This is a genomic window from Marinomonas sp. 63XJN7_7_ISO-PGPR-S23-202 (genome assembly GCF_056173505.1).
This window is the reverse complement of the sequence record NZ_CM149677.1, coordinates 1,470,172-1,700,857: the sequence shown is the minus strand read 5'-3', so window position 1 is coordinate 1,700,857 and position 230,686 is coordinate 1,470,172. Positions and strand designations below refer to the sequence as shown.

The following is a 230,686-nucleotide window of genomic DNA, read 5'->3' as shown; positions in this document are numbered from 1 at the left end:
CTATTGACATAGTTGGTCAACCATCTTTTCAAAGTCGGGATATTTAAGTTTAGCTTTTTCTATAATTTTGAGCGGAGTGCTCTCACTAGAAGGTGCGTATTTTTTTGCAAATTTGTAAAACTCTTCGTTTTTGGGCCGTTCCAGACCAGGATAGGCTACCGCTTCATATGGACCTATCCCGTTGGCCAATAACCATACGTATTCTGAAAAGTTTACCGAAACTACACCAACTTCACCTTCGGAGCCAAAAAACACAATAGGCTGCTCTAGAATATCATTTGATTCGTTCACTAACCAAAATGCTGCGTAACCGCCTGTTCCGTCTTGGCCAAATATTAGATACTCGCTTCCATCAAGAGAATCGTTCCCGGTCCATGCTTTAATCCAATCTGAAGTTTCTTCTTGAGAGTAAAAATCAGTGTATGGCTCGAAATCTATTCCTTCGCCGTCGGCGTAATCAATTTCAATATCATGTAATTTTTCTAAAATATCAGGAAATTTTCTTTCCATGTTTATTCTCCGATTTTTGCTACTGATCGCCTAACGCCCCGCTAAACGGCGAGCGTTAGCGAGTCCGGTGGAGGCCACGCTTTTTGTGGCCGGAACGTATTTGAGCGGCTTGTTATGTTGTAGACGCCAAGATCGATTTATAGCGATTAGCATGCAGGTGCCCCATTAAATTTGCCGCCTTTAACAAATGCTCCCAGAATACCCTTCCGGGATTTGGGTTGTCCTCTATAACCCCGTCAAGTTCCTCCATTGCTAGAAGCAACTCGTTTGCCTCGAGGAAAGCGAGAAAATCACTCTTTCGGTATCCGTTGTCGGATTCGACGATGTTCTCGGGAAGCAAACTAAAGGCTGCCCTCAGCTCTATCTCGATCTTTTCCCATTTTTCTACTTGGTTCATAGTTCACGAGGCAACATAACGCCTAGGCTAAGGGGCGGCGCTCTGCGCCGTCCATTACCTTGAGCCTTTTGTTATGCGTCTTTGCCTTGATAATCATATGTTTCTTTTAATCCAAATGCTTTTGCTAAAACAGGCTGAATGTTCTTGAGCCAACTTAATGATTTTTTCGAATATCTAGAAGCTGCTATAACAGCTAGGCATTCACCATTTTCAGATATAATATCAAGCCCAACAAAACCAGTTCCCTTCGCAGGCTCCATCTCATAAAGTTCGACAGCATAAGCTTCAGCAGTACTAGCAACAACACTTCTATTATTTTTAATGCAGCCAATAAACTTCCCATCTTCGCTAGTCCAAGCGATAAATTTGTCCTTGCAAGAATTGGCGTACTTTTCTTTAACACCACTAGGAGCCTGATCCTTTAGAGGAATATCTGCTTCTACATCCACAGGCCTGTCAATTTCGATCCATGTATTCATATATATTACGCATAACATTTTAATAGTGCGCATGCGCGTTTAGACAATTCCAAAAAGTTCTAATGAACGCCGTAAGTAACTGAATCAAAGTTACTTTACGAAATTACTCACAGAAACTGAAAATGGAAAAACGAGCATGCGCGTTTACACATTTATCCACAGCGCGTTATTTCTGATGCGGATATCCTTATTCATTGATACTAAAAGACTTTCAGGCATGCTACCAGTGCAGACACGCAATTTTTTGATTATTTTTCAGACAATCCGTGCCAAAAATTGGCAAGCTGAAAAAATATACTGTGTATTCATACAGATTTAGGTCAATTATCCACAAGGAGTGTGCGATGTCTTCCAGTCCTTTTCTTAACTTTATTCGTAATGAACTCAGGCTGCGCGGCTATAGCTTAAAAACAGAGAAGTCTTACCTGTATTGGATTAAATATTTTATTCGATTCCATAAGCTGCAGCACCCTCAAAATATAGGGGCAGAAGAAGTAAGAGCGTTTTTATCATTTTTGGCAATTGAACAAAATGTTGCAATTAACACACAAAAAGCTGCCCTTAATGCCCTCGCATTTTTATATAACAAATTACTTGATCAACCATTAGGAGACTTAGGATTTCAGCATGCTAAACAAGGTCGGCGCTTACCCATTGTTTTAGCACCTAACGACATTCAGAAAATACTAAGCTGCTTGAATGAACGGGATCACTTAATGTTCTCATTGCTATATGGCTCAGGACTTAGGATCAGTGAGTGCACCTGAAGCAAGCGATACAGTAAAGCAGAAATGTTACGCAGCAAACATGTACGTGTGCCAATTCTCGCACCACTTCGTGAGTTAGCAATTCAAGTCGAAGCCTGCATTGCTCTATACGCTAAGTACGCGAACTTAACCTCTATCGCCGTGTATGGTGGTGTGGATACCAACTTTCAAAAAAAGCACATACCTAATTGAAGGTAGACCTTCTAGTAGTAGCTACTCTGGGCAAACTACTCGATTTAGCTCATCATCATGTGCTGCATTTTGATGGGCTAAAAGTCATGCTCTTGGGCGAAGCTGGCAGAGTGATCCAATAACATCAGTTATAAGCACTTCTTTTCTATAACCTGACAGACATTAATTTACCGCGCTTACTCTAAGTGTCTGGCCTAACCGATATTATTGAAATTTTCGCTTAGAAAGCCGAACAAAGGCAGTTATTATGTTATCTCTCACAATACTATATTTTGATGTTGGCCAATACATAAGACGATGAAAGACAATATTACGATATCCATTTCTTCAATTCATGGAAGCAAGCATTTCAGCTTCGGGAAAAGAAGCCGTCACACCTTCAAGTTCATGAGCTACTTGATTTTTATTGGCATTCTCTTCACGGCTGGCGTCATCTACTATTTAATTAACGATGCAGAATTTTCTAAACTTAAGCTGCGTGAATTAGAGGATAAATCCTCCTATCTCAATAAAGAAGTCACCTCGCTAACAACATTAAAAACAAACTTAGAACAGGAATTATCGGAACGAGAAGAAAAAATGCAGTTGGTTACAGACCGGCTAGATGATCTAGAAAAAACCCTGGGCATGGATAGTGACAGCAAAGCTGGGCTAGAGTCTCGTTTGGATACCGCCGCCATCACCTCATCAATACGGGTGGCAATGCTGACGCAAATACCCAGCGGGCCTCCCGTAAAAAATGCTAGAATTTCTTCAGGCTACGGAAAACGCGTCCATCCGATCACAGGGAAAATAACCTTTCATCGTGGACAAGATTTTGCTGTGAATACAGGCACGCCGATTTATGCCCCTGCGGATGGAACAGTCGAAGTAATACGACCAGGAAATAAAGGGTCTGGTAATTTTCTTCGCTTGCAGCACTCTTACGGTTTTTCAAGCTCTTATTCCCACTTAAGTAAATTCGCGGTGAAAAGAGGGGATTTTGTGAGCAAAGGCGATTTAATTGGTTATTCAGGAAGCAGTGGCCTTTCTTCTGGGCCACACCTTCATTATGAAATACGATTTGTCGGACGATCATTAAACCCCAAACCATTTTTGGCTTGGAACGTCGATAATTTTGATAGCATTTTTAACAGTACAAGAGGTGTGGGATGGGAATCTTTGGTGGGCAAAATAGAGTTAAGAGTCAGTCAGCAGCTACAACTCTCATCGCAGAGGGTTGCACAATCAGCGGTAACATTAAAGTAGCCAACCGACTACAGATTGATGGGCATGTTGAAGGCCAAATAGAGGTCATTAATCAAATTAAAATCAGTGAGTCTGGCAAGGTATCAGGAGAAATCACCACAGAACGACTGATTATCAATGGCCATTTTGAAGGCACTTGCTACGCGAATTACGTGGAAATTTTAAGCAGTGGTCATGTTGAGGGCACAATCTACAGTGACAACTTAAGCATCGAAGCTGGTGGTAAGTTTGTTGGTAACACAAAACCGGCTAAAACAGCGCCCTCAAAACAAGAAATTGAGGGTCTAGATCAAGCAAAGCACCCAAAACAAGAAACTAAGGATATCGATAAAAAGGTTTCCCTAATCAGCAATAGCCCTAGCTCTTAATAGCATTACTCAGGATGAGGCTAGTAATCTAGAAATGATAACACCGCTTGGATTCATGGACGTCAGAATGCATCCAAGAGTTCGGCGTTGGTTGGGTACTTTTCCAATAAGGCCACTAACTTCTGAGCGCCTTCTAATGGCGTAAGATGAGTCAGTGCACGTCGCAAGGTTCGCACCTTTTCAATATCTTTAGCATCAATCAGCAGCTCTTCACGACGGGTACTACTTTTAGCAATATCGATTGCAGGGAAAATCCGTTGATTCGCCACTTCACGGGATAATACGATCTCCATATTCCCCGTACCTTTAAACTCTTCGAAAATCACCTGATCCATGCGGCTTCCCGTTTCCACCAGCACGGTAGCTAAAATGGTCAACGATCCACCATTTTCAATCTTTCTTGCCGCGCCAAACAGTTTACGCGGTATTTCCAACGCTCGACTATCTAGCCCGCCCGACATGGTTCGGCCATTACCTCGCTGCTCTGCGTTGTGTATGCGAGAGAGCCTTGTCAGCGAGTCGATAACTATCATCACATCCTTGCCTTCACCAGCTTGCTTGCGAGCCGTTTCAAGCAGCTTATCCGCCACTCGAACATGCTGGGTGTAGTTTTCGTCCGAAGACGACGCATGCACTTCTGCCGACACACTGCGTTTAAAATCCGTTACTTCTTCAGGACGCTCATCAATCAGCAAGGCATACAGCTTGATCTCAGGGTAAGCTGCTGCCACCGCCTGGCAGATGTGTTTTAACATCGTCGTTTTGCCGGATCCCGGCGGCGCGACAATCAACCCGCGCTGCCCCATACCAATTGGTGTAATCAAATCCATTGCTCGCACAGTGCGCAGCTTAGAACCAGACGCTAAATGAAGACAAGGAGAAGGATGAACAACAACGCCATTTAAAAAACGCTTCTCTGGATCATTAGGAAATTGATCCTCGACCACATCGTCAATCGGACCAGTGTCTGCCTGTCTTTTGCCTTTCAAACTTAATATTTTTCTCGCCATAATATCGATGGATCGCCTTGGGTAATAAAGTGAATGGATCTGTTTATCGTCGTATGACGAGGTGCTTTTGAGATAGAACTTACACTTGAAAGCGAATAAAATGCATCGTCAAATCCACATCGATATCGTCGCAGAGGCTATAGTCACTGCCCACAATACGAGACACTGCGGACTTCCAAAAATGAAGCGCGCCAGTATTTTCTTTTAAAACACGGATTTGCCACTTCCCTGGGTAGGATTTGAGAATCAGTTCAAGAACTTGCTTACCAACGCCCTGCCCTTTAAATTTGCGTAACACAAAGAACTGCTCTATATCGTAGACAGACCTATTAGCAGGATATTTGCGTACCAGGGCAAAACCCGCTAATTCCCCCTCCACATAGATAAAATATGGAAAATGATCTTCTCTTTGCCAGTAAACATCAAACTGAGACAATCGGAATGAAAACTGCCCCTGATCATTTGGCGCCCATCCCATGAATTCAGACATATCATACACATAGTAATGGAATAAGTTCTCCAGTACACGTCGTGATGTCGACTCAATATTGATCAATGAAACCTTTGAAACGCTTTTATCAGTCATGGACATTCATCATTTACCTGCAAACTCTTCTCTACCGTATTTCCTTATCTTAACAAGAGATTAAAAATCTTCTCGGCCTTTCAGCTCAGTAAAATCGCTCATGATCCATTTTTGATAGCCAGGATGCATTTTTAACCTCTCATACCAATGTGCAACATGTTGGGGAAGTGGCACATCTAGCCCTTGGGAAATAAGTCGATAAATAATGGAACCCGCGCAAATGTCACCCAGAGTCATGGTTTCACCAGCAACGAATGTGGAGTGAGCGAGTACGGCATCTAATGTTGCTAGACATGTCAGGCATTTTTGTAGAGCATCATTCACTTCAGGCATGTTTCGTTTACTGGCAGGCATTCGATAATACCCCCAGAACATCGCCATAAAAGCCGGTTGAAAAAGCACATGAGACCAATCCATCCAACGTTCATATAACGAACGCTGATAGGCATCGTCTGAATACCAGTTGTCAGTACCATAAGTTGCCGCAAGGTAACGCAAAACCGTGTGCGACTCCCAAATAACTTTATCACCATCGATTAAGACAGGGACTTTTTTCATCGGATTCAATGAGGCAAACGCGTCAGATTCAAGTCCACCAAAACGTCCACCTAGCTCAATATGCTCATAGGTAACGCCAAGCTCTTCCAAAAACCAAAGGACTTTTTGAACATTAAATGACGTCGTTCTACCATAGATTTTCACGAAAGAATCCTTTTATTTAGCAGGTGGCCAATAGAGGCTCAAATAAAACACCCTAGAATAAACGAAACAAGGTATACCCTACCAGCGTTTATCTAAATCCTTTGCATACAAGATTATGGCTTGTTGATAGGCTTTGATTGACTCATGATTCGTCGTCGATACCAACAACTCAAGCAATAATGCAGTGGCTTCTTTATGACGGCCTAGGTTATACAAACACATAGCATAAAAAGGTTTGGCTTCAATCTCATTGGGATACTCAGCAAGCGTTAACTCAAAGTAGTGAAGAGCTTCTTTATAAAAACCAATGCATCTGTACGTACTCGCTAACCCAAACAGTGCATCGAAACGCTCTTGCTTTGAGAGCAAGCCAGACAATGCCGATTCATAGTGGACAATAGCCTCATGCTCCTTACCTTCATTGTCATAGGACCAAGCAATCTCTAGATGCGCCTTTGCCTTCCAATCTTCATCGTATAACAAGGTATTAAGCCGCTTTCTGGACTCTTCGTGTTGACCAGACTGACGCAGTGCTATCGCTTCTTCTAAAACCGATTCCATCAATTCTTTAACCTCATTCAGCCAAACCTCTTATTCCGTTATTTTATGAAGAGTATCTCGTACGGCATCCACAACCACTTGGACACAATAACCATGTTCTATGCGTTCAATATACCAAAGGTGACGTTAGACACGACTGCTAAAATGAACCGTTGTAGATCAAGAATTCGCGCAGGAGACTAAACAAGATCAGCTTAAGTTTGCCCTATCCGCCGACATTAGGAAAGGTAGGATACTATGTAGCCATTTACCTTGGCTACATAGTACATAGTGGCGACTTATTTACGAGGTGAAGGTTCTCGTGATATCGAGACGACCCTCCACGAGTATGAAACAAAGCAAGGTTATTTTGAGACCTTTGCACGATGTCACGAGCGACGCCAAGACGCGGCAAAAACAGACGAGAAAGCGGAGTTTATCGCTATAAATGAGCATTTTGTGCCTGTTTTTAACAAAGTATTGGCAAGCATAGTAGTCGTGCGAAAGTCTCATTTTAAATCTTTTGCATCATCCGCACTAACCTGCTTCTCGGCTTTTATAGCGGCATTGTTTAGCAAGTTATACCACTTGTCACCGTTTTTCACGTTCTTCTCAAACCAAGCATAAACAGGCTTAGCGGCCTCTTTAAACTGAGCTTTTTCCGCAGGCGTTGGGACATAAACTTCACCACCAGCTTTCTTAAAGTCTTTATAGGCTTGAATGGATTTCCGTTTTGGCGAAGCAAAGGTCGCTTGCTGCAAATTATAAAAACCATCCACCACGACTTTACGCAGGTCTTTTGGCATTTTCTCAAACACATCATTGTTCATAAACCAAAGCGCCGACATATAAGCATGCCCATCAAGCGTTAGGTATTTCAAACCCGCATCGGTAAATTTCATTCCCATTATATCGGTAATGCCATTTTTGGAACCATCCACTACACCGGTTTGCAAAGAAGTAAAGAGATCGCCCCATGGAATCGGTGTTGGGCTTGCTCCCATCGCGCGAACCAGTTGCTGTGGTAGATCGGCAACAATCGTACGTATTTTCATGCCTTTTAAATCGGCAGGTGTTTTCACCGTATGTTTGGTATTCGCAAAATTACGCCAGCCGCCTGTGTTCCCTATTGTCATTAGACGAACCGAATTACCAGAGTCTTTTAAAATTTGCTGACGCAGCGCTCGAGTAAAATCGCCCGTTCTAAAGACGGTTTCAGCCACTCGGTCATTTGGCAAGATATAAGGCAAATCCAACACTTGAATGTATGGGAACATAGATGCCGCGCCACCAGATGTCGAGATATAGATATCGATCGATCCGGACTCTAGCGCTTCAAGGCACTCAACGCCGTTACTACAAAGCTGAGTTCCCATGTAAATATCCACGCCAATTTTCCCATTTGAATGGGACTCCACATAATCCTTAAAGACAATTAAGCCATCGTAATCCTCATCACTTTCATTGGCGTTAGAAACAGCTCGAAGATTAAACTCTGCGGCATACGTTTGTTGAATTCCACCCAGCATGACACACACGCCTATCAGAGCGGAGGCAATCACATGATTTATTTTTATTTTAGGTAACATTGACAAGTCCTCTGTATTGTTTGCTTGATAGCACTATCCAGCGACCAAACCAAGTAGTCTTGGCACGGTCATAGATATGGAAGGGAAAAACGTTATTAAGAATATAATGGCGATTTCAACCGCCAAAAACGGCAAAATTGCCCGTGAAATGGTTTCCACTCGCTCACCTGAGACACTGGAAGCGACAAATAATACCAAGCCCATTGGCGGGGTTGCTAAGCCAACGGTCAAGTTAACGCTCATGATAATGGCAAAATGGATGGGATCGACGCCAAGGTGGATAAAGATCGGAGCGAGAATCGGTCCTAAAATAATAATGGCTGGCCCTGCGTCTAAAAACATGCCGACAATAAACAACAACACGTTGATCAGAAATAACAGAATGAGCGGGTTGCTACTCAAAGACAACACCCAGTTGGCTAAAATTTCCGCACTGTGCGACAAGCTGACCACGGTTTTAAAGGCAATCGCCGCGCCAACCAGTAATAAAACCACCGCCGATGACTGAGCCCCTTTGACAAAAATCGCAGGTAAATCCTTTAGCTTGACCGTTTTCATCACCCAAACACTGATAATCAGTGCATAGGCAGTCGCAATAGCGGACGCTTCCGTCGGGGTAAATAAACCACCAATAATCCCACCTAAAATAATGACCGGTGCCATCAGCGGAAAAATGGCCTTGCGTGTTGCCGTTGCACGCTCAGGCCAACTGGCTTTCGCACCAGCGGCTGGAAAATTATATTTTTTCGCCATTAAGGCCACCATAAGCATCAAAGAAAGGCCGATCAAAATCCCTGGCACAATACCGGCGGCAAATAACGATGCGACAGACACCTGCATGGTATAAGCGTAAATAATCATGATGCCAGAGGGCGGAATAATGGGCCCAATGACGGAGGAAGCCGCTGTGATGGCCGCAGCAAACTTACGAGAATAGCCATTCTTCTGCATGGCGGGGATCATCATGGAACCAATGGCTGACGTATCGGCCACTGCTGAACCGGACAAGCCAGCAAACAACATACTCGACAGAATATTGACATGGGCCAAACCACCACGGACATGCCCAATAAATGATTGAGAAAATTGCACAAGATTATAAGTGATTCCCCCTCGATTCATGATCTCGCCCGCGAGCATAAAAAAGGGAATCGCCATTAAAGGAAAAGAATCAATACCATTATAGATATTACGGAACAGCAGAGAGATATCTCGCTCCATCCCAGTAGAAAACAACATAAAACCGGGTGCTACCAGCATGGCAAAAAAAACAGGCATACCGATTAACAATAGTACTAAAAATAAAGGTAAAAACAGGGCTAGCATACTGACTCTCTCTTTTTTTATTTTTTTGAGACGTTTGCATGACTACTACGCTTGCCAATACTTTGTTAAAAACAGACTCAAAATGCTCATTTATCGCTTTCTCGTCTGTTTTTGCCGCGTCTTGGCGTCGCTCGTGACATCGTGAAAAGGTCTCTTTTTAAGTAACGCTCTGTATTTAAACTATTCTGCACTAACGTTTTCTGAGGATAAAAAATGCAGTTCAAAGTCTTTTTTATAACCCATTAAACATCCAAGTTCCCTTAGACAAAGCTCAATGTTAACGAGCAGCATGGTCGCAAAACAAATCGGCATGGCCAGATAAATCCATGCACGAGCAATAGGCATTGAAGCCGCTCTCACCCTAAAACCCCGCTCAAAAAAATCCACGCCTAAAAAGCTGAGCTTTAACAGCACAATACCGGATACAACAAACAAAAAGAGTTTAAGTAGGCTGGATGCTTTTTCTGGCAAGGCATGCACAAACATATCAATGGCGACAAAGGAACCTCTTCGATAAGCCTCTCCCGCTACCATCGCCATCATCCAGATCATCAAAGAACGGGCCGCTTCTTCAGGCCAAGGCAGAGCGTTATTTAAAACGTAACGACAAAACACCTGGAGCAAGATGATGCAAATCATCGCGCTAACCAAAACCCAAGCGATTTGTCTGCCAATACAGCTGATCCACTCATTGATGCGAGCTAAAACGGTCACCAATATTTTTATCACTATCATCGTGCGCTCCCCTTTTAAGGGCTGTTTTTATTGTGATTAAGGCACTTCCTGACCCGCAGCGGCCGTCCATAACTCAAACCAAGTTTCACGATCTATGTCTATATTTGAGACATGGGATAAGGCTTTGATGCGATCCAAATTGTTCGTGCCGACCACCGGAATAATGCAAGCAGGGTGTGCTAACAACCAAGCGAGCGCGATTTGATCCACTGTGCAATGTTGTATGTCAGCCATGCGTTCAAAAATGGGGGCTAAACGTTGTGTTTCTGGTGACGAATTAAACAGCCCACCACCAGCAAGAGGTGACCAAGCCATCGGTGTCATACCGTCTATTTGCATGGCGGAAAGGTTGCCATTGGTAAACTCATCACGATGCAACAAACTCATTTCCACTTGGTTTGCCACAAGCGAATGCCTCATATTGGCTTGCAATAATCGCCAATCCCAAACGGAAAAATTTGACACTCCAACCGCGCGAACCTTACCGCTATCAACAAGAGCATCAAGAGCATGGCCTGTTTCAGTGGCATTCATGAAAGGATCAGGTCGATGGATTAGTAGGAGATCTAAATAATCGGTATGAAGGTTTTTTAAGCTTTGCTCAACGCTCTTTTCAATATAGAGAGCGCTGGTATCGTAGTATTTGACACGACGATTAGGGAATTTGTCTGACAAAAGCGCAATATCACACTTGGAAATGAGTTCCATTCGGGAACGTAGCGAGGAATCTTTTTCTAATATCTGTCCAAACAGCCGCTCACACTCATAATCGCCATAAATATCAGCATGATCGAACGTTGTTATGCCTTGATCAAGACAAGCATCCACTTTCTCTCGGATATGGGCATGAGATGTATCCGCCGCATCGGCCAAGCGCCATACACCGTATACCAAACGACTAAACTGCAGATCAGACTGACCAATTTGCAACTTTTCCATGAATTGTTACTCCCGACTAACACGCTTAGTAGCCAGATTCGTCCTAAACGACTCTGACTCATTTATTTTTATTATTGCCCTAATCTAGGTCGCCCCCAGCTTCAGAAGACGACAGAATTGGTTGTATATTTACCCTATCAGTGTATGCTCATGATGTAAATCAATAGTGAATGAATTTATTAAAAAAACACTTTACTAGTGATGAGATTAAGGTTCTGTCCGAGGAGTATCGGACATTTCAACTTACACAGAGCATGCTGACTTATAAAATAAATATGTCTATTTTCAGTAAATTAGGTGAGTAAGTGAAAAACAACAACACAGCAAAACAATTACCAATCTACATTCAAATCAGTGAGCTCTTACACCGAGAAATTGCGGCAGGTCATTGGCTTCCAGGTGACAAACTGCCAATTGAAGCGGAGCTTGCCACAAAACTCGGCGTCGCCGTTGGCACCTTGAGAAAGTCTCTAGCAAAATTGGAAGAAGATGGCTTGCTTGAACGTCGTCAAGGGTCAGGAAACTATGTAAAACGCGCCCCCGATGGACAAGCTATTTACCAGTTCTTCCACCTTGAATTACGTGAAGGTGGCGGCATTCCGACGGCAAGTACCCTGAGTGTTTCTGTTGATGACAACGACTACGTGTCCAAGCAACTGGCCCTAAAAGAGGACGAGTCTCATCAACTTTGGTGTATCAAACGTGAGCGCTATTTAAACCGTCAATTGGTCGCCATGGAACAAATTTGGTTCCGTCACGCCCATGCCAAATCCCTACAAGCATCCGATCTACACGAATCCTTATATCTCCATTATCGCGAAAATTTTTCCTTTTGGATTAGTCGAGTAGAAGACGAAATTGATTGTATCTGCCCATCTGAATGGGTAACGCAAGGACTGGGACTCGCCCCAGAGGCTGTGTTACCAAGAGTGCAACGTAGAAGTTGGTCCAACGAAGGCAATATTGAAGAGTTTTCATTCACTTGGTATCACCCTGAAAAAGCCAGATACATAGCACGATGGCACTAGTCATTTCTAACCACCGCTCACAAATAAAAATAAGAGGTTAAACATGAGTAAATCAGTAAGATACGGCATGCTCGGCTGCGGAATGATGGGCCAAGAACATTTACGCAACCTTGCTCTTATTGATGGCGCAGACGTCATCGCCATCACCGAACCGGACCCAGCTATGCAACGTCGTTGTGCTGAGTTAGTGCCGGATGCCCACTACTTCCAAACGCTAGATGATATGCTAAATGCTGATCTGGGGTTAGAAGCCATTGTCATTGCCACACCAAACTACCAGCATGCTAACCAGTTATTGGAATTGTTTAGTAAAACAGCCTTACCCATCTTAGTGGAAAAACCCGTGGTAACAAGCCTGGAACAAGTCGCCAACATCCGTGCCGCTGCCGCCAAACACCCTGCCCCTATTTGGGTTGCCATGGAATATCGCTACATGCCCCCCGTCAGTCTGTTCCGCCAGCAAATACAGAATGGCGATATTGGTGAGATGAAAATGCTCAACATCCGTGAGCATCGATTTCCCTTCCTAGAAAAAGTAAACGATTGGAACCGTTTTAACGAAAAAACGGGAGGCACATTAGTTGAAAAATGCTGCCACTTTTTTGATTTAATGCGCTTGCTGACAGGGTCAGAAGCCAAACGTATCTATGCCTCCACCGGGCAAGATTGCAACCACCTCGACGAGCGCTACGATGGTATGACGCCCGATATTATAGACAACGCCTTTGTTATCGTCGATTTTGCAAGCGGTCAACGAGCTTCTTTAGATCTCAATATGTTTGCTGAAGGCTCTCGCTACCAAGAAGAAATCTGCGCCATTGCTCCAAAAGCCAAATTGGAGTGCTTTGTTCCAGGCCCTGGGCGTTTTTGGCCAAACGAAACACTGGGCCCCGCTCCGGTACCAAAAGTCGTGTTGAGTCCTCGCTCCCCAAAAGGCCCCATTGAAAAAGATATTCCAGTGGATGATAAGTTGCTTGCCGCTGGCGACCATAATGGTTCAACGTTTTATCAGCATCTGGGATTTTTCAAAGCGATTACCGAAGGAGCAGCCGTCGATGTCTCCATTGAAGATGGACTTCGAGCGGTGGTCATCGGTTTAGCCGCCCAGCATTCTGCCCTAACAGGCCAATCAGTTAACCTAACGGATGATGGTTTTCACTTTTCTTAAAAAGCTTTTAAATCAATAGGTAAGCTGAATACACTTGTCGCGATAAGAAAAATTCATTCACTATTGATTTACTTTTTAAAAACAGAAGATTAAAGTGAACAGGCAAATTGATACACTATTGATTCACTATCTATGGTGTATCAGATCCAATAATAATAAAATTTTCGGGAGTAGCTATGAGTGTGGTAATTTCCAAACTGGCAGAACAAAAGCAGGTAAACGGTCTCGACTTTCCATTGCTTGTCACACCGCCTAATTATGATGTCCAAAAGGATGAACCAAGCTTTCTAAACTGGGTATCTGAAAATAAAACGGAACTTCATGATTTACTCATTAAGCACGGCGCTATCCTGTTTAGAGGCTTTCCTGTTGGCTCGTCACAATCTTTTGAAGACATGCTCAACCAGACGGACTATGAAAATATGCCCTATGTGGGTGGCGCTGCTCCACGAGAAAAAGTGACGGCGTCGCGTATTGTCACCGCCAATGAATCACCCGCTTCTGAAACCATTCCTTTTCATCATGAGATGGCACAAGTCCCTACTCCACCAGGTTATATTTTCTTTTATTGTGAAACACCCGCTAACAAAGGTGGGGCGACCTCCCTGCTTCATTCAGGTGAGATCTGTCAGAAATTTTTCGAAATCGATGAAGATTTCGCGCAAAAAATTGCAGAGCAAGGCGTGCGCTATATTCGTGTTATGCCTGAACAAACGGATAACAATTCTGCAATTGGTCGCTCGTGGAAAGAAACCTTCAATGTAGAAACCCGAGAGCAAGCCGAAGAAAAAATGCGTGAAGCTGGCATGAGCTGGGAATGGCTTGAAAACGGTAATTTGAAAACAGAAACAGCGATTTTAAAAGCCATTCGTTTTGATGAAGAAACACAGCAAAAAGTCTTCTTTAACTCCATCGTCGCGGTTTATACCGGTTGGAATGATGCCCGAAACGAAGGTAAAAAGGCGGTGTCTACCGCCAACGGCGATGTCATGGACGATGCTGTTTTGCAACAACTAATGGCCCAAATGGACGAAAGCTGCGTTAACTTTACATGGCAAGCAGGGGATGTGCTCTGGGTGAATAATCATACTGTACTGCATGCTCGTCAACCATTCGAAGGAGAGCGGCGCATTCTCGCCTCTATTGCCTGCAAATAAATACTTTTAGCCATTTCACTTTGATTAACCAGAGACCTTTGCACGATGTCACGAGCGACGCCAAGCAAAGGTCTTTTCTCCCCCCATCGGCAAGAATAACGTTAAATAGCCCCGACATGCCTTAAAGCACGAACGGTCATGGCTTTTCTTAGGCTTAAATGTTTTGCATCCTTAACCGCTAAATTGGTAGCGAAAAACCAAACACCAGAACGGCTCTCAACATAGCCAACATACCAACCAACAGGGTTTTCTACTCGTCGTGCCCAGCCACTTTTAGCGTACATTGAGTAGTTTTCCGTTTTCTCAGCCAGCATAATGTCTTTTAGAACATGGAAGGCGTTATCACTGAAAGGCAGCTCATGATGATATAAGCGCTTTAAAAAATTAACTTGTTCGTACGCCGTCAGCTTTAGCGTACCGTCTAGCCAGAAAGTTTGTACATCAAACTGGTCAGGCAAAGCACCGTAATGCATCGCTTTGATGTAGGCTTTATATTTTTCTGCGCCGACTTTTTTCGCTATGTCTTGATAACACCACACACAGGATACTTGGAAAGCAGAAGCCAGTGTTTGGTTTTGGTTCCATGCCTTAATGTCATGTTCTTTCCCATCCCACTCGAAAATACTGGACTTCCCTGTTACGAGATGTTCGTCTACCCCTATTAGCGTATTGGGAATTTTAAACGTTGAGGCAACAGCAAGCTTGGTATGGGCCCGAGCTTGGTTATAAACATACCTTTTTGAGCCGTCTAGGTTTTCAATAACAACCGTTCCCTCAACTTGAGAATCCGCAAATACTGTTTTAAGGCCTTCGTCTCCCTCTTGGGCAAAAACATTGGTGGCAATAAAAAAGATGAGTAATAGTAATTTATTCATTCCTTGATCCTTACTCGACGTAGCGTGCTGTTGTCAGCAGTTTTCTAGACAATGCTAGGGCTTCTTTAAGCTTAGCCAGCTCTTATAAAGACCAAGCTATCTCTTCTAACAGAATGCTTATTATGTTCGCTCGCTAAATACTAGCTTGAGGGCAAGTGCCGCAAAGCTTGTGGCAAAAATGCGTTGAATCATAACACTGGCCTTCTCAGATTTTATGATATAGGCACTAAACAAACTAGATAAAAAGCCATATATAACAAACACAACAAAGGTCATGAGCATAAACACAGCCCCAAGTAAAAGCATACTGTTCAAAGGGTTTTCTACACTGCTAGGAATAAACTGCGGAAGAAAAGCTAAAAAGAAAATGGACAGTTTAGGGTTTAAGATATTTAACAGGAAACCTTTGATGACAAGGCTCGAATACTGTTTGTTTGACTGTTGCTTAGAGAGGCTTAAAGGAGAAGAAGAACGCCACATTTGCCATGCTAAATAAAGTAGGTAGGCTGCCCCAGCATACTTAACAACTTGAAAAGCAACGACACTCGTGTGAAAAAGAGCCGCAAGTCCGAAACTACTCGCTAACAGAGCCGGAATAATACCTAAAGTACAGCCAAATGCGGCAAAGAAACTCGCACGCTTCCCAGAAAATAAACCTGTAGCAACAGTGTATAAAACGCCTGTTCCAGGGATCAACACGACAACTAGCGAAGTCAGTAAAAAACCAAAAGATATCATCGAATGTTTCCTTCTTGTAAGGTAGCAAGAACACTACCACCAAACCTAGACAGCATCACTATATGCATATCTTTAGCTTAGCGGACATTTAGGTTAAGCAGTAACCCCTGCTCAATGGCATAACGTGTTAACTCCGCTGAGTTGGTTAAACCCAGTTTTTTACGAATATTCGCCCTATGATTATCCACCGTACGCTTACTTAGTTTTAATCGTGAAGCGATGGCTTCACTGCCGTGTCCTTCAGCGACCAAGGTAAGCACTTCGATTTCACGCGTGCTAAGCGGACTTTCATCTAGATTATTTTGACCATCTTGCCAGGCCATTTCTTGAGCAATCGCGGGGCTGACAAAACGCTTTCCGCTCATAGCCCCCATGATGGCCTTTACCAGATCTTCAGAGGCATCCAGCTTAAGCACATAACCGTCAATCTTAGCGATAGACGAGGCACGCTTAAAAATACTCAGCTCAGTATGCATGGTCAGCATAACGATGGCACCTTGATAACCACGGGAACGTAAGCGCTCGGCAAGCTCCAAACCATTCCCCTGTGTTAAGGAAATATCCAACACACAAACATCAGGTTTTTTCCCCATGATGATTCGCTCAGCATCAATGACATTGGTAGCCGTATCGACCACACTAATTTGCTGAGACTCTTCCAACAAGGCTTTAACGCCTTGCTGAAACATCACATGATCATCCACCACAACCGCATTAATCATGAATTGGCACCTCTAACAATATAGTGGTTCCATTGGAACCTTGGCTGTCAACACTTAAACTTGCCCCAAGAATCATACTTCGCTCGTTCATCGAGTTCATACCATAACTGTCTTCCGCTGTCTCCTCTTCCATACCTTTACCATCATCCGCTATCTGCACTCGATAGATATTGCCTGTTACGCGAAACGATAAGGTAATTTCTTGTGCACTACTGTGTTTAATCGCATTATTCAAGGCTTCTTGTCCAATACGATACACCTGATAAGCGCCCTCTTGACTCAAAGTAACTTCATCTTTCGAAAATATTTTGAGAGTTATGCCAGCCAAACTGCAGTTATGCTGTGCCAAACTGATAATAGCTTGCGTCGGTGAGCCTGACATAACCTCTATAGGTTTTAGATTACGAATGACGGATTTCAATGTATTCGAGGTATTGGCGACTTCAGACTTAAGCATCTCCCCCAAATTGGACTCCAACTTAGACGCATTGAGGTTGATTAACAGCTTAAGTGTAGACAGCCCTTGGCCAACCCCATCATGAATGTCCCGTGTTAGCCTTTCGCGCTCAATCTCACGGATCGACACCAAACGGTTAGATAAGGTTAATAAGGAACTCGCCATCGCTCTAAAGCGCTGCGCTACATTAAGTAATAATATAATAGCAGCAATAAATAATGTGATATTCAAAGGCTGAGCTGGACTGTAGTTAAAGGCCCAGAAGAACTGGGCTAGCCACCCTAAAGACGTCAATATCAACAAAAGACGGCCAGAAAACGGGGATTTACTTTCTGTTCGCTTGAGAAAAGCGTGTCTAAATAGTGCATGAAGCAAAATGGCCGCACTTAATACCTGGTTACACACCAGTAATCCTTGATAGAAAATCCCATTGTAGGGTTCTAAAAATAGGCACAATAATACAAATAGATTGATCAAAAACAGCAAGCCGGTTAAACGCGCTACTCGCTGCCTTGGGGATAAGAGAACGACCAAAACAAAAACGGCAAAAGTCGAAAATAGAGCAGGAAACGGCGAATGAGCAGAACCATAGCCCAGTGTGTCTGGCAGCAGCAAAGAGTCACTTAAAATCCCACCAGCAACACACACAACGTAAGCACCAAACAGGGAGTTATCCCGCTCTTTAAACCCCACCGCCCGCATAAAAATCGAGAATAGACAAAAGGAAAGCAACAGAGCAACCATGCTACCTTGGGCTATTTTGATCAAGGTATCCGAGTCTTTGGCTTTTAACGCAAGGGTTTCATAATTGCCTACTTGAACCTGTTTAGGATTAAGTGTTAGGGGCTCTTTATTACCGATAAGATGCACCAAAATTTGGTTCTCTCTGCGAAAATCGAGAAAACTAAACCACAGTTTATGACGTGGCAGAAGATAAATCCGCGTTTGTGAATGTCGATAAAAACGTGCGGCACGGTTTTCCTCTAATTGAGTGAGCTTCACGCCATTCACATACACTTGTGCATCGGCAAACAAAGGACCTAATGACAAGGCTAATTGGGCATTTTTATAATGCCATCCGACTAAGAAAGAGGAGCGAAACCAGCGTTGAGTCAGTAGAGGAAAATGAAAATATGGCGGTTTATACTCCGTGATTTTCTGCCACTGAGATAATGATGTTGGACGGCCATAGCCATCCATAGAGGGTTTTCCCTTACCTTGATAAACCTCCCAAGAAGACATAGAAATAACGGTTGGGTCAAAGATTTTAGGCGCTTCTGCTTTGACACAAGTGGAGAAAAAAGCCGTAAGAGAAAGCAACAAGGCCATAAAATATATCATGACGCTTTAAACAATTCCGATTGCCAAATTTGTAACATTTGGCCAATGTCTGGAGAGGTTCGATTGACTAGACTATTTTTCAACACATACGCCACATCATCAACTTGCAAGCTGGCCCTTTGTTTCGCGGAATACATTTTTTCTACTTCAATATTAGGCGTTAAATTACAGGTAGCCCCTAAATAGGACAGAATATAAGACGCGTGAATTGAGGTTGTGTATTCCACTAACTTCATTGCCAACGCCTCGTTAGGATTCCCTTTCATCGCGGCGGATCCTTCCGTCCAAATAATGCCTTGCTTCAAACCATTGCGGGGCACGGGTAAGACAGTCTTAATTTGACTAAAACCCGCCCGTCTTAGCGCAGAAGTAAGATAGGTACCTGCTCCTATTATCGTTTTTAACGAACCATCCACGATGCCTTTTTGACCGATACTAATATCAGGCACAAAAATAGGTTGATTCTTGAATAAAGCCCGAAATGCTTGCCGCAAAGTCTCTAACGCATACTTATCTAGCGGTTGGTAAGGGTCAATGCCTAAATAAAGCGCTATCGGTAAAATCGGCCAATCCCCCCAGTCCATGACACCAATTTTGCCGCGGTTTTTTCGGGCAAAACAGGGCGCATAGCTCTGGTAGTCTTCCTCTTTAACATAGGCGGTATTAATCGTTGGGCCAATCCAGCCCCAACGAGTGGGTAACCAATTTCTGGGCGGATTTTGTTTTGGCAAAAACTGCTCGCGAAACTGGGGATAGTATTGCTCATAACGTGATTGCCTCAAGGAATCTGAAATTGTAGCCAGAGATCCTTCACGGTCCAATCGTTCTAACCATGGGCTATCAATAGAGGCCACGTCGTAATCTAAATGGCCCTTACCGCTTAATTTTACATAAGCCGCTGGACTGTCATTGATAACCTCACTCAACACATCACATTTATTCAAATGCTCAAACTCATTAAGCAACGCAGGTAAATCATAACCATCCCAGCACAAATAGCGCAAAACAAGGGATTGAGCAAAAGCCTGCCGCGAAAAAGCAGCATTCCCCAGAAAAATAGCACTTAATTGAAGAAAACGACGTCGGTTCATCTAGATGGTCAAAAGTAAAACAGACATCAGTGTCCCTTACCTTTTGACATTGTTCAATAGGTATAAATACCTATCGTGTTTGCACACAAATACCAACCCCATTGCACTTCTCCCTCATTTCTTTCTGTATGAAACTCGCCAAGAATAGAAAAAAGCGTCAACAACTAGGCAAAATAATGATGAAAATAACACTTGCTCAGATTGAAATAGATGACAACGATTTTACAAAAAATGCCGAGAAGATCGTTCATATCATCGAAACCCATACCCACTCAAACATCATCCTCTTTCCTGAATTGGCTGTTACGGGTTTCCCTACAGCAGACAATCTAGAAGATAAATTTACCCAATCCCAAGACGCTTTTGAACGTATTTGCCAAGCAACACTTACCACACAAAGCCACATTCTAATAGGTCAAATAGAGCAAGACGGCACAGCCTTCTACAACAGTGCGTTTTTGATCCACCAAGGGAAACAGCAAGTTTTACATCGCAAAGCGCATCTCTGGCTGGACGATATTGGCTTATTCACACAAGGCAATCGCTCTTCACTGGTACACATTCTAAATGCCAACGTCGGCGCACAAATCTGCTTTGACTTGGAGTTTCCTGAAGGCAGCCGAGCGCTTGCACAACAAGGCGCCGATCTGATCCTAATGCCTAATAGCAATATGCACCCATACGAAAATACCCACTTTATTTTGAGCCAAGCTCGCGCCATCGAAAATCAAGTCTTTGTCGCTACCTGCAACCGTGTAGGTTCTGGTCACGGCGGCCAATTTGCAGGCGAGAGCTTAGTGGTGTCTCCGTTTGGAGAAGTGCTGCTTCAAATGAACGAGGATGAATCGATTCAAACCCTGCAACTGGACATGGAACAAGTCCAGTTATCCCGAAAAGATTATCAATACATAAACCACCAATAGAGTGAAAACATCATGAAAGCGAACACACAACTGAAAAAAACACTTGGGCTCGGCAGCCTAATACTGTTTGGTTTGGCCTATATGGCACCGATGATTGTCTTCGGTACCTATGGCGTTATTTACAAACAATCCGGCGGCCAAGTGGCATCGTCCTATGTAGTTGCCATGATTGCTATGCTGTTTACTGCGATTGGCTACGCGGTGATGGCGAAGAAGATTCCTGAATCCGGTTCATCTTATGGTTATGTAAGCAAAACCTTTGGCGCCAAATTCGGCTTTTTAATTGGCTGGGTGATCTTGCTGGATTACCTTTTCTTGCCTATGGTAATTTGGCTAATCGGCGGTGTATATCTAGAAGCTTACGCGCCCTCCATTCCAGGCTGGTTCTGGTTAGTCGCGTTTATCGTGCTGACGACAGGACTAAACATTGTTGGCTTTGGCGTCGCCAAAAAGGTCAATCTTGTACTGATGATCCTGCAATTGGCCGTCATCATCGCTTTCTGTGCTTTGGCTATGATGATGGTGTCCGACCCAAGCCATGCAGCTGTCGCGACAACGACAACCGCCCCTACTCACCCTCACGTTAGCCTGGTGTTCGTTGGCGCCGCGATTGCCTGTTATTCTTTCTTGGGATTTGATGCGGTTTCAACGATGGCGGAAGAAACAGAAAATCCAGTGAAAAACGTTCCTAAAGCCATCATTTGGGTAACCGTAATTGGCGGTGTCATCTTCGCTGCGGCGTCTTTCATTATGAGTACGGCTTTTCCAGATATTTCTATTTTCAATTCAGACTCTGCTGCTGCGGATATGGCAAAACAAGTGGGCGGTATTGTCTTCTCATCTATCTTTGTGGCCACCTTGGTAATCGCTCAGTTCACATCAGGTCTAAGTGCTCAAGCTGGTACCTCACGCTTAATCTACGCCATGGGTCGTGATGGTGTACTACCAAATAGCTGGTTTGGAGGGTTACACGAGCGCTTTAAAACCCCTTATGTGAGCATTCTTTTAGTGGGTGTAGTGGGTTTCTTGGCATTGAAACTCAGTGTTACCACCTCCACATCCTTTATCAACTTTGGTGCTTTCTTGGCCTTTATGTTTGTCAACCTTTGTGCAGTCGTCTCTTACTTTCGCATGCCACAATCTGAGAAATCAGTAGGCACTTTTCTTACTCATGTGGCAGCACCAGTATTAGGTATTCTTTGTATCCTAAAACTGCTTGTTAGCCTTGATGAAGATGCCATTACCTTAGGCCTATGTTGGTTAACCTTGGGAGTATGCATTATGCTGTTTTTACTAAAACGCGGCACCAAACTCGAATTAGAAATAAAATAACGTTATAAGCGTCATACAAAAAGGCCAAGTGTTTGCTAGTTTTTGGCAACACTTGGCCTTTTTAATAAACGGGATTGACCTTAAAAGCTTTTCTATTTACAGCCAAACAAGTCCGCTATATGGCTTTGTTGTCAGAGCTTCTAACCTGCTTTTCAGTGAGCCTGAGTGTAACTCTAATTTGTGACCATCAGGGTCTAAAATATACAACGACTGCCCTTCACTTTTGTTTTCTTTCCAGACGTCGACACCTTGCGAAACGATACGTTTTGTAAAGGCTTGAAATTCGTTCGGAGCGATATCAAAGGCGATATGGGTGTAATCGTTTTTAGGGCAAGGCTCATCACAAGAAAGACAGAACCAAAGTTCACCTACCGACAAGTACGCCCCATTGTCCCACTTAACGTGAGCAGTGAAGCCTAAAGTATCTCGATAAAACCCTAGAGAACGTTCCAAGTCACTCACTGCGATGGTGATATGATTAAGGCCTAGAATCACGGTTTACTCCAACAACATGCGCATATTAACGTCCGTTGGTTCCTGTGAGCGGAATGATATTGCTCGGAAACGTCATTGACTCAACTTCACCGACAAACTCCTTTGCCACTTTCGAAACGGTTTTGCTCACATAAGCATACTGCTTCGAAAATGGCGGCCAATAATCACCAAGCCCCAGAGCATCGTTAATGACCAAAACTTGTCCATCGGTATCAGGGCCCGCACCGATACCGATGGTAGGAATAGACAATGCCTCGGTGATCTCACCTGCTAGCGCATAAGGGATATGCTCAAGCACTACCATAAACGCCCCGGCATTCTCAATCGCTTGAGCTTCATTGATGATTTTCTTCGCTTCCTCGCTAGACTGGCCAACTTGCTTGAAATTTTTGGCCGTTTGGGGGAGCAACCCAGTATGCCCGACCACCGGAATATTGTGCTTCACTAAGTGCTGGATAACTTGGACATTAGCGCCTTCCAGTTTCACGCTATCTGCCCCCGCCTGGATAAGCCGCTGAGCGTTAGAGAAGGCGGTTTCCGGATCAATATCTGTGCCATAAGGTAGGTCTCCTATTATATGGGTTTGCTTCGCACCGCGACGTACTGCCCCGATGTGATATTCCATATGTTCTATAGTGACCTCACGGGTGCTATCAAAGCCCATTTCAACCATCCCCACGGTGTCACCAACAAGAATCACCGGAATCCCAGCTTCCTCAAGACTTCTGGCAACCGGGCAAGTATAAGCAGTTAGCATGGGGATAGGCTTCGTTCCCTTCATTGCTACAAAATTTTGCGGATTCATTTTCATTGTTTTCTTCTCCTATTTTTGTTGCTAAGAAACTAACACCAAGGTTTGTTAAGCGCGTTTTTCCACTTTCCATGGTGGGTTTAAACGGTTCTCCCCCGCCCAATACAACTTAATTTTATTACCAGACGGATCTTTAATGATCGCCTCTTTCCAAAGGTAAGGTTGTTCTGTTGGTGCTTGTTCAAAGACAATCCTTTTTTGCGCAAGGTCCTCACACAGCTCATCAAGGGCTTCATGCTCAAAATAGATAACCGAATGATTTTCAAATGTATCGCTTTCAAGAGAAAGAGAAAATGTTGAAGTCCCATCTGGGCAAGAAAAACGAGCATATTCAGGGGCATCAACTATTTGCGTAAAGCCCAGTTTTAGATAAAACTGCACGGCGTCTGCCATATTGCTAACCGGTAAAGTGACCTGATTAAGTTCCACTGTTCCTCCACGTACATCGTCGTAGTGACTCTCCACGAGGCTAGCCTCTAATAACACACAGATCAATATAAAAAAGATGACAGTGAGGTGACGGTCAGATCAGCTCTGAGTGAAACGTCATAAGTTAAAACCGTACGACTGCGAACTATCTATTCGGATCCATCGATGGCAGCATAAACGTCAACAAGTAATATGATTTTTATTGCTCTTTATCTTGACTCACTTCACTAAATAACCATTCTCGGAAAGCCAGCATTCTTGGTAACGAAGCACATTCCGAGCGATAAACCACGTAATATGCTAAAGGCGAATGGAATTTAATCTCTGGAAACAAACGAATCAAATGCCCCGATGCTAGGTCATCTCGGACCATAACACTACGAGCAAGGGCTATTCCTCGCCCATCTATGGCCGACTGAAGGACGGCTGCGGAATTATTGATTTGAATATTGTGGGCTGTCGCATGATCTGTCACTCCCGCTTTTTTTAACCACTCCGACCAAGTCGGGAATCCCGTGTGGGCATCCATAGACAAATCATGAATCAAGGTTTCTCGAAGCAGTTCACTGGGATGATGAAAACGACGCTGTTCATGCAATAGTCTAGGAGAGCAAACAGGATACACCTCTTCGTCCATCAGCTTCTCAGCTTTCAATCCCGACCAATTACCCAATCCATAGCGAACACCAATATCGACGCGTTGAACCGCAAAGTCGACAGGCTTTAGGTTGGTATCCAAACGAACATCGGTTTCTGAACATATATCCTGAAACCGATCCAGTCGTGGCAATAACCATTTAGCGGCGAATGCCGGACTCACTGTCACGGTCAGAACACCGCTTACGGAGCTTTCCTGCAAGCGCTCTAGCCCAATGGTTAATTTATCAAACCCCGCTCGAATGTCAGGCAATGCCCGCTCTGCGGTTTCTGTAGGAATCAACCGAATTTTCCCACTGTTCATCCGATGAAAAAGAGGTGCATCAAGCCATTCTTCCAATGAGCGAACGAGTTGTCCCACGGCAGCGGGGGTCACATGCAGCTCTTCTGCTGCCGCTGAGAAACTCTGATGCCGGGCACTGGCTTCGAAAGCCCGGAGCGCATTAAGGTGTATAGGCAGCTTCATATCGATAAACTTTTTCTTTAGCGGTAATACAGATTATCTCGTTTGTGAATGGAAGTAAATCCGTGAAGAATATCCATCAAGCCGATAAATAAATGCTCCTTTACCAGTATCGGTGAGTAAACAGTATTTATCTAAAAGAGTCTCTGAAAAGTTTTTCTTTATGGTAATACATCAGACATAACGGTCAGAAGGCCGAATAAAACGTAAACAGCAAAGAGTGAGGACACGACACAACCGTCCTACTCAATCAATACCAACAAGTCCCGCGTTATGCGGCTAAAGAGAGATTAAGCGATGAACAATCAATTTGCAGGTAAAAAACTACTGGTTATCGGTGGAACAAGCGGAATAGGCTTAGAAACGGCTCGAATGGTCCTTGAACAAGGAGGTCAAGCTGTGATCATAGGTCGCCGCGCAGACAAGGCAGAAACAGCACGTACTGAGCTGTCTTCCCTAGGGGCAGTCGAAACGTTGACCGCCGACCTGACCACAGATGAAGGTACGCAAGCGCTACTAAAAGTCATTGATGACAAACATTCAGACGTTGACTTATTGCTCAACGCAGCCGGTGTGTTCTTCCCTAAACCCTTCTTAGAACATAGCGCATCTGATTACGATCAATACATGCAAATTAACCGTGCATTTTTCTTTATTACACAAAAAGTTGCCGCCAACCTGATCGCAGGAAACCGTCCAGGTGTTATCGTCAATGTAGGCTCTATGTGGGCTAAACAAGCGATTGCCGCGACACCGTCGTCAGCTTATTCCATGGCGAAAGCAGGTCTGCATTCTCTGACTCAACACCTAGCAATGGAACTGGCTGCCAACAATATTCGTGTCAACGCGGTATCACCAGCGGTGGTACAAACACCAATTTATGAAGGTTTTATTCCTAAAGAAGAAGTTCACCAAGCGCTTCAAGGCTTCAATGACTTTCATCCAATTGGCCGTGTGGGAACCCCTCAAGATGTCGCAAATGCCATTACTTTCCTATTCTCTGACAAAGCAGACTGGGTCACTGGCGCAGTTTGGGATGTTGACGGCGGTGTAATGGCTGGTCGTAACAAATGAAGTGTGGAAGACGCCCTCAAAATCTTTGTGTCTAAATGCACGATAGACATCAATATCACAGAAATGAGCGGATGAGAAAAGCGATCAAACAAGTTAAAGGCTTTATTGTACTCTAAATCTGAGACATTTTTACGGCGACTATGGCTAAAAAGGATTTAGTCATGAGACAAGAAGAAAAATAACATGGCGTTTCTTGACTGAAACGCCATGATTCAGGGAAGACAACATAGTGACTCCCACAAGGCTGGCCTTTAATAACACAGATATCGCTCGCTATACCTTTTTACTTATTTGTAGTAAGCAATAAAGCAAGCTCTCTTTTTAACTCGCTTAGTGGCATTTCATGCCCACCATTAAATTCAATTAGTTTTGATTTTGCGCCAACGGATTGAAGATATCGGTGAAAATTTAGCATGTAAGAATAATGCCAACGATCATTTTTTCCTATGATGGAAATTACACAACCGCAATTTGATAAATCTTTTTCTGAGTCCCCCCAAGCACCAGCACTTCCAATAGATACCACCCAAAAATCATCAGGAAGCAAGCAATTTTGAATAAGCTTACTGGTAAAAAAGCCACCATTAGAAAAGCCAATTATCCCCTCAAGCTTATCCCCACTTTCAAAGTTGGCACTACTTGTTATCGTCGAAAGCGTCCTTTCCAACTCATCTACATTATCCTGTGGCCAGCAAAGCTGATTATCATTTTGATGACATTTAGTAACCGATCGAGGTAAATAGAATTTGATAGACAAGACATGGCCAATTTCATCTAGCTTTTGACGATTAGCCAGCTCTTGCTCTGACACATTAGGTAGATCCATCCCATGTAGATAGATAACAACCGAATGACTATCTCTATCTCCGAGGAACTTAGCATTACGCAACCGCTGAGAATCAATTGCATCACAATAGAAATATGTGGCAACGCCCCCAATCAAAATACAGATAGCAAGTATTATTCCTTTAATATGGCCCTCCAGAGTTCATGCCTGACTCTTCGGTTATACGTTATCGCTTTTGGTACTAAATAATGAAAAAACCGACTTCTATAACCTCTTTGCCAACTTTTTAACATGGTAGCTTGTTAAAAACGCTCCTAGGACTTTTATACTAGTCAATTCATATTTTTGCTAGCATTAGCCTCTTACCTAAACCAAGCATACCGAGACTTACGAATCAACCGTACACATAATGCACCAGTTCAGACACTCACATAGAGCACCTTCTTAGGTAAACAGTCCATGTAATGAGAATCGCATGTCACTCACTAGCTTGCCTTATGTCGTATAAATGAACGCATTGTCAGACCTGGAACCGTCTTAAACTCACTGGGCCATGGCTGCCCTTCATCAGCTGCGACAAATACGAAGTGATCGCCCTCAATAGCGTATATGGCAGGCAGTCGTTTTCCCGCATCAGGTCCTATGGAATCGATCCATGTAATACGCTTCGGATGTGCTGAAGGGTCGATGTCGAAGTCCCCTTCAATCAAAACCGTTCCGTCGGGCGTACGGACAGAGAACTGCGTCCCGAAAAAATAGCAAAGCGCTCCAGGAACCGAGTGCTCATCTGGAGGGTTGACTTCGCCATCCGCTTCCAAAGCAATCTGTTGCCACGCGCCTTGGAGTATTTCTATTTCATTTGCAATTAAATGCTCTTCTTTGTTCATAGCCGATGTTATGCCCATACGATGAATACCTCACTTTTGACAGTCATTGTCTCATTATCAGGATAGCCAAAAGTGTGGTTCAAGACCCTGTTAGATCAGCAAGTGCACTTACTTGGAAAGAACATGACTTGTCGTCACATCAGCAATCAATTTGTCGCCAGCACCTGTGACCGTTGTGCGCACGACACTTACCGTTTTGCCACGTTTAACAAACTCCGATTTTGCCACAAATTCGCCGCTTGTTTGGTTTGAAACGAGGTTGGCATTCAAATTAATCGCCAAAGGAAAGCCCTGCATGCCTTCTTTAGCTTCAATACCCCCCATAACCAACACGGTAGCAGTAACATCAGCAAACCAAAGTATCGCCCCAGCGTGCGCTGTACCGAATGGATTTTTGATACCTGCGGACACAGGCATCTCTGAGATCACAATACTTTCTGAGTGCTCTTTGATGGTAAACTCAATGTTTCCTTTGACTTTCATACATCATCCCCCTTTCCCATTCAGAAGAGACCTCCACGAGTATAGGCTGAAAACCCCATGCCTAAACGAGGTCTTTGCCAACTCTATCACGCTCCCTAAACGCATAAAACTATAATTTATATGACTTTTTTAGTTTTATAATACTGAGACTATCGATAGTTGGCCGCCTCTCGTTATAAAATACGGCCAACTTAAATCAATCAAGAGAGTAATTTAATGCGGGTGTTAATTGTCGGGGCCGGAGTGGCAGGCTGTGCATTATATCGACGTTTGAAGCCATTAGGTTTCACAATAGATATCATTGAAAAGTCAGCAACACTTAGTAGTGAAGGAGCAGCAATATGTTTACCCGCTAATGCCATGTTGGCACTGGATAAACTAGGCCTGAGTAAACCTGTTCTCAATCTTGCCTATCAAGTTGATCAAATTGAATATGCCTTATCATCAGGCAAAACCTTGGCGCGCGCTTCTTTGCATACCGCCCCATTAAATAAAGCCCCTTTTGTTGCGTTGAAACGCGATGACCTTATGTCTGTGTTGAGAAAGGACATAGCAGAAGATGTACAACTAAACACATGGCTTGAAGACATTAAACAAGATAACAACGAAGTACTTGTGACTTTCCAATCTGGTGAGACAAAAACCTATGATTTGGTGGTCGCAGCGGATGGCATTAACTCTTCCGTTAGACAGATGGTGCAACCCAGTTCTGCTCCCCTAACTCATAAAGTCACTAACTGGAGATTCACGACTAAAAAGCCTGTGGTAGGTATTCAGCCAACTTACTATGTTGGTAATGAATCAGCCTTTATGATTTACCCCATCAGTGAAGATGAAGTCTATTGTTACGGCCAAATTATGGATGAAGACGGCAAATTTGCCTCGTTAGCAAGCAATAAAGCCATTCAAGAGGTTTTTTCTGACTATGCATCACCCGTTACTGAATGCGTTAATAGCCTGAATGAGGATCAACACATAGTGCTTGGTCAGTTAAAGACCGTGCAACACACAGAACCGCTTTTTAATCGGGTGGTGTTAGTCGGTGATGCCTTACATGGTTGTCCGCCAAGTTTGCAACAAGGGGCTGGCATGTCTTTAGAAGATATCAACTGTTTAGCGGACTTTTTAGAGCAACATGAACTGCATGATGCTTTAAAACAATATCAGCAGAAAAGAGCCGACAGAGTCACTTGGACCGTTAAAGAGTCGAATAAAATTATTAAGTTAGCAGGTCTAGGCCGCTCGCCTATCGGGCGATTTATTCGCAATACCATAATTCGTCTAAAAGGCCCTGCCAATGTTGTAGGATGGCGAAAATTGCTAACGGAGATGGATTAAAAAACACGGCATTAACTTAGCCTAATCTGTTTTCGGCCACAAGTTGTGAAGGAGCATAGCAAACCTGCTGCTATGCTCCTTACTGAACCAGAGAATTTGCTAAAGCCAACTGCAGCCCAAACAACGATTGTCACTTGCTAAGCCCCCAATAGTGGTAAATGCTTAACTTTGTATAGGTAAGCGATAGCTTGATATAATGTTTTAACTCTTTTTGATAGAAATCGTCTTTTACATTAAAGATAATTACCCGGTTCCCCCCATTCTCCTTGAGCCTTAGGCATGGTAACTCCCCATATAAGCTAACCTCCAGCTCCATAAGTTAGTGTAAAACCAATGCCATTCAATTTTCGTCACTTTTATTGCTTTGATGATCATTCCACAGTTGCTTATAGAGTGATTTATCTTTCGCCAACAAAACTTCATGTGTTCCGGCTTCCACCACGACCCCGTCGCCAATACTGACGATCTTGTTCACCCAAGTTATCGAAGTTAGACGGTGAGCAATCATTATTATTGTTTTCCCAGAAAATTCGTTTCTAATTGAAGATATTATTTCCTTATCCGTAATGGCATCTAGTGCTGACGTTGCCTCATCAAAAATAACGATATCCGGCCGAGTTAAGAATACTCTCGCAAGGGATATTCGCTGTCTTTGTCCGCCAGATAACTGCATCCCTCTCTCACCCACCATGGTATCTAATCCGGTTCGCCCTTCGGCATCAATTGCATCGCTAATAAATTCCCAGGCAGATGCTCGTTCGCATGCCTGTCTAATTTCTTCGTCACTTAATTTGTCGTTCGCCACAGCCAGGTTGTCTCTTATTGATCGATGGAGGAGAGACACATCCTGAGACACATACCCGATTCGGCTTCGCAATTCGGGAAGAGACAGAGCTCGGACATCAATGCCTCCCACGCGGACAACGCCCCTATCCGCATCGTAAAGACGCAAAATCAACTTTATAATCGTCGACTTACCTGAGCCTGAAGCGCCAACAATGGCAACCTTCTCACCTGGGGCTATATTTAAATTGATATTTGATAACGTGACTTTATCGTGATTATAAGAAAAGGATACGCCTTCCAATTCAACCCCTAAAGGCCCTGCTCCCATTGGAGTTGGATGGTCTGAAGAGGTCAGGTCAATTTTTTGTCTAGCGGCATCAATAGAGGCCTGAAACATTCCATAGTATTGAAACAAGGTGGTGATTTGGTTCATAAATGAAGAAAAAAACGAATCCAATTTCAGTGCAAACGTCAGGGCAGCAGCACCTTCGCCTATGCTAATCTGAGCATTACCCCAAAGGTATATAGTAAGCCCAAACATACTACCTAGCGCGATAGAGTTTAATGTCGTCAGTGAAGTCTGACCAATCGTATCCAAGCGCAGAAACGACTGAGCAGCATGTAAAAATAATGACACCTTATTTTTTACGTAGTCGTATCTATGAGCGGATGCATCATAGTTTATTAAGGTTTGAATATTGGAGAATTCATCCACTAATGCCCCGTTTAATAAGTTCGACTGTTCCACGGAGTTTCTTGATCGTTTTTTTGTTAAAGGTACAAAAATTACTGCAAGTAAAATAAAGGCCAAAGTCCATATAAAAACCAACGTGATAAACCATGTGCTAAGCGTTGCCAGATACACTATAGCTAATATGGAAAATGCTATGTTGACCCACAAAACACCAAATACCTGAATGCTGATTTCCGTTACGGCATTGCCAAGCTGCCATGCCTTGGTTGCCAAAACACCAGACTGTTCCTTAAGGAAAAATGAGTAACTCTGTTGCGATATCCTCCGGTATACCTGCCAGCGAACAAGAGCTGATAATTTACCCCGTACTCCTTGTGAAGTGATTAATATCAGTGCGAATGAAACCAATGGCCTACATGCAATCAGCGCAAACGTTATTAAGGAATAAAATAAGATAGATTGAGAGAAAGACGAATAATTCTTAGTGGCAACGTCTATTAGAATACCAAACCAATATATGATAGCGACATCAACTAAAGACTTCACCATGCCCGTGGTTGCATATATAAGAAATATGCCCTTTAGCATTGATACGAACTGAATAAGTATCCCTATGCTATTTTTGTTTTCAAAATCAACGGCTTTCGTTGTAAAGGGATCAACCCAGTTTTCTACAAGTTTAAACAAACTCTTCATGTTACCAATACCATTTGTTGTTTTTTATCATCCAGCTAATAGAGTCCTGTATACCACGATTAAAGCAAAATATTCAGTCCCATTCTTCCAATCAAGAAAGTAAGCAGAATTAAAAAGCCAATGCGGATAAAGCGACTTCCATACCTAATTGCCAGAAATACACCAACAAGAGCCCCAAGAATATTGCAACCAGCGACGAAGAGGCCCACATCCCATAGGACATTGCCTGACGGGATAAAGAACAAAAGGGCTGCTGTGAACGTTCCCATATTAATTAATTTTGCCGATGCCGAGGCATTTAAGAAATCGAATCCAAACCCTCGAACAAATAGGAAAATGAGAAAGCTACCGCTACCTGGTCCGAATAACCCATCGTAAAAGCCAATCAAACTGCCAAAGATTATTCCCTTGGCGATCTCTTTGCTACTGACTTTTACGTGCTGATGCTCCCTTCCTAGATCCTTTTTTATGAAGGTATATATGGCCATTGTGACAAGAAGAATAAACACCACGACCTGCATCGTTTCTTTGGGAATCAAAGAAACAGACATGGCGCCTAAGTAAGAAAAAAAGAAAGCAGACAAAGCAGTCGGAATCATGATTTTCCATACGATCTTGACACCTTTTGCATACCGAAATATAGAAGAGAGCGTTCCAGCCCATACGGCAAATTTGTTTGTGCCAAATACCGTCGTTAACCCGTAATCTGGTAACGCATGAAGCAAGGCAGGCATCAAAACTAATCCGCCACCACCGACAGCGGCATCAATTAGCCCACCACAAAAAGAAAAGAACCCTAATGTATAAAGATCCATTACCATATTTTTCTTACCCTAGAGCGCCCTGACAAAACGGTGACAAGGGGTATATTGAAGGGAGGCGTTATTTCGTTAATGGCCGTTTTGCAAGAAAAGTCTGCTCAAATTCCAGCATTCCATAAGAGGTCGTTTGTTCAGAAAGTAAACAATCTGCTGATCTCTCTAGCGTCGTTTTATTCATGTCAGTCCCTTTCGTCGGTCTCAATTCGCATGATTTGCCGCGCCTTTATATGACGCCTTGATACATACCCAAATTAATCGGCTAGAAAGATAAATAAAAGTGACTTATATTGATTGGTAAATTCATTTTAAGTGATCGGTCATGGAATTATCTCAACTGCGCATGTTCAAGAAAATTACAGATAATGGCAGCATTGCAAGAGCGGCTGAGCAGCTTCACTGTGTCCCTTCGAACATAACCACTAGAATTAAGAATTTAGAGGAAGAGTTAGGAAAGCCACTGTTTATTAGAAAAGGACGTGGCCTGGTTCTTAGCCCTTCTGGTGAAGTTTTCTTAGCGTATACAAATAAAATCCTCTCACTTTGTGAAGAGGCCAAAAGGTCCATTGGCGCTGGATCCTCTCCTATAGGGACACTTAGTATTGGTGCAATAGAGTCCTCAGCAACGAGCAGACTACCGAAGTTATTGTCGTCTTATCATCTATCGTATCCATCGGTGAATATCGAATTTTCTACCGACACATGGAAAAATTTGGAGAACAAGGTCGTAAAGCATGAACTGGACGGTGCCATTATTGCGGTCAAGACAGCTCACCCATCGCTGCATTGTGAAGCCATTTATTGGGAGGATCTGGTTGTGATTGCTTCTTCCGCATTTAACAATATTGAATCTCCTGAAAGCCTCATTGGTAAAAACATCTATATGTGGCCTGAAGGTTGTCCCTATCGAAAAGCCTTGGAGAATTGGTTATCAGAAAGTGGTATTTCAGTGCCCATAACAAGCATCGCAAGCTATGGCACCATTCTTGGCTGCGTGAGCTCCGGTGCAGGCGTCTCCTTAGTTCCCAAGGGAGTATTTGAACAGTTCAAGCTTATTGGCGGGATAAAAGGGTATTCTTTTGCGGCATTGAAACCCATCCATAATTATTTTATATGGAACAAGGAAACCGGTCATCATCCCGCCAAAGAGGCTTTTTTAACGCTTATAAAATCTGAAATGTAGATTTGAGTAGCTGATCCATAGGTTTTATTGCTCAGGCATAATAACTTCCCACGAGGCTAGCTTCCTATTCCATGGGGTAGCCATAATTAAATCCTACCAAATTTTTTATTCGCTCGTAGGGCATTTTGAGGCTAATATTTTGTTATACAAAACCTCTCTACGCGACCCTACATAAGTAAGAATGTTTGGTTAATTACTTATTTTGATGCTTGGCGTCTAATCCACTCTTGTGCAGCGTCAGCCATAGTCAAGCCAGTTGCATTCTTCATCCAATCCATAAAAGTACGATCAAATTTAAACGATTCACCAAATTTCGATTTGAAATATCTACGGACATTCTGGGTTGTTTTATAGCTATCCGTGATTATTGTATAATCATCTATTGGATTTTTATGCCAATCAAACTTTTCCATGGTTTTGAAATCTCCTTTTTGTATAACGCCCACACAAACAAGGCGACGGAACGGATATCGCACATGGGGAAACGGTTATATATTGCTTGGCTTTGCGATGAATGCCTGTTTTTCACGACCATTAAATCCCACCCTTTCATAGAATTCCAATACACTTTCCTCGCTACGACCTGTCATTAACATCGCTTTATAACATCCCTGTGACCAGGCATGGTCCAAAACTGAGGTTAAAAGTGTTTTACCATATCCTCTATTTCTGTACTCTGGGTGCGTCACCACATTCTCTATCAAACAATACGGTCTACCACCCCGAGTCAGATTTGGCACTTGAACTAGCTGACAGGAACTCACAAGCGTACTTTTTAGAAAAAGGCCCCAGTAGGAAATAGCGTCGTTTTTCGCTGACTGTGCCCATATTTCTGAAGCCTTTTCAAATTCGAGGTGTTCGTCATCAAGATGAAGGTGCCTGTAAAGTCGTAACAACCCTTCTAGATCGGCTTTTTGAAGCTTTTTAATTTCCATGTTACCTATTCCTTCACATACCGACTTGTTAAGTAGCAGATAACACAATACAAAGGCTTGTGCATTGTGCCGTAAACACTAAAACTGACTCAGACTGACCATGTCAAGCGTTAAAAATCCCTCTTAATGATTGTTATGTGATAATTTTACGGCCACGTTCTAGCACCCAACAACGCTCATTTTTGGTGTAACCAAGTGGCCCGTAATAGTCATTGGCTGCCGGGGCAGCGATGAGAAACAGTTTACAAGTCGGCTCTATGTGACCTTGTGTTTGAACCTGTAGCTGCTTACCTATACCCAACCTTTGATATCCTTCATCAACCGCTAGATCTGACAGATAGCAGCAATAATGGAAATCTGTAACAGAGCGAGCAACACCAACAAGCTTGCTGCCGTCCCACGCTGTGATAATAAGATTGCTGTTTTCCAGCATACCATTGATACATTTGATGTTTTCAATTGGTCTGCGCTCCCCCAATGTTGAGCGCTTAAGTAAGTCTATAAATTCCTCGGCCGAAACTTGCTTATTCACTTTGTATTCGATATTCAATGTAATCTCCAATCACATAATGCTGAATGAAGCTGCGCATTTTAGCGTCAGCTTGCTTAATTTGTCCGGCCTCCTTCTAAACGCTTTCAGTCCCGCATCAATCTCTCAAAAGTGTGATCTGCCATACCTGACGACAGTCCGCCATCGACGTTGATTGATTGACCCGTCAAGTAACTACAGTCAGGCGCAGCAAGAAAATGACATAGTGCCGCCACTTCCTCAGGTTGACCAACCCTACTCATGGGGCTTGTTCGCTCGGTCATTACCACTTCAGGATGGCCAGGATACAGCATCTCGGTCCATATGGAGGCTGGGCAGATCGCATTCACTCGAATCTTTCGCGGAACCAATTCCATAGCAGCCACTCGCGTTAAACTACAAACTGCTGACTTGGTTGCTGAGTATTGACCGTAACCGGGATAACCAACTTTTGATACATCTGACGACGTATTGATAATCGACCCACCGTCATTCATGTGTAGCGGCGCAAAGCGCAAGCCGTTGTAGACCGCTTTTACATTGATCTCCAAGATACGCTGAAACTCATCGGCACTTTGCTCGGCAATGGTCGGCCCAGAATTTTCAATTCCGGCATTGTTCATGACAATGTCGAGCTTGCCCATGCGTGCCTGCGCTTCCTCGAAACATGCGCGCAACTGATCCTCATCGGTCACGTCTGCTTGCAGGAATATTCCGTTTATTTCATCGGCGAGATGTGTTCCATCACGGCGACCAACGACCGCCACCTTGGCGCCTGCAGCGGCAAAGCGTCTTGCGCTCGCCAATCCGATACCTGAAGTACCACCTGTAATAAGGGCATTTAATCCTTTAAGAGAAAACATTTATACCTCTAAAACTGTATCGGCGATAGTGCTACTGCCGATGATACTATATAGCGTTTTCCTAACGCCCTATTTTGATACGGCATCAAAGGGCATCAGGCGTTCAGAAAAACCCCTCTAACGGATCGCCTCCCTCATAGTGTTCAAACTGCATCAAAGCACCTATAAACAGGTTATGCAGATCAAGCTGAGAACCGATATCAAGTTTTTTGTAGCTATTACGCAAGTGAACCCGTACGGTTCCCGGAGAGATAAATAGCTTGTCGGCAATGGCTGCTGGAGAATACCCCTGTAATACCATGCGGATAACAGCGCACTCCCGTTCTGTCAGTTTTGAGGAGCCAAAATTAGCTAATGCCTGATCTAACTGACGGTTAAGAGGTTTCGACAGTTGTTCCCCCCAATGCTGCTGACACAACATATCAATGAGAGGCGTCAGAGTGTTGAGCAGTTGCTGTTCTGGTAGAGTTAAGCGTGACGAACTCCCTCTACCATGGCCAATACTCAGATGCAGAAACTGCCCACCGGGGAAGATAATCAGATAGCCACACTCATCTTCAAGTCCAATCTTAACCAAATACTGCTTGTAGAACTCACTCTGACGAAACCCATCGGGGACGAGTTCGTCGTAAGTGAAAAATTGGCTTTGCGTCAACTCGACACTCGCACGGTAAAATGGGTCCAGTAAGTAGGCCCCCGCAAGATACATATCAATTGACTGATTACCTATCTGCTCGGTTTTCTCCGACACCAAAACTTCAGGCTTATCCTCAAATAAAATCAGTGTTATCTCATCCGCAGGAACAAATAGCTTGACCACCTCAACCAGTAAGTGAGGAAAATCCTCACTACCGATCTGTGGAACGAGCTGGATCAAGCCTTCGGACAAACGGGCAATCATCGCTATGGCTGTTGGGTGTATTGTTCTGCTCATCAGTACCTCATTTGCATGTGCCTGCTACAATCCGTTGCAGGACATACAAATTCCCCCAGCAACGAATAGCCCATTATAACTGCATGATCACCGTTTTTACTTGTAGGAAGTGTTCTAATTGCTCCGGCCCCAAGTCACGGCCGATACCCGACTGCTTGTAACCACCAAACGGCAACGAGGAATCCATCGCATCATGGGTGTTCACAAAGACGGTACCAGCTTCCATTTTCTTCAATAATCGATGTGCTCGACTGACATCTTGAGTAAATACAGAGGCAGTAAGACCATAATCCGAATCATTCGCTAGGCGCACCGCCTCTTCTTCTGTATCAAACGGAATAACGGCCAGGACGGGGCCAAAGATCTCTTCGCGTACGATTTTCATTGAGTTATTACAATCGGCAAATACCGTAGCCTGCATGTAATAGCCTGGGCGATCCACTTGCTCACCACCGCACACCAGCCGAGCACCTTCGGCTTTACCCGATTCAATATAGTTAAGTATCTTATCCAGTTGACGACGACTAATCTGTGGCCCTTGCGTGATGTTCGTATCAAGCGGATCGCCAACTACCATCTCATTGGCCGCTTTTGCAACGGCGTCAACGGCTTGATCATACAAGCCCCGTTGAACATATAGACGCGAACCAGCAGAACAGGTCTGACCAGAATTAAAGAAAACAGATTGCAATGTTCCTGTGACGATATCCTCTAGATTGGCATCATCAAAAGCAACCATGGCGGACTTGCCACCTAGCTCTAACGTGGCAGGATTCATGTTTTCCAAAGCGGCTTTCCCCACCAGCTTACCCACGGGTGTTGAGCCAGTGAAGGACACTTTGTTGATTCCTGGATGGCCGGCCAGAGGGCTACCAATCTCAGTCCCCGTGCCAATGACAATATTCACCACACCATCCGGTAATCCAGCTTCCTGCCAAATTCTCATTAAATAGATCATACTCATCGGCGTGATCTCTGCAGGTTTCAGCACAATCGTACAACCCACCACCAGCGGTGCGCACATTTTCCACATCGCCATGTTCAGCGGCCAGTTCCATGGCACAATCGCACCAACGACACCAATCGGTTCTTTCAAGGTAAAACCAAACGCTTCCCCTGGACAGGAGACGTTACGGGTGCTGCCTTCAATCTTCGTCGTCCATCCGGCCATATAACGCAAAAAGTCGATCGACCCAGCAATATCCACTTCATGACAACCACTGATCGCCTTACCCGCATCAATGGCTTCCAGTTCAGCCAAAGTCTGAGCGTGAGCTTCCATCACATCGGCCATGCGGAATAATAGTGCTTGACGTTCATTTGGCTTCATCTCTGCCCATGGGCCCGTTCTGAATGCGCGGTTAGCGGCGGCAACGGCCCGGTCCAAATCGGCTACAGTCGCTTTAGGTACTGTCAACAAATGCGCACCATTGGACGGGTCTTCAATATTGAGCGTTGCCCCATCCTCGCTATCGACAAATTGACCGTCAATAAACATCTTCTGGTGACCGGCTTCAATAAAAGCGCGGGTCTCTGGTGTGACATTGTATTTTTCCAGCATTGCTTTAATCGTCTCATTCATAGCGGTTTTCATCCTGTTTTTGTGGAAATCAAACAAAGGGGGTCAGTTGAATTAGCGTCAAGGCTTCCGCTCACCGCTCAACACAACCTCCACTACTCTGAATCCCTCCAAGCCAAAGCGGTATACCCTTTGCAGGGTATTTTTCCACCTCTGATCTCTATCAACTACGCCATAGGGGTTATTTTCTTCTTTTCGACCTCACCTCAGAATAAGCTCAATGGTCTGCGATGACCCCACGCAGACAGCGTCTACTTATTCTGAAAGGACAACACTATGACGAATCACTTATCTCTAGCGAAGCGAAATCCACCTCAGTTTGAACTGTCTCAGATTAAATCTCTGGTCAGAGAACTGTATGGTCTAGAAGGGAGCTTTAGCGCACTGAATAGCGAACGGGATCTCGCTTGGCTGGTTCGTAATGAAGAGGGTCCTCAAGGGGTGATCAAAATTTCCAATGCGCAAGAACCCGAGGGGATTGTTGACCTTCAAATAAAGGCGGTCGAACATATCCTTGAGCAAGACCCTACCTTGGTCGTACCTCCTGTCATACCAACCCGTCAGCATAACGCCTACGAGTGGATTACGTCCGAGCTAAGTGGTGAGCGCCATATGATCCGCCTGATTGCCTTTATGGATGGTCGTGTTGTGGAAAATACCCCAGAAGCCTATTGCGATGAGTATTACTTTAATATCGGTGCCACCATGGGACGGATGAACGCTGCGCTACAAAGTTTTTATCATCCCTATGCAGGCAGTAACCAGCACCTTTGGGATCTAGGACATTGTCTGCAATTACGCGATATGCTCCCCGGCCTACCAGAAGGGGAACTGCGCGACCTGCTCACTTCTACCTTCGATAAAGCAGAACATCACACCCTGCCAGCCCTGAAGAAAACACGCTGCCAACTGGTTCATCAGGACGCTAATGACGCCAATGTGATGGTAAGTCATGACGATCCGACTGAAATAGCCGCGATTCTGGACTTCGGAGATGTGTCATTTAACAGCATTTTGGCAGAAATTGTCACCATCTCCGAGACCTACGCCGAAGATGAGGAAGACCCCATCCGCCCCTTATTGCATGTTGCCCAAGGGTACGACAGCGCCTATCCCCTCACAGGACAAGAAGTCGATTTACTGTTTGATGTGATGCACCTGCGACTGGCGATAGCCTCTCTTATCATCAACTACCGCAAACTCAACGACCCTGAGGCAGGAACCCATCTGGAAGATCGCTTCTTTACCAAGATGCTATTCAAGCTGAATGAAATGGGCCAAGAAACTGTTACGCGCCGGTTGCGTGACGCCTTACGCTTCCCTGTCTACAGCCCAATTGACAACAAGGGGCCTCAATTTTCAGATCATCAAGAGGACTTAGTCCAACACAGAGAGCAACATTTGGGTAAAATTTGGCACTTTTATGATCAGCCATTGCACATCACACGTGCTCAAGGCGGCTGGATGTATAGTGCAGATGGAACAGCCTATCTTGATGCTTACAATAACGTTCCCCAAATGGGCCATTGCCACCCGCATATTGTCAAAGCAATCGCGCGTCAGGCCGAGGCACTGAACACCAATACACGCTATATGTGTGACATCGTCGCGGACTACGCCGCAAGACTGACCAAAGACCTTCCCGACCATCTGGACACTTGCATTTTTGTCAATTCTGGTAGTGAAGCCAACGACCTAGCGATACAAATAGCCCAGTCTCTAAGTGGTCATCAGGGTGGCTTAGTCCTTAATAACGCCTATCATGGTTGCACTGAACTGACGACAAAATATTCTCCAGAGTCATGGCTGCATCTGCCAGAAGCACAATACCCAACACAGATCGAGTGTCTAATCGAGCCGGATATGTACAACGGCCCTTACGCGGACCATCCCGATGCGGCAGCCCTTTACGCAGCGGATGCGGACCGTGCCATACAGGCTCTAAATCAGCGTGGCTTTCAGCCAGCCGCCCTTATCGTCGATACGGCCATGTGCGCCCACGGCGTCATCACTCCACCCGACAGCTACTTTGACCGAATTGCCGATAAAGCCCACGCGGCGGGCGGTTATGTCATCGCCGATGAAGTGCAAGCAGGCCTCGGACGAATGGGAACTTTTTGGGGCTTTATGGGAGCGGGATTGAACCTAGAAAAAGTCGATTTTATTACCATGGGGAAGCCTGTCGCTAACGGTCATCCACTGGGTGTGGTGATTCTTTCTAGCCAGATGATGAAACAGTTCATCGGTGGCACCCACCCTCTTCTGTTCAGTACATTTGGCGGAAATACTGTTGCCTGTGCGGCAGGAATGGCCGTGCTTGATGTCATCGAACGTGAAAAACTGGTACAGAAATCCAATGACATTGGCGACCAGCTACGTGCAAGACTCCGCCAGTTGGCTGAGAAATACTCCCTTATCGGTGATGTCCGCGGACGCGGGATGTTAGTAGGTTTGGAGCTAGTGACAAGCAGGGAGAACCGCACTCCAGCGGCAGAAGAAACGGAGCAGTTAATTAATGAGATGATCCAACGCCAAGTCATGATCGGAAAATCCCTTCCGGGCACCCTAAAAATTCGACCATCACTGACCTGGGGGGAAGAGGAAGTGGATTTCTTTATCAACGCAATGGACGAAAGCCTGAAGGCACTTGGCTAAATTAGCGACTCCGCACTTTTAAGGAAGCAAGAAGACACTCTGTCACTAAATAGCCTGGCCGAATCGGCCAGGCTATTATAAACAACAAGACTATTTAAAATGTGTTAGGGTTAAACTTGTCTTTTTCGGTGGCATTTCCAGTTCCCTCCCCTTATTTAATGGAAGGGAACGACACTTTCTTCATCAAAAAGAAGACAGCTCAATCATTTTTCAACTTTTTTGCTTTTTGTTAGGTGAATGCGATGCAGCTCTCTCCTCTAGAAGCATAAACGAGAGCCTGACACGCTAAGGTTTTCTGCGACGAAGGGCACACTTAGCCACCCAATTGCCCTAAAAATTAAATGCGAAAGAATTAAGGTTCGTGTTTATCACACAGGTCTAAAAGATTAGGTGAAAGCAAGCAAAAGGAGGCATATCATGCAAATGAGGTCGTCTAAGTAAAAAAGTACTGTTACACTTTTTTCTTTCATCGAACTGCACTATAAGTAGAGGTGTTTTTAAATATATCTGCCGAATAGAAACCTTTGTACGAAATCGCAAGCGAAGCCAATGGGAGGCTCTTTTTAACCACAAGGCGGCAAACGCAGCAATCGTGCAATGATCTCTAAAACCAAAGGGGAACAAGATGAACAATAGTTTCGATACCCAACAACAGATCACTGTTAACGGCGAGCAATTTCATATCCATTCCTTAAAAGGGCTTGGCGATAAAGCCAAACGACTGCCATTTTCTTTGAAAATATTGCTCGAAAACCTTCTTCGCAACGAAGATGGCGTTAATATCAAAGAACACGATATCCAGGCTTTACTAGACTGGGACCCTCAAGCCAAACCGACTTCCGAAGTTGCTTTTACCCCCGCCCGAGTTGTCATGCAAGATTTTACGGGTGTCCCAGCCATTGTGGATCTGGCGGCTATGCGTGACGCCATGGAAAAGTTAGGCGGTGATCCCGCTAAAATAAACCCGTTATCGCCTGCGGAGCTGGTGATTGACCACTCAGTGCAAGTCGATGGTTACGGTAATTCTCGTGCATTTGATTTAAACACCAAGCTGGAATATGAAAGAAATAAAGAGCGCTACGAGTTCTTACGCTGGGGTCAAACTGCCTTTAATAACCTTAAAGTCGTGCCACCTGCTACCGGCATTGTTCACCAGGTCAATTTAGAATATCTGGCCCGTGTGGTATTTAACGAAGATCGGGACGGCCAAAAATTTGCTTATCCAGATACCTTAGTAGGCACCGACTCTCATACCACCATGATAAACGGCTTAGGCATTCTAGGTTGGGGAGTTGGCGGCATTGAAGCCGAAGCAGCCATGCTTGGCCAACCCATTAGTTTACTGATTCCTCAGGTTGTTGGCGTTAAATTAAGTGGCCGCCTACCAGAAGGCACCACCGCCACTGACCTCGTTCTAACCATCACTGAAATGCTACGGAAACATGGCGTAGTCGGTAAATTTGTCGAATTTTATGGTGACGGTCTCGCTGATTTACCCCTTGCCGATAGAGCAACCATTGCCAATATGGCACCAGAATATGGTGCAACCTGTGGTATTTTCCCGATTGATGACGAAACGATTAATTATCTTCGTTTAACCAACCGTGATGAAACGCAACTTAGCCTAATTGAAGACTACGCAAAACACCAAGGACTATGGCGTAATGATGGTGATGAAGCCAATTATACCGATGCCCTTGAACTGAACCTTGCTAGTGTTGTGCCAAGCCTTGCTGGCCCTAAACGCCCACAGGATAGAATTGCTCTTGATAAAGCGGGTGACGCGATTCGCCAACATTTAAAAGGCTTTCAAGACGAACGTCTGGCTCGTGAAGAAAAGAGCAGTGAAGACCACATTCGTATAGAAGGCGAAGGCCCTGTCACCCATCCTGATGAATCCGTTGATGAAGCCCCCATAAAAGGCGCTGCCATCGTACATTATAACGGCCAAGAATTTGAATTGAGTGATGGCGCTTGTGTTATCGCCGCCATTACTAGCTGTACCAATACTTCCAATCCAAGCGTTATTTTAGCGGCCGGTTTAGTGGCTAAAAAAGCAAAAGAATTGGGTATTAATGTTAAACCTTGGGTTAAAACATCACTGGCACCTGGTTCTAAAGTAGTCACCGACTACTTAGAAAAAGCAGGGTTAATGGATGACCTAGAATATCTTGGCTTTAACCTTGTCGGCTATGGCTGCACCACTTGTATCGGTAACTCAGGTCCATTAGCCAGTGAAATATCCGATGCTATTCAAAACAATCAACTGATTGTTAGTTCTATTTTATCGGGGAACCGAAATTTTGAAGGGCGAATTCACCAAGATGTGAAAATGAATTTCCTTGCCTCACCACCGCTGGTTGTCGCTTATGCCCTCGCTGGTCGTACCGATATTGATGTTTATAAGGAACCACTAGCACAGGACGAAAACGGCAAAGAAATTTACCTAAAAGACATTTGGCCAAGTGTTAAAGAAGTCAGTGATCTTGTCAAAGAGATCGTGACCAAAGAAATGTTCGCCAAAAGCTACGCTAACGTATACGAAGGCGATAAACACTGGCAACAAATTAAAATCCCCGATGGCAAACTTTACGACTGGAACGACAAATCAACCTACATTAAAAAAGTCACCTTCTTTGATGGTATGAGTATTGATCCTCCAGGTGTTCCAACCATTGAAGGGGCACGCTGCTTAGCCAAACTTGGAGATTCAGTCACTACCGACCATATTTCTCCAGCAGGTTCAATCAAAGCGGACTCACCAGCAGGTTTGTATCTGCAAGAAAATGGTGTCGAAAAAGCGCAGTTTAATTCATACGGCTCGCGCCGAGGCAACCACGAAGTCATGGTACGAGGCACATTCGCCAACGTAAGGCTGAAAAATCTGCTTGCCCCTGGCACGGAAGGCGGTATTACGCGTACTCAGCCTGACAATAACTTGGCCAGCATTTATGATGCCTCGGTAACCTACCAAGAAGAAAATACCCCGCTTATTATTTTAGCGGGCAAAGAGTACGGTACAGGTTCGTCACGGGATTGGGCGGCTAAAGGCTCATTGCTACTGGGTGTTAAAGCCGTCATTGCAGAAAGTTATGAACGAATTCATCGCTCTAATTTAATAGGCATGGGCGTCTTACCGCTTCAATTCAAAGACGGTGAAAGTTACGAATCGCTTGGTCTAACAGGGCAAGAACAATTTGACATTACAGGCTTGCTCGACAAAGCCGATGACGTCACCGTTGTGGCGACCAATAGCGAGGGTAGCAAAATCACCTTCAGTGCCGACATACGCATTGATACGCCAAAAGAATGGGATTACTACAAGCATGGCGGGATTTTACAATACGTATTGCGAGATATGCTCGACTAATCCCTCACCCGTTCCATAACAAAACACTCAGTCTAGCTCACTGTTGAGCTAGACTGAGTGTTTTTTATTGCACTCTTTTCTCTCTATAAATCAAACGTCAGTCTGGTTAATTTTCTTCACCATGTTAATGCTCACCGCGTCATAACCCATTTCGTTATAAAGCTTTTGTGCCGCAGCATTGTTAGAAAAGACATGCAAGCCAATATTGACAATATTATGTGTCGCCGCGAAGTCTTCAATTTCCCGCAAAGCAAGCTTGGCATAACCTTTTCGACGATGCTCTGCCTTGACTTCTAAATCGTAAATAAACACCGTGCTTGTCGTTGTACTATTCTCCAGCGACAACCAGACCATGCCCACCGTCTCATTCACTTCAGGCTCTTTCATTTCAAAAAAATGATGGTTTTCTGTGTCTAATCCGCATGGTAACAATCGCTCAATATCACGCCTAGCTCGAGATAATGATCCAGACTTTTGCCACCGACCAGCCTCTACATTCTCCTTTGCGTATTGCACTATCAACTCTTCAATATAAGGTGCAAAAAAGGGTTTTGACATGGGTACCAAGAAAGACATACTGACTCCAATTCATACGTGGCAGAACAATTCCTGCTCTCATACCTAAGTATGCCGTAACACTTCATGGCAAAACAATAGAAAGCAGACAATGTATTCGTCACTTATGCCCTGCTAAATCACGCAGATAAAAGGCCAAAATGCCGCAACGCTTTGATGGCATTGTCTACGCCATTTTCGGTTTGTTGTATCGTTGCCACAGTGCGGGCCCTTGCTCGCATTTCCGTACTGGATGCAAGGGTAATGGCCTTTGTTAAGTCTGCTGAGGTCAAGGTTTCACGCGGCAAAGCTCTAGGTGCCACACCAAGTCTTTCCAGACGCTGTGCCCAAAATGGCTGATCACCAAAAACAGGCACAACAACCGACGGAATGCCAGCGCGGAGCACAGCATGAGTCGTGCCTGCACCGCCGTGATGGACGGCCAATGCGATACGGGGGAAAAGCCAATCATGAGGAATATGGCCAACACTTAACATCTTGTCACGACTGGCCTCAGACATATTTTTTACATGCAAACCGCCCCACCCCGTCGCGATAATAACCCTTTGTCCGGTTTCTTCAATAGAGGCCTGAATCATATCCGTAAAAGCTTGGGCATCATGATGGAACATGCTGCCAAAACCGATGTAAATGGGCTTTGGCCCCGCCTGCAGAAAGTCAAGCAACTCTGAAGGTGGTTCCCAAGCGGCACCCGTTTCAAGCATCCATGGTCCGGTTGTCTGAATTCTTGATGGCCAGCTTTTGCGCGGTTCAATAAGGCAGGGACTGTAAGCAAACATCTTTGGACGCTGAAATTTCTTCTGATGGTATGGGCCAAAACGTGGATAAGCAGCTAACCCCAGCCGAGGCCGAACCACTTTGTTATAAACTGGTTGATAGACATGCCACACAATTTGGCGAGTAAGGTGACCAAGGCCCACATTTATCGCTGGTGGCAAGCTCTTCATCCAGCCAGGCAAAGGCATGATAGGAGCATGATGTGATGGCATGGTTGGCACTAACTGGGTTTCAACGACAGGAATCTCGAACACTTCACCAAGCGATTGCGCCAGAAAATACACCATGCCATTGCCAATCAACAGGTCTGCACCTTGTGCCGCTTGCCGTCCCTGTTCAGGCCAGTCTTGGCTCATTTCCAAAAGCTGGGCTTGAAACGCCTTCGCCATAGCCAATGTTGATAAGCCACGTTTTTGCAGGTCTTTGTCGCGTCGCATCCAATCCATGAAATCGCCAGTTAAGGGCGAAAATTCAAGTCCGTGATCCACAACCAGACTTTGACAACTCATATCCGTGGCAATTCTGACCTGGTGACCGAGTTTTTTAAGAGCAACAGCAAGTGCAACAAGCGGACGTACATCCCCTTCTGTACCGATCGTTAGAATCACAATCTGCATAAACGAGCCTTTTACAATATCATCCAATAATAAAAATCAAACCATCCATTGAGAAGAAATCATAGTTCATACAATAGAGTTTGCCAGTGAGAAGCCGAATTAGACGCAAAGAAAATGACTTGTTTTAGCCTGTGGTGCATTAGGAGGGTTTTAGTAATGAAGGATTGGTAAATGAAGAGAGGTTAGAGCACGCTAGGCGCAAAGCTTCATATTGTTTGTTCTAGGACTGATAGGATGTTTGCGTCCCCAGTTACCCAAGTACAGCTACAAAGTCTTATTAGGCTTGCTGACGCGAGCAACTCACTCAATAGCCTTCTTGCGTTCACTTGTATATGACCACCAAGGCTGGGCATCCTCGCCTTCCATAAAGCGAATGATTGATATAAAAACATCTATAACACACGGGTCATGTCGTTGCCCAGTTTTGAGACATAGCTCTTCATACATTTCATAAGGATTACGACCAATAAGCTCTTTGGGGGTTGTGATTCCAAGTCGCTGCAAGTCTGAAGCACCAGCCTTGCCAATATTGGGCAAGTCAGTCAATTTATAGGTTCTGTTACGATTAACTTTCAATGGATTCATAGCACACAACAACCTCTCAAACACACTGGCGGTGAGAAACAACGTCCACTTAGTTTGACGAGTTAGCAAGCCCGCTTTTTCTACCTAGAAAAGCACATCTATCATCTAGATGTGCTCTCCAAGTGATGGTTTAGCCCTAAGCAAGTGCTTGTCTAAAATCATCGATCAGGTCATTCGTATTTTCCAGCCCAAGGGACAGTCGAATTAGATTGTCATCTATGCCCATACTGGCACGGCGCTCTGCCCCCATTTCCCAGAAGATGGTTTTAGCCACTGGAATCGCTAGGGTGCGGGTATCTGATAGATGACTAGATAAAATCACCATTTGTAGACGATCTAAGAACGCCAAACAGTCAATAGTGTCGTCTAGTTCAAAGCTTAATAAACCGCCATATAAACCACTAAATACCTCTGCTGCTCGTTCATGTTGTGCATGACTAGCAAGGCCAGGATAATAGACTCGTTTGATTTGTGGCTGTTGTTCTAACCATGTCGCCAGCGCTAATGCGTTATCACAGGTCGCTTTGATTCGTAGTGACAAGGTTTCAAGGCCAGTGGCAATACGATGAGCATCTTCTGCCCTTAAAGTCGCCCCCATATCGCGTAAACCTTTTTTACGAATCTGGGTGATGCCCCATTTAGTTGGGTCACCTTTTTGGTACGCGGGGTAGATATTAGGGTATGTGCTCCAGTCAAATAACCCAGTATCTGAAATAGAGCCACCCAGGGCATTGCCGTGGCCCCCTATACCCTTGCTTAGAGAGTGTATGACTAGGCTTGCACCAATGTTTTTAGACTGCAGCAAAACTGGCGTCGTCATGGTGCTGTCCACCACATAAAGGATAGCGTGTTGTGCACACAGCTGGCCGATCTCGGCTAAAGCCGCGACTTGCGTGGCTGGGTTAGCAATCGTTTCGACAAAGACCATACGCGTATCAGAGCGAATGGCCGATGCAACCTGTTGTGGGTCTGTGGCGTCAACGAAACTTACTTCAATCCCCAATTGAGAGAGGGTTCCCATAAAGCTATTTGTGTTTCCAAACAGGAATTGACTACAAATAATATGATCGCCATGGCGTAGTAAGGCGATCATCATACCTGAAATTGCAGCCATACCTGTGGTGAAGCAGCAGGTACTGTGGCTGTCTTCTAGCATATTAATTTGAGCTTCTAGAGCAGCGCCTGTTGGGTTTCCTTGACGCGAGTAAACATAACCGGATTGCTTGCCTTGGAAAGTATCGACTAATGCTTGAGCACTTGGGTACGCGTAAGTAGCGGAAACATGTAACGGTTTGCGTACCGCACCGTGCTCGGTGTTGGAACGGCGGTCGGCATGTAATAACTTAGATTCTGAGAAAGGTTTTGCTGTTGATTTACTCACTTGATTTGCCTTCATTTTGATAAGGTGTAGCGGTGTTGATAAACCATATCATGCTCTTCTATTGGTCCACTAGAGGAGTTTTGCTTTGCATCATCAGCTTAGACAAAAGTTGCACGTATTGACAGCCATGTTAGACGGTTTGTTTACGACAAATTGTTCAGTAGAAACCCTTCAGAGCCAGCAGCAAAAAGGAGGGAACAGCGCCCTCCCAAAAGATCCCTTTTTAAATACTTGGTATGCTTATTTTGCTAAATCTATCCACTGACCTTGCGTAAGCTCACCTAGATACTGTGGATTGAGTTTAAACACAGAATTCGGTGTACCCGCAGCCGCCCAAATTTCTGTATATTGGTGTAGGTCTTTATCTAAGAGAGTTTGAACCTTCTCATTATGCGCCACGGGAGGAACCCCACCTATAGCGTAGCCAACTTTCTCTCGTACAAAGGATGCATCTGCTTTTTCCAATGTAATCCCTGTTGCTTCTTTAACTTTGTCGGTGCAAACCATGTTAGAACCGGATGCGACAACCAAGACAGGTTCCCCTGTTTCACCATCTTTAAAAATTAACGATTTAGCAATTTGGGAAACCGTACAGCCAACAGCCTCAGCGGCGTCTTTCGCTGTTCGAGTTGAACTAGGCATTTGCTGAACAACAAAGTCCTGTCCATGCTGAGACAAAAAAGCTTGTACTTTCAATGATGAAGCCTTCAGTTCTGTTGACATAATTCCTCCATATTCTAAGTAAATCAACGATAAACATAACGCCGCAGTCGCATACTTTTGCCGCGCATTGCTTTGTTAGCCAACGCCACATGAATGTCCGGCAGATTATCAGCCACCTCAAAATATAAAGCGTTCAGACCATGGAGACAAAAATGTGGTTCATCACCATCGCCCTTTAAGCGGCATATCTAGGTATTTGGTCTAAGTTTGGTTCGATAAAGGTTGATCGAGCTTGCTCTGAAAACAGCACATCGTCTGAATAATGAGTGAGCATAATATTTGAGTCCAGTAGCATAGTGTTATTTTCGATAAATCCCTTTGACGAGCTTGAACCATCTGAGCAATTCATAAAATGGTGTACTGCCAACACCCAAGCTTCGGTCAATGTCTGATGGTATTTTTGAGAGGGATCAATGCCGACATGCCTTAATAGCCCTATTAGTGTTGTGCGCATAAGTTGAACGGATACGCTGACACTATTCTCAGTGAGATAAATGTATGCTAAGCGCAAATGGGCTCTATGATTGAATTCTGCTATTGGAAACTGAAGCCTTTCGACTTGCTTTTTAAATTCTAGATCTTCATTTGACACCAAATGCTTCATGAACTTCGTTCCTTTTTCTGTTTGTCTAACGTTGATCTAACCTACAAGCTATTAGGTGAGAAGCGCTGACATAGCGAGTCAGGTTGAGCGACTGTTTAAGTCATTTTGGCCATTATCGTTGAAGTATAGGGCTTATAAGCTAGCTTCTATTCCGTAGGGCAAGAAAAAACTCTTATATGTTTACCTATCTACCAATGAATCATTAATGGCAAAACTGGGCGCAAGTCTTTGGATAATCCCTTACGCCCATTATCCAGAGTAAGTACTGCCATGTGCTCACTACCAAGCTCAATGCCAAGCCTATCCGCCGATTGCAATGTAAGAAGCGTATCAGACATTTTCTCTAGTGGGACCGATAGTTGCACCTTGCTAATAGACTTAAAGGTTCCTATTTCTTCAATTCTGCTAACTGGACCGATAAATGGCACGTAAATACATAAAGGCTCTTCTAATATCTCAGAATTCTCTCCCACATGGAATGCATTGGGTGGCTCAAAATAGTCTGGTTGATATTTCCACCCGCTAAACGGCATACCTAATTTGGAGTCATTAGTTCGCGTTAGAACGATTCCAAACGGAGATGCGTTTTCTGTTTGTATCCGTTCAGGGAATCTCAGTTTTTTTGCTGGACCATTATTCGACTCTTCGCTATCACGTACGTATAGTATTTCGAGCATTCCATTAGAAAACGCAAACCGACGATTTGAGGTACCCTGCCCCTTATGATCCCGACTAAAGCTTTCATTAAGCCCCATAGAAACTAAAAGATCACCCGCTTCTTTTGGTTTATCAGTCAGTATAAAAACGTGATCTAACTCTAAATCCACCACTCAACTCCTTTGAAAATATGACGTCTCAACCTCACGCTTGTTGTGTACATCGCTTTATGAGCCAACGCCAAGACGCGGCAAAAACAGACGAGAAAGCGGAGTTTATCGCTATAAATGAGCATTTTGAGTCTGTTTTTAACACAGTATTGGCAAGCTGCAAAAGTCTCACATTGATCCTAAAAGACTTTTTGAGCCACTACTAGTACAAACATACAAACTTTTGATTGTTTTTCAGACTATTCGTAGCCAATAGTCCACTTGATCCACTACTATAAAAAAACCACTTCTCCATCCCTAGAAAAGTGGTTTTCGCTTATCTCTGCATTGACTGGCTTACTATTTTATCCAGCAATTTTAATAGGATATTTAGGACCGACGATTAGAATCAGTGGACTCTGAACTGATGGTAAATTTCTCCACGATGCCTTTAAGTCCAGACGACATTTCTGTTAATTTCTGAGAAGTACCAGCCCCCTCTTTGGCTTCTGATGTTGTTTCAACATTTTTAGCCGCTATACGATTTAAATTGTTACTCGTATCATCAATGGTTCTAGACTGCTCATCGGAAGCAATAGCAATATTCCCCATCAAATTACAGACTACTTCAATAGAATCCACTATTTCTTTAAGGCTCTCAGACGAGTTTGCAGAAATCTCTGCACCTACTTGCGTCTTTTCAACCACTATTTCAATTAACTTAGCCGTTTCATTTGCCGCTTTTGTACTTTGTGCGGCCAAAGCACGAACTTCATCGGCAACCACAGCAAAACCTCTGCCTGATTCACCCGCTCTGGCGGCCTCTATCGCCGCATTTAAGGCTAACAGGTTCGTTTGATTTGCAATGTCTTCGATCGCAGAAAGAATAGAAGAAATATTACTGCTAGCCTCTCTGATATCATCCATAGCAGACACGGTTTTGCTAACAAGATCACTCCCAATCGTAGCCGACTGCTGTGCTTTTTGACCCAGTTCATCAGCCTCCTTAGCCGTATTAGCCGTAATCTTGACTTGCTCGTTTACCTCAACGATCGCCGCTGAAATCGACTGTATTGATTGCTCAGAACTTGCCGTATTAGACAGTATTGTTTCGCTGGAAAGCATGACCTTATTGCTTTGCTCAACGATGCTATTGGTATAACCTGAAATATCAGTAACGATGCTTTTCAGATCAGCATTTGTTTTAATCAGTGCATTAGTGATGACATCTTGTTGGCCTTTAGACGTTAAATTACTTGTCAAATCACCTTCTGATATTTTTTCTAAACTACCAACAAAAACCGTTTCCAGCTCATCAGCAAAGTTATCTAATGACGATGCCATATCGCCAAGTTCATCTGAGCGTTTTATGCTTGTCCTCTTACGAACATTGCCACTTGCCAATTGATTAACAATATCGGTCATGTTAAGAATAGGGTTGGTAATAGAGCGACTCAATACAATACCTATTACAATAATGACAACGACGGTAATCAATATTGAAAATATGATTACCCACTTTATTTCATTCACCGATCCGAAAGCTTCCCCACGTGACTTTTCTGCGACAATCGCCCACGTCGTCCCCTCAAATTTTAGTGGTGCATAGGCAGACAACACTTCCTGTCCTAAATAACTTTCGATCAATTTTGAACCTGTTTCACCCGACAGTGCATCTTTAATTGCTACACTGTTTGCTTTGTTGCTTTCTGGCTTGGAAAATGTATTAGCAACAGAGTAATGCCCGCTATCCAAATAAGAGTCGGAACGCATTAAGCCGTCTTTACCAATGAGATAGGTTTCACCTGTTTTTCCAAGTCCTGAACGCTGAGACATAATGTTATTAATTACCTCCCCGGACAATTCTAAAATGATAACGGCGACGATATCACCACGTAAATTAAACACAGGTGCACCAATAAAGAATCTCGGACTATTCTCTCGATAGCGATAGGGTGTAAAATCTTGAAACGCCACGCCTTTTTTTTCTAAAACCTTTTTCCATAACACTGAGACTGGATTTTTTTCATCAAAGTCCTTTTTAATATTTGAACCAAGCTCCTTACCTTTTTTCACACTATAAATAATATGTCCCTTATCAGCAGACACTAATAAAAGATCAAGGTAACCCAGAACATCGACATATTTTAATAGATTATCGCTTCTTTCTTTCCAAATGGCTTTATAGTCTATATTGTCTACACCAAACTTATCTTTTTCAGAAACAACTTCTTCTAAATCTTGATATACTTGCAGAGCGCGGAACAGCTCATGTACATCTCTACTATTTGATAAAATCGAAACATTCTTTTTAGCGCTATTAAGGTAACTTTTTATTTGATTTGCTTTAATATCCCGTGTACTGACCAGTTGCTCCAATGCGTCATTTTCCAATGCGGCACTCGATTTCATTAATGAAATGGCAGCAACAATAGCAACTGGTAATATCCCTATTAAAGAAAAAGCAAGTAACAATTTACTTCTAAGTTTTAATTTTATTTTCATATTACCATCCCGATAAAAAGGAATTTTTTAAAATATTTGAGCAAGTGGCTACGTGTATCTTTGCTATTGTCTTAACGACCAGTGATCATCACTTACCTCAATATCCCATAATGGAAGAGAAGCCATTGGTAATGGGGTGTAAGAAACCTTCTTATTAACTGCAACGACCTTGTTAGGAGCTGGTACAACAAGCATATAAGCATTCTTGTAGACATGATTAATTATTTTTGCTACAGCCTCATTGAATTGTGGCGTGTTTTCGGCTTCTTTAAACATTTCATCAATATACTCACCCATCAGAGGGTCTGCTGGCATCGTACTCCAAACACTATTTGGTTGATAAACAAAGATTGCCGCCCATGGATGATTGAAGTACCAATCATCATCCCCCCACACAATCAAATCCCACGACTTTGTATTCTTACCCGCATTGGTAGACAAAATTTGTCCAAAAATAGTCGTTTCATCAACAATCTCAAAATTAAGTTTTACACCAACCTTACGTAAATCTCGATCTAATGAGCGCCAAAGAAACATAAACTTCTGCTGTGTTAGCACTTTAAGCTCTAGCCCACCTAAAATGCTCTTTAGTTCCTGTCGTATTTCTTTTGGTGACTCAACTTCAGAATAAGCCTTCAGATTCTTTACCGCTTCTTTAACACCAGGAAAATTAGGTGAAGACAGTGTAGGCTTTATTTCACCATAACCGGAAAATGAATAATTTAATAACTGTTGCTGATCTATCGCTCTATTTAGAGCAAGACGAACATTTTTATCTTTTAGTTTTTCGTTACCATTAACCATATTAATATGGATGGCTATATTATCTGTTGATGGCCCAGTAACTAATTTAGCATAAGGAGAAGAAGTGACCAACTGAACGTCAGAAAATGCGATGGGCATAATATCAAGATAACCTTCAGACTCAATAACATCAGATAATGCTATCTTGGGGTCTAAATTTGTGTAAATAGTGAATTTTTCTACTTTTACTGAATCTTTATCATAGTAATAAGGGTTAGCAATTAATACCGCTTTATCTGTTTTTCTATCACCTTCTATATAACCTTCACTAAGAATATAAGGACCTAATCCATAAGGGCCCGCTTCAGCAAGGTTTGGACAGGTCGCTTTACCATTCCAACCAAATTTTTCAAGATATTTTGTTGTATAAAATTGAATCCAAATCACATCATTCAAGAATGTTCCATACTTTTCTTTTAAATAGAACCTTACTGTATAATCGTCAACTTTTTCTGTATGGTCATATACAGTATTAATTTTGCTAAACAAAAAGGGTTTCTTTTTAAAGTACTCCATATTTTCAATGACGGCATCGGCATTAAATGGTGTTCCATCTTGAAACTGAACCCCTTGACGTAACTTAAATTCATAGACGGTATCGCTAATTTGCGAATGAGATGTGGCCATATAGTATTCCCAACCACGTTCATTATTAGCGGGTCTTAAAAGTGAACCATTGACGGCATGGGATGTGTAAAGATAGGGAAGGCTTGAGACATATATTTTAACATGGGAACCTTTCACTGGTGTTGCATCAGCCATCGGTAAAAAAGATAACATTAAAAAAACAAAAAAAAATGAACGTGTGTTTCTTAGAAATGAACTACACATATATTTCTCCAAAATTCAGCAACATAAAGTGAATAATTAGTTTCCTCATTCACCTAGTATCATTAATAAAGACGGCATCAGACTGAAAAGCCCGAATTATTAATCTATTATGATGCTTAGAAAAATGTGTAGTCCTGTTCACTATCTAGCATCATTATATTTTTTCTAAGGTCGTCACTGACTTGACGTACCTGTACGGAGATAACTAGGATCAATACCTCAGGCATATCACGCTTTTTATCTATTTTTATCCGCATCAAAAAAAGCATAGCAGTTGTTTTTGGGAGTGCAAAAATAATACGTTGATTTTAATCAAAAATTACATATTATTACTCTCCGAAATGTTTTTTTGTTGGCGGCCTGGCGCTGTATAGCGGCTTTGTCTTCTAGCACCAATCAATGCTCTAAATCATTCGAGTTCACTCATCACATTTTTTAATGTATGTTCATGACGAAACGCTTAAATAGAGCCTATGCTCTAGTGCATCTCCCATGACTATTCTGGTTTTTTCTTCGTTAAACTCCGTGGCAAGAATGTCGCGCTGACGGCTCTTAATACGCCAGTTCTGATGCCTGTAATGATGCAAAGACTTATGATTAAGAGAGAACGAACGCTGTAGTACGACCGATCTATAATGGTTTTACCATTGTTTTTTTTGAACCACTCTACCGCCATAACACTGCCTATCGTCGGCCGCTTTTTGGGGAATTTGGGGGGATAATGTTGCTGTTAGAGGACCTTGCTTTTCACTGGTCTAGCTCATCAGAGCATCAAGCAAGTTTTCCGGAATCAGAGCTTAAGAATACGAACAATTGTGTGACCTCTTGGAATACCGTTTTTAAACTCTCTATATTGTTTTAGCCATTCTGATTTGTCTTGATCATAGGTTTCGATGCCCGGTCAACTTTCAGTACCCGCCATAATGGCATTAATGATAGGAAGCATGACATCAATAAGGTCACGTTTTGAGTTGATGTTGTAGCAAGTTTTCTTTGATGACAGATAGATGTTTGATGAAAAATAGGGAGGACAGATTTTAATAGGACATGCATGTTAAGAATCGAGACTGTAACTAATTTTGTGTAACTGCCTACCACAACATATTCTATTAAGAATTAAGGATAGGTAGATGCAAATGAACAAAAAAGAACTTGAAGCGTTCGCAAAAGAAGCCGCCAAGGGAATTAAAACGCCTGAGGATCTCAACGAATTTAGCCAAATGCTGAAGAAGATTACCGTTGAAGCGGCATTGAATGCAGAAATGGATGACCATCTGGGTTACGAGAGACATCAAAAGTCCACCTCAACCAATAGTCGTAATGGCAAGAATAGCAAGCGTATTAAGACGGAAGATGGTGAGTTTGAACTGGATACGCCTCGTGACCGAGAAGGCTCTTTTGAACCCAAGCTGGTCAAAAAACACCAATCCCGATTCACTTCTATGGACGATAAAATCCTGTGGCTCTATGCGCAAGGCATGAGTACCCGAGACATCGTCAATGCCTTCGATGAATGGTATGGTGCCGAGATATCTCCAACACTGGTATCACGCGTTACCAATGCGGTCATTGAGCAAGTGACTGAATGGCAAGCACGCCCTTTGGATGCCATCTACCCCATTGTGTATCTTGATTGTATTGTGTTGAAAATCCGCCAAGATAAACGCGTCATCAATAAATCGATCTTCTTGGCACTCGGTATCAACACTGAAGGTCATAAAGAACTCATGGGCATGTGGATTGCGGAGAACGAAGGTGCGAAGTTCTGGCTCAACGTCCTCACTGAGCTTCAGCAGCGCGGCGTAGAAGATATTCTCATCGCTTGTGTTGATGGTCTAAAAGGCTTCCCAGAAGCCATCAATGCTGTTTTCCCACAAACTAACATCCAACTGTGCATCGTACACATGGTACGCAACTCATTGAAATATGTATCATGGAAAGACTATAAAGCAGTGACGGCGGATTTAAAGCAAGTTTACCGCTCCGCAACGGAAGAAGAAGCCTTGCTAGAGTTAGATCGTTTCGGCGACATCTGGGACGATCAATACCCGCAAATTACCAAATCATGGCGCAATCACTGGCATCACCTCAATACGTTGTTTAATTACCCTGACGATATCCGAAAAGCGATCTACACAACGAATGCGATTGAGTCCCTGAACAGTGTTATCCGTAGAGCCATTAAAAAACGTAAAGTCTTCCCAAGCGATGATTCTGCGAGGAAAATGGTATACCTTGCCATTAAAGAAGCCAGTAAGAAATGGACGATGCCAATTCAGAACTGGCGCCAAGCAATGAGTCGATTTATTATTGAGTTCGAGGAGCGTCTCGAAAAGCACCTTAACTAAATGGCAGTTACACAGAATCTGTTACAGGGTCTAAGAATCTTGAAAACACTGACTCCTTAAAATACTTGTCCTATTAATGCCCTATTCAACCTCAAAATACCGAGCGTCTTAAACACCTTGTAATGAGTATGATTCAATTAGAGTGAGGTCTATACCTTCAATACCACAAACCGCTTTGATAGTTGGGTTTGAACAAAGACGTTTGTGGTAAGCAGCTAGAAGCTCAAAAGTAAGTGGTGACTTTTCTATTAGCAACGACCATTCCTCCAGTCTAAACACAGAAAGCTCGTATCAGAAACTGCTAGCTTATTGATTTTAGTCGATCTGTGATGGGGGTTAACAATCTGCTTTTTACTTTCTACCCGTCAGTAAAAACACAGGAAAATCACCATATGGTTTGCTGATGACGCTGGCATTCTCCACTTTCACATCCTTAAAACCCGCTTTTATTGCTGACGCTGCAATCCCATCACGCTCGAAACCAAAGTGGAAAACACCAGTATCTTCACCATGGAAGCTACCATCTTCTTTATCCAAGTCGGAAACGCCAATCACTCCGCCTTCATTCAGCATGGAATAGAACTTTTCGAACATAGCATCGATATGTTGTACATGGTGCATGGTCATCGAAGAGATAATGCCATCGAATGTCTGATCAATGGACGAAGACTCTAAATTCACTTCAAGAATGGCTAAATCACAGTGTAGACCATCACGTTTCTGCTCAAGCTGTTCAATCATGGCTTTGGAAATATCTACCGCAGTGATTTTTTCAACATACGGTGCAACGCGCTCCAATAACAGCCCTGTACCCGCACCAAAGTCCAATAAGTGCATGCCCTTTTCTAGATCCAATCTGTCCGCAATCAAGTTGACGATATTGTCTACGTTTGAGACCCTTCTGCTCTCCTTTTCATAAGAAGCCGCTTTGTTTTTAAAATAATCTTTTGTCATACCACCTACTACCTATAGGAACATTCACATCCGAGCCTCAACTCAAGCATAGAACTTTCTCTTGATTGGTTTTACTCGATTAATTTGCTTTTAAACAGAAAAAGCCACTTTTTTTGGTTAAAGGACTATTCATTCTAGTCTTATAGAATATCTTGCTAAGCGAAAATTTATGGTTGGTTATAACCTCGAAACGATGACCAACTATAATTTTCCGTTTAAGCAAGCAATTATACGCTTCCTTCTGATTCTACAACTAATACCCTTGCCTCACCACGAGGATGTGCAACATGCTCAGTACCAATAGATGCATAAAATATATCACCCATCTCTAAAACCGCTGATTTCTCAATTCCATTTTCTTTAAATAGCATTTCAACAACACCATCTAAAACAACAAACACCTCTTCACCATCGTTTATATGCCACTTATAAGGCTGATCAGTCCAATGTAAGCGCGTCGTAATGCCACTCATATTAGCGATATCTTTTGCCCCCCAAGCACGTTCAGGTTTAAACCCTTTACTTCTGATTATTTTCATAGCATCTCCAAATGATCAAAAAGCGTACAACACCGTGTAAAGTGGTGAAAAACGAGGCGACCAATCCATTATATCCTATAAAGCTAAACTGATTTGAAAAAAATCACCAAGCGTTAAGCATTGTGAACCGGCCTTAAAGGCTGTTTTATAAGGCATTTTCCACTGAAACTAACGATTTGAAATACTAACACTGCCAACACGCCCCCATCATGTACTTAGGCCTTACGATAAGTTCACTTTAATAGATTCAAAAACCTTTATATACATGGACTTGTTTTCGTTATAGTCCTTGCGATTAGTAATCACTGCTATACCAACAAAGGCACTTTTCACCTGAACGGCAGCAGTGACATAATAGGTTTTCTCCGACTCACTCGGGTATGCAGTTTCATACTCGCGCAAAACACCGTATTTAATTGGATAGACTTCACTTTGAGGGGTGTATAAACCTTGTAATGACCAGAAGCGATACTCGGCAAACTCTTCCAAATCTCCATCGTTTTTAGTGAACGCATTGGCAGTAATAGAAACGCTCCCATCTGGGCTAGAGATCGAAAGGAAGTCAGAGTCCGTTTTTTGCTGCCAGCCGACAGGCGCCATCAACCCAAATGCACCATTTGGCGACGGATAATACTGCACATCCACCCCAGTACTTGCCATTGACGACCTGCCAATTAGCCCCAAAATCATGGCTTTTATTTTATCCATTCTGATTGACCCATAAGATCTATTGAAATTCCATTTTTTGCAATAATAACTGGAAAGCAACGGAGTGTTGGAAGTCCCCCTTTATAGCTTTGTTAGGCTATTTTTTGCGCCACTATGTAGGTGTGTAACTCTGGGTACTGGTCAAACTCTAAGTGCTTGATGGTACAACCATTATCGAGGAAAACCTTTATAAAGCCATTTGTTCCTAAAGATGAGTAATACATCATTGGCCCCATCGTATCGTCAGTGTGATTTCCTGGCTCATTAACTCCACCAAATGAAAATATCATGATGCCGTTGGGATTTAACGCACTTGCCAATTTTGATATCACACTAACTTGCTCATCCAATGGGATATGCCAAATACTATCCCAAGCGGTTATGAAGTCATATTTTTCTGATAATGGATAGGAACAGATATCTTCTTGGTAGAAATTCCATTCTGGATTACGACTCCGAGCTAGTGCGATCATTTTTTCTGAGATATCTAAGCCTTCTGGCTTAAAGCCTTCTTTGGCTAGCAAATCCATTATTCTCCCAGTTCTTCCGCAACCAACATCAAGAGCCTTACCTCTCGACTTTACAAAGTTTATGGCTCTTCTGTGTTGATCGATTCCGTTTTTCATATTGAATCGGTCATCAGACCAAAGATCCGTAATTGTATCGTAGTTTTTACCTGTTTCTACAGGATTCATAATGTATTGCCTAATCCCTATTTAAGCCGAAATAAACTGCAGTAAAATTTAATATTATAATGTCGCATAGCGAAAAGGTAACATTAAGTTAAATCGTAGGTTTATAGTTGCTCTCAATGTTTTGTGACACTTCCATAAGATTGCTAGTGAATATCTATTTTCAGATAATACTTTTTGCAAACTCTAGCAAACTGCTATACATACCTTCTAGATTATTATTGGATAGTCTTCGATTTAACCATATGGAATTCCAATTTAATTGTTTTGATGCAAGATAGTCATTTTCGTAATCATCGCCAACATACCAACATTCATCAGCTGAAACACCGGCTAATTTATTAGCATATTCAAATATTTTTGGACTTGGCTTTGCCTCACCAACATCTGCGGGCGTAACAACGAAAGAAAAATAATGATCTATACGTAATTTTTTTAATTTCGACTTTTGTTGATTGAGATCCCCATTTGTAATAATACCCAACTTTTTAGAACGAAGGATATCTAAGGCCTCAATGCAATCAGGAAACAACTGCCATGAGTTTTGATAAAAAGAATAATATTCACTAAATAATAGATCCGCTTCTTTATCACTCTTGACGCCATGAATTACTGCCTTTATTCTTTCGCGCCGCTGTTCTTGAAAAGTTAATTCGCCTAACAAATATCTTTTCATGTACTCATGAGCTACAGTATCCCAAACTTTGACGAAATCAGACTTCTCTGGAATCAATCGATCAGAGAACATATCACAAAATTTACTGGCTGCTATATCCTGTGACGTTTTATAGTCAAACAACGTATCATCAATATCAAAAAAGATCATAAGAAATATTCCAGAAGTATCACTCCGCCAACTCGCGCATCCTTAAAATGAAGGCAAAGCCGCAATGTAGTAGCCACCGACGTGATTGGTATGCCTATGTGGAAACCTTAAATTCGGTATAAACGTCCTTAGCTACTGCAATGACTCTACACCACCTTGGGTCCTTTAAAAGGTCGATTACTGCAATTGCATAACGCTTGCCAAGCAACGAAGAGCTCGCGCTGCTGCGACTATAATCCACAGTTGAACAGCGGCGTTTTATATAAGGAATGTGTTTTTTCATGGTGCGACCTCCCTGTTATATTCTGTCGCTGAAAACCAAGCTTAATCAGAGCCTCTTTTGCCAGATAACCTAAGTTCGCCACTATTTTGATCCTAACTTCTTATTTTTTAGCGCGATTCAACTCTTAAGGCAAGACTATTCCCTCAGAACACGAACCTTAGCGTGATGTGTTGGCGCTATCCAGCGACGACCATGCAGACGATCAGAAAAGCTAGGTTTCCAAAAGTGAGGTTGACATATATATTGGAAGCCATATAATGGTTTAAAACTTAAATCACAACATCATCAAAGAGAGGCTTGATATGAGCACACTTTACTCAACAACTGTAAACGCTGTCGGCGGACGTTCTGGCACAGTCAAAAGTGACGATGGATTGTTAGAACTGCCACTTGCCCTACCCCAGACACTTGGCGGCAAAGGCGATGCCACCAATCCAGAGCAGTTATTTGCTGCGGGGTACGCCGCCTGCTTCGGTAACGCCGTGATTCACGTCACGCGAAACAAGGATCAGAAGGTTAAAGATGACGACATCACCGTGGTCGCTACTGTCGGTATGTCACCGAACGATGCAGGTGGCTTTGGTCTGACGGTTGCACTTGACGTCACCATCGTTGGAGTCAGTCAGGCCGTGGCAGAAGACGCGGTTGCTGAAGCACATCTGGCTTGTCCGTATTCCAATGCGGTCAAAGGCAATATTGATGTCAAAATCACCGTCAAAGCGCAGCCGTAACTGCTATGTCCGAGTCAAAAGAAAATTATCTTCTGCTGGAGAATCAGGTCTGCTTTCCGCTATATGCGGCAACAAACCTTTTGCAGCGTCTGTACCGTCCCTTGCTTGCACCACTTGGACTCACTTACTCCAAGTATCTGGTGATGCTGCTGTTGTGGGAACACGAAAGACTGACAGTCGGTGAGATCGGTGCTTGCCTTCATCTAGACAACGGGACACTAACGCCGCTACTGAAACGCATGGAGCGGGACGACTTCATCACCCGTCGACGCGATCCACAGGACGAAAGACGGGTTTTGATTGAGCTGACTGTTCACGGCGGGGAATTAAGAGCGCAAGCGCTGGCCGTCCCTGAAAGGCTTGCTCAGGAAATTTCACTTCCGCCCGAAGACCTCGAATCACTACGTCGGTCAGCCGTAACTTTGGTAAATCTTCTGGCTAAAGTGGACTGACTCCAGAGGAACATCGATGGTCCAAGAATCACGCAAATCTGTAGCGGCAGTGACCTAGCAGACCTCTAAAAACCCAAAGGAAGTGAGGGTTAAAGGCCGTCTTGGACCTCCTAGGATCGGGCTGTTTAGTCAGCCCGCAGCGGAGACACGCGGCTGTGGGATCGTAATAACCTTGGTAACAAATCTTTTCGGTCACCTACTAGGAAATTCATCGTGGGCACGCCTCGAAAACAGACTCTAACGAGGATGTCCCGATAGTTTCCTTATTTTGCTAATTCGGGTGATCGGCAAGTCGAGGGCGTAGCGCCGCAGTGACAGTGAATATACCAGTGTGCAGAACGTGCACACATATTTTCGCCCCAACCTCAGCGGTGCACAAAGCGTTCATCAGAGACAGAGTTTTTGTCACACAAAAACGCCCTACGGACACCCATATTGACTTATACACCGTAAGCAGGAAAGATAATGTCAATGCTGAAGAGACAAGAGAAGATGTGCCGGATAAGGTGATGAAGAGCCTTTGAGTTCTGTTTCAAGCCAGTTAGGCTGACTCACCATTAAATAACAATAAATGAACATTTTATCCTGTCATTTACCCTCCAATACACTTTTCATGCATTAAAGCGTCAGGAGCCCAAAACAAACAGAAAAGCGCTTGCCGGCGGTGTTACGTATTTAATCCTAACCCGCTTCTGTTTCAGAAGCCTTCGTCTGACGGCGACATATAGCCTTCGCCAGACTTACTTACATCTTTTTGAGGAACCACTATGGCAAAAACAATTGCAGAGTTTCTGGTTGATAGCCTAGCCGATGCTGGCATCACGCGCATCTGGGGTGTTACCGGGGATTCCCTTAATGGCATTAGCGACGCACTGGAAAAGCACGAAAGCGTACAATGGATTGGTACTCGTCATGAAGAAGTCGCTGCTTTTGCAGCAGGTGCTGAAGGGCAAATAACCGGTAAACTGTCTGTCTGTGCCGGATCCTGTGGGCCGGGCAATATGCATCTGATAAACGGTGTCTATGACTGTCATCGCAGCCATGTGCCTACTCTCGTCATCGCGAGCCATATACCTTCTAATCAGATTGGCTCAGGCTATTTTCAGGAAACCAACCCTAAAATGTTGTTCTCAGAATGCAGCGCATACTGTGAAATGGTTACCTCACCACAGCAATTACCCTATGTCCTCGACGTCGCCATGCGAACCGCAATCCTAGAGAAGGATGTCGCCGTTATCGTGCTGCCCGGAGACGTTACACTGCTTGAAGCCCCTGCAATAAAAATGAACTGGCAAACGCCTGAGCGTCCTTCTGTGACACCTTCTGAACAGAGTATCGACGAGATGGCGCGGTTACTGAATAAAGCGCAAAAAATTACGGTTCTTGCTGGTGCCGGTTGCCAAGGCGCTCACGAGGAACTGCTGGGACTGGCAGAGATCCTAAAGTCACCAGTGGTGCACGCCATGCGGGGTAAAGAACATGTTGAATTCGATAACCCCTACGATGTAGGGATGACCGGCTTGATAGGTTTTTCTTCTGGTTACCATGCGATGGAAAATGCTGATACGCTGATCGTCTTAGGCAGTGCATTTCCTTATCGCGAGTTTTATCCTCAAGAGGCAACCATCATTCAGGTAGACAAATCTCCCCTTGCACTGGGTGCGCATGCCAATATCGATCTTGCTTTACAGGGTAATGTGAAAGAGACCCTTCACGCATTAATGCCAAAGCTGAAACGTCATGATGACACGCGTTTTCTGGAAGCCGCCCGTAAGCATTACCATTCAGCCAGGCAGGCCCTTGATAAGCTGGCATCACCGTCTGATAACCAACACCTTATCCATCCTCAATATCTGACCAAACTGATCAACGAGCACGCCGACGACGACACCATCTTCACTTGTGACGTCGGAACCCCTACCGTCTGGGCAGCCCGCTATCTGACAATGAATGGCAAGCGTCGACTACTGGGATCGTTTAATCATGGTTCTATGGCGAATGCATTAGCTCAGGGCATCGGCGCTCAGAGTATCGATCGCCAGCGTCAGGTGGTTGCGTTGTGTGGAGATGGCGGTTTTTCAATGCTAATGGGGGATTTGCTGAGCCTTAAGCAACATAAACTGCCACTTAAAGTCGTCGTGCTTGATAATCGTTCGTTGGGGTTCGTCGCCATGGAGATGAAATCGGCGGGATTCTATTCTCATGACACGGATTTGGATAACCCTGACTTTGCAGCCATTGCCCAAGGAGCAGGTATTGATTCTGCGTACGTGGAGAATGGCAGTGAACTGGAAGCAGCAGTCAAAACCATGTTAGCCAGTGAAGGACCTTATCTGCTGTCAGTGAAAATAGCCAAACAGGAACTGGCAATGCCACCGAAAGTAAAGATGCAACATGCCAAAGGCTTCAGCCTCTATATGCTCAAAGCCATTCTGAATGGCGATGGAGATGCGCTTGTTGAATTGGGCAAAACCAATCTACTTCGTTAATTAACTGGACTCACAAGATGTTTACCCGCTTTACATCGGCTTTGCCGCCGATACAGCTGCAAGGCGGGTAAACATTTCTCATCAATGTTACGACTTGGAAAGGAAGTATTTACACCAAACGGCACTGTGGAGACATAGATCACCTCAGTGAGACAATCATAACACTAGGTTAGAGCAGGACTAAAAGAGCGATAAAACCTATCCCGTTAGGAGCATAACGTGGGCTCAAAGGTTAAAACACGTATTCGACATTATTCATGTGTGAAGCTTGTAAGCAGAGCAATGTAAAGGTAATTGCTTGTATAGCTGAGCTTGGCATTGTCCATAAAATATTGGCTCATCAAGATAAACAAGACTCACCTATCATCGGCAAATCGAGTCTGAGCAAATGACATTTATTGACGACTACACCATTCAAAGAAACTTTGAATTTGCTAGGCCAGTCAATTGTGTATAAAAAAACAGGACGTATGTAGGAATATGGAAAAGAGGAGACATTTTTCATAGGCTGTACCTCACCCCAACGCCAAGGATAGTCAATAATATTAATTTAACTTATACTGGGTTACCAAAAATAAGTACCTTTGTAAAGAAGGAAATAAAAATGACTACACCAAACAAACAAACGCCTCAACCAGGCGACGCCACAAACTTCCGCTGGATCATTGTGGCAATGCTCGCCGCAATCATTCTCATCAACTACATTGATCGTTCAGCAATCTCTTATGCAATTGGACCCATGTCGAAGGAATTGAGCCTCAGTGATGCGCAGCAGGGGATGATCCTTGGTGCCTTCGGCATCGGCTACGCCGTGACGACGCTTTTGGGAGGCATTCTAGTCGACCGATTTGGCGCAAGGATCGTGCTGTCGGTGTCAGTTGTCGCCTGGGCTTTGGCCACCGCCTTTATCGGCGTCGCCAGCAGTTTTATTCTGATCCTAGTCGCACGTGCGGCACTCGGTCTTGCCGAAGGGCCAATGTTCCCAGGCCAGACAGGGGCCATTGCAAACTGGCTATCGGGACGGGAGCGCGGAAGAGCGCTGGGCTATTCGCTGGTGGCCGTGCCAATCTCGCTGGCCATCGGTGCGCCGATAGTCTCCTATATCACCGCACTCACTGGCTGGCGCGAGATGTTTCTCATACTGGGTGTTGTCAGCCTCCTATGGATGCCACTGTGGTGGGTGCTGTTTCGTAATCACCCCAAAGACAGCAACAAAGTGAATAAAGCCGAGATGGCAATCATCGCTGATAAGGAAACGCACGATCGCGACCCCGACGCCCCCGTCGTGGAGCATAAGCCCACAAGCTGGGCAAAACTATTGACGAACGGCACGCTTCTGGCAAACTACTGGGCGTTCTTCGTTTTCGGCTACTTCCTGTTCTTTTTCATGTCATGGCTGCCGGGTTATCTTGAAAAGACCTTTAAACTGTCTATCACCAGCGTCGGATGGTTCTCAGCCGCGCCCTGGGTTGCCGCTGCCGTCGCGCTGCTTCTACTCAGCAACCTATCGGATAAGCTTTTGCGGCTTACCGGCAAACTGCGCATTGCCCGTAGCTATTTGATTGCGGCTACGCAAGCGCTGGCGGCGCTGGTGATACTACCCGTTGCCTTCACCGACAACCTGACACTGGCCCTGATCCTTATCACCATTGCCGTCGCCTCGTCCATGAGCGCGAATTCCGCCTTCTACGCCATCAACATTGACGTCGCCCGCGACCGTTCCGCCACTGCACTCGGTATCATGGACTTCGGCTTCGCGATCTCCGGCTTTCTGGCACCGGCGTTGACTGGCTGGATCATTGGCAAAAGCGGAAGCTTCGCCGATGCGTTCATGCTGATGTCAGCACTCGCGGCATCTTCCGTGGTCGTAACCCTACTCTTCCACCGCCCCGATAAAGCATAGAAGAGCCGATCACATACCCCGTGCCCAGTTTCATTGGGCACGGGACAGAATTTAGTGAGTGAGAAGTGAGATGAGACGCCGAACTATCGCTACGGTTGGCTAACATGAACAGCTTTGGTTTATTATACAGATAGTGTTTTTTTCAGCTAAATATTGGGACAATCGAAGCAAATACCCGCTTGGATCCTGTACCAAGAACATTAACATAAAATTCGTATGATCTTTTGAAATCAAGAACTGTGAGTTCAGATACTAATCACTGGTACCACAAAAGTTACACACAACTTGATTCAATTCTTTTAAATCATCAATTATTTTAATTGGGTTGAATCCATTAAGGTTCTCGCGTGGCGTCATTCCCGTTAGTACAGCTACATAGCCAACACCAGCAGCCCTCGCAGCTAGGCCATCAGACTTTGAATCACCCACATAGAGAGTTTCTTGCTTATCTATTTTTGAAGCCCTAATAGCCATATTCAAGCCTTCAGGAGATGGCTTGGGATCCTTTACTTTATCACCGCCAATTACTTCGTCAATCAAATCAATTAGCCCATCTCTTTCCAAGGCTGCCATAATTCGTTTTGTGTACTTAGTTGAAACGATCGAAATGTAATGCCCATTCTCTTTTAACTCGACAAGCGATTCTTTAGTACTTTCATAAAACTTAATGCAATCAACCATTACTTCATCTGCCTTTCTCAGGAATAGGCTTGAGAACGTAGTTAGATCGCCATCACTATAATCACTGACAAGCTGCTTATATGTTTCATCCAAGCTTAAACCAATAGTCTTCTTTATTTCGACATCTGAGCATTCAGGCTTGCCCATCGATCGAAGTGCATATCTAGCACATATAGCAGCTCCTTCTGAGGAGTCAGCTAATGTATAGTCAAAATCAAACGATATATGCATTAGTCACCTTTCCTTCCTACTAGTTCAAACCCTTGAGATTCTAGATATGACTTTGCCCGCTTGAAACGATTTGGCGAAAAAGCCGTTGCGGGTGATGATGGTGAGAAAAAGCCAATTTTATCAACCACTTTTAAAGCTTTAGAGAATATCACTTACCTTTAACCTTCATAATTCAAAAAACAAAACATTATAATAAGGCTAACGATTGTCGGTTGCGGAGAAGTCATGAATCCGCAACCCGTATTTGTTAGGCGGTTGCACGCATTTCATATGTTGTCAGTGTATCCATGTACGGCTTAAAACCAAGCTTCTGATAAAGTTCCTTTGCTGGATTTGAGCGGAATACGCTTAATTTTACAGAAGCTCCTTTAGAAAAAGCCCTTTCTAGAATGTCAGTGATAACTCTTTTTCCAATACCTTGACCACGTAAACAAGCATCTATCTGAATTTGAATTAATTCCCAATCATTACCTTCTTCAACAACCTTTATTAATCCACCGATTGCTCCATCAACCAGTATTATCTTTGCGCAGTCGAAACGATATTCGATTCTTCTAACGTGATCGGCATCATCTAGCAACACCCCTTCAGCTTCCAGATGGGGAGTCATCGACTCTTTTCTCAAAGAAAATAGGTAAGCAAAATCTTCTTTCAAAGCCTGTCTATATGTTATTTTCAACTTTACGCTAACCCCTTTGTACACAAGCGAAAAACGAACGCCAGTGAATTGTGAGTCCAAAGCCCGGTAAGGGCTGTGTGCTACAACTTGTTAAATTTTTTCCATGAATTCAAGTCTATTACCAAATGGATCTCGAATATCAAAGCGTTTATAACCTTTGATTTGAGTGTTTTCCATAACTTCAACATTATTGCATTGAAGCAATTCACGCATGCTTTGTTCGTCTTCAATTTCAAAAGCCACATGTGCTTTTGACTTATGTCGATTTTCTAAGTCTTCTATGCCTAAATGAAGCTGAGTTGCACCAACTTTTAACCAAAGGCCACCATTGCGCTTTAGCACTTCCGGCTTTTCCAATTCAGTTAGTCCTAGTAATTCACAATAAAAGAGGCGTGCTTGCTCTTCTGCCCCCTTTGGAATACTGATCTGTACGTGGTTTATTCCGAAGATCATTTTACGACTCCCCTAGATTTAACACCTGAATTAAGGCGCGCCGCAGAGCGGCGTTGGCTTGAATGAATAGTTAGGACACATTAATGGGAAGCGCTGCATATGGATGGACTGGAATGCGCATGGGCGGCTCGGCCAAAAGATTGATGATCTCGTCGCGGAGTTCGTCAGCAAGCGGGCTATTCTCATAGTTGGCTTTAGCTTCTTCGGATTTAAAGACCTCAACGTTCCAAAGGATGTCTGGATCTCCGTCCTCACGAGCAATGATGAATCGATCGGAAGCCCCAGATTTCGTCATTCCAGCGCTAGCCAATTCGAAAAGCTTGTCGCCTAGGCCCGGTTTTGCTCGCATTTTGATAATGTAAGCGGGTTGATCTTGAAGTGCCATAAAGTCTCCTATAAATCCTAGACATAATGACTCCCCACGAGGCTAGCCTCCAATTCCGTGGGTTAGTGTAAAACCAGAGCCATAATGAATGTGTCAACAACTAAATAATGGAGGCTAGCATGATTGAACATAGCATAGTTTTTATTGGGTTGGACACTCATAAAGAGTTTATTGAAATTGCCTATATCGAGGATCAGCGCGGAGCGACACCTACTCATTTCGGACGTATATCAAGCTCTAAGGTGGCTAACGTCTTTGTCAGTTATTTTGTCAATTGAAGCGATTTTTTCTACTGCCATTTCTGGCACTAATTCTTAATTATCTATTCGCCTCAAGTACCATTCTTGTTTCTCGGTAAAGCTTACCTTTGTGCTCGTACTCAAAGTTATCCTGTCGTTTAAAACCGAATGATTCATACAAGTGAATAGCAACTTTGTTCCCTAATTCTGCACTTGTATACAGTGTCACATTGCCGAATTTTGCATTAAAAAACATCAAGAAGACTTTAAGTGACTCTTTTCCGTACCCCTTTCCTTGGTATTCACTACCAATCATAAATCGACTCATTGACCACCCATTAATTTTTTTATCGAAATCAAAAAGAATAAAGCCAATAAATTTCTCTTCATCATAGATACCTAAGGGATACAAATCTGGTTCATACGCCGCTTCAACTAAAGAAACAATGTTAGGTGCTACGTAATCCTGTTGATCTGAACCAACTTTCAAATCAATACATTCTTGATAATTTGTTCGGTCTATTTCTTTTAATTGAATATTCATTCTCTACTTCCATTTGAATGATTTTTTGGTGATGATTAATTCAAAGCTGTAGAACGCCTAAAGCATGAGCGCGGGAGCTTTTTCGCGTCCCATGCCTTTGATTGTTAGGTCGAGGCTGCCGCTTCTACCTGGTAACGTTCCAATTTACTACTGACCAATTTTGATAAGTTCAAATACCGGTCAACTCCGTTTTTTGGCAGTTTATCCGGTCTTACAAACGAAGAAGGTTCTCTTAACTCTTCACTTTCCCAGAACTGATCGCCAGTTGAATCAAACGGAGTACCATCAGGTAACTCGTTTGAATAATGAAAGCCAACTTGCTCTTCACCTACAAATACCTTCCATAAAACTAACTTTCCACCAAAATAGTCGTTAACTATTAACGCGGAAATTCCACACTGCCCACGGCTTGGATTGGAGGGCGTCCAATTTTCCGGCTCCTCAGTGCTTTCCAAAGACCAGCTTTCTTGAAGTGCTTTTACTACATCATCTAAACTTGGGGTCATATTTACTACCTGCAATTTATTGGCCACTTAACTCCGCGTTAAGTGGTGAACACACCTGCGACCAAACCTAGACATTGCACCTTAAATACTAGATTTTGCGAGACACCCATATTAAATATCTTAAACGCTTTGTTATAACCGTTTTTCCATGTGCAGAAGACCCCACTCTTCACCTTCAAATGACCTAGTACCTACTTCATGCGAGGCGACAGAAAACCCCAATGACTCATAGCAGTTCCTAGCCACAGTATTTTGCTCAAATACTCCAAGTGACAAGACACTAGTTGCGTACTTTTCTTTTGCTAACTCAATTAATTGCCCTAGCATTTGCTTAGAAATCCCCTGACCACGAAAGCCATTTGATACGAATACTCGACAGATTCGGAAATGGGACTCGTCTACTTTGAAGAGTTCGACATAGCCTGCGCTTTCCCCTGAAACGACAAAGATAAAAGGAAACACTTCAGGCTGAGAACAATGTTGGCTAATTTGTTCGGAACTCAAGGGAAACTCGAACTTTGGACTACCCCATAGGTAGTTCAATTTCTCCGAGTCAATCCAGCTAATAAGTAACTCGTAGTCTTCCTTTTCAAATGCTCTAAGTTTCATTTCTTCCTCGAAGGTCATAACGCCATTTTATGGGGCCGTAACGAAGCACAGTGGAAATCCCAGCCGCGACAAAGGCGAACAGTTATGCTTCACCTATATGACCTTCCGATAGCTGTCTCTATCCATATCTACAACTTCAACCGTCATTGAAACATCATTGTAGGCTAAGGATAACAACTCCTCGATGACAGAATTTGAAAGACTTAATTTCTGCTCGGATGTCCGACCGGATAGTATTTTTAAAGCTACATGAATGAAGTCTGATTTTTTCGGCCCTGTCATATAGCTGCTGTATCCCAGCGCTCTAACTTTTATATCACTCCCATCAGGCTCGAAAAGCCCAGTATTTAACGCACCTTGAAAAACCTTTTGTACCAGTAGGTCGCTATCAAAGCTTTTTGAATGTTCTACTATACAGTGTGGCATTTAATCTCCTTTTCAGCCTAGAAATAGTGACTCCTCACGAGGCTAGCCTCCAATTCCGTGGGTTAGTGTAAAACCAGAGCCATAATGAATGTGTCAACAACTAAATAATGGAGGCTAGCATGATTGAACATAGCATAGTTTTTATTGGGTTGGACACTCACAAAGAGTTTATTGAGATCGCCTATATCGAAGATCAGCGCAGAGCGACACCTACTCATTTCGGACGTATATCAAGCTCTAAGGTGGCTAACTTTGTCAGTTGCAAAGTAGCTGACACCATATTTTGCGAAGCGAAATTCGTGACAGTTATTTTGTCAATTGAAGCGATTTTTTCTACTGCCATTTCTGGCACTAATTCTTAATTATCTATTCGCCTCAAGTACCATTCTTGTTTCTCGGTAAAGCTTACCTTTGTGCTCGTACTCAAAGTTATCCTGTCGTTTAAAACCGAATGATTCATACAAGTGAATAGCAACTTTGTTCCCTAATTCTGCACTTGTATACAGTGTAACATTGCCGAATTTTGCATTAAAAAACATCAAGAAGACTTTAAGTGACTCTTTTCCGTACCCCTTTCCTTGGTATTCACTACCAATCATAAATCGACTCATTGACCACCCATTAATTTTTTTATCGAAGTCAAAAAGAATAAAGCCAATAAATCTCTCTTCATCATAGATACCTAAGGGATACAAATCTGGTTCATACGCCGCTTCAACTAAAGAAACAATGTTAGGTGCTACGTAATCCTGTTGATCTGAACCAACTTTCAAATCAATACATTCTTGATAATTTGTTCGGTCTATTTCTTTTAATTGAATATTCATTCTCTACTTCCATTTGAATGATTTTTTGGTGATGATTAATTCAAAGCTGTAGAACGCCCTGTTAAGGTGTGAGCAACGCAATACCGATGCTTCCGCATACCACCTTAACCACTAAAACAAACGCATAGTAAAAATGCCACGCGTTGTGAATCACTCTTAAACAGTTTGTTATAAATCAGTACCATACATCCTGTAGTACGTAATGAAACTTAAATACATTACTTCCTGAAATATCAATTTTATAAGAAGTGTTTCTATTAATAACCGTCGGTAAAAATCTTTTTGTGGAACCTAATTCAATCTTAAGATAGTTGTCCACATCAACGTATTTGATAGCTTTACCTTCTTCTGCCTCAGTTGTTAACCAAGCTTCTAAGAGTGCTATTTTGTCGTTTTCATCGTAGTTATCGTGGTCATTTGCAGGAATCTTTTGCGAAGAGCCGCTCTCCTGCTGCTTAAACAAGCCTTGTAACTTCATTGCTTGACGAATTTCATGGCATGCAGGGCCTAAAGAAGCAGCAATTTCTGATTTATCTCGGGCTCCCGAATATTTAGCAGGTGTTACACCAACTAAATCTGTAGGTATATGAAGATCTACATTGTCTGGCATTACGATAAAGCAACGTCTCTTCCCGAGCTTTCCTATGAACAAACCCAATTCAAAGAGTACGTTATCCCTTACGGTGTCATTAACTGTACCGCGCATCTTTGTTTCATCATCAGGACTAAACACAAAGATGCCAAAATCTGAAGCATTCAAAGCTTCAGTTATAGAATCTAAAGGTGTTACAGAAAGAGAGAATACCCCCTGACTCCAAACCGTGATATCTGCATCATGCTGTAAATTCACTTGCATCGGGTAAGCAACATCTAAACCTTCAACAGAAGATGCAACAAATACTTTAGGTTTCAAATTACTACCTCATATAGATATGATTTATAACTACTAAGCGGTTATACAGTGGCGAAGCCATGGCTATAATCGTCTGTTGAACGACCGCGTTATCTATAGGGGATTTGCTTTTTCAGAATTGGCGACGTCCCTGTTAATATCGCAGTGCTTTTTCTCCCTTACTAAGGGAGATTCCCAAAATTTAGGCGGGATTTACGTTTATTTTTTATCACAGTATGACTCTTTTTACTCGAATCCTAAGTATTAGGCAATACTGAATCCTCAGGCTCCATGACCTGATACGCTTTCAAGGCAATGTATTTATGCCTGAGTCTGTTAACGACTATCCAAGCCCAACTGAGGGTAATATTTTATCTCCCCAAGATAAACTACATTAGATTCACCACACACGAAGCAGAGACACCTCATTTTTCGTTGTCTCTGCACTTACCGTCTTGCTATTCCAATGACGCCAAATACGCTCCCCAGCCTTTAAAGCCGGTGATGTCTTGTGCGTCTTCTATGCCGTAAGGTTCACGAAGTTACGATGGGTGTCCCATTAAGTTTCTCCAAGATAAAGCACAGTATGCTGCCCACAAACAGGGCATAAACAGTTTGACAGCGTTACCACCTTTGATCCTTGCCATCCTCTTTGCTGACCCTTCTATTTTGAGGGAATAGGTATATGTTTGAGCGACAACGCATAGTAAAAATGCCACGCGTTGCGAATCACTCTTAAACAGTTTGTTATGTACCGGCTCAAAACAAGGCACTTTCAATTTGGAACCATTGCTCCATAAAAGGGATAAAGTCCCTTTGAGGTATAAACTTCTGTGCTGCGGTATTGTTTTTTAAAAATACTTCTTCCAAAGCCCACACATGGTGGTCAGCATAAACAGCCCACGCCTGTGCTCCATCGTTAAGCTCTAATCGGGATAGAGGCTTGACGGACAGATAGCCTTTTAACAAAGCTAATGACCTATTAAACTCCAAGTCGAACATGTACATACAGGATCTCGCCAACTCGTAACTAGGAGGCATGTTTTGCACTAGATCCCAGTCGATCACATCGCTTACTGCGCAATTAGAATCAAAAAAGACGTTAAAATGATGAAAATCGCCGTGAATTAATTGCCTGCTTGTTAACGGTGTATATGAGTGAGTAGCTTTTGAGCTAGCTAGATAATCACGCTGTTGCTTCACTCTTCGTAGCACCGAGCCATTCGTATCAAATTCACTATTGGCTTCAATAGTGGCAACTATTTTTTGTAGTCTATCGACCCAAGCACTTTTATCCCAAGAAAGCTCAATTGTTGGAAAATTGTTTCCAACCACAGAAGCAAGTTGAACATGCAGGTCAGCAAGGGCTTTTCCCAGCTGAAAAGCATGAGACTCAGACAACTCACTTTTTTCGATTAATGCTCCTTTTGCTTCAGGAAATAGAGCATAAAACTCATCACCTATTTTACAAAAGGAGTGGTGATCGTGCGTCAAAAGTGGGGCAATTATAGTATTCAAATTTTGCGATAGCTTTCTCAGAAGCCCATGCTCTAGTTTGATCTTAACAACATTGCGAACGTTATATTTTCTAAGGTAAAAAGTCTCTGAGGATTGGATGCAAAAAACATGATTCGTCGCACCAGCTGATTGCCGCTTTATACTAGCGTCAACACCAATCTGACTCCAGTGCTCACCAACCTCACGAACAAAATCACTCATAATTCCAGTTACCTCGTAGGTACATAACGCCCGCAACAGCGAAATATTTGTAGTGGATTGTTTTACGGTAGCGTAGCGTTTAACGTCAAAACGAAGAACAGAAAATATTTCCGGCTGCTTGCGATTGTTATGTGTTTACTCATATTTTCGCCAAACCGCCTTCACTTCTTGAAATTTACGATGGGTGTCGCATTAATCGTTCCCGTTTGCTGTCCCTCTTGAAGCGTTTGTTAGGTGCGATCTTTTTGTTCCTGTGCCAAAGCTATTTTCTGTCGTCCTTTTATGCTTGCCCAAGACTCACCCGTTTCAATGCCAGACACCCTTTCTTCATACTTTTTGATAGCACGAGTTAAGACTGCTTTGGGGCATATACCTTGCTCTTTTTGTATGGCAGTGAGTACATTCAGGTAGTCCCATAGCACATCACCTAATTCTTCTTCGAGATAACACTGACGATTTTTTGGAATTTCTTCTGATACTTCGTCAATTTCTTTTTTCATTTCCGCTAGGTAAGTTTCAGAGCCACTAGACCAAGAGTTGCTTTGATCAAACTCAGACTTACGCTCTGCGATCCTCAACAGTTCAGTAAATTCTTTCATATTTCCTCTTAGCACCTAACGCCTGAGTTCAGGTGCATTTGAGGCGACGCCGTTTTTGCGTTTAGCAAAAATCGGTGACGGGTCAAATGTCACCTGCAACGACTTGTTGGGCGTCTACTGCACCAAGCCTATAAATATTTGTAATGACTGCAACAGCCACTCACATGAATTTTGGTTCACACCTATGAAACCACATTTATTTCATTTTGAATCAACTGCTCAAGAGTCTGCCGACGTCGGACTACTTGAACAGAACCATCCTGTCGGATCATAAGCTCCGCCGACTCGGGGAATGAGTTGTAATTCTTTGCCGCCATTGAAGCGCAATAGGCTCCAGTTCCAGCAATGACGACAAGATCACCGATCTTCATCTCAGGTAGCTCGATTGGCTTCAACCCATCAGGGTCGTTGGGCATCGGCGTTAAGATATCGCTCGATTCGCAGCAATGCCCCACCACCAGATAGTTACGTTTTTCGTTTTTATGCTCCGATGATGAAAGCGTGCTAATTTCGTGAATGCCCCCATACATCCCTGGCCGAATAAAATCGTTCATCCCGGTATCAAGCTTAATAAACTCGAATCCGTCATTGCCGGTATTCACGACATCTGTAACGGCAGAAATAATACCCCCTGCATTTCCCACCAAAAAGGCTCCAGGTTCGATCTCCTGTACTAATTTTCTTCCGGTGGCGTGATAAAAATCCTCAAATGCTGACTTCACGGGAAAACCGATTGCCTGTAGATCAGCGCCTTCTTCGGAACGATTTCTTGCAATCTTGAAGCCACCACCAAGACTCAATATTGAAACATCCGGCAGTGTTCGACACATCTCCAGAGACATCAACGCCACTTTCTTCCAGACGTTCGGATCTGCCCCGGATCCGATATGGGTATGGGCTCTAGTGACGGTAAGCGAATATTTTTTACAAATTTCAAGTGCGCGATCTAAGTGCTCGTGCCAGATACCAAATGACGAGCTAATACCGCCTACATTCGTGCGGTTGGTATGGCCTGAACCAAGCCCAGGATTGATACGGAGCGAAACCTCTCCGCCCTGACTTGCTGCACCAAACTTTTCTAATTGCATCAAAGAGCAAGCGTTCACCAATACACCAGCCCGATGCAGATCACCGATGTTGTTTGGCAGTTCCTGTGCCGTAATCTGTATGTCCGATGGAGCAACACCCGCAAGCAACGCGCGTTCGACTTCGTATCCGCTACTAGCGTCAATACAAACTCCAGCCTTGTACAAAGTACGCACGACGGAAATATTGGAGTTTGCTTTCATCGCGTATCTAACTTTTAGTCCAAACGCATTCGGCATAGCCTGCGCGAGCTGAGCTTGTCGCAACAACATGTCTTCGGAATAGATATAGACCGGCGTGCCATAATCCTTAGCAACCTTTTGCGCGAGATCATCCACCAGCAATTGGTTAAGTAGCTCGTTGTTCATAATGTTCATAACTCGTAGTCAATTGAGGTTACGGCACAACCGCGTCTGAGCTGACGTCCGACGCCCGCAGCACCGGGCAAATTTGAAGCGCAGCGGAAAATTTGTCCGAGTGCCTGCGCTTGTTAGAGGTTTATTACCCAAAAAACTCATGCTCTATTAAGAGTTTATCGTCTTCTAGTTTAAGCAAAAATGCTTTATTTGTTAAAAGACCATTATCTGGATCTTTTGATTTTGCCTTGAAAATATACAAATTATTTTCATCGTCTCCGTTTTGGAAAACCTCAATATCACTAAGACATCCCCAAATATGCTCTGGGCTGCTGCTAGATGAACAAGGCTGATAAAATTTTGCAGAGTTAGACCAATACTTATTATGTATTTCGGATTTTTTATTTAAGTAAGGTGTTAACTCAGAGCTGTCATAGTTTTCTTTGCCCATAATCACAGCTTCTTGCTCCTCAACCTCAAGAAGCTCTTGAAAGTAGCTATGAACAACAGAACAGACTGCTTTTTCAATTTCATCGTAAATTTGAGGTAAATTTCCAATTCTATTAATTAAATTAAACGCATCTTCTAAATCCATATGTACCTCTAACGCCGTTATAACCCGCCGTAACGGAGTTGATTTGTTTGCGTTAGCGTAGCGATTAAACGCAAACGAAGCAACGCAGTGAAGGTCGGGTTGATAACCTTGTTAACCCTTGCCCTCAATATAATTAAAAAATATTTCTGGTAATGATTTAAATGGAAGCAACCCTTCATCTTCTGGATTTTCAGGCAACAACTGATGACCTATGTATCGAATCCCAGCGGCGACGTAATACTCACCTATTGCCATATCCAATAGAATGTATGCTGCTTCTACAAATGTATTTCGTTGTGCCTCATCATAATTTGGAAAGTATACGATGAGGTCAAAATTACCTTCATCTTCTCTCCAGTAAATCCATAGGTCTTTCGGATCAAGCTCTAAACCTGAATAATTGACTGAGTATTCAAGTGGCATCCTGGGTCGAAATGGGATTATCTCCCAACCATCCAATGCTGGTCTCGATTCGTATAAGTCGATCACTGATTGGAATTCATCAATGACTCCTTCCGCGCTGATAATAAATTCACGAACTCCATCTTGATTCGGCTGTGATATTTCAAATGCCAAATTTGGATTATAAGCATTTAAATTTTCACTTACGGAATCAAGAACAGCATCCATCCCTGGCTCAAAGCTATTCAGCACTTCGAGATTTTTCTTGAACCAATTCCAAAATCTATCTGGCAACTCGAGATCTCCTTTAGAGGGTTAGACATAATGACTCCCCACGAGGCTAGCCTCCAATTCCGTGGGTTAGTGTAAAACCAGAGCCATAATTAGTGTGTCAACAACTAAATCATGGAGGCTAGCATGATTGAACATAGCATAGTTTTTATTGGGTTGGACACTCATAAAGAGTTTATTGAAATTGCCTATATCGAGGATCAGCGCGGAGCGACACCTATTCATTTCGGGCGTATATCAAGCTCTAAGGTGGCTATCAAAAAGTTTGCCCGCCAATTTCAAGCTAAGTATCCCTCTGCCACACTCCATTTTGTTTATGAAGCGGGGCCATGTGGATACTGGATCTATCGACTGCTGACCAGCTTAGGACACTGCTGTTACGTCGTGGCCCCTTCTCTTATCCCTAAAAAGCCCGGTGAAAAGATAAAAACGGATAAGCGTGATGCGATCAAGTTAGCAAAGTTGCTCAAATCAGAAGACCTAACACCTATCTACGTTCCCGAACCTGAAGACGAAGCGGTTCGAGATCTCTCTCGTGCACGGGAAACTTCTATGAAAGATTTAAAAGATGCAAAGTATCAACTCAAAGCCTTACTCCTGCGCAACAATATTCATTATGAAGGGACAGCAAACTGGTCTTTGAAACACTTAAGATGGTTAACAGAACTGGTATTACCTCACCCCGCCCAGCAAATCGTTTTACAAGAAGCCATACAAACCATCACTGAACGTATGTCAAGGTTGGAGCGATTAGATAATGAGCTATCTCATCAAGTAAAAACATGGCGGTATTATCCTGTTGTTAAAGCGATACAAGCTCTTCGTGGTGTGAGAATGCTCGTTGCAACAGGCGTGATTTCTGAGCTAGGCGACTTGAACCGTTTTGATCATCCGAGAAAACTTATGGCCTCTCTGGGACTAGTTCCTTCTGAACATGCCAGCGGTGGTAAACGCCATATTGGAGCCATTACAAAATGTGGAAATGGACGAGCAAGGCGCCTTCTCGTCGAAGGGGCACACTCTTATCGCTACCCAGCAAATATCTCTACGGATTTACAAATACGGCAAGAAGGGCTTCCAAAAGAAGTTGTTGATATCGCTTGGCAAGCACAGTTAAGGCTATGTAAACGCTATCAACGACTCATTAAAAAAGGCAAACATTACAATCTAGTGGTAACCACAATAGCGCGGGAGATGATTGCTTATATCTGGGCCATATCGAAAGAAGTGGTGCTGCCCAGAGTCGATCCTAAATTACGTTTAGCGAGAGTGCCTGCATGATTTATCAATTTGAGTGGATGCGTCGGAACAAGCAACGGGAGTGGCATAACCTCCGACGGCGTTAGGATGGCAATCAGATCGCTATCTGATTGAACCACGAGCATAGACTGAAGAAACGGTGCCACGACGTATCAAGTAAGGTCAGCTCTGATAGGGAAAAGCCCTATTAATCTACGGATACCAGCATGATAACCGACGAATTTACTGGCTTCTTCCAATGTGTTCACTCATCTCTTTTGAGCAGTGCAAAAGGTCTATTCATTTAGAAGGAATCGCTGTGTGCTACTTGACGTGGGGAGTCATACCAACGCCTTGTTAAGGGGTGAAGCACGCAGCACCGATGCTTCCGCATACCACCTTAATCACTTAAACCAACGCATAGTAAAAATGCCACGCGTGCTGAATCCCTCTTGAACAATTTGTTATACGCGCCCTATCGGTTGTACTTAACCTTATTCAGAACTTCTTTTAGTTCATGCGTTTTCTCAAGGTTTACATCGTGAATATTGGCTAAAGCACAAACATAGTACAAGACGTCATATAACTCTTCTGCGATTGAACCTTTGAGTTCATCTAGCGTTGGTTGCCCACGTTTACCTTTGCGAATTGATTCCGATAATTCGCCAACTTCTTCGATTAGTTTTAAAAAATAGTGTTCAGATTGCTCTGGCGCATAATCGAATTCTTTTATATGACTTTGTAACTCAGATAACTTCATAACATCCTTTTTGTATCATTTTCCATTAAGCGTATAACGCCTCAAACACCGACTTGGTGAAGTTGGCGGCTTTTTTGGAACAAAAAAGGTGACAGCTTTACCAGTCCGCGTGCTTTGACTTGTTAACCGTTGCTTGGCACCAAACCATTTAATAACCACTCTTCCAGTGAGGGCGCCAATTGATAAACTTCACTATCGGCTTCCCACTCTACAATTATTTTGCCATCAGGATCTATTGCGATCGGACTACCCGAACCGTCCCAGCCGATGATAAAATAACTACCAATAGTCCAACCATTTTCAATGGCACATTCTTCATCAAACTTAGTGTGAGTTGAATGTAATTCATCGACGGAATCAACCCACTCAGATCCTATGACACCTCCTCCGCAGTTTAAGAGAAACCATTTATAGTCTTCTGGTATCGCCCGACACACTTCCTCAAAATCTTCGATCTGTTTTCTACTCGCTGGCGGATAAGAAATACCAGACTCTCTAGCTTTCCAGATTTCGAGGATTCTTTTCTTAGATTCTTCGCTGATCATATTTTTATGGTTAACGTTTGTGGCACGGGCGAGGAACGAGTCCTGTGCCCACATTTGTTCTATTTAGTTCGTAGATGAAAGTAATTTCAACCCCAAACCACCATAAACAACTGAAAAAATCTTTAATATTTTGCTTCTCGATTTTCGATAAAACCTTACAAATGATCTACTTGAAAATATTGACGCATACGCCACGTGAATAATTACTGAAAGAGTGAAAGTGCCAACGATTGCAGCAATTGAAACCCAAGCTGGAGCGTTGTTAAATGTAGATAATGATACTATTGCAACCCAAGCTAGTGCAGCTTTAGGGTTCGTCATCATCAGTGCGTAACCTCCGGTAAAATACTGTTTGGGTATTAACCCATGAGTCTTAGAGGACCTATCTGGGGCTTCAGTCTTAGCTGACTTATAGGCTTTGATGGCGAGATAAATTAAGTAGCACCCTCCAAACACCTTTATCAAAAATAGTAGTTCAGCGTATTTAGCAATAATCTGAGTCAGGCCTAAAACACTTAGAGTCGCCCACGTCAAAGAGCCGAATGCGATACCAAGACCAAACAATAAACCCGCAGCTTTACCTTTTTCTAGCGAGATATTAAGAACACCAAAAACATTAGGGCCTGGTGAAAGTACTGCAAAAATAAACGCAGTATATGTTAGTAACAACGCATTTATGTACTCAACCATTTCCAATTCCCTTTAAATAGAACGTAAAGCTCAATGGAGCACCCACTGAACTTTCAACAAATTCATCACCTTATACCAAAAACTGCGGACCGTAATGCTTCCATTGCAGCGCCTTGTTAAACAGTAATTAAACTCGAATGGGCAGCTATTACTTCCCAGTGATTACCTTCTGTATTTTGCCAAACTCGGGTGAACCTAAATGTTCCATTCGCTGGATTACCATCATAGTTACCATTGATTGTTACCTCGGCAAATACAACCGCTGTATCCTGTTGCAATTTTATCTGCTGGTCTTCGACTGAAATATTAGATATATGCAACAAACCTGATTTATGTGCTTCTAAATCATCTTTTTTGCCAAGGATTTGACCCAAGTGATTCGTAAAAATTAGATTGGAAGACAATAGCTTGTCTAAGCTAACGGTGTCAGACTCAAGCATTGCTTTACACAATAATTCTTCAGCTTCCAGAATTTGAACTTCTCTATTATTTTCCACCGTAGCTCCTTTTTACTGTTTAACGCCAAGGTAACGGGCCGCTTTGGAGCAGAGCCAAAGGCGGCGCGGAAAAGCGGTCCCGTTGACCGCATGGTTATGCGGGACTACTCAATAACTCGAAGCTTGATTTGCGCTCCGTCAGGCAGTTCCTGAATTTGTTGGCCAACATCGCCCGAAAATAATATTTGCTCAACTTGTGAGACTGTGCGGATGTTTGAAATACCGTACTCGCCCCCTAAAACACCGGGAATAGCAAAATGGAATTTCCTGCCCACGGGCAAGGAGCCGAATTTCTCTTTGGCTTGCGACACTAAAGGTTCCATATACCAGTCGGCCAGAAATTCTTGATTCCGCGATAGCTCATCAAGCTCGTTTCGAGTATTGGCAACAACTTTACAATAAACATCCTCAGGGCAAACGCGCCAATATCTGCCCGCAAGATCCCGCACCATGAGGTTGCCAAAATCGTTTTCGCCCACAACCTCTTGCGGCTCTATTCCCGTCCAGCCCCAGGCTTGCTTGATTGCTTCAATGATGCTCATGGTCTTCTTCTACGCATAACGTGGAGCTTTGAGGCAATTTTGTAGCCGTGCAGCGGCGGAGAAATTGTCCGGCAACAGCGACTTGTTGAACGACAGCTCACCGGACATGCACGAATTTATACCTGTTTTCTGAAGTACACACGGTTAAAACCCGCTTCGCGTCGACGTTCGACTTCGACGTACCCCATCTTTGGGTACATGGATAGGTTTTCCGTCATTGCTTCATTCGTATATAGCACCACTGCTTCGTGCCCCGCGTCTTTAGCGATGCGTTCAACGTGCTCGATTAAGCACCTGCCAAAGCCGCGGCCATTGCACTCAGGTAAAACCGCAATGTTCTCGAGGCTAAAATGACTGCGTTCCGGATAGAAAACCACATACCCAACCAGGAGCGAGTCGCAGATGGCTACATCTATGAAGCCTCTGGCAATCAGGCTTTCGAAATCCGCATGCATCGGCGCAGGCTCTCTATCCATGCGCGGAACATATTTTTCATAGGCCTGCCGCGCGCAAGACTGAATATCAGTAAGGTCGGTTTCGCAGGCTGGACGGATTTCGATGGTTGGCATTCTTCCGTGATCTCCTTTGCCGTTTAACATTTTAATAGTGCGCATGCGCTTTTAGACAATTCCAAAAAGTTCTAATGAACGCCGTAAGTAACTGAATCAAAGTTACTTTACGAAATTACTCACAGAAACTGAAACTGGAAAAACGAGCATGCGTGTTTACACATTTATCCACAGCACGTTATTTCTGATGCGTATATTCTTATTCATTGATACTAAAAGACTTTAAGGCATGCTGCCAGTGCAGACACGCAATTTTTTGATTATTTTTCAGACAATCCGTGCCAAAAATTGGCAAGCTGAAAAAATATACTGTGTATTCATACAGATTTAGGTCAATTATCCACAAGGAGTGTGTGATGTCTTCCAGTCCTTTTCTTAACTTTATTCGTAATGAACTCAGGCTGCGCGGCTATAGCTTAAAAACAGAGAAGTCTTACCTGTATTGGATTAAATATTTTATTCGATTCCATAAGCTGCAGCACCCTCAAAATATGGGGGCAGAAGAAGTAAGAGCGTTTTTATCATTTTTGGCAATTGAACAAAATGTTGCCATTAACACACAAAAATCTGCCCTTAATGCCCTCGCATTTTTATATAACAAGCTACTTGATCAACCATTAGGAGACTTAGGATTTCAGCATGCTAAACAAGGTCGGCGCTTACCCATTGTTTTAGCACCTAACGACATTCAGAAAATACTAAGCTGCTTAAATGAACGGGATCACTTAATGTTCTCATTGCTATATGGCTCAGGACTTAGGATCAGTGAGTGCTTACGTATTCGCATTCAAGATATTAATTTGGATCAAGGTAGCTTGGTGGTACGATGCAGCAAAGGCAATAAAGATAGAACCACGATTCTTAGCCGTAAATTAGCTGAATCTTTAAACAAACAAAAATCCTATGCTCAAAAAATCCAACAAGACGACAATACAAAGGGATACGGCCCTTCTTTGCCCTTCGCACTGTCTAGAAAGTATCCGAACGCATTTCGTCAATTAAGTTGGATGTTTTTATTTCCCTCTACATCAATCAGCCCGCACCCTTTGACTGGCGAATTATGCCGGCATCATTTACATGATTCAGTGCCCCGTAAAGCATTAAAAACAGCAGTCCATGAAGCAGGAATTAATGAAACAAGAGTAAATTGTCACACCTTCCGCCATTCTTTTGCGACTCACTTATTGATGGCCGGACGAGATATAAGAACTGTTCAAGAGTTGTTAGGCCATAACGATGTGTCAACCACACAAATTTATACGCATGTAATAGGTCAACATTTTGCTGGAACCAATAGTCCACTAGACCAACTGCTATAAATAACATTTCCATAAAACCACTTCTCTATCGCTAGAAAAGTGGTTTTCGTTGTCTCTGCGCTTACCGTCTTGCTATTTCAATGACTCTAAATACGCTCGCCAGCCTTTAAAATGGGTGATGTCTTGCGCGTTTTCGATGCCGTAAGGTTCACAGATAAACCCTGCCACTTGGCTGCCGTTGGCGAGTGTTATTTTGCCGATGCCGAGGGGCGCGGGGATGCCTGCGACAAAGCTGCCAAAGTGTTGTGTTGGCACAGACCAAACTTCCACTTCGATGGTATCACCATTGTCTTTATCGAGTATCAACCCAGGGCGAAGCGGAGGCCCGCCTGCCAGTGCGTACATGCGATACATGGTGGCGGTGGTGGTTTTGGCTTTTAGGGTGGCGCCGCGTTCCGTTAGTTGCCAGTTGAGTGGCTGGCCTGCTAAATGCGCGCCGCAGACCATGACGTCGATGGTTTTCGGGTTGCTCACAGGGGTTGTGTTGTTTGGCGTTGCCACGACTTCTAAAGCCCCTTTGTTTAGGGGAAGCGCTTGCTGAATGCGGTTGGCAATGGACATTAACATACGGTCGCTAAAAGTCGGCCCCACAAGCGTGATACCAAATGGCATGTCGTTGTCTGTCATCACGGTGGGGACGGCAATGGAAGCCAAATCAATCAGATTCATAAAGTTGGTGTAATAGCCCAACTCGCTATTGTGCTTAATCGGCTCAGCGAGCATTTCTGCTATGGTGAAGTGGCGCCCTGCTGTAGGCGTCAGCAAACAATCCACCTTTGCCATTTGAGCCAAACAAATTTGCTTCAAATCGTTAATGCGATACTGGGCTTTAAACAAGGCCGTTGCCGGCGGTTTGCCACCCGGCGCGATGATTTCCCGCACGACAGGGAAAATCGCCTCTGGATTCTCGTCGATCAGAGGTTGTGTGGCAATGTAGCGCTCGGACACCCAAGGGCCTTCGTATAAAAGTTGGGCGATTTCATCAAAGGGGGCGTAGTCGATTTCTTGGAAGGCAAAGCCCTGCTCTTTAAGCAATGCTAACGTCTCGAAATAGGCTTTTTCATAGCTTTCGTCACCAAAGAATTTCAATTGATGAGCAGGAATCACACCGACGGTTAACGGCCCCGTACGTAAACCATAATGGCGAGCTTGATTATCAAAGGGGTTCTGGCGGCTGTAGCCATCTTGTACATCAAAGCCTTCTGCGGCCGCGAGCGCGGTATTGGCATCGTCGGTGTTGTAAGCAAAAATGGTCATGCAATCCAAGCTACGACAAGCAGGCACTAAACCCGTTGCCGATAACAAGCCTATGCTCGGTTTCACACCAACTAAGTTATTAAAGCAAGCCGGAACACGGCCCGAGCCAGCGGTGTCAGTGCCTAAGCTGAAACTGGCTAAACCAAGGGCCACAGCAACCGCCGAACCTGAGCTGGAACCACCACTGATGTAATCGTAATTAAACGAATTATGACAAGCACCGTAAGGCGAGCGGGTACCGTTCAAGCCTGTGGCAAATTGGTCTAAATTGGTTTTGCCAACGGGAATCGCCCCCGCATCGATCAGCTGTTGAACCACTTGAGCCGAGGCGCTCGGTGTGTAAGCAAAGGCATCACAACCTGCCGTGGTCGGAATGCCCGCCAAATCGATGTTGTCTTTAATGGCAAACGGAATTCCCCATAGGGGGTGCGTGTCCATGTCTTTGCTTTTTAGGCCTTCCAGCCAAACCGCTTGTTCCGTTTCAGTTAACAGGTGAATCCAAATGTTGTGATCTTTGTAATCGGCTGCGCGCTCTCGGATATCCGCCATTACGCTTTCAGGGCTGGTTGTACCCGCTTGATAAGCGCTGCGCAGGGCAGAAAATCCTATGTCCAATCCACTTTGTGTTTCTAATTGCATGCCCATAGTTTGCTCCTCAATCTTCTACTTTATTCTTCAAGAACGACAATCGCTTGCCCTGCATTAACGCGGCTACCGTCTTTTAATAACAAATTCGATACCACACCTGCGCTAGGGGCATAGATGGGAATTTCCATTTTCATGGATTCTAAAATCACTAGCAGTTGCCCTGCTTGCACCTGATCCCCTTCTGCCACCTGGGTTTGCCAGACGCTACCAGAGACGGGGCTATCAACGACGGTCGCGTCTTCGCTCCAGGTGATGTTGGTGGAAACGGCTTCGGCTTCGTCTGTATCAAAGTGGAATTGACCATTGGCATGCCAGCGCGCTAATTCGTCTTCAAAGGCTTTATTACGACCTTGTTTGAAGCTCTCAATGCTGTCTTGGTTGTCATCGATAAAGCTTTGATAGTCAGACAAAGAGAAGGTGCTCTCTTCGATGCGTATTGGGCTCTTATTTCCAGGGAAAGTGTCATGGGGGAAGTCTTTACGGATCTGCTCCAGTTCTTCGTGGCTCACTTCGTAAAAACGAATTTGGTCAAAGAAGCGCAATAACCAAGGTTTACTGAACGCGCTGGTCTGACGATAGCGGTTCCACATTTGTAATGTTCGGCCAACAAATTGATAGCCGCCAGGGCCTTCCATGCCATATACACACAAGTATGATCCACCGATGCCCACCGAGTTTTCCGCTGTCCAGGTACGTGCTGGGTTGTATTTGGTGGTCACTAGACGATGACGCGGATCCACTGGCGTGGCCACGGGGGCACCAAGGTACACATCCCCCAAGCCCATCACCAAATAGCTCGCACTGAATAGGATGTCTTTCACCTCGTTAATGCTGTCTAGACCATTGATACGACGGATAAACTCTAGATTACTTGGGCACCAAGGGGCATTAGAGCGTACGGATTGGGCGTATTTGTCGATGGCTTCTTGGCAGGCTCTGTCATCCCACGACAAAGGCAAGTAGACAATTCTTGATGGCACGGTGAGTTCATCAAGCTGTGTGCTTAAAGCTTGCTCCGCCGCTTCTAGATGGCTTAATAAAGCCGTGTAGCTCAGTTGTTGACTGTCGTAGTGAATCTGCAAGGAGCGAATCCCCGGTGTCAGTTCGCGCATTCCGGCTAATGGGTTTTGCTCTAGCCATTGCATCAAGGCGTGAGCACGAAAGCGCAAACGAATGTCCAGTATTTGCTCGCCATATTCCACCAGCATGAAGTGATCTCCCGCCGCACGATAGACGATTTCGTCACCAAAACGATCCGCCGATAGCGTTTTCAGAATCGGTGTCTGCTCTTCACAAGGGGGAATGTCGCGTTCAAACGCGGTGAGGTTTGCCAAGCCGTTATTTTGGGCGGCTTCTAAGGCCACGGCGTCTTCCAAGGTCACAGGAATAAAACGAATTTTATCCCCTGCGCGAAGTTGACCCAGCTTCCATAAATCCGCCGTAATCACCGTAGCGGGGCAAACAAAGCCACCAAGGGATGGGCCGTCTGGCCCTAAAATCACCGGCATGTCGCCGGTAAAATCCACACTACCAAAAGCGTAAGCGTTGTCATGAATATTGGACGGATGAAGCCCTGCTTCGCCACCGTCGTTACGTGCCCATTTCGGTTTTGGGCCGATTAAACGCACCCCGGTACGGCTGGAGTTATAATGGATTTCCCAGTCTGTGCCGAAGAACATCTCGATGTCTTCTGGGGTAAAGAAATCTGGCGAGCCATGTGGGCCGTAGATCACACGCAATTCATGGTGATTGCCCAGCTGGGGCACCAATTCGCTTGGGGCATGTGTGGGCAAATTGTCTAAAGACGCAGGTAACGTGTGCAAGACATCGCCTGTTTGAATGGCTCGGCCATTGTGACCACCAAAGTGTCCCAGTGTGAAAGTGGATTTCGACCCCAAATAATCGGGACAATCAAAACCACCCGCTACGGCTAAATAGGCCCGTGCGCCCTGCTCTTTGATGCGCCCCAAAGCTAGCGTCTCGCCCGCTTTGATGGTCACTACTTGGTTTTGCTCAATGGCTTGACCATCAATTGTTGCATCAATCATCGCCCCACAAACGACCAGACATGTTTCAAAGCTGAATTTCAAACTTGGCCCTTGCAGGGTAATTTCCATGGCGGCGGCAGAGTCTGGGTTATTCAGCAAGCGGTTGGCGAGACGGAAATGGTAATTATCAAAAGGGCCAGACGGAGGCACGCCCACATTCCAATGATGTTGGCGACCAGGAAAGTCTTGCAAGGTGGTTTGTGTACCGCCACTGAGCACATCGATACGCTCTGGCTGGTAGACATACTGGTTGAGATAACGTGTACTCACTTCACCGCGCAGTAAAACAGGGTCGATAACCAAGTTTTTCAGGTAGTCTAAGTTGGTTTCTGTGCCATATAGCACACAGTCGTCGAGGGTAGCTTTTAACTGGGCAAAGGCGTTCTCGCGATTCGCCTGATGCATAATCACTTTCGCCAGCATAGGATCAAAATACGGCGACACTTCGATACCAGTTTCGATCCAAGTATCAATGCGAACACCCGAATCAGCAGCAACCTTAGTATTAGCCAAAGGCCACTGAACCTGACTCAACAAACCGGCACAAGGCTGAAAGTCTTTATACGGGTCTTCCGCGTAAAGGCGCACTTGTACCGCATGACCCTTCGGTTGTAACGCTTCACGCTTAGCGTCTAGGGCAAGGTCTTCGCCAGCGGCAAGACGTATCATCCATTCTACCAAGTCCACACCGTAGACCATTTCGGTGACGCCATGTTCCACCTGCAAACGCGTATTCACTTCCAAAAAGTAAAACTCGTCCGTGTCCATATCGTAGATAAATTCTACCGTACCAGCATTGCGGTACTGAACAGACGACAATAATAGCTCAGCGGTTTTATGAAGCTGTTTGCGCACCTCATCGGTAAGGTTTGGCGCGGGGCATTCTTCGACGACTTTTTGGTTACGACGTTGGCTAGAGCAATCGCGCTCCCCCAGTGCTAATGCACTCCCTTTGCCATCGGCAAAGATCTGCACTTCAATATGACGAGCGCGAGCAATGAACTTCTCTAAAAAAACGCCGTCGTCCGCAAAGTTATTGGCACCTAAACGACGCACGGAATCAAAGCTGTCTCGTAAGCCTTTCTCATCGTGGCATAGATGCATACCAATGCCACCGCCACCCGCCGTGCTTTTTAGCATCACAGGGTAGCCAATGGCGCTTGCGGTTTGGCAAGCGCTGTCTAAATCGGTGAGCAATTCGGAGCCTGGCGACAGTGGAACATTGGCTTTTTCTGCCAATTCCCGTGCTCTGTGCTTCAGGCCAAACTCAATCATTTGTTCGGCGGTGGGGCCAATAAAGGCAATACCTTCTTCTTCACAGCGACGCACAAAGGCCGCGTTTTCACTCAAAAAACCGTAGCCGGGATGGATCGCCTGGGCACCCGATTGTTTGGCTATATTGAGTATTTTATCCATATCCAAATAGGTGTCGCTGGCACTGCCTTCGCCTAAGGAATAGGCTTCATCCGCGCGTTTAACGTGTAAACTTTTGGCATCGGATTCGGCGTACACAGCCACGGAGCCAATCTGCATGGTGTTAAGCGTGCGAATAATACGAGTGGCGATGGCGCCTCGATTGGCTATTAAAACCTTATTAAACATGGTTCAACCTTGTCCGGGCCGTCCCGGAGTGAGATAAACCTCAGTGGCCGTCCACTGGGCTAACTAAAACGATCGGCTCTATCGGTCGTGACAGAGTACTTCATGAACAAAGCCTGTATTAAACAAGCCAGAATGTCTGAGTAAAAACAGGTACAGAAAACGCTCAGTCGAAATACAGTCCCTGCATTTAACGACCTGCCGCCCCCATCCATGGGGCTGCTTATTTCGTAAGCTGTTTTCTCTATCAAGCATCTCAGACTACCAATTTAGCGTTTGTCCCAGACCAACATATCCACTGGCGTTGGGTTATAACCGTTACAAGGGTTATTTAATTGTGGGCAATTGGAAATCAGCACGATAATGTCCATTTTAGCTACCATTTCCACGTATTTGCCGGGGGCTGAAATCCCATCTTCAAAGGTCAAACCACCCGCTTGCGTCACAGGCACATTCATAAAAAAGTTGATGTTGTGGCTAATATCACGCTTCGATAAGCCAAACTCTGGGTTTTCAGTAATCGCTAACATCCAGCTATCACGACAAGCGTGCATACAACGTTTTTCTAGGTCATAACGCACGGTATTACTTTCTGTTGCGCAGGCTCCACCTAGCGTGTCGTGGCGACCACAGGTATCTGCGACGATCTCCAACATAACGTTGTTTTGATTGGAGCGAATTTCTGAGCCAGCGGTTAAATACACGTTGCCTTGCTCGCGAATGGTGTCCGTGGCGCTGTAGCGCTCGGCAGGATCATTGGCGTTGTAAAACAAAGTATCCGCCGCTTGGTTACCTTCTAAATCGACGAGACGAAACGTACTGCCCGCTTTTACAACGCCAATAAAATAATCCCCCGCATCAATATGGTAAGTGGTATTAGCATGCTCTGGGTTTAATAGGCTTTCTTTGATCATGATTAGGCCTCCGCGCCAGTGTCTGTGCTCATATCAGCACCAAGGTAATAAAGTTCGTTATTCGCAAAGCCACGTTGGTTTTCAGGGCGAGACATTTTGCAAAAGTCGTCTTCCGCCACAGGGGCGGCTTTTTCTAACAGGATGGCAATCGGCTTTTTCGGGTAGCTGGCCGCGTTGCTCAATGGATGAGGGCAGGTATGCAGCATCACCAAAGTGTCCATTTCAAAACGCAAGGTGACACTTGAGCCGGCAGGACTGTTGCCTTCCACTAACGACATATTGCCGTCAGCATCGGTACCCACTCGACTAAATAAGTTCAAATTTGCGGCGATGTCGGCTTTGGTCAGGCCATATTTGGCCATTTCCACCAGCATGGCATCGTGACCATTTTGCATCCAATCATTACGATCGTTTTGGTAGTCGCGCTTGCCCCATTTGGCGGCAATGTGAGAGGCGTGACTGTTACCGCTGACGGTTTCATGCCAGCCCACGGAGTCTTCGATAATGGAAGCAAAGATTCGCCCCATGTCAGAATACAAGCAATGACCTTTGGTAAGTTTGAAAGTATGCTGCCCTTTTAAGGTGTCTGGCGCGTTGTAACGTTCCAATAAGTTTTCTGGGTTGTAAAACACCATGCCCACATTGGCATCGCCTTCGATGTCTGTGAGGGTCATTTGCATACCACGGCGCACACGCAGTGACCAATGGCTGGCAGCCGGAATAATGGTTTCGTACTTTTTCATAATAAATTTTCCTCTGCGTTCTATTCCATACTCGAAATGGACTGTTCCATTTTAGTAAGTGGTCGAAGCTGTTGATCGATTTCGTCATAAAGCGGCTCAGGCATATGACCTACCGGTAGGTCATAGGTGATTGAAGCGCCATAGGCATTGGGGGAATGGGGGTCATGACGCAGTTTGTCGAATACCCATAAGCGTGTGCCGAGGTAGAAGCCTTCTTTTAGATCATGGGTGACCATAAAAATGGTCAGTTTATGTTTGTGCCAAAGGTCCAATACCAAGGCATGCATATCCGCCCGAATGCCTGGGTCTAATGCACCAAAAGGCTCATCCAGCAGTAAAATGCGTGGTTTACAGATCACCGCTTGGGCAATGGCAAGCCGCTGCTTCATACCGCCAGATAACTCGTGGGGATAACGATTCAAGGCATGACCCAACCCTACTTGTGCCAGCATCTCAGCGGCTTCCTGCTTGGCGACTTTTTTCTCTTTGCCAAATAAATAGCCAGTGATAGAGGATTTTTGAAAGCCCTTAGCCGCGATTACATTCTCCAACACGGTCATATGGGGAAACACTGAATATTGCTGAAACACAATGCCGCGATCGGAACCAGGTTCGTTGGGAATCGGTTTACCATCCAACAGCAATTCCCCTTCGGTGGCCGTTTCAATCCCTAAAATCATTTTCAAAAAGGTACTTTTGCCACAACCAGAAGCCCCTACTAAGGTAATAAACTCCCCTTCTTGCACCGAGACATTGACCCGTTCGAGAATAATGTCTTGCCCGTAGGATTTGCCTATGTTGGTACCTTGAATAATGGGTGTCACAGCGGCCTTCTTCACGTTGGATACGGCAGTCTTTGTCTGAATAGATTGACTCATGCGCCCCCCTCCAGACTCCAAGGAAAGAGTCGTCGATTCAATCGAGCCAATAAGAAGTCAATCAAGAATGCCAGTAGAGTAATCCACGCCACATAAGGCAAAATGATGTCCATGGCAAGATAGCGACGTACTAAGAAAATGCGATAGCCCAGGCCATCAGTGGAAGAGATGGCTTCTGCGGCGATTAAAAACAGCCAGCCCGAGCCCAATGACAAGCGTATCGCATCAATCAGTTTGGGCATGATTTGCGGTAACAACACGCGAATTAAAATTTGGCTGCTGCTTGCTCCAAGTGTTTGTGCTTTCACCAGCTGTTCTGTCGGAATTTCCTGCGTTCGCCGCTGAATATCCCGAGCGATAAACGGGGTAATCCCGATGGCAATCAGGGTGATTTTCGAGGCCTCCCCTAATCCCACAACAATGAATAAAATCGGCAACAACGCCAAAGGCGGCACCAATGAAATCACGGTCAGCAAAGGGGAAAAACTGGCATTCACCACGGGTAGGGCACCCGTTAATAAACCTATAGCCAATCCCAGCAACGCCGCAATCAGCACCCCCGCCCCTAAACGCCCCAGACTGCTCAACGTATCCTGCCAGAACACATAGTCCCCCGTCCGACGACTGGGCTCAAACGCCATACGGTAGATCGCATCGCCCATTTGACTGAACGCAGGCAGCATTTTATCACTGGGGTTGATGGCTAAGCGGGCATCCGAGCTCACCATATAGATCACCAATAACAGAACAAAAGGCAGTAGGCCGATAATAATCGCACTGGTTCTGCTTGGTTTTAAATTAATCATTTTTTTCATGTTGAGTCCCATGACCACTCTCTTCGCTCTTCTTCCCTTAGTTTTCTCAATGAAAACCAAGGGAAGCCAGACCTCCAGAGAATGTGTTTGTCAGGTGAGTTACAGTTTTCCGTCGGCTGCCATTTGCATATAGGTCGGGTCAAAGCGCAGTTTGATATTGTTTTTATCGCCAAATACGCCTGCCGGCATTTGAATACCAACCGCCCCTGCACTTGGCGCCCCATCACCTAATAAACCGTGCTCAAACGAGAATTCAGCAACGTGCTTCATGGTAGTGTAGAGTTGTTTACTATCGACCAACTTAAGAGCTGATTGTGGCGTGTAGAACATGTGGGTTTTTGCCAATTGCGCATCGTAACTGGCAAGGTTTGTTTCCGCTGCCTCGGCCATGTCTGTACGGACTTCTTTGGCTTTTGCGCTGTTACCTTGCATCAATCCCATGATTTCGTACCAAGCACCAACAAGGGCTTTACCAAAATTAGGGTTCTCTTTAAGGGTTTTGGTATTGACGACCATGGTGTCTAGGATTTCGCCTGGGATTTGAGAAGAGTCAAACACATCATAGGTGTTCGGCATTTGTAGAATCTCACTGACAATGGGGTTCCATGTCACAGCAGCCGTTACGTCACTGGTGCCAAACACCGATGCCATGTCTGCATCAGAGGTGTTCACCACGTTCACGTCTTTTTCGCTCATTCCCACCGAAGCTAAGGCGCGAGCAAGCAAATAGTGAGACACACTAAATTGAACCAAGTTGACATTTTGGCCTTTAATGTCTTTTAGGTGTTTTTTGCCTTTCAGGATAACCGCATCATTACCATCGGAGTAATCACCGACAATCAGTGCCGTACTGTCTACGCCACTGGCCGCGGGGATCGTCAAGGCATCCATGTTCGCCATAGTACAGCCATCAAACTGACCTGCGGTATATTGGTTCATGGATTCAACATAGTCATTGATTTGTACGACATCGATATCGATACCGTATTTGTCGCCCCATTTTTTGATAATGCCGGACTCTTGAGCATAAGCCCAAGGCATCCAACCCGCATAAATGGACCAACAGACTTTGAAGTGGTCTTTTGCCAAGACATTGGCAGACAGTAGAAGAGAACAAAGCAGAACGGTTAACTTTTTCGCGGAGTATTGCATAGCGGTCACCTTTTCAGTTTTTACATTACACACGGAGTACCCTTGGCAAATATCGCCATGTGGTCTCCCGGGCTTTTGTCCCGCCGTGTAACCTTGAAACTGACAAGGTCGAATGCTCTCGGACCAGTCACTATATTTTTCTATATAGCCGGAACCCTAGCCTTCTATTACATCAAATTGTGAAGCTCGACTTCCCAAGGGTACGAACTTGGTTTACATAAAGCAGATAGTGTGCCAATTGCGCAATTTCCTTGTTTTAACAGGATTCATAAAGAATAACGGCCTCAAACGTCAAAAAATATGCACAAAAAAAATGAAACTTCTTGGGTCATAGAGCAAAAAACGCACTGCGATAGCGCAACCATGAATTAATTAATTCATTTAAAATTAATTATTGACAGTCTTAATACTCTTGTACTATTTTTGATCTGCCCAAGAGGCCCCGACGGACGCATGATTCCATTTTGATCAGAAAAATCACGCGATCTGTAGTGCTTAAAACCGGAGGAAAATAATGATGAAAACGAAAGCCGGAACGATGACAGCCATAGCAGAAACCTTGATGGCCGATAATGTGTTTGCTATTCGCCAACGAATTAAGAACCATTTAACTCTCAGGACAAATAGCAACCCACTTTTTATAATAGTGCGAGAGTTAGTCGCAAAAAGATCGAAAGTTCTCACAGCTCTTCTTTTATTCTTCCTATTGATTGCTGGCATACCGTTAGATTCGAACTTTTTCTCGCCCTACAACTTAACCTTTACCTTACAAAAACTGCAATTAGTCGGCATCACTGCCCTCATTTTTTTACCAAATTGATGCGTTACGCAACAAACCATGTTGAATACAGGGTGAGCATATCATCTGTTTGAAAACCCAAGCCCTTTTGACCAAGGTTAAACGTTGATGGATACCTTAAAAGACAATGTAGAGAGCATTCTAAAGCTCATTTATCAAAAACATCAAAGCCAACAGCGTATTTTGATAGGCATTGCTGGGCCTCCAGGTTCCGGAAAGTCAACGCTTGCTGAATCCGTTGTCTCAGAATTAAATAACCAATCGATAGACAGAAATACATCCGCTTTATTGCCCATGGATGGCTTTCATTATGACAATGAGATTCTGATTCAGCGTCATTTACTCCCTCGCAAAGGATCTCCTGAAACCTTTGATGTCAATGGCTTAAGCCATTTACTGACGAATGTGAAAAAAGCAGAAGGAGATATTCGTTACCCTATTTTTTTTAGAAAGCTGGATCGCTCTTTTATTGATGCTGGGCTACTTAAGAAAGAGGTTGATATCATCATTGTTGAAGGCAATTACCTGCTACTGGACGCGCCAGAATGGAGAGACATAGCACAGCTATTTGATATGACTGTATTTTTACAGTCTTCCTTAAGTATCTTAGAAGAAAGATTAAAATCAAGATGGCTTGGTCTTGGTTATTCTTTAGGAGATGCGCTAAAGAAAACCCATGATAATGACTTGGTCAACGCAAAACTGGTGCTTAACGCCAGTCTCCCAGCAGACCTGACGCTCTATGAATAATCTTTAGTTGCCTGCGACTTAATCACTTAGGAGCTTAGTCATTTAAGAATGTGGTGGGGGACTCTCGTAGCAGAGTATTTTGATTAATCATAAACTCTGTTGAAATTTGATAACCTGCCGCTCCTAAAGCACGAGCAACATGAGCAAAATGCCCGGCATTGATAACGGGTCTCACAATACCTTGTAAATCCAGCTGATCTAATTGTGCTTCTATTTCTCGAATAAGCCTCTCCCGAATCGTCGCAGGAAAAGCCCCATCAATGACAACCGTTTCAAAATCGATCACAGCCAAGGTCGAAACAATAGCGTGGCCTAAGCTACGGCCAGCACGTTTTAACCAAGCACTCACCGCTTCTTCCCCTTGCGACCAATCAAACGCTTCTAAATAAATATCCTGCGCTATGGGCAATGTTTGCTCTGTCATCATGTGTTCTAACGTCACAAGGGATGCATGATCAACTAAGCGCTCACCGCCACGCTCATCCGGTACACGTAATGGACCAAACCCACCAGCTCCGCCTCGCAATCCTGGGAAAACACTTCCATTTAAGACCACGCCACCACCAATAAAAGTGCCAACAAAAAAATACACAAGATCTTGAGCTTTTAAATCTGAACCAAAAAGAAGTTCTGCTCTGGAGGCGGCTGTCCCATCGTTTTCAATAGAAACAGGCCATTCGACGATCTCTTGGATCGACTCTTTTAGATCAAAATCACGCCAGGTTTTCATTTCTTGTAATGGCGCATCAAAGTCCGATGCCCAACTCCATAACTCAAAGGGACAGGCAATATTAAACGCACTAATATCCTCATGCAGTAGCTGCGCCTCTGATAAAAGTGTCGATAAGTTCTCTTCGATAAATCTAAGGGTATTACTCGGCGTAGGATAGCGATGGTAGCTTACTATTCTGGCTTTAATGTCACCGATAAAATTGATAAGAACAAGATCAAAAGAACGCCGCCCCACTTTAAAACCGATATAATGCCGGACGTCTGGATTTAAACGAATCTCTGTCGATGGCTGGCCTCGTTTGCCTCGAATAAGATTACCTTTTAATAAAAACCCTTCTTTTTCCAATGCCCGAAAAATCATCGAAATGGCATTCGCTGACAGCCCTGTCATTCTGGTGGCTTCTGCCTTCGTCAAGGTTTTATGCACTCGCATCAAGTGCAGTATTAAGCGCGAGTTAATCCCTTTTACCGTTGTTAAATTCGACCCTTTTAGTGGTTGTGAGTGCATGAAAATCTCTTAAAAAATAAAGGCATATAACGCGTTACCAGAAAAATCTATCCTAACACAGGAGGCTTTCTATGTGACAAGCATCATCATACACAAATTTGAGACCATGATCTGCTCAAACGAACTTCAACAACGTGCTCCACTCCTCTACCTCTAAAAGAAACGTTAAGAGAGACATTCAAACGCAATAAATGGGACAAAAAAAGCCCCTGCTGTTCAGCAAGAGCTTTTCATTTTCATCATCATTATAAGTTTTGTGTTGCTTTTTAACCGTGCTTCCGTGCACCGACATTCGCTTATGAGTCCATTTTCCTATTAGAACTAGAACCAAGTTTCCATTTGTAGGGCGAATAAGGTTCTACCACCTGAGCCCATAGGCTTAGCGGTATTGTCTAAACTAATGGTGTAGTTATCCAAGGCTTTACTCCAGTTCACATAGCTCACCGCAAAACGCAATTCTGGGCGAGTAAAAAAGCCACCAGCCGTCGACATTTTCAGCGTTGGAGCAATGGTTGCTTTGTAGAAGTTACCGTTGGCACTGCTCGTACCGTTATTGAGATCCATGTATTGATAAGAACCTTCGTACACCATTTCAAAGTTATCAGTAAAGGCGTCAGACAAACGCACGTTTAACGAGGCCCATTTGAATTCATCGCCTGTTTTAATACGGTCTTTACTGTATTCTGCCATGAAGGCTGGAGCCACTTTCCAAGTATCGTTTAAGTTAGCCACACCAAACGTGAAGAAACGCACTGCTTTGGCTTTGTCATTCAAATCACCGTCTGCGCCGATTCGTTTTAGCTCAGCACCCAGACCCTTACCAAGTAAAATACCGGTTTTCGAAAAGCCCTTAGATAATCCATAAAAACTTCCGCCATGATAAGCAAACAAGGTATGTATACCACTGTTTGCACGTACCGTTGGCGAACTCACTGTTGAAGCACGTTGATCGTTACCAGGAGAGGTCATTCCACTGACCATAAATTGCCATGGACCAATATGGTTATTCATGGTGGCAATATAGTTTTTAATATTGTTACTAGAGGTATCGGTACCAAAATCACGGCCGTAAATGGAGAAGTTTGACTTCCAGTCATTGCCTAACTGCACATCATAAATACCCGCACCCGTACCGGATAAGAAAACGATATCTGAGTCGAAGAAGTGGATATCAAAGTTGTCGCGGTCGAAACGCTTACCCGCCCATACTTTGGCATTTTTGAATGCGCCCGTAAAAGAGCTGATATTAGATAGCTCCGTATAGATTTGGCGAACGTTGAGTTTGCTCTGGTCTGCTGTCCAATCATTGCTGGTTTGAGTACTGTCAGCAATCATGATTTTATAAAACGATTTGGTGCCGTTGTCAGCAACACTTTTGTGGATCAGATCCGTTTCAACATAGTTATCGTCTTCAAGACCTAAACGTCCAACGGGGGCTCCAAGGGTTCCTGCAGCGGTCATATATGGACCCGTTCCTAACACTTTACTGTTGTCGTTAGCGGCCCCATAACCATGGTTATTCATCAACAGTCCAGCACGAGCGTAAGCATGAAACTCGAAAGAAGAGGCATCATCAGACGCTTTAATTGCGGTCGCGGTTGCTTCTGAGGCTTTATTGGAAGCTTGCTTTGCCGTTTTTTCTGTCTTATTCAGGCGAGCCTGAAGCTCATTAATCTGCGTCTGCAAAGACTGAAGGCTTGTACTCGTACTTGCATTGGTATCGGCCGCCCATGCTGAAGACATTGGAAATTGCGCTGCTAGCATTGCGATTAGTAGGGTCTTTTTTGTTGTTATCATTTTTTTCTCCATCACATATCAAAATATGACAATTCATCAGGGTAAACATCATCATAAAAGTGCACAGGAGAAATGCGTTCACTGCTTTCATTCGAGCATTAATCACAGTCAACGCAATTCAATAAAAACAACATAACCTTAAGAGCGAGGTGGGTTTTATGTTGTTTTTATTCCCCCAAACATGCATGACGGAGAAGATACTCTAAAGGCTGACACTGCGACCATAGTGTTTCCTCATTTATTGCAAATTAAGTTGAAATTAAGTTGAAATTAAGTCTACAGCCTGAACATTAAGATGCTTTTAAGTACATTTCGCATCATTTTAAGATCATATTAAGATGAAATAGACTATTTTCAGATTTCCTTAATTAGCCAAAATTCAAGCAACAGATAAGAGAGGGTCAAAAGAATGGAGAAAAAACATCAAAGAAAAGTAGGTCTAGGGAGGCTTCCCTAGACCGGGAGACATGTCATGGGGTATGAATGGAGCCAGCCCATCTTTTGTTATATATGCCCCACAACGCGAGCCATATGGTAGACGTTAACAAAACTACCATTTCTAAACGCATACGCCTTGGACTCACCTTCAATTTCAAAGCCGAACTTCTTGTACAAAGTGATTGCTCGTTCGTTATCCACATAGACGGTTAATTCGATTCGTTTTAAATTGAGCCAGTTGTCCGCTAAATCGATAGCCGTCTTCAGTAAAGCACTGCCCACACCCAAACCTTGGGCATCGTCTTTTACCCCCATACCGAATGTACCGACGTGACGACGTCTCGGGCTAGTGCCTAACTCAAAGCCCAATTCCCCCACGACGTCATCATTTACTAATGCCACATATCGATAAACGTGATCTGGCGTGTTCTGGAAACGTTTTTCCCATGTATCCAAGGAGGGAAACGGTAGTTGTAATGTGCTGGTATAGGCATTTTGACACTCATAAATTCTTTTTACCGCTTTCGCGTCTGACGGCTCTGCTCGCCTTACTTCAATCACCCTAGTTCCTCTTTTCCTAAAAATGCATAATGCCTGCTATAAACAGCCGAATGAAACTGCGCTAAAGGCAGCTATCCCATAGTATCTATGGGGAGCGGAAAAAAACACCCTCAACCTGTCGACTTTCCATGGTGGGCTCCCTAACGCCGCTTTTCTTCTGTCTGAGGGTGATTCGTCAGCCAATTATTACCTGAGTTGGCTTCGATCAGTTCTTTAACCGCCACGGTTTTATAATACCCATGCTGTACGAAAGGATCTTGTTGAATAAGCAGATTCGCCTCTTCTAGGGTATCCGCAATCAGTATTTGAATGGCGGAGTCATCATCCTTAAAAGGGCCACATAAGTGGAGCTTGCCTGATTCATCAAGCCGCTGTAGATGTGCAACATGCTCACCTAGTAACGCTTCGCTAAAAAGGTTTTTATTTTTTCCTGAAAGCAACGCGACAATCTTGCTCATTATTTTATTCTCCTATCGTCACATTTAGCGACTTATACATAATATAACAATCCACATACCCAAGTTTGCCGTGCCGATAGGCCAACGGGATGGTACCGATGATGTTGAAGCCAAGCTTTTTCCATAACGCCACAGCGATGTCGTTGGTCGAAACCACAGAGTTAAACTGCATTGCCTCAAACCCCAATTCCATTGCGATGCGTTGGGAATGCTCGCAAAGCTGGCGAGCAATGCCTTTTCCTCGCGCCTTTGAGTCAACCATGTAACCACAGTTACAAATATGATCGCTTGGTCCCATGCCATTAGGCTTGATGTAATAGGAGCCTAAAATTTGCTCACCCTCGACGAACACAAAGGTTTTCAATGGCAATTCACACCATAATCCATAGGCCTCTTCTAGGGTCATATTTGGGTCAAAAGCATACGTTTCTTGAGCCTGAATGACCGATTTGAAACATGGCCAGAATGACTCAAAATCCAACCTCGTCATTTCTCTGATCATCCTGTTTTCTCCTAGCAATCTAATCTTGCCACAAACCTCTAAAAAGCTTTGGCTATCATTTATAACGCTTTATTAAGAATGCCTTGCTCGAAGGCTTCTTCCAATTGCTTTCTAATGACATGCCATAGCTCAGTACTGCCCAGCCCAATCCGAGCGTTAAGGCCCAATATTTTTTCTTGAGATATATCATGAGCTCGCCAACTATGGCCATTTCCATGCAGGTTATGCAGCAATGGTGGGACACGATCTATCGCTTTGGCATAACGAGCATCGGGTGTTTCGCCTGCTTCAAATTCGTTCCAAAGCGCCAAAAACTCAACACTCATTCCTTCAGGTAACATAGCAAACAAGCGAGCAACACCCGCAGCCTCTGCTGATTTCAATTCCGCTGTTTCGCTCGAATAAATGATCGTGTCTCCCGCATCAATTTCACCAATATCATGAATCAATAGCATCTTAATAACACGATCAATATTAATCGCCTCATTCGCATAGTCTTTAAGCATAAGAGCCGACATACACACATGCCAACTATGCTCAGCCGAGTTTTCAAAACGCTCCAAACCAACGGGCATCGTCTTTCGCAGTACATTTTTTAGTTTTTCGATTTCAATAATAAAACTAAGAACTTTTTCGATGTCTTCCATTCAACTCTCCACACGTTTGACGCTTATCTTCTGTTAGTGGTAAACGACCTTAAAGCGTTCTAAAACCAGCAGCATATCGTCCTTTGGTTCGATACCTAACGCTTCGCACTCTAGTGAGAAAAACGTCCAATGGGCCTCTCGCCACCATGCCAATGTTTTGTCACCTTCCCCTTCCGATTCCGCAAATTCTGGCGTCACTTCGTTGTACTGACACTTAGAAACGGATGTGATTTCTATGATGCACACAGGATCGCCTTGCCAGTTCGTCACAACCTGAAGATGACCCACTACTGGCATGGGCTCTCCCTTGTGGCTATACCAATAATCCATGCTACAGGATGCTCGTTTCTCACCACGCAGAATTAAATCCGCACAGATATTGGCATTGTGCTCGTCTGAGCAAAAGTAATCGGCACTAAAAGAGGTGTATTTTTCAGCAAGGTCACGGGGTAAAGAGCTAAGATATTCTTCTAAAAATACTTGATGTCTCTTTTCCATCATTATTTCAACTCCATACTCTCTAATTTGGTCAAAGGTCATCTGCCACTATTTACGACCAATTTGTTAGGCATTTTTTAGCGCCGTCAGAACAGAGACCGAAAATTCATCCCACTTCGGCGCGCTAAAAGCAATGTCTCGTACGCTTTTGATCGCTTCAATCGCTTGATTAACCTCATAGCCTTTCGACTTAATAAGATAAGCGGCTAACGCTAAGCCGGTTCGATCTTTACCTGATCGACAATGAACAAGCACGATACCACGTTTTTTATGGTGATCTATAAAATTGATAATACGAGGCAAAGACGTCAAACAAAGCTCAACATCCCCCTCTTTGGCGGGCGCGTTACTCGACAATGGTATATGTCCATAAGACATCCCCAATGCGGTTAACCTTGAAACGTGAACCATCTCTCCGTCGTTTACCGAGAGAATGGCAGCGATATTCTGCCGCTTCAGCGCTTCTAGATCCCACATCTGTTTGTCGGGACCACTCCTGCCAGCGACAGACTCTTCTATGAAAAATAAATGTTCCATGAATTCTCTTCCTTCGCTCGCCCCATAACAACAACATCAAAGTGCAAACAGCTTGTTAAATAGGGCCGTTAGTTATTTCTCCAAGAATTTATGAAGTGCCTTGTGGTATGCGCAGCCCATCTACAAACTGCTTAGCCTTTTTGGGGCTTCTAATACGAACGAATTTGATATGACCATACTTAGGATCATTGATCATTTCTGCGTAGCGAATACGATTCTTTTTGTACGTTTTCAGTGTCCACAAAATAATAGAATCCTTACTGAAGAACACCTTACTAAACGTTTCGACATTTCCGGTTTTGTCCCACAATTCTTGTTTGGACACCGAGCGAAGGAACGCCCGCTTTACAGCTTGATAAAGCGTTCGAGTAAACGAATAGTCAACCCATAGGACAGTATCAACATTTGCCCATTTGATCGGAGCGGTTCTATGGTAGTTACCGTCTAAAACCCATGTTTCTTGAAGAAGTTGATGTTCAAGCTTGGCAAAGAATTCCTCATCGGTAGATTCCTGCCAGTCTGGCTTCCAGAACATAGCGTCCATTTCAAGATATGGGTAACCTAATTTCGTTGCTAACTTACGACCCACGGTGGATTTGCCACTCCCACTGGTACCCACAATGTTAATTCTCTTCATAACTCCTACCGGAAAAGTTTGAATGATTGAATAATACAAAACTTAGCTACGAGTGCATTCGTTAACGTGGAATCAGGCAAAAACTATACTATTTTTCATTTACTAATATTCATCAACGAGCCAATTGATAACGCAAGACATGACACGATTCTTCATCATCGTAGAATGTATTTAAATACTGCCCACCGCACTTTTCTATCACCTTTTTTGATGCCGCATTATCTATGTCACATATAAGAATGGCACTGTGTTCGATGACATTATGCTTCACCCAGTTAAGCATAATAGACGCGATGCCTTTCCCCCTAGCCTCAGGTAGGGTCTCATAGCCAATATGTCCAATGACATTTTCGATGCAATCATTGTCGCCGTGACGAACACGTATCGCGCCGAGTATATTTCCAGAATCAATACAGAAGTACATAGATATTGGAGGCCATCCAGCGGGCAGTTCTTTGCCCTCAGCATAAGCTAACCACTTTTTGAAATACGCATCCACATCAGCTTGTGCATCTGCGTATAACGCAAGCCCATCATCACAACACTTTGCCGCGTAAACTTCAAAAGCTGCTAGATGGCTAAGATTCGCTTTGATAACCTTCATACCTATCATGTACACCTAATGATAACAACACGCTAGAGACGTCCTGAGAAAACAGTGTCTCTGTTCACAGACGAATCTAAGCATTCCACACTACAATCGGTTATATCTTGCTCGCTTCAATACTATAGTTTTTTAAGCCTTGGCAATGATACAAATCTACGTTTTCTTCAACTTTCATACCAAGCTTTTTAATGATGGCGATTGATGCCAAGTTCTCAGGCATTGATACACCGTAAATCTTAGTATGCTCTGTATTGTTAAATACCCAACTAAGCAATTCCTTTGCGGCTTCAGTGACGTAACCCTTTCCTTCAAAACGCTTGGAAATACCATAGCGAATATCGACACAGTCAGGATTAGGGGAAAATTCAGCACCAACAAAGCCAAGCTTAACGTTCGGGTTTTCTTTTAAACACACAATAAAAGTGCCGAAATCATTGAGAACCCAATGCTTGATTCGGTTAGCAAGGTATTCTTTTTGTTTCTCAATGAGATAAGGCGCTTCATTGGGAAGAAACTTTGTTTGTTCTGGGCTAGAAAGGATCTCACTGATAATATCGAAGTCCTCTGGATCTGGTTTTCTAAGCAGCAATCGAGACGTTTCAATCAAACCATGGCTCCTGTGCGTAATATTTTTGTTAAATGCCTAAAGCACAACCTCTCTTTCACCAGCTTTACCCCAAACTAAAATGTCATATTCTCTTAGTTGAGGAACAAAATAAGGATCATTCTGTACCAATTCCTCAGCTCGCTTAAATGACTCAACCTCTAATATCCATAGACTACCGACGAAATCCGAACCAGGTTTATTCCTTAAACCACCTCCAATTAAAATCTCAGAGCTATTCATATCCAGATATTCAAAATGTGCACTCTCATTTAATTTCCGATGCTCCATCATTTCAGGTTTATCTTTATATATTACGACTAATCTCATACTCACTCCTTGGAACTTAGCTCCCAACTAAGGGACTGACAACACCAAGCGATTAAAATTACTCTTGAACGCTTTGTGAATAGTACTTTTCCAAATAGCGCCATTTTGTTCTAACCTTTTCGGTGACGTTGAGTTGAAACTCATAACCAAGATCATTCTCTCTAGTCACGACAAAACCCAGACGGCGATGGAAATTAACGGATAATTCATTGTTTCTAAGTACGTTGCTGACCAGCACATCCACTTGGTTCGACTTAACAAAGCTTGCTAGCTGCGAAAATAGTGACGTAAAGACAACCTTATTTCTGTGTTCTGGATGCACGACAAACATAGAAATAAACCAGGTTGAAGACTCAAGATTCCTTAACATGAAGTAACCCTGAAGCTGTTGCCCTTTTCGAGTTTCAAATAACAGACCATCTGTTGCTGCTTTGGTAAGGGATTCTAAGTAAGCCGACTTATCTAGCGGCTTACCGGCGTCTTCGGATACCTTGTTTAAGGTAAGCACATCCAACTGAAAATATTCGTTCATATAACCCCATACAATTAACACCAAGCTAAACGGCAAAAGTTAGCCAATCGAACAAAGGCAGCATTGTTTCGAATAAACAGTTCGTCACAAGACGCTTGATATTGTTCGGCACTGTAAAATCTCATATTTCCTCTGAAGGCATAACTCTCGAAATAATTGACTCAGCGAAGCGGCATCCTGCTCATCGCCTTATTGGGTACGAAGTTGGTAATGCCAAAAGCCGAAGCCCAAGCCATACTCTGGCGCCGTTGTCGATACTCTTAGGAACCCATTCTTCTCGTAGAATCTATGGTTACGTTTCGCGTAGTCTGGCGTTTCTAAGTCCCAGATCTCTACTTCTGGATATAGGCTTCTTATCTCTCGAAGCATCCAACTTCCAATTCCCTTGTGCATAAAACTCGGAGACACCTGCATGCCATGAATAATCGCATGAGTGCCATCTAGGTCGATTATAATTGAGCCACAAAGCTGCTCTTCTAGGCAGCAAATGTAATAAAGCTTCTCGTCCATCCACTTTTTGTGAACTGCGGTATTATCATGACCTAGCGGCCCACCTGACTTCACCGAAAGTGGCTTGAAGCGCTCGTCGTCGATGAACGCCGCCTTGGCGAGTTCCGTGGCTGCATCAATGTCATCAGATTGGATGCGCTTAAGTATCAACATGTGTATTCAACTCCCAATGCCCAATTCAATAATGAGCAACACATAAACCAAACCACTGCAAACCCTGAATACTAAGCATGGTGAATCAGCTTGGGTTATTTGTGATGTGCATTGCTATCGTTCGAGCACATTCATGCGCAGAATTCGCTGTTGTTGAAACGTTAAGATCATACTTTACACCGTAATGAACTCTTTCTGCTTGTTCTTGAGCCGAGCCTTGAATTCGATCGCTACGGTGCTTCTCACGCTCAATGAGTACATCAAGGCCGCACTCGACACCAACATAGAGAGTATTTGTCTCTCCCAATACGTCGTTCCATACCTCTTGCTCTAACTTACCATTCATAATGTCGTCAACGATCACTTTAAAACCCGAATCAGCTAGGTTCTTTACAGTAGAATGGTAGGCATTGTTTATTCTTCTACCATATTCCCCACTCTGGATTCTTTGCACGTTAGATCCATTAACGCTCTCTGTTCTAAAATAGAAGCCATCTGAGGCTTTATCTGGAATAGTAAGTTGATTCGCCTTCTGAGGCATCATAGCGATAAAAGTATCGATACCAATATGAAGATAGTTTTCAAGCAACATACCTTGCAGTTCTCTCGCGATGGAACTCTTTCCAGAACTACTCGCACCATTCAGAATGATTACATCCACGTCTCGATTTTCCTCCAAGCACATCACACCCTAAATAATCGGCAATCAAAGAGAGCATAGTTGATTGGTTTGTTATGCACTGTCCTGTCGCTCACCCAAATACTGAGAAAACCTGAGCAAATATCCGCTAGGATCTTGCACAAGAAACTCCTTGAATCCACTAAATTCGTTACCCGTTTTATACCAAGATTCTTTTATATCGCGATACAATTTAAAATTCGCCTTGCTAAGTTTCTCAACTAAAATGTCAGCGTTTGCACACTCGATCTGAAAATTAAGACCTGCTCCAAGTGGATAATTTAACTCACCTATATTCCAGCCTGCTGAGTGATATTCCTCGATCATCAAATGAGCGTCATCGAGTTTAAGATAAGCAAAGTTAGGATTCGATCGTCGGTTTTCCACTTCAAAGCCCAAGACCTCGGTATAGAAATAGAATGATGCGTCAAAATCTAAAACGGTTAATTCTGGCACAAGTTTAGGCCATTCCATCAAGAGCTCCTTTGGTACAGTGCAAAGCAAAACGGCAAAAGATAAAAATATTCAGCACCATAAGAGTGAACGATGGCAACTTGCTATGGGTTTGACCGATACTCCCTACTGGATATAGAAATCGGATTTTTATCAGGATCTTTTGCATTAGCAAATTCATAACCATTCGCTTGATGCGTACTACCAAAAACCAAACCACGCTCGGCACTTTTAGCCTTAAACTCTTCGACGTTTCTAACGCTAAAAACGAGTTTTACAGTCGCTTGACCCAACTTTACGCTCTTGCCTGCTTGATGAATAAGCATGGTCGTGCCATTGGGCTCTGACGTCAGTTCTATCAAGCCTTCGATGATTTCACCAGATGTTTTGAAACCAAAATGCTCCTTATAAAAAGCAGCCGTTCGGCTCATGTCTTTTGCGTAAATTATGATGGTATTCAGAAGTGCGTTCATATAACCCCTGCGTATAAAGCCGCGTTAAGGGATGAGCAACATACCACCCCAGCTAACTCATTGTGCCGTAAACACTAAAGCCGATTCAAACTAAAAATACCCAACGTTGAGAATTCGTCCTAAATGACTACCAATCCTCAATGTGAAGGTCGGGCCACCTTTCTTTAAAACTAAGATTCATGGCATCGTAATTTGCCTTACTCATCGCTAATTTATTGGGCCTAATTCTCATATCAGCTTGGTCTTCTAGTCCAAACGGCGCGAACACATCAATGTCGTTCCAGATAAGACGAATACCCACCGCAAAACAAGGAATCCACATGCGGATGCCATCTTCGGCTTCTCTTAGAGGTTCAATGTCATTGCCGAATTTGCTTCCATACCACTTATGAACATTGGCTTGATTTTTAACATCTACAGGTATGGAGAATGACTTCCTTTTTTCAATATCTTTTTCAATGTCCGACTCGGAAACGCTTTGTGCAGTATCGAAATAAACAACATCAAAATCTTTAACTTTGTATAGTGGAGGATGGCCCAGCTTTCGGTTCCACAAACACTGAGTTACCGATCCTCCAGCGATGTAATGATTGGGAAGGTTAAGATCTTTTAAAATTCCCAGCAGTTCCATAATGTCAGGAACCTGTTTTAACGTTTCAATCAGGTAAGCTTTATTCATAGCCATTAACACCTTACTAAAGTGTGAAGCACTCAAGCATGCAATTCACACAGAGACCACCGCATACTAAAAACGACATGCTGAACCACGCTTAAAGCAATTTGTTATATCCGTGCTTCAGATATCAAAGAAACCGACTTATATACGAAGTCCAGCCTTGAACTGAAAATGCCAAGTGTTATCAATCACTCTTAAATACTTTGTTAGAGCAATGCTAATTGAGTGCCCTTTCCACTATTTCACGACAATGAATCTCTGTTGTTGAAAATAACGGAACCCCTTTGTGTTCCGAATCAGTCAGCAAAGATGGAATTTCAGTACAGCCTAAGATCACACCTTGTACACCTTTATCAATCAAACCTTCAATGACCGACAAGAAGCCATGCTTTGTTTCAACACTGAACTCATTTAATACCAGCTCTGATAGTATTTTTTGATGAATGTATTCTCTTGAAGCTAGCTCAGGTACAACGGACTCAATACCAGCCGCCTGAAGTATTCTTTTATAGAAGTCAGTCTCCATTGTTTTTTGTACGCCAATGAGACCAACGCAGTCTAAGCCCATATTTTGGATCACTTTCGCTGTAGCATCTCTGATATCGACGATTTCAATATCATAGGTAGCCTTTATAGCAGGTATAAAACGATGTAAGCCATTTGCACACAAAGCGACTAGTTCAGCACCACCCGAGACAAGTACACCAACAGCATCAACTATCATTTGCTCACACAGTTTTTCAGTTGGATCTTTACCTTGGTTGTCAAGAAACAACCCCTCATCTAGGCTTTCAAGAAGGACATGGGCACTACTATAGGCTCCAAGCTTTTGGCGTGTGATAACATTTATGAGTTTGTAATATTCGAGCGTTGATACCCAACCTAACCCTCCAACTAGACCTACTTTTTTCACCCTACTTTCCCCTTATACCCTTTCAATCAGGTAAGCTTTATTCATAGCCATTAACACCTTTGTCACTTTGTTAGCTAAGCTTTTCCATCACAAAGTTTTTTAGCTTTTGTCCTCTCACTTCCATCTCTTGCTCTTGAACAACCTTAAAACCAAAGTGTTCATAAAATGGACGCGCTGTGATGCTAACCTCAGAATAAAAGCGTTTCACTTTTCGTTGCTGACCAACACGGAATACATGATTCATCAGTGCCTTACCGACACCTTGCCCCTGATACTGATGATGGCAAAAGAAATGATCAATAAACCCATTAGGTTGTAAATCCGTATATCCCACAATCACATCATTCATTACAGCGACGAAAGGGTTAAGCCCTAGCATGCGCTTTCCCCAACTTGACGTATCAAAAACGTCTGGCGCCCAGGCTTCAACCTGTACTTTTGAATAATCACGGATATTGATATTATGAACGGTATGAAAATGAATATTCCAAAGCGCTTCGGCATCTTCTTCTTGATAATGTCGAATTGTTATCAATGTATTATCTCCTTGGTTTAGCAAACATTACTTGCATGATAAACGTCGTCATGAAGGTGAAGCCGTAATGGAAAAACAACGCGCTGGTAGGCCTTTGTCTTGTTATACGGTTTTAATGTTCACCATCAAAATAGTCAACCTCATCGCTAACTCTAGACATATGACTAAAGCTTCGATTTCCTTGCTTCCCCACCATGGTTAAAACCTTATTGGAATCTGGATATTCGCAGACATCAACTGGCTCGCTGGTACTAACGCATAGCACTTTTAACGGTTTGCTGCCTGAGTTTATAATTTGATGAGCTACCTCGGCGCCACCAGGAGGACAAGCAATGATATCGTCTTGTTTAATTTGATACGAAGATTCGCCAAATCTCAATGTACCTTCACCGCTTAGCACAAGAAACATTTCTTCGTTTACGCGATGATTATGAAACGGGTAAGCCTTAAACCCTGGCTGTAAAACGATAACGTTGTAACCAAGCTTTTGAGCTCCGATTTTATGACTGATCGGAAAGCACTCTTCTTTAAATGCGCCATCATCATTTCATTGAAAGTCAGCATCGCTAGAGATATTAAGAGACGGTTTATTGTTATCCATGTTTTCGTCTCGGTTACTGGTGGTATAACACCGCATTAAACGGCGTGGAATAGCTAACTACAAAGTGAGAGAAACAAACGAGCTTGATACAACGATACACATCCGTTGAAACACCTTCTTATAAGCCTGTTTTCGCATATACCGCCGTGCTGCTTATTTTTCCTGATGGAAGCCTACGGTCATTACGTAAAATCCCTTCGAACGTGTAACCACAACGCTCTGCCACCGCTAGACTTTTTGTATTTTCTACAGCGGCTTTGATTTCTACCCTATTCGCTTGGAGTTCGATAAAAGCATAAGCCTCTAAGGCTTTAACGGCTTCGGTTATGAAGCCACGACCGACACACGAGCTACGCAACCAATACCCAATTTCAAAAAAGGGTATGGCTTTATCTCGGATGATTAAGCCAATAGCGCCTAGAAAACGCTCTGTTTCTTTTTCGATGATTAAATAACGCAATTCACCTTCGAAATTCTCAAAGTTACGAATAGCCTGCTTTGTATTGTCAATCGATTCAGCATCCGTCAAAGAATGTGGAACCCAAGGTAGGTAAACACCAAGCTCATGCTGACTTTCCTTTATTGCCTCAAGCATCAAAGGCTGAAGTGCCAAAGAAGGAGGTAGTAATTTTAGTCTTTCTGTTTCCATATATAGGTATCCAAGTAAGGCTTACACCATTGCTAATGGGCGCAAATGCTTGGCAAACATTAGCGACGAAGGAGCACAAGCCAAGCGTTTTGCGTCCTTTTGAGCGACTTGTATGTGTTTTAAATACCGAGCCTAGTTTTGTGGTAGCCCCAGTGTCAGGATAGTTGTCGCCTCATTTACTAAGTGCATAGCGCCTGCGTACAACAACCTATTATCTGAATTTAGGTGTGACGATTACGATTCAGATATTATTTGAATAAACTTTCTAGCTAACTCTGATAACGCCTCTTCAGTGATAATCTCAACGTTATTTTGATCAGCCACATTTCCATGGTTAATTAACACCGTTCTTGGATAGCCGTGTCCGCCAAATTGAGTGGTGATTTGTTCATGTTCGGCACTAATAAAATCTCCCTTTAGTAATTGGACATTAACTTGAAGTACATCTATTCCATGAGAGTTCATTGTCTGAGCAAAGCTACCGATATGTGGTTTTTGCCTTTCTGTGCAATCTGGACACCACGCTGTTACTAGATTCACAACAAAAGTGTCACCCATAGCCATGCGACGATTAACGTCAACGTGGTCTACTATTTGAAGAAGGCTAGCTGACTGCATTTTGTCATTAGAACTAAGCTCTATTCCCATATTTATTTTGCTCTCTCAATTGTTAGAAACATAACGAGTTGAAAAATACATAGCGCTACATTTGATATTTTCAATCGGTCTGCGCTCATCTAGTGTTGAACGTTTAAGTAAGCTCCGGCCAACACTTACCTGCTCATGCGTCAATAATTTCCATGTCGTAACTAGCAATACATAATTGTTTTGCCGCAGCTCGAAATACGGAATCCATAGCGTTGTAATCTGCCTTTTTTGCTTTACGAATCATCTCAGAATTCCTTCCTTACAGAACATAACGCTTTGCTAAGGTGTGATGCATACAATGACTAAGCAGACGCATTGCATTTCAACACCGAAACCACCGTATACAAAAAAATGCCACGCCAACTAAATCACGTTTAAGCAATTCGTTATATTTTTACCTACCAACCGCCCCCAACTCAACTTTTATCTGAGCAACAAGATCGTCCAGATTTATTACTTGGCTAAGTACAACACCTTTTTGCTGATCCAGCGATTGCAAAATTATTGGTCTTGCTAGGGTGGGAAACATCCAAATTAGTTTAATCAGCCTGAGGATGACTCTGATCTCAGGACAATTAGAGGGAAGCTCTGGGCGAGATCTAAACAAGTAAGGCAAGTGACGTTTAAAACAACGGAGCAAACAAACATGCCTTGGCACATCAAGAAAGATGACATAATCTGCTGTCTCCCGAACCGATTTTGACACACCTTGAATAATCCAGTGGTGTTGATTAACTAACTTTTGCTCACCTAAAGTTCGCTCCTCTTTTGAAGCTGCAACCCATCCTTCTTTCCAAACGACACTATCCAAGCTATTGACGGGTATATTGAGAGCTTGGCCTAAATGCTTAGCCAACGTCGTTTTCCCAGAACCTGCATTCCCTGTGATGTGTAGTCTCATATTTTCTCAAAAAATATAATGGCACATTAAGGCGTGACAGGTGTATGCCACCATTTGAGTAAAGCGAAAACGGCACGCGTCTGGAATGGCCCTTAAACACTATGTTATAGGGATGTTGCAAATAGACTTAGTGCATCACCTTCAAAACGGTAATACTCTTTTTCTTTGATTAAACTTGCCCCTATAGATTGATAGAACTTACCTGCCGATGGGTTTGTACTTTCTGCTGTCCAATCTAAACGCTGACAATGGTTTGAGAGTGCAATAGAAGCTAGGTGCCTCATTAACTCAAGTCCCACCCCTCGACCACGATAAGAAGACGACACAAACAAGTCTTTCATATACATTTGGCCCGATAGTTTAGGGGCTGGATACATAACAGTGTATGATGCAAAACCTATGATTTTATCGTTATCATATGCTGCCACTATTTTTACACCAGAATGCTCTGAAAAAACTTGCTGGGTTAAGTAACTAGCTAACTCATTTTCTGAAGCAGCTTCATCACCAAAATAGTACCGTTCAAGTTCAACAAAAATTGGAAGTAACTCAAGACAATGATCTTTACTAATTAACTCTAATTCCACTGATTACCCTTATATCTACAATGCTCTAATAATGTTCAGCCAACTCGCAGCTCGTTGTATTAAAATGACGAAGCCAGCGCATGAGCAGCAAGCGGTGACTGTCCCGATTGAGCTTTTTATTATGTGAATGTTTTCTCGTATACTTAGATTTCAAGAATAACCGCATACTTCGTAAAACTGACTAGCATTTGAAGTGTCGCACTTATTATCTGAATTTAGATGTTCCGTCCAAGCACGGCCTTCTGACTTAGATTTTAATAACTTTTGTTCCTGCAAAATAATCATGCAGACATTTTTTTTGCTTACCAAAGATAAATACAACATTCATTAAGTTAAGCCAGTCTCCTGCAACAGGTATCATTGGAAGTAAAAAAAACACTAAATATCTATTAAATAATTGTTTTATCGTTACTAAATTTCCATCTAAATTAACTAACCTGATACCTAATATTTTTTTCCCAACTGTTTGCCCGTTATTAACAAGGCCACGGCCATTAATCAGAAAAAATACAACTATACCTACTAATCCAAGGGCTATGCTATATGACAATGATAGTTCCCTTCCTTCATAAATCCTATCAAGTCCACCACTAAAATATATTACAGGAGTAGCAACAACTGTAGATAAAATAGCATCTAAAACGGCAGCACAAAGCCTCTGCCATCTAGTTGCAAGCTTATTAGACTCATCGTTTATCTCCACAGAATCAGATTTCGAAGTCTTTGAAATATCCTTATTCATAAAGAACCTTTTAATGTATTAAAACTCGATTATTTAAAAACTAACACCTTCAATATACTTACGAACAATCATGTTTAGACTTTATATCTAACGCTTAAAACATAGACGTAGAATTTTTCATATCCCACGCCTTGCACTTATTAATATCTAAAGAGCTGGCTTGAGATAGTAGTCTAAAGCCGACACAATTAAATCATGATCTTCAACATCCGATAATCCAGAGACAGTTATTATTGCAACAATACCAGCATTTTTGACCTTTATAGGTATCGCCCCACCTTTCGCAACATAGTCTTTTACGTCTAGTCCAAAAGTATCAGATAGGCTCATATTTCCATTTGCTAGATCATCTTTTACGGACAAAGAGCTTTCTTCAAATCTCATGGCAACATTAGCCTTTCTTCTTAACCAATCATGTTTATCTGCAGATAAGCTATCAGCAATGTATTTAAAAACGTTGTGATTTAGTCGATCAATGGAAACAGCGATTGAATGACCATTTAAGCTTGCTTGTTCAATAATTTTAAGCCCCATATCAAGAGCGATACGGTTGCTAAACTCTTCTAACTGAATATCCCGAACCATTCAATTACTCCCTCACATTCACGCTCTGCTAAGCGAAAACGTATTATCTGAATTTAGGTATACCTTAGCTATTTGCAAAACGTTCAAGAGCGTGTCCAGTTAAACGATAACCAACCCATTCATCCTGAGATTTTGCACCAATTGATTGATAGAAATTTATAGCGGGTTCATTCCAATCAAGCACACTCCACTCGAAGCGCCCGCATTGCTTAGAAAGCGCGATGTTTGCTAAATGTTTTAAGAGAGCCTTACCAGCCCCGATACTTCTGTGCTCAGGAGAAACGTATAAATCCTCAAGGTAAAGGCCATTCTTACCAAGCCACGTTGAGTAATTGAAAAAATAAACAGCAAAACCAACAGGTTCGTTATTTACACTGCAAATTATTGCATTAGTCGTTGAGCCCTGACCAAACAATGAGTTTTTTATATCGAACTCAGTAGCAACCACTTCATGCTCTGCTTTTTCATAACGAGCAAGCTCTTTAACAAATCTTAAAATCAAAGCGGAATCTTCAATCACTGCTTCTTTAATATCTATAACTGACACTTAATACTCCAATTTACTGTGGCACATAACGCTCGAAATAACTTCTAACAAATGACTTGCATAAATTCCTATACGTTACGTTTGACATTAGCGGCTCAATGGAAGGATTAGACCGCTGTTCTCAGTGCTCAAAGTTCATGCGAAAAGACCATGAAGCCTGCGTCCTTTGCGATCTTTTCATACAGCGCTCGCCCAGCCACATTTGTTGTCTGTGTTGACCAATAGACGCGACTACTTTGCGCGGCACTCGCTGCGGCATAAACCGATTGGATGAGAAGTCGGCCGACGCCGCGTCCGCGATACTGCTCCAACGTAAAAAGATCTTGTAAATAACACACGTCGTTAAGGCGTGTAGTACTGCGATGGAACAGGTAGTGAGCGATGCCCACAACGCGCCCTTCGTCTTCCGCCACAAAAGCATAAACAGGTTCGCTTGCGTTGAAAAAGCGCTCCCATGTTGCCTCTGTGATCTGTTCTGGAAGAGCCGTCGAACCACTGCGGCCATAGAACGCATTGTAGCCATCCCAGAGTGGCCGCCAGTCAGCGTAGTCTTGGCGAGTGATGGAGCGGATATTGAACAATTGGGTCATGACGTATTGGTGTCCTGCATCCTAATATTTTAATAGTTCGCATGCACGTTTAGACAATATAAAAGCCTTTCAATCTCCTTATAAACATCTGAATAATAAGCGTTTTATAAGAATATTAATGAAAGCTAAAACGGGGAAAACAAGCATGCACGTTACTTCATCTTTTTTAGGAAAGTACACCCCGTTATTTCCTAAAAAAGAGCGAGCTGTAAATTCTTATTCATTGATACTAAAACGCTTTTTCACTTTCTACCAGTGAAAAACAAGCAATTTTCAGATACGATCTGAATTCAAAAGGATCTCGCTGATAATGTCGAAGTCTTCTGTATCTGGTTTTCTAAGCAGCAGTCGAGACGTTTCAATCAAAGTATAACTCCTATACAAAATATTTTTGTCTAAGGTGTTACTCTTAAACACTTTATTTACGGCGTGCTTGCCATTCTGAACGCAATACACCATATTTGACCGAATCATAATACTTGCCTTGATAGTAGCGAACCTTACGTAGTCGACCTTCTTGCTGAAAACCGAGTTTCAGTGCTAAAGACATCATTCGAGGATTACCAGACCATGTCGTCATCCCCACTCGCTCAATATCTTTCGTTTGAAAGAGATACGAGACCCATAAGGGAACCGCGATCGCAGCAATGCCCTTTCCCCAATCATTCGAATCATAAATAACAATTCCCGCTTCAAGCCAACGCGTTTCCTCACATTCCCAGTAGCAGTTCACGGTTCCAACTGGAATATCATTCACGGTAATTAACTGTAAATCTAACCCATTCAATAACCTTTGAAAGGACGTTTTTTCAAACTGGTCTAGGGATGGATGGGAATAGGGAAAATACGGCGCATTAAATTGAGTCCATTCGTCATGCTTTGTTATCAGCGAAAAAATAAACGTCAGTTCATCCTCTCTAGCAGGCCTGATACCGACAGAAACGTCACTCTTCATACTGAACCTATCCACTTGTTATGGGCTTACGGCTAATGGTTATGAACTAATCTTTTTATAAGCGACTATGTGTGATAGAAACAGTAATGAATACCTTTCGTTATACCTAACTTTATACTCAATTTCTTTTTCAGACAGTTTTACCCATCCATGATCAAAGTAATCATTAATATCATCAACAGCCTCATTTTCATCTTTTAAATGCTTTTTGTTCCATTGGTAGGAACAAGATACAAACAAGATGCCATTTAAAACCGTCGCTTCTTTTAATGCATCAACTAAGGTTTTAGGGGACTCACATTGGTCTAGAACATTTAAGCAAATTGCTAAATCAAACTGTTCTTCAAGCATTCCACGAGAAAAAGGACGCTCCAATAGAGTAAAGTTTACGTGTTCACAGCGAGCGGCAATTGATGAAGTATCAAAACTAAACTGTCCTAACGCCTTCAAGCTTTTAATGTAGGGAAATTCGCACTTAACACCGTCAATAAGTATGCGCTTAAAATTCGATAACAATCGATTTGATGGCTCGACAACCGTAATGGAATGAATGCTTGGAAAGCATTGAATGAGCTCATAACAATTTCGACCAAGGGCGGGACCGACTTCTAAAATCCCCGTCGGCGATGCGTTTTCATTGCCGACAACATCTGCAATAAAGTGGGATACTTTTTTCGAGTGTTCAGACTCTATAAACGAATCAGGAACAGACTTAGACTGACTTTCTAATGGCTCGGTAACACCACTTTCTCGAAGTTTATCTAACCATTGCATCTCAAAGTAAGCGGCTAACCCTTTTTGATCCAAGTAAAAATCATCCAAAATATCCGTCCTTCTAATCAAGCTGTGCTTATCGGAGGAGGCATAACGCCTTGCTATGTGACAATAAAATAACCGAATTTACGAAGCACAGTGCTATCCCATCGAATTAAATATCCACGGATTTAAGAATTTGCCTTTAATACGGCCACATTAAAGCCTTTTAATGTAGGGCTGTTTCGGTAGTGGAATAAGTATCGTACAAAGTTTTGATCCACCACTTTGCCTTTACTTTCACTGGCATTACGTAGGTAGAGTTTTCCTTCTTTACGTACCAAAATGGCTTGATGGGAGACGTTCATGTTGGTGCCAATCACTTTTTTTAAATTCCAGTTAGGACGAATCATGCTGATGATGCTTCCTGTGGGAATTTTTTTCAGTATCGCAAGGTTAACTTTACTGCCGACTACCTGACCTGAGTTGTTTTTCACCGGGACGAATAAAGCCGTTAGAGGGACGTAGTCTATTTTGGCAATTTGTGGTTTAAGACTATCCCCTGCGTGATGAAGGGCATGCAGGAACAACCGTTTCTGAGCGTCATTAGCAGACGTTAATTGTAAGTTGTCCATGGTCATGTGCTGATACCATGATTTTTTATTAATGACGGCTCTGGCTTCTTTGGTTTGTTTTCCTGCTATTTTTTTGGTGATGTCAGTCAGGATATTACGATTATTGGGAAACCAATCGGCACTTGGAAAATGATTTCTTTTCACAAAGGCAACATCACCGTCCTTGTAGCGTATATTGTCTAGGTTGGTTAAAAAGTCACTCGGACTATTGGATAACGCCCCCGCTAAAACGGTTTCCACAAAGGTAGTACAATCGAACTCGTCAAAGCGATAAAGCGGATCTTGATCAAATAACCCCTCGCTGCCTTCGCCCAACGCCCCATTGGCATACGGCACACCAAGCAGGATGGAGCTTAAACGGGTGATTCTATCGACTAGGGGTAAAGATTCGCTATTATTGACCTGAATGGTGGTAAAGAATGTCGCTTCACGACGCGTAAAGCCGTCTTTTGGCTGTGTGGGGTTCGCGTTGGCCTGACTGATTCCCAACAACATGGCTACGACAAGCCAGCCCGTTAACATCATCGTTTTTACGGTCACTCATTACTCCTAAACACGTCAATAAATCAATTTATTAAGATTATCGTAAATAACCTATTAATGGGGATACCTTTACACTTTACCTCTTTTTCATTATTTGTTTTTGCACACTCGCTTTACCATGTATCTGGTATAAGCCATCTACATAAAAAAACGACTTAACAACTTCACATCAAGAAGCCATTAAGCCGTTTTTCATTGTGTCACTCTGTGGCATTTAAAAACAGCCTTAGAGGTTAAACGAAGCCTTATTCACCTTTAGGGTGCCAAGCGTGCAAATGCGCTTTACGCATTTTGTCTTTCTCTGCTGCAGAAGCGCCCCAGTCATTGTTGTAGACTTTGCCTTCCCAATCACCATAGGTTGGGTTAGGAAGCATAATAAATTTAGTGCCAAATAAATCCTTATCTTTTTTAACCGCTGCATAGGTTTGCTGTAGCGTTTTGGTTTTAAAGTCTTTGGAGAAGTCATTTAAGTTATCCCCCATCAACAAAGCAACATCGTAGTGTTTTTCAACTTCTAGACGACGCGGCTCTTTGTTACTGGTAGTAGTGCGTAGTAACACATGCGAATTGGTTACTTGTGGGAAGCCTAATTTACGCAAATTTTTCATGGTAGCAGCACGGCCACTTTCTTTGCGGTTGGTAATGTAAAAGACACCCACCCCTTTTTTCGCGGCGTATTGTAAAAAGGCAACTGAACCAGGAATGGCTTTGGCTTCTGCTGCATTCATCCATTGTCCCCAAGTTTTACTTGAGTAACTTTGATTTTTACCAATTAACCAAGACTCGTAAGCACTGTTGTCTAAAATGGTTTCATCCGCATCCACGATGACGGCGACTTTTTTCTTACCTTTATGATGGGCAAGGTAGTTATCTAACTGCATTTTCGCGAGGTTAAACGCTTGGTAAGCTAAGGCTTTATATTCACCTGATGCTTGTACCCACAAGTTCGCCATCACCAACTGTTCATTTAAATCTTTGGTGTCGTAACTTGCTTCATGAGGCATGGGTGATTCAGCTATTTGTGCATTTAACGCTTTGGTATCGCTACTGGTTTCATTTGCCCAACTAGGCAGCGCCATACAGCTGCCTATCACTAACGCGGTGGAAACAACAAAAGAACGAAGTTTTAAAGTCTGCATTGCTTAACTCCCATGGTTCATCCTACAAAGCCATCGAAAAATGGACTGTTTCATAAAAAATGCTCACACAATGTGAACATATGCGTCACAATATACCCCCAACCTCATTTTAGTTCGAGTGGAAAGTGTTTTAAAAGCGACGTTAATAAACGGTTTTGAGATAATCACAATCCCCTTGCACCGTCACACGATGCAGCCTTCTCGGCTGATCGTCATAATCTGTCACGGCGAAATGCTGAGTGACTCTATTATCCCAAATGGCCACTGAACCCGCTTGCCACTGAAAGCGGACATGAAACTCAGGCTGACGCGCGATGGCAAAGAGCCGCTCTAACAAAGCTTGGCTTTCTACGTCGCTCAAATCAGCAATTGAGCGAGTGAATTGCTCATTAATAAACAGAACGTCTTCATAGGTTTCTGGATGACGAGTCACCATAGGACGAACAATCGGAGGGTAAGCTTGAGATTTTTGCGCCACTCGGCTGTTACCCGCCTCGTCTATGTCGTCGTAGCGGCTGCCGGCAAAGGCATGTAATCCATGAATGGCTTGCATTGAGCGAAGCTTGTTTTGTTCGTCTTTTGCTAAGCTGGCAAACACCGCCGACATATTGCACCAAATGGTATCGCCCCCTTTGGGCGGAACGTACTGAGCATGCAAGATAGAGCATTTAGGAGGAGTTTTCTGCCAAGTCATGTCCGTATGCCAAAAACTCTCACCTGGTGGGTTTCCACGAGAGGTTTCGATGATGACGACTTGATCAAACTCCACTAAATGAGGGAAAAAAGGATGGGCTGGCTCTAACTCACCAAAGCGTTTACCGAGGGCTAAATGCGCTTCTGGCGACAGTTTTTGATCACGAAAGAATATGACTTTGTAGCGTAAAAACGCCTGATAAAGCTGGTCAAAAACCGTGTAGTTCAACTCAGCCAAGTTAACGCCCTCAATGAGAGCTCCCAGCGAATCCGCTAACGGCATGATGGTGAGTTTGTTATCAGTCGAATCCATCATAGTGACCTTTGTCTCAAAACCGGGTTACTTTAATGCAGCGAAGACAGCCGCTTAAAGCGTTCTTCCCATTTGCCATCGTGCACACGTTGACACGTTTCTTCACTATCAAAAAATACATGGGAGTGAATGTTTTTTATCTTAATATTCACAGCGCTTAACTTTGCTTGAATGTGATCGTAAAAGAAGACATCTTTTTGTGCATCTAAAGCTTGCTTTAGCTCATCGTCCGTTTCAAATACACAAACGATTTTTAACGATTGTGGGAACGCATCGTAATTGACCAAGTGCGTCAACCATACAAAGCCCTTAATCGTACCCAAGGATTCATCACAAACGGCCGTTAACGCCTCTCTTAGGATCTTCTCAATTTTCTTATCCGATTTTTTCATTTCAACATATACCACAAACCAAGAGTTAAGAGTGTAACCGCTAAAATATGACTGACAAGTCTACTGGCCTCATTCTATCCGTGATAAATGAGACAAGTTTTACCAGCTTTTTCCTCCGAAATATCGTATCATCCGCGCTATTTACTTTCGTTCACTCTTTAGACTTTGATACCTCTTATGATACGACTTTCGAATATCCAATTACCGCTGGACCACAACGAAGCGGCACTGGAAAACGCGATTTTATCGACCCTCAATATCGGTGCAGAACAACTCATCCGCTTTAATATTTTCCGTCGTGGTTACGACGCTCGGAAAAAAACACGCATCTTGCTGATTTATACCCTAGATGTGGAAACCAGTTGTAACGAGGCACTATTAAGCCAGTTTGCTGACCATCAGCAAGTCAAAGAGACGCCGGATTTAGAGTATCATCCGGTCGCACAAGCACCTGCGACACTAACAGAGCGTCCTATTGTTATCGGTTTTGGTCCTTGTGGCTTGTTAGCCGCCTTGGTGTTAGCACAAATGGGCTACAAGCCAATCGTTCTAGAACGTGGTAAAGAAGTACGAGAGCGCACGAAAGACACTTTTGGGTTCTGGCGTAAGAAGATTTTGAATACTGAATCCAACGTCCAGTTTGGTGAAGGGGGCGCGGGAACCTTCTCCGATGGCAAACTCTATAGCCAAGTCAAAGACCCGAAACAATACAGCCGTAAAGTCCTTAACGAATTTGTGGCCGCCGGGGCACCAGACGAAATTCTTTACGTCAGTAAACCACACATTGGCACATTTAAATTGGTCGCCATGGTGGAAAAAATGCGCGCTCAGATTTTGGAGCTAGGCGGTGAAATTCGCTTCAGTTCCCGGGTGGAGGATTTACACATTGAAAACGATCGAATTACTGGCGTCACTCTAGCAAATGGCGAACAACTGCATTCTAAGCACATTGCCATCGCCATTGGTCACAGTGCGCGTGATACCTTTGAAATGCTTCACAATAAGGGCGTTTACATCGAAGCCAAGCCCTTCTCCGTGGGCTTTCGTATTGAGCATGAACAATCAACCATCGACAAAGCCCGCTTTGGTCCGAATGCAGGTAATGAGATCCTTGGGGCGGCCGATTACAAATTGGTTCATCACTGTAAAAATGGTCGTTCCGTTTACAGTTTCTGCATGTGCCCTGGCGGAACCGTCGTTGCCGCCACATCGGAAGAAAATCGCGTGGTCACTAATGGCATGAGTCAGTATTCTCGTAACGAACGTAACGCCAACAGTGCCATTGTCGTCGGCATCGACCCTTCGGATTACCCTGGAGGCCCCTTGGCAGGCATTGAATTCCAGCGCAAATTAGAAAGCCTTGCTTACGAACTTGGCGGCAGCAATTACGATGCACCAGCCCAAACCGTCGGGGCATTTTTAAGAAATGAAACGCCAAAAAAACTCGGCTCAGTCACTCCTTCTTTTAAGCCAGGTATCAAGCTCACGAACCTTGCTGACGCCCTACCTGACTTTTGTATCGAAGCAATTCGTGAGGCAATTCCCGCTTTCAACAAGAAGATTCGTGGTTTTGCCCTAGATGATGCCCTGCTCACAGGGGTAGAAACACGCACCTCTGCGCCAATTAATATCAAACGCGACCCTGATACCTTAGAAAGCATCAACATCAAAGGCTTATACCCTGCGGGTGAAGGGGCAGGCTACGCGGGCGGCATCATGTCGGCCGCCATTGATGGCATTAAAATCGCCGAAGCCATGGCATTGAGCATCAATAAGACAACAACCGGTTAAAATCATCCATTTTCAGGCTGCTTGGTCACAAGCAGCCTGTCGGTGGTATTTTCTGGGTAAAACAAACCATATAGAGCATTGTGGGCACGGCTACGCTGACTCAATACCAAGATGGTTAACAGCAATGCCAAGCCTTCCGTAATGGGAGCCGCATACCAAATTCCCCATTCTGAAAAGAACAATGGCAAAATAAAAATTAACGGCAGAGAAAACGCATAGGTTTTCATAATCCCCAAAATCCCTGCTCTTCTTGCATCACCAATGGCCTGAAAAAACATGCTGATCATCATCTGTGGCCCCACTAAAAACAGTGCCAACGTCGAAAAAGGTAAAATCCGCACTACGCCATTAATGACCGCCTGATCACTGACAAATAAGGCTCCTAAATCACGTCTAAAAACAAACGTAATGACCTGAAAAAACAAGCAATAGACAAAGGCGGCAGCCAGAGCGATTTTGATACTGGTATTGACTCGGTCTAATTGATTGGCCCCGACGTTATTCCCGACGATGGCTTGAAATGCCATACTCAGCCCCAGTAAAGGCAGAAAAATAAATGTCATTAAACGGGTGATAATGCCATAAGCGCCCACAGTCGTTGCGTAATTCGCGGCGTCCCAGGTTTGCAAATTGTATAAAATAGCACCCGATGTGAGTGCCAGACCGATATAATTTAAGCTAGAAGGTGCCCCTAACGCCAAAAACGTCAACCAGTGCTGCCGAGATCTAGAAAGCAGAATAACCTGAAGCTTAATCTCATTGCGGCGGTATTTTCGGTACAAAAAAACCATCACCAAAGACACTGCCTGCGCCAAGACCGTTCCCCATGCCGAGCCAGCAACTCCCCAATGCATGCCAACAATCAGCCAATAGTTAAAGAGACCATTGAACAACACCGAAGCAAGAGACACCACCGACATAAACAACACTTGGCCTTCACACCGTAAGCTATTGCTATTAATGGCTAAAATAAACACCAGCGGTGAGCAGAACACTAAAATGGCAATGTAGCGATAACCCATGTCGGCAATTTGGCTTGAACTATGACTGACCGCTGCCGTTAACGCGTGCCCTCCTATCAAAAAAAGCCCGATCAACACCCCAGACACCACCAATGACAAACTAATGGCTTGGGAAAAAACGTCCACCACACGAGAATACTCTCCTGCCCCTAATTGCCGCGCCATCAAACTGGCAAAGCCATTCGATACAAGCGTTGATAAGGCAACGATCAATATAAACGCTGGAAACATAGAGGTGACGGCTGTTAATGCGTCTGCCCCAACAAACACCCCCAGAAAATAGGCATCCACTAACGAAAAAGACCCATTCACCAACATGATCAAAATAATAGGGGCTGCCGTTTTTAGAAACACGATAGGCAGAGGGGAATGTAAAAAATAATTCGTTTTATGAGAGTCCGTCATGAGAAATCCTTTCCATTATGTAACTCAGAGAGATGCAGAAACTTCTCCATTAGAAAAGCTTTAATGTCATCAGGCCATGAGTCAATCGCTGTTTCAAAGCTTATTTTACTATTGCGGTATAAGGCACGACTTGCTTCTTCGAAACCCGGTTCGTCCGCTAAACAGGCTAGCATAAATTTATCTAACTGCTGTTGCTTAATGGCCACTCTATCTTCAATGGAAGCCTTTCTTTGTGCCTCATCCACTAGCCTTCTTAGCGCCGCTGATGCACCGCCTTTTTGCGCCGATAGCCATTCCCAGTGACGGGGTAACAAGGTCACCTCTTTGGCTTTAACCCCCAACTTGGGGCGGCCACGCTTTCCAGTCTGTTCTTTATCTGACAATAGGTTGTTGAGCACCGTCGTTGCATCACCATACCAGCTAAAATCCACTCGTCGGCAGTTCTCTTCCTCAAAGACCATGGGCTCAATATACTCACCCAACTGCTTTACCTGATGAACAACCTCTTCCAGTGATCCTCTAGCGAGGATTTTTTTATCGTAGATGGCTAAATATTGTGCACTCATTATCCGCTCTCACTCGCATTACTTAGATTATTTTTACCAGGATATAAATATAATAGCAGGGTAATAATTTTTATCCAGATAAAAATGTAGCGAACTCCGTAAACATCACCGCAAAAGCTTTCAAACGCAAAAAGGGCCATCTAATCAATAGACGACCCTTTTATATAACCCTTTATAAACGAGGGTTACAGATGCGTTATAGGCATTGTTTTCTTAGGGAGTCGGTGCTTCTGCTAACGTAATCCCCCGCTCTGCAAACACTTCTTTGGCGGCAAACAGCCCGTTTAGCGCCGCAGGAAACCCCGCATAGAGGGCCATTTGCATTAAGACTTCCACAATCTCGTTTGGAGAACACCCCACATTCAAGGCGGCATGAAGGTGGACTTTCAGTTGCGGGGCGGCATTGCCCAGAGCAGTTAAAGCGGCCACCGTCGCTATTTCACGAGACTTTAAATCCAAGCCAGGGCGGCTATAGATGTCTCCAAAACCAAACTCGATCATTAACGTTGCGAATTCTGGAGCAATAGGCTGTAGTGCATCCACCACTTTTTGACCCTGTTCACCATCTATTTCGGCCAGTTTTTTCAATCCTAATTGATAACGATCTTCACTCATTTTCGGCTCCCATTTCATACCTATGTTTCGTGCTCAGTTTCATGATTGGTCCGCGACACCAAACACAATGGTTGCTACTATGACATTTTTCATGATCGAAATATTTACCTACAAAAGAAAATTAGTTTTTCATAATTGAAAAACACAAGGAGTCTATAATGCATGAATTAATGTGGGACGATACCAAAGCCTTTTTGGCCTTAGCGCGCTTTGGCACTTTAACGGCGGCGGCTAAATCACTCGACATCGGCATTGCAACATTATCAAGAAAAATAGAGCGCCTTGAGCATAGCTTAGCAACGCCCCTCTTCTTACGTTTTCAAACAGGCTATCAACTGACGGATGAAGGTAAGCATTTACTCAGTAGTGCAGAAGAAATGGAAAACGCTGCGTTTGCATTGACTCAAAGAGCGGAAAAAACAACGCAATTGATAGGCAGAGTCAAAGTGGCCACCGCAGAAAACCTCGCAACTCAACTGGTGTTACCCGCATTAAGCCTCTTTCAGCAGGCTCACCCCCACTTACATATCGACATGGTTACCGACATTCATACCGTCAACTTACATCGTCGCGATGCCGACCTTGCCTTGCGCATGGTTCGTCCGACTAATGGCAATGTCAGTTTCCAACGAGTCGGTACACTAGGCTATGGTCTCTACGCCAGTCGCCAGTATCAGGCAGAATCCAGTGACCATCATGAGAAATTTATTCAATGGGGAGAGCACTATGAGCAGTTACCCGCCGCACAATGGATAACTCAACGCTTGGCAGGAAAAGCCCCCGTTCTGACAACAACCTCCGTCGCCACTCAAGTCAGTGCTTGTTTGGCCAATGTGGGCTTGTCAGTCTTACCACATCTTGTTGCACGACCAGCTGGACTGGTCTGCCTCGCTGATACTCCCGAGGTGAATCAAGAAATCTACTTGGTTATTCAAAGCGATTTAACACAATCCAAGCGTATTCGTACCGTGGCAGATTTTCTGATTGAATTAGTCAAACAACATCAAGAGGACTTGATCTAACGTATTTCTTCCGCGTTTAACAGAACAATCACCGCCTGCTAGAAGAAGCCTAAATGTTCGCTCTAGTTTGCCGATTCTACCGCTTTAATGTCACGACCATGCACCTGAACCTGCAGTTCATGAGTTAACAGACGAATTTGTCTGAGTTCCCCTAGTAAAGACTGTAACTGGGACAGAACAAAGTAATGGCGTTCATCGTTCTCTGAGGGACAGTCGTCCAATAATTTTTTCAGGCGCTCAAATTCTGCTGAGCTATCGGATACCAAACTTTTTTGCTCAAGACTTTGGGCTACTTCATGCAAGCTTTCCACAATATAGTTGCCAGCCGACACCAGTAATTCATTACTGGGCTGCTCAACTAGAGCACCGCGATGGGCCCCAAAAGCCGCAATGTAGTTAAATAAGGTATGGCTTCGGATCACCAGACGTTGCCATAACTCAGCATCACGACGAAAATGCCCTGGCTCTTGTAGCATACTCACCAGCGTGGAGGTTAACAAAGCGTCTGCATTATAGGCGCGACGGCGGCTACGACGATAAGCTTGATCGTTCATATTTTCTTCACGGTAGAAGCGCATCAGCTCTTGTAGATATTCCGCACTGCGCCGGAGCCCCTCTGCGAACGTCATTGGTAATTGGCGATAAAACCAGTCGGGCAAAATAAAAAATACCGCTAACCAAGAAATCACACTGCCAATCAAGGTGTCGAACAATCGCGGCCAAATGACCGCATAACCGTCTGAAACCTGATTAAAGCAACAGACCACCAACAGGGTAATGGCGGCAGTTGCCAGCACATAACGATTATTTCGCGAAAGGAAGAACACCACGCCCGCCACAACGGCAATCAATAATTGAATAAGCTCCACCGGGAAGAGCGTTATCAGGGACCATGCCGCCACTAAACCGAGCACGGTGCCAGCTATGCGCTCGTATAAACGTTTGCGGGTGGAGCCAAACGTTGGCTGACAGACAAACAAAGTCGTCAGCATAACCCAATAGCCCACATCCAAATCCATGTTTTGAATAATGGCATACCCACAGGTCAGCGCAATAGACATCCTTACCGCATGTCGAAATACCTGAGACTTTGGCGTTAACTGATCAAGAATTTGGCTTAAAATAGACCGAAATGTCACACGTGGCTGAGGAATTTGTTGGGATGCGTCCGTTAAAGACACATCCTCTAGTTGTCGGGCTTTATCCAGCTCTTGTTGCAATGCCATCACGTTATCGGTCAGCTGCCGCAACGAGCGAAAGAGGCGCCATTGTGTCGGTAAAGCCTCTTTCTCTAAATAGGTCATAGAGCGTTGAACACCCGCAATGGCCTCTTCACTATCATGAAGATCAATGGACTGACTGGTGCGGATAGCTTCACCAATTTGTCGGCAACTTGCTCCTGCTGCAGACAACTGACGCTGTAAGCGAAACAAAATATCACTGTGAAAAAAGGTTTCGGCTAAATCCGAATAATTGTAGTGAGAGGAACTCGCTCGTTCATGAATGGCCTGAGCAATAAAATACAGACGAATATAACGGCCTAACCTAGGGCTGGTTGGCTCATTACCAATGCGACTCACTAAAATTTCTCGCACTCGGTTCAATGCGATCACGACCTGTCCATGCTGCCGAGCCAGATCCAGTCGTAACGCATCCATCGAAGTGCTACTCAGTATCGGAAACAGTCTAGATTTGACTTTGAGATACAGGCCCACTTCAATATAAAGCGTCGCCAAGGCTTGACGTAATGGCACATGGACAAACAATGCTGCCCAAATAACCGATAACACGCCGTACCACAAAGCACCCAAGGTTAATAACACTGGCTCATGCCAAATAGGGACTTCATGGGTAGCTTGATTTAAACCTATCATGGTGTAAACAGCGAGGATCAATGTCGCTTGAGAGATCACACCATACCGTCGACCTAAGGCGCCCCCCATAGACAAGCAAAACGCGACCACAGAAATACTGATACCAAATGCCCACGGATGCGGCATCAATAATCGCACGCCAAACGAGACAATAATAAATAACAATAAGGTAATGGATAATGCGCGGATTCGCCCCAGCCAATTATCTTCCGTTTCAGCGATCGCGCTGGCAATCACCCCAAGAAACAACGGGATGACTAAAGAGACATAGTCCAGCCCCCAGCTTAGTGCCATGGCCCCACATAGAGCGATAGAAACACGAATGCCGTAAGACAGTGGTCCAATACCTCCCGCCTTAGTTAACGTCTGCAAGGATATCTTAAAGCGACCTATTGCCAAGAAAACGCTCCTAAATCAGTGACAAAAATGCCAAGTATACAGAGCTGAAGTCTAAACGGACGCCGATTGGACTACAAGCCAACAGAGGCAATACTCTAACGAACAGCAAAAAAATCCGTATTCTTAACCAGAAAGAGGAATTTAGCGGTTATTGCAAAGAAAACACAAAATTAAACAGCGCTTATTACAAAGAGATGTTAGTGTGAAAAACAGACAATCAAACGGTGGGACATGATCATGTGGTTACAAGCCTCCAGCACTCTTGAGTTTTATATTGATACCCCCACACCCTTTTTGCTTATGCTACGCCCTCGTAGTGGCATGCAACAATGGATTGCCCGTGAAGAGTACGTTTTGTCACCCAGTGTGCCAGCGGTTGAGTTTACCGACTCGTTTGGCAATCTATGCCAACGTTTAGTTGCCCCAGCAGGCCGCTTCACGATTCGGACATCCGTGGAAATCGAAACCGCCGATGCTTCCGATTCAGCGCCCGGTGCGCCTTTTGTCGACATACAAAAACTACCAAACGACACTCTTCCCTTCTTACACCCAAGTCGCTATTGTGATTCCGATCACTTTACCGAAATGGCGTCATCCATCGTGGTAGGGTTAGCGCCAGGATACGATCAATGCTGCGCTATTGTGGATTACATTCGCCGCGCCATCCAATATACGCCAGGACAAGGCGAGCAGAATATCAGTGCCTCTCAAGTCAACGAAGCCGGCCATGGAGTGTGTCGAGATATGGCCCATTTAGGCATTGCTTGCTGTCGCGCGATCGCCATTCCAGCACGCATGGTAGTGGGCTATCTGGAAGGATTAGAACCCATGGATCTGCACGCTTGGTTTGAAGCCTATGTGGGAGATCGTTGGTACACATTTGACCCCACTCAGGCGAATTTACAAGGTGGCCGTGTCGCCGTTGCTTTTGGACGAGATGCCGCAGATGTGGCCATCTACACACAATTCGGTCCTCCGGTGGAACTACTCGATTTAAAGGTTCAAGTCATCAAGACATCAGAGCCGATGAACTAAAACCTGACCGTACAAGCAAGCAACGAATCGTTTTAATAGTAACGGGACATTCAACAGTAAAAGAGCCGCTTAAGCGGCCCTTTTGACTAACAACATTTATTTTTCCGAGCCGGGATGAGGGGTGGGATAATCTTTATCCACCTCTAATGGCTTAGCGTATTGGCTATTCCATAACTGCTGATGCAACTCAGCAATACGATTGGCCATCGCATCGTTTTGCATCACCATTTCTAAGTTACGTGAATTATCCATGTAACCACCTTCCCAGTTACTGGTCCCAACCCAAGCGATTTTATGATCAATTTCCATTGCCTTACTATGCAAAACGCGAGCATATGGAATAAAGCCTTCTTTGGCTTGAGGAAAGGTCACAATCTTAACTTGAATGTTTGGTAAAACCTGTAAGCTTTTTAAATAATCAATATCCGGTTTGCCCGTATTCCAACTCGACACCATTAACTCAATTTTCACGCCTCGTTGAGCGGCGGCGCGAATGGCGGTATCAATGATCGGATAATAAGGTCGTGGTCGATGAGTCGAATAAGACAAGGGGGCGTACGTCATCACCATGATTTTGACTTCGTGTTTTGCTTTGGCTAAAAGACGTGGCAGCTCACTCTGGGAGTCCCCCACTCCTGGTGGGTTAAAGGCATTAGGGCTGGCAACCAGATAATCAGGTTGCGATTCATTCGCTAACACAGTCTTGGTATTGAGCACGATAGGAGGTTGACCTTGTTGAACCAGCGCCTGATTCATCCAGTCCACCTCAAAGATCGCCTGCATTTCACGAGCGATGGTCGTATTGGTTACCAACAAACCTGTTTCATGAATCTGCTCTAAGGAACGCCAATCGAAGTTTTGGCTGCCCATATAAGCACTTTTTCCACCATCGATCACAAAATACTTGGCATGAAGAATACCGCCACCGATTTTATTGTAATCGATCAACTTAAACGTCAAATTGGGAATGGCTTTCAATTCCGCTATGGTCTTTTTATCAGAGATTTTTAAACCATGTTGATCCATCAAAAAGCGGATTTTAACGCCACGCTCACCCGCCGCTCTTAGGTGTTGGATCACTTTTTGTAAAGGACCATTTTTACTATTGGGTTCACTCGACACATAAAACTGAGCGATATCAATAGCGTGTTTTGCCTTATCAAACTCACTGCACCATACAGTGACAGCATTTCGTAAATCGGGCGTCGCCACACTTGTTCCACTGGGAACAGTATCCACCAGCTCCATACCAGACTGAACAAACTTGGCCTGCGCTCCAACACTCCATAACACCATCAAACCTACCAAAAAACGAAACTTCATCAATTGATCTCCTACTGTTCATTCAATGTTTATGGCATAAATAGATGACATTTAAAAGTCTATTTTTTGACCGACGAAACAACGCACTAAAAAACCAGCTCTAAGGCTGGCTTTTTGTGTTTAAGTTAGCATTTATCGATAACAGGATCAGCGGTGAGCAAAGGCCGTTTTGCTGTAATAAAAAGATTATCCTAGAATGTACCATCTTATATCGATCACATTACTTCGAAAGAAATAACTTCCTTCTCTCCAGTCATAATTTTATTCGTACCAAAACAAGTATCGACTTCTAACATGCCATTTAAGCTACCTGTCATAAAAAAGAATTCTCCTTTATAACCTCGTCGGACACATTCAATGAGCCCTTGCTTTAAGAAACGCTGCCTCTCATCCAATAAGTCTCTATCCGTTGACGAATAATCATAATACAAACCAGCAGCGTCATTTTTTAACTTGAAATTCCCTTCAACTGCATCATCAGACACGATGATTCCATAGTTAAAAAAGAAATCACAGGCAATATGGCTAAGTGGATTTACCTTTTCTCTCATGATTTCAATGGCGGCCTTTGGCTTACTAACACGCACGACAGCATCAATAAGTTGATCGACCTCCGGGACGGTGACTTGGTAACACAACTCAACTTCAAAACCCGTTACCTGTTGAGCCGTAAAACACGCCCCCATATTGTCCATAATTTGAAAATCAAAAATAGGCGAAATAATAAAAGTATTGCTGTCTTCAACAATTTTCCAACCCTTAACGTTGGTACCCTTAGATTGTAAACTGGCAATCATTTGATCTTGAGCAAGACATATCGCCTGATAATCTTTGCTAATCGAATCAAATTGTCCACCGTTAAAATCCCTTAAGACACCGTAATAGGTTTCTAAATTCATAAAGCTTATCTCAAATTATTGGTCAATTAGTCCCACGTCTCGTCATGTCGGTATTCAGCCGAATACGATAGATCGATGTGGTTGCCGTTATATATAGGGTTACCTTGGCCTGCGATGTGTTATCACGAGCAAAAGTACAGTTTGATACGGTTTCTGGCACCATTATTTTTCCAAGCAAGGTGCCATCATTGTGGTAAATCTGAATGCTGTCAGCAGAAGAAGTATAAATCCAGCCATTATGATCCACTCTAAAACCATCAGCCAGACCTGGTGTGACCGTTGCAAATAACCGCTCATTCTCTAACATTTGATGATCAACAACATCAAATACTCTAATGTGGTGATTCCCTGTTCCATCATTACGTAATGCGGCAGAGGTATCAGCAATATACAGTAGAGTTTCATGCGGTGAAAAAGCCAGTCCATTTGGCTCTTCTATGGTTGAACAGACAACCTGCAAATCCTCCGTTTCAGGATCAAAGCGATAAACATAATTACCACCTTGCTCCGACTCTGCCTTATAACCTTCCACATTAGATACAATACCGTAAGGCGGATCAGTGAACCAAATCGTTCCATCTGACTTCACCACAAGATCATTAGGTGAATTTAAGCGTTTTCCTAAATATCGGTCGACTAATGTCGTCATCTTCTTCGTTTTTATGTCCACCTTAACGATAGAGCGACCACCATGGCTACAATGCAATAAATTCCCTTCTAAATCCAAATAATGCCCATTAGAAAAGTTCGATGGCTCAAGCCAAACCTGAATACCTTCTTTCTCATTCCAACTTAAAATTCGGTTATTCGGTATATCACTCCACAACAGAGTTTGAGCCTCTTCTAACCAAACAGGGCCTTCGCTCCATGTTGCACCAGTGCACACTTTCTCCAATACAGACTCACTAAGTAAGATGTTGCTTATACGTTGGTCATATTGCTCAATCATCGACATATTGAGACTCCTTATAGCCTGTTATACATTTACCAAGAACAGCCTATCTATTAATACAAGCGACATAGATAGGCTTGGTTATGAAATAAGCCTATTTCCAAATAGCGGTATAAGCCTCACGATAGTGATTATCAGGGTCAAATACATTACGTTTCCCGCCATCAAACGAAATATTAGCGGACGTTACTAAGTGAACAGGGGTTGAAAAACCACTAGGAGGTTGATGAGCGAAAGCACGATTTAACTCATCCACTAACTGCCATCCGTCTAAGTTAAGCGGTTCAGGGACAGTACCTGACTGGTACATATGATTGCGAATGCGAGCATAAGCCGATTCACTACCGTCTCCAGCAGAAATATTTTTTGGCAATTCACTATTAGGCAACCCCGAAGACGCGAAGGCAGAGCCTATATAATCAAAATATAAGTCATTGATTCCCAAAGAGTATGTCCACTTTCCTTGATAGCGTTGTAACAAAGAGGTCGCCAATTGTGGCATACGCGACGATGTATCAGATAAAGGCGTGTCTTCAACGGCGAGAAGAGAGCAACCCTTACATTGCTTAATCACTTTTGCCATAGCATCTGACTTCGCAATGGCAACGGAGTATGCTGAATCCGTAAAAATAACCACCCCCGCTTTGCCATTAGAACCAGCAACAGCGGCATAGGCTGCAATCTTCGCCACATCATCAGCATCCGTTGTGACATTAGTAAAAATGTGTTCGGACGGAATTGGGCCAGGTTTAGGTGCAGAATGCCAGCCGACCATCACAATACCCTGCTTCGCTGCCGTTTCGATCGCTGCTGCTTGCTCCTTGACATCAAAGCCACCTAAAATGATAGCATCAGGCTTTAACGCAATGGCTTGATTAAAAATCGATGTTCGACCAGAAACCGTTCCCTGACCATCCAATACTCTGACTTTCCAACCGATGACTTTTGCCGCCTCTTGGACCCCTTCACTCACCCCCAACACCCCACCGTTACGCATATCGGACGCGAGATAAACGATCATCTTATTCGGTACCGCTTTGGGTCCAGTCGTTGGACCATCCCAGTGATCATAGGGCTCCGTTGCCGCTTTTACTTTTGCCTTTGCCATATCTACGAAACTGTCTGCATAAGCAGGCACAGTCGCAATAGATAAGCACAACGTCGCGAGAAACAGCTTTGATTTCACTAAAGCAATGTATTTATTCATAACTTAACTCCGTTTCTTTTGTTGTTATAATTGAAGTAGATAAGCAGTCGAGACTTACAAAATAGACAAATGCTTATGTATTACTTTTCATTTTCCTTCTGATTTTTCCTCCTCGTCGCTGAGCGTAGCCAGCAATACCAATAGAAATAAGCAAGGTTGCACCGTTGAACAATGGTTCAATATAAAAGGCCCCACCCAGCTGTTGAATACCAGAAATACCTACCGCTAATATGGCCACCCCTACAATCGTCCCCCACACATTTACCCGTCCAGGACGTATGGTCGTTGAGCCAAGGAATGCGCCGACTAATGCAGGAAGAAGAAACTCAGAGCCAACATTAGCCTGACCAATACGTAATTTAGCCGCTAGGATGACACCCGCGAGTGCGGTTAAAAAACCAGAGGTTATAAAGGCACTGATGACATATTTTCGAGAAGGGATACCATTCAAATCCGCAGCACGAGGATTCGCACCAATGGCATATAAAGTACGCCCGACGGGCATGTACTCAGTCACTAACCAAAGAATGATTGATATCGCAATCACATAAAACGTTGGTGCAGGCAGTCCAAGAACAAAAGAATCAGAAATGGCATAGAACTCTTGAGGCAAGGTACCAATCACCTGACGCCCCCCTGTATACCAAAGCGCGACGGCATAAATCACCGTGCCAGTTCCTAACGTGGCAATAAAAGAGTCTATCTTAGCCATTTCAACTAATAGACCGTTTAGTAAGCCAAAAACCATCCCACATACAAGCACAATGGCAACTGCCGCTTGCCAAGAGAAACCAAATTTCGTTTGCAAACTGATCGCAAGGATATGCCAAAGCACAATGCCATAGCCTACCGTCAAATCAATTTTGCCAGTGATCATCGGCACCATCGCGGCTAACGCAAGAATGGCGACAATCGACTTATCACTTAAAATTGACCTTAAATTCAAAACAGTTGGAAAAGTATTAGGTAATAAAATTGAAAATAAAATAATCAAAAGTAATGTCAGAACAGGCAATCCATAAACGGGTAAATAACGCCCTATTTTTGTGATTATCCCTATATCTTTATTGTGTCTATTATCTGGCTCTAAGGCCGTTGATTTAATTGAAGTACTCATGGAACCCCCTAGAATAATATTATTATTTTTTTACTTACCAACGAGTAGATTTCACTCACCTTGAGCTGACGCTGTCTTTAAAATATTAGCGAAGGTAACTTCTTCACCAGATAGTTCCTTGATTACTTTTCCTTTACTAAAAACACAACAGCGATGACAAATTTTTTCGACCTCCTCAAAATCAGTAGAAACAACAATAATACTTGTTCCTGCCTGAACAGCCTCCTCTAGCAAAGAATAAATCTCAGACTTCGCTCCCACATCGACCCCAGCCGTTGGTTCCTCTAAAATCAAAACAGGCTTATGTAAATTCAGCCATCGTGCCATAATGACTTTTTGTTGATTACCACCACTTAAATTTTCAATGGTTTCATCTGGGTTATTAGGACGTACATCAAAACGTTCCGTTAAAAAATAGGCATTAGAGAATTCTTTATCGTGGGAATTTAAAGTAAAGAAAGTATCTTCATTTAATAATGGGTTTAAATATAGGTTTTCTGTCACCGTCATCGACATGGCAAGATTTTCATTTCTTTCACCTGCGACAAACCCAATACCCGCTTTAATCGCTAAAGCCGGTTTTCTCACGTTTAATGGCTTACTATTGAGATAAACGGCGCCAGACAAAATGGGATGATCACCAAACAAAGCTCGCCCTGTTTCTTCTTGCCCTGCCCCACGAAGACCAATCAGCCCAAGTATCTCGCCCTTTTTCAAATCAAAAGAAATAGGACCAATCTCACCAAGATCTAAATTGGACACCTTTAATAAAACAGGAGCGTCAGCTTTTACCTCAATAGGATGGAAGGTTTTTTGACTGTTCCCAACGATCATTTCAACCAATTCATCGGCTAAAACACCTTGTGTTTCCTTTTCTGCGACCAGATTACCGTCTCGCATGACAACAAGACGATCAGATATCTCCAACACTTCATCAAGTCGATGGGAGACATAGATCATCCCTACCCCTTTTTCGCGTAACTGATTAATAACGCTAAATAAAAGCTCGACATCAGCAGCTGGCAAACTGGCCGTAGGCTCATCAAGGACCAACACTTTCGCGTCACAATAAACGGCTCTCGCAATCGCTAAAAGAGACTGCTCGGAACGGGAAAGATTAAAAACACGAGTGTTTGGATGGATATCCGCGTTGACCATGGCTAATGCTTGCGCGGCGCGCTCATCGGTGGCTTTCCAATCGATACAGCCCATCTTCATGCAATATCCCATTGAAAGAGCCATATTCTCTGATACCGTCATCCAATCCACTAGCCCAAGGTCTTGATGGATAAAAGCAATATCTGTAGATCGAATTTCTTTGGTATTAAGAGGTTGACCACAAAACAAAATATGACCTTCGTCTTGCTTATGAATACCTGCTAACGTTTTAATTAAAGTGGATTTTCCTGCTCCATTCTCACCTAACAAAGCAACAACAGAGTGTGAGAAAACATCAAAGGAGACGTCATTTACAGCGGTATTACCAGAAAAGCGTTTCGTTATATTTTTAAACTGTAATAACGAATGCTTGATATCCTGATTACTTTGCGTATTCATAATTTGACAACCTCAATTAGAACACAGCCTTTACTATGGTTGGTGTGTTATTTTTTTATTTTTATGGCTTTTAAGCGGTTTAAATCATGGTGTTCTTACTATAAATTAACTAAATGAAAGTCCCGATTCACTGGCTATTTCTTCTAATTTAGATTTTGCTATCTTAATATTTTCAAACCAGCTGTCGTCTTGAGCCCACATTTCAATAACAAATGGAGCGGCATAATCTATTTCAGCAAGGGTTTTAAAAATCGTATAAAAATCCACTTGTCCTTCACCTATCACTAAATCGCGAAACTGACCCTTACTATCAGGGGAGACTCTTAATGTGTCTTTTAAGTGAATTTGAACAATATGTTGATGAGATAATTTAAGTTCTGTCGGTACATCATGATTCCATCCCGAAATATTACCGACATCGGGATAAGCCATGAAATAAGGGGAAGGTATTTTTTGTTTCAGTACTTCAAATTTGCTAAGCGAGTTGAGATAAGGCGTATCCATGATTTCAACACCCAGCAAAACACCAGCGCGTTCTGCCATCTTAGTGGCTTTTTGCATACCCTCAACAAAACGCTCATGGGTTGCCTGAGATTGAGGTTCGTAATACACATCATAACCCGCCATCTGAATACAGCGGATCCCCAATTTATAGGCCAGTGCGATGGCTTTCTCCATGATCTCAAAAGCCTTGTCACGTACCGAGTCATCCATTGAACCAAATGGGTATTTTCGATGAGCACTTAAACACATAGAGTGCAACGGCATATCCTGTTCTATGCAAACATCCCGTAGTGCATAAATCTCTTCGTCTGACCAGTCAAGCCGAGCCTGCCGATCGTCCGTTTCATCCACTGATATTTCAACAAAATCAAAACCCAACTCTTTAGCTTTAGAGAGCCTTTCCCGCCAAGACAGGTCAACAGGTAAGGCTTTTTCATAGATACCTAAACGAAATTTTTTATTAAAATGGATCATTGTATTGCCTCAAAAAAGAGTATCTTCGATTTCAAGCGCGGTAATGGCCAAACGCTTGGCTAGATTTTCAAAACCCAGTCGATTCATTTTTGGTGTTAATGACGAAATACTGATGGCATAAATCGGCATTTTTTCTTTATTAAAAACAGGCTTTGCCACACAAGAGATTCCGGCTTCGTTTTCTTCATCATCAATCGCAAAACCGCGTTCACGAATTTGGTCAAGAGATTGGAAAAATGCTTCTTTTTCCAAGATGGTATTTTCGGTTAACTGCTCCATCGTATTGGCATTTCGCTGCCAATACGCTTCACGAACTTGATCATTCGCAAAGGCTAAAAAACATTTACCAGCTGCCGAACAATAAGCAGGGGAATGCAACCCCACGTAGGTACGGGTTCTAAAAGAGGCATCTTTGGGTTCTAACTTATCTTTAAAGATAATATTGTCCCCATCGAAGGCTAAAAAATTCACTGTTTCATTCACGGAAGCTAGCAAGTTGATTAAATGAGGCTTTACATAGCCGGTAACATCAGAATTCAAAGCACTTTGCCCAACATGTAACAACTTCATTGTCAGTCGATAATCACCACCACTTGAAAGCTGTGTCACGTAGCCTTCGCTTTCATAAGTTGAGAGCACTCGATGGACGGAAGATTTCGTCACCTTCAGCGTCTCAGATATATGATTCAAAGACGTTCCATTTGGAAACTTTCCTAAAAACTCCAACACATTTAATGCTTTGATTAATGACTTAATTTGCTCACTCATAAAAAAGACCTACCAGAATTTAGATATTTCATTATGAAATGATCCCGCAACAACTAAGCCCTTATCGCTCGCTAATGCTCGACCAGCAATAAAGGCTTTTACTTTAATGTGTTTGAATAAAGACAAGTCTGCGGGCTCAATTCCACCTGTAATGGATAACTCAATACCAATATCTGAGAGCTGCTGCATTTTGTTAAGGTCTTTATCTGTCCAACTAACGCCTGCAAGTTCTGCGTCTCGAGAACGATGATAAATGGCTTGAGTAACCCCCATATCATACCATGCTCTGGCGTCCTCTAAGGTCCAATGACCGTATAGCTCTATTTGAATATCACCTTGATGTTGATCTGCTATTTTCTTCGCAGCCCTGATGGTTTCAATGTGTGCTGCAGCGCTGACGGTTACCCAATTAGCTCCCGCTTCTAATGCCAACTTTGTTAAAATGGCACTGGCATCGGTCACTTTCATGTCACACACAATAATGTGATTCGGGTACTTTTTACGCATTTTTGCCACGCAGCTCATGCCTTCGGCAAACGCTAAGATAGTGCCGACTTCAATCACATCTAATTGCTCAGCAACACGCGAGACGGACTCAAAAGCTGTGTCTATATCGGTTGAGTCCAATGCCATTTGCAATAATGGTTTAGTCATATTTTTGTTCCTCAAATGCTTTAAAAAAGGCGACAAGCTGCAAATAACGACGATATTTTCGCTGGTATTGTTCGTAGTGAGACGTGTTAGGATGGAAGCGCTTTATATCGACGTGCATCGCCTTAAAACCCGCTTGAATGGACGGGTATTCACCCGCACCGGCCATGGCAACCAAAGCGGCTCCAAGAGAGCCGGTTTCCTCTATGCAAGGAATTTCAACCGACATTCCGGTAAGGTCAGCAAGCATTTGCATCCATACATTTGATACCGTTGACCCACCGGCAACTCGAAGGGAGATAGCATCAGGAAAACGCACTCGCATTCGGTCTAAATGCACATTGTGACAAAATAAAATGCCTTCCCAGATTGCTTGAATCAATTGCCCTTTTGAATGGTGCGCCTGCAACCCATAAAAACCAGCTTTTAGACCTAATCCCATATTCGATCCATACAAAAAGGGAACAAAAAACAAATCACTGCTTGCTGGTTCTAAAGCAGCCAACAATGCTTCATTCTCTTGATGGTTAAACTCACCATTTTGGCCCAAATAATCGACAAACCATTCATAATTGCCTGCTGATGTGGGACTGGCTTCGTGAATAATATATTGTCCATCAACCACATAATGACCATAGACATAGCGGTAATCTAAAGGCGGAATATTATCTGCAATACCGGAAGTGACGGACCAGGTTCCCATCACATAATTAAGTGAGTTAGCACTTTCATCAATGCCTGAACAAACGGCTGTTGAAACCACATCAAATAGTCCACCAAATACCTGGGTTCCTACTTTTAAACCTGTTTCACGGGCTATTTCTGGCGTAACATAACCCGCTAACTGGTCAGGTTTTATAATAGGAGGGAGAGCGGAAAACACCTCATCAACCCCAAATAAAGCCAGCAGTTCAGCATCATAATTTCCTGTATTGGCATTGAAGAAATTGCTTTCAGAGATATTGGTTAACTCAGCGTGTACCTCACCAGTTAATCGAAAACGAATATAATCGTGAGCCATTAATATGGCACCGATTTGCTCGTAGTTTTCCGGCTCATAGTCTTTTAGCCAACGAATAATGGAAACTGGATGGCCTGTCCATAAGGTTTGTAGAGTAAGCGGATAAATCTTTTCAGGAAGCTTTTCCGCCTGCCATCTTTTCACAATATCAAGAGATCGAGAGTCGGAAGACAAGATACCATTTCGTAAATTACGCTGATTCTTATCAAGCAAATACACGCCCTTACCTTGTGCGGAAATGCTAATACCTTTGATGTCATCAACATTAATATCTGTTGTCGTTAATAGTTTTGAAATGGCGGCCTTAGCATCATCCCATAAGGCATCTAAATCTCGTTCAACCCATCCCTGCTTATTATTAATAACTTTCGCAGACACCTTTGCTATAGCAATTTGATGACCAGAGCGGTCCAATAAGGCCGCCTTCATAAAGGTTCCACCAGAGTCCAATCCAATAAAATAGTTCATCTCTGACTTCCTACGATTTCTGGCCGTAATAAGCATTTTTGCCATGTTTACGCAGGTAATGCTTATCCAATAATTCCTCTTGGACTTTCACTCCGATATTTAAGGAGCGAGTTGCGATGGCCATGGCTGACACTTCCTCTAACACAACGGCGTTATGAACCGCATCAAACGCGTCTTTTCCCCACGAAAAAGGCGCATGACCAGAAACAACCGCACCTGGAATGGCGGCGGCATCAAGGTTTCTTTTAGTGAACTCTTCAATAAGAACAAGCCCCGTATTTTTCTCATAATCATGAGCGATTTCAGCGGCTGAGAGCTGACGAGTACAGGGTATATCGCCGTAAAAATAATCAGCGTGCGTTGTTCCCAATGCGGGTATATCCAGCCCCGCCTGGGCCCAAACTGTCGCATGTCGAGAATGAGTGTGGACAATGCCACCAATACTATGGAACGCTTTATACAACTCAATGTGAGTTTGTGTATCACTGGAAGGATTTAGATGTCCTTCCACTTGTTTACCATCGAGATCAACAATAACAATGTCATCGACAGTCATTTGCGAATACTCCACACCCGATGGCTTAATCGCAATAATGCCTTTATCACGATCTATCTCAGACACGTTACCCCAGGTAAAAGTGACTAGACCATACTCGGGAAGCTTTAAATTGGCCTTTAAAACCCGCTCTTTTAATGCTTGATACATAATGATTCCCTCACGAAAATCGATTCTTGATGCTCAATAAAATACAAGATCAAATACAGGGCTTAATAAGATGATTCTCATCAAACCCCGCACTTTTTTATTGTTTTGATGCCGCTAAAATTTCGTTCACCATTTTGTCACCGTATTGTTTAATAAAGGCATTCCAAACAGGCTTGACCGCTTTTTGAAATGCCGCAGTATCGACATCACGATTGACTTTCATGCCATGCGCCTCTAGCTCAGAAATCATTTTGGCCTCTTTATCAACACTTAGTTTACGTTGCATAGCAATCGCATCTTTTGCAGCACTCATGATAATTTTCTGATTTTCAGGACTTAATTTATTAAACTTTTTTAAGTTCATCGCAAAAACTAATGGTGAATAAGCATGCTGAGTAAGACTTAAATACTTCTGAACTTCATAAAGCTTATAAGAAAGGGTAACTGGAATAGGTTGATCTTGAGCATTCACAACATTTGTTTCTAATGCATTATAAAGTTCTGACGCGGGAATTTGAGTTGGGTTCGCCCCTAAAAGAGCGAACATATCATTCAATGCTTTAGAACCATTCACTCGCATCCTTAAACCCTTAAGATCACTCGGTTCACGAATGGGGCCTCGATTATTGGTAATGTTTCGATAACCATTTTCAGGATAACCAAGCCCTTTAATACCAAACTGCTCCATACTAGCTAAAACAGATTGCCCAACTTTTCCATCCAGCACTTTATAAGCGGTTTTTCGATTCGGAAACATAAATGGCAGGGTAAAAGCAGAAGATTCCGGTAGTAGTCCAGAATAATTATTCAAACCGACAATGGAAAAGGTAATAACGCCTAATCGTGTTTCCTGAATCAGTTGAGAATCAGTGCCAAGTTGACCATGAGGGAATATATTAACTTTAATATCACCATGAGTGCGACTTTCAACTTCTTTTTTAAAATAAAGAGACATTGTTTGCTGTAGATCTGACTTAGGCGCTGAATGAGCCAGCTTAAACGTCATATCCGCCATCGAATTACCAGAAAAAACGGTTAATGTCATCAATGACACAACACTCAAATATTTCAAACAAAATTTAATTATTTTCATTATTTTCTCCTTTTGATTTCAACCAATAATTAATTTCATTGGAATAGTTATAATTCCAGGAAATACAATAAATAGTATAAGTAACAATACATAGGCTCCTATAAAGGGAAGTACACCTTTTAAAGAAGCAGACATTGGCACTCGAGATACCCCACAAACAACATTTAAAACATTACCAACGGGTGGAGTAATAAGACCTATGGAAGTATTAATAACAAACATTAATCCGAAATACACAGGATCAATACCTGCCAATTTAATAACCGGCATAAGTAATGGCACCAGAATCAAGATACTTGGGCTTAAATCCATCACCATGCCAACTAAAAAAACCAGCAGCATAATAACGGCCATTAATAAACGTGGGCTGTCGACAAGTGGTGTCAGTAATTCGGCAAGCTGTTGAGGCAATTGGGCAACGGTAATTAACCAAGCAGCCACCATCGCGCAACCAACAAGGAACATCACCATGGCTGTTGATCGTGCAGCTCGGCCAAGCACCAGATATAACTTGCGAAATGTTAATTCACGATAGACAAAAGTAGAAATAAAAATGGCATAAACGGCTGCTACTGCAGCGGCTTCTGTAGGAGTAAATACTCCAAAACGAATACCGCCTAATATAATAATGGGTAAAAAAAGTGCCCAAATTCCTTCTTTAAGGGCTGCTAATTTCTCTTTTTTAGATGCCTTCTCCTCCACCTTTAGATTTTCTTTTCTTACTAAGAAAAACCACATTAGAAGTAACGTCCCTCCCATAATAAAACCAGGGACAATCCCGCCAATAAATAAGTTCTTAATGGATATGCCACCAGCAACACCGATTAGAATTAAAGGAATAGAAGGAGGGATGACGGGGGCAATAATTCCGCCGGATGCAAGTAGCCCAATAGACGATCCTTCAGGGTATTTTGCTCCTTTCATCATAGGGTAGAGAATACTCACGAGTGCTGCAGCATCCGCAACGGCGGAGCCAGATAACCCTGCTAATAAAACAGATGTTAAAATAGCAACATAGCCTAAACCACCTTTACGATGACCAACAAACGCATTGGCAAGACGCACGATTCTTATAGACAAGCCACCGATTGACATCACCTCACCAGCAACTAAAAAGAAAGGAATCGCCAAGAGAGTAAAACTATCCACACCACTAATAAGTGCATTAGATAAAATATCAGCACTAAAAAGATCCATATGAAGCATAAGTGCCATAGAGGACAATAAAAGTGCAAATGACACAGGAAGCCCTAGTAAAATCGAGCCAATTAATACCACAAGAAAAATGGCCAGCGTCATTCTTGATCCTCCCTATCCATTAACCAATTAGGGTTGAATATTCGCACCAAAGAAATTAACGCAATTAATAACCCAGAGATCACACCAGCCAAAGCAAATAAGGCGGTAGGAAGACCTGTAAGAGGAGAAATATTGTCCCAATTTGCCATCGTTTGATTGAAAGCACCAAAGAACAACATGCCTGATGAAATAAATATAACGATCCAAATCAGGCGATTAAGAATCGGCACAGCGCTCGGAAAAAATCGCTCAGAAAATTCTGCAATGGCAAGGTGTTCACCGCGACGCAAAACAACGGCAGCACCGAGTAAAACAATCCAAACCAAACATAATCTAGAAAGCTCTACCGAGGCTCTAAGTCCTGATGAAAAACCATAACGAAGAACCACATTGGTAAATACTAAAACAATCATAGAAGCGAGAATCACGGTAATAATCACATCTATGCATTGCCACATCCATTTAATTATTTTTATCATGGTGAAAGCCTCTGGAAACTCGTTTTATCAACTCAGCAATGCTTGGATTTGCTCCCAAATTTGCTCATGAATCTCAATACCGCCAGCCTCTCTGTGTTTCTCTATGAATTTTTCAATGCTGCTACCAGCAATCTGCACGGTACCGGATTCTGCAGGTTCAGACGCCAAGACATATTCTCTAATCCGTTTCATTTCTGCTGAAAACTGGGAAGCGTCGATGGTTTTACTAAGGTCTATGGCAATAAGAAATTGAGACACGCCAAACTCCCCTCCCATATCTTCTGTAAGTGCTGGGACGGAATGTCCGCCAGTAATAGCGGTTAGCATCATGTCTAAAACAATCGACATGGAAGAGCCTTTCCAGAACCCCATGGGCAAAATGCGTTTGTTTTTCCACAACACATGTGGATCTTTCGTTAACTCACCGGCATTATCGAAACCACCAATCACTGGCAGTTCTTTATCTGCTAAGACGTAGTTCTGAAGTTGACCATAGGAATATTGAGACATAGAGCAATCGACAAGAACGGGAGGCTCTCCGGCAATTGCCATAATAAGAGGGTTAGTCCCTAAGCGATGATCTTTCCCCCCCCATGCAGGCATGACAGCCGTGGAGTTGGTGGCGGCAATACCAGCAAACCCTTCACGGGCCATTCGCAGCACATAAGAACCACCACGCATCCAGTGATTTGAATGACGCATTCCTACCATGCCAATACCGTACTGGCGAGCAAGCTCCATAGCACGATCTGCACAAATTAAACCGTTCAAAACCCCCGGACCGTAATGACAATCCCATTGTTCTAAAGCCCCCATACTATTCACACACTCAGGTGTTTCATTGAGTTTAATTTGGCCTTTATCTACCTGAGATATAAAAACAGGGAATCGATTAATACCATGGGAATAAATACCTTCATTTGCCATTTCTACAAAACCTTCAGCAAGACGCGCTGCTGACTCAGTTTGCATTCCCCTCGCTGACAAAATGCTTTTGTAAGTATCAGTAAGCTTCTCTATAGAAATTATTGGCATATCAACGTCCTTAATTTATTAAATTCCGTATTACGGAATTTGTTATTGTTATTATTCCATATAATGGCACTATATTTTGTTGATGTGAAGCCTGTTTGAAAAATAGTCAAAAAATAAATCATCAAAACGCGCAGAAAATCACGCTCACTAAACGCTAATCGAGAGATGAAGTCAGAAAAAAACGAGTCGTGATAACGGGTTAAAAAAAAGATGAATTGATAGGACGGTCAGGGAAAAAATGTTTGATACTGGCAATTTTTTATTCGAAAGGAGTGAAAAACCGTGCTTTTTGTGCTTTTTATCCAAAAAAAACCAGCTCTAAGGCTGGCTTTTCGTGTTTAAGTTAGAGTTAGCATTTATCGATAACAGGATCAGCGGTGAGCAAAAGCCGTTTTGCTGCAATCCCCATCGATTTTGTCTTTCTCTTCTTCCAAAATCTCATCGGTAAACTGGCTCATAAAGCAGCAACAAATCCCCTCACCAATCATAGTACGTGGCCCCATTGGGTGACCAATGTGCTTATAGACACCATGGCTGTGACCATGTGAGTGATCGTGGGAATGCCCATGAGAGTGATCATGACTATGAGAATGGTCATGTGCGTGGCTGTGTGAGTGACCGTGATCATGGGAATGGTCATGATGTTTGAGTAGCACTGAATGCTGTTTTTCTGAATGATCAAGTGCTTGAACCAAGTTGGTAAAGTGTTTGGTATCGAACTCTGATAAGCCTTGTGTATCATCTTGTGGGTCAACAAATTCTGCATGGTGATGGTGGATGTCCACTTCCCCTGCAGCAAGGCGGCGTTTAAAGGAGCTCATCAGCGTTTCTTCACCCGTTTGCAATTCCCCTTGCATGATCTCTTCCACACGATGTTGGAATGCATCAATGACTTTCGTATGGTCACTTAAATAATGGGCTTGGACGAAGGCGATCTCAGGGTTCGCTTCGGCGACTTTGTTCACATACCCTTGAATCCGTTTGATCAAGCGGCCAGTAAACAGGAAGTACGGTGCCACGACAATGCGCTTAAAACCCAGTTTCAGTAGTTTCTCAAGACCCACCCCGACAGATGGATAAGTCACACCAGAATAGACGGTATCTGCCCAACCAAACCCCATGTTTTCATTAACAATACGCGTTAATTTAGCCGCTTCGGCATTAGCATAGGTATCAGACGTACCTCGTCCGACCACCACCAGCATGGTGTCATAAAGATTTTCGGGTGGGTTTTCTGGATCCAAGCACAAGGATTCATAAATACGTGCTTGAAATGCCTCGATCATGTCGTCCTGCAACCCTAATTCACGGCCATAGGTAATCTTTAAACCTGGGTGCTTATCTTCGTAGGTTGTCAGAACGGAAGGAATATCGTTTTTGGCGTGCGTTGCGGCGAACAACATACCCGGTATGGCATAAATTTCTTCGACACCTTGATTCACCAAACTGTCTAAGCCCATATGAATATTCGGTGCAGAAAATTCCAGAAAGCCATATTCCACTGGAATATCAGGGTAACGTTCTTTGAGTCCCTTTGCTACAAGACCAAATTCACGTTCAGCGTCTTTATCTCGGCTGCCGTGACCACAAATCATAATGCCCTTTTTGGCCTGTTTTTTATTGCTCATCATTTCTCTCTACTTTATTCATCTCAGCTAGTGGTAGTCTAAATCCAACCAGCAAGGTTACAAGAGATCTTCTGCCCAAGATCACTGACATTGTTCTTGTTGCTGATCTAGATCAAGCAACAAGGATTGAATTTTTTCCTGATATTCCTCTGCGTTCTGCCACATACCACGCTGTATCGCCTCTAACAAACGCTCGCCCATTTCCTCAAGCGCGTGGGGGTTATTATCGCGCATAAAGGCTTGATTGTCCGGATCAAGCAACAATTGATCGGTCACTTGCTCATATTGGTAATCCGCTACTAGATCGGTTGTCGCATCGTAAGCAAACAGGTAATCCACCGTAGCGCTCATTTCAAAGGCGCCTTTGTAGCCATGGGTTTGCATAGCGTCGATCCATTTGGGGTTCAGCACCCGAGACCGTACCACTCGATTAAGCTCTTCTTTCAAGGTACGAATTTTGGGTGAACTGGGGTTAGAATGATCGCTGTGATACACACTGGGGGCTTCCCCACGAAACGTGGTCACCGCGTTGGTCATCCCCCCTTGAAATTGATAATAATCATCCGAATCGAGAATATCGTGCTCACGATTATCCTGATTTTGCACCACCACATCCAACTGAGACAAACGCTCAACAAACGCTTCTTTCGCTTCTACGCCTTCGCCCTGGCTCTTAACACCATGATTAGCACTATCTTTATCAGCTTCATCACTATAAGAACCATAAGCATAACCGCCCCAGTTCACATAGGCTTCCGCAAGATCCGCTTTGGTATCCCAACATCGCTCGTCAATCAAACCTTGCAACCCTGCACCATAAGCACCCGGTTTGCTACCAAAAACACGGTAAGTGGCCTGACGATTGGCTTGCCCGTCGCTCATGCCTTGAGCAAGTAACTTGCTTTTACGTGCTTGCACATTGGCACGAATTACATTCCCCGTTCCGGGCTCTTCAAAGTCCGCAATGGCTTGCACCGCCGCATCATACAGTCGCATCACATTAGCAAACGCATCACGGAAAAAACCAGATACCCGCAAGGTCACATCCACCCGAGGTCGACCGAGTTGCATGCAGGATAGAATCTCAAAATCGGTCACACGGTTCGACCCTGGCGCCCAAATAGGACGAACGCCCATTAGGGCAAAGGCTTGAGCGATATCATCCCCACCGGTTCGCATGGTAGCGGTTCCCCACACAGACAAACCCAAGTCTTTCGGGTAATCGCCATGTTCTTGCAAATGTCGCTGGATCAAAGCTTCAGCCGATTGCTGACCAATTGCCCACGCCGCCGGGGAGGGAATCGCCCGATTGTCCACCGAGAAGAAATTACGCCCCGTTGGCAATGTATCCAGCCGACCTCGGGTTGGTGCGCCACTTGGTCCAGGAGGAATAAAGCCACCAGCTAAACCGGTCAATAAGGCCTGTATTTCATTATGGGCACTTTGCCGCAACGCCTCCAGCAGACGCTGTTTACTATGAGCCAATAACACCGCGGTTTGCGGTAGGCTTGTGGCCAATTCCTCTACCGATTCATCACCGATGACGTAACTCAACACTAACGCTTTTGCTAATAGCTCCAAGCGCTCTTTCGTATCGGCATGGGTTCGCCAAGCCGATTGGCTCACTGATTCTAACAGTTCAGGCCGATTACCTAACCATAGTGTGCGCTCACTTTTCATCGGATCAAATCCGTCTTGCTCCAGTGATAAATCGTTTACCAACCCATGAAGAATGCCATGACTGGTGACCTCACCACCTCGTGGTAAACGCAACAAGGCCACTAGGGTATCGGCTAATTTATCGGCTTCTGGTAATTCACCCAAGCGGTGCAAACCATGGCGAATTTGCGCCTCTTTAATGTCACATAAATAGGTGTCTAACCCTTCCAAGACCGAATCATCATTGCTGGCTTCAACCCCAACAAGCTCTTCCAATAAATGGGACTCTTGGACTTTGTTGAGGATCTGTTCGCGTAGCCAGGTTTCTCGGCGTATGTCCATGCCCATGGCTTGGTAATATTCGTCGACGAGGTTTTCCAGCTCCGCCATATCACCATAGGTTTCGGAGCGGGTCATGGGCGGCATCAGATGATCAATAATCACCGCTTGTGCACGTCGTTTGGCTTGCGCGCCCTCTCCTGGATCGTTCACGATAAAAGGATAAAAATGCGGCATAGGCCCAAGGGCAATGTCCGGCCAGCACGACGCCGATAAGGCCGTGCCTTTGCCAGGCAACCATTCAAGATTACCGTGTTTACCCACGTGCACAAACGCGTCCACTTGATAAACGTGACGCAGCCAAAAATAGAAAGCCAAATAACTATGGGGGGGAATCAAATCGGGATCATGATAATTCGCGGCGAGATCCAAGTTAAACCCTCGGGCGGGTTGAATCCCCACAAAGGTTTCCCCTAAGCGAATGCCTGCCAACATAATGCGACGTTGGCCATTTTGTTCACGGCATTTATGATCGTCTTCTGGCGGTCCCCAGCGATCCCATACGGCATGCTGGCACTCTAATGGCAGTTGATAGAAATATTGTAAATAGTCTTCTAAGGCGAGGCTTTGCCAGCAGCCTCGTTCGTGCAAGGTATTGGGATTATTGGTCACCGCGCCAAGCAATTCTTCAATCAAGGCATTACCGTGGGCGGGAATATTCTCAATCGGATACCCGGCACTCTCTAACGCTTTTAATAAATTGACCGCCGAGGCGGGCGTATCCAAGCCCACCCCATTTCCAATACGCCCATCTTTGGTGGGGTAATTGGCTAATACAAAGGCAATGCGTTTTTGATGATTGGGTTTACAGGCCAAATGAGTGAAGCGCTTGGCAAGCTGAGCGACAAAACGCGCACGTTCTTGGTGTAATTCATAACGCACCAAATCCACTTGGGCGATGTCGTTGTAATGACTTAAGGCTTTAAAGCTGACCGTACGCGTAATAATGCGCCCATCCATTTCTGGCAAAACGATTTGCATGGCCACATCTCGACTGCGCAAGCCTTGGGTTTGCGCTTGCCAATCCTCTTCGGTACTGCCTGACAGGATCAACTGCAACACCGGAATGGGAACAGCAAAGGCCGACTGAAAATCCGTCGGCTCAGAAGCCAGATCAGGGCTGCCGACGCGATTGGCGGCAAAGCCTGTGGTGTTTAGAATCACTTTGGCTTGAGTGCGTTCTACTAGCGATTCGATCAAACCCACTGACACATCGTCTTTTAAAGAGCTAACCGCTACGGCTAACGGCACCAAACCTTCTTGCTCTAAGACATCAATCAAGCCATCAAACATGGCAGTGTTGCCACTTTGTAAATGGGATCGATAGAAAACCACGATAACAACAGGATGCTCCTGTGCCAAACCGTCAGCATAGTGGCGAGACCATTGCAAAAAACCAGACGCACTGCCCCCATGATAAATCAACGCATTGGGTAAAGGGGCTGGTTCTTGCCATGGATAAGATCGATCAAAATAACGATCCGCGAGGAAATACAATAATTGCTGAGAGTTGCTTTGGCCGCTTTCACGCAGATAGCGCCACACGCGGTGACCGTCTTCTGGTTGCGCGGTAGAAGCCTTCATTAAAGAAGGGTCTTGCGCATCGTCTCCCGGCACAACTATCAAGGTTCGGCCACTTTTGGCGTGCGACCAATCCTGTAAACGTTGAAAACCATAGGCCCAGTAGTGTTCGCCGCCAAGCAACGACACCACAACGACTTTTGCGTGATCAAGTACCTTATGTTCGTATAAATCGTACGCAGCAGGTTTCACCAACTGCATCCAATTAGCAAGGCGGACCGAAGGTAAGGACGCCCCCTGAGCAGACAACTGCTCCAATGCACTGCCAAGCGCACCGAGCACACTATCTGCAGCGGCCAGAATCACTAAGTCGGCAGGAGTTTGTCCAAGATCGACAATCCCTTCATCATCAACAAAGCCCCCTGGTTTGGCTGCTAATAAGTGCACTCTTTCTCCAATTGCTTTCTTGTACTCACTCACCATTCCCGCAAAGGCGGGAATCCTGTAGTGGCATAGGTTTTTCATTACGAGCTTGGCATAGCCCTCTTAACCCCTCCCTCCCCCCTATCAAGGGGAGGAAATTAAGAGGGGGTTAAGCGCTCATCGCATCATGCAAAATGTTCTCAATGCGCTCTTTCTCAATACCTTTGCCGATAAACACCAACTGCGTTTTACGCACTTCTTCCGGTTGCCATAGACGATCAAAGTAGCGATCCAATCGAGTACCGACGGCTTGAAACACTTGGCGCATTGGCTTGCCATGAACGGCTGCAAAACCTTTTACACGGAAGATATTGTACTCTTCAATAAGTTGCGTCAGCGTGTCTTGCAATAGGTCTGACGACACTTCACCCAGGGACACCACAAATGAATCAAAATGATCGTGGGCATGATCATGATGCTCACCATGGGCGTGATGATGATCGTGATGATTATGCACCTCATCAATGCGGCTCTCGGTGGCAGCATCAATGCCCAGCAGCATATCCAACGCCGCTTCGCCGTTTTCGATGTAGACCGTTTTTACCGTTGTTGGTACTTCATGGGCGATTATGGCTTGCACGCGAGCACGTTCTTCGTCGTTCAATAAATCGTTTTTACTGACCACAACCAAGTCAGCGGCACTTAACTGATCATCCAATAGCTCTTGTAAACTTGGATCATGGTCTAAACTGTCGTCTGCTTGGCGTTGTGCTTTTACTTTTTCTTCGTCATGGGCAAAGCGCCCTGCCGCAACGGCGGGACCATCGACGACGGTAATAACCGCATCGACCGTACAATGCTCTTTAATGCCCGGCCAGTTGAACGCTTGCACCAAAGGTTTGGGTAACGCCAAACCGCTAGTTTCAATCAGGATATGATCAATATCGCCGCGGCGTGCAACAAGCTGCTCCATGACAGGAAGAAACTCTTCTTCTACCGTGCAACAAATACAGCCATTGGCTAATTCGTAAAAACCATCATCGCTACGCTGACCACCCTCTTCGACCCCCTCAGGACAATCCAGTGGACAAGAGCGGAGCAGATCGGAATCAATGTCTAACTCGCCAAACTCATTGACGATCACCGCAATGCGTTTGCCTGCGGCTTGTTTTAATACATTCGACAATAGTGTTGTTTTACCACTGCCCAAAAAGCCTGTCACAATGGTTGTTGGAATTTTATTGAGCTGCATAAGGAATCCTTGCTGTTATTTTTTAAGGTCACGTTGACGGTGAATTTTTCGAAAAATGTGTGCCTGACCTTTATCGTAAAGGTAAGAGTCGGCAAAGTCCTCAGTATCTAACACATGGCCCACTAAAATAAGGCTGGTTCGAGTAAATTTTTTCTCACGTACTTTCGCCACGATGTCGGCTAAGGTGCCCACCACATAATCCTGATCTGGCCAACTGGTGCGATAACACACGGCCACAGGGCAATCCGCCCCATAATGGGGAAGCAGTTCTTCAACGATTTTATGGATACGCGTCACCCCAAGATGAATGGCTAAGGTGGCCCCACTTTGTGCTAAAGCGGGCAATCGTTCACGCTCCGGAAACGGCGTTTTACCTTCATAGCGCGTCATAATAACGGTTTGAGAAACGCCCGATAAGGTTAACTCTTTGCGAAGCAACGCCGCCGAAGCTGCCACAGCACTGACCCCTGGGATGACGTCATAATCAATGCCTAATGCTTCAAGACGGCGAATTTGCTCACCAATTGCCCCATACAAAGCGGGGTCACCAGACTGTAAGCGGGCCACATCTTTGCCTTCTTTGGCGGCTTGTTCGATGACGGAAGTGGTTTCATCCAGATTCATTTGTGCTGTATCGTAAATCGCTTCGGCACTGCCACGCACACTGTCAATCACTTGTGTGGGAATCAAAGAGCCCGCATAGAGAATAATCGGACAACGCTCGATGGTTTTAACGGCTTTTACCGTCATCAAATCTGGGTCGCCTGGGCCCGCACCAATAAAGTAAACCGTCATGTATTTCCCTTATTATTTTTTCACCAACTAAAGCTTCTTAGAATAGCCACGCGGCGTGTATATCCAATGCTTGTCACCATTGACGATGTGTTTGGAGTCAGAATTTCCGACGCTGACCATGGTAAACATATCCACGTTTTTAGCATCCAATTCGCCTAGAGTAGTAAAGGTAATCTCTTCTTCAGGGCGCGTTAATTGACGGCCAATCATCACAGGCGTGCTCGCGGGACGATACTTCAGCAATACATCACGGGCGTGGTTTAATTGCCAATCGCGCTTTTTCGAAACGGGGTTGTAGAAAGACACAACAAAATCGCCCGCACCACATGCGTGCAATCGTTTATCAATGGTTTCCCAAGGGGTGAGTAAGTCTGATAATGAAATCGTACAGAAATCGTGCCCCAGCATCGCGCCTACTCGGCTGGCTCCCGCCTGCATGGCGGAAATGCCTGGGATGACTTCAATGTCCACGTCCAGCCATTCAGGGTGGTTCTCTTTGCCTTGCAATTGCCAATCCAGCAATTCAAATACCAAGGTCGCCATGGCATAAATACCAATATCGCCACTGGAAATTAAGGCGGTATTTTTACCTTGTGAGGCTAGGTCCAGTGCTAAACGCGCCCGTCCAATTTCTTCACCTAAAGGCAAGTTATGAAACGTTTTACCCGCACTCAGCTCACCTAATAAATCCAAATAATAGCCGTAAGCCACCCAATCACTGCATACGGATAGCGCTTTTGTAGCATTGGGGGCAACTAAACCAAGGTCACCAGGTCCCATGCCCATTATAAATAGTTTGCCCATTACATCTCTTTATTATCGTCAAGTGCACTTTATTATGACATGCACTCTATCAGTAAACGCCCTTAGAGCACGGAGCGCTTGTTGAACATAGTGAAACACCCAAGGGATGAGTAGGACGTTATTGTACACTTGATGGGAATAAGACGGGATGAAAAGACTCAGTTTTATCGTGAGAGATATTCAGGTAGGTAACACTACCTAAGCGTCCACATAAAAAGAGCGACTGGATCAGAAAAACATGATACGACCAGCCTTTTATTAATAGTAGAAAACATAGAGGCTAGCGTCGAATTAAGATTCGACGCGAACTAACTGACATTTAACTTCTTTAAGATCATCAATTTCGATGGCGGCTTTATTTTTTTCGGACCAAAAAGACACATCTTCTCCCAGATAATAGGCGCCAGAAGCGCTGATCGCGTGGGTTAAGTGATAATGTTTGTTTTGCCAATTCAACAGTGCCTCTTCACCATGAAATTGAATTTCCATAGGCTCCCCTTCACAAAGATAATAGACAACATTCGTCTGGGTATCGATCTGCGATACCTCATTATCTTTCACTTGCTTAGGTGGTGGCGTACTGCACGCCGTTAGCCCTAACATTAAACACACCATCATACTGTTGCGTATCGATAACATCTTGATTCGCATAGAGACTCCGCTCAAATTCTTTGGCTCACACGTTCATGGCCACTCATAAAATCCTGCAGCTTGGTATATGCCAAACTCCCTGTTTACTGTGTACTAAAGCCCATCTTAAGCTTACTAGACAGGTATTCTGTGAGAATAAGCCGATTGCTGACGTCGATTTTACCGACCATCACTAACACAGTACAAATTATAGCTGACCACGGGGTCAACCACTACAAAATAGCGTTTATTTACAATACACCCTCCCCTTTACCGACACAGGAAATGTCAAACAAAGTGGATAGATCAACATTTTTACCATCAATCTCTTTGCAAAAAACCATGAAATCCGTATATTCTCAGGTACCGGATGTATCCGGTTTCGTTCTCGGGGCGGGGTGCAATTCCCCACCGGCGGTATAGAGACAACTCTAAGCCCGCGAGCGCTCAGTATTGGTTATATTTATTATAGACGATACTGAGGTCAGCAGATCTGGTGAGACTCCAGAGCCGACGGTAATAGTCCGGATGATAGAGAGCGCGTCAGACAAAGTTTCTATAGTCAATGTATCTTTGGATCTACTAAAGTAGAATCCAACCACAACTATCCTTATTAAAGATAGCTCATTGTATGAGTTATTTGTCTGTCCGTTCGCCCTGATTCACTCGTTTTTAGGAAAGTAAAAAATGAATCAGAGCTCAACGAATGTCATAGACTTCAATCCAGCAAAACAACGTATTGCCTTTATCCATGCTTCTTGGCACAGCGACATCGTTTTAAAATGCCTTGAAGGCTTTAAAACAGAAATGGCCACTCGTGGTTACAACCTAGACAACATTGATGTTATCCCTGTGCCAGGCGCCTATGAAATTCCACTACAAGCGAAATTATTAGCCAAAAGTGGTCAGTATGCCGCAATCGCTGGCAGCGCCTTAGTGGTGGATGGTGGTATTTATCGCCACGATTTTGTCGCGCAAACCGTTTGTAGTGCCTTAATGCAAGTCCAACTTGAAACAGAGGTTCCCGTCTTAACGGCGGTGTTAACGCCCCATCATTTCCATGAACATGATGAACACTCCAACTACTACAAACAACATTTTGTGAAAAAGGGCATAGAGCTTGCCAATGCGTGCGATGAGGCAATCAAACTCACAACCAATGCAAAGCAGTCACTAAGCCAACACAACGGATAGGTAGAAACGACTAACTAGAGAGCCCCCTCATCCATAGCGCATTTGTCTGTACAAATGCGTTTTTTTTCGCAGCAAGTACCGTAAAACCGCCTCGCAAATGCCCCTTTAATTGATTCAAACTTTACCATTTCGTGCAATTAGAAAGGATTTTAAATAATCTGTAAAGATGCTATTTTTACCAGATAAAAGAATATAACTACTTTTGTCTTGCTTTTCTCGTCATTTGACAACACTTTTCAGCTTGATAAGATTTGCCAATAATCTTAATAGTATTCTTGAGTCTAGGCTTTATTTTTCAAAAGATTATTATAAAAAAAATGTTTCCGATTTATATAAAACCATATCAGACAATATGATAAGGAGATTTAAATGGGTGCCACAACAGAACAGCTCAACGAAGAAAACACCATGTCACATAACAGTGAGAGCAACGAGCAAACGCTACACTCTTCCACGAAAGCTGCTTTTTCCTCTCCTGTCGAAAAATGGATAGCCACCAACCTTGAAAAAGCCGGTATTGTTATTAATGGATCAAAACCTTGGGATCCACAAATACATAATACGGCTCTTTGGGACAGAGTCATACGTCAGGGGTCTCTCGGTCTAGGAGAAGCCTATGTGGATGGTTGGTGGGATTGCGAACAAGTTGATGAATTTATCTCTCGCATCATCAGCTCCCAGTTAAATGAGCAAGTCACTGGACGCTGGGTTATGCTACGTCACTGGCTTATGGCCACTCTGTTCAATCGACAATCCGAGAAAAGAGCCTATCAAGTTGGTGAGCAACACTATGATGCCGGCAATGATTTATATCAAGCCATGCTGGATCCAACAATGGCCTATTCGTGCGGCTATTGGCACGAAGCGAAGACTCTACATGAAGCACAATTAAATAAGTTGCGCTTAATCTGTGAAAAAGCACAGCTCAAACAAGGCGAATCGGTTCTCGAAATTGGCTGTGGCTGGGGGAGCTTTGCCGAAATAGCGGCCAAAGAATATGGCGTTAGCGTGACGGGTGTGACCATTTCGAAAGAGCAAAAAAAATTAGCGGATGAACGCTGCCAAGGCCTGCCCGTCGATATCGAACTAAAAGACTATCGCAGCATGGAGGGCCAATATGACAAACTGGTTTCCATTGGTATGTTCGAACACGTAGGGCCAAAAAACTACGATACTTACATGAGTACCGCCCATCGTTTAATGAAAGACGATGGCACATTTGTGCTTCACACCATAGGCGGCGACCAAAGCAAAAGTGGCACCGACCCGTGGATCGATAAATACATTTTCCGCAATGGTGTGATTCCATCTCTGAAACAAATCAGCGAATCAGTAGAGCCGTACTTTGTTATTGAAGATGTACACAATTTCGGACCCGATTACGATAAAACCTTAATGGCATGGCATCAGAATTTTGCCGCGGCCTGGCCTGAACTGAAAGACCAGTACAGTGAGCGTTTCTATCGTATGTGGTCCTACTATTTGAAAGTGTGCGCTGGCGCATTCAGAAGTCGTTCATTACAACTTTATCAAGTTGTTCTAAGAAAACGCTTGGATAGATTACCGCGCTACCACAGTGTTCGCTAATGAGATAATCGGCATAAAAGCCCTGTATAAAATAAGCAGAATAAACCATGTCGATAGCACTCAATTCATAGAACAGACAGTCTAACGAATCTTTATTATTCGTTGGATGTCTGAGTCTATCGTTATTGAGCCTCTTATATCACACCACCAACGACAACATATCCTCAATAAAAAAGTCCAAAGAACGCTGCTCGATACGTTCAATCCCTCTTTGCTGATGCTCAGGCAAGTTGGCATATTTTGAGGCCGCGCCAAAATCACCAAATAAGATATGTCCTTCTGCATTAATCAGGACATTATGAGCATACAAATCCCCGTGTGAGACTTTCTTTTGCTTGAAATGCGACACCAAGCTTTGCATCTGCTCAATAATATAATCAACCGTGGCGCTGGAAAACGCTTGGCCTTGGGTAAAAGTGTCTCGAGTACAAGACGCCAAACTCGGAGGTTGCCCTAAGTTAACATAATCCCTCGGAATCAGATCCATGACCAAAGCAGAGCAAGCGGCTTCACGTATTTTTGCCAGTGGCCGAACAAGATTGTCATGGGCACCAACGGACAAACAGGCATCCAGCTCATCTTCTGGGTAGCCGTCGCTCGTAACCTCCCCCTTAAAGACCTTCACTGCCACCGTATCAGCAAAACGCAACGGGTTATGACGCCAAGACGCTTGCCATATCATCCCCGACGCGCCCTGCCCCAATAAATTATGCAGAACAACATCGTCATAGGCGACCGTCTTAAACTCGTCATGTGTGTCTCTAGCGGCGCAAAATGGGTTACCAGAAAAAGCCAACCATGCTAAACGTGGCAGAGTGAGTAACACTTCGGGAAACGAGGTCAGTTGATTCGCAGACAAACGAATCAACTCCAGATTATGACAACTTGCCAAAGAATCAGGCAGTGATGTTAAACGATTCCCCGCCAATGCCAGCTTTTGTAGACGAGGCAATTCACCCATGCATTCAGGCAAGGCTTCAATACAATTGTCAGTTAAAATCAACCAACGAGTTACCTTGGGTAACGAGCAGGCAGGAACCTCAACGATCTTGTTGTGTTTAAAGCCAATCATTTCCAACTTTTCGCATTGCCCTAGTACATCGGGCAAACGCGTAAACAGATTGTTTGAACAGAAAAGCACACGCAACTTCGTGAAACGATGGAGATCCCCAGGCAGTTCACTAAGCTGATTACCAGAAAGATCCAATATTTCCAGACTGTCCGCTAGGTCATAAATCGCCTCAGGAAACTCCGTTAAATGAGCACTAAGCTGAAGGCGGGTAATGCCTTTTAGTTCGCCACTATTCAGTTGTTCAAGGGTATGCAAGAGAGAGCTCCATTAAAAATTTTCGCCATTATAGCGACTTCTTGTTAATCGAGCGACGCTTGTCTCCTTTACCATCCCTGTCAGCCGCTAAAACAGCTAAAAGAGACTCAACTTAACAGGACCAACACTAATGCCACAGCCCCTGGCAATCCCTGAACAAAGAGTATTTTTTTACTTGATGTGATCGCACCAAACACACCCGCCACCACCACACACGATAGGAAGAAAATCTGAATGGCTTGACCCTGTGCAACGGCGTGCTCGAAGGTCGTTAATATCAGTCCCCAAATAAGGCCCGCCGCCAAAAAGCCATTGTACAAACCTTGATTGGCCGCCATGACTTTTGTTGCTTGCGCAAACTCTTTTTTCAGCCCAAAGACCTTCATCCCTTTTGGCTTATCCCATAAAGCCATCTCTAACACCAAGATATAAATATGTAACAAAGCAATCAACGCGGTCGCAATGCTGGCGATAACGAGCATAAAAAATCCCTTTCCAAAGGTTAAAAATTTACTGTAGAGCAAACTTGCACATGAATCACGCTTTTACATAAAGTTCAAACCAAGAAAAAGCGAACCACTTGGGTTCGCTTTTTGGGTTTTCTTTCTAGCGTTTAGAAAAATGAGCGTTATGCAGCAGACTGAGTCGCTTTTTTCGCAATACGGTGAGCATGCAACAAGGGTTCAGTGTAGCCTGATGGCTGTTCTTTGCCTTTGAATATCAGGTCACATGCCGCTGTAAAGGCAATACCACTGTAACTGGGCGCCATGGATTCATAGAGCGGATCATCCGCATTCTGCTCATCCACGATCTTCGCCATACGCTTTAGTGACGACATCACTTGATCACGACTGCACACCCCATGCTCTAACCAATTGGCAATATGCTGTGAGGAAATACGCAAGGTGGCTCGATCTTCCATTAGTGCCACATTATTAATATCCGGCACTTTCGAGCAACCGACGCCTTGATCTATCCAGCGCACCACATACCCTAAAATACCTTGAACATTATTATCCAGTTCCGCTTCAATGTCAGCAGAAGATAAAGCACCAGAATTTGTCATAATGGGCAGCGTTAAGATGTCGTCTAAGCTGGCTCGCTCCCTGCTCATTAACGCTTGTTGTCGAGCGCGCACATCCACCGTATGGTAGTGAGTCGCGTGCAGAATGGCACCATTAGGAGAGGGTACCCAAGCTGTATTCGCCCCAGACATTGGATGAGCAATTTTCTGCTCTAGCATGGCCGCCATTTCATCCGGCATGGCCCACATTCCTTTACCAATTTGCGCTTTACCAGACAAACCACATTCAAGGCCAATATCGACATTCCAATCTTCATAGGCTTTAATCCAAGCTTGCTGCTTCATCACCGTTTTAGGAACAAAAGGACCCGCTAGCATAGAAGTATGAATTTCATCCCCCGTGCGATCCAAAAAGCCGGTATTAATAAAGACCACTCGATCCTTCGCAGCACGAATACATTCTTTCAAATTGACTGTCGTCCGTCGCTCTTCGTCCATGATACCGATTTTTAAGGTATTGAGTTTCAGTTGCAGCACGCTTTCAATGCACGCAAATAATTCAACGGCAAAGGCCACTTCTTCTGGTCCATGCATTTTCGGTTTAACAATATTGATACTACCGGAACGACTGTTTTTATGCGCGGTCTTACCGTTTAAATCATGCATCGCCGCAAAGGCCGTGATAAAGCCATCCATAATCCCTTCTGGAATCTCATTACCTTCTTTATCCAAAATGGCAGAGCTCGTCATCAAGTGACCCACATTACGAATAAACAGCAAACTACGACCAGGTAGCGTGACTGTCTCGCCATCTTGCAAGGCTTTGTAGGTGCGATCAGGGTGCAAACGACGAACCATCGTCTGGCCATTTTTTTCAAAGCGCTCTTCTAAAGAACCATTCATCAACCCAAGCCAATTACGGTACACTTCCACCTTGTCTTCGGCATCAACAGCGGCAATAGAGTCTTCACAATCCATAATGGTGGTCACAGCGGCTTCGATTAATAAATCTTTGACCCCCGCTTTATCGGTTTTGCCAATTGGTGATGTTCCATCAATTTGGATCTCAATATGCAGTCCATTATTTTTAAATAAAATCGCACTTGGCTGATCCGCCTCACCTTGATAACCAACACATTTTTCAGGTGACACAAGGCTCGCGGTTTCCCCCGACGCTAACGTCGCTTCTAACTGACCATCAACAATTTTATATGACGTGACGACGCCATGACGACCAAGCTCAAGAGGAGCGGCTTGGTCTAATAATTGACGACCAAAGGCAATGACCTTCTCACCACGAATCGGGTTATAGGCTTTGGTGATTTCCGCCCCCTCGTCTTCTGAGATGGCATCCGTACCATAAAGGGCGTCATATAGACTTCCCCAGCGAGCGTTAGCAGCATTTAAAGCAAAACGAGCATTCTTAACAGGAACAACCAACTGTGGACCCGCTTGCTCAGCAATTTCTTGATCTACCCCTTGTGTGGTAATCGTAAAATCCGCGCCTTCTGGTAATAAATAGCCGATCTCTTTTAAAAACTGCTGATACGCCTTGGCATCATGCTCTTCTTCTCGATGGGAAAGGTACCAATGATCAAGCTGTGATTGCAGATCATCACGTTTGGCCAACAAGGCTTTATTTTTCGGGGCTAACTCATAAAGCGCCTCTTCAAAGCCTTGCCAAAATTGTGCAGGCTCAATGCCTGTTCCTGGAGCAATCTCGTCATTGACTAAACGCCACAGATTCTCATCAATCTGCAGGTCACCTTGCTGAACTCGCTGCGTCATAACCCTCTCCTTTATTTGTTTTTTAAACCGTTTCAGTTTGATCAAGTTGTATCAGTTTATATCCAACTGAAACATTTGTAACGGATTAATCATTGCCTAGATGTACCATTATCCCACTAAGATAGAATCAAAAAAGCCCGTATTGTGACAAAAAAACTTTGCAACATAACAGCACACTTACTTGCATTTTTTTTACACTTTTATGCAAAGATAGCGAAAATCTTCCTTTCAAAAGTAAATACCACACGACATATAAAAAATAATTCATTAAAAATCAAAAAGTTAAAAAAATACGATGTCGTTTTAATACTTTTCAAAATAACCTCAGCAATGTGCAAACAGCAAGATCTCGAAAGTTTTTTCCTGTGATCTGACACTATATGACAATTCGGTCATGAAACTGTCACAAAAGAAATCCATTATTTGTCACCAGGACAGCAACTCACGAAGACTCGCGTCCTTGGATAAATAAAGCGATTAGGACAAGCCGCCAAATGATGGCTGCAATGTTAGTTCTCGAATGACAATTTGAAACGATTTTAGGAGATAACTCTGATGAAACGCATTATTGCAAGTCTAGCTGTTTGTGCAGCGGCAAGCGCAATCACAGCAACGCCTGCTTTCGCTGCTGACCAAATTACTGGTGCTGGCGCAACCTTCCCATACCCTGTTTATTCAAAATGGGCTCAATCTTATAACGAAGAAACAGGTGTTCAGCTAAACTATCAAGCAATCGGTTCTGGCGGTGGTATCAAGCAAATCAAAGCAAACACCGTTGACTTTGGTGCATCAGACAAACCTCTTACTCCAAAAGAACTTAGTAAAGCGGGTTTAATGCAGTTCCCAACGGTTATGGGCGGCATCGTGCCAATCCTTAACGTTAAGGGCATCAAACCTGGTGAACTTGTTCTTGATGGCAAAACCATTGCTAACATCTACCTAGGTAAAATCAAGCGTTGGAACAACAAAGAAATTCAAGCGCTTAACCCAGGTGTAAAACTTCCTGATAGCCGCATTTCTGTTGTTCACCGTGCAGATGGTTCTGGTACAACCTTCAACTTTACTTACTACCTAGCTGACGTTTCTCCAGCTTGGAAAAAAGACGTAGGTGTTGATGCCTCTGTTCAGTGGCCTGTGGGTACTGGTGGTAAAGGCAACCAAGGCGTTTCTAACTACGTATCTCAGTTGAAAAACTCTATCGGTTACGTTGAGTATGCTTATGCTCTACAAAACAAACTGACTTACGCTCGCATGAAAAACAAAGATGGTAAAATCGTTTCTCCTGCGATGGAAAACTTCCAAGCAGCTGCCGCTGGTGCAGACTGGAAACACGCTAAAGGTTTCTACCTAATCCTAGCAAACCAACCTGGTGCTAAGAGCTGGCCGATGACCGCTGCAACCTTTATCTTGCTTCATAAAGATGTTAAAAACCCTGAAGCAACAAAAGCCGTGTTAAAATTCTTTAACTGGGCATACAAAAACGGCGACCAAGCGGCCGCTAAGCTTGACTATGTACCATTCCCTGCCAGCGTGAAAACATTGATTCGCGATGCTTGGAAAAAAGATCTAAAAGCTGACGGTCACTCTGTCTACATGGGTTCTTAATACATGAGTAATACCAACATGACGCTCGTAAATAATCGTACGAAAGCGCATGACGAGACCGCTGGTGAATTCCAGCGGCCTCCACGTTTTCTAAACGGCGAAGCCTTTAACAAAACATTTAAATGGCTTTCTATTGGCGCTGCCTTATTCATTCTAATGATCTTAGGCGGCTTCTTTGTGTCTTTAACCATTGGTGCGTGGCCTGCCTTAAAACAGTTCGGTATTGGTTTTATTTGGACATCCGACTGGAACCCTGTTACCGAAAAATTTGGTGCCTTACCCGCCATTGCGGGGACACTCATCACCTCCGCTATTGCCATCATAATAGCTGTACCCTTGGCCTTTGCCATTGCCGTTTATATTACTCAATTAGCGCCTAAATGGTTACGTCACCCTTTAGGAATTGCCATTGAATTGTTAGCTGCCATTCCAAGTATCATTTATGGTATGTGGGGGCTTTTTTTCTTCGCCCCGATGTTTGCAGACTACGTTCAAGGCCCGATCATTAATTTGTTTGAGAATGTGCCAATACTGTCCACCATTTTTCAAGGTCCTGCCATTGGCATCGGCATGGCAACAGCGGGCATTGTACTGGCCATAATGATTCTTCCCTTTATTGCCTCTGTTATGCGCGATGTTATTGATACCGTACCTAAGCGACTAAAAGAAAGTGGCTTTGCCATTGGTGCAACAGATTGGGAAGTGACTAAAGCGATTATTATTCCGCACTGTCGTACTGGTTTGGCAGGGTCTATTTTCCTAGGATTAGGCCGTGCATTAGGTGAAACCATGGCGGTTACCTTTATTATTGGTAACGCGAACCGTATTACGGCTTCCATTTTTGCGCCAGGTAACACCATCGCCTCGACCATTGCCAATGAATTCCAAGAAGCCTATACACAAATCCATTCATCTTCTTTGATGGCACTTGGTCTATTGTTGTTTATTATCACTTTCATCGTGCTGGCCATTGCCCGTATGATGCTTAATCGAATTTCAACCTAGGAGTTGACCGTGAACGCAGTCGTTAGACGTCGTCATTTTGCCAACCTCGTATCTCGTATACTAATTCTTGCGGCCACGTTATTCGTGCTCGCGTTTTTAGTTTGGATTTGTGGTGTGCTTCTTTATGAAGGGTTTTCTGCCTTTAAACCCACATTATTCACCGAAATGACGCCTCCTCCAGGAGAATCTGGCGGTTTAGCCAACGCCATTGTCGGTAGTTTAATGTTGGTAGGAGTTGCCATGCTTGTTTCTACGCCTATTGGCTTACTGGCCGGAACCTATTTAAATGAATATGGCAAAGGCACTTGGTTAGCTTCTGTCGTTCGCTTTGTGAATGACGTTTTATTAGCAAAACCCTCCATTCTTGCTGGCCTTTTTGTTTACGAAATAATCGTAGCCCCCATGGGAGGATTCTCTGGTTGGGCTGGTTCTGCTGCGCTTGCCATCATCGCGATTCCTGTTGTAGTGCGTACCACAGAGGACATGATGAATTTAGTCCCTAACAGTATGCGAGAAGCCGCTTATGCATTGGGTGCAAGCCGCTCACGTGTTATTCTAAGTGTGAGCTATCGTGCGGCACGAGTGGGTATTACAACTGGGGTGATCTTGGCTGTGGCTCGTATCTCTGGTGAAACGGCACCACTCTTGTTTACGTCCCTAAACAACCAGTTCTGGTCTACGGATATGTCACACTCTATTGCTAACTTACCAGTAATGATCTTCCAGTTTGCAATGAACCCGTACCCTGATTGGCAAGCTCTTGCTTGGGCTGGCGCATTGCTGATCACGCTGACGATCCTTGTTCTATCCATTATTTCGCGCGTGTTTTTACGCTCTGCAAACTCACAACATTAATTGTGGAAGTGACCATGACTCCTTCAGAAATGCTAAATATCGAATCATCACAAAGCACATTGACGACAGACATTGATATTACTGTACGTGATTTAAACTTTTACTACGGTAATACACACGCGTTAAAAAACATCAACTTAGAATTCGGTAAAAAAGAAACCACCGCTATCATTGGCCCTTCTGGCTGTGGTAAATCGACGCTACTGCGCATTCTTAATCGCATTTACACCTTGTACCCAGGGCAAGAAGCGAAAGGCGAAATCATCATTAACGGTGAAAACATACTGGATCCAAAAGTCAATGTTGCGGCATTAAGAGCGAAAGTCGGTATGGTGTTTCAAGCCCCTACGCCTTTCCCAATGTCTATCTACGACAACATTGCTTATGGTATTCGCTTGTACGAAAAACCCTCTCGCCGTGAAATGGATGAGCGTATTGAAAAAGCCCTACGTGGTGCCGCACTCTGGGATGAAGTGAAAGATAAGTTAAACGCCAGTGGACAGAGTCTCTCCGGTGGTCAGCAGCAACGTCTTTGCATAGCTCGTACCATTGCCCTGAAACCGCAAGTACTGCTATTGGATGAACCTACGTCAGCACTTGATCCAGTATCCACCACTAAGATTGAGGATTTGTTAGATGATCTTCGTGATGAATACACCATCGTTATCGTGACGCACAACATGCAACAAGCCGCCCGTGTTTCACAAAAAACCGTGTTCATGTACATGGGTGAAGTAGTGGAAGTCGCGCAAACCGATGAAATGTTCCTACGCCCTAAAGAAGAGCGCACTAAGAATTACATCACCGGTCGCTTTGGTTAATATGACCTAGTCTGCGGCCTGATACACATTAGGCCGCAGATACTGCATTAAACGATCCGGTTCCGCGATCGCTTCAAAACCAAACTGTTTGTATAAGCCATGGGCGTCTTTCGTGGCGAGCATCATTCGTCGTAAGCCTTGTAAGTCCGGATGAGCAAGAATGGCAGACATCATTTTCTTACTAAGGCCAAGCCCTCGATAAGACTCCAACACAAACACATCCGCTAAATAAGCAAACGTTGCTCGGTCAGTAATCATGCGAGCAAAAGCCACCAACTCTCCCTCATCAGTTAATACCCCAAAACAGAGTGAATTCTCTAGCGCTTTTCGTAAGGTCACCTCAGGAATACCTTTCGCCCAATAACTATTGGCGATAAAACCATGAATCACAGAAAAGTCCATGTCGTCCAGATCCGTGGTAATTCGATAGGTCATCACTTTTTCCTTTCTACAAGGTTTTTATCAGGGTGTAATAAGGTCATAAACTCATCATCAGGTGGCATAGCCTCATAACTAGGGGGACTCGTTTCTTCTAACACCCCATCCCAGCTCGCTTTAGACGCCGTATATATATGCATAGCAACCTGAGTATCGGCAGGGTCGTCTAACAATCCGGCAGGAACCCAATAGTTCTCGTTATCTCTTGTCATATTGGGTACAGGACTGCCACACTGGGAGCAAAAATGCGATTTAAACCCCGTTTCTGTACTGTATTGACGGATCACATCTTGCCCCTGTTGCCAGGCAAAATGCGCCATTGGAACAATCATTGCGGCATTAGAAGAAGAGCCAGACACCCGACGACATAGAGAACAATGACATTGATATAGTTTTGGCAACACGCCAGAGATGGCAAACTCAACCGCACCGCATAAACAACGACCTTTCATCCTCTCTCCTTAAACAACGAGTTCTACTAGAAAAACATCAAAACCATAAAACAAGAGTTTGCCAGCCTTTCGCTATCCCCTCTTGGAGGAAAAAACACAACCCAGCCAACATAATCAGATTGAAAACGACCGTTAGCCAGAACACCACTCGAAAGCGTCTCTTTTGGGTTTTATGACGAAACACCTTTTGTCCAAGTAACGCTCCAGGCCAACCACCCAGAAGAGAAAACCAATGCAACGTCTTTTCTGGCGTGCGTTGCTGCTGCTTTTTCGCGGCGGATTTGTCCCATCCATATAAGCAAAACGTCACCGCACTCATCGCACCATAAACACACAGTAAAACAATAGGATAAGACAACAAGATTTCACCAAGCCACTCTTCGAGCCAATAAAATTACCCCGCTAAGGAAACGAGATCAAGAAACATCGTACCTATGATAATATCCTTCCATTGAACGATTGACTAACAAGGGGAATGAAGAAAATGCAAACACGTCAATACCCAATGAAAGGGATGCTCATTACCGACTATCAACTAGAGGTACCGCTCGATTGGCGCGCCCCAGACAAGGCCCCGACGATTACCTTGTTTGCCCGTGAAGTGGTCGCTTCTACCCAAGCACATAACGAAGCCCTTCCTCTGTTATTATTTTTACAAGGCGGACCTGGTGGTAAATCCCCTCGACCCATGCCCGACTCGCTTCCTTGGCTGATTGAAGCCCTTAAAACCCATAGAGTCATCTTATTAGACCAACGAGGCACAGGTCGAAGCAGCCGTATAGACCGTCATCTTATCAGCCGTATGACCGCGGAAGAAGGTCGGGATTATTTGTTAAAATTTCGTGCCGACAGCATCGTGGCAGACTGCGAACACTTACGCAAAACCGTCTACTCAGGTCGTCGATTCGAAACTCTGGGCCAAAGTTACGGCGGCTTTATTACACTGGTCTACTTATCAAAAGCACCAGAAGGCTTGGCAGCTTGCTACATTACCGGAGGGCTTGCAGGGCTAGAAGCAAACGCTCAGCAGGTCTATCAATTAACAACAGAGCGACTCATTGAGAAAAACCAAGCCTATTACACTCGCTATCCAGAAGACGCTCGTACCATAGAAAACATCGTTCAAGTACTTTGCAAGGACAAGGTACTATTGCCCGATGGCGACCAACTGACTGTGGAGCGTTTTCAAACCCTCGGTATTGGTTTAGGGATGGGCCCAGGCATTGATCAGCTCCATTGGCTGATCGATGAAGCCTTTGCAGGCAGTCACCCAGATAAGCTCTCTGACACCTTCTTAGAACAAGTCATGCACCTAACCAACTACTACGAAGGCCCATTGTTTGCTGTGATCCACGAAAGCATCTATGGCCGCCCCAATGAGGCCACAAACTGGGCAGCACAGCTGGTTCGTCAGCAAGATAACACATTTGATACAACACAAACGCCCCTAATGTTCACAGGAGAAATGATGTATCCGTGGATGTTTGATCAAATAACAGCCCTACGCCCGTTTAAAGAGGCTGCTCACGCCTTAGCCGCATACAAAGACTATGCGCCACTTTATGATCTAGACAAACTCGCCAATAACAAAGTGCCCGTTGTGGCCGCCGTCTATTACAACGATATGTACGTGCCAAGGGAGCTATCACTAAAAACCGCCAAACAAGTCGCTAACACCCAAGTCTGGCTTACCAACAGCTATGAACACGACGGCGTTCGTCAATCGCCTGAGGTGTTCTGCACCTTACAAAAAATGTTAAAAGACAATGGCGGCCCACTTGTCGATTAAACAGAAGATAATAAAAGCAAAACATCAGACCCATTGACGATCAAGAAGAAACGAAAAATAGACTATTTTTCGTTTCTTCTTGAAATGCTACGGCCACATATCACGCGGCTTTATAGGTACCACTCATTTTTCATTTTAATTAATTGCTACAAAAATAGTATCGTGTTCATAGAAAACATCCACTACGCTGAAGACAGTCGAATCATATGTAAGGAATAAGCGGATGTTTGGTAGCAAAAAATTATTAGCTCATATTGCCGAATTAGAAAAAGAGCTGGCCTCATTTCAAGAGACTCAGAATGGCCTTCAGCAGGAGATGTTGTTTTTCGCCATGTCTCCAGAGGGAAAAATCCTCGATGTCAATTCGTTATTCACCGCTTCCATTGGCTATGAAAAAAATGAACTCGTCACAAAAAACCTTAATGACCTGATCCTCGAAAAGTCCTTAGAAAAAGAACATTGTAAGAAAATGCTGTCTGCGATGAGAGAGAAGAAACATTGGCATGGTGCTTTGCAGATTAAAAACAAACACGGTAAAGAAATGTGGTACCGCTCAACCATTCAGCCTAAAAAATTAGCAGATAATTCTGTTATTTTAGAGGTCTATAGTGCTGAATTAACCAAAACCATTTCGCAATCCAAAGAAATGGAAGACATCTTAATGGCCCTACATCGCTCCTCTGCTGTTATTGAATTCAGTTTAGAAGGCATCATCTTAAACGCTAACGACAATTTTCTGAAAACCATGGGCTACTCAAAAAGCCAAGTGATTGGAAAGCATCACAGAATATTCTGTGAGCCAAAAGAAGCCGAATCTCAGGAATATCATGATTTTTGGCAGCAACTTCGCTCTGGTGCCTTTGTTTCTAATCGATTTAAGCGATTAGATAGCAATGGCAATGTTGTTTGGTTAGAAGCCTCTTACAATCCCGTTCATGATGACAGTGGTCAATTGTATAAAGTTATCAAATTAGCCACCGTGATCACGGAGCAAATGAAGAGAGAGTTCGCCGTTACAGAAACCTCTGAAATTGCCTATGAAATATCAAAGGCAACGGATGAAAACACTCTAAAAGGCATGAGCGTTTTAGAATCGACTATCCAGACTATGGATGAACTGTCAGCACAAATGGGGGACGCAAGTACAGGTATCGGTGAGCTCAATACTCAGTCCACCAAAGTATCCAACCTAGTAGAGAGCATACGAGGCATCGCGGATCAAACAAACCTGCTTGCCCTTAATGCCGCCATCGAAGCAGCACGAGCAGGTGAACAAGGCCGAGGTTTCGCAGTCGTCGCGGATGAAGTCAGACAGCTAGCCTCTAGAACAAGCTCTGCGACAGAAGAAATCATCCAAGTCGTGGGAGACAATAAGCTCCTGACTGAAAAAGCCGTATCACTGATTGAAGAAAGCATGGGGAAAGCACATAAAGCGCTCGATTTATCCAACGAAGCAGGCAATGTGATGAGCGAAATACAGACGGGAGCAAGGCAGATTGTTGATGCCGTCAGTCAATTAAACAAGTTATAGGTATACAACACAGACACAGCTTATTCATCGCTCACAGCTGCCTTATTAAAGCATACTAGCTCATCTGAGCTGACAGCTTAACTAGGCCCATTTGACGGATGCTGGCAATGATTCGCCCAAGGCTAATAGATGACGAATAAGCTGACCTTCATGAGTGGCTTCGTGCTCAAGCAGACTTAACAACAACGCCTCGCGTTCACCTGTCCAATCCTCAATGCCTGAAATCGCCTTTTCAAATATGGCGGCAGAAGCTGTTAATTTTTTCACGGCTTCAGCGGGGTTTTCTGTTGAATCAAGTGAACAAGAAAAGCCTGCCCACTGCCCTTCAATCAGTGACTGTGAATAGCTTTCTCGTGCCCCTACAATACACCACATATGGTCACCAACGGACTTATTCTTCTCAACATTAAGATAAGCGGTATAACTCTCTGGGGTTAGCGAATTAACAATATCCAATACTGAAGAAAACCTTGCACGAATATTATTTAAAACCATGTCCCTCATTGAACTCGCCTTTTTCTCATAAGCTTCAAAAAGGTCAGTAACAAGCACCCCGTTAATTCTCATGCCTTCCAAGTTTGCATCATTTATTTCAGTATTTTCTAAATTCAAACTACTAAAAGACACACTAGACATATTTATATTATGAAATGAGGCATGACTTAAGTTGATATTCTCATAGCGACTACCGGCTAGATTAACATCATTAAACACACAAAATTCTAAATCACAGTCAGTAAATTGAGCATTTTTTAAAACAGCCCAATAGGATGAGTCAGTTAAATCAACAGCATTAAACTTAGCACCGGTCATATCTGATTTAGAAAACTCAAAACCTTTGAATTTAGTGTTTTGAAATGGATTATGATTCTCTGACATTAAACCTTCCATATTTAGGTCATTTTTAAGAAAAAATAAACTATTTATTTTTCATGAATGGGTCGTTAAGCAAACTTCCAATCTAACGCTTTCGCTTCATGTTCTTTAACAAAGCTATCTTTGTGGTCGCAATAAATATCTACATCATTTTGACATATTGCCGCACCTTCTCGCTTAATGGAAGCATACTCTGACGCAATATGAGGAAAAGCGATTAAATAATCTCGAAAGGCAAGATGCCTTTTCGCATCGACCGAACCTGACAAAAAAGCATGTACCTGATGACTTCTCTGTATATCACCTTTTTGGAAGTAGCGCCTACCTGCAATCCCAAACTCACCTTTTGCAAGATAGCCAAGCGCCCCCATCAAATGACTTTCATCATCTAGCACTTCCAAGTTTTTTACTTCCATAAGAATATCAATGATTGGTTTAGCACAAAGCCCTTTTACCGATGTACTACCAATGTGATGAATGGCCTCAACATTATCATTCGTGAATACAGATTGAATCAGTGCTTTCTCTTGACTGAATTGATCAGGCCATTCATCTCGATAATCGACAACTTCAATAATTCTGATACTCATTTGTCCTCCATGTAATTAGCAGAATGCAGGGATAAAAGCCTGCAACCATGCTGGTAGGCTTTCACCCACTCACAGCACTTTAGTCATATAATAACGCCTACTTTCAATCGGAAAGTTGTTTAGCGTCATTTGTACACTATAACCCTGCTTTTCGTAAAATGGTTTCGCTTGGAAACTGAAGGTATCAAGAAAACTGGATTGACAGCCCTTACTGCGAGCAAATTCCTCGGCTTTGTTTAATAGTTGACGGCCCAGCCCCTTGTTCAAGTGGTGTTCATCGACCCATAGAAACTTAACCATTAGCCAATGTCCCCAAATCTCCCCCACTAAGCCACCTAATTTTTTTCCGTACTCGTCATGCAAATAGCAAGCGACATCCGTATGATAAACATCACCGAGAAACGGACTATTATGCTCACGTAACCCGGCACGAATTTCGTCAATATCGGATGGATCTGGCTGAGTGGTTACTTCTACATTCATATTATGATCCTATCCTATTATAAATGACATTCCCCTGATATAGACTCATTCATATCAAACTCCTAAATATTTCTAGTCAGTAGAAGAAAGCCTATCATACCCGCCCCTTCAAACAACTCTTTTTACTCACTTTTAAAATATAAAGCTTTACATGGAAAAAGCGGATGATAGGACAGCTACAAGCGTGTTGTGGACTTTCTTCTTTATAAGAGTAAAAATGCAAAAAAGCGGATAGGCTGATCCGCTTTTTATACTTAGAAACGTTCCTTGATTATCCATCTTAGCCATCATCCAAGACCGACATAGGATATTATGAGTATGATATAAAGTGCTTAAAGCATTCTGCCCAATACATCATTATCTTTGTTTTTATCAAAAAATCTATGTCTTAATGCCCCTAGTACATGAGCAACAATAAGACCTATCAATACAAAGGCTAGCCACTTGTGTAATGCATTGGCTATTTCATATATATGGTTATTTTTTGGTATCACTTCAGGTAAATCAAAGAAGAAAAAACTTACCCCATTACTGTATATATAGCTGCTAGATTGAATATATCCCAATATAGGAATAACAATCATTAAAATATAGAATAATATGTGGGCGAGTCTTGCTAATTTCTTTTCAGGTCCTGATATACCACTGGGCAACGCGGGTAAAGAGCGTTTCCTTCGATAAATAAGACGCCCTATAACAATAATAAAAAGCAACAACCCAAATGATTTATGCCAAAAATATAATTTATCTTCGAATGCCGCATTTGCTTCATTGTAAGGGGTCATATAGATGCCAACAGCGAGCAAACCTATTATAATTGCTGCACTGAGCCAATGTATCGCTCTGATGGATTTAGGATATTTCAATTTAACGCTCCTCTGTGTTTTTTATTTATACCGACAACCTTTTTGATTTAAAAAAGCAAAGCCGTCAGACACTCGTCAGAATTAGCAGACCACTCAATAGATAGATGACACTTTGGGTGATGCTTTCATAGAGTAAGTTCGAGTATACGTCGACGGTTTCACCGAAGTTATCAAGATTTGGCACCTTTTCTATTTGACTTAATCAACCGTGAAAACACACTTTAAGTAATTGATATACTGCATTATTTTCGAATATTTAGACTCTATGACACAGAGGGAGTTCATTTATTTTTATAAAAACTCATCATTTTTCTATCAAAATATGGCACATTTTTTCCAATGTATTTGACTTTATCATCAGTCAACACCTAATAGATTGAAATAAACAATAGCTTTAATAGATTTATTAAATAGTGGGGAAAATAATATAAATGAGTGAATAAATACTACGCGCGAGAGAAACGAAATCGTAAAGCACTTTTATCGCTTTCTAATATTCAATCATGCGTGTGGTTTGAATTTTTTTGTCATGCCCTGACAAGAGGGAGCAACAAGTTTGTATCCCAATTTTTCGTAAAAGGCGGGTTCATCCGCAATCATTGAAACATATGACCCTTCTAAAGCAACGGATGATAAATAGTGATCAATATACTCCATCACTTTTCGCCCCAACCCTTTCCCTTGATGCTTTGGGTCAACGGCCACATCCACGATCTCAAAATTACAGGCACCATCGCCAACGACACGCCCCATAGCAATCAAATCCCCACCCTGTCGTATTGAAATTCCATACAGGCTATTTGGTAGGGCAATTGTGGCCGCCTTTAAAGACTTGGCTGATAAGCCTGCTTTTACGCGCATTTCGCAGAATTCCTGCGGACTTGGGACATTTTCTTCGTATGTTATTTTCATGCTACACCTATTCTTATGGTTACATTGTATCGCGCTTTATAGCTTAAGAATTATTCAGGATGAAGAAATTGATGTCGGTCTTTATGTGTGCAACGAAACCAACTTGGCAATCTCATCTGGCTGCGTTGCAATAATGCGTTTTAGTGCGTCAAAGCAACGACTGTCGATGGCAGTCCCAACACTGTCCTGCATAATCTCCAGCGTTTTCTCTACCGGGATAGCCTGACGGTATGGCCTTTCGGCCGTAATCGCATCAAAAATATCAGCGGTGGTAATAATGCGGGTGACCAGTGAGATATCGTCATCCCGCACCCCATGCGGATAGCCCGTACCGTCCAGCTTTTCGTGATGCGAGGCCGCCATATAAGCAAAACGCTCTAGCGGCGTGATGAGCTTAAGTATATCGTAGGTATACGAAGCATGTTGTCTCATCGCGTTCCACTCATCCTCATCAAGCTTACCAGGCTTATCTAAAATCGTATTACTGACCCCAAGTTTACCAAGATCATGTAAACGCGCGCCACGACGAATCCATAGCCGATCCGCTTCTGGTAAACCAAGCTCTGTTGCAATCATATCGCTGAAAAACGCAACGCGATCACTATGCCCTGAGGTAAATGGGCTTTTGGCATCAATAATCGACCCAAATGCCTTCACAATGCGATCAAAGTAGTCATCCGTCGTGGCCTCGCTCGCACTAACTGGCGCAATGGCCAAGACTTGTTCACTGATACTATCGGCTCTTAAGGGAGCAACAATGGCATCTTGTTTCAGTAGGCTAATGGCAATTGTCACCAGCTCAGGATCCAGCCACGAACCGGACCGCTTACGCAGCTCTCTGATGGCCGCTGACATGCCTTGTGAGTGATGAAACACATCTATAATTTGTGATGTTAGAGCAATACGGGCGTACAACGGGATCGCAGAACCCGTCACCCCGTGAGGCGAACCACCGCCATCCCAGTGTTCATCAAGGTTGTAGATGCTCTGTGCCACGTCTTCATCAAACAATAATTCACGAGCAATGTCTGCCCCACGTGTACAGCGGGTATGAATCACCTCATTGGCGTATTGCGGGCCATTTTTTAAAATATCCAACGTGGTTCGTAAACGCTGATACCAATTTTGATTGGAGCCAGCATTTTTCATTACAAAGCGTACGGCACCAATTAAGCTAGTATCCATGGTTTTAAAGCCATTTTTCAGTTGACGTTCATCCGTGCCGTACAACTGACAGATACGCGCGGCGTTGCTACTGCACCCTGTATCTTTTAAAAGTATGGTAAAAAATAGATCGTACAACTGTTGCTCATTAAGCTGCAGAGCTTTTCCGATGTGCATGCCTATCCAACAACACCGCATACAATGCTCAACCGGCTGACCCTCCGTCATATCTAACGCAGTGGTTAATGACAAAATCAACTCAGATTGGCTAATAACGGTGGTTTGGGGAATATAGTTATAGTTTGTCATTATGTATTCTACTGCTTGTACCCGTTCAGAAGATAATTATGGGAATGCACACAACAACGCAGATGTCACAGTCGCCAACGAACAACCTGCATCATTATCAGCAAACAGCCTGAGTAAATAGGAAGCTGCTGCCACGCGATAAAAAGACGGGAGTATTATGCTTATACTCATCCTATAAGAGTATAGGAATAGACCAATCAATTTTGTAGATATTTTTGCTTGACCATGGCTTACGAAAATTCTGTCAGCTTATATTTTAGACCATCAATACAACGTCGCTATTGCAGCCTCAGTCATAAGACGAGTCAGCAAAACCGCCATATCAATGCTGAAAAATGGGAAGCAAGTGTTAGATCAACCCCTGAGAGGGCTCTACTGACTTGGTTTAGAACTCTTCAATCTACAACGAATAAATATACCCTATACCACTGTATTTAAAGCCAAATATAGAAATATCTCTATTCGTGATCTCAACAGGTAGCAGACGCCTATAAAACGCGTTATTAGCCGCTCCAAGCAAAGTCCACACGATCATTTGTGATTTATTTAAAGCGATGGATTGAGTTCTCATTTCTAAAAACAATTTACGACCAATTCCTAAACCCTGAGCATCCGGATGAACATACAACCGCAGTATCTCGAAATCAGAACGCTCAGAGGGACACTTCCCAGCGGCATAGCCAAGAATTTCATTATCTTCTTCATAAACCACGACGCAAACAACATCACAAGCTATGTCTTCCTTTAATGCCTCAGCAAACCACCCAACAGACAACGAAGAGACCACTTCTGTATTGAGTAGAGGAAACAAACTCCCCTCCCACGCTTCATAGGTTAACACTGATAAGACATCTACATCGGAGACATTTGCTGGCCGAATCATATAACCTCATTTATAACACACTTATACTAATAGACAGCCAGAGAATTAATCTCAACAGGTGGTTGTCCCAATTAAGCTAAAGTCCGGTACAGGCTACGTGCTACTGTTTTTTAGTTGTATAGGTGGAATGCTGTACTAAGAGTTATCACAACCAAAAAGGAACCACCAACAGTATTTATAATGCCACTCAGTATGTTTAGTTTCAATCTTGCCCTAGCCACTAAAATTAATACTCCAGAAAATAGAATCCAAACGGACATGACCGCCACATGCAAAGAAGACAGAATTAAATAGTTAACTAGCTCCCTACCTGCGAATATTGGAACAACAGTAAGATAGAGGATAATGGCTTTCGCATTAAATAGATTTAACAGCAGAGCTTCTTTGAAACCAGCCAGATTGCTACTTAGTTTCGTTTTATTTTTAAAACTTAAAATTCCATTCAGTAGTAGCCTAATACCCAAATAACCTAAGAATAAAACACCAGAAATTTGAAGTGCATTCATAGCAATGGAACTACCGGAAATTAAACTCGAAACACCAATACCAACCAAAAAACCATGAATAAGAATCCCAACAGCAGTTCCGAGAATTATACTAAACGCGCTACGTAAACCTGATATTGAAATATTTGACACGGCTAGGGTGAAGCTCGCGCCAGGTGACAATGCTATAGGCATGATTGCAACGATAAAACCCATAGTGTCTAGCAAGATCAAATCACCTCAAACAGAGTACGACTAACGCCTAAACCAAGTGCGCCGTAGGCGTCACCTGGATTTACTTGTTCTGTACCTATATGTATTTATCTAGAATTTTACTTTCTATTGGATGAATAGAGCTTTTTATTTCACTTTTTTTTGAGCGACTGACATCGTATATGTCTTCGTATGTTTCACAACCTTTAAAATGATGTGAAAGTTTCTTAACTATTTCATTGGGAAGGCCAGAATCTCTTAAGATTATTTCGTGGTTTTCAGTGGTCCCATATTCGAGCTTTGCTATGACCATATCAAGGGCTATTAATGGTTGGTGTTTTTCTTTTGCTACAAAGTTGTAAACGTTAGAGAAAGTTTTGAGATACTTAGGCCAAGAGAACTCAAAATATTTTGACATTAGGTCAAATACATATCTTATGCGAGAGTTGTCATTGGCTCTTTCTCGTTGTACCGTATCTGAGCTTAGAAGCTCTTTAAACGAAGGCGTATAGTAAATATAGTATTTCGTTAAGCCAATCAAAATTGACTTGCCAACATCTGTATTAAAATTTCTACCTTTATCATGATCAGAGAATAGAAAGTCATAGCAACATGATAAAATATTATCTAAGCAATCTTTTATCGGTAGCTGTTCTCTAAAATAATAGCAATCTAGATTATTTCCTGTCCTAAAATGTTTAATTAAATCTAACTGGCCATCAACACTTACAAATCTATTTTCTTTTATGAGTAAAGGGTTGATTTCTTGCTCTTCAAGTTTATCAGCATATGTATTTAATAGTTCAGTCTTAGACTGAGGTATATCATCAGTTTCTAGCTGAATTAAAGTTTCTAATGCAGCGTTTGCATTGTCTAAATATTCAATTTCAACGGTTGTTTCTCCATCATCGTCTTCTTGTGTCTCAAGATGAAATACACGACCGATGAAATGTTGCATAAACCGCCCCGCACGACCTTCTATGTTTTTTCTGTCTAATGTTTTTAATAGGTCACCGGTACCAATTTTTTTGTCGTAAATAACAACGTTTTTTGCTGCTGAATTGATACCTTCAGTTAGTGAAGTTGTACAAAAAAGGTAATTTAGTCCATTATCGCTACTGTCATTAAACTCATCTACAACTAAGTCTTGAATATGTCTTGGCATCGCACCATGATGAAAAGCGATTCCGCGTTTGATACAAGAAATCAAATCCCAACTGGGGGACACAGAGTTTGACAAGTAATCAATAAGTTCTTTATTGTGAGGTTTTACAGGCCATGTCTCCAAAAACTTTTTGGCGGTGTCTTCTACATATTGTTTTTGGTAACGGTAAATCAGAAATTTTCCATCAATAGATTCCTCAGAAACTAATCTAAGTAAATTCTTAAATTTATCGCCAATGATTTTAATAGATCCATTTTCTACTGAATGAAGTCCCTTATTCTTATTATTATCTAAAGCGTAATAGTCTTTTTGAACTATTTCGGTTGAATATTTTTTTAGTTCTACATTAAACTTATCTCTAAAGTTTTTACTAAAATCTGATATATATGGGCCTGCAAGATAGAAGTCAGCTCTTGTTTTAGCTAAACGATATAGAATATCTGAAAAAACCCGAAACCGGTCATCATCAAGCTTGAAATCTACTTTATAGATTTCATCCATTACAAAAAAATCTATTTTGAAATCTGGGTTTTCTTCTAAGAATGCTGACATTCTTTCAGGTGTCAGAACCAAAATATAGCTTTTATCTTTATCAATTTTAACTTTTGAAGATTTTGAAATTGTGTAGCCTTCAACACTTTTTCTTAATTCTTGATATTGCTCAGAGAGTAGTGAAACAGTGGGCATTATAAATGCAATATTTTTATAACTATTATGTAGAATTATTTCTCTAACGATTCTTGTTTTTCCAAAAGATGTTGGAGCACTAACCACTAATCTTCTATTTTTCTGAAATACATCAAATATTTCTTTTTGAGGCCTAGTCAAAGTTGTATTAGTTTTTTGGCTAGTATAAAAGTTTCTTAAAAGGTTGTCTTGCGGTGATATATTTGGAATATAAGTTTCATTATTTTTTTCTAGGAGGTTATCATATAGAAATACTCTAGATTTTACGATGCAATCATGTAAAAGCTGTTGTACCATTCGATCATCTGAATTGTAATTAGCTATATGGCATATTGCAGAAAGGCACTGGTTGTAATCTTGCTCATCTTTTGAATCAAGTAAGCGGTATACATCAATCAGCAAGGTTTCAAGAGTATCTGTACTGATTTTCTTCTTGCTTCTAATTTCTCCAATGCCATGGATTATTTTCTGATTCATAGATTAACTCCAATCAAAACTTCATGGCATTTTCTACAAGCTCAATGCTTCTCTTTAGATCAGATACTGATTCTAAAGGTACAATAAAGAAAACAATTTTTATATTGCTTCTCTTCGGCCAGCTCTTACTATAGATTTTTTTAAAGTTATCTTCTAGTTCGATAGCTATTCTTTCTTTGAAATCATCTGAATCAATATCGCTCCCCATATCTCCAGAGAAAGTTTTTATACACTTGCTGTCATATGTACATAAAACAGGAACTGCAATATCAACTTTGTTTAATGATCTACCTCCTGTCACATAACTTTTTAACAGTTCATACTTTTCATTTTCAAGTTGCTTGTTTAACTCAATTTCACCCCCAAGCAATCTCAGTTCGGATTTTATCCTTTCTGAGTCATTCAGGTGTTCTTTAAGTGATTTGAGCGCTGAACTTATAGCTCCACTAATGTCTTGGTGGAATTTAGCTTCACCAAGCCATAATGTTACTTTAGAGTTACTAATAGAAAAGTGTGCACAATCAAACCCTTTTATTTGTTCTCTTGTAGTTGATCTCAATCTAGCTTTTGTTACAAACTTGGGAATATCATAAAAAATACTCAAGATTAGAAATAATAAAAGCTCTCCATAATCTCCTTTTGATTTTCTATTTGCATCCGATATTCGTGTAAAGCTATTTTTATTCCAGTCTGATTTATCTATCGTTGCAATTTCACCTTCTGTGAGTGCAAAAAATGGAACAGCATCTCGAATCAGACCAACCAGTTCATTTTGACGATACCTTCCATCTTCATAATCAAGAGTAAAAGAAGCATCATTTTCACTTGCTGATTGAATATCAACTTCAACTTTAAAAATTTGATTACATATCCTTGTCTTAAGGGATGAGTCCATTTCTCGAAGTTTACTCCTATGTTTATTTGGCACAGAACGCCTCAATAACCGGCGCAGCTTTGCTGGGTCCGGCGCCTGAAAGGCGCGTAGTTAATTGACTTTTTATAGGGCTCTTTCATAAATTGTATAGCGCTCTTCACTGCACTCTATTGGTTCCCCGCTTTCGTCTTCGTCACTCCACTTAACGATGTAACTAGCTTCGATAAACTCTTTTGGACAAGAAATATCATACTTCTTCAAGATTGATTGATCACCTAGCTCAGAAGGAATAAAACTATTCAGGTATTCTTTATCAAAGAATACAGTAACCTCGCTAGACCAAAGGTTAGGGTAGCAAAGTAAAACAGCTACCCATGACTCACCTTCCTCATTTTCAGGTCGGGAATTCTTTAAATTCTGCGCTGCTTGTAAGAGCTGTAAAATCGCTTCTTCTTTCCACTCGGACTTTGATTTAGGGCCTTCAATCAATCTGTCCAAAGTCCATATTTTGAAATTCTGATATCGACTTCTATTTCTTTCAGGATAAAACCCTTCAAAGCCCTTTGCCCATCTCTTCAAAGCTCTAAGGTGCCTTTCAGGGTTCCGAACTTTTTCATTGGGTCTACTGAAACTTAATCTTCGCATAGTTACTACTTTTCCCTATAACAACATTTTTAATAATCCGCATGCGCATTTACCCAATAAATCGGTGTGCGCGTTATTCTGGTCTTAGCCATTTAGATAATTTTAGCTAACACCATGATTTATATAAAATAATAGATCATAATGAGCGTTCAGGCTTCGGCTTAAACAAGCACACTTGTTTTGTCTAATAACCGTGCATCAGGAGGGGAGAAATATGTGGCTTTCGTCTTCCTAGACGCCATGTTTACACTCTAATCTATTTTCAAATAAGTGCCAATTAGAACATGTTGATATCTGCTTAAAATTGACCAGCGGCAAGCAAACCAGCGACTTCGACGCAACGAAGTTGCGCGACCCTATGGTGTTTCAGAGTCAGTTAAAAATGCCCTGTCCCCTATCCTCAAAACCAATCCATGCCTTACAGCCTAAAGCGTACCGAGAAAGTAAGCTGTATAAAATGTCGATCACACGCTTCTCGTTAAAAAAGCGAATTTTTGGTTACTTTTTGGGCGCTTGCAAAAAGTTACCCGCTCAGCAGAGCGGAATAAACGAGCAGCTCAAAGTCATTGAGTGGAAATAAATACACAGGAAGACCCAAAGAACAACCCCATCCTAGCCTTCCCCTTAAAAAAGGGGAAGGAACTTGGTGATTAGCTGTCCTCACCTTCTGTACTGACTAGCGGGGTCAAAGCCCTTTTCGTGAAAGCACATCAGAATAGTTAGCTTAGATAAGGTCGAAAAGGTGTTCGACCCCTAATCCAATGAGGTAACTATTGTTGGACTGAAGTCCAACCTACAAATCGTCTTCGACGCAACGCAGTTGCGCGACCCTATGGTGTTTCAGAGTCCGTGTCTGACAGGCCAGCTATCACCAAATAAACAATCTATGCCTTACTCTATAGAGCGTACTAATAAAGCACGATGTATAAAATATTGATCACACGCTTCTCGTTAAAAAAGCGAATTTTTGGTTACTTTTTGGGCGCTTGCAAAAAGTTACCCGCTCAGCAGAGCGGAATAAACGAGCAGCTCAAAGCCATTGAGTGGAAACAAATACACCGGAAGACCCAAAGAACAACCCCATCCTAACCTTCCCCTTAAAAAAGGGGAAGGAACCTGGATCCGACGCCTGCGCGGGAATGACGGTAAGCAAACCGTAGAAGCGACTTTGACGCAACGAAGTTGCGCGACCCTATGGTGTTTCAGAGTCAGTTAAAAATGCCCTGTCCCCTATCCTAAAAACCAATCCATGCCTTGATGAGGCTCTGCATTGACAACATGATGTCTCCATGAGGATACGAGGCGCTGCTCTTAAAAGCGAATTTTTGGTTACTTTTTGGGCGCTTGCAAAAAGTTACCCGCTCAGCAGAGCGGAATAAAGCTCATAAATACAAAGCAATTGAGAGGAAATAGAGTAACCTCATCCCTTCCGCGTAAAAACCCTTTTCGTGAAAGTACATCAGAATAGTTAGCTTGAATCAGGTCGAAAAGGTGTTCGACCCCATAGATCTCATTGTACCGTAAACACTAAAGCTGAATGGAACCGAAATACCCTTGTTATGTTTGGAGTTAAAGAGATAGGCACAGCTCTATTTCACGCCCTTCCACTAAGTTATCTGTTGATACAAAACCACAATTTTCGTAGAAACCTTGAGGGCTGTCTGATCCTACGACAACACTTGTATATAGAGCCGATATTCCGAATTCATTAACCAACGCTGATTTCAATAAATCGATAGCAAGACGACCATAACCCTTTGACTGTTGAGATTTATCGATCATGAACCGCCAAAGCTCAAATTTATCCAAAACGGTGTCTGCGTTTACTAAAACAAAGCCAATTGGATTATTGTCAGAATAGATACCTTTGAACCAAGGAAAGCTCATAAAGTTTGCTTCAGCCAATGAAATAGCATTGCTATCAACATGATTTAGCTGATGTTGAGCTACCTTTAACTGGCAAATCTCATAGAAGTTCGTTTTGTCTATACTTCTTAATTCGAGGCTCATACTACCAATTTCCTTCGAAAATAACGCCGTAACGCCGTGCTAAGCAGGCAAAACTGAGAGTGTAGCATAGCGACCACAATTGCGAAGCAATACGCTATTTGAAGCGTAGGTGAAGATTCGGCTTGAGAACCTTGTTAAACGTGAAGCCCAAATTTTAAAACAGTCCTCAATTCACCACTAATTTGAGGAGCCTTATAAAATTGATCTATTTCTCCAAAACACTGAAATCCACACACTTCCAGAACTCTCCTAGCACCTTCATTATCTCGATCCGGAAAACACAATATACTTTTGCATTTAAGTTCGTTGAAAATATATGAGACTGCACAACCAACTGCTAACGATGCTATACCCTGAAGTCTACATGTTTTACATATTCCAAAATGAAGTTCAACCGACTCATTAAAGCTTACAAGCGTAATTAACCCCAACGGTTTTCCCGTATTACTTTCCTGGATTATATGCACTGACTTCTCATAGCGCCTAAAACTATCTTCAGTAGACAGTTTTAGCAACATACATCTGGTTTCATCAATAGTTTGATGGACTTCCCTAGCTAGGAATCTCGAAGAATGGGCATCTCCTGTATAGTCTTCAAACAAAACTAACTCGTCACCCGGCTGATAGAATCTCAAAGATATTTTTTTCATCATAACTACTCACAAAAGAGTCTTACGCTGCTAATAGCGGCCGAGCGAAGCGAGGTCCAGCTCACGCAGTGCGCGACGCTGCTTGGCCTTGTTATATGCTTGCACCGATTACCTCCTGATAAAGAACTGAAGGTATACCGGCCTTATTATATTTGTGTAATGTAAGGCTATTTATATCTGGCTTAAAGCTAACTGGACCATTAGCATAAACACTGCTATTTAGCTTATCGGCAATCATTTCACAGAAATCGGCCCAGTCATTATTGTATACATTACGCTCAACTTCTTTTAGGTAATAGCTCATTCCTTCTGCTAGCCAAAAAAGAGTAAGGGCCGTACCCAAATCACAATACTCATTATTTGCAATCGCATTGGGCAACGCCATTCCATCATCCCAGTTGTATGCGATAGCGTATTGCTGAAGAAAGCATGGATTACTTGATCCCTTTGCAATAGAAATGATCTTTTCAATATCTTCTTCATATTGAATTTGATCTATCTGCTTTTTCTCAATGTCGCTAATCATGATTGCATATAACGCCTTGCTCTGGGGCAAACCGAAGCACTGCGTAGGTTTGTCCCTAGCAGCACTTTGTTATAAGCCGCTGCTCCAATTTTGTGATTGCCTTTAATATTGCTTCTCGATTCTTTGCTGCCTTTACCCATTTGGGGAGTCTCGTGAAGTATGACCACTTGGTGCCGCTTGCCACCCTATGCTGAGCCGCTGTGTATTCTTTTAGGTGCCTAAGATGCTCAGCACCATAAACCCAAACAGTGCCATGGCGTGTTAGTTCTTTTAGCGCCAACTCAAGACCAAAGAACGGCTCGATTGCATGATCAGATGGCTCCATGCGTGTAAATTCGAGGGAGACTTCGTTTTCTGAATTACATTGTGGACACTTTGTTTTTGCAGACTCTGACTTGATTTTTGAGGCATCTTCAAATTCTTTCTCTACCCGAACCCACTTGTGGCCACAAGAACGACAGGGACGTTTACCTATACCAAGAACTGGACCATGCCAACCATCACGCTCGGTTTTCATAGAGTGTGAACAGCTGTGGCATAGAAATGTTGCACGCCAATTCCTCCACATAGGATTGCCGTCGATTACACCTACATCACCACACTTTGGGCAGATTGCCTCAATAGAGGTTGCCCAATGCAATAGTGGATATCCTTCGTCTATATATCTCGTGCTCATACTTTCTTAAGGCTTATAACGCCCAGCTAAGCCGCTGGAACGGAGTTGATTGTTTTTTGCGAGCGTAGCGAAAAAGCACAAAACAATCAACGCAGTGGAGGTCGGCTTGAGCTGTTTGTTAAGTGCTGACTTTTCCATACTGCTTCGTCCATGAATTCCAATTATCTTCGTTACGCAAGTATACCAATAATGGAAGATGACCCATTTCTTTAGGATACGAAATTGATAGGTGTTCTTCACTGTAGCTACGGTGATTTTTAGAATAGTTAGCGAGTATATTCGTTAGTACAACACTCGCCACCTCTTTAGCTTCTTCCGAAGGCTCGCCATCGTATATAAACCGTGCCTTAAAATCTTCTCCATCCTCAGAAAGCTGAAAGGAAATCGCTCTGAAAGATGGTGCAACCTCTCCCAATAATGCAGCTTGAGCATATTGCATTAACTGAATTTCGTATTGAGTTTTCATAAGCACTTAACATTTTTAATAATACGCATGCGCGTTTACCCAATAAATCGGTGTGCGCGTTATTCTGGTCTTAGACATTTAGATAAATTTAGCTAACATCATGATTTATATAAAATAATAGATCATAATGAGCGTTCAGGCTTCGGCTTAAACAAGCATGCTTGTTTTCTCTAATAACCGTGCATCAGAAGGGGAGACATATGTGGCTTTCGTCTTCCTAGACGCCATGTTTACACTCTAATCTATTTTCAAATAAGTGCCAATTAGCACATGTTGATATTTGATTCTGCGCAGGGTCAAAGCCCTTTTCGTGAAAGCACATCAGAGTAGTTCGGTTTAATCAGGTCGAAAAGGTGTTCGACCCCTAATCCAATGAGGTAACTATTGTTGGACTGAAGTCCAACCTACAAATCATCTTCGACGCAACGAAGTTGCGCGACATTATGGTGTTTCAGAGTCAGTTAAAAATGCCCTGTCCCCTATCCTCAAAACCAATCTATGCCTTACAGTCTAAAGCGTACCGAGAAAAGTAAGTTGTATAAAATGTCGATCACACGCTTGGGCTGAAAGCCCGATAAAAGATCTTTTGCTTTCCCTTTCAAGATAAGTTTTGCAGCGTTGGGCAAAAGTTACCCGTTCAGCAGAGCGGAACTGAGCTCGCCAAAACCAAGCTAATCAGAAGAATACCATCAAATCGGTAACACCAAATAACCCCATCCTAGCCTTCCCCTTAAAAAAGGGGAAGGAACTTGGTGATTAGCTGCCCTCACCTTCTGTGCTGACTAGCGGTAGCTCAAAGCCTATACGGGGATGAAAGTAATTAGACTGAAAGAGCCGCTTCGACGCAACGAAGTTGCGCGACTCTATGGTGTTTCAGAGTCCATGTCTGACAAGCCAACCATCACCAAATAAACAATCCATGCCTTACACTATAGAGCGTACTAATAAAGCACGATGTATAAAATATTGATCACACGCTTGGGCTGAAAGCCCGATAAAAGATTTTTTGGTTACTTTTGTATCATTTGACAAAAGTTACCCGCTCAGCAGAGCGGAATAAACGAGCAGCTCAAAGTCATTGAGTGGAAACAAATACACTGGAAGACCCAAAGAACAACCCCATCCTAACCTTACCCCTTAAAAAAGAATAATTGGTGGACTAAAGTCCAACCTACGGGTCGTTTTTGATGCGATCTGTAGCGGTATGGCTTCCCCTAAAATTAGGGGAAGCCAATCTGATTAAACGTTAATAATAGTGGCTTTCTCAGAAAGCGGGCTATTGATATGACTGATAAATACCAATATCTCAGGACGGTAAATACGCTGCAATGAAGTACAAATACATTGGATACTCTCACTGTCTAAACCGTCAAACGGTTCGTCCAGCAACAATACTGGGGCATTACGCAGTAATAAACGCGCCAAGACCAAGCGTTTGCGTTGACCACCGGATAAGTCACGACCTTGTGCGCCTAATAGTGTATCCAAGCCTTTTGGTAGACTACGGGCCCAATCGCCTAATGCAACCGCGTCCAATACTTCCCATAACGACTCTTCAGTGGCATTTTCATCCCCTAATCGCAAGTTAGCCGCTAGTGTTTGCTGAAAGACATAAGGGGTTTGTGGCAAGTAGCTGATTTGTGCTTGGTAGTCTTGGTTGTCGTATAAATCTATCCGTTGATCGTTTACCAAAGCTCCCCCTTCGGCTAAACAGTCCCCTGCTAATGATGCCAAGAGAGTGGATTTACCACACCCACTGTTACCCCGTAACCAGATGGTTTCGTTCGTTGCGACTTTTAACGAAATCGGTTTATTCCCTAAACCAGATGATGCGTGGTATCCGCGCCAGTTGATCAACTCAAGAGATTTGACACGGGCAAGTGGCAGACCTAGCGCGATGTCTTCCTCAGAAGCATCGGTATGCAACTGATTCATACGACGTAAGCCCACTTGCGATTGCCCTTGAGCCACAAAGGATTGTGCCAAGGGCAATACTAATTCGTTGACGGCTAAGACAGACAAGACTAATGCCACCAGCCAAGCCCCATCCACACCAGAGACCAAAGAAAGCCCATTGGTTTGTGGCTGGTAACGCATAACAAGTAAGAAAAAGCTACACAGCAAGGCGATGGTCACACTGTAAGAAGCCAAGCGACCTAGACTGATCGCTTTTTGGATACGCAGCTCTGCCTGTTTCTGACGGGTATCTAATTCATTAAGGCGCTCGGCATATTGCTGCCAGTGGCCACGAATGGTCAGAGTAATCAACGCCGAGAATAAACTTACAAAGCGACTACGACGGTGTGTCCCTAAAATTTGCCCAACATGAACGGCACGGCTAGCAAAATGACCACACAGATACGGTACGACCAAAAGATGAATCACCGCCGCGATAATAATAGGCCATAACAAAGTAGTGGATATTAATGACGCCAGTATAAGGACTGATAAATACGCTAATGTGGCATATACCCAAGGCATTAATACCACCAAGGGCCAACGAATAATTTGGTCTAGGTCACTGACCAAACGCTGCAATAAGTCTCCACGACTTTGTTGATGCAAATTCGCTGAGTCTTTTGCGACACGTTGATCCCACACCCACAAGCGCAATGTTTTTAGCAAGCCTAATAAGTGATCGTGAGCAAACACTTGTTCGCCATAACGACCCGCAGTGCGCAAAATGGCCATCAAGCGGACCAGCGCCCCAGGTAGAAAGTAGTTAAACGCTTTGTAGGTTCCTAACACTCCGGCTAAACCCGCTGCTGACAGGAACCAACCGGATATACCTAGCAGTGCAACCCCGGCAAGGCTCGCGACCACGCCCAGAAACAGAGGGAGTGCAAATCCTCGTGGGTTTGCCCATAGAAGACGTTTAAGCGATAGCTTGGATTCGTTGCTCATGCAAGCCTCCGTGTGTCAAAGTCCAATGTCTATCAGCCCAAGCAATAGGATGGGTATCGTGACTGACAACCAATAATGTTTTGCCTTTTGAAGCAAGGTTTAAAGTATCCAACACGGCTGTAGCCGTCTCTTCGTCCAAACCGGAGCAAGGCTCATCAAGTAACCAAACATCCGCCTTCGATAATAAAGCACGGGCAATAGACAAGCGCTGCATTTGCCCACCCGATAAACCTGCACCGAGCTCGGTCAATTTCGTCTCTAGGCCATCGGGCAATGCTTCAATAAAGACATCACACTGGCTTTTTGCTAGTGCTGTTTGCAAAGCCTCGTCCGTTGGAGGATCAATCCCCAATAATAAATTCTGGCGAATTGAGCCATTCACCCACTCAGGAGTTTGCGGTAACCAAGCCAAGCGTGCACGCCATTGGGCCAGATCCACACTGGAAAATTCTTTGTCTTCAACAAAGCATTCTCCCTGATAACCTTCTTCAAAGCCCAACAAGAGGTGTAATAAGCTGGATTTCCCTACGCCAGATTCGCCACTTAACCAGATACGCTCACCGGCACCTATTTGGTTACTGATTGGCGCTAAACGAGAACGCCCGGCTTCTTGCCAGCTTAATTTATAAAAGGTCAACAAGGAGGCCGGATGGGTTTTGACCACAGATAAGTGAGAAGGGTTGCTAACCGTTTGAGTGTCTTCTTTGGTTTGCTCTTCTGAGCGTGACAAGGAGGTATTGAAAATATCTAATAAGGCGGTCGCCGCCGCTTCGGCTTTTTGTTTGGCGTGATAGTCATTGCCCAGCTGGCGCAATGGTAAATAAAATTCTGGTGCTAACAGCAAGATGAAAAAGGCCTGTGTCAAACTCACAGGGGAGACGCCTTTAGACCAAGGTAGCTGTTCCAACAAGCCAAGGCCCAAATATAAGGCAATCATCGCAATCGAAAGGGAAGCGAAAAGCTCTAATGTTGCGGTCGATAAAAAGGCCAAACGTAATACACCCATGGTGGTTTTTTGATAGGCGCTGGCACTGTCTGACAAGCGCTCTTTCGCTTGCCCTGTTCGTCCAAGCCGCTTTAGTTCAGCCAAGCCTTGGTTTAAATCCATAAATTGATTCGATAACATCGCCAACACGTTAAATTGTCGACGATTCGCTTGGGCAGCCTTGTGGCCCACAAGGATCATAAAGAATATGACCAATGGGGCGGTGACCATAAAAATAGCAAAGGCAATCCAAGACACTGGCAACATTGCCAGCAAAATAACGCAAGGAATCAGCGACACCATAAACAACTGAGGTTTATAGCGGCTGTAATAATCGTCTAGTGCGTCGACTTGTTCGTAAACACGCGTAGACAGTGCCGCATCTTCTTCAATTCTCAGGCGCGCAGGCCCAAGTTTGGTCAAATGCGATACCAGTTTTTCCCGTAGAGAATAGCGAATACTGCGGCTTGCACTGGCACTTAATCGTTCACGGCCAAAGCTGGCTAAGGCACGGATAAGCAAGGCAGACAACGCTATGCATAAAATCGATGCTGAGAAAGCCCCATGAATCACCATGTCGGAAAACACATTAGCAAGCGACCAAGCTTGCATAACCATCGCCACAGTGAACACAACCCCTAATAATTGAACGAGACGGTAACGCTTCGATTGTCGCCCAGCCCATTCATTCAAAAACATAAGTTCAGGGGTTTTAACTCGCCCTTGACGAGTCTTTTTTGGGGCTTTCTCTCGTTTAAACATAAGGCTTACTTTTGCTCCTCTTCGCCTTCGTAACCTTTAAACTCCAACCAAATCGCATTGATGACGCCGAATGAACAGGCAAGTAAAACGCCTAAAACCCAAGCAAAATACCACATAATGTTTCTCCTTTGTGAGGTGCAAAGAACCGCACCTCACGTATGATGAATTAGTCTTAATCTAAACTACTAGTAGAGAGAGTGTTTGTTCTTCTCAATGTGTTCTTTGCTTAAGCGGCCAAACATCACTAAATGGCTCCATAAGGTGTAACACAAAATGATAGGCACAAAGATACACGCCACAACAAACATAATTTCCAGAGTATATTTGCTAGAAGTCGCGTCCCACATAGTCAAACTCATACTTGGGAAAGTAGAAGAAGGCATTAAGAACGGGAACATAGAACCACCCGCTGTGAAAATAATACCCGCAATCCCTAATGAAGAGCCGAGGAAAGCCAAACCACCTTTTTTCATGCGACTTGCAAACGCAGCCACTAGCATACCCAATACGCCAATTACAGGAGCCAACATCAATAGAGGCACTTTACTGTAGTTAATCAACCATGCGCCTGTTTCCACTTTTGCTGTTTTCATTAAAGGAGTCAGTACGTCGTTACCATTAATGGCGCTAGTAAGCACATAACCTTTAATATCATACGCTAGCCAAATACCAGCCAATACAAAGAACACGGCCCCAAGTATTCCGGTAATAGTGGTCGCTTTACTCACTCGGCGAAGCAAATCGCCCTCTGTTTTCATGAGCAACCAAGAACCGCCTTGGGTCATAATCATCATCAAGCTGACCAAACCACATAAGATGGCAAAGGGGTTCAACAAGGCAAAGAAAGAACCTGTGTAATCAACACGTAGGTATTCATTAAACTGGAATGGCACACCTTGAAGCAAGTTACCGAATGCTACACCGAAAATAATCGGTGGCACAGTGGAACCAAAGCCGATACCAAGGTCCCAGTTTCTTCTCCAACGTGGTGTCTCGATTTTAGAGCGATAGTCGAAGCCGATGGGACGGAACCAAAGCGCCGCCAATGTCAGAATCATCGCGAAGTAAAATCCAGAGAAGGAGGTTGCGTATACCACAGGCCATGCAGCAAATAACGCACCGCCCGCAGTAATAAACCATACTTGGTTACCATCCCAGTGAGGGGCAATAGAGTTGATCATCACACGACGTTCACTGTCATCACGGGTAATGATGTTTAAAAGACTCCCTACCCCCATGTCATAGCCGTCGGCGATAGAGAAACCGATCAGCAATACGCCCATCAGTACCCACCAAATGATTTTTAATAGTTCGTAATCCATCTTACAACTCCTTAGCTTGTAACTGATCGGTTTCTTTCTCTAGTGCGTAACGACCGGTATGCAGACTAGAAGGACCTTTTTTGGAGAAACGAATCATCAAGAACATTTCTGCGATCAGGAAAGAGGTATACAAAGCGATGATTGCCGCAATCGAGATCCAAAGATCTGTCTCTGTCAAACCTGACGCAGCCAAATTAACCGGTAAAATCTCACCAATGGCCCAAGGTTGACGGCCATACTCAGCCACGAACCAACCTGTTTCACAGGCAATCCAAGGCAATGGCAAACAACACATTACAATTCGTAAGAACAAACGATTCTGACCGATACGACGACGTGCGTTTTGGTAGAAAGATACTGCAAAGACAATCAGCATAATAAAGCCACATGCCACCATGATGCGGAAAGCAAAGAAGATAGGTGCAACATTTGGAATACTGTAGTTCACCGCTTCATCAATTTGCTTAGAGGTCACGTGGTTCATGTCTTTAGTAAAGGCTTTCACTAATAGACCGTAACCAAGATCCCCTTTCACTTTGTCAAAGTTTTCTTTAACAAGTGGATCGGTAGAGCCGCTACGTAATTTCTCTAGTAACTGATTAGCGTAGATACCATTGATAATACGTTGACGGTTATGCGCTTTTAACTCCTTAATCCCCTCCACTTTACCAGTGAGAGAGCGGGTTGCGATAAGACCAAGCACATCAGGAATTTTGATCGCGTACTCTGTTTCACCTAGCTTCTGATTAGGAAAACCAATCAAGGTAAAGTCCGCTGGGGCTTTTTGAGTATCCCATTCGGCTTCAACCGCTGCTAATTTTACTTTTTGAACGTCACCTAATTCATAACCAGATTCGTCACCTAAGACAATGACACTTAATACAGATGCTAAGCCGAAAGCAGATGCAATGGCAAAAGAGCGACGAGCAAAGGCCAAGTCACGACCCTTAAGCATGTAGTAAGCCGAAATAACCAGTACAAACATGGCACCCGTACAGTAGCCAGCAGAGACGGTGTGGACAAATTTCACCTGGGCAACAGGGTTAAACAACAAGGCGCTGAAATCCACCAACTCCATACGCATGGTTTCGTAGTTAAACACAGAGCCGACTGGGTTTTGCATCCAACCATTCGCTATGAGAATCCATAACGCTGATAAGTTAGAACCTATAGCAACCAACCAGGTAACGGCCAAGTGTTTGCCTTTGCTTAAGCGATCCCAACCAAAGAAGAACAAACCAACCAACGTTGACTCTAAGAAGAAAGCCATCAGACCTTCGATCGCCAAAGGCGCACCGAAAATATCGCCCACATAATGCGAGTAATATGACCAGTTAGTACCAAACTGGAACTCCATAGTGAGACCGGTTGACACCCCAAGGGCGAAGTTTATGCCGAACAACTTACCCCAAAATTTCACCATGTCCTTGTACACTTGCTTTCCTGTGAGTACGTAAACGGACTCCATAATAGCAAGCAAGAAAGACATCCCTAATGTTAAAGGAACAAACAAAAAGTGGTACAAAGCAGTTAGAGCGAACTGGAACCGCGATAAGTCCACTACAGTTTCATTAATCATAATGACTTCAACCCATTCACTTGATTGAGAAAAAGGCGAATACCGGCACTTTATCCTTAGAATATGCTCTTATTGTGATACGCCCACCGTAGCACCAAACATTTGGTACTTACTATAAGGACGGATTATAGGTTAGCCATAGTTGCGAAACATTGCGTTAGATCAATATAAAGAGACCGAAAAGAAAGAGACTCAACAAGAGCTCCGTTTATAGACATAGATCAAAAAAACACGAGTTTTCATTAATTGATTGTTTTACAAACCCTTTAATACGGTAAGAAAGACCAATTTTCCACCTATTCCAACGCAAACCTCCCTATATTGGAACAACCACTTTTTTAATAGAGAAGCAGAAGGCATAAAAACTGACACAAAATAGACATTGTCAAACATCACCAATGACTACCTAGAGATGCCAATATTCTTTCCTTTGTAAAACCAAATTTCTCATAACATTCTGGTGTACCATGCTCTGACACATGACTAACGTAATCTGTCATTCACGCGCTTTTATGTCGCCCGTTAACAAGTGAATTCATCATCAAAAGCGCCATTACACATAGAGGACTGTACTATGATCACCATCAATCATTTGGGTGTTTCCCAATCTGACCGCATTGTTTGGCTAATGGAAGAGCTTGGCTTGCCATATAAACTGACATGGTATGACCGGGACCCTAAAACAGGGGGAGCACCTAAAGAGTACCTTGCACTGCATCCCACCGCTACCGCGCCCGTTATCACTGACGGTAACCTCGTACTGACCGATTCCAATGCCATCGTAGAGTATATTTGCCAACGTCATGCACAAGGCAAGCTTTGCATTGCACCAGACAGTACCTTGTACCCTGATTACCTTTACTGGATGCAGTATCATAACCATTTATTGTCGGTGTTTTTTGGCAAAAGCGGCCTTGGTGAGGAAGGTGCAGAATCTGGCTTTGCGAAAATCCTCCAACGCCGTGAAGACAGCTACTACCAGCATTTAAACAATCACTTAGCGACCTCTGAATTTTTGGTCGGCAACGAACTCACCTGTGCTGACATTCTTATCATGTTCGATCTAACCACCTTTCCTCTTTTTGGTGGCAAAACCTTAGAGGGCTTAGACCATGTGCAAGCCTATGTCGAGCGTGTTTCCACTCGTCCAGCCTACCAAAAAGCCATGGCGTTAGCGGGCCCAAGCGCGAAAAATCCAAACGCTTAACCTAGCATTTATTGCCTTATCAATGCTTAGAAAGAAAAATCGAACAACAGACATAAGAAAGCCCATCACTTGATGGGCTTTTTCTCACTGTGACTACATTTATAGTATGCGCATGTACATACCAGAAGAGGTCGGCATTGTTGCCTTAGTAAAACCAAATTTTTCATAAAATGCTGGTGTGCCATGATCAGCCATTAGACTCACATACGCCGTCGTTGGAGCGTTTTCATGTAACCAATTCACCAGTGCCTTCATAATTAAAGAACCAACGCCCTGGTGCTGATGCTCTGGTAAAACCGCCATGTCAGTGATTTCAAAGAAGCATCCCCCATCACCAATCACTCTTCCAATACCGATTGGAAGGTTATTAGAGTACACGACAACGCCAAAAAGGCTGTTTTTTAAACCTATGGTTGCGGCCTCAACCGATTTTCTGGATAGGCCTGCTTGAAGTCGTATGTCGATATAGTCTTCTACACTTGGAATTTCATTACGAACGTCGTAACTCATCAATTTATCCTTTTACCTATTCAGTGGGATGTTCTAAACACTTCGCTTTCTACTAGCCCATGGATCTCACGACTGTGCAGCGGGATGACGAATACGGTCGCTAAGATGCCTTTGGGAAAATATAAATATCACGACTCAGCCCATCTGGAAATTGACTTCGCCTTGATTTAACGCCCCCCAAACGCTCGACCAAAGCCCTCGCGCTCTCATTTGAATCATGCATATAGGTTTCCACTTCATGCCAAGCAAATTCGTTATAAGCATGGGCAACGGCAGCGATGGATGCTTCTTTGGCATACCCTTTGCCCCTTGAGGTTGGCAGTAACCACCAAGTCAGCTCTCTTGGCCAACCTAATCCTTGCCAAAAACCACATACACCAATAATGGTTGCGGACTCTTTTTCTTTGATCGCCCAAACACCAAAGCCATCAATATACCAACCGCCCAGGTCTTCTTTTAAACGCCCCAACGCCTTACCACTGGAGATTGGTCCGCCATAAGCTTTAGAAGCTTCACCATTGGTATAAAACGCATTATATGCTTCAACGCACTCAATGCTGGGAGGTACCAATAACAAACGCTCTGTTTCAATTGTTGGAATCATAATTAACAACTTCTTCTATTCTTATATTTCTAAGCTAAGCCTCACCTTCAATGAGGATGTTCTAAAGCGCAGTTCGCTTCGTCCGCTTCATTTTCTATTTGAATGGTGGCGTGTTCGATTGAAAACTCATCGTGCAGATGGTGTTGTACGTGATGTAAGAATCCCTCTGGCGTAATGTCTTTCACAACTAAATGCACGGTTAAAGCCACTTCCGTGGTGCTTAATGGCCACACATGTAAATCGTGAATACGAACCACTTCTGGTAAATGTTCTAGATAACACCGCAATGCAGGCATGTCGATTTTATCTGGCACTGCATCTAATGTGTAGTTCATGGAGTCTTTTAGCAGCCCCCATGTTCCGATGAATATAACGGCGACAATCAGTAAACTGATCACAGGGTCGACCCATAGCCACCCTTTCCACCAGATAAGTGCCCCCGCAATAACCACACCTAACGAAACGGCCGCATCAGCCGCCATATGCAAAAATGCCCCTTTAATATTCAAGTCGTGATGGTGATCTCCCATAAATAGCAGCGCTGTCACGGTGTTGATCACCACGCCAATAGCGGCGACGACCATCATGGTCACACTGGCAACAGGCGCCGGATGAGAGAAACGAGCAATGGCTTCCCAAGCAATGATGCCCAATGCGGCCAATAGCATCACAGCGCTAATCAAAGACGCTATCACGGTGACTTTTCGAAAACCGTAAGTGCGCTTTTCGGTCGCTGCTTTTTTGCCTAATATGCTCGCTCCCCAAGCCAGCAATAAACTCAACACATCGCTCAAGTTATGTCCAGCATCCGCAATCAAGGCTAACGAGTCGGCAGCAAAACCGTAGAAAAACTCAACGGCTGTAAAAAAAACATTGAGCGCAATACCGATAGCAAACGCGCGGTTATAATGACTAACATGATGACTATGGTCGTGACTCATATAACCTCTTGTGGCAAATAAATGGGATATATTGTCTTCTAAATTATAGGAAAGCAAAGCTTGAGAAAACCACTTCGTTCACTCAATCCCAATTGGAACGGCGCAGTCTTTTGATTTGTCCTTTTTGTTTTTTTACATCTAGGCGTTTTTTCTGAGCCGAGCGGCTTGGTTTGGTGGGTCGACGTGCTTTTTGCTGTTTAATCGCGTCCAAAATCAGCGCCTTTAAGCGCATTAGGGCATCTTCACGGTTTAGCTCTTGAGTACGATATTGTTGTGCTTTTATGACAATATCCCCCTCTTTCGTCAGTCGAGAGTCACTGATGGATAATAAACGCTCCTTATGAAATTCTGGTAAAGAAGAGCTTGCGACGTTAAACCGCAGGTGAATGGCCGAAGACACTTTATTCACATTTTGACCGCCCGCTCCCTGTGCTCGAATCGCGGTTAATTCGATTTCATGATCAGGAATGGCCACCGCTAGGGAAATTTTTAGCATAAAAATAAATGATCTTGCTTTATTAACTATAGAACCAACATTGTATCAGTCTTACAGAGTGTTTGCTTTGGTGCATCGTTTCTAGGTAAATTATCGGTTACAATCCCACTCTTACCTCGAACTATTAGGAGCTTTTTTGTGACTCAATTTCGTCCTTGTATTGATCTACACCAAGGCAAAGTAAAGCAAATCGTCGGTGGTAGCCTAAATGACAAAGGCGCTAAAGAGAACTTTATCAGCGAATACAATGCGGCTTATTACGCATCACTCTATCGTGAACATGGACTCACAGGAGGCCACGTGATCGCGCTTGGTAAGGGCAACCACGAAGAAGCATTGAGTGCACTTCGCACATATCCTGGTGGCTTACAGTTTGGTGGGGGCGTCACCGCACGCAATGCTGCAGACTATCTTGAAGCAGGCGCATCCCATGTCATCGTGACCTCTTATCTTTTTAAGGATAAGGAGTTTTCATGGGATCGACTCGATAAAATCAAACGTGAAACAGGCTTGGACCGCTTAGTATTAGATCTAAGCTGTCGTCGTACAGAAGACGGCTGGTATATTGCAACAGATCGCTGGCAAACCGTTACTTCCATGCCAGTGACCCACGAAAGCTTGGTAGAACTGGCAGATCATTGCGACGAGTTTCTTATTCATGCTGCTGACGTAGAAGGCTTACAAGCCGGTATTGATGAAGAGTTGGTCTCCCTACTCGGACAAGGCTGCCCTGTGGCCGTCACTTATGCAGGCGGTGCTCGCTCTCTAGGAGACTTAAAACGCGTTAATGACCTCTCCAACGGTATTGTGGATTTAACCATTGGCAGCGCCTTGGATATATTTGGCGGTCAAGGTGTAACGCTAGACGCTTGCATCCTATGGAACCAAGCACACTCACACTCCACATGACAGGTGGTCTAAGGACCGACTTTGATAAGACTGATATAAGACAACATCCTAAAGATGTTGTCTTAACTTAATAAGTTGCTTGTTCTTAGACATCGCTACATTCAATGGCAAACCAATAAGTTGCAAGAAATACGTAGAAGTCTGACAATGCGTTTTACTCAGGCAGTTTGTGCAAAAAATTAGCAAATTAATATGTTACCGTATTTCATTACAATTTCTAGACGGTAAAAGCATTTCTATTTCAGATACACTCAAGGTCTTTCTATATTCTAGACAAAGGTCATGACATTGAAGCCTTGCACTGGGCCGCAGACTAAAAATAGTGTTTTAAGATGGGGGCTGTCCGAACCCAATCAGATCGACACAGGTGCACAGGATGAAAAGAATTTGATAAAAAAACTGGTGCGTATCCTAATTTTCTACGCATCTCGACATAGGCACTAGCATACCGCATACTAGCAGCCATTATTTTAAACTCTAATCTCAGGATTAAACGATGTCACTACTTCGTGCTGGCGTATTAATTTTGCCACTTTTACTCAGCGCCTGCTCAACGCCACTTTTAAAAAACATGACACACACCAAAGGCGAGCAGACGACTAAAACAGAACAAACAGACAAGACGACGACAGAAAAAACAGCAGCCAATAACACCGTAACAAAAGTAAAAAAGTTTAAAGAGCAAAAAGAAAAACTGGATACGTTATTAACCACCGCTAAGAAACAATATGATGAACTTCGTGTTCGAGCAGGTATTGCTCCAAAGGAGCCGCAAGTCAATATCAGCACGCTGAACTCTGCTAGCAGCATTGCGAATGCAGAGCAGCTTATCATTGCCTACAACGAGCAAACGGCTACTCAGCTAAAAAACCTAAATACCTTGGTTGAACAACGTAAAAACGCGCCCAAAAGAGGGGATATGCTAAAAATCTTCATTCATAAAGCAGATATCTCTTTGCCAAAAGGCAGCTTCATGACGCAACCACTCATTGGTCAGTGGGTCAGAGGTGAAAGCCGTGTCGTTCGTTTAAAAGACAGTATTTTGTTTGATACGAAGCACTCTGAAGACATTACCGTCACCTACTCTGAACGTTACCAGATTTTGATAAACGGCCAAGTTATCAGTGTGGTGAAACCATTCAGTGACAAAAACACAGTGTCTTTCGATGTCGGTACTTCACAAAAGGATGGCAAAATCAAAGGCGCGTTGGATTACAGTGTGGTGACATCTAGCCAGAACTAGTCTACACGCGATCTGGTATAGGACAGTCATGCAATATAAATGCTATCGGTAGGGGCATTTTTATTGTCTGTTGTCCTAGTCGTACTTATTGCTGTAGATATGGTCCTGCATTAGGCATTTTTGTGGCTAGCCACAGGCTAGCCCTGCTTGCTGGCGCTGGTGACTCACCTGATCTAGCGTCATTTGGATACAGGCTAAAAATTCACTAATACGCAACGCAAATAAACGATCTTTGAGTTTGGCCACTAAACGCTTGATGCGTTTCAGTGCCTGTCGATTAATGCTCATGATTCGATTAGGAAGGTTTTTGTCTGATGCCTTAATGACGTATAAATAGGCTTTACCAATATAGCCAGCTTCTGGGTTCATACTACCGCTGTCTTTGGGTAACTCCCCCAGACAACCTAACAGCCGTTCAGATAACGCAAGATACTGATTCGCTACCATTTGAAACACATGTTGCTCAACCGTATTGGCGACTCGGCCCTGTACTTTTGCATTCGCATAGCCGCCATCGTAACTGATCGAAAAGATATCCCACACTAGGCTCGCATCACTGATTAACGGACTTCCATCGGCTTTCGCTTCACTCTTTTTCATTGTTACTCCCATCAAAGAATGGTTTGTTTTGTGTAAATAACACAAATAACAATTAGGTTTTACGAAAAGTCTCTTACAAAGGCTATGCCAACTTACCAAACCTGTGATTCTATGGGCGCATATTATCGTTAAGCGATATTTTGCTAACGATTTTACCAACAGTAATCGGAAGAAATTACAGGTTCGCATGTCAGCTTTACAGGCTCGCGACCTTACCATTTTCAAGGAGAGGTATATGCCATCACCCAAGCTTTTTATGCACACACGTGATCCATTATTGGCCTCAGCACTACTCGGATTGTCTGGCGTTCGCCAATTCGAATTGTCTATTAGCAACCAAACGGACTCCTGGTTGGAGCAACTGACTCAATCAGGATGCCAGATCGCTCTTATTGAAATAGACAGTCTTAAAGACCAAGCTCTCGCTAATCTAGATAGCAGTTCATTACTGCAAAGCGTGGAGTTTTTATTCTTCAGTCAGGGCGAACCTGACCCCATGCTCGATAATTTGATGAATAAAGGGGCAGGTTTTCATTATCGAGCACCATTTAATTACGATCTAATAAATGCCTCACTCGAAGAAAGTTATAAGGAATTGTCGGTAAAAACACACCGTCAGCAGAGCCACACCAGTTACTTGGACCAATTTTGCCTATTACTCGGCTCTTCCAGCGCGATGCATAGTCTGTACCGTACCATTCGCAAAGTTGCTGTCACGAAAGCCAATGCCTTCATCGTGGGTGAAAGTGGTGCAGGTAAAGAGCTTGTCGCCAACAGTTTGCATGTATTTAGTGAACGCTCTAATCAACCCTTTATTGCGGTAAACTGTGGAGCGTTAAGCCCAGAATTGATCGACAGCGAGTTATTTGGCCATGTAAAAGGGGCCTTTACTGGAGCCCATAAAGACCACACCGGTGTGTTTGAACAAGCCAAGGGCGGAACATTATTTTTAGATGAAATCACCGAAATGCCCTACGAATACCAGGTAAAACTCCTGCGTGTATTAGAAAGTGGCGAATACAAACCGGTCGGTAGCCAGACGATTAAAATGGCCGATGTTCGAGTCATTGCCGCCACCAACCGATCACCACAAGAAGCCATAGAAGAAGAGGTTTTCCGCGAGGATTTATACTTTCGTCTCGCGCAGTTTCCCATTGATGTGCCCCCACTTCGGGAGCGGGACGATGACGCTTGTGGACTAGCACAACACTTTCTTACCTATCGCAATAAACAAGAAAACACTCAAAAGCAACTGTCTGATTCCTGCTTAGCAAAAATTCGCCAGTATCCATGGCCTGGCAACGTTCGAGAGCTGAAACATGCGATTGAACGGGCTTACATTATGTCGGACGATGTGATTGAAGCAGACGACTTAGTTCTCCATGGAGGCCATCAGAAAAAATCATCAGAAATGGAGGCTTGTATACCACAAGGCATGAAGCTGGAAGATCTGGAAAAAATAGCCATTACCCAGACCCTAAAACAAAACCTTGGTAACAAAACAGACACCGCACAGCAACTTGGCATCAGCGTTAAAACGCTCTATAACAAGTTAGATAAATACGAAAACGCCATTCAGCTTTAACAGAAATAGAGCAAAAAAATGGCGAGCCATAATAGGCTCGCCGTTTTCAATTCATATTAACGACAAATCCCTAGTCACCATTTTATGCGTTCTCTGTCGAGGGAGCTGTATGCAAATCGCTTGTTTGTCGCATTAAATCTTCTGGCACTACTACACTCAATGACTGTGGATTAACAACAATCTCAATACTATCCGCCTCTCGCTCTTCACCATCAATCACATAACGACCAACACTGCTTATATCAACTTTAACCCGCTTCGCCGAACGGTGGAAAACCCCATTATTGTCCTCTTGCGCCGCACTGTTTTCATGGCGATCCCCTAAACCAAGGAGCGCCAGTTCAGCCAAATTAAGAATCTGTGTCCGCTCAGGGTCCAACCAGGTTAAATCTAGCTCGCCATCCATGATATTGGGCAACCCTTTTCCTTGTGCCAACAAGGTGGTAACCGGAGCAGCATTGGCAATGGTTAAACTTGGCGTGCGAATCACAAAGGGCTCGTCATCATTAAGGGTGACAGAAAAGTCATGGATTTCATTTTGGCCAATTGCCTCCCAGAGCCCTTGTAAATAAGCAAATTGTCCACTGGTGTTCTTTTTAGTACGATCCGCTTTCTCAATCATTTGCTGCTCAAAGCCCACGCCTGCTAACAACAGCATGAGTTCATCATTACAGGTTGCAGTATCGACACGCAGCTCGCAACCTTCAATTAAATTCAGACAGACTGTCTCAAGAGGCGCCACCTTGGACAAGGTTCCACACAATACCTGATTGAAGGCATTCGCCGTTCCTAGTGGAATAATGCCCAGTTTAATCGGCGTGCCAACCAGTGCACTCGCGACTTCGGTCACCGTTCCATCCCCCCCACAAGCGATGACTAAATCAGGCGAGGATTGAATGGCTTCTTTTGCCAAAGCCGTACCATTCACCTCAGGCGTCGTCGTTTTCACCGTTAGATCATAATAAGCAGACAAATAGCGGAGAATATCACTCTTTTTTTCTTCCCACTCACGCCGTCCCGCCACTGGATTGGCAATCAACCAAGCCGTGTTGTGAACTTTCAATTGTTTTTGATTATAGGAACGTTTTAATCGTTTAAACTGACGCTTATTCAGACGTGCCGTTTGACGAATCGCACGAATTTTTTGCATGGCAGTGTCAGGAGACATATCCTCATTTTGACTTAACAAATACGCCGCCAACATAAATACGGAGCGCCCACGCCCCAGGGCGCAATGAATCACGACGGAGCGATCATTTTTACGATGGGTATGAATCCAGTTTAAGGCTCGCTGGATCTGTAAATCCGACGGTACTGAATGATCTAAAATGGGAATATTCAGGTAATCCATGTCGTCGTGATAGGTTACCCAATTAAGTGAACTAAACTCTGCGGTCACATCAAGAACAGCGCCAATGTTTTCGTGTTTAATATCATGAACATCAGAGGGAAAAAGGCGTCTTGCTAAATACAAGCCTTCATCGATTTTTTGCAGTGCAGGCACAGGATCGTTGTTGCGCGCCCAACTATTATAAAGCTGAGTACTCCATAAAAAAGGTAAAAAAATCCAGCGAATATAAATAGGAACGGTTCCGTCGGAGCGCTTTCGAAAGATGGCTGGTTTATTGAGAAGGTAGGCAAGACTGACACAGAAAAACGAAAGGGCAAACCAAGCCCAAACTAATTTAAAATACATGTTATTGGTAAGAATACACAAAAGAGCAAATACGGCCGTGATAAGCAAATAATAATTTGGCTTAAACAATCACACTCTCCTTAATCGTTTTATCGTTCTTTTTACTGGATAAATGTATGTAACACAACCTCATATTATAGCATGAGCATGATGGATCTACTCTTATGATGAGCTCCCCCAGCCATCACGATACTGGGGGGCAGTCTTAACCAAATTACCTCCTAGCAATCAGAATCTTTGGCATTCATACTTTCTTTTGCTTTTTCACAAGCATCTTCGACAGCATTCCCGGCATCGGTTGCCTTATCATCAATCGCCTCTCCCGCCTCATGCGCTTTATCGCTTATGGCATCACCCGTTTTTTTCAGCTGGTCACTGGCTTTATCGATGGTTTGCTCTACTTTATTGTCGGTCGTTGCAGAATCATTTTTTGATACACTATCATGATCATCGCTGCAGGCTGTTACAGACATGGCCGTGACTGCGACGAGTGCACCTTGAATTAAAATACGCTTAATGCTCATTAGAACTCCTTGTAGGCTAAGTTTAGACGAGTTTAAAAAAAAAGCTCTTTCATAAGGAAAGAGCTTATGCCCCTGACGGCTTTCACCTTATTAGTTCGTCGTACTGGATGAACCTGTTGAACCGCCAGAAGTCGAGCCATTGGCTGCTGGTGCAGCAGGAATAGAGTTAATAGAAGTAGATGAGTCTGTTGACGAGCCACCATTGTTTAAAGACTGTTGTTCAGTCGATGGGGACTGATCCGCCGCTTTTGCGTTGTCACCATCGCTAGATTCTTGACAGGCAGCCAATGTTGCCGCTGTCATCACAATAAAGGCACCTTGCAATAATGTACGTTTCATATTCATTGTTCTCTCCATTTCTCGATTTAGTTATCCAAAAAAGTAATCTAAAAAAACAAGTACCAACGCATTTGCAAAAGCAGGGTTAAAACGGGTGAAACCTATGTTTAACACCAGACACAAATAACATTGCTTGTTTATCGCTTTCGATGAAGAGTATTGCGAAGGCTGTGCCAATCTTTAAAAAACTCATTAAACAATTGATTTTAAATGAATTTTTAACTTAAAAAGAAATTTAACGGTCACTTTTTTCACCCAATAAAAGGTACTTTTTACAATACCGATGAGTAACAGTTTCCGTCGACGAAATGTAAAGACGCAAATAATGTGACCAAGTGGTCGAATCAGAATCGGCCCACTCGTGACAATGAGCGGTTTAGGATAATAGCATTCACAGAAACCATGGAAGAGAAAGAGTGGGTCAATTCAGAAGCCCCACCAGAGAGTAGAGTCAACCATCTGGTGGGGAAGAGAGTATTCGTTTAGGTGCGCTGTCCTTGTTTGATAAAGTCAGCAATCCATTTCAGTACCGCAGGTGCATCCAGTGTTTCTCGCTCGACACTTTCCAAGCCTTGCTCAGACACGTCTTCTGGGATTGGATTTGCCTTTAGCATATCGATCAAAGCAAGCTCGTAGGTTTTATTGAATTCAGGGTGCCCTTGCAAGGTAAAAATGTGATCGTCGTAGAGCAATCCCGCGTATTCACAAAAATCCGATTTGGCAAAAACACGAGCCAGCTCAGGCTTATTGACCACTTGATACTGGTGCATAGCACAGATTGCAAAAGAGGTGACATGATCAGGGATATAAGCATCATGACCGACCCGTTGATAACGATGGATACCAACGCCCCAACCGCCTTCAAACCGCGCAACATCACCACCCAAAGCGTCAGCAATGATTTGATGACCAAAGCAAATGCCAACCAAAGGCTGCTTGTTGGCGTCAATGTCGCGAATCAGATCGTTTAATCTCAGCATCCAAGGAAGACGCTCATCAACATTCGATTTAGACCCCGTAATAAGCCAAGCATCGCATTGGCTTGCTGATTCGGGGAAAACATCGTCACGCACATCAAATGTCTCAAACTCAAAGGAGGCATCCTGCTCTTTTAATAGCGTCACAAACATCTCTGAATATGAGCCAAATTTTGGTAACAAAGCGTCAGAGGTAATACCTGTCGCAAGAATACCTATTTTCATACAACCCCCTTTTAAATACCTAGTTTATCTCGAAAGGCGTAATAAGCCGCTCCGAGGGCAGTATAAGGAACACGCAACACCCGACCACCAGGGAAAGGATACTGTGGTAACCCCGCAAACACATCAAAACGTTCTGTATCACCTTGCAGTGCGTCCGCCAACACTTTCCCCATAAGGTGTGTGCTGGTCACGCCGTGTCCACTATAACCTTGTGCATAATAAAGGTTTTTACCAATACGGCCGACCTGTGGCAAACGCCTTAACGTTAATAAAAAGTTCCCTGTCCAAGCATAATCTATGTTCACTCCTTGTAGAGCAGGAAAGGTCTTAAGCATTTTTGGTACAATTAAAGATTCTACCCTATCAGGCTCCCGAGCACCGTAGGTGGTACCACCACCGTAAATTAGTCGACCATCCCCAGATAACCGATAGTAATCCAGTAAATAGTTACAATCCTCCACACAATGATCGCTCGGTAAAATAGCTTTCTGTTGCTCAGGCGTCAGCGGTTCGGTCGCAATGACTTGAGTACCACAAGGCATGGCTTTTTTCTCAACATCAGGCAGGATGCCCGTTAAATAAGCATTGCCCGCCACAACCACCTGCTTGGCACTAACCGTCCCCTTTGCCGTCGTTACCTGACATATCTCGCCTTCGGTCACCTTTGTCACCTCAGACGCTTCGTAAATCACGCCGCCTAAAGATTCAAAGGCCTTGGCCTCGCCTAACACCAGATTAAGCGGATGCACATGCCCTCCCCAATGGTCTAATAACCCACCGGCATAACGGCCACTGCCGATGTGCTCTTGGATACTGCTCGAAGACAATAACGTCAGTTGATCATGGCCATGGGCTTCCCAGAGCGCTTTTTTCTCTTTCAGCTCATTAAACTGTTTATCATTACAGGCGGCAAAAATAGCCCCCTCTTTTAGATCACAATCAATCTGATAAGTGGCCACTCGCTCACGAATAATTCGCTGACCTTCAAAGGCCATCGCCGCCATTTGCTCGCCAACCACCTCACCATAGTGATGCTTGATAAAATCAATATCTCGACTGTAACTATTTACAAGCTGGCCGCCGTTTCGGCCAGACGCCCCAAAGCCAATTCGGCTTCCTTCGATAACAATGACCTTAAGACCCTGCTCAGCAAGGTGCAATGCCGTTGAAATACCAGTGAATCCAGCGCCAACAATACACACATCACAAGACTGTTCGCCGATCAGTTCACTACGCATAGACTTATCATTTGCCGATGCCGCATAATATGAACTGGTATGTAACAGATTTTCTTGGTCGGACACAGTCATAGATAGCCTCACACAAAACACATTAAAACCGTCAAAGTAGCGCTATTTGAATGTAGCCCAACGGGAAAGTCTATACCCTAACATGGGTATAGCTAGTCAGTTTAATCATAGTAGATTCTACCGCTTAGCGAATTCCCACTGAATTTGCTAAGCATCTGAGTTATCGTTATACAAAATTACTAGACAGTCGTGTTATAAATCGCTATTTGGCAATACGCTAGCCATTTAATTAAGCGATATGAGCCATCATTCCTAAAACTTGTAAGAGAAATGTTATGAGAAAAGTAACCGTTGCCGCCACTCAGATGGCGTGCTCTTGGAACATTGAAGAGAACCTAAATAAAGCTGAAGCCCTAGTCAGACAAGCAGCGCAACAAGGCGCTCAAATCATTTTGCTGCAAGAACTTTTCGAAACCCCTTACTTTTGCATCGAGATCAGTGAGTCTTTTCATGCTCTCGCCACGACGCTTGAAGAAAATACCACTTTTAAGCGCTTTTCAGCGCTCGCCAAAGAGCTTGAAGTGGTCTTGCCTTTTAGCTGGTTCGAAAAAGCGGGCAACGTGCGCTACAACACCGTCGCCATGATCGATGCTGACGGCAGTCTAATGGGGACATATCGCAAAACCCATATTCCAGACAGCGATGGTTACTTAGAAAAATACTACTTTAGTCCTGGTGATACAGGCTTTAAAGTGTGGAACACACGCTATGCCAAAATCGGCGTGGGCATTTGCTGGGATCAATGGTTTCCTGAAACCGCCCGTTGCATGGCGCTACAAGGCGCTGAACTCTTGTTCTTCCCAACGGCAATTGGCAGTGAACCAAGCCAGCCAGAACTAGACAGCAAGCCCCATTGGCAACAAGTGATGCAAGGCCATGCTGCCGCCAACCAAACACCCGTTATTGCCTCTAACCGAATTGGCACGGAAACCGCGAAATACCGTGACTTGTCATTAACCTTCTTTGGTTCTTCTTTCATTACCGACGAGACAGGGGCAAAAGTAGCGGAGGCGGATCGTACTTCGGAAGACGTATTGGTGCATGAGTTTGACCTAGACCATCTAGCTTTCCAACGCCAAGCATGGGGACTCTATCGAGATCGTCGCCCTTCACTTTATCAAACCATTCAAACCTTAGATGGTGTCACACCCGCTAAATCCTAACCGCTCTTTGTTAGATATTTGACCCTATCAAATACCTTATTTAAGGTGTTTGATAGGCGGGATAAAATGCGGTACTTTCGTAATACATGACTCAATGACACGATCATTAGGATACAATAAAAACAGACCAACAGACTGGGACGAACAATGAGTAAGTTGCTGAACTCCACACCGAAACAGGACGGCTTTCGCATGCCGGGCGAACACGAACCACAGGATCAAGTTTGGCTCGCTTGGCCCATACGCGAAGACAATTGGCGCGAGTCAGGTCTGCCTGCTCAAGAAACCTTTACCGCCATAGCCAAAGCCATCGCCCAAACCACTCCCGTTACCGTACTGGCACCAGCGTCACATGTTATTACCGCCCATCAAGCATTAGGGGATGCCATTCGTGTCATTGAAATACCGTACGATGATTGCTGGATGCGTGATATTGGCGCAACCTACGTGGTAAACGATCAAGGTGAACGTCGTGGCGTCAGTTGGCATTTTAACGCATGGGGGGGCGACCTAGACGGCTTGTATACGCCTTGGGACTTGGACGATGCCATCGCCCCACAAATGGCGGCAATTACAGGCGACGATTACTATCAAGCACCTTTCATTCTCGAAGGTGGTTCCATCCATTGTGATGGTGAAGGGACACTTTATACTACGGAAGAGTGTCTACTACACCCCAGTCGTAACCCAGAGTTAAGTAAACAAGATATCGAAGCCTATTTAGCCGATTATTTGAACATTGAAAAAGTTATCTGGCTTAAGAATGGTTTATTTAACGACGAAACCAATGGGCATATTGATAATCTATTGCATGTGATACGTCCTGGTGTCGTCGCACTGACTTGGTGTGAAGACAAAAACGACCCACAGTATGCCATTAGCCACACCGCTTATGAGGTACTGAGCCAGAGCAAAGACGCCAAAGGTCGTTCCATAGAGATTATTAAACTGCCGCTGCCAGGCCCGCTTTATATGAGTGAGACAGAAAGCAAAGGGTTAAAGCACACACCAGACACCACTGTCACAATGCAAAGCGACGGTATGGCACGCAAAGCGGGTGAGCGTTTGGGCGGTTCCTACGCCAACTTTTTAATTACTAATCATGCGGTCATCTTTCCTTTGCTAGATGAAAATAACGATGCAAAAGCCAAAAAGATTCTAACGGAAGCCTTTCCCGATTATCAGCTCATTGGCATACCGGCAAGAGAAGTATTACTTGGGGGAGGTAACATACATTGCATTACACAACAGGTTCCAAGTAGATTAACTCGCTGATTTAAGACAGCATTTTTATTTAATTTCATTAAGAAGTTTGTCTGTTAACCAACAGCAAACTTCTTTTTTATTAATAAAATCATACTCATAACGATGCCCTTATAGGCCATTGAAAAAACCCCTTTAAAAAGCACACCAAATACTACAAAACTTTCCTAGATACCTATTTTCCCTATAACAACCCTGTGCTAATCTCACAAACATCATAATGGCGCTTATTGCCTGAAATGATGTATTTTGATTAGCCTTTTGCACAAGATTCACCCAGTAAATTGTGTTCTTATGTACTGTGCTCCAAATTAAATTTTTGCGTTAAACGCTTAGGGTAATACCAAATGGATACCACGTTCACCTTATTGACTTTAGGCTGGCAACCTTATTTTCAACAACAGCTGTCATTGGATGACTTAGAGTCGAACCAGATTGCACGTATTTGTTCTTGTCAAACGAATCATTACGAATTGATTGGTGAGTCAGGATTGTTCCAGCTTGATCGCCATGACGATTTACCTGAAATGGTGATCGGCGATTGGGTGATTACCGACGCCAATGGAAACTTCTTACGACGCCTGGATCGCAGCTCATCTTTTGAAGATAACGCGGCCAATGTCGATACCGTTTTCATTGTGAGTCCGTTAGATCAAGATATTAACCTGCCTCTTATCAAACGCTACTTAGAACTCACCCATGAAGCTCAGGCCGATGCGGTAGTGGTTTTGACCAAAGTCGATGCCTGTGACGACGCCAGCGAAAAGCGTGCTCTTATTGAACGACTGGATCCTTTGTTGATTGTCGAAACGGTAAATGCATTAGACAGCGACAGCCTTTCTTGCTTGGCACCTGCCCTTAAACAAGGCAAAACCATTGCCCTGCTTGGTGGCGAAGGCGCTGGTAAATCGGCTTTAATCAACACATTAAAATCGGTCAATAGTGAAGTACAAAGTGTCGAAATTGGGGCTTCTAAAGCGCTACAAACCTTACCTCATGGTGCCATTCTTTTGGATACCCAAGGTTTACGTGACCTACAAACAGCACAATATAACAGCAGCAAAATCGAAAGCTACGCCGATATTCTCGCGCTGGCTGAAGAATGCCGTTTTAGCGACTGCCATCACCAAGGTGAGCCAGGCTGTGCTATTGCGAAAGCAATAAAAGAAAATCGACTAGACGAAAGTCGTGTTGCCAACTTTATGCTGATGCTATCTGAAGACAATGATGATGACAGTTTCAGTAAATCGAAACCACAAGGTAAGTTTTACCGTAGCGCACAGTCTGATATTCGTGCACGAAAACACAGTGCGGCAGAGTAAATTCTAAGTCTCGCTGATCCCCCCTATTATTAAAAATGGCCCAATTTAGGGCCATTTTTTTGTCATGTTTCTGATCCTTTACGCTCTTTTTCCGTCTGTTCTCTTTCTCCATACGCCTAAACCTAAAAAACGGCACTTAACAGTACCGTTTTTTTAAATATCTCTTTTGAATAACACTCACCCATAAACTAATAAGGTTGTTGATTCATCATGGCAGTCCAGCGTTTAACGTGTTCCTTAAACTCTTTCATTTTCGACTTTGGAATCGACTGCAAAGTCGGAATTTTTGCTTTCATTGGATCAACAGGTTTACCGTTAACGTGCAGTTCATAATGTAAATGAGGGCCCGTTGTTCGTCCTGTATTACCCGACAACGCAATCACCTGACCACGTTTCACATGCTGCCCTTTTTTCACCAATATTTTGCTTAAATGCAAAAAGCGAGTGCTGTAGATACCAATATTATTGATGTCTAAATATTTACCCGCGTATTTCTGGTAAGCAACTCGTGTCACCACGCCATCCCCTGTTGCAAGCACCTTCGTTCCAGTAGGTGCCCCTAAATCGGTGCCATTATGGGGAGCTAAGCGCCCTGTTATTGGATGACGACGGTGTGGATTAAATGGCGACGTCACGCGATAGTGGATTTTTGTCGGCCAACGTAAAAGTGCTGGCGTTAAACTATTGCCATGGGCATCGTAATAGCGCCCATCAGAATACAAGAAAGCGCGATAAGTATGGCCTTTCACAGTAATCTGCATAGCTTCCAACTGATCGCTGCCCACTGGCTTACCATCAACATCGCCTTTTTTTACCACCACATCAAAAGCATCGCCGGCTCGGAGATCTCTTCTAAAGTTAAAACGCCCTTTGAATAAATCTCGCACAATCACGATATTGGCATCGGAGAGACCCAGCTTTTTAGCGGACAAATAGAAGCTGCCGTTAATAGTGCCGTGTTCTGCTTCTTGAACGTAATTTATCGGCTTAGTATATTCTTTATAAGTAAAGCCGCCGCCATCATGACGCACGTAGGCGATACTTTTACTCGGGTCTAAACGACGAGACAAGCTCTGTAACTTACCGTCCTCATCCGCGGTAAAGATTAGGGTATCCCCCGGAATTAATGGATCTAATACCAAATACTCTTCATCGGCTTCCAAAATGGCATACATATCTTGACGCGAAAAACCAAGCTGCTGAAAAATGCCATCTAGGGTTTCACCTGACTTAATAACATGGTCAACCACATGGGGGACCGCTTGTGGCTTGGCGACTTGTTGCACAGGATCCACACTGTCGTCACCTGTCGCTGAATCATGGAATGTCGACGGGGATAACTCTTTACCCGACACATCAATGGCTTTTTTATTGGGTAAAGTGTAAGTATTTGGATCAGTGTCTGAGCGAGGCTCAACCAATATTTGATAAACACACATCAGTAAAATAAACACACCCAAGATCACAATAAGCCAAGCTTTTGGTCCTGATGGCATCCAGCCAGAAAGGCGATTTTTAAAAGACATAAAACAAACTCATTAAAACAACAAAAGCGGTTCTATCAAGAACCCTCACAGCTCCCGTATCAAAAGATACGAGTACTAACAATTACTTATAAAAGCAAATGAAGCGAGCCATCACTCCAACATGATGCTCTTTATTAACACGTGTGACGGACAATGAAAAAACAATTTTCAGGGACTCAATAACAATTTTCACTTTCTATACCCACACCTCTGTCTATGTCTGCATTTGCAGTAGTCGCTTCATTTGGTAAGAAAAACAATAGGCTTGACCATTAAAATAGAGCCGAGAATACGGCATTATAAACACTAAGGAAATCCCTGAGGCAAAAAAAATCCACAACAGTCACTGTATCACGATCAAAATCAACATAATGCCTTTCGGCTTGTATCAACCATTGAGGGAATGAAAACCAGCGCGGTTTACCCCCATTATAGGGAAAACAAAGAGGTTTATTAAAACGATATAAAAGCCCTAGGAGAAGCGCCTTGATAGACGCAACAGAACGGAATGATTAAGATGGTGTCTTCGCACTAGACGGCGAACAAAGGACTTACCATAAAACATTCACCTTAGGTTTAGGGCATGACTCTTTTTTCTTTAACAAGCACACGACACTGTTATTTCGCCAGACGCGATTCACTGCGATACGAAGAACAAACCCAACTTGTTGAGGAAATACCATTAGCAGTCAGTATTAATCAAATCACTCATGCGGTGATGATGGTCACCCCAAACCACCTAGATGATTTTGCAATAGGGTTTGCCTTTAGTGAAGGCATCATTAATGGTAAGCAGGATGTGAGAGATATTCAGCTAGAGGAAACCACTATAGCCCATCTTGATATCCCAGGATTAGCCCTTAATCTGGATATCAGCCCAAGACAATTTGCCCATTTTAAACAACACAAGCAAGCCCATTTAGGCGCTACAGGGTGCGGTCTATGCGGTAAAGATTCCCTAGAGCAAGCACTGCCGATACTCAAGCCTTTACCCGCAAGCCAAACCTTACCCACTCATATCCTGAAGACACTAAGAGAGATGCTGTTTGCCCATCAGGATTTAGGCAAAAAAAGCGGTGCCATCCATGCCGCCATGTTGCTCTCTCCAGAAGGTCATCCCATTATTTGTCTCGAAGATATTGGCCGACATAATGCCCTAGATAAAATCATTGGCTACGTGATTCATCACAACATCCCACTCCACAATCACAGTGTGGTGATGTCCAGCCGCTGTAGCACCGAGTTGATTCAAAAAGCCGTCAGAGCCACACTGTCCACCTTGATTCATCTCGCCTCACCCAGCACGCTGGCCGTTTCTTTGGCACGACAGTTAGGACTCACCTTGATTCACCTACCCAAAAAAGACGAGCCAAGAATATTTGCCTCGTCTTTTCATGCGGACCATACAGAAGAACAAAAACTATCTAATGACTAGAAAGTGATGCCTCTCATTGTGTAAAACGACTCAGCATTACTGCCGCCAAGCTATTGTCTCCAAAGTACGGGGAAGAACAACACCAACACAGTGAAGTACTCAAGACGACCTAGGATCATTGCGGCACTCATTAACCAAGTCGCCACATCACTCAATGGCGCAAAGTTATTACCCAGTTCCGCAAAGCCTGGACCCAACACGTTTAAACAGGCTGCCGTCGCACTTAACGCCGCCATAAAACTCAGGCCGGTGAACATCAGAAGGATCGTAAAAATAATGGTCGTCAGCGCCGCCAAACACATAAACGCCATCACCGCATGGCGCACTTCACCGCTGATGGTGCGGCGTTGAAATTTCATGGTAAACACACCATTGGGGTGCACTAAGCGCTTAATTTCTAAGACCACTGATTTCAGAGCAATAATATTACGAATCACCTTGTTGCCACCTGCGGTGGATCCCGCACAGCCCCCAATATACCCCACAAAAATCAAGATCACTGCGGTGACAACGGGCCATTTGCTCAAGTCCGTCGCAGCAAATCCCGTACTGGTAATAAACGAAATGATGTGGAAAAAAGATTCCGTCAGAGACTGCCAAAAACTGTGCTCATTGCCATTATGATAAAGATAAATCGCCAAAATCGCAGAGATAACAAAAATGATGATCAAGAAGCTGCGCATCTCCTCATCTTTCCAATAGAGCTTAATGTTATTGGCCAAATACACACGATAGTGCAAAGCAAAATTCGTTGCCCCAAGGACCATAAAGACATTACAAATCCATAGTATCAAATCACTATGAAAATACCCCATGCTGGCGTCGTGGGTTGAGAACCCCCCGGTGGAGACGGTAGAGAAGCTGTGGGCTATCGCATCAAACGCAGACATGCCAGCCAAGTAGTAACATAGCGCACATAAGGCCGTAATCGTGACATAGACTAACCACAGATAATGGGTGGTATTAGCGACACGCGGTGAGAGTTTATCGTCTTTAATAGGCCCTGGCGTTTCGGCTTTTAACAGTCGCATCCCACCGATATTCAGCATTGGCAAGATGGCGACCACAAAAATAACCACGCCTAAGCCACCCATCCACTGCAAAAACTGACGATACATCAAAAACGTCTTCGGCATACTATCCAAACCCGATAAAACCGTCGCCCCTGTCGTGGTTAATCCACTAATGGACTCAAATACCCCATCGGTGAAAGACACGTGAGCAATCGTGACAATGGGGATAGCCCCGAGCATACCCACAGCGACCCAAGTCAAGGTCGCAAATAACATGGCTTCACGATTCGTCACCGATGGAAGGGGGTATTTTTTAAAGCCAATCAGGATGATCAAAGAGATGCTTATTGTGATAGAAGCTGGCAAGGTAAAATTACTCGCCACGTTATCTTTAAAAAGCATAAAAGACAATTCACCAAAGACTAACTGAACCAATCCCATCCATAAGCATGGCATGGTTAGCAATCTTAGAACTAATAGAGGGCGAATCATAGGCGCCGACAACTCCTTCAACAAACACGTAAAACCATACATGAAAACAAGGGAATCCCCCTGCTATAGCGCCGTGTTTCATTGAACACAAGCCAACTCTCCAGATAACAGCGGTTCTGTATCTAACATGCTTTTTAGCGCGTCACGGTTGTCTTTTAAACAACCAGATCATTAGGGAAACATGAGGCGATGCATTTATTGGAAATTGACGCCTAGTCATGCCCCCATAGGAGAGGATTTATAGTACAAGGTCGGTATTCTGCCACAGAGCGAAACCATCCCCTAACGAAATAGTATCTTTTTCAACAAAGAAATTTCACCAAAACGCCGCAGAATATCATTTGTCATACCAAGGCGAGAAGCAATACAAAAAAGCCCAGCATAGCACTGAGCTTTGTAACCAATCGATGTTCGGATCTCGCCCTGCCCGCCCTACCCTATAGATATGGCACCCTAGCAGCATGACAATGGGTTACACGTTCAACAGTAGATGCTCACGCTCCCAGGAACTAATCACCTTATTAAAGGTTTCAAATTCAGACCGTTTCACCCCAATATAAGCATCAACGAACTTTTGCCCCATGATTTCACAAATTTCCGGGCAATCTTCTAGCAAACGCAAGGCTTCTTCTAACGTTCTTGCCAAATCCACCTCCCCCGTTTCCTGAGCAGACTTCGCATTAGAAGGCTCAGTGGGACGCAATTTCTCTTTTAATCCCAAATAACCGCAGGCTAAACTGGTTGCAATGGCAAGGTATGGGTTGCAATCGGATCCTGGAAAACGGTTCTCGATGCGGTAAGCTTCTGGAGACGACACGGGAATACGTAAGCCAGCCGTTCTGTCATCCACTCCCCATTTCATATTCACTGGCGCGGCCATTTCTGGCGCAAAGCGACGATAAGAATTGACATTTGGAGCAAAGAAGCTAATTGCATTCGGGGTGTATTTCTGTAAACCACCTAAGTAGTAATAGAAGGCTTCGCTGTATTGACCATTGTCATTAAAGATATTTTTCCCGGTTTTTATATCAATAAGACTTTGGTGGATATGCATGGCACTGCCCGGTTCATTCTGCATAGGCTTAGCCATAAAAGTGGCGTGTATATCATGCTTAATAGCTGTTTCACGCATAGTCCGCTTAAATACGAAAACCTGATCGGCTAAATCCAATGGATCGCCATGCAAAAAGTTGATCTCCATCTGCGCCGCACCCGATTCATGGATCAAGGTATCCACATCCAGATCCTGAGCCTCACAGTAGGCATATAGAGTATCAATTACCGGGTTAAATTCATTGACCGCATCAATACTGTAAGAACGACGAGCCGTTTCGCGACGACCAGAACGCCCCGCCGCAGGCTTCAACTCATAATCTGGATCATTTTGTTTTTGCACCAAATAAAATTCCATTTCAGGTGCCACAACCGGACGTAACCCTTCCGCTTCGAACAAAGACAGCACATGTCGTAAAATCGTCCGGCTGGACAGAGGATGTGGATTACCATCGGTGTCAAAGCAATCATTAATCAATTGAGCCGTTGGCTCGTCCGCCCAAGGTACAATACGCAGTGTATTGGTATCCGGCACGAGAATCATATCTTGATCGCGGGCATCAACAATATCGTAGTGATTGTAGGCCCAATCCCCTGTAACACTTTGCACCAGCACGGTTTCGGGCAGCCGTCCCCCCTGTTCAGATAAAAACTTCCGAGTCGGATAAAATTTACCTCGTGCATTCCCTGTCATATCTGGCAGAGTGGACTCTATTTCTGTAATCGAATGCGTTTTAAGAAAATCCTCTAGGATCCCCATACATCACCTTTTTGTTTGTGCTAATAAAGTTAACCAGTACCTTGTTTGATATTGTCCCTTTTAAGCAAAAATATCACTAAAAAATGATCAACGCATTGTTCTTTCTACGTTAGGATAGCTTACTATCTTTACGAGACGACCATCTAGGAGGCTCTTTCCATGAAAAATCAAGGCTTTGAAGCATCGTACTACGCCAATACAGCCAATCAAAGCATTCGTTTTCCTAGCTTACAGGGCGACCATGAAACGGATGTTTGCATTGTTGGTGGTGGGTACACAGGCTTGTCTGCCGCCTTGCATTTATCGGAAAAAGGTTACCGAGTCACCTTACTCGAAGCCCACCGCATTGGCTCAGGAGCATCTGGCCGCAATGGCGGTCAATTATGTCAAGGCCATAATATGAGCCACGCAGCGTTAAGCCAAAAAGTAGGTAAACACCACGCCGATTTATTATGGGAGATGTCCGTTGAATCCGTCGAGCTAGTGAAGCATTTGATTCATCAACATCAAATTGACTGTGACTTAAAATCTGGGGTGCTGCATGTCGCTGCCAAGGCTTCTCATGTGGAAGACATCCAACAGGCCGTTGATTACAAGAGAGACCTTCTTGGCTACCAAAAAGTTCATTACCTCACCAAACAAGATGTTTCTGCGGCTCTTGGCACGTCTCACTTTCATGGCGGTGAATTGTACGAAGATGGCGCCCACATCCATCCTTATAACTTTGCCCTTGGACTTGCCAAAGCCGCCAAAGAAAGCGGTGTACAGTTGTTTGAGATGTCCAAGGTTATTCACTATCAAGATGGAAACCAGCCCCATATACAAACTCCAAAAGGTTCGGTAAAAGCCAATTACTTATTGTTCGCTTGTAATGGTTATCTTGGCAAACTTCATCCTCAAGCGGCGAAAAAAATCATGCCGATCAATAACTTTATTCTGGCCACCGAGCCGCTCCCAGAAGCTGTTTATAATAGAATTAACCCTCAGGATTACGCCATTGCCGACTCCAAGTTTGTGGTGAATTATTTTCGACTCTCAGCGGATAAAAGACTGTTATGGGGAGGCGGAGAAAATTATCGCTCGCGCTTTCCGAAGGACATTGCCAGCTTTGTCAAAAAGCACATGCTTGAAGTGTATCCTGAATTGGCCAACACCAAGATTGACTTTAGTTGGGGAGGCACATTGGCCATTACCTTAAATCGCATGCCCCACTTAGCCCACCAAGAGAAAAATGTGTTTATCGCCCAAGGCTATTCCGGTCACGGTGTCGCTCTGGCAACACTCACAGGCAAGCTAATGGCCGAAGCCGTTAGTGGCACTGCTGAGCGCTTTGACGTGTTCTCAAGCGTCCCTTGCGCCAACTTTCCTGGTGGCACCCTGCTACGCTGGCCAGGACAGGTCGCTGGCATGCTCTACTACTCATTAAGAGATCGTTTTTCCTAACTTAGCCGATTTTTTGGGGATACTTTTAGGGGACGATGATGAAATTGATTCATCGTCATATTCTTGTAAGCCCCATAGAAAAAATAGGTCTTTGATGGATTATAAATCGAACACATCGTATTAAAAACAACACATTCTTTATTTTTTCTTATTTCATTTTTTTATATATAAGCCCGTCTAGAAGGCCAAAAAAGTCGATTTATCCCTGTTTAATAGCAGAAAATTGAGAAATACAGTATGAACGAAGACCGTCCTATTTTTAGGATATTATATCTCACTTTTTGCCATTGATCTTCATTGACCATCTCCTTACTCTTGCCGCTCATTCCCATCTTCGAATTAGTTGAACCTTTAGTGTTGTGAGTAAATAGAATCAATGACCGATACAGAAAAACACATCATGAACAAGAAAACGACTGTCGTAGCACTCGCTATCGTGACGGTCATTGCTTGTATCGCCGCCTATATTTGGTGGTCAAAAATAGGACAGTTTCATGAGTCAACAGAAGACGCTTACGTAGCGGGTAATGTTGTTAATGTCATGTCTCAAGTCTCAGGGACAGTGACAGACATCATGGCTGAGAATACCAACTTGGTTAAGCAATCCGACCTACTCGTTAAAATAAACCCTGTTGATGCCAAGTTAGCGTTACAAGAAGCGCAGGCAAATCTTGCCAGTACCATTCGCGCGGTTCGTAATACCTTTGCCGCTTTAGAAGAACAAAAAGCCAATGTCGAACTCGCGAAAGTCGCTCTGGATAAAGCAGAAAATGATTACCAACGGCGGGTTAAACTGAGAAAAAACAATCTCATTTCGAGTGAAGATCTAAGCCACTATAAGAGCACCTATATCAGCGCTAAGGCGTCTTACGACGTCGCTCAAAAAGCCTACGATGCCATCAAAACCAAAGTGGATCACACAACCGTACTTACTCACCCAGATGTTCTAAAAGCAGAGTCCGCGTTAAAGAGCGCCTGGCTTGCTTTGCACCGAACCACCATTGTCGCACCGGTAAGCGGCTATGTTGCACAACGTAGTGTGCAAGTTGGCCAGCATGTTTCCCCAGGCAGTACCTTAATGTCGATCGTGCCATTAAATCATGTGTGGGTCGTAGCAAACTTTAAAGAAACACAAATAGGAAATATTCGTGCCGGACAACCCGTTACCTTAACCTCCGATGTCTACGGCTCATCCGTCACTTATCATGGCACGGTACAAGGGATCGTTCCAGGCACAGGCAGCGCCTTTTCATTATTGCCGGCCTCTAATGCAACAGGCAACTGGATCAAAGTGGTACAGCGTGTTCCAGTGCGCATCACCCTCAAAACCAAAGAACTTACTGCACACCCTCTTAGGCCTGGCCTCTCCATGAATGTGACAGTCAACACACAGAATGCGGGTAAAGCGGAGTTAAGCACCGTAACAACAGCTCCGACGCCTTGGCGAACCGATGTATTCGACGATGGAGATAAAGGCGCCAATGCGCTTATTCAAAAGATCATTAAAGAAAACATGTAACCACTATGATCCAACGCATTAGCCAACATAAATACGTCCCTGCGCCGTCGCACAATTTTTTGATGCTGGCGACCATTTTCTTACTGATGCTACTAAACTTCCTGCAAACAGGGATGATCGCCTTCGCGGCGGCGCCCTTAATGGGAGAGTTAGGCGTCTCACCGCAAGAATACAGCTTAACGACGGCAGCCTATGCCTGTGTCGCAGTCGTCACCATCTCGAAACAGCGCTGGTTAATCGAACGAATGGGCTGGAAATACTATATTCTGGCCTCGCTATTTGTCTTTTTTATCGGCAGCGTGATCTGCTTTTACGGCAATAATTTCACGGTCTTTTTGATCGGTCACGTGGTGATGGGATTTGGTGGTGCGGCTTTTATGGCGGGTGCACGGGTCATTATCACCTTGTTTCCACCGAGTCCACTTCGACTCACAGGCATCAAAACCTATGCTTACGGTCTCACCATCAGCTCGGCTCTGGCACCGTTTTTAGTGGCAAACTTGTTTTTAGATGCCTCTTGGCAATATCTGTTTGCTATCTTAATGGTCTTTACTGTTCTTGCCGCCATCACCGCTGCGTTTTGTTTGCCGGGCATACCAACCAAGAAAGAGTTACGCTCCCAATCCCACCCCTATCTCGTCATGGCATTAACAGCGGGCTCCTTTTTAATACTTTACGCATTGCGTTATGGTAGTTATGAGTTCTACAGCAACACCGTCTTAGTCAGCGTCATTTTATTGCTTGGACTAACCAGTATTTATTACTTTATTCGCAGTACCATTCGTCACCATCACGCCAGACCTCTGTTGTCGATAAAACAACTTTTCGAAAGCAAAATCTACCGATCCGGCGTGCTGGTCTTTTTTACCTGCTATTTGATCATGGGGTCAAATAACTACCTACTGCCACAGATATTGCAAAAGGGGTTAGGCTTTAGTTGGAGTACAGTGGGGAATTGGTACGCATTAGGTTTAGTGTCTGCCATCCTTGGGGTATGGGTTCACATGAAGGTGTTTCCCAAAAGGCCTAATGGGAAAAAGTTCTTCATGTTCGGCTTTTTTTGTTTAGGCTGCTATGGCTATATCATGTCGCACTTGACACCAAGCTCAAACATGCAAACGCAGATTTTGCCTGCCATTGCTTTCTTTGGTTTCTTTACTGTGTTTTTACAAGGTACCGCAGCGGCAAAATCTTTTAAGGAGCTTGAACACGATGAAACCGCTTTTTCCCATGCGCAGCAGCTAAAAAATATGATTTCTCAGATCGGCATGTCGATGGGCACTGCATTCGCAAGTATTGGCTTACAGTGGCGTACAACTATTCACTACAACGCACTAAACGAGCATGTGGCAGCAAACAACCCTATTTACCAAAGTACCCTGCACCAAGTAGCAAATGCCTATGGACAGGTCAGTCAAGTCGTCGCCAATAAAATGGCCTTTGCTTGGATTGCTCAACATGTGAAGCAAAATGCCGTGCTATTAGCGGGGATCGATTATTACTCTCTGTTATTTTTTGTTGCTATTATAGGCTTTATTATCATGGCGTTGCAAAGTCGCCTTAACTAGCAACGAATCACGTCGACTCACAAACACCGCCTTAGCAGACAGGAGAGAATAAAGACCAATGGATTTTAACGACCTCTACTATTTTTATCTGACAGCCGACAATGGCGGCTATACTGCTGCAGAGAGGACATCTGGTATTACCAAATCCCTACTCAGTCGGCGCGTGGCTAAGCTTGAAGAAAAAGTTGGGGTGCAATTAATTCAACGTAACAGCCGGCAATTTTCACTGACCGAAGCGGGCCGACAGCTTTACGAAGGGGCCATTAATATGGTCGCGGAAGGGCAATCCGCCTATGACTCGGTTGCTTTATTGCAGTCGGTGCCCTCAGGGCTGGTGCGAGTCAGTTGTCCAACCGTTTTGGCGCAACATCATATTTCGTTATTGCTGCCTGACTTCATGCGACAATACCCAAAGATCACCGTCTCTCTTGATGCCACAGACAGAGATGTACAAGTCATCGAAGAGAGAGTCGACATTGCTTTGCGCTCTAAAAAGTCCTTAGATTGTGAACCTGGATTAGTGGCCAAACCACTGGCAAGCAGCAAAATGATTCTTGTGGCGAGCCCAGACTTTATCAGCACACATGGTAATCCAACCCACCCAGATCAGCTATCCCATATGCCGACATTGAGCGAACAACTCAATAAACTAGAAAGCCAAGAACATAAATGGGAGTTATTTGGTCCAGATGGCGCCCCTTGCATCATTAAACATCACCCTAGACTCTTTTGCTTAAACCGCTGGATTCAATTGGAAAGTGCAGTGCAAGGGATCGGCGTTGCCCTTATTCCTGCACCAGTTGCCTCCCCCAGTATTGAAACGGGGCACTTGATTCAATTACTGCCAGAATGGACTTCCAAAGCTCATACCGTGCATGCCGTTTTCTCTAAACGAAAAGGCATGAACCCCGCAACGCGAGTCTTTCTTGATTATCTGATTCTTCATATTCCTGAGGTACTCAAAGACCCCCCTTTCAGGACGGGACAAAGTCGATAAAAAAAGCAAACAGGGCCACTGCTTGCTTTTTTGTTTAACGATGAAATGCTATATCAATTCAACACCACGCTCCATTCAGGTGTACTGGGTTGTCAAAGCGACGTTTAATTAGAAAGGATACGCCGTTGCTTGTTCTTTCACTGTCATCCATTGCCAATGGGTATAGGTATCCCAATCTGATGGGCCACCAACGGCGTTGCCATTACCTGAATTACCACAACCACCAAATGGGTTGATGCATTCGTCGTTTACCGTCTGGTCATTAATGTGTAATAAGCCGACATGCAATTGACTGGCAATTTTTTTCGCTCGACTGACATCGGCACTGATGACCGCACCGGACAATCCGTACTCGGTATTATTCGCCAGCTCAATAGCTTCCTCGTCGGTACTGAAGGTGACAATATTCGCCACAGGGCCAAAAATCTCTTCCTCAAAAGAACGCATGCCCGGCTTCACCCCCGACAGGACCGTCGGCGAGTAGAACAATCCCTCATAAGTTCCCCCTACTTCAAGCGTTGCACCGGCTGCAACAGTATCTTTTATAATACTGTCCACTTTCTTCAATTGTGTTTCGTTGATTAATGGCCCAAGTGCAACCTGTTTAGTGGTAGGATTCCCTACTGGCAAATGTTGCGCTTTTTCAACAATCTTCGCGGTCAATGCTTTTGCGACACTCTCTTGTACTAAAATACGACCTGATGCCATACAAATCTGGCCTTGGTGGAAATACGCCCCCCATGCAATGTTGCTGGCGGCCACATCCAAGTCCGCATCTTCAAGAACAATCAGCGAGCTCTTACCCCCTAACTCTAAAGACACTTTTTTCAGGTTTCGTCCACAGGCTTCCCCCACTTTACGACCCGCAGCCGTTGACCCCGTGAAAGCCACCATACCAATTTCTGGCGCATTACAAACGGCCTCACCCGCTTCTACAGCACCAGGCAGCACTTGATACAAACCTTTTGGTAAGCCCGCTGCTTCAAAGGCCAACGCCAATAAGAAACCACCGGTAACGGGCGTTTGAGGATCAGGTTTCGTAACGATCGCATTGCCCGTTGCAAGCGCTGGTGCGATAGAACGAATCGATAAAATAAGTGGGAAGTTAAAAGGTGAAATAACACCAATAACACCATGGGGTATGCGTTTTGCGATGGAAGTGCGACCCGCCGTAGTCGGTAGGGTTAACCCATTGGGTTCGAGTACCATGTGCGCCGCTAAACGCAGAATGGTTGCCGCTTCACGAACTTCATGCTGGCCTTTTTGAAAAATCCCACCTGTTTCACGGGCGATATACATGGCAAATTCTTCAGCATGCTTATCAAAATAGTCCGCCGCACGATAAAATATGGCAGATCTTTCTCTTGGCGACATATCCAACCATGTTTTTTGAGCCGCAGCAGCGTCCTTAGCGGCACGATAAATATCATCAGCAGTGGCTAGCACAATACTGGAAAGAGAATCACCTGTGGCGGGTTCAATGACAGAAACACGGTTACCGGAGGTCTCAACCCAATCACCATTAAAAAAAGCATTATTCCAAGGTTTTGACTGTAAAACATCGGTACTCATAATCTTACCTTCTTTCAATTTATTATTGTTATCTACCCAGTATGCATACAACTGAGCTTGGATAGTCGTTTTTCCCTCAGCGCCGTCCTAGCATTATATAGTTTTATTTATAAACAGTTTTAGAATCAACTTTTTTTATAGCAAAGTACAATATAAATTATCTATTACCACAATGTCGTTATCCCCTAGTACTGACCAATTAACTGACGACGACCAAGCAATCCCCCTATCCTGCAGTTTAAGTCATCATAGCCAACTATCCATCAAGAAATCATAAAAAATGAGACGAACACGCATTGCAAAAGAAAGGAAAAAGAAAAAAAATAGGAAATATTGTTGTAAGACAAAACAGTTTATGACATAAGTATAAAGAGACAAAGGAAGCCCCTTTTGTCCAATCACATTCACCGACAAAAAAAATAAAGGTGTCGATTATGCGAATAAAGTCTCTTTTAATGGCCGCAGCTCTGATGCTTACTACTGCCTCTTTCGCGCAAGCAGATGAGCCTGAATTTACGTTTAAACTGCATCATATGTTGCCCCCTTCTTCAACGGCCCACACCAAAGTATTGGAGCCTTGGGCGAAAAAGGTAATGAAAGAATCCAATGGACGAATCAAAATCGTCATTTACCCCGCGATGCAACTGGGCGGTAAACCCGCTTCTTTGTATGATCAGGTACGCAAAGGCCGTGTCGATTTTGCTTGGACGGTCGCGGGTTATACTCCAGGCCGCTTTCCTAAAATGACCGTATTCGAACTTCCCTTCATGGTTGGCTCTGCCAAATCCACCAGCATGGCACTGCAAGAATACTATGAAAAAGAAATGACGGATGAAATGCGCGACGTTCATGTCCTTGCCTTACACACCCATGCGCCAGGATCCTTGCACGTTCGCGATAAAGAAGTCAGAACTCTAGAAGATATGAAAGGCTTAAAAGTTCGTGTGCCGAATCGCATCATGGGGGATGCATTTTCTCTATTAGACGTAAACAGTATCTTTATGCCGGTGACACAGATGGCCAGCGCGCTATCTAAAGGCGTGGTGGATGTCGCCGTACTGCCTTTTGAAGTAACCGCTCCTCTCAAAATTGACGAGCTAGCGACGCACAACGTTGAAATATCTGGCAAGCGAGGTTTGTACTCTAACACCTTCGTATTTGCCATGAATAAAAAGGCTTATAACTCCCTTCCAAAAGACCTACAAAAAGTCATCGATAATAACTCAGGCATTCCTCTAGCCGGTTTTATCGGCGATGAATTTGATAAAAATGAAAAAGTTGGCCGCGATGCGGCTGTCGCTGCAGGAAATGACTTTTATACCTTACCAGATGAAGAAGTCGCCCGTTGGAAAGCAAAAATGCAGCCTGTGACCGATAAATGGATTGAAACCATGAATCAATCCACTGATGGTCGTGGTCAAGCGCTTTACAACGAAGCACAGAACCTGTTGTCCAAATATGAAAAGCAAAATGGTGAGTCATGAGTGATACCCCCATTACTTCTCAGTCGGAGTACCTAGGGGCCAATCCCGTGCTAACTTGGGTATCACGACATCTCGCGATTCTTGGTGGACTCATTATGATGGCGCTCGCCATCATGGTGGTCGCCAGTATTTTAGGGCGTCTTTTTTTTCAAACGTCTGTCACCGGAGACTATGAGTTGGTGGAAATGGGGTTAGGAATCAGCATTTTTTGCTTTCTGCCCTATTGTCACTTAAAAAAAGGCCATGTGGTCGTTGATATTTTTACCGCATCAGCAAGCCCTCGCACGCTTTTGTGGCTTGCCATATTGAGTGATAGCTTGATGTGCCTTGTTTCCGCTCTATTAACATGGCGGTTAGCGCTGGGAGGTTTAGATGCTTACGACTACTTTGACTACACCATGATCTTACAATTACCAAATTGGGTCGTGTATGCCGTTGGCTGTGGTTCATTTGCTCTATTAACCCTAAATTGTCTAGACAGCTTACTGACTTCTCTAAAAGGATTGAAACATGGGTAATGTGGAACTGGCATTATTAATGATGGCATTCTTGCTTATATTAATGGCCATTCGTATTCCAATTGCACTGGCAATGCTCATCAGCGGCGGTACAGGCTATATCATACTTGCTGGAACACCAGCATTATTAAGCTATTTAAGTACTGCACCAGTGGCAAAATTCTCAACCTATGACCTGTCTGTGGTGCCTCTGTTTTTATTAATGGGAGAGATCACCACTCGTTCAGGCATCACTAGCGAGCTTTTTCGTACCTGTAATAAATGGGTCGGCCATTTAAAAGGAGGACTTGCCATGGCTTCCATTGCCGGTTGTGCCGCCTTTGGAGCCATTTGCGGTTCGTCTTTGGCCACCGCCTCCACCATGGGAAAAGTCGCTTTACCGGAAATGAAGAAACATAAATACGCGAGCGGCTTGGCGGCTGGTACCCTTGCTGCTGGGGGGACATTGGGGATCTTGATTCCACCCTCCATGGTGTTAATCATTTTTGCGGTACTAACTGAGCAAAATATCTCGAAGCTTTTTATTGCGGCATTTTTACCAGGCTTTTTGGCGGCATTTGGTTACATGTTGGCCATTGGCATTTATGTTCGTATCTTTCCAAAAGCGGGGCCACGCGGTGAAAAAGCCAGCTTAAAAGAAAAAATCCTCTCTCTAAAAGATGTCTGGCACATAACGGTTATTTTCTTAATCGTCTTAGGAGGGATTTATCTCGGTTTCTTTACGCCAACCGAAGCGGCAGCAGTGGGGGTTATTCTGACCTGCTTATTAGCCCTACTGAATGGCTCATTAACCTTTAATATACTGATCGATTGCTTAACCAGAACCGCTGTCTCATCGGCCATGATTTTCTTCATCGTATTTGGTGCCGACTTATTCAGTGTCTTCATTGCCCTCACGCAGGTTCCCAGTATTGGTGTCCAATACATAGAGAGCGCAGGGTTTAGTCCTTATCTAGTATTAACGTTAATGCTGTTGACTTACTTAGTACTTGGCTGCTTTATGGACAGCTTAGCCATGATACTGTTGACAATCCCGATCTATTTCCCGGTTATCATGGCAATGGATTTTGGCTTTCCACCAACGGATGTGGGCATTTGGTTCGGTATTTTGGCCCTGATTGTTGTGGAAGTGGGGTTAATCACGCCACCAGTGGGTATGAATGTGTTTATTATCAACTCATTTGACAGCTCATTGTCCCTCAAAGAAAGTTTTAGAGGGGTCATTCCCTTCTTACTATCCGATGTCGTACGAGTGGTATTGTTAATTGCCTTTCCTTCTATCACCCTAGTGTTAGTTCATGCGTTAACCTAACGTTCCTCTAAAAACGTTTCAGCAAACATACAAAAAGCCGCTATCAAATGGATGGATAACGGCTTTTAAGTGTCGCTCTTTCATGGTCAATACATGACTTGTTCATGACCAACAAATGAATGTCTTACAACAAGCCCACAAGATGATTTCCCATGCCAGAAAGTGCTTGTACGGAGCACGCCGCACCAAGATTAATCGCCTCTCTTGGCATACCAAAGACAACACAAGAAGCCTCATCCTGGGCGACCGTGTATCCTCCTTTTTCTTTAATTCGCTTCAAACCTTGCGCTCCATCCTTGCCCATCCCCGTCAGCAGAACGGCCATGGCGGTTTTGCCAATCAGTTCGGCTACTGAGTCAAACATCACATCTACCGATGGACGGTGCCCACACACTTTTTCTCCCAAAGCAAGATCGGTATAAATCAGGTTGCCTTTACGGCGCAACGTTAAATGGTATCCTCCAGGAGCAATATAGGCCGTGCCGGGTTTCACTACTTCTCCTCCTTGGGACTCGGCAACTTGAAAGCCCGTTTGTCGATTTAAACGCTCGGCATAGGTTTTCGTGAAACCGGGAGGCATATGTTGCGAGATCACTACCCCAAACTGTTCCGCAGGTAGCTGTTGCAATAAATCGCGGATGGCTTCTGTCCCCCCCGTCGATGCTCCTACTGCTAATATCCTATTGGAAGCATTATGCTTCGGTACGATTTTAGAAGTGGGGGTAGATGTCTTTGCCCGAGCTCTGACATTCGCCCCAGCCGCCAAGCGTACTTTGCTAATCATTCTTTTCGCATATTTGTCCAACGACGCACCATCGTAGACTTTGGGCTTAGCCATATAATCGACGGCGCCGTACTCTAAGGCGGTTAAGGTGGCCGCTGCATGCTCCTCCGTCAAGGTCGATACCATCACGACGGGGATGGGGTTCGCCTTCATTAAAACCTGAAGGAAACGCAACCCACTCACCTCTGGCATCTCAATATCCAGCGTAATCACATCCGGAGATAGTTTTTTAACCTGCTCTTTGGCTTCATAAGCATCTTTGGCCGTCCCAACCACGGTAAGACGAGAGTCTGACGATAAAATACTGGTCAAAAGACTCCGCATCAATTCTGAGTCATCAACAATTAACACCCTCACTTGTGGCTGCTCACTCATATACAACTCGCTCTAAAAAGAATACAAAAAATGATCGTGATTGCGTCAAACCTTAGCTAATTGGCCTGTACAAACATCCTAGGTTAGAAAAAATCAATATCACCACCCGAAGTGTTTTCAATTTCCTCTTTGGCTTTCCCTTGATAGCGTTTCTCTTGAGCGACCACATCAGATTGATGAATATCGGCAAGTTGCTTCACAAATGCTTTTCCGCTTTGAGGGAAAAAATTGACTTTCCGGGGGGTAATATCTAATACACTTGACGAGCGGACAGGGATATTCTCCTGCTTTAAATACAGCATAATAAAGTCCACATTACGCTCACCAACACTGGAACCAGAAGACAAGCTTTTTATCACGTTGGCGCCGCCAAATACCTTGGCTTTTATCCGCTCTCGTCTCGCCCCTAGCTTCATCAAATGGTTCACCAACAGCTCCATGGCATACACACCATAGCGGCCTGATGAAGACAACATACTATTATCTCCATCTTCACCAGGTAATAAAAAGTGATTCAGCCCACCGACTTTTGCCTCTTCATCATACAAACACGCTGCTACACAAGAACCAAGCAACGTGGTAATCATAATGTCTTCTTTTGACGCATAATACTCACCGGGTAATACCTTAACCCCAGCGGCCTTAAACTTATTGTCATAGTACTTATGAGTCGCTAGGTGCTCTAAACTTTTCGAGTAAGAATACATATAAACACCTTACTTTTTCATGTATACGGTTTTACCAATGGGGTGTAAATACTCCGACATCCCTGAGAAATGTTCCGAGTGGCCTGCGACATACAAACCACCTGGACGTAATTTTTCTACCAGTTTTCGCAAAATTTCTAACTGTGTTTCTCTATCGAAATAAATCATCACATTACGACAAAAAACCACATCCTGTAGGTCATTGATGGGTAACCTCTCATCCATAAGATTGATGCGCTTGAATTCAATCATTTTTTTAAGTTCAGGGATAACTTTAGCAAAACCGATATTTGACCCAGTCCCTTTGCGAAAAAATCGCTTCTTATCCGCCAGCACGTCCACTTGCTTCAAGGCATAAATACCACTTTGGGCTTTCGCCAGAACATTGCTGTCTATATCCGAAGCGATAATTTTACAGGCATCAAACGACTCAAATGCCTTCACTAACGTCATGGCAATGGAATAGGGTTCCTCTCCTGTGCTGGAAGCTGAGCACCATACCCGCTGGACTTTTTCTCCGCTCTTAATAAATTCTGTTAATATTTCAAAATGGTGTGGCTCACGATAAAAAGAGGTTAAATTCGTCGTCAATAAATTAATAAAATGTTGCGTTTCCTCCTCATTTTCCATCAAAAAAGCCAAATATTCCTTCACGGACTTAAAACCAAAACTCCTCAACCTGGGTGCCAGACGACTGTAGACTAGTGAGTCCTTACTATCCGCCAGTTTGATGCCAGCCGCCTGCCGAATAAGCTCACGAACAACATTAAAATCAGCAGGTGTGTAGTCAAAATCTCTAAGTGGATCAGTCATAACGGCTAAAACTCTTCCCACTCATCATCGTCAATAGGCGAAGCGGCTGGCTTTGATGGGGCAGGTTTGACACCCACATCTTTAGCAGGCATTTTCACTTTCGTCTCGGACGCCTGCTTTGGAGGCTCGGTAGAGGTTTGTTTATCCATCGTTGTTTTCTGAGCTGTTGTTTTCGGAGCCGCTTTTTTCTCCACGGGTTTAGACACACCAGAAGACTCTTTACTCACCGTTTTAGTGACTGGAGTACTGACTTTTTGTGGCAATGCCTCTTTACGTGGTGCAGGAGATGACTTAAGCGCGCTAGTGACAAATAGCGAACTCTGGGAATCCGACTTACTCAAAACGAAGTTAGATACTTGATTAGTTAATAAACTTGCTTGATGTTGCATGCTTTCTGCGGAGGCAGCCGACTCTTCCACCAAAGCCGCGTTTTGTTGCGTCATTTCATCCATTTGAGCAATGGTTTTATTTATTTCATCGACCCCCACCGCTTGCTCAGCAGAAGCACCAGCAATTTGCGACATAATACCGTTCACACGCTTAATAGAATCAACAATACGATCCATGGTTTGACCCGATTGACCTACCAAATGGTTACCATTTTCAATCTTACTCACCGAATCCGAGATCAAGCTTTTGATGTCTTTAGCCGCATTGGCCGAACGCTGGGCAAGCGTCCTCACTTCTGACGCGACAACGGCAAAACCTCGTCCTTGTTCACCAGCACGAGCCGCCTCAACGGCCGCATTCAGGGCAAGAATATTGGTTTGAAAAGCAATACCATCGATGACACCAATAATGTCAGAAATTTTCTGTGACGATGAGTTAATCGCCGCCATGGTATTGACTACCTCTGAAATTAAACTCCCTCCCTCTAACGCCACTTCAGAGGCTTCTGAAGCTAGGATGTTCGCTTGATTGGCATTATCCGCATTCAGTCGAACCGTACTGGTAATTTGTGCCATGCTGGATGAGGTCTCTTCCAAGCTTGCTGCTTGTGTTTCTGTTCTACCAGATAAATCCATATTGCCTTTGGCAATTTCAGTAGACGCCAGCCTGATTGTCTCTGCAGCATGACGAATCTCACCTATCATCTTGGTGAGGTTTTCACTGGTTTGATTACAGTAACGTTTTAAATCGTCAAATTGCCCTTCATAATCGGCGGTAATTCTTTCAGTTAAGTTGCCCTGCGATAACGCCATTAAAACGCGACTGATATCCTTTAAGCCATCATCAGAGGTTTTCACAAGATGATTTAACGACTCAGAAATAAACTTCATAAAGCCTATTTTATTACTCATACTAATGCGTTGAGAAAAATTACCTTTCGACGCCTGCTCGACAATCGCCGCGATCTCATTCTCCGCTTCCACCTCTGACGTTCTATCTAACCATTCTATGACAGAGCCAAGACGCTCACCGTTGGCACTGACGATTGGATTAGCATCCACCCTAAAAAACAAATTTCCTAAGGTAATTTGCGTACCTTGGCTGCTGGACAGCTTTTCTAGCGCGAGCGAATCAGATGAAGGGTCCTGATTAAAAATATCCAGATGACTTCCCACAATGCCATTGGCCTTGAAATTGGGTAACACTTTACGTAGTTCACTCTCGGTATTCGTCAGCATCGCCGTCAAAGAATGATTTGCATAAATAATCTTGTGCTTATTATCAACTAGCATCACATTGGTCGAAGTGACGTTTAAAGCCTGCTCGATTCTTGTCGTTTCAATTAATCGCGCTTCTATTTCTGTTTGTATCCTATCCCGCTCATCACGAGCTTTCGACAAACTCTGCGTCATTTTCATTAGGCCCTTATTAATCGGCCCAAATTCATCTTTACGAGCGGTATTTAATTGAACCGAAAAGTTGCCATTCGACACCCCATCAACCGCTCCAATAACCGCACTCAAACTGCTCTTAAGTGAGCGGATCACACCAATTGAGATAATCAGCAGAAGTACAATCAAAGCACCGATAATGCTG

General features: G+C 43.7%; 227 protein-coding genes, 2 pseudogenes and 2 riboswitches (1 of these 231 cut by a window edge). Of the genes and pseudogenes, 51 read left to right on the top strand and 178 right to left on the bottom strand.

Translation table 11 applies throughout. From position 1 onward, the window contains the following. The 3 genes from AC0VYG_RS07880 to AC0VYG_RS07870 all read right to left on the bottom strand — a co-directional run bounded on the left by AC0VYG_RS07880 (position 1) and on the right by AC0VYG_RS07870 (position 1,386). Complete coding sequence (locus AC0VYG_RS07880) at positions 1 to 510, bottom strand: hypothetical protein (RefSeq protein WP_475431763.1); 510 nt, start codon at positions 508 to 510, stop codon at positions 1 to 3. A 112-nt stretch (positions 511 to 622) separates the two neighbouring features. Next, positions 623 to 907 carry a hypothetical protein gene (locus tag AC0VYG_RS07875; RefSeq protein WP_475431762.1) on the bottom strand — a complete coding sequence of 95 codons (285 nt, stop codon included), beginning with the start codon at positions 905 to 907 and terminating at the stop codon, positions 623 to 625. Between the two features lie 71 nt (positions 908 to 978). Further along, the gene (locus AC0VYG_RS07870; RefSeq protein ID WP_475431761.1) at positions 979 to 1,386 is read right to left on the bottom strand and encodes a hypothetical protein; all 408 of its coding nucleotides are present in this window, start codon (positions 1,384 to 1,386) and stop codon (positions 979 to 981) included. Positions 1,387 to 1,730: 344 nt separating this feature from the next. On the opposite strand from AC0VYG_RS07870, the gene AC0VYG_RS07865 reads away from it, so the two are divergent. The 4 genes from AC0VYG_RS07865 (at position 1,731) to AC0VYG_RS07850 (ending at position 3,961) form a co-directional block, all read left to right on the top strand. Then, positions 1,731 to 2,153 carry a phage integrase N-terminal SAM-like domain-containing protein gene (locus tag AC0VYG_RS07865; protein ID WP_475431760.1) on the top strand — a complete coding sequence of 141 codons (423 nt, stop codon included), beginning with the start codon at positions 1,731 to 1,733 and terminating at the stop codon, positions 2,151 to 2,153. Between the two features lie 24 nt (positions 2,154 to 2,177). Then, complete coding sequence (locus AC0VYG_RS07860) at positions 2,178 to 2,345, top strand: hypothetical protein (protein ID WP_475431759.1); 168 nt, start codon at positions 2,178 to 2,180, stop codon at positions 2,343 to 2,345. A gap of 297 nt (positions 2,346 to 2,642) precedes the next feature. Beyond that, positions 2,643 to 3,593 (top strand): M23 family metallopeptidase, encoded by a 951-nt coding sequence (locus AC0VYG_RS07855; protein WP_475431758.1) that lies wholly within the window; start codon positions 2,643 to 2,645, stop codon positions 3,591 to 3,593. Next, positions 3,497 to 3,961, top strand: a complete 465-nt coding sequence (locus AC0VYG_RS07850) for a bactofilin family protein (protein WP_475431757.1) — start codon at positions 3,497 to 3,499, stop codon at positions 3,959 to 3,961. The genes AC0VYG_RS07855 and AC0VYG_RS07850 overlap by 97 nt, the downstream gene beginning before the upstream one ends. 62 nt (positions 3,962 to 4,023) lie before the next feature. Here the strand turns inward: AC0VYG_RS07850 and rho are convergent, their stop codons facing one another. From rho to AC0VYG_RS07810, 8 genes are all read right to left on the bottom strand, one after another. Further along, on the bottom strand, positions 4,024 to 4,971 hold the full coding sequence (gene rho, locus AC0VYG_RS07845) for a transcription termination factor Rho (RefSeq protein ID WP_475431756.1): 948 nt from the start codon (positions 4,969 to 4,971) through the stop codon (positions 4,024 to 4,026). Between the two features lie 79 nt (positions 4,972 to 5,050). Continuing rightward, positions 5,051 to 5,557: a GNAT family N-acetyltransferase gene (locus AC0VYG_RS07840; protein ID WP_475431755.1), complete on the bottom strand. Its 507-nt coding sequence runs from the start codon at positions 5,555 to 5,557 to the stop codon at positions 5,051 to 5,053. A gap of 60 nt (positions 5,558 to 5,617) precedes the next feature. Next, positions 5,618 to 6,259, bottom strand: a complete 642-nt coding sequence (locus AC0VYG_RS07835; protein WP_475431754.1) for a glutathione S-transferase family protein — start codon at positions 6,257 to 6,259, stop codon at positions 5,618 to 5,620. Positions 6,260 to 6,337: 78 nt separating this feature from the next. Beyond that, positions 6,338 to 6,820: a tetratricopeptide repeat protein gene (locus tag AC0VYG_RS07830; RefSeq protein WP_475431753.1), complete on the bottom strand. Its 483-nt coding sequence runs from the start codon at positions 6,818 to 6,820 to the stop codon at positions 6,338 to 6,340. Between the two features lie 488 nt (positions 6,821 to 7,308). Further along, positions 7,309 to 8,388 carry a TRAP transporter substrate-binding protein gene (locus tag AC0VYG_RS07825; protein ID WP_475431752.1) on the bottom strand — a complete coding sequence of 360 codons (1,080 nt, stop codon included), beginning with the start codon at positions 8,386 to 8,388 and terminating at the stop codon, positions 7,309 to 7,311. A gap of 33 nt (positions 8,389 to 8,421) precedes the next feature. Further along, entirely contained in the window at positions 8,422 to 9,714 is a 1,293-nt protein-coding gene (locus tag AC0VYG_RS07820; protein WP_475431751.1) for a TRAP transporter large permease, read from the bottom strand. A gap of 180 nt (positions 9,715 to 9,894) precedes the next feature. Then, positions 9,895 to 10,449 carry a TRAP transporter small permease gene (locus AC0VYG_RS07815; RefSeq protein WP_475431750.1) on the bottom strand — a complete coding sequence of 185 codons (555 nt, stop codon included), beginning with the start codon at positions 10,447 to 10,449 and terminating at the stop codon, positions 9,895 to 9,897. A 36-nt stretch (positions 10,450 to 10,485) separates the two neighbouring features. Next, positions 10,486 to 11,388, bottom strand: a complete 903-nt coding sequence (locus AC0VYG_RS07810) for an aldo/keto reductase (protein ID WP_475431749.1) — start codon at positions 11,386 to 11,388, stop codon at positions 10,486 to 10,488. A 305-nt stretch (positions 11,389 to 11,693) separates the two neighbouring features. Here AC0VYG_RS07810 and AC0VYG_RS07805 point away from each other — a divergent pair, with 305 nt between their 5' ends. From AC0VYG_RS07805 to AC0VYG_RS07795, 3 genes are all read left to right on the top strand, one after another. Further along, complete coding sequence (locus tag AC0VYG_RS07805; RefSeq protein ID WP_475431748.1) at positions 11,694 to 12,416, top strand: GntR family transcriptional regulator; 723 nt, start codon at positions 11,694 to 11,696, stop codon at positions 12,414 to 12,416. A 43-nt stretch (positions 12,417 to 12,459) separates the two neighbouring features. Next, complete coding sequence (locus AC0VYG_RS07800; RefSeq protein ID WP_475431747.1) at positions 12,460 to 13,584, top strand: Gfo/Idh/MocA family protein; 1,125 nt, start codon at positions 12,460 to 12,462, stop codon at positions 13,582 to 13,584. A 176-nt stretch (positions 13,585 to 13,760) separates the two neighbouring features. Next, on the top strand, positions 13,761 to 14,741 hold the full coding sequence (locus tag AC0VYG_RS07795) for a TauD/TfdA family dioxygenase (protein WP_475431746.1): 981 nt from the start codon (positions 13,761 to 13,763) through the stop codon (positions 14,739 to 14,741). Between the two features lie 101 nt (positions 14,742 to 14,842). Here the strand turns inward: AC0VYG_RS07795 and blaOXA are convergent, their stop codons facing one another. From blaOXA to AC0VYG_RS07770, 5 genes are all read right to left on the bottom strand, one after another. Then, positions 14,843 to 15,616, bottom strand: a complete 774-nt coding sequence (gene blaOXA / locus AC0VYG_RS07790; protein ID WP_475431745.1) for a class D beta-lactamase — start codon at positions 15,614 to 15,616, stop codon at positions 14,843 to 14,845. 120 nt (positions 15,617 to 15,736) lie between these two features. Beyond that, positions 15,737 to 16,354 (bottom strand): LysE family translocator, encoded by a 618-nt coding sequence (locus AC0VYG_RS07785; protein ID WP_475431744.1) that lies wholly within the window; start codon positions 16,352 to 16,354, stop codon positions 15,737 to 15,739. A 77-nt stretch (positions 16,355 to 16,431) separates the two neighbouring features. Further along, on the bottom strand, positions 16,432 to 17,076 hold the full coding sequence (locus tag AC0VYG_RS07780; protein ID WP_067020831.1) for a response regulator transcription factor: 645 nt from the start codon (positions 17,074 to 17,076) through the stop codon (positions 16,432 to 16,434). After that, positions 17,069 to 18,862, bottom strand: a complete 1,794-nt coding sequence (locus AC0VYG_RS07775) for a sensor histidine kinase (RefSeq protein ID WP_475431743.1) — start codon at positions 18,860 to 18,862, stop codon at positions 17,069 to 17,071. The genes AC0VYG_RS07780 and AC0VYG_RS07775 overlap by 8 nt, the downstream gene beginning before the upstream one ends. Before the next feature lie 8 nt (positions 18,863 to 18,870). Further along, positions 18,871 to 19,965, bottom strand: coding sequence for an ABC transporter substrate-binding protein (locus tag AC0VYG_RS07770; protein WP_475431742.1), 1,095 nt, complete (start codon positions 19,963 to 19,965; stop codon positions 18,871 to 18,873). A 176-nt stretch (positions 19,966 to 20,141) separates the two neighbouring features. On the opposite strand from AC0VYG_RS07770, the gene AC0VYG_RS07765 reads away from it, so the two are divergent. Beyond that, complete coding sequence (locus AC0VYG_RS07765; RefSeq protein ID WP_475431741.1) at positions 20,142 to 20,888, top strand: nitrilase-related carbon-nitrogen hydrolase; 747 nt, start codon at positions 20,142 to 20,144, stop codon at positions 20,886 to 20,888. Between the two features lie 12 nt (positions 20,889 to 20,900). Then, entirely contained in the window at positions 20,901 to 22,220 is a 1,320-nt protein-coding gene (locus tag AC0VYG_RS07760) for an APC family permease (protein WP_475431740.1), read from the top strand. A 96-nt stretch (positions 22,221 to 22,316) separates the two neighbouring features. On the opposite strand, the gene fos is transcribed toward AC0VYG_RS07760, so the two are convergent. The 4 genes from fos to gcvA all read right to left on the bottom strand — a co-directional run bounded on the left by fos (position 22,317) and on the right by gcvA (position 25,078). After that, on the bottom strand, positions 22,317 to 22,715 hold the full coding sequence (fos, locus tag AC0VYG_RS07755) for a FosG/FosC2-related fosfomycin resistance glutathione transferase (RefSeq protein WP_475431739.1): 399 nt from the start codon (positions 22,713 to 22,715) through the stop codon (positions 22,317 to 22,319). 25 nt (positions 22,716 to 22,740) lie between these two features. Then, the gene (gene panB, locus AC0VYG_RS07750; RefSeq protein ID WP_475432530.1) at positions 22,741 to 23,520 is read right to left on the bottom strand and encodes a 3-methyl-2-oxobutanoate hydroxymethyltransferase; all 780 of its coding nucleotides are present in this window, start codon (positions 23,518 to 23,520) and stop codon (positions 22,741 to 22,743) included. 54 nt (positions 23,521 to 23,574) lie between these two features. Beyond that, positions 23,575 to 23,955, bottom strand: coding sequence for a VOC family protein (locus AC0VYG_RS07745; RefSeq protein ID WP_475431738.1), 381 nt, complete (start codon positions 23,953 to 23,955; stop codon positions 23,575 to 23,577). Between the two features lie 199 nt (positions 23,956 to 24,154). Further along, positions 24,155 to 25,078: a transcriptional regulator GcvA gene (gene gcvA, locus AC0VYG_RS07740; RefSeq protein WP_475431737.1), complete on the bottom strand. Its 924-nt coding sequence runs from the start codon at positions 25,076 to 25,078 to the stop codon at positions 24,155 to 24,157. 294 nt (positions 25,079 to 25,372) lie between these two features. Here gcvA and AC0VYG_RS07735 point away from each other — a divergent pair, with 294 nt between their 5' ends. Next, positions 25,373 to 26,149, top strand: coding sequence for an SDR family NAD(P)-dependent oxidoreductase (locus AC0VYG_RS07735; RefSeq protein ID WP_475431736.1), 777 nt, complete (start codon positions 25,373 to 25,375; stop codon positions 26,147 to 26,149). Positions 26,150 to 26,432: 283 nt separating this feature from the next. On the opposite strand, the gene AC0VYG_RS07730 is transcribed toward AC0VYG_RS07735, so the two are convergent. The 3 genes from AC0VYG_RS07730 to AC0VYG_RS07720 form a co-directional block, all read right to left on the bottom strand. Next, positions 26,433 to 26,960, bottom strand: coding sequence for a hypothetical protein (locus AC0VYG_RS07730; protein ID WP_475431735.1), 528 nt, complete (start codon positions 26,958 to 26,960; stop codon positions 26,433 to 26,435). Positions 26,961 to 27,421: 461 nt separating this feature from the next. Further along, positions 27,422 to 27,841: a TIGR03067 domain-containing protein gene (locus AC0VYG_RS07725; protein WP_475431734.1), complete on the bottom strand. Its 420-nt coding sequence runs from the start codon at positions 27,839 to 27,841 to the stop codon at positions 27,422 to 27,424. 90 nt (positions 27,842 to 27,931) lie between these two features. After that, positions 27,932 to 28,306, bottom strand: a complete 375-nt coding sequence (locus tag AC0VYG_RS07720; RefSeq protein ID WP_475431733.1) for a PaaI family thioesterase — start codon at positions 28,304 to 28,306, stop codon at positions 27,932 to 27,934. 216 nt (positions 28,307 to 28,522) lie between these two features. On the opposite strand from AC0VYG_RS07720, the gene AC0VYG_RS07715 reads away from it, so the two are divergent. Next, a complete protein-coding gene (locus tag AC0VYG_RS07715; RefSeq protein ID WP_475431732.1) occupies positions 28,523 to 29,644 on the top strand; it encodes an FAD-dependent monooxygenase in 1,122 nt (373 codons plus the stop codon). A 340-nt stretch (positions 29,645 to 29,984) separates the two neighbouring features. Here AC0VYG_RS07715 and AC0VYG_RS07710 read toward each other — a convergent pair whose 3' ends face one another. Beyond that, a complete protein-coding gene (locus AC0VYG_RS07710) occupies positions 29,985 to 31,820 on the bottom strand; it encodes an ABC transporter ATP-binding protein (RefSeq protein WP_475431731.1) in 1,836 nt (611 codons plus the stop codon). A gap of 59 nt (positions 31,821 to 31,879) precedes the next feature. Further along, complete coding sequence (locus tag AC0VYG_RS07705; protein ID WP_475431730.1) at positions 31,880 to 32,641, bottom strand: sulfite exporter TauE/SafE family protein; 762 nt, start codon at positions 32,639 to 32,641, stop codon at positions 31,880 to 31,882. A gap of 319 nt (positions 32,642 to 32,960) precedes the next feature. Between AC0VYG_RS07705 and AC0VYG_RS07700 the strand changes: the two genes are divergently transcribed. Next, entirely contained in the window at positions 32,961 to 33,821 is an 861-nt protein-coding gene (locus AC0VYG_RS07700) for a LysR family transcriptional regulator (RefSeq protein ID WP_475431729.1), read from the top strand. A 197-nt stretch (positions 33,822 to 34,018) separates the two neighbouring features. Here the strand turns inward: AC0VYG_RS07700 and AC0VYG_RS07695 are convergent, their stop codons facing one another. From AC0VYG_RS07695 to AC0VYG_RS07670, 6 genes are all read right to left on the bottom strand, one after another. After that, complete coding sequence (locus AC0VYG_RS07695) at positions 34,019 to 34,234, bottom strand: DUF6434 domain-containing protein (protein WP_067020862.1); 216 nt, start codon at positions 34,232 to 34,234, stop codon at positions 34,019 to 34,021. Positions 34,235 to 34,309: 75 nt separating this feature from the next. Continuing rightward, positions 34,310 to 34,756, bottom strand: coding sequence for a GNAT family N-acetyltransferase (locus AC0VYG_RS07690; RefSeq protein ID WP_475431728.1), 447 nt, complete (start codon positions 34,754 to 34,756; stop codon positions 34,310 to 34,312). Between the two features lie 133 nt (positions 34,757 to 34,889). After that, positions 34,890 to 35,306 carry a GNAT family N-acetyltransferase gene (locus tag AC0VYG_RS07685; RefSeq protein ID WP_475431727.1) on the bottom strand — a complete coding sequence of 139 codons (417 nt, stop codon included), beginning with the start codon at positions 35,304 to 35,306 and terminating at the stop codon, positions 34,890 to 34,892. A gap of 86 nt (positions 35,307 to 35,392) precedes the next feature. Further along, positions 35,393 to 36,148 (bottom strand): SDR family NAD(P)-dependent oxidoreductase, encoded by a 756-nt coding sequence (locus tag AC0VYG_RS07680; protein WP_475431726.1) that lies wholly within the window; start codon positions 36,146 to 36,148, stop codon positions 35,393 to 35,395. 103 nt (positions 36,149 to 36,251) lie between these two features. Beyond that, positions 36,252 to 37,082 (bottom strand): helix-turn-helix transcriptional regulator, encoded by an 831-nt coding sequence (locus tag AC0VYG_RS07675; protein WP_475431725.1) that lies wholly within the window; start codon positions 37,080 to 37,082, stop codon positions 36,252 to 36,254. A gap of 73 nt (positions 37,083 to 37,155) precedes the next feature. Then, positions 37,156 to 38,664, bottom strand: a complete 1,509-nt coding sequence (locus tag AC0VYG_RS07670) for an aldehyde dehydrogenase family protein (RefSeq protein WP_475431724.1) — start codon at positions 38,662 to 38,664, stop codon at positions 37,156 to 37,158. 273 nt (positions 38,665 to 38,937) lie between these two features. On the opposite strand from AC0VYG_RS07670, the gene AC0VYG_RS07665 reads away from it, so the two are divergent. Next, the gene (locus AC0VYG_RS07665; RefSeq protein WP_475431723.1) at positions 38,938 to 41,316 is read left to right on the top strand and encodes an aminotransferase class III-fold pyridoxal phosphate-dependent enzyme; all 2,379 of its coding nucleotides are present in this window, start codon (positions 38,938 to 38,940) and stop codon (positions 41,314 to 41,316) included. A 625-nt stretch (positions 41,317 to 41,941) separates the two neighbouring features. After that, the gene (gene acnA, locus AC0VYG_RS07660) at positions 41,942 to 44,686 is read left to right on the top strand and encodes an aconitate hydratase AcnA (protein WP_475431722.1); all 2,745 of its coding nucleotides are present in this window, start codon (positions 41,942 to 41,944) and stop codon (positions 44,684 to 44,686) included. A 90-nt stretch (positions 44,687 to 44,776) separates the two neighbouring features. Here acnA and AC0VYG_RS07655 read toward each other — a convergent pair whose 3' ends face one another. From AC0VYG_RS07655 to AC0VYG_RS07615, 9 genes are all read right to left on the bottom strand, one after another. Then, complete coding sequence (locus AC0VYG_RS07655) at positions 44,777 to 45,262, bottom strand: GNAT family N-acetyltransferase (protein WP_475431721.1); 486 nt, start codon at positions 45,260 to 45,262, stop codon at positions 44,777 to 44,779. Positions 45,263 to 45,381: 119 nt separating this feature from the next. Beyond that, entirely contained in the window at positions 45,382 to 46,656 is a 1,275-nt protein-coding gene (locus AC0VYG_RS07650; RefSeq protein WP_475431720.1) for a glycosyltransferase, read from the bottom strand. Between the two features lie 300 nt (positions 46,657 to 46,956). Beyond that, on the bottom strand, positions 46,957 to 47,241 hold the full coding sequence (locus tag AC0VYG_RS07645) for a helix-hairpin-helix domain-containing protein (protein ID WP_475431719.1): 285 nt from the start codon (positions 47,239 to 47,241) through the stop codon (positions 46,957 to 46,959). Positions 47,242 to 47,377: 136 nt separating this feature from the next. Next, positions 47,378 to 48,622, bottom strand: coding sequence for a cystathionine gamma-synthase family protein (locus tag AC0VYG_RS07640; RefSeq protein ID WP_475431718.1), 1,245 nt, complete (start codon positions 48,620 to 48,622; stop codon positions 47,378 to 47,380). A gap of 240 nt (positions 48,623 to 48,862) precedes the next feature. Further along, positions 48,863 to 49,345 (bottom strand): YbaK/EbsC family protein, encoded by a 483-nt coding sequence (locus tag AC0VYG_RS07635; RefSeq protein WP_199477159.1) that lies wholly within the window; start codon positions 49,343 to 49,345, stop codon positions 48,863 to 48,865. Between the two features lie 175 nt (positions 49,346 to 49,520). Then, the gene (locus AC0VYG_RS07630) at positions 49,521 to 49,949 is read right to left on the bottom strand and encodes a hypothetical protein (protein ID WP_475431717.1); all 429 of its coding nucleotides are present in this window, start codon (positions 49,947 to 49,949) and stop codon (positions 49,521 to 49,523) included. 188 nt (positions 49,950 to 50,137) lie between these two features. After that, positions 50,138 to 50,776: a hypothetical protein gene (locus AC0VYG_RS07625; protein WP_475431716.1), complete on the bottom strand. Its 639-nt coding sequence runs from the start codon at positions 50,774 to 50,776 to the stop codon at positions 50,138 to 50,140. Between the two features lie 369 nt (positions 50,777 to 51,145). Next, on the bottom strand, positions 51,146 to 53,260 hold the full coding sequence (locus tag AC0VYG_RS07620; protein WP_475431715.1) for a methyl-accepting chemotaxis protein: 2,115 nt from the start codon (positions 53,258 to 53,260) through the stop codon (positions 51,146 to 51,148). Between the two features lie 63 nt (positions 53,261 to 53,323). Further along, positions 53,324 to 54,895, bottom strand: coding sequence for an ABC transporter substrate-binding protein (locus tag AC0VYG_RS07615; protein WP_475431714.1), 1,572 nt, complete (start codon positions 54,893 to 54,895; stop codon positions 53,324 to 53,326). A 1,136-nt stretch (positions 54,896 to 56,031) separates the two neighbouring features. Between AC0VYG_RS07615 and AC0VYG_RS07610 the strand changes: the two genes are divergently transcribed. After that, on the top strand, positions 56,032 to 57,243 hold the full coding sequence (locus AC0VYG_RS07610) for an IS256 family transposase (RefSeq protein ID WP_475432512.1): 1,212 nt from the start codon (positions 56,032 to 56,034) through the stop codon (positions 57,241 to 57,243). A gap of 351 nt (positions 57,244 to 57,594) precedes the next feature. On the opposite strand, the gene AC0VYG_RS07605 is transcribed toward AC0VYG_RS07610, so the two are convergent. The 5 genes from AC0VYG_RS07605 to AC0VYG_RS07585 form a co-directional block, all read right to left on the bottom strand. Next, on the bottom strand, positions 57,595 to 58,197 hold the full coding sequence (locus tag AC0VYG_RS07605) for a class I SAM-dependent DNA methyltransferase (RefSeq protein ID WP_475431713.1): 603 nt from the start codon (positions 58,195 to 58,197) through the stop codon (positions 57,595 to 57,597). Positions 58,198 to 58,424: 227 nt separating this feature from the next. Continuing rightward, a complete protein-coding gene (locus AC0VYG_RS07600) occupies positions 58,425 to 58,736 on the bottom strand; it encodes a cupin (protein WP_475431712.1) in 312 nt (103 codons plus the stop codon). 222 nt (positions 58,737 to 58,958) lie between these two features. Beyond that, entirely contained in the window at positions 58,959 to 59,444 is a 486-nt protein-coding gene (locus AC0VYG_RS07595; protein WP_475431711.1) for a hypothetical protein, read from the bottom strand. A gap of 92 nt (positions 59,445 to 59,536) precedes the next feature. After that, the gene (locus AC0VYG_RS07590; RefSeq protein ID WP_475431710.1) at positions 59,537 to 60,139 is read right to left on the bottom strand and encodes a class I SAM-dependent methyltransferase; all 603 of its coding nucleotides are present in this window, start codon (positions 60,137 to 60,139) and stop codon (positions 59,537 to 59,539) included. Between the two features lie 160 nt (positions 60,140 to 60,299). Then, positions 60,300 to 60,962, bottom strand: coding sequence for an HAD family hydrolase (locus tag AC0VYG_RS07585; protein ID WP_475431709.1), 663 nt, complete (start codon positions 60,960 to 60,962; stop codon positions 60,300 to 60,302). Positions 60,963 to 61,547: 585 nt separating this feature from the next. Here AC0VYG_RS07585 and AC0VYG_RS07580 point away from each other — a divergent pair. From AC0VYG_RS07580 to AC0VYG_RS07565, 4 genes are all read left to right on the top strand, one after another. After that, positions 61,548 to 61,976, top strand: a complete 429-nt coding sequence (locus AC0VYG_RS07580) for an organic hydroperoxide resistance protein (protein WP_475431708.1) — start codon at positions 61,548 to 61,550, stop codon at positions 61,974 to 61,976. A gap of 5 nt (positions 61,977 to 61,981) precedes the next feature. Beyond that, entirely contained in the window at positions 61,982 to 62,428 is a 447-nt protein-coding gene (locus AC0VYG_RS07575; protein WP_475431707.1) for a MarR family winged helix-turn-helix transcriptional regulator, read from the top strand. Positions 62,429 to 63,195: 767 nt separating this feature from the next. Continuing rightward, positions 63,196 to 64,917: a ubiquinone-dependent pyruvate dehydrogenase gene (poxB, locus tag AC0VYG_RS07570; RefSeq protein WP_475431706.1), complete on the top strand. Its 1,722-nt coding sequence runs from the start codon at positions 63,196 to 63,198 to the stop codon at positions 64,915 to 64,917. Positions 64,918 to 65,521: 604 nt separating this feature from the next. Further along, positions 65,522 to 66,820, top strand: a complete 1,299-nt coding sequence (locus AC0VYG_RS07565; RefSeq protein ID WP_475431705.1) for an MFS transporter — start codon at positions 65,522 to 65,524, stop codon at positions 66,818 to 66,820. A gap of 252 nt (positions 66,821 to 67,072) precedes the next feature. Here the strand turns inward: AC0VYG_RS07565 and AC0VYG_RS07560 are convergent, their stop codons facing one another. The 4 genes from AC0VYG_RS07560 to AC0VYG_RS07545 form a co-directional block, all read right to left on the bottom strand. Beyond that, positions 67,073 to 67,732: an HAD family hydrolase gene (locus AC0VYG_RS07560; protein WP_475431704.1), complete on the bottom strand. Its 660-nt coding sequence runs from the start codon at positions 67,730 to 67,732 to the stop codon at positions 67,073 to 67,075. A 247-nt stretch (positions 67,733 to 67,979) separates the two neighbouring features. After that, on the bottom strand, positions 67,980 to 68,411 hold the full coding sequence (locus tag AC0VYG_RS07555) for a GNAT family N-acetyltransferase (RefSeq protein ID WP_475431703.1): 432 nt from the start codon (positions 68,409 to 68,411) through the stop codon (positions 67,980 to 67,982). A 90-nt stretch (positions 68,412 to 68,501) separates the two neighbouring features. Next, positions 68,502 to 68,864, bottom strand: a complete 363-nt coding sequence (locus AC0VYG_RS07550; RefSeq protein ID WP_199478719.1) for a VOC family protein — start codon at positions 68,862 to 68,864, stop codon at positions 68,502 to 68,504. A gap of 70 nt (positions 68,865 to 68,934) precedes the next feature. Beyond that, positions 68,935 to 69,249, bottom strand: coding sequence for a putative quinol monooxygenase (locus AC0VYG_RS07545; RefSeq protein ID WP_475431702.1), 315 nt, complete (start codon positions 69,247 to 69,249; stop codon positions 68,935 to 68,937). Positions 69,250 to 69,368: 119 nt separating this feature from the next. On the opposite strand from AC0VYG_RS07545, the pseudogene AC0VYG_RS07540 reads away from it, so the two are divergent. Beyond that, positions 69,369 to 69,497 (top strand): annotated as a pseudogene (locus tag AC0VYG_RS07540) (IS110 family transposase); the annotation flags it as partial. 70 nt (positions 69,498 to 69,567) lie between these two features. Here the strand turns inward: AC0VYG_RS07540 and AC0VYG_RS07535 are convergent. The 4 genes from AC0VYG_RS07535 to AC0VYG_RS07520 all read right to left on the bottom strand — a co-directional run bounded on the left by AC0VYG_RS07535 (position 69,568) and on the right by AC0VYG_RS07520 (position 71,573). Then, positions 69,568 to 70,032, bottom strand: a complete 465-nt coding sequence (locus AC0VYG_RS07535) for a GNAT family N-acetyltransferase (protein ID WP_475431701.1) — start codon at positions 70,030 to 70,032, stop codon at positions 69,568 to 69,570. 104 nt (positions 70,033 to 70,136) lie between these two features. Continuing rightward, on the bottom strand, positions 70,137 to 70,565 hold the full coding sequence (locus AC0VYG_RS07530; protein WP_475431700.1) for a YunG family protein: 429 nt from the start codon (positions 70,563 to 70,565) through the stop codon (positions 70,137 to 70,139). 105 nt (positions 70,566 to 70,670) lie between these two features. Continuing rightward, complete coding sequence (locus AC0VYG_RS07525; RefSeq protein WP_475431699.1) at positions 70,671 to 71,147, bottom strand: GNAT family N-acetyltransferase; 477 nt, start codon at positions 71,145 to 71,147, stop codon at positions 70,671 to 70,673. A gap of 93 nt (positions 71,148 to 71,240) precedes the next feature. Beyond that, on the bottom strand, positions 71,241 to 71,573 hold the full coding sequence (locus AC0VYG_RS07520; RefSeq protein ID WP_475431698.1) for a 5-carboxymethyl-2-hydroxymuconate Delta-isomerase: 333 nt from the start codon (positions 71,571 to 71,573) through the stop codon (positions 71,241 to 71,243). Positions 71,574 to 71,692: 119 nt separating this feature from the next. Between AC0VYG_RS07520 and AC0VYG_RS07515 the strand changes: the two are divergent. Continuing rightward, positions 71,693 to 71,821, top strand: a pseudogene (locus AC0VYG_RS07515) (IS110 family transposase); the annotation flags it as partial. 114 nt (positions 71,822 to 71,935) lie between these two features. On the opposite strand, the gene AC0VYG_RS07510 reads toward AC0VYG_RS07515, so the two are convergent. The 7 genes from AC0VYG_RS07510 to AC0VYG_RS07480 all read right to left on the bottom strand — a co-directional run bounded on the left by AC0VYG_RS07510 (position 71,936) and on the right by AC0VYG_RS07480 (position 78,343). Then, entirely contained in the window at positions 71,936 to 72,400 is a 465-nt protein-coding gene (locus AC0VYG_RS07510; protein WP_475431697.1) for a GNAT family N-acetyltransferase, read from the bottom strand. Positions 72,401 to 72,575: 175 nt separating this feature from the next. Continuing rightward, complete coding sequence (locus AC0VYG_RS07505; protein WP_475431696.1) at positions 72,576 to 73,313, bottom strand: TIR domain-containing protein; 738 nt, start codon at positions 73,311 to 73,313, stop codon at positions 72,576 to 72,578. Between the two features lie 738 nt (positions 73,314 to 74,051). After that, complete coding sequence (locus tag AC0VYG_RS07500) at positions 74,052 to 75,011, bottom strand: phosphotransferase (RefSeq protein ID WP_475431695.1); 960 nt, start codon at positions 75,009 to 75,011, stop codon at positions 74,052 to 74,054. Between the two features lie 230 nt (positions 75,012 to 75,241). Beyond that, entirely contained in the window at positions 75,242 to 75,610 is a 369-nt protein-coding gene (locus AC0VYG_RS07495) for a MazG nucleotide pyrophosphohydrolase domain-containing protein (protein ID WP_475431694.1), read from the bottom strand. Positions 75,611 to 75,792: 182 nt separating this feature from the next. After that, positions 75,793 to 77,064 carry a diaminopimelate decarboxylase gene (locus AC0VYG_RS07490; RefSeq protein ID WP_475431693.1) on the bottom strand — a complete coding sequence of 424 codons (1,272 nt, stop codon included), beginning with the start codon at positions 77,062 to 77,064 and terminating at the stop codon, positions 75,793 to 75,795. Positions 77,065 to 77,197: 133 nt separating this feature from the next. After that, positions 77,198 to 77,647 carry a hypothetical protein gene (locus tag AC0VYG_RS07485; protein ID WP_475431692.1) on the bottom strand — a complete coding sequence of 150 codons (450 nt, stop codon included), beginning with the start codon at positions 77,645 to 77,647 and terminating at the stop codon, positions 77,198 to 77,200. A gap of 111 nt (positions 77,648 to 77,758) precedes the next feature. Beyond that, entirely contained in the window at positions 77,759 to 78,343 is a 585-nt protein-coding gene (locus AC0VYG_RS07480) for a hypothetical protein (protein ID WP_475431691.1), read from the bottom strand. A 123-nt stretch (positions 78,344 to 78,466) separates the two neighbouring features. On the opposite strand from AC0VYG_RS07480, the gene AC0VYG_RS07475 reads away from it, so the two are divergent. Next, entirely contained in the window at positions 78,467 to 79,621 is a 1,155-nt protein-coding gene (locus AC0VYG_RS07475; RefSeq protein WP_475431690.1) for an IS110 family RNA-guided transposase, read from the top strand. Between the two features lie 433 nt (positions 79,622 to 80,054). Here the strand turns inward: AC0VYG_RS07475 and AC0VYG_RS07470 are convergent, their stop codons facing one another. The 6 genes from AC0VYG_RS07470 to AC0VYG_RS07445 all read right to left on the bottom strand — a co-directional run bounded on the left by AC0VYG_RS07470 (position 80,055) and on the right by AC0VYG_RS07445 (position 83,182). Next, positions 80,055 to 80,339 carry a MazG nucleotide pyrophosphohydrolase domain-containing protein gene (locus AC0VYG_RS07470; protein ID WP_017449629.1) on the bottom strand — a complete coding sequence of 95 codons (285 nt, stop codon included), beginning with the start codon at positions 80,337 to 80,339 and terminating at the stop codon, positions 80,055 to 80,057. A 122-nt stretch (positions 80,340 to 80,461) separates the two neighbouring features. After that, entirely contained in the window at positions 80,462 to 80,884 is a 423-nt protein-coding gene (locus AC0VYG_RS07465; RefSeq protein WP_475431689.1) for an SMI1/KNR4 family protein, read from the bottom strand. A gap of 63 nt (positions 80,885 to 80,947) precedes the next feature. Then, positions 80,948 to 81,574, bottom strand: coding sequence for a LysE family translocator (locus AC0VYG_RS07460; protein ID WP_475431688.1), 627 nt, complete (start codon positions 81,572 to 81,574; stop codon positions 80,948 to 80,950). Between the two features lie 116 nt (positions 81,575 to 81,690). Beyond that, positions 81,691 to 82,071, bottom strand: a complete 381-nt coding sequence (locus tag AC0VYG_RS07455) for a nuclear transport factor 2 family protein (protein WP_475431687.1) — start codon at positions 82,069 to 82,071, stop codon at positions 81,691 to 81,693. Positions 82,072 to 82,175: 104 nt separating this feature from the next. Beyond that, positions 82,176 to 82,613, bottom strand: coding sequence for a T6SS immunity protein Tdi1 domain-containing protein (locus AC0VYG_RS07450; protein WP_475431686.1), 438 nt, complete (start codon positions 82,611 to 82,613; stop codon positions 82,176 to 82,178). Positions 82,614 to 82,729: 116 nt separating this feature from the next. Beyond that, the gene (locus AC0VYG_RS07445) at positions 82,730 to 83,182 is read right to left on the bottom strand and encodes a GNAT family N-acetyltransferase (RefSeq protein WP_475431685.1); all 453 of its coding nucleotides are present in this window, start codon (positions 83,180 to 83,182) and stop codon (positions 82,730 to 82,732) included. 356 nt (positions 83,183 to 83,538) lie between these two features. Between AC0VYG_RS07445 and AC0VYG_RS07440 the strand changes: the two genes are divergently transcribed. Further along, complete coding sequence (locus AC0VYG_RS07440) at positions 83,539 to 84,501, top strand: integron integrase (protein WP_475431684.1); 963 nt, start codon at positions 83,539 to 83,541, stop codon at positions 84,499 to 84,501. Between the two features lie 72 nt (positions 84,502 to 84,573). On the opposite strand, the gene atzF is transcribed toward AC0VYG_RS07440, so the two are convergent. The 7 genes from atzF to AC0VYG_RS07405 all read right to left on the bottom strand — a co-directional run bounded on the left by atzF (position 84,574) and on the right by AC0VYG_RS07405 (position 94,555). After that, positions 84,574 to 86,403, bottom strand: a complete 1,830-nt coding sequence (gene atzF, locus AC0VYG_RS07435) for an allophanate hydrolase (protein WP_475431683.1) — start codon at positions 86,401 to 86,403, stop codon at positions 84,574 to 84,576. Positions 86,404 to 86,426: 23 nt separating this feature from the next. Then, complete coding sequence (gene uca, locus AC0VYG_RS07430; RefSeq protein WP_475431682.1) at positions 86,427 to 90,056, bottom strand: urea carboxylase; 3,630 nt, start codon at positions 90,054 to 90,056, stop codon at positions 86,427 to 86,429. A 266-nt stretch (positions 90,057 to 90,322) separates the two neighbouring features. Then, positions 90,323 to 90,967 carry an urea amidolyase associated protein UAAP2 gene (locus AC0VYG_RS07425; protein WP_067018269.1) on the bottom strand — a complete coding sequence of 215 codons (645 nt, stop codon included), beginning with the start codon at positions 90,965 to 90,967 and terminating at the stop codon, positions 90,323 to 90,325. Between the two features lie 2 nt (positions 90,968 to 90,969). Further along, positions 90,970 to 91,710: an urea amidolyase associated protein UAAP1 gene (locus AC0VYG_RS07420; RefSeq protein ID WP_199476203.1), complete on the bottom strand. Its 741-nt coding sequence runs from the start codon at positions 91,708 to 91,710 to the stop codon at positions 90,970 to 90,972. Positions 91,711 to 91,730: 20 nt separating this feature from the next. After that, a complete protein-coding gene (locus AC0VYG_RS07415) occupies positions 91,731 to 92,588 on the bottom strand; it encodes an ABC transporter ATP-binding protein (RefSeq protein ID WP_475431681.1) in 858 nt (285 codons plus the stop codon). Next, complete coding sequence (locus tag AC0VYG_RS07410; protein WP_475431680.1) at positions 92,585 to 93,403, bottom strand: ABC transporter permease; 819 nt, start codon at positions 93,401 to 93,403, stop codon at positions 92,585 to 92,587. Before AC0VYG_RS07410 ends, AC0VYG_RS07415 begins: the two co-directional genes overlap by 4 nt. A gap of 99 nt (positions 93,404 to 93,502) precedes the next feature. Continuing rightward, positions 93,503 to 94,555 (bottom strand): putative urea ABC transporter substrate-binding protein, encoded by a 1,053-nt coding sequence (locus AC0VYG_RS07405; RefSeq protein ID WP_475431679.1) that lies wholly within the window; start codon positions 94,553 to 94,555, stop codon positions 93,503 to 93,505. A gap of 62 nt (positions 94,556 to 94,617) precedes the next feature. Next, positions 94,618 to 94,726: riboswitch (guanidine-I (ykkC/yxkD leader) on the bottom strand. 343 nt (positions 94,727 to 95,069) lie between these two features. On the opposite strand from AC0VYG_RS07405, the gene AC0VYG_RS07400 reads away from it, so the two are divergent. Both AC0VYG_RS07400 and AC0VYG_RS07395 read left to right on the top strand, forming a co-directional pair. After that, positions 95,070 to 95,375, top strand: coding sequence for a hypothetical protein (locus tag AC0VYG_RS07400; RefSeq protein WP_475431678.1), 306 nt, complete (start codon positions 95,070 to 95,072; stop codon positions 95,373 to 95,375). Between the two features lie 87 nt (positions 95,376 to 95,462). Next, positions 95,463 to 96,104 (top strand): AAA family ATPase, encoded by a 642-nt coding sequence (locus tag AC0VYG_RS07395; RefSeq protein ID WP_475431677.1) that lies wholly within the window; start codon positions 95,463 to 95,465, stop codon positions 96,102 to 96,104. A 34-nt stretch (positions 96,105 to 96,138) separates the two neighbouring features. Here the strand turns inward: AC0VYG_RS07395 and AC0VYG_RS07390 are convergent, their stop codons facing one another. The 35 genes from AC0VYG_RS07390 to AC0VYG_RS07220 all read right to left on the bottom strand — a co-directional run bounded on the left by AC0VYG_RS07390 (position 96,139) and on the right by AC0VYG_RS07220 (position 121,157). After that, a complete protein-coding gene (locus AC0VYG_RS07390; RefSeq protein WP_475431676.1) occupies positions 96,139 to 97,344 on the bottom strand; it encodes an ROK family protein in 1,206 nt (401 codons plus the stop codon). 321 nt (positions 97,345 to 97,665) lie between these two features. Continuing rightward, positions 97,666 to 99,141: a carbohydrate porin gene (locus AC0VYG_RS07385; RefSeq protein WP_475431675.1), complete on the bottom strand. Its 1,476-nt coding sequence runs from the start codon at positions 99,139 to 99,141 to the stop codon at positions 97,666 to 97,668. Positions 99,142 to 99,645: 504 nt separating this feature from the next. Continuing rightward, on the bottom strand, positions 99,646 to 100,140 hold the full coding sequence (locus AC0VYG_RS07380) for a GNAT family N-acetyltransferase (protein WP_475431674.1): 495 nt from the start codon (positions 100,138 to 100,140) through the stop codon (positions 99,646 to 99,648). Between the two features lie 140 nt (positions 100,141 to 100,280). Continuing rightward, complete coding sequence (locus tag AC0VYG_RS07375; protein WP_475431673.1) at positions 100,281 to 100,598, bottom strand: YciI family protein; 318 nt, start codon at positions 100,596 to 100,598, stop codon at positions 100,281 to 100,283. 4 nt (positions 100,599 to 100,602) lie between these two features. Continuing rightward, on the bottom strand, positions 100,603 to 101,100 hold the full coding sequence (locus tag AC0VYG_RS07370) for an N-acetyltransferase family protein (RefSeq protein WP_475431672.1): 498 nt from the start codon (positions 101,098 to 101,100) through the stop codon (positions 100,603 to 100,605). 59 nt (positions 101,101 to 101,159) lie between these two features. Beyond that, positions 101,160 to 101,747, bottom strand: coding sequence for an HD domain-containing protein (locus AC0VYG_RS07365; protein WP_475431671.1), 588 nt, complete (start codon positions 101,745 to 101,747; stop codon positions 101,160 to 101,162). Positions 101,748 to 101,780: 33 nt separating this feature from the next. Next, entirely contained in the window at positions 101,781 to 102,248 is a 468-nt protein-coding gene (locus AC0VYG_RS07360; protein ID WP_475431670.1) for an ASCH domain-containing protein, read from the bottom strand. A 63-nt stretch (positions 102,249 to 102,311) separates the two neighbouring features. Next, entirely contained in the window at positions 102,312 to 102,782 is a 471-nt protein-coding gene (locus AC0VYG_RS07355; RefSeq protein WP_475431669.1) for a protein-tyrosine phosphatase family protein, read from the bottom strand. 88 nt (positions 102,783 to 102,870) lie between these two features. Next, complete coding sequence (locus AC0VYG_RS07350; protein WP_475431668.1) at positions 102,871 to 103,419, bottom strand: shikimate kinase; 549 nt, start codon at positions 103,417 to 103,419, stop codon at positions 102,871 to 102,873. A gap of 112 nt (positions 103,420 to 103,531) precedes the next feature. Continuing rightward, complete coding sequence (locus AC0VYG_RS07345; RefSeq protein ID WP_475431667.1) at positions 103,532 to 104,023, bottom strand: GNAT family N-acetyltransferase; 492 nt, start codon at positions 104,021 to 104,023, stop codon at positions 103,532 to 103,534. 100 nt (positions 104,024 to 104,123) lie between these two features. Then, positions 104,124 to 104,633, bottom strand: coding sequence for a GNAT family N-acetyltransferase (locus AC0VYG_RS07340; protein WP_475431666.1), 510 nt, complete (start codon positions 104,631 to 104,633; stop codon positions 104,124 to 104,126). 36 nt (positions 104,634 to 104,669) lie between these two features. Next, on the bottom strand, positions 104,670 to 104,960 hold the full coding sequence (locus tag AC0VYG_RS07335; RefSeq protein WP_475431665.1) for a YciI family protein: 291 nt from the start codon (positions 104,958 to 104,960) through the stop codon (positions 104,670 to 104,672). 58 nt (positions 104,961 to 105,018) lie between these two features. Beyond that, positions 105,019 to 105,492: a GNAT family N-acetyltransferase gene (locus tag AC0VYG_RS07330; RefSeq protein ID WP_475431664.1), complete on the bottom strand. Its 474-nt coding sequence runs from the start codon at positions 105,490 to 105,492 to the stop codon at positions 105,019 to 105,021. A 189-nt stretch (positions 105,493 to 105,681) separates the two neighbouring features. After that, positions 105,682 to 106,155, bottom strand: coding sequence for a GNAT family N-acetyltransferase (locus AC0VYG_RS07325; RefSeq protein ID WP_475431663.1), 474 nt, complete (start codon positions 106,153 to 106,155; stop codon positions 105,682 to 105,684). Positions 106,156 to 106,240: 85 nt separating this feature from the next. Next, positions 106,241 to 106,816, bottom strand: coding sequence for a chloramphenicol phosphotransferase CPT family protein (locus tag AC0VYG_RS07320; protein WP_475431662.1), 576 nt, complete (start codon positions 106,814 to 106,816; stop codon positions 106,241 to 106,243). 72 nt (positions 106,817 to 106,888) lie between these two features. After that, a complete protein-coding gene (locus AC0VYG_RS07315) occupies positions 106,889 to 107,308 on the bottom strand; it encodes a bleomycin resistance protein (protein WP_475431661.1) in 420 nt (139 codons plus the stop codon). Between the two features lie 83 nt (positions 107,309 to 107,391). Then, positions 107,392 to 107,760, bottom strand: coding sequence for a VOC family protein (locus AC0VYG_RS07310; protein WP_475431660.1), 369 nt, complete (start codon positions 107,758 to 107,760; stop codon positions 107,392 to 107,394). 127 nt (positions 107,761 to 107,887) lie between these two features. Then, on the bottom strand, positions 107,888 to 108,439 hold the full coding sequence (locus AC0VYG_RS07305; protein ID WP_475431659.1) for a nucleotidyltransferase family protein: 552 nt from the start codon (positions 108,437 to 108,439) through the stop codon (positions 107,888 to 107,890). A gap of 214 nt (positions 108,440 to 108,653) precedes the next feature. Next, complete coding sequence (locus AC0VYG_RS07300; protein WP_475431658.1) at positions 108,654 to 109,349, bottom strand: aspartate/glutamate racemase family protein; 696 nt, start codon at positions 109,347 to 109,349, stop codon at positions 108,654 to 108,656. Between the two features lie 70 nt (positions 109,350 to 109,419). Then, positions 109,420 to 109,884, bottom strand: coding sequence for a GNAT family N-acetyltransferase (locus AC0VYG_RS07295; RefSeq protein ID WP_475431657.1), 465 nt, complete (start codon positions 109,882 to 109,884; stop codon positions 109,420 to 109,422). A gap of 112 nt (positions 109,885 to 109,996) precedes the next feature. Next, complete coding sequence (locus AC0VYG_RS07290; RefSeq protein WP_475432529.1) at positions 109,997 to 110,353, bottom strand: cupin domain-containing protein; 357 nt, start codon at positions 110,351 to 110,353, stop codon at positions 109,997 to 109,999. Positions 110,354 to 110,603: 250 nt separating this feature from the next. Continuing rightward, positions 110,604 to 111,134, bottom strand: coding sequence for a GNAT family N-acetyltransferase (locus tag AC0VYG_RS07285; RefSeq protein ID WP_475431656.1), 531 nt, complete (start codon positions 111,132 to 111,134; stop codon positions 110,604 to 110,606). 234 nt (positions 111,135 to 111,368) lie between these two features. Continuing rightward, positions 111,369 to 111,782 carry a TlpA family protein disulfide reductase gene (locus AC0VYG_RS07280; protein ID WP_475431655.1) on the bottom strand — a complete coding sequence of 138 codons (414 nt, stop codon included), beginning with the start codon at positions 111,780 to 111,782 and terminating at the stop codon, positions 111,369 to 111,371. Positions 111,783 to 112,176: 394 nt separating this feature from the next. After that, entirely contained in the window at positions 112,177 to 112,683 is a 507-nt protein-coding gene (locus AC0VYG_RS07275; RefSeq protein WP_475431654.1) for a P-loop NTPase family protein, read from the bottom strand. A 104-nt stretch (positions 112,684 to 112,787) separates the two neighbouring features. Beyond that, positions 112,788 to 113,270: a GNAT family N-acetyltransferase gene (locus tag AC0VYG_RS07270; protein WP_475431653.1), complete on the bottom strand. Its 483-nt coding sequence runs from the start codon at positions 113,268 to 113,270 to the stop codon at positions 112,788 to 112,790. A 247-nt stretch (positions 113,271 to 113,517) separates the two neighbouring features. Further along, on the bottom strand, positions 113,518 to 114,012 hold the full coding sequence (locus AC0VYG_RS07265) for an RDD family protein (protein ID WP_475431652.1): 495 nt from the start codon (positions 114,010 to 114,012) through the stop codon (positions 113,518 to 113,520). Between the two features lie 147 nt (positions 114,013 to 114,159). After that, positions 114,160 to 114,597, bottom strand: coding sequence for a heme-degrading domain-containing protein (locus AC0VYG_RS07260; RefSeq protein WP_475431651.1), 438 nt, complete (start codon positions 114,595 to 114,597; stop codon positions 114,160 to 114,162). 64 nt (positions 114,598 to 114,661) lie between these two features. After that, the gene (locus tag AC0VYG_RS07255; RefSeq protein ID WP_475431650.1) at positions 114,662 to 115,144 is read right to left on the bottom strand and encodes an N-acetyltransferase family protein; all 483 of its coding nucleotides are present in this window, start codon (positions 115,142 to 115,144) and stop codon (positions 114,662 to 114,664) included. Positions 115,145 to 115,272: 128 nt separating this feature from the next. Then, positions 115,273 to 115,734 carry an N-acetyltransferase family protein gene (locus AC0VYG_RS07250; RefSeq protein ID WP_475431649.1) on the bottom strand — a complete coding sequence of 154 codons (462 nt, stop codon included), beginning with the start codon at positions 115,732 to 115,734 and terminating at the stop codon, positions 115,273 to 115,275. A gap of 418 nt (positions 115,735 to 116,152) precedes the next feature. Further along, on the bottom strand, positions 116,153 to 116,689 hold the full coding sequence (locus AC0VYG_RS07245; protein WP_475431648.1) for a GNAT family N-acetyltransferase: 537 nt from the start codon (positions 116,687 to 116,689) through the stop codon (positions 116,153 to 116,155). Between the two features lie 39 nt (positions 116,690 to 116,728). Next, positions 116,729 to 117,511 carry a class I SAM-dependent methyltransferase gene (locus tag AC0VYG_RS07240; RefSeq protein WP_475431647.1) on the bottom strand — a complete coding sequence of 261 codons (783 nt, stop codon included), beginning with the start codon at positions 117,509 to 117,511 and terminating at the stop codon, positions 116,729 to 116,731. A gap of 122 nt (positions 117,512 to 117,633) precedes the next feature. Beyond that, positions 117,634 to 118,617, bottom strand: a complete 984-nt coding sequence (locus AC0VYG_RS07235; RefSeq protein WP_475431646.1) for an N-acetylmuramoyl-L-alanine amidase-like domain-containing protein — start codon at positions 118,615 to 118,617, stop codon at positions 117,634 to 117,636. A 248-nt stretch (positions 118,618 to 118,865) separates the two neighbouring features. Beyond that, positions 118,866 to 119,759 carry a 5'-nucleotidase, lipoprotein e(P4) family gene (locus AC0VYG_RS07230; RefSeq protein ID WP_475431645.1) on the bottom strand — a complete coding sequence of 298 codons (894 nt, stop codon included), beginning with the start codon at positions 119,757 to 119,759 and terminating at the stop codon, positions 118,866 to 118,868. Between the two features lie 142 nt (positions 119,760 to 119,901). Then, on the bottom strand, positions 119,902 to 120,768 hold the full coding sequence (locus tag AC0VYG_RS07225) for a TauD/TfdA dioxygenase family protein (protein ID WP_475431644.1): 867 nt from the start codon (positions 120,766 to 120,768) through the stop codon (positions 119,902 to 119,904). A gap of 29 nt (positions 120,769 to 120,797) precedes the next feature. After that, the gene (locus tag AC0VYG_RS07220) at positions 120,798 to 121,157 is read right to left on the bottom strand and encodes a Fis family transcriptional regulator (protein WP_475431643.1); all 360 of its coding nucleotides are present in this window, start codon (positions 121,155 to 121,157) and stop codon (positions 120,798 to 120,800) included. Positions 121,158 to 121,334: 177 nt separating this feature from the next. On the opposite strand from AC0VYG_RS07220, the gene AC0VYG_RS07215 reads away from it, so the two are divergent. Next, complete coding sequence (locus AC0VYG_RS07215; RefSeq protein ID WP_475431642.1) at positions 121,335 to 122,948, top strand: NAD(P)/FAD-dependent oxidoreductase; 1,614 nt, start codon at positions 121,335 to 121,337, stop codon at positions 122,946 to 122,948. 2 nt (positions 122,949 to 122,950) lie between these two features. Here the strand turns inward: AC0VYG_RS07215 and AC0VYG_RS07210 are convergent, their stop codons facing one another. The 3 genes from AC0VYG_RS07210 to AC0VYG_RS07200 form a co-directional block, all read right to left on the bottom strand. Next, complete coding sequence (locus AC0VYG_RS07210; protein WP_475431641.1) at positions 122,951 to 124,375, bottom strand: MATE family efflux transporter; 1,425 nt, start codon at positions 124,373 to 124,375, stop codon at positions 122,951 to 122,953. Further along, positions 124,372 to 124,941 (bottom strand): DUF2239 family protein, encoded by a 570-nt coding sequence (locus tag AC0VYG_RS07205; protein ID WP_475431640.1) that lies wholly within the window; start codon positions 124,939 to 124,941, stop codon positions 124,372 to 124,374. Before AC0VYG_RS07205 ends, AC0VYG_RS07210 begins: the two co-directional genes overlap by 4 nt. Positions 124,942 to 125,154: 213 nt before the next feature. Beyond that, the gene (locus AC0VYG_RS07200) at positions 125,155 to 125,556 is read right to left on the bottom strand and encodes a carboxymuconolactone decarboxylase family protein (RefSeq protein WP_475431639.1); all 402 of its coding nucleotides are present in this window, start codon (positions 125,554 to 125,556) and stop codon (positions 125,155 to 125,157) included. Positions 125,557 to 125,714: 158 nt separating this feature from the next. On the opposite strand from AC0VYG_RS07200, the gene AC0VYG_RS07195 reads away from it, so the two are divergent. Then, positions 125,715 to 126,578, top strand: a complete 864-nt coding sequence (locus AC0VYG_RS07195) for a LysR family transcriptional regulator (RefSeq protein WP_475431638.1) — start codon at positions 125,715 to 125,717, stop codon at positions 126,576 to 126,578. Between the two features lie 62 nt (positions 126,579 to 126,640). On the opposite strand, the gene yccS is transcribed toward AC0VYG_RS07195, so the two are convergent. Next, the gene (gene yccS, locus AC0VYG_RS07190; protein WP_475431637.1) at positions 126,641 to 128,851 is read right to left on the bottom strand and encodes a YccS family putative transporter; all 2,211 of its coding nucleotides are present in this window, start codon (positions 128,849 to 128,851) and stop codon (positions 126,641 to 126,643) included. 237 nt (positions 128,852 to 129,088) lie between these two features. Between yccS and AC0VYG_RS07185 the strand changes: the two genes are divergently transcribed. Further along, positions 129,089 to 129,886, top strand: a complete 798-nt coding sequence (locus AC0VYG_RS07185) for a transglutaminase domain-containing protein (protein WP_475431636.1) — start codon at positions 129,089 to 129,091, stop codon at positions 129,884 to 129,886. A 96-nt stretch (positions 129,887 to 129,982) separates the two neighbouring features. On the opposite strand, the gene AC0VYG_RS07180 is transcribed toward AC0VYG_RS07185, so the two are convergent. The 21 genes from AC0VYG_RS07180 to AC0VYG_RS07080 form a co-directional block, all read right to left on the bottom strand. After that, positions 129,983 to 131,209, bottom strand: coding sequence for a phospholipase D-like domain-containing protein (locus AC0VYG_RS07180; RefSeq protein WP_475431635.1), 1,227 nt, complete (start codon positions 131,207 to 131,209; stop codon positions 129,983 to 129,985). Positions 131,210 to 131,424: 215 nt separating this feature from the next. Beyond that, positions 131,425 to 132,108: a hypothetical protein gene (locus AC0VYG_RS07175; RefSeq protein WP_475431634.1), complete on the bottom strand. Its 684-nt coding sequence runs from the start codon at positions 132,106 to 132,108 to the stop codon at positions 131,425 to 131,427. A gap of 22 nt (positions 132,109 to 132,130) precedes the next feature. Beyond that, complete coding sequence (locus AC0VYG_RS07170) at positions 132,131 to 133,063, bottom strand: SMP-30/gluconolactonase/LRE family protein (protein WP_475431633.1); 933 nt, start codon at positions 133,061 to 133,063, stop codon at positions 132,131 to 132,133. 91 nt (positions 133,064 to 133,154) lie between these two features. After that, positions 133,155 to 134,267, bottom strand: coding sequence for an ABC transporter substrate-binding protein (locus tag AC0VYG_RS07165; RefSeq protein WP_475431632.1), 1,113 nt, complete (start codon positions 134,265 to 134,267; stop codon positions 133,155 to 133,157). 73 nt (positions 134,268 to 134,340) lie between these two features. Then, positions 134,341 to 135,384: an ABC transporter permease gene (locus tag AC0VYG_RS07160; RefSeq protein ID WP_475431631.1), complete on the bottom strand. Its 1,044-nt coding sequence runs from the start codon at positions 135,382 to 135,384 to the stop codon at positions 134,341 to 134,343. Between the two features lie 51 nt (positions 135,385 to 135,435). Then, positions 135,436 to 136,941 (bottom strand): sugar ABC transporter ATP-binding protein, encoded by a 1,506-nt coding sequence (locus AC0VYG_RS07155; RefSeq protein WP_475431630.1) that lies wholly within the window; start codon positions 136,939 to 136,941, stop codon positions 135,436 to 135,438. A gap of 105 nt (positions 136,942 to 137,046) precedes the next feature. After that, a complete protein-coding gene (locus tag AC0VYG_RS07150) occupies positions 137,047 to 137,919 on the bottom strand; it encodes an L-ribulose-5-phosphate 3-epimerase (protein ID WP_475431629.1) in 873 nt (290 codons plus the stop codon). 9 nt (positions 137,920 to 137,928) lie between these two features. Beyond that, entirely contained in the window at positions 137,929 to 138,687 is a 759-nt protein-coding gene (locus AC0VYG_RS07145; protein WP_475431628.1) for an IclR family transcriptional regulator, read from the bottom strand. A 9-nt stretch (positions 138,688 to 138,696) separates the two neighbouring features. Further along, positions 138,697 to 139,341 carry a 3-keto-L-gulonate-6-phosphate decarboxylase UlaD gene (locus tag AC0VYG_RS07140; protein ID WP_475431627.1) on the bottom strand — a complete coding sequence of 215 codons (645 nt, stop codon included), beginning with the start codon at positions 139,339 to 139,341 and terminating at the stop codon, positions 138,697 to 138,699. Beyond that, the gene (locus AC0VYG_RS07135) at positions 139,334 to 140,827 is read right to left on the bottom strand and encodes an FGGY-family carbohydrate kinase (protein ID WP_475431626.1); all 1,494 of its coding nucleotides are present in this window, start codon (positions 140,825 to 140,827) and stop codon (positions 139,334 to 139,336) included. Before AC0VYG_RS07135 ends, AC0VYG_RS07140 begins: the two co-directional genes overlap by 8 nt. 10 nt (positions 140,828 to 140,837) lie before the next feature. Then, positions 140,838 to 141,533 carry an L-ribulose-5-phosphate 4-epimerase gene (locus AC0VYG_RS07130; protein ID WP_475431625.1) on the bottom strand — a complete coding sequence of 232 codons (696 nt, stop codon included), beginning with the start codon at positions 141,531 to 141,533 and terminating at the stop codon, positions 140,838 to 140,840. A 97-nt stretch (positions 141,534 to 141,630) separates the two neighbouring features. Continuing rightward, positions 141,631 to 142,626: a DctP family TRAP transporter solute-binding subunit gene (locus AC0VYG_RS07125; protein ID WP_475431624.1), complete on the bottom strand. Its 996-nt coding sequence runs from the start codon at positions 142,624 to 142,626 to the stop codon at positions 141,631 to 141,633. Positions 142,627 to 142,644: 18 nt separating this feature from the next. Beyond that, a complete protein-coding gene (locus AC0VYG_RS07120) occupies positions 142,645 to 143,925 on the bottom strand; it encodes a TRAP transporter large permease subunit (protein ID WP_475431623.1) in 1,281 nt (426 codons plus the stop codon). Beyond that, complete coding sequence (locus AC0VYG_RS07115) at positions 143,922 to 144,404, bottom strand: TRAP transporter small permease (RefSeq protein ID WP_475431622.1); 483 nt, start codon at positions 144,402 to 144,404, stop codon at positions 143,922 to 143,924. Before AC0VYG_RS07115 ends, AC0VYG_RS07120 begins: the two co-directional genes overlap by 4 nt. A gap of 27 nt (positions 144,405 to 144,431) precedes the next feature. Further along, a complete protein-coding gene (gene yiaK / locus AC0VYG_RS07110) occupies positions 144,432 to 145,439 on the bottom strand; it encodes a 3-dehydro-L-gulonate 2-dehydrogenase (RefSeq protein WP_475431621.1) in 1,008 nt (335 codons plus the stop codon). Positions 145,440 to 145,810: 371 nt separating this feature from the next. Continuing rightward, the gene (locus tag AC0VYG_RS07105; protein WP_475432527.1) at positions 145,811 to 147,067 is read right to left on the bottom strand and encodes a sirohydrochlorin chelatase; all 1,257 of its coding nucleotides are present in this window, start codon (positions 147,065 to 147,067) and stop codon (positions 145,811 to 145,813) included. A gap of 81 nt (positions 147,068 to 147,148) precedes the next feature. Continuing rightward, entirely contained in the window at positions 147,149 to 151,033 is a 3,885-nt protein-coding gene (cobN, locus tag AC0VYG_RS07100) for a cobaltochelatase subunit CobN (protein WP_475431620.1), read from the bottom strand. A 145-nt stretch (positions 151,034 to 151,178) separates the two neighbouring features. Next, the gene (gene cobW, locus AC0VYG_RS07095; RefSeq protein WP_475431619.1) at positions 151,179 to 152,261 is read right to left on the bottom strand and encodes a cobalamin biosynthesis protein CobW; all 1,083 of its coding nucleotides are present in this window, start codon (positions 152,259 to 152,261) and stop codon (positions 151,179 to 151,181) included. Positions 152,262 to 152,276: 15 nt separating this feature from the next. Further along, on the bottom strand, positions 152,277 to 153,056 hold the full coding sequence (gene cobM, locus AC0VYG_RS07090; protein ID WP_475431618.1) for a precorrin-4 C(11)-methyltransferase: 780 nt from the start codon (positions 153,054 to 153,056) through the stop codon (positions 152,277 to 152,279). Positions 153,057 to 153,083: 27 nt separating this feature from the next. Continuing rightward, a complete protein-coding gene (gene cobJ, locus AC0VYG_RS07085; protein ID WP_475431617.1) occupies positions 153,084 to 153,860 on the bottom strand; it encodes a precorrin-3B C(17)-methyltransferase in 777 nt (258 codons plus the stop codon). 291 nt (positions 153,861 to 154,151) lie between these two features. Continuing rightward, positions 154,152 to 154,511, bottom strand: coding sequence for an MliC family protein (locus tag AC0VYG_RS07080; protein WP_475431616.1), 360 nt, complete (start codon positions 154,509 to 154,511; stop codon positions 154,152 to 154,154). 359 nt (positions 154,512 to 154,870) lie between these two features. After that, positions 154,871 to 155,034: riboswitch (FMN riboswitch) on the top strand. Positions 155,035 to 155,177: 143 nt separating this feature from the next. On the opposite strand from AC0VYG_RS07080, the gene AC0VYG_RS07075 reads away from it, so the two are divergent. Further along, complete coding sequence (locus tag AC0VYG_RS07075) at positions 155,178 to 155,684, top strand: 6,7-dimethyl-8-ribityllumazine synthase (RefSeq protein ID WP_475431615.1); 507 nt, start codon at positions 155,178 to 155,180, stop codon at positions 155,682 to 155,684. A 369-nt stretch (positions 155,685 to 156,053) separates the two neighbouring features. Then, positions 156,054 to 157,271: a cyclopropane fatty acyl phospholipid synthase gene (gene cfa, locus AC0VYG_RS07070; protein WP_475431614.1), complete on the top strand. Its 1,218-nt coding sequence runs from the start codon at positions 156,054 to 156,056 to the stop codon at positions 157,269 to 157,271. A 139-nt stretch (positions 157,272 to 157,410) separates the two neighbouring features. On the opposite strand, the gene AC0VYG_RS07065 is transcribed toward cfa, so the two are convergent. The 3 genes from AC0VYG_RS07065 to AC0VYG_RS07055 form a co-directional block, all read right to left on the bottom strand. Next, positions 157,411 to 158,598: a leucine-rich repeat-containing protein kinase family protein gene (locus AC0VYG_RS07065; RefSeq protein ID WP_475431613.1), complete on the bottom strand. Its 1,188-nt coding sequence runs from the start codon at positions 158,596 to 158,598 to the stop codon at positions 157,411 to 157,413. 107 nt (positions 158,599 to 158,705) lie between these two features. After that, positions 158,706 to 159,080: a DUF1304 domain-containing protein gene (locus tag AC0VYG_RS07060; protein ID WP_475431612.1), complete on the bottom strand. Its 375-nt coding sequence runs from the start codon at positions 159,078 to 159,080 to the stop codon at positions 158,706 to 158,708. Between the two features lie 146 nt (positions 159,081 to 159,226). After that, a complete protein-coding gene (locus AC0VYG_RS07055; protein ID WP_475431611.1) occupies positions 159,227 to 161,410 on the bottom strand; it encodes a malate synthase G in 2,184 nt (727 codons plus the stop codon). Positions 161,411 to 161,965: 555 nt separating this feature from the next. Here AC0VYG_RS07055 and pstS point away from each other — a divergent pair. The 4 genes from pstS to pstB are packed head-to-tail and all read left to right on the top strand — an operon-like array spanning position 161,966 to position 165,696. Beyond that, on the top strand, positions 161,966 to 163,015 hold the full coding sequence (gene pstS / locus AC0VYG_RS07050; RefSeq protein ID WP_475431610.1) for a phosphate ABC transporter substrate-binding protein PstS: 1,050 nt from the start codon (positions 161,966 to 161,968) through the stop codon (positions 163,013 to 163,015). Between the two features lie 3 nt (positions 163,016 to 163,018). Further along, the gene (pstC, locus tag AC0VYG_RS07045; RefSeq protein ID WP_475431609.1) at positions 163,019 to 164,020 is read left to right on the top strand and encodes a phosphate ABC transporter permease subunit PstC; all 1,002 of its coding nucleotides are present in this window, start codon (positions 163,019 to 163,021) and stop codon (positions 164,018 to 164,020) included. 9 nt (positions 164,021 to 164,029) lie between these two features. Next, on the top strand, positions 164,030 to 164,875 hold the full coding sequence (gene pstA / locus AC0VYG_RS07040) for a phosphate ABC transporter permease PstA (protein WP_475431608.1): 846 nt from the start codon (positions 164,030 to 164,032) through the stop codon (positions 164,873 to 164,875). Between the two features lie 14 nt (positions 164,876 to 164,889). Beyond that, positions 164,890 to 165,696 carry a phosphate ABC transporter ATP-binding protein PstB gene (gene pstB / locus AC0VYG_RS07035; RefSeq protein ID WP_475431607.1) on the top strand — a complete coding sequence of 269 codons (807 nt, stop codon included), beginning with the start codon at positions 164,890 to 164,892 and terminating at the stop codon, positions 165,694 to 165,696. A gap of 6 nt (positions 165,697 to 165,702) precedes the next feature. Here the strand turns inward: pstB and AC0VYG_RS07030 are convergent, their stop codons facing one another. Genes AC0VYG_RS07030 through AC0VYG_RS07020 form a run of 3 tightly spaced genes read right to left on the bottom strand, consistent with a single transcriptional unit; the run spans position 165,703 to position 166,947 of the window. Further along, positions 165,703 to 166,131, bottom strand: a complete 429-nt coding sequence (locus tag AC0VYG_RS07030) for a GNAT family N-acetyltransferase (RefSeq protein ID WP_475431606.1) — start codon at positions 166,129 to 166,131, stop codon at positions 165,703 to 165,705. Further along, positions 166,131 to 166,586 carry a GFA family protein gene (locus tag AC0VYG_RS07025; RefSeq protein ID WP_475431605.1) on the bottom strand — a complete coding sequence of 152 codons (456 nt, stop codon included), beginning with the start codon at positions 166,584 to 166,586 and terminating at the stop codon, positions 166,131 to 166,133. The genes AC0VYG_RS07030 and AC0VYG_RS07025 overlap by 1 nt, the downstream gene beginning before the upstream one ends. 37 nt (positions 166,587 to 166,623) lie before the next feature. Beyond that, complete coding sequence (locus tag AC0VYG_RS07020; protein WP_475431604.1) at positions 166,624 to 166,947, bottom strand: DUF1294 domain-containing protein; 324 nt, start codon at positions 166,945 to 166,947, stop codon at positions 166,624 to 166,626. 123 nt (positions 166,948 to 167,070) lie between these two features. Here AC0VYG_RS07020 and AC0VYG_RS07015 point away from each other — a divergent pair, with 123 nt between their 5' ends. Next, positions 167,071 to 168,375: an alpha/beta fold hydrolase gene (locus AC0VYG_RS07015; protein WP_475431603.1), complete on the top strand. Its 1,305-nt coding sequence runs from the start codon at positions 167,071 to 167,073 to the stop codon at positions 168,373 to 168,375. A gap of 223 nt (positions 168,376 to 168,598) precedes the next feature. Next, a complete protein-coding gene (locus AC0VYG_RS07010) occupies positions 168,599 to 169,906 on the top strand; it encodes a methyl-accepting chemotaxis protein (protein ID WP_475431602.1) in 1,308 nt (435 codons plus the stop codon). Positions 169,907 to 169,987: 81 nt separating this feature from the next. Here AC0VYG_RS07010 and AC0VYG_RS07005 read toward each other — a convergent pair whose 3' ends face one another. From AC0VYG_RS07005 to AC0VYG_RS06905, 21 genes are all read right to left on the bottom strand, one after another. Further along, positions 169,988 to 170,785, bottom strand: coding sequence for a pentapeptide repeat-containing protein (locus AC0VYG_RS07005; protein WP_475431601.1), 798 nt, complete (start codon positions 170,783 to 170,785; stop codon positions 169,988 to 169,990). Positions 170,786 to 170,850: 65 nt separating this feature from the next. Beyond that, on the bottom strand, positions 170,851 to 171,372 hold the full coding sequence (locus tag AC0VYG_RS07000) for a GrpB family protein (protein ID WP_475431600.1): 522 nt from the start codon (positions 171,370 to 171,372) through the stop codon (positions 170,851 to 170,853). A gap of 69 nt (positions 171,373 to 171,441) precedes the next feature. Beyond that, positions 171,442 to 171,855: a GNAT family N-acetyltransferase gene (locus AC0VYG_RS06995; RefSeq protein WP_475431599.1), complete on the bottom strand. Its 414-nt coding sequence runs from the start codon at positions 171,853 to 171,855 to the stop codon at positions 171,442 to 171,444. A gap of 332 nt (positions 171,856 to 172,187) precedes the next feature. After that, positions 172,188 to 172,721 (bottom strand): cytochrome b, encoded by a 534-nt coding sequence (locus AC0VYG_RS06990; RefSeq protein WP_475431598.1) that lies wholly within the window; start codon positions 172,719 to 172,721, stop codon positions 172,188 to 172,190. Between the two features lie 501 nt (positions 172,722 to 173,222). Next, positions 173,223 to 173,633 (bottom strand): GNAT family N-acetyltransferase, encoded by a 411-nt coding sequence (locus AC0VYG_RS06985; RefSeq protein WP_475431597.1) that lies wholly within the window; start codon positions 173,631 to 173,633, stop codon positions 173,223 to 173,225. Between the two features lie 81 nt (positions 173,634 to 173,714). Beyond that, positions 173,715 to 175,106 (bottom strand): HD-GYP domain-containing protein, encoded by a 1,392-nt coding sequence (locus AC0VYG_RS06980; protein WP_475431596.1) that lies wholly within the window; start codon positions 175,104 to 175,106, stop codon positions 173,715 to 173,717. Between the two features lie 400 nt (positions 175,107 to 175,506). Next, positions 175,507 to 175,989 carry an N-acetyltransferase family protein gene (locus AC0VYG_RS06975; RefSeq protein ID WP_475431595.1) on the bottom strand — a complete coding sequence of 161 codons (483 nt, stop codon included), beginning with the start codon at positions 175,987 to 175,989 and terminating at the stop codon, positions 175,507 to 175,509. A 110-nt stretch (positions 175,990 to 176,099) separates the two neighbouring features. After that, positions 176,100 to 176,702 (bottom strand): LysE family translocator, encoded by a 603-nt coding sequence (locus AC0VYG_RS06970; RefSeq protein ID WP_475431594.1) that lies wholly within the window; start codon positions 176,700 to 176,702, stop codon positions 176,100 to 176,102. A gap of 82 nt (positions 176,703 to 176,784) precedes the next feature. After that, on the bottom strand, positions 176,785 to 179,016 hold the full coding sequence (locus tag AC0VYG_RS06965; RefSeq protein WP_475431593.1) for a DEAD/DEAH box helicase: 2,232 nt from the start codon (positions 179,014 to 179,016) through the stop codon (positions 176,785 to 176,787). A gap of 13 nt (positions 179,017 to 179,029) precedes the next feature. Further along, positions 179,030 to 179,911, bottom strand: coding sequence for a HamA C-terminal domain-containing protein (locus tag AC0VYG_RS06960; RefSeq protein ID WP_475431592.1), 882 nt, complete (start codon positions 179,909 to 179,911; stop codon positions 179,030 to 179,032). 102 nt (positions 179,912 to 180,013) lie between these two features. After that, on the bottom strand, positions 180,014 to 180,535 hold the full coding sequence (locus AC0VYG_RS06955) for a DUF3916 domain-containing protein (protein ID WP_475431591.1): 522 nt from the start codon (positions 180,533 to 180,535) through the stop codon (positions 180,014 to 180,016). 1,569 nt (positions 180,536 to 182,104) lie between these two features. Beyond that, positions 182,105 to 182,545, bottom strand: a complete 441-nt coding sequence (locus AC0VYG_RS06950) for a GNAT family N-acetyltransferase (protein ID WP_475431590.1) — start codon at positions 182,543 to 182,545, stop codon at positions 182,105 to 182,107. A gap of 134 nt (positions 182,546 to 182,679) precedes the next feature. After that, positions 182,680 to 183,198 (bottom strand): GNAT family N-acetyltransferase, encoded by a 519-nt coding sequence (locus AC0VYG_RS06945; RefSeq protein WP_475431589.1) that lies wholly within the window; start codon positions 183,196 to 183,198, stop codon positions 182,680 to 182,682. An 88-nt stretch (positions 183,199 to 183,286) separates the two neighbouring features. Then, positions 183,287 to 183,721, bottom strand: a complete 435-nt coding sequence (locus AC0VYG_RS06940) for a DUF4274 domain-containing protein (RefSeq protein ID WP_067018397.1) — start codon at positions 183,719 to 183,721, stop codon at positions 183,287 to 183,289. 55 nt (positions 183,722 to 183,776) lie between these two features. Next, on the bottom strand, positions 183,777 to 184,238 hold the full coding sequence (locus tag AC0VYG_RS06935; RefSeq protein WP_475431588.1) for an FmdB family zinc ribbon protein: 462 nt from the start codon (positions 184,236 to 184,238) through the stop codon (positions 183,777 to 183,779). Positions 184,239 to 184,515: 277 nt separating this feature from the next. Next, positions 184,516 to 184,863, bottom strand: coding sequence for a MafI2 family immunity protein (locus tag AC0VYG_RS06930; protein WP_475431587.1), 348 nt, complete (start codon positions 184,861 to 184,863; stop codon positions 184,516 to 184,518). A 1,239-nt stretch (positions 184,864 to 186,102) separates the two neighbouring features. Continuing rightward, entirely contained in the window at positions 186,103 to 187,767 is a 1,665-nt protein-coding gene (locus tag AC0VYG_RS06925; RefSeq protein ID WP_475431586.1) for an amino acid ABC transporter ATP-binding/permease protein, read from the bottom strand. Then, positions 187,739 to 189,514: a thiol reductant ABC exporter subunit CydD gene (cydD, locus tag AC0VYG_RS06920; RefSeq protein ID WP_475431585.1), complete on the bottom strand. Its 1,776-nt coding sequence runs from the start codon at positions 189,512 to 189,514 to the stop codon at positions 187,739 to 187,741. Before cydD ends, AC0VYG_RS06925 begins: the two co-directional genes overlap by 29 nt. Before the next feature lie 5 nt (positions 189,515 to 189,519). Then, entirely contained in the window at positions 189,520 to 189,630 is a 111-nt protein-coding gene (gene cydX, locus AC0VYG_RS06915; protein ID WP_475431584.1) for a cytochrome bd-I oxidase subunit CydX, read from the bottom strand. A gap of 69 nt (positions 189,631 to 189,699) precedes the next feature. After that, on the bottom strand, positions 189,700 to 190,836 hold the full coding sequence (gene cydB, locus AC0VYG_RS06910) for a cytochrome d ubiquinol oxidase subunit II (protein WP_475431583.1): 1,137 nt from the start codon (positions 190,834 to 190,836) through the stop codon (positions 189,700 to 189,702). A 1-nt stretch (position 190,837) separates the two neighbouring features. After that, on the bottom strand, positions 190,838 to 192,415 hold the full coding sequence (locus AC0VYG_RS06905; RefSeq protein WP_475431582.1) for a cytochrome ubiquinol oxidase subunit I: 1,578 nt from the start codon (positions 192,413 to 192,415) through the stop codon (positions 190,838 to 190,840). 574 nt (positions 192,416 to 192,989) lie between these two features. Between AC0VYG_RS06905 and AC0VYG_RS06900 the strand changes: the two genes are divergently transcribed. Continuing rightward, a complete protein-coding gene (locus AC0VYG_RS06900) occupies positions 192,990 to 193,622 on the top strand; it encodes a glutathione S-transferase family protein (protein ID WP_475431581.1) in 633 nt (210 codons plus the stop codon). Positions 193,623 to 193,721: 99 nt separating this feature from the next. Here the strand turns inward: AC0VYG_RS06900 and AC0VYG_RS06895 are convergent, their stop codons facing one another. From AC0VYG_RS06895 to arfB, 4 genes are all read right to left on the bottom strand, one after another. Further along, positions 193,722 to 194,132, bottom strand: coding sequence for a GNAT family N-acetyltransferase (locus tag AC0VYG_RS06895; protein ID WP_475431580.1), 411 nt, complete (start codon positions 194,130 to 194,132; stop codon positions 193,722 to 193,724). 100 nt (positions 194,133 to 194,232) lie between these two features. Further along, positions 194,233 to 194,736: a GNAT family N-acetyltransferase gene (locus AC0VYG_RS06890; protein ID WP_475431579.1), complete on the bottom strand. Its 504-nt coding sequence runs from the start codon at positions 194,734 to 194,736 to the stop codon at positions 194,233 to 194,235. Positions 194,737 to 194,783: 47 nt separating this feature from the next. Further along, positions 194,784 to 195,677: a cation diffusion facilitator family transporter gene (locus tag AC0VYG_RS06885; protein WP_475431578.1), complete on the bottom strand. Its 894-nt coding sequence runs from the start codon at positions 195,675 to 195,677 to the stop codon at positions 194,784 to 194,786. A gap of 82 nt (positions 195,678 to 195,759) precedes the next feature. Next, complete coding sequence (arfB, locus tag AC0VYG_RS06880) at positions 195,760 to 196,173, bottom strand: alternative ribosome rescue aminoacyl-tRNA hydrolase ArfB (protein ID WP_475431577.1); 414 nt, start codon at positions 196,171 to 196,173, stop codon at positions 195,760 to 195,762. Positions 196,174 to 196,311: 138 nt separating this feature from the next. Here arfB and hisA point away from each other — a divergent pair, with 138 nt between their 5' ends. Further along, positions 196,312 to 197,082, top strand: coding sequence for a phosphoribosylformimino-5-aminoimidazole carboxamide ribotide isomerase (gene hisA, locus AC0VYG_RS06875; RefSeq protein ID WP_475431576.1), 771 nt, complete (start codon positions 196,312 to 196,314; stop codon positions 197,080 to 197,082). Between the two features lie 496 nt (positions 197,083 to 197,578). Further along, positions 197,579 to 198,325: a hypothetical protein gene (locus tag AC0VYG_RS06870; RefSeq protein WP_475431575.1), complete on the top strand. Its 747-nt coding sequence runs from the start codon at positions 197,579 to 197,581 to the stop codon at positions 198,323 to 198,325. Positions 198,326 to 198,451: 126 nt separating this feature from the next. Here AC0VYG_RS06870 and AC0VYG_RS06865 read toward each other — a convergent pair whose 3' ends face one another. Then, positions 198,452 to 198,925, bottom strand: a complete 474-nt coding sequence (locus AC0VYG_RS06865) for a hypothetical protein (RefSeq protein ID WP_475431574.1) — start codon at positions 198,923 to 198,925, stop codon at positions 198,452 to 198,454. Between the two features lie 235 nt (positions 198,926 to 199,160). Here AC0VYG_RS06865 and AC0VYG_RS06860 point away from each other — a divergent pair, with 235 nt between their 5' ends. After that, the gene (locus tag AC0VYG_RS06860; protein ID WP_475431573.1) at positions 199,161 to 200,510 is read left to right on the top strand and encodes a sigma-54 interaction domain-containing protein; all 1,350 of its coding nucleotides are present in this window, start codon (positions 199,161 to 199,163) and stop codon (positions 200,508 to 200,510) included. 82 nt (positions 200,511 to 200,592) lie between these two features. On the opposite strand, the gene AC0VYG_RS06855 is transcribed toward AC0VYG_RS06860, so the two are convergent. From AC0VYG_RS06855 to AC0VYG_RS06835, 5 genes are all read right to left on the bottom strand, one after another. After that, positions 200,593 to 202,275 (bottom strand): diacylglycerol kinase family protein, encoded by a 1,683-nt coding sequence (locus tag AC0VYG_RS06855; RefSeq protein WP_475431572.1) that lies wholly within the window; start codon positions 202,273 to 202,275, stop codon positions 200,593 to 200,595. 152 nt (positions 202,276 to 202,427) lie between these two features. Beyond that, on the bottom strand, positions 202,428 to 202,730 hold the full coding sequence (locus tag AC0VYG_RS06850; protein WP_475431571.1) for a hypothetical protein: 303 nt from the start codon (positions 202,728 to 202,730) through the stop codon (positions 202,428 to 202,430). A 90-nt stretch (positions 202,731 to 202,820) separates the two neighbouring features. Next, positions 202,821 to 203,075, bottom strand: coding sequence for a hypothetical protein (locus AC0VYG_RS06845; RefSeq protein WP_475431570.1), 255 nt, complete (start codon positions 203,073 to 203,075; stop codon positions 202,821 to 202,823). Between the two features lie 476 nt (positions 203,076 to 203,551). After that, entirely contained in the window at positions 203,552 to 204,271 is a 720-nt protein-coding gene (locus AC0VYG_RS06840; RefSeq protein ID WP_475431569.1) for a glutamine amidotransferase-related protein, read from the bottom strand. 11 nt (positions 204,272 to 204,282) lie between these two features. Further along, on the bottom strand, positions 204,283 to 205,581 hold the full coding sequence (locus tag AC0VYG_RS06835; RefSeq protein WP_475431568.1) for an NAD(P)/FAD-dependent oxidoreductase: 1,299 nt from the start codon (positions 205,579 to 205,581) through the stop codon (positions 204,283 to 204,285). A 275-nt stretch (positions 205,582 to 205,856) separates the two neighbouring features. Between AC0VYG_RS06835 and aguB the strand changes: the two genes are divergently transcribed. The 3 genes from aguB (at position 205,857) to rsgA (ending at position 209,329) form a co-directional block, all read left to right on the top strand. Continuing rightward, complete coding sequence (gene aguB / locus AC0VYG_RS06830; protein ID WP_475431567.1) at positions 205,857 to 206,744, top strand: N-carbamoylputrescine amidase; 888 nt, start codon at positions 205,857 to 205,859, stop codon at positions 206,742 to 206,744. Between the two features lie 147 nt (positions 206,745 to 206,891). After that, the gene (aguA, locus tag AC0VYG_RS06825) at positions 206,892 to 208,019 is read left to right on the top strand and encodes an agmatine deiminase (RefSeq protein ID WP_475431566.1); all 1,128 of its coding nucleotides are present in this window, start codon (positions 206,892 to 206,894) and stop codon (positions 208,017 to 208,019) included. A 335-nt stretch (positions 208,020 to 208,354) separates the two neighbouring features. Continuing rightward, positions 208,355 to 209,329: a GTPase RsgA gene (gene rsgA / locus AC0VYG_RS06820; RefSeq protein ID WP_475431565.1), complete on the top strand. Its 975-nt coding sequence runs from the start codon at positions 208,355 to 208,357 to the stop codon at positions 209,327 to 209,329. Between the two features lie 188 nt (positions 209,330 to 209,517). On the opposite strand, the gene AC0VYG_RS06815 is transcribed toward rsgA, so the two are convergent. After that, on the bottom strand, positions 209,518 to 210,855 hold the full coding sequence (locus AC0VYG_RS06815; protein ID WP_475431564.1) for a peptidoglycan DD-metalloendopeptidase family protein: 1,338 nt from the start codon (positions 210,853 to 210,855) through the stop codon (positions 209,518 to 209,520). A 583-nt stretch (positions 210,856 to 211,438) separates the two neighbouring features. Here AC0VYG_RS06815 and fdhD point away from each other — a divergent pair. Next, positions 211,439 to 212,290 carry a formate dehydrogenase accessory sulfurtransferase FdhD gene (fdhD, locus tag AC0VYG_RS06810; RefSeq protein ID WP_475431563.1) on the top strand — a complete coding sequence of 284 codons (852 nt, stop codon included), beginning with the start codon at positions 211,439 to 211,441 and terminating at the stop codon, positions 212,288 to 212,290. A 50-nt stretch (positions 212,291 to 212,340) separates the two neighbouring features. Here the strand turns inward: fdhD and AC0VYG_RS06805 are convergent, their stop codons facing one another. After that, complete coding sequence (locus AC0VYG_RS06805; RefSeq protein ID WP_475431562.1) at positions 212,341 to 213,795, bottom strand: TrkH family potassium uptake protein; 1,455 nt, start codon at positions 213,793 to 213,795, stop codon at positions 212,341 to 212,343. A gap of 472 nt (positions 213,796 to 214,267) precedes the next feature. Beyond that, a complete protein-coding gene (locus AC0VYG_RS06800) occupies positions 214,268 to 215,608 on the bottom strand; it encodes a glutamine synthetase family protein (RefSeq protein ID WP_475431561.1) in 1,341 nt (446 codons plus the stop codon). A 159-nt stretch (positions 215,609 to 215,767) separates the two neighbouring features. Between AC0VYG_RS06800 and AC0VYG_RS06795 the strand changes: the two genes are divergently transcribed. The 4 genes from AC0VYG_RS06795 to AC0VYG_RS06780 all read left to right on the top strand — a co-directional run bounded on the left by AC0VYG_RS06795 (position 215,768) and on the right by AC0VYG_RS06780 (position 221,135). After that, positions 215,768 to 217,051, top strand: a complete 1,284-nt coding sequence (locus tag AC0VYG_RS06795) for an NAD(P)/FAD-dependent oxidoreductase (RefSeq protein ID WP_475431560.1) — start codon at positions 215,768 to 215,770, stop codon at positions 217,049 to 217,051. A 400-nt stretch (positions 217,052 to 217,451) separates the two neighbouring features. Next, positions 217,452 to 218,570: an efflux RND transporter periplasmic adaptor subunit gene (locus AC0VYG_RS06790; RefSeq protein ID WP_475431559.1), complete on the top strand. Its 1,119-nt coding sequence runs from the start codon at positions 217,452 to 217,454 to the stop codon at positions 218,568 to 218,570. 5 nt (positions 218,571 to 218,575) lie between these two features. Continuing rightward, positions 218,576 to 220,138: an MFS transporter gene (locus AC0VYG_RS06785; protein WP_475431558.1), complete on the top strand. Its 1,563-nt coding sequence runs from the start codon at positions 218,576 to 218,578 to the stop codon at positions 220,136 to 220,138. Between the two features lie 58 nt (positions 220,139 to 220,196). After that, positions 220,197 to 221,135, top strand: a complete 939-nt coding sequence (locus AC0VYG_RS06780; protein WP_475431557.1) for a LysR substrate-binding domain-containing protein — start codon at positions 220,197 to 220,199, stop codon at positions 221,133 to 221,135. Between the two features lie 108 nt (positions 221,136 to 221,243). Here AC0VYG_RS06780 and AC0VYG_RS06775 read toward each other — a convergent pair whose 3' ends face one another. Then, positions 221,244 to 222,707 (bottom strand): benzaldehyde dehydrogenase, encoded by a 1,464-nt coding sequence (locus AC0VYG_RS06775; protein ID WP_475431556.1) that lies wholly within the window; start codon positions 222,705 to 222,707, stop codon positions 221,244 to 221,246. A 434-nt stretch (positions 222,708 to 223,141) separates the two neighbouring features. On the opposite strand from AC0VYG_RS06775, the gene AC0VYG_RS06770 reads away from it, so the two are divergent. Genes AC0VYG_RS06770 through AC0VYG_RS06760 form a run of 3 tightly spaced genes read left to right on the top strand, consistent with a single transcriptional unit; the run spans position 223,142 to position 226,021 of the window. Further along, on the top strand, positions 223,142 to 224,191 hold the full coding sequence (locus AC0VYG_RS06770; protein ID WP_475431555.1) for a TRAP transporter substrate-binding protein: 1,050 nt from the start codon (positions 223,142 to 223,144) through the stop codon (positions 224,189 to 224,191). Continuing rightward, on the top strand, positions 224,188 to 224,709 hold the full coding sequence (locus AC0VYG_RS06765) for a TRAP transporter small permease (protein ID WP_475431554.1): 522 nt from the start codon (positions 224,188 to 224,190) through the stop codon (positions 224,707 to 224,709). The genes AC0VYG_RS06770 and AC0VYG_RS06765 overlap by 4 nt, the downstream gene beginning before the upstream one ends. Next, positions 224,702 to 226,021: a TRAP transporter large permease gene (locus AC0VYG_RS06760; protein WP_475431553.1), complete on the top strand. Its 1,320-nt coding sequence runs from the start codon at positions 224,702 to 224,704 to the stop codon at positions 226,019 to 226,021. Before AC0VYG_RS06765 ends, AC0VYG_RS06760 begins: the two co-directional genes overlap by 8 nt. A 124-nt stretch (positions 226,022 to 226,145) precedes the next feature. On the opposite strand, the gene AC0VYG_RS06755 is transcribed toward AC0VYG_RS06760, so the two are convergent. The 4 genes from AC0VYG_RS06755 to AC0VYG_RS06740 all read right to left on the bottom strand — a co-directional run. Then, entirely contained in the window at positions 226,146 to 227,180 is a 1,035-nt protein-coding gene (locus AC0VYG_RS06755) for a protein-glutamate methylesterase/protein-glutamine glutaminase (RefSeq protein ID WP_475431552.1), read from the bottom strand. 83 nt (positions 227,181 to 227,263) lie between these two features. Then, the gene (gene cheD, locus AC0VYG_RS06750; RefSeq protein ID WP_475431551.1) at positions 227,264 to 227,887 is read right to left on the bottom strand and encodes a chemoreceptor glutamine deamidase CheD; all 624 of its coding nucleotides are present in this window, start codon (positions 227,885 to 227,887) and stop codon (positions 227,264 to 227,266) included. Positions 227,888 to 227,896: 9 nt separating this feature from the next. After that, positions 227,897 to 228,700: a CheR family methyltransferase gene (locus AC0VYG_RS06745; protein WP_475431550.1), complete on the bottom strand. Its 804-nt coding sequence runs from the start codon at positions 228,698 to 228,700 to the stop codon at positions 227,897 to 227,899. A 5-nt stretch (positions 228,701 to 228,705) separates the two neighbouring features. Further along, positions 228,706 to 230,686, bottom strand: the 3' portion of a protein-coding gene (locus tag AC0VYG_RS06740; protein ID WP_475431549.1) for a methyl-accepting chemotaxis protein. The gene runs 965 nt beyond the window's last position; the window shows 1,981 of its 2,946 coding nt (coding positions 966-2,946); its start codon lies beyond the right edge, outside the window; the stop codon is at positions 228,706 to 228,708.

Coding starts and splice junctions, on each gene's coding strand:
- AC0VYG_RS07490 (WP_475431693.1), bottom strand. CDS start 77,064: ATGAACAACGAGCTACTTAACCAATTGCTGGTGGATGATCTCGCGCAA.
- AC0VYG_RS06770 (WP_475431555.1), top strand. CDS start 223,142: ATGCGAATAAAGTCTCTTTTAATGGCCGCAGCTCTGATGCTTACTACT.
- AC0VYG_RS07690 (WP_475431728.1), bottom strand. CDS start 34,756: ATGGAAATTAAAAAGCTTCAAAAAGCCGATCTAGAAGGGTTGTTACGA.
- aguB (WP_475431567.1), top strand. CDS start 205,857: ATGAGAAAAGTAACCGTTGCCGCCACTCAGATGGCGTGCTCTTGGAAC.
- AC0VYG_RS07335 (WP_475431665.1), bottom strand. CDS start 104,960: ATGAGATTAGTCGTAATATATAAAGATAAACCTGAAATGATGGAGCAT.
- pstC (WP_475431609.1), top strand. CDS start 163,019: ATGAGTAATACCAACATGACGCTCGTAAATAATCGTACGAAAGCGCAT.
- AC0VYG_RS07170 (WP_475431633.1), bottom strand. CDS start 133,063: ATGTCGATGATTGAGCAATATGACCAACGTATAAGCAACATCTTACTT.
- AC0VYG_RS07795 (WP_475431746.1), top strand. CDS start 13,761: ATGAGTGTGGTAATTTCCAAACTGGCAGAACAAAAGCAGGTAAACGGT.
- AC0VYG_RS07560 (WP_475431704.1), bottom strand. CDS start 67,732: ATGCATATATCGTTTGATTTTGACTATACATTAGCTGACTCCTCAGAA.
- AC0VYG_RS07670 (WP_475431724.1), bottom strand. CDS start 38,664: ATGAATGAGACGATTAAAGCAATGCTGGAAAAATACAATGTCACACCA.
- AC0VYG_RS07770 (WP_475431742.1), bottom strand. CDS start 19,965: ATGAACCGACGTCGTTTTCTTCAATTAAGTGCTATTTTTCTGGGGAAT.
- AC0VYG_RS07420 (WP_199476203.1), bottom strand. CDS start 91,710: ATGAAAAAGTACGAAACCATTATTCCGGCTGCCAGCCATTGGTCACTG.
- AC0VYG_RS06785 (WP_475431558.1), top strand. CDS start 218,576: ATGATCCAACGCATTAGCCAACATAAATACGTCCCTGCGCCGTCGCAC.
- cydB (WP_475431583.1), bottom strand. CDS start 190,836: ATGGATTACGAACTATTAAAAATCATTTGGTGGGTACTGATGGGCGTA.
- AC0VYG_RS07325 (WP_475431663.1), bottom strand. CDS start 106,155: ATGTTGATACTTAAGCGCATCCAATCTGATGACATTGATGCAGCCACG.
- AC0VYG_RS07200 (WP_475431639.1), bottom strand. CDS start 125,556: ATGAGTGAAGATCGTTATCAATTAGGATTGAAAAAACTGGCCGAAATA.
- AC0VYG_RS07725 (WP_475431734.1), bottom strand. CDS start 27,841: ATGGGCATAACATCGGCTATGAACAAAGAAGAGCATTTAATTGCAAAT.
- arfB (WP_475431577.1), bottom strand. CDS start 196,173: ATGCTAAAAATTTCCCTAGCGGTGGCCATTCCTGATCATGAAATCGAA.
- AC0VYG_RS07780 (WP_067020831.1), bottom strand. CDS start 17,076: ATGATTAATGCGGTTGTGGTGGATGATCATGTGATGTTTCAGCAAGGC.
- AC0VYG_RS07550 (WP_199478719.1), bottom strand. CDS start 68,864: ATGATCTTCGGAATAAACCACGTACAGATCAGTATTCCAAAGGGGGCA.
- AC0VYG_RS06765 (WP_475431554.1), top strand. CDS start 224,188: ATGAGTGATACCCCCATTACTTCTCAGTCGGAGTACCTAGGGGCCAAT.
- AC0VYG_RS06930 (WP_475431587.1), bottom strand. CDS start 184,863: ATGAAAACTCAATACGAAATTCAGTTAATGCAATATGCTCAAGCTGCA.
- AC0VYG_RS07075 (WP_475431615.1), top strand. CDS start 155,178: ATGAATCAGAGCTCAACGAATGTCATAGACTTCAATCCAGCAAAACAA.
- AC0VYG_RS07405 (WP_475431679.1), bottom strand. CDS start 94,555: ATGCAATACTCCGCGAAAAAGTTAACCGTTCTGCTTTGTTCTCTTCTA.
- AC0VYG_RS06755 (WP_475431552.1), bottom strand. CDS start 227,180: ATGAGTGAGCAGCCACAAGTGAGGGTGTTAATTGTTGATGACTCAGAA.
- AC0VYG_RS06975 (WP_475431595.1), bottom strand. CDS start 175,989: ATGATTCGGCCAGCAAATGTCTCCGATGTAGATGTCTTATCAGTGTTA.
- AC0VYG_RS07545 (WP_475431702.1), bottom strand. CDS start 69,249: ATGGCACTTCAAGATCAACCCGCTTACATTATCAAAATGCGAGCAAAA.
- AC0VYG_RS07445 (WP_475431685.1), bottom strand. CDS start 83,182: ATGCCAACCATCGAAATCCGTCCAGCCTGCGAAACCGACCTTACTGAT.
- AC0VYG_RS07135 (WP_475431626.1), bottom strand. CDS start 140,827: ATGAACTATTTTATTGGATTGGACTCTGGTGGAACCTTTATGAAGGCG.
- AC0VYG_RS07810 (WP_475431749.1), bottom strand. CDS start 11,388: ATGGAAAAGTTGCAAATTGGTCAGTCTGATCTGCAGTTTAGTCGTTTG.
- AC0VYG_RS07820 (WP_475431751.1), bottom strand. CDS start 9,714: ATGCTAGCCCTGTTTTTACCTTTATTTTTAGTACTATTGTTAATCGGT.
- AC0VYG_RS07015 (WP_475431603.1), top strand. CDS start 167,071: ATGCAAACACGTCAATACCCAATGAAAGGGATGCTCATTACCGACTAT.
- AC0VYG_RS07395 (WP_475431677.1), top strand. CDS start 95,463: ATGGATACCTTAAAAGACAATGTAGAGAGCATTCTAAAGCTCATTTAT.
- AC0VYG_RS07615 (WP_475431714.1), bottom strand. CDS start 54,895: ATGTGTAGTTCATTTCTAAGAAACACACGTTCATTTTTTTTTGTTTTT.
- AC0VYG_RS07230 (WP_475431645.1), bottom strand. CDS start 119,759: ATGCAGACTTTAAAACTTCGTTCTTTTGTTGTTTCCACCGCGTTAGTG.
- atzF (WP_475431683.1), bottom strand. CDS start 86,403: ATGGGCATGCAATTAGAAACACAAAGTGGATTGGACATAGGATTTTCT.
- AC0VYG_RS07470 (WP_017449629.1), bottom strand. CDS start 80,339: ATGAAGTTATCTGAGTTACAAAGTCATATAAAAGAATTCGATTATGCG.
- AC0VYG_RS07465 (WP_475431689.1), bottom strand. CDS start 80,884: ATGATCAGCGAAGAATCTAAGAAAAGAATCCTCGAAATCTGGAAAGCT.
- AC0VYG_RS07175 (WP_475431634.1), bottom strand. CDS start 132,108: ATGAATTTAGAAACCTATTACGGTGTCTTAAGGGATTTTAACGGTGGA.
- AC0VYG_RS07645 (WP_475431719.1), bottom strand. CDS start 47,241: ATGAATCCATTGAAAGTTAATCGTAACAGAACCTATAAATTGACTGAC.
- AC0VYG_RS06890 (WP_475431579.1), bottom strand. CDS start 194,736: ATGATTCCAACAATTGAAACAGAGCGTTTGTTATTGGTACCTCCCAGC.
- AC0VYG_RS07215 (WP_475431642.1), top strand. CDS start 121,335: ATGATACGACTTTCGAATATCCAATTACCGCTGGACCACAACGAAGCG.
- AC0VYG_RS07705 (WP_475431730.1), bottom strand. CDS start 32,641: ATGGTAATGGATCTTTATACATTAGGGTTCTTTTCTTTTTGTGGTGGG.
- AC0VYG_RS07460 (WP_475431688.1), bottom strand. CDS start 81,574: ATGGTTGAGTACATAAATGCGTTGTTACTAACATATACTGCGTTTATT.
- AC0VYG_RS07400 (WP_475431678.1), top strand. CDS start 95,070: ATGATGAAAACGAAAGCCGGAACGATGACAGCCATAGCAGAAACCTTG.
- AC0VYG_RS07305 (WP_475431659.1), bottom strand. CDS start 108,439: ATGAATAAAGCTTACCTGATTGAAACGTTAAAACAGGTTCCTGACATT.
- cobW (WP_475431619.1), bottom strand. CDS start 152,261: ATGCAGCTCAATAAAATTCCAACAACCATTGTGACAGGCTTTTTGGGC.
- AC0VYG_RS07005 (WP_475431601.1), bottom strand. CDS start 170,785: ATGTCAGAGAATCATAATCCATTTCAAAACACTAAATTCAAAGGTTTT.
- AC0VYG_RS07665 (WP_475431723.1), top strand. CDS start 38,938: ATGACGAATCACTTATCTCTAGCGAAGCGAAATCCACCTCAGTTTGAA.
- cheD (WP_475431551.1), bottom strand. CDS start 227,887: ATGTATTCTTACTCGAAAAGTTTAGAGCACCTAGCGACTCATAAGTAC.
- AC0VYG_RS07565 (WP_475431705.1), top strand. CDS start 65,522: ATGACTACACCAAACAAACAAACGCCTCAACCAGGCGACGCCACAAAC.
- AC0VYG_RS06840 (WP_475431569.1), bottom strand. CDS start 204,271: ATGAAAATAGGTATTCTTGCGACAGGTATTACCTCTGACGCTTTGTTA.
- AC0VYG_RS07285 (WP_475431656.1), bottom strand. CDS start 111,134: ATGGAAACAGAAAGACTAAAATTACTACCTCCTTCTTTGGCACTTCAG.
- AC0VYG_RS07710 (WP_475431731.1), bottom strand. CDS start 31,820: ATGAAGAGTTTGTTTAAACTTGTAGAAAACTGGGTTGATCCCTTTACA.
- AC0VYG_RS07260 (WP_475431651.1), bottom strand. CDS start 114,597: ATGGTTCGGGATATTCAGTTAGAAGAGTTTAGCAACCGTATCGCTCTT.
- AC0VYG_RS06865 (WP_475431574.1), bottom strand. CDS start 198,925: ATGAAAAAGAGTGAAGCGAAAGCCGATGGAAGTCCGTTAATCAGTGAT.
- AC0VYG_RS07060 (WP_475431612.1), bottom strand. CDS start 159,080: ATGCTCGTTATCGCCAGCATTGCGACCGCGTTGATTGCTTTGTTACAT.
- AC0VYG_RS06805 (WP_475431562.1), bottom strand. CDS start 213,795: ATGATTCGCCCTCTATTAGTTCTAAGATTGCTAACCATGCCATGCTTA.
- AC0VYG_RS07375 (WP_475431673.1), bottom strand. CDS start 100,598: ATGAGCAAGATTGTCGCGTTGCTTTCAGGAAAAAATAAAAACCTTTTT.
- AC0VYG_RS07830 (WP_475431753.1), bottom strand. CDS start 6,820: ATGGAATCGGTTTTAGAAGAAGCGATAGCACTGCGTCAGTCTGGTCAA.
- AC0VYG_RS07840 (WP_475431755.1), bottom strand. CDS start 5,557: ATGACTGATAAAAGCGTTTCAAAGGTTTCATTGATCAATATTGAGTCG.
- AC0VYG_RS07450 (WP_475431686.1), bottom strand. CDS start 82,613: ATGAGCATCATTGAAGCAATCAAGCAAGCCTGGGGCTGGACGGGAATA.
- AC0VYG_RS07800 (WP_475431747.1), top strand. CDS start 12,460: ATGAGTAAATCAGTAAGATACGGCATGCTCGGCTGCGGAATGATGGGC.
- AC0VYG_RS06900 (WP_475431581.1), top strand. CDS start 192,990: ATGATCACCATCAATCATTTGGGTGTTTCCCAATCTGACCGCATTGTT.
- AC0VYG_RS06935 (WP_475431588.1), bottom strand. CDS start 184,238: ATGAAAACCGAGCGTGATGGTTGGCATGGTCCAGTTCTTGGTATAGGT.
- AC0VYG_RS07695 (WP_067020862.1), bottom strand. CDS start 34,234: ATGGAAAAGTTTGATTGGCATAAAAATCCAATAGATGATTATACAATA.
- aguA (WP_475431566.1), top strand. CDS start 206,892: ATGAGTAAGTTGCTGAACTCCACACCGAAACAGGACGGCTTTCGCATG.
- cydX (WP_475431584.1), bottom strand. CDS start 189,630: ATGTGGTATTTTGCTTGGGTTTTAGGCGTTTTACTTGCCTGTTCATTC.
- AC0VYG_RS07415 (WP_475431681.1), bottom strand. CDS start 92,588: ATGAGTCAATCTATTCAGACAAAGACTGCCGTATCCAACGTGAAGAAG.
- AC0VYG_RS07875 (WP_475431762.1), bottom strand. CDS start 907: ATGAACCAAGTAGAAAAATGGGAAAAGATCGAGATAGAGCTGAGGGCA.
- AC0VYG_RS07425 (WP_067018269.1), bottom strand. CDS start 90,967: ATGATCAAAGAAAGCCTATTAAACCCAGAGCATGCTAATACCACTTAC.
- blaOXA (WP_475431745.1), bottom strand. CDS start 15,616: ATGAATAAATTACTATTACTCATCTTTTTTATTGCCACCAATGTTTTT.
- AC0VYG_RS07220 (WP_475431643.1), bottom strand. CDS start 121,157: ATGAAAAAATCGGATAAGAAAATTGAGAAGATCCTAAGAGAGGCGTTA.
- AC0VYG_RS07265 (WP_475431652.1), bottom strand. CDS start 114,012: ATGAATAAGGATATTTCAAAGACTTCGAAATCTGATTCTGTGGAGATA.
- AC0VYG_RS07485 (WP_475431692.1), bottom strand. CDS start 77,647: ATGGATTTAGAAGATGCGTTTAATTTAATTAATAGAATTGGAAATTTA.
- cobM (WP_475431618.1), bottom strand. CDS start 153,056: ATGACGGTTTACTTTATTGGTGCGGGCCCAGGCGACCCAGATTTGATG.
- AC0VYG_RS07815 (WP_475431750.1), bottom strand. CDS start 10,449: ATGATAGTGATAAAAATATTGGTGACCGTTTTAGCTCGCATCAATGAG.
- AC0VYG_RS06905 (WP_475431582.1), bottom strand. CDS start 192,415: ATGATTAATGAAACTGTAGTGGACTTATCGCGGTTCCAGTTCGCTCTA.
- AC0VYG_RS07650 (WP_475431720.1), bottom strand. CDS start 46,656: ATGCAGATTGTGATTCTAACGATCGGTACAGAAGGGGATGTACGTCCG.
- AC0VYG_RS06960 (WP_475431592.1), bottom strand. CDS start 179,911: ATGGACTCATCCCTTAAGACAAGGATATGTAATCAAATTTTTAAAGTT.
- AC0VYG_RS07595 (WP_475431711.1), bottom strand. CDS start 59,444: ATGGATAAAATAAAAGCCATGATTTTGGGGCTAATTGGCAGGTCGTCA.
- AC0VYG_RS07155 (WP_475431630.1), bottom strand. CDS start 136,941: ATGAATACGCAAAGTAATCAGGATATCAAGCATTCGTTATTACAGTTT.
- AC0VYG_RS07385 (WP_475431675.1), bottom strand. CDS start 99,141: ATGATAACAACAAAAAAGACCCTACTAATCGCAATGCTAGCAGCGCAA.
- AC0VYG_RS06800 (WP_475431561.1), bottom strand. CDS start 215,608: ATGGGGATCCTAGAGGATTTTCTTAAAACGCATTCGATTACAGAAATA.
- AC0VYG_RS07355 (WP_475431669.1), bottom strand. CDS start 102,782: ATGGAACATTTATTTTTCATAGAAGAGTCTGTCGCTGGCAGGAGTGGT.
- AC0VYG_RS07575 (WP_475431707.1), top strand. CDS start 61,982: ATGTCCGAGTCAAAAGAAAATTATCTTCTGCTGGAGAATCAGGTCTGC.
- AC0VYG_RS06845 (WP_475431570.1), bottom strand. CDS start 203,075: ATGAATATGAAACGTACATTATTGCAAGGTGCCTTTATTGTGATGACA.
- AC0VYG_RS07520 (WP_475431698.1), bottom strand. CDS start 71,573: ATGCCACACTGTATAGTAGAACATTCAAAAAGCTTTGATAGCGACCTA.
- AC0VYG_RS07585 (WP_475431709.1), bottom strand. CDS start 60,962: ATGATCTTTTTTGATATTGATGATACGTTGTTTGACTATAAAACGTCA.
- AC0VYG_RS07245 (WP_475431648.1), bottom strand. CDS start 116,689: ATGAAGAGTGACGTTTCTGTCGGTATCAGGCCTGCTAGAGAGGATGAA.
- AC0VYG_RS06985 (WP_475431597.1), bottom strand. CDS start 173,633: ATGAAAATAACATACGAAGAAAATGTCCCAAGTCCGCAGGAATTCTGC.
- AC0VYG_RS07120 (WP_475431623.1), bottom strand. CDS start 143,925: ATGACGCTGGCCATTTTTCTTGTGGTATTAATTGGCTCGATTTTACTA.
- AC0VYG_RS07275 (WP_475431654.1), bottom strand. CDS start 112,683: ATGAGACTACACATCACAGGGAATGCAGGTTCTGGGAAAACGACGTTG.
- AC0VYG_RS07210 (WP_475431641.1), bottom strand. CDS start 124,375: ATGACGGACTCTCATAAAACGAATTATTTTTTACATTCCCCTCTGCCT.
- AC0VYG_RS07630 (WP_475431717.1), bottom strand. CDS start 49,949: ATGAAGCATTTGGTGTCAAATGAAGATCTAGAATTTAAAAAGCAAGTC.
- AC0VYG_RS07720 (WP_475431733.1), bottom strand. CDS start 28,306: ATGAAAGTCAAAGGAAACATTGAGTTTACCATCAAAGAGCACTCAGAA.
- cobJ (WP_475431617.1), bottom strand. CDS start 153,860: ATGGGCAAACTATTTATAATGGGCATGGGACCTGGTGACCTTGGTTTA.
- AC0VYG_RS07410 (WP_475431680.1), bottom strand. CDS start 93,403: ATGAAAAAAATGATTAATTTAAAACCAAGCAGAACCAGTGCGATTATT.
- AC0VYG_RS07390 (WP_475431676.1), bottom strand. CDS start 97,344: ATGCACTCACAACCACTAAAAGGGTCGAATTTAACAACGGTAAAAGGG.
- AC0VYG_RS06895 (WP_475431580.1), bottom strand. CDS start 194,132: ATGAGTTACGACGTTCGTAATGAAATTCCAAGTGTAGAAGACTATATC.
- AC0VYG_RS07350 (WP_475431668.1), bottom strand. CDS start 103,419: ATGAAGAGAATTAACATTGTGGGTACCAGTGGGAGTGGCAAATCCACC.
- AC0VYG_RS07510 (WP_475431697.1), bottom strand. CDS start 72,400: ATGAATATTCAATTAAAAGAAATAGACCGAACAAATTATCAAGAATGT.
- AC0VYG_RS07610 (WP_475432512.1), top strand. CDS start 56,032: ATGAACAAAAAAGAACTTGAAGCGTTCGCAAAAGAAGCCGCCAAGGGA.
- AC0VYG_RS07160 (WP_475431631.1), bottom strand. CDS start 135,384: ATGAGTACTTCAATTAAATCAACGGCCTTAGAGCCAGATAATAGACAC.
- AC0VYG_RS07825 (WP_475431752.1), bottom strand. CDS start 8,388: ATGTTACCTAAAATAAAAATAAATCATGTGATTGCCTCCGCTCTGATA.
- AC0VYG_RS06775 (WP_475431556.1), bottom strand. CDS start 222,707: ATGAGTACCGATGTTTTACAGTCAAAACCTTGGAATAATGCTTTTTTT.
- AC0VYG_RS07195 (WP_475431638.1), top strand. CDS start 125,715: ATGCATGAATTAATGTGGGACGATACCAAAGCCTTTTTGGCCTTAGCG.
- AC0VYG_RS07365 (WP_475431671.1), bottom strand. CDS start 101,747: ATGGAAGACATCGAAAAAGTTCTTAGTTTTATTATTGAAATCGAAAAA.
- AC0VYG_RS06955 (WP_475431591.1), bottom strand. CDS start 180,535: ATGCGAAGATTAAGTTTCAGTAGACCCAATGAAAAAGTTCGGAACCCT.
- AC0VYG_RS07000 (WP_475431600.1), bottom strand. CDS start 171,372: ATGAGTATCAGAATTATTGAAGTTGTCGATTATCGAGATGAATGGCCT.
- uca (WP_475431682.1), bottom strand. CDS start 90,056: ATGTTTAATAAGGTTTTAATAGCCAATCGAGGCGCCATCGCCACTCGT.
- AC0VYG_RS06850 (WP_475431571.1), bottom strand. CDS start 202,730: ATGAGCATTAAGCGTATTTTAATTCAAGGTGCACTCGTCGCAGTCACG.
- AC0VYG_RS06835 (WP_475431568.1), bottom strand. CDS start 205,581: ATGACTGTGTCCGACCAAGAAAATCTGTTACATACCAGTTCATATTAT.
- AC0VYG_RS06860 (WP_475431573.1), top strand. CDS start 199,161: ATGCCATCACCCAAGCTTTTTATGCACACACGTGATCCATTATTGGCC.
- AC0VYG_RS07165 (WP_475431632.1), bottom strand. CDS start 134,267: ATGAATAAATACATTGCTTTAGTGAAATCAAAGCTGTTTCTCGCGACG.
- AC0VYG_RS06995 (WP_475431599.1), bottom strand. CDS start 171,855: ATGAATGTAGAAGTAACCACTCAGCCAGATCCATCCGATATTGACGAA.
- AC0VYG_RS07700 (WP_475431729.1), top strand. CDS start 32,961: ATGGAATTATCTCAACTGCGCATGTTCAAGAAAATTACAGATAATGGC.
- AC0VYG_RS07760 (WP_475431740.1), top strand. CDS start 20,901: ATGAAAGCGAACACACAACTGAAAAAAACACTTGGGCTCGGCAGCCTA.
- AC0VYG_RS07715 (WP_475431732.1), top strand. CDS start 28,523: ATGCGGGTGTTAATTGTCGGGGCCGGAGTGGCAGGCTGTGCATTATAT.
- AC0VYG_RS07500 (WP_475431695.1), bottom strand. CDS start 75,011: ATGAGTGATTTTGTTCGTGAGGTTGGTGAGCACTGGAGTCAGATTGGT.
- AC0VYG_RS07055 (WP_475431611.1), bottom strand. CDS start 161,410: ATGACGCAGCGAGTTCAGCAAGGTGACCTGCAGATTGATGAGAATCTG.
- AC0VYG_RS07105 (WP_475432527.1), bottom strand. CDS start 147,067: ATGAGCAATAAAAAACAGGCCAAAAAGGGCATTATGATTTGTGGTCAC.
- panB (WP_475432530.1), bottom strand. CDS start 23,520: ATGAATCCGCAAAATTTTGTAGCAATGAAGGGAACGAAGCCTATCCCC.
- AC0VYG_RS06965 (WP_475431593.1), bottom strand. CDS start 179,016: ATGAATCAGAAAATAATCCATGGCATTGGAGAAATTAGAAGCAAGAAG.
- AC0VYG_RS07205 (WP_475431640.1), bottom strand. CDS start 124,941: ATGAGTGCACAATATTTAGCCATCTACGATAAAAAAATCCTCGCTAGA.
- AC0VYG_RS07600 (WP_475431712.1), bottom strand. CDS start 58,736: ATGAAAATAATCAGAAGTAAAGGGTTTAAACCTGAACGTGCTTGGGGG.
- AC0VYG_RS07180 (WP_475431635.1), bottom strand. CDS start 131,209: ATGAAGTTTCGTTTTTTGGTAGGTTTGATGGTGTTATGGAGTGTTGGA.
- AC0VYG_RS07125 (WP_475431624.1), bottom strand. CDS start 142,626: ATGAAAATAATTAAATTTTGTTTGAAATATTTGAGTGTTGTGTCATTG.
- AC0VYG_RS07655 (WP_475431721.1), bottom strand. CDS start 45,262: ATGTCTTTCTTGGTACCCATGTCAAAACCCTTTTTTGCACCTTATATT.
- AC0VYG_RS07310 (WP_475431660.1), bottom strand. CDS start 107,760: ATGAACGCACTTCTGAATACCATCATAATTTACGCAAAAGACATGAGC.
- AC0VYG_RS07370 (WP_475431672.1), bottom strand. CDS start 101,100: ATGATCAGAGAAATGACGAGGTTGGATTTTGAGTCATTCTGGCCATGT.
- AC0VYG_RS07080 (WP_475431616.1), bottom strand. CDS start 154,511: ATGCGAATCAAGATGTTATCGATACGCAACAGTATGATGGTGTGTTTA.
- pstS (WP_475431610.1), top strand. CDS start 161,966: ATGAAACGCATTATTGCAAGTCTAGCTGTTTGTGCAGCGGCAAGCGCA.
- AC0VYG_RS07360 (WP_475431670.1), bottom strand. CDS start 102,248: ATGATGGAAAAGAGACATCAAGTATTTTTAGAAGAATATCTTAGCTCT.
- AC0VYG_RS07765 (WP_475431741.1), top strand. CDS start 20,142: ATGATGAAAATAACACTTGCTCAGATTGAAATAGATGACAACGATTTT.
- AC0VYG_RS07010 (WP_475431602.1), top strand. CDS start 168,599: ATGTTTGGTAGCAAAAAATTATTAGCTCATATTGCCGAATTAGAAAAA.
- AC0VYG_RS06885 (WP_475431578.1), bottom strand. CDS start 195,677: ATGAGTCACGACCATAGTCATCATGTTAGTCATTATAACCGCGCGTTT.
- AC0VYG_RS07225 (WP_475431644.1), bottom strand. CDS start 120,768: ATGATGGATTCGACTGATAACAAACTCACCATCATGCCGTTAGCGGAT.
- poxB (WP_475431706.1), top strand. CDS start 63,196: ATGGCAAAAACAATTGCAGAGTTTCTGGTTGATAGCCTAGCCGATGCT.
- AC0VYG_RS07860 (WP_475431759.1), top strand. CDS start 2,178: ATGTTACGCAGCAAACATGTACGTGTGCCAATTCTCGCACCACTTCGT.
- gcvA (WP_475431737.1), bottom strand. CDS start 25,078: ATGAAGCTGCCTATACACCTTAATGCGCTCCGGGCTTTCGAAGCCAGT.
- AC0VYG_RS07280 (WP_475431655.1), bottom strand. CDS start 111,782: ATGGGAATAGAGCTTAGTTCTAATGACAAAATGCAGTCAGCTAGCCTT.
- AC0VYG_RS07250 (WP_475431649.1), bottom strand. CDS start 115,734: ATGACCCAATTGTTCAATATCCGCTCCATCACTCGCCAAGACTACGCT.
- AC0VYG_RS06940 (WP_067018397.1), bottom strand. CDS start 183,721: ATGATTAGCGACATTGAGAAAAAGCAGATAGATCAAATTCAATATGAA.
- AC0VYG_RS07150 (WP_475431629.1), bottom strand. CDS start 137,919: ATGATCCATTTTAATAAAAAATTTCGTTTAGGTATCTATGAAAAAGCC.
- AC0VYG_RS07130 (WP_475431625.1), bottom strand. CDS start 141,533: ATGTATCAAGCATTAAAAGAGCGGGTTTTAAAGGCCAATTTAAAGCTT.
- AC0VYG_RS06980 (WP_475431596.1), bottom strand. CDS start 175,106: ATGACAAACTATAACTATATTCCCCAAACCACCGTTATTAGCCAATCT.
- acnA (WP_475431722.1), top strand. CDS start 41,942: ATGAACAATAGTTTCGATACCCAACAACAGATCACTGTTAACGGCGAG.
- AC0VYG_RS07145 (WP_475431628.1), bottom strand. CDS start 138,687: ATGAGTGAGCAAATTAAGTCATTAATCAAAGCATTAAATGTGTTGGAG.
- yiaK (WP_475431621.1), bottom strand. CDS start 145,439: ATGCCAATAATTTCTATAGAGAAGCTTACTGATACTTACAAAAGCATT.
- AC0VYG_RS06815 (WP_475431564.1), bottom strand. CDS start 210,855: ATGTCTTTTAAAAATCGCCTTTCTGGCTGGATGCCATCAGGACCAAAA.
- fdhD (WP_475431563.1), top strand. CDS start 211,439: ATGACTCTTTTTTCTTTAACAAGCACACGACACTGTTATTTCGCCAGA.
- AC0VYG_RS07140 (WP_475431627.1), bottom strand. CDS start 139,341: ATGACTAAACCATTATTGCAAATGGCATTGGACTCAACCGATATAGAC.
- AC0VYG_RS07735 (WP_475431736.1), top strand. CDS start 25,373: ATGAACAATCAATTTGCAGGTAAAAAACTACTGGTTATCGGTGGAACA.
- AC0VYG_RS07440 (WP_475431684.1), top strand. CDS start 83,539: ATGTCTTCCAGTCCTTTTCTTAACTTTATTCGTAATGAACTCAGGCTG.
- AC0VYG_RS06950 (WP_475431590.1), bottom strand. CDS start 182,545: ATGAGCCTCGAATTAAGAAGTATAGACAAAACGAACTTCTATGAGATT.
- AC0VYG_RS06925 (WP_475431586.1), bottom strand. CDS start 187,767: ATGAGCAACGAATCCAAGCTATCGCTTAAACGTCTTCTATGGGCAAAC.
- rho (WP_475431756.1), bottom strand. CDS start 4,971: ATGGCGAGAAAAATATTAAGTTTGAAAGGCAAAAGACAGGCAGACACT.
- AC0VYG_RS07590 (WP_475431710.1), bottom strand. CDS start 60,139: ATGAATCCTGTAGAAACAGGTAAAAACTACGATACAATTACGGATCTT.
- AC0VYG_RS06780 (WP_475431557.1), top strand. CDS start 220,197: ATGGATTTTAACGACCTCTACTATTTTTATCTGACAGCCGACAATGGC.
- AC0VYG_RS07675 (WP_475431725.1), bottom strand. CDS start 37,082: ATGAGCAGAACAATACACCCAACAGCCATAGCGATGATTGCCCGTTTG.
- AC0VYG_RS07025 (WP_475431605.1), bottom strand. CDS start 166,586: ATGAAAGGTCGTTGTTTATGCGGTGCGGTTGAGTTTGCCATCTCTGGC.
- AC0VYG_RS07535 (WP_475431701.1), bottom strand. CDS start 70,032: ATGAATATTCAATTAAAAGAAATAGACCGAACAAATTATCAAGAATGT.
- cydD (WP_475431585.1), bottom strand. CDS start 189,514: ATGTTTAAACGAGAGAAAGCCCCAAAAAAGACTCGTCAAGGGCGAGTT.
- AC0VYG_RS07495 (WP_475431694.1), bottom strand. CDS start 75,610: ATGAAAGAATTTACTGAACTGTTGAGGATCGCAGAGCGTAAGTCTGAG.
- pstB (WP_475431607.1), top strand. CDS start 164,890: ATGACTCCTTCAGAAATGCTAAATATCGAATCATCACAAAGCACATTG.
- AC0VYG_RS07330 (WP_475431664.1), bottom strand. CDS start 105,492: ATGAACGAATATTTTCAGTTGGATGTGCTTACCTTAAACAAGGTATCC.
- AC0VYG_RS07880 (WP_475431763.1), bottom strand. CDS start 510: ATGGAAAGAAAATTTCCTGATATTTTAGAAAAATTACATGATATTGAA.
- AC0VYG_RS06945 (WP_475431589.1), bottom strand. CDS start 183,198: ATGATGAAAAAAATATCTTTGAGATTCTATCAGCCGGGTGACGAGTTA.
- cfa (WP_475431614.1), top strand. CDS start 156,054: ATGGGTGCCACAACAGAACAGCTCAACGAAGAAAACACCATGTCACAT.
- AC0VYG_RS07030 (WP_475431606.1), bottom strand. CDS start 166,131: ATGACCTATCGAATTACCACGGATCTGGACGACATGGACTTTTCTGTG.
- AC0VYG_RS07850 (WP_475431757.1), top strand. CDS start 3,497: ATGGGAATCTTTGGTGGGCAAAATAGAGTTAAGAGTCAGTCAGCAGCT.
- rsgA (WP_475431565.1), top strand. CDS start 208,355: ATGGATACCACGTTCACCTTATTGACTTTAGGCTGGCAACCTTATTTT.
- AC0VYG_RS07345 (WP_475431667.1), bottom strand. CDS start 104,023: ATGAAGGTTATCAAAGCGAATCTTAGCCATCTAGCAGCTTTTGAAGTT.
- AC0VYG_RS06760 (WP_475431553.1), top strand. CDS start 224,702: ATGGGTAATGTGGAACTGGCATTATTAATGATGGCATTCTTGCTTATA.
- AC0VYG_RS07620 (WP_475431715.1), bottom strand. CDS start 53,260: ATGAAAATAAAATTAAAACTTAGAAGTAAATTGTTACTTGCTTTTTCT.
- AC0VYG_RS07865 (WP_475431760.1), top strand. CDS start 1,731: ATGTCTTCCAGTCCTTTTCTTAACTTTATTCGTAATGAACTCAGGCTG.
- AC0VYG_RS07605 (WP_475431713.1), bottom strand. CDS start 58,197: ATGACAAAAGATTATTTTAAAAACAAAGCGGCTTCTTATGAAAAGGAG.
- AC0VYG_RS06870 (WP_475431575.1), top strand. CDS start 197,579: ATGTCACTACTTCGTGCTGGCGTATTAATTTTGCCACTTTTACTCAGC.
- AC0VYG_RS07115 (WP_475431622.1), bottom strand. CDS start 144,404: ATGATAAAAATAATTAAATGGATGTGGCAATGCATAGATGTGATTATT.
- AC0VYG_RS07680 (WP_475431726.1), bottom strand. CDS start 36,148: ATGTTTTCTCTTAAAGGATTAAATGCCCTTATTACAGGTGGTACTTCA.
- AC0VYG_RS07855 (WP_475431758.1), top strand. CDS start 2,643: ATGAAAGACAATATTACGATATCCATTTCTTCAATTCATGGAAGCAAG.
- AC0VYG_RS07580 (WP_475431708.1), top strand. CDS start 61,548: ATGAGCACACTTTACTCAACAACTGTAAACGCTGTCGGCGGACGTTCT.
- AC0VYG_RS07185 (WP_475431636.1), top strand. CDS start 129,089: ATGTGGTTACAAGCCTCCAGCACTCTTGAGTTTTATATTGATACCCCC.
- AC0VYG_RS06795 (WP_475431560.1), top strand. CDS start 215,768: ATGAAAAATCAAGGCTTTGAAGCATCGTACTACGCCAATACAGCCAAT.
- AC0VYG_RS07775 (WP_475431743.1), bottom strand. CDS start 18,862: ATGGCCTTGTTGCTTTCTCTTACGGCTTTTTTCTCCACTTGTGTCAAA.
- AC0VYG_RS07525 (WP_475431699.1), bottom strand. CDS start 71,147: ATGAAACTTAGAGCATTTGAAAAGGAAGACTACGAGTTACTTATTAGC.
- AC0VYG_RS07870 (WP_475431761.1), bottom strand. CDS start 1,386: ATGAATACATGGATCGAAATTGACAGGCCTGTGGATGTAGAAGCAGAT.
- AC0VYG_RS07635 (WP_199477159.1), bottom strand. CDS start 49,345: ATGTCAACAGAACTGAAGGCTTCATCATTGAAAGTACAAGCTTTTTTG.
- AC0VYG_RS07785 (WP_475431744.1), bottom strand. CDS start 16,354: ATGATATCTTTTGGTTTTTTACTGACTTCGCTAGTTGTCGTGTTGATC.
- AC0VYG_RS07315 (WP_475431661.1), bottom strand. CDS start 107,308: ATGGAATGGCCTAAACTTGTGCCAGAATTAACCGTTTTAGATTTTGAC.
- AC0VYG_RS06745 (WP_475431550.1), bottom strand. CDS start 228,700: ATGACTGATCCACTTAGAGATTTTGACTACACACCTGCTGATTTTAAT.
- AC0VYG_RS06790 (WP_475431559.1), top strand. CDS start 217,452: ATGAACAAGAAAACGACTGTCGTAGCACTCGCTATCGTGACGGTCATT.
- AC0VYG_RS07475 (WP_475431690.1), top strand. CDS start 78,467: ATGATTGAACATAGCATAGTTTTTATTGGGTTGGACACTCATAAAGAG.